Source organism: Chryseobacterium defluvii (genome assembly GCF_003634775.1).
GTDB classification, from domain to species: Bacteria; Bacteroidota; Bacteroidia; order Flavobacteriales; family Weeksellaceae; genus Chryseobacterium; species Chryseobacterium defluvii.
In genome coordinates, this window is sequence record NZ_RBXB01000003.1 from 461,370 (window position 1) to 692,055 (window position 230,686).

General features: G+C 36.5%; 209 protein-coding genes and 5 tRNA genes (2 of these 214 only partly in view). 123 read left to right on the forward strand and 91 right to left on the reverse strand.

The annotated features are described in order from the left end of the window. Window positions 1–2,105, forward strand: the 3' portion of a protein-coding gene (locus tag BCF58_RS13995) for a penicillin-binding protein 1A (protein ID WP_121462431.1). The gene continues 277 nt to the left of window position 1, outside the view; 2,105 of the gene's 2,382 nt are visible here — the last part of the coding sequence; its start codon lies beyond the left edge, outside the window; the stop codon is at window positions 2,103–2,105. A gap of 73 nt (window positions 2,106–2,178) precedes the next feature. Then, on the forward strand, window positions 2,179–3,720 hold the full coding sequence (locus BCF58_RS14000; protein ID WP_121462432.1) for a protein adenylyltransferase SelO: 1,542 nt from the start codon (window positions 2,179–2,181) through the stop codon (window positions 3,718–3,720). Window positions 3,721–3,760: 40 nt separating this feature from the next. Here BCF58_RS14000 and BCF58_RS14005 read toward each other — a convergent pair whose 3' ends face one another. Continuing rightward, entirely contained in the window at window positions 3,761–4,732 is a 972-nt protein-coding gene (locus BCF58_RS14005; protein WP_121462433.1) for a T9SS type A sorting domain-containing protein, read from the reverse strand. A gap of 159 nt (window positions 4,733–4,891) precedes the next feature. Here BCF58_RS14005 and BCF58_RS14010 point away from each other — a divergent pair, with 159 nt between their 5' ends. Next, complete coding sequence (locus tag BCF58_RS14010) at window positions 4,892–6,163, forward strand: DUF6080 domain-containing protein (protein WP_121462434.1); 1,272 nt, start codon at window positions 4,892–4,894, stop codon at window positions 6,161–6,163. A 51-nt stretch (window positions 6,164–6,214) separates the two neighbouring features. On the opposite strand, the gene BCF58_RS14015 is transcribed toward BCF58_RS14010, so the two are convergent. After that, window positions 6,215–6,751, reverse strand: a complete 537-nt coding sequence (locus tag BCF58_RS14015; protein WP_121462435.1) for an SPOR domain-containing protein — start codon at window positions 6,749–6,751, stop codon at window positions 6,215–6,217. A gap of 184 nt (window positions 6,752–6,935) precedes the next feature. On the opposite strand from BCF58_RS14015, the gene BCF58_RS14020 reads away from it, so the two are divergent. The 13 genes from BCF58_RS14020 to BCF58_RS14080 all read left to right on the forward strand — a co-directional run bounded on the left by BCF58_RS14020 (window position 6,936) and on the right by BCF58_RS14080 (window position 22,853). After that, on the forward strand, window positions 6,936–8,291 hold the full coding sequence (locus BCF58_RS14020) for a c-type cytochrome (protein WP_121462436.1): 1,356 nt from the start codon (window positions 6,936–6,938) through the stop codon (window positions 8,289–8,291). Between the two features lie 22 nt (window positions 8,292–8,313). Then, a complete protein-coding gene (locus BCF58_RS14025; RefSeq protein ID WP_121462437.1) occupies window positions 8,314–11,373 on the forward strand; it encodes a TAT-variant-translocated molybdopterin oxidoreductase in 3,060 nt (1,019 codons plus the stop codon). A 25-nt stretch (window positions 11,374–11,398) separates the two neighbouring features. Then, window positions 11,399–12,796, forward strand: a complete 1,398-nt coding sequence (nrfD, locus tag BCF58_RS14030) for an NrfD/PsrC family molybdoenzyme membrane anchor subunit (protein ID WP_121462438.1) — start codon at window positions 11,399–11,401, stop codon at window positions 12,794–12,796. Further along, window positions 12,783–13,304: a DUF3341 domain-containing protein gene (locus BCF58_RS14035; protein WP_047098680.1), complete on the forward strand. Its 522-nt coding sequence runs from the start codon at window positions 12,783–12,785 to the stop codon at window positions 13,302–13,304. Before nrfD ends, BCF58_RS14035 begins: the two co-directional genes overlap by 14 nt. Beyond that, window positions 13,297–13,980 carry a c-type cytochrome gene (locus BCF58_RS14040; RefSeq protein WP_121462439.1) on the forward strand — a complete coding sequence of 228 codons (684 nt, stop codon included), beginning with the start codon at window positions 13,297–13,299 and terminating at the stop codon, window positions 13,978–13,980. The genes BCF58_RS14035 and BCF58_RS14040 overlap by 8 nt, the downstream gene beginning before the upstream one ends. 8 nt (window positions 13,981–13,988) lie before the next feature. Continuing rightward, entirely contained in the window at window positions 13,989–15,320 is a 1,332-nt protein-coding gene (locus BCF58_RS14045) for a quinol:cytochrome C oxidoreductase (RefSeq protein WP_121462440.1), read from the forward strand. 158 nt (window positions 15,321–15,478) lie between these two features. Beyond that, a complete protein-coding gene (locus BCF58_RS14050; RefSeq protein ID WP_121462441.1) occupies window positions 15,479–16,492 on the forward strand; it encodes a hypothetical protein in 1,014 nt (337 codons plus the stop codon). A gap of 35 nt (window positions 16,493–16,527) precedes the next feature. Continuing rightward, window positions 16,528–17,409 carry a GLPGLI family protein gene (locus tag BCF58_RS14055; RefSeq protein ID WP_121462442.1) on the forward strand — a complete coding sequence of 294 codons (882 nt, stop codon included), beginning with the start codon at window positions 16,528–16,530 and terminating at the stop codon, window positions 17,407–17,409. A gap of 50 nt (window positions 17,410–17,459) precedes the next feature. Further along, complete coding sequence (locus tag BCF58_RS14060) at window positions 17,460–18,644, forward strand: hypothetical protein (protein ID WP_121462443.1); 1,185 nt, start codon at window positions 17,460–17,462, stop codon at window positions 18,642–18,644. Further along, a complete protein-coding gene (locus tag BCF58_RS14065; RefSeq protein ID WP_121462444.1) occupies window positions 18,645–19,181 on the forward strand; it encodes an adenine phosphoribosyltransferase in 537 nt (178 codons plus the stop codon). A gap of 191 nt (window positions 19,182–19,372) precedes the next feature. Next, on the forward strand, window positions 19,373–20,080 hold the full coding sequence (locus tag BCF58_RS14070; RefSeq protein WP_121462445.1) for a YfgM family protein: 708 nt from the start codon (window positions 19,373–19,375) through the stop codon (window positions 20,078–20,080). Window positions 20,081–20,083: 3 nt separating this feature from the next. Further along, complete coding sequence (ribH, locus tag BCF58_RS14075; protein ID WP_121462446.1) at window positions 20,084–20,602, forward strand: 6,7-dimethyl-8-ribityllumazine synthase; 519 nt, start codon at window positions 20,084–20,086, stop codon at window positions 20,600–20,602. Window positions 20,603–20,774: 172 nt separating this feature from the next. Next, window positions 20,775–22,853: an LTA synthase family protein gene (locus tag BCF58_RS14080; RefSeq protein ID WP_121462447.1), complete on the forward strand. Its 2,079-nt coding sequence runs from the start codon at window positions 20,775–20,777 to the stop codon at window positions 22,851–22,853. Here the strand turns inward: BCF58_RS14080 and BCF58_RS14085 are convergent. The 3 genes from BCF58_RS14085 to BCF58_RS14095 are packed head-to-tail and all read right to left on the reverse strand — an operon-like array spanning window position 22,843 to window position 24,640. Further along, entirely contained in the window at window positions 22,843–23,973 is a 1,131-nt protein-coding gene (locus BCF58_RS14085; protein ID WP_121462448.1) for a glutathionylspermidine synthase family protein, read from the reverse strand. The two genes, BCF58_RS14080 and BCF58_RS14085, sit on opposite strands and share 11 nt — an antisense overlap. A gap of 5 nt (window positions 23,974–23,978) precedes the next feature. Next, a complete protein-coding gene (locus BCF58_RS14090; protein WP_121462449.1) occupies window positions 23,979–24,311 on the reverse strand; it encodes a hypothetical protein in 333 nt (110 codons plus the stop codon). 2 nt (window positions 24,312–24,313) lie between these two features. Then, a complete protein-coding gene (locus tag BCF58_RS14095; protein ID WP_121462450.1) occupies window positions 24,314–24,640 on the reverse strand; it encodes a hypothetical protein in 327 nt (108 codons plus the stop codon). A gap of 78 nt (window positions 24,641–24,718) precedes the next feature. Between BCF58_RS14095 and ypfJ the strand changes: the two genes are divergently transcribed. Beyond that, window positions 24,719–25,573, forward strand: coding sequence for a KPN_02809 family neutral zinc metallopeptidase (gene ypfJ, locus BCF58_RS14100; protein ID WP_121462451.1), 855 nt, complete (start codon window positions 24,719–24,721; stop codon window positions 25,571–25,573). Window positions 25,574–25,632: 59 nt separating this feature from the next. Here the strand turns inward: ypfJ and BCF58_RS14105 are convergent, their stop codons facing one another. Next, window positions 25,633–26,484: a GLPGLI family protein gene (locus tag BCF58_RS14105; RefSeq protein ID WP_121462452.1), complete on the reverse strand. Its 852-nt coding sequence runs from the start codon at window positions 26,482–26,484 to the stop codon at window positions 25,633–25,635. 146 nt (window positions 26,485–26,630) lie between these two features. Here BCF58_RS14105 and BCF58_RS14110 point away from each other — a divergent pair, with 146 nt between their 5' ends. The 5 genes from BCF58_RS14110 to sufD all read left to right on the forward strand — a co-directional run bounded on the left by BCF58_RS14110 (window position 26,631) and on the right by sufD (window position 31,129). After that, window positions 26,631–26,960, forward strand: coding sequence for a HesB/IscA family protein (locus tag BCF58_RS14110; RefSeq protein ID WP_121462453.1), 330 nt, complete (start codon window positions 26,631–26,633; stop codon window positions 26,958–26,960). Window positions 26,961–27,007: 47 nt separating this feature from the next. After that, window positions 27,008–28,456 carry a Fe-S cluster assembly protein SufB gene (sufB, locus tag BCF58_RS14115; protein WP_121462454.1) on the forward strand — a complete coding sequence of 483 codons (1,449 nt, stop codon included), beginning with the start codon at window positions 27,008–27,010 and terminating at the stop codon, window positions 28,454–28,456. A 7-nt stretch (window positions 28,457–28,463) separates the two neighbouring features. Then, on the forward strand, window positions 28,464–28,970 hold the full coding sequence (locus tag BCF58_RS14120; RefSeq protein ID WP_121462455.1) for a GNAT family N-acetyltransferase: 507 nt from the start codon (window positions 28,464–28,466) through the stop codon (window positions 28,968–28,970). Between the two features lie 19 nt (window positions 28,971–28,989). Further along, window positions 28,990–29,733, forward strand: coding sequence for a Fe-S cluster assembly ATPase SufC (sufC, locus tag BCF58_RS14125; protein ID WP_121462456.1), 744 nt, complete (start codon window positions 28,990–28,992; stop codon window positions 29,731–29,733). Between the two features lie 91 nt (window positions 29,734–29,824). Continuing rightward, window positions 29,825–31,129, forward strand: coding sequence for a Fe-S cluster assembly protein SufD (gene sufD, locus BCF58_RS14130; protein WP_185144853.1), 1,305 nt, complete (start codon window positions 29,825–29,827; stop codon window positions 31,127–31,129). 70 nt (window positions 31,130–31,199) lie between these two features. Here sufD and BCF58_RS14135 read toward each other — a convergent pair whose 3' ends face one another. Further along, complete coding sequence (locus BCF58_RS14135; protein ID WP_121462457.1) at window positions 31,200–32,123, reverse strand: DUF3078 domain-containing protein; 924 nt, start codon at window positions 32,121–32,123, stop codon at window positions 31,200–31,202. A gap of 234 nt (window positions 32,124–32,357) precedes the next feature. Between BCF58_RS14135 and BCF58_RS14140 the strand changes: the two genes are divergently transcribed. The 4 genes from BCF58_RS14140 to BCF58_RS14155 all read left to right on the forward strand — a co-directional run bounded on the left by BCF58_RS14140 (window position 32,358) and on the right by BCF58_RS14155 (window position 36,316). Then, a complete protein-coding gene (locus BCF58_RS14140; RefSeq protein WP_121462458.1) occupies window positions 32,358–33,125 on the forward strand; it encodes a rhomboid family intramembrane serine protease in 768 nt (255 codons plus the stop codon). Between the two features lie 34 nt (window positions 33,126–33,159). Further along, window positions 33,160–34,269 (forward strand): DNA-processing protein DprA, encoded by a 1,110-nt coding sequence (gene dprA, locus BCF58_RS14145; protein WP_121462459.1) that lies wholly within the window; start codon window positions 33,160–33,162, stop codon window positions 34,267–34,269. A gap of 190 nt (window positions 34,270–34,459) precedes the next feature. Beyond that, on the forward strand, window positions 34,460–35,818 hold the full coding sequence (gene gdhA, locus BCF58_RS14150) for an NADP-specific glutamate dehydrogenase (RefSeq protein WP_121462460.1): 1,359 nt from the start codon (window positions 34,460–34,462) through the stop codon (window positions 35,816–35,818). Between the two features lie 126 nt (window positions 35,819–35,944). Continuing rightward, window positions 35,945–36,316, forward strand: a complete 372-nt coding sequence (locus BCF58_RS14155) for an iron chaperone (RefSeq protein ID WP_121462461.1) — start codon at window positions 35,945–35,947, stop codon at window positions 36,314–36,316. Between the two features lie 36 nt (window positions 36,317–36,352). On the opposite strand, the gene BCF58_RS14160 is transcribed toward BCF58_RS14155, so the two are convergent. From BCF58_RS14160 to BCF58_RS14170, 3 genes are all read right to left on the reverse strand, one after another. Then, entirely contained in the window at window positions 36,353–36,691 is a 339-nt protein-coding gene (locus BCF58_RS14160) for a hypothetical protein (protein WP_121462462.1), read from the reverse strand. Window positions 36,692–36,809: 118 nt separating this feature from the next. Further along, the gene (locus BCF58_RS14165; protein WP_121462463.1) at window positions 36,810–37,298 is read right to left on the reverse strand and encodes a YkgJ family cysteine cluster protein; all 489 of its coding nucleotides are present in this window, start codon (window positions 37,296–37,298) and stop codon (window positions 36,810–36,812) included. Continuing rightward, window positions 37,298–38,272, reverse strand: coding sequence for an ion channel (locus BCF58_RS14170; protein WP_121462464.1), 975 nt, complete (start codon window positions 38,270–38,272; stop codon window positions 37,298–37,300). The genes BCF58_RS14165 and BCF58_RS14170 overlap by 1 nt, the downstream gene beginning before the upstream one ends. Window positions 38,273–38,473: 201 nt before the next feature. On the opposite strand from BCF58_RS14170, the gene BCF58_RS14175 reads away from it, so the two are divergent. After that, window positions 38,474–38,857 (forward strand): group III truncated hemoglobin, encoded by a 384-nt coding sequence (locus BCF58_RS14175; RefSeq protein ID WP_121462465.1) that lies wholly within the window; start codon window positions 38,474–38,476, stop codon window positions 38,855–38,857. Here the strand turns inward: BCF58_RS14175 and BCF58_RS14180 are convergent. The 6 genes from BCF58_RS14180 to hflX all read right to left on the reverse strand — a co-directional run bounded on the left by BCF58_RS14180 (window position 38,854) and on the right by hflX (window position 44,217). Next, entirely contained in the window at window positions 38,854–39,924 is a 1,071-nt protein-coding gene (locus tag BCF58_RS14180) for a calcium:proton antiporter (protein ID WP_121462466.1), read from the reverse strand. The genes BCF58_RS14175 and BCF58_RS14180 overlap by 4 nt on opposite strands. Window positions 39,925–39,990: 66 nt before the next feature. Beyond that, on the reverse strand, window positions 39,991–40,320 hold the full coding sequence (locus BCF58_RS14185; protein ID WP_121462467.1) for a DUF6122 family protein: 330 nt from the start codon (window positions 40,318–40,320) through the stop codon (window positions 39,991–39,993). Next, window positions 40,320–41,039 carry a DNA alkylation repair protein gene (locus BCF58_RS14190; RefSeq protein ID WP_121462468.1) on the reverse strand — a complete coding sequence of 240 codons (720 nt, stop codon included), beginning with the start codon at window positions 41,037–41,039 and terminating at the stop codon, window positions 40,320–40,322. Before BCF58_RS14190 ends, BCF58_RS14185 begins: the two co-directional genes overlap by 1 nt. 15 nt (window positions 41,040–41,054) lie before the next feature. Beyond that, window positions 41,055–42,341: a cation:proton antiporter gene (locus BCF58_RS14195; protein WP_121462469.1), complete on the reverse strand. Its 1,287-nt coding sequence runs from the start codon at window positions 42,339–42,341 to the stop codon at window positions 41,055–41,057. Between the two features lie 23 nt (window positions 42,342–42,364). Beyond that, window positions 42,365–42,994, reverse strand: a complete 630-nt coding sequence (locus BCF58_RS14200) for a DUF4919 domain-containing protein (protein ID WP_121462470.1) — start codon at window positions 42,992–42,994, stop codon at window positions 42,365–42,367. Further along, the gene (hflX, locus tag BCF58_RS14205; protein ID WP_121462471.1) at window positions 42,994–44,217 is read right to left on the reverse strand and encodes a GTPase HflX; all 1,224 of its coding nucleotides are present in this window, start codon (window positions 44,215–44,217) and stop codon (window positions 42,994–42,996) included. Before hflX ends, BCF58_RS14200 begins: the two co-directional genes overlap by 1 nt. 204 nt (window positions 44,218–44,421) lie before the next feature. Between hflX and BCF58_RS14210 the strand changes: the two genes are divergently transcribed. The 4 genes from BCF58_RS14210 to BCF58_RS14225 all read left to right on the forward strand — a co-directional run bounded on the left by BCF58_RS14210 (window position 44,422) and on the right by BCF58_RS14225 (window position 48,690). Further along, window positions 44,422–45,129, forward strand: coding sequence for a LytR/AlgR family response regulator transcription factor (locus tag BCF58_RS14210; RefSeq protein ID WP_121462472.1), 708 nt, complete (start codon window positions 44,422–44,424; stop codon window positions 45,127–45,129). 137 nt (window positions 45,130–45,266) lie between these two features. After that, window positions 45,267–45,746: a T9SS type A sorting domain-containing protein gene (locus BCF58_RS14215; protein ID WP_121462473.1), complete on the forward strand. Its 480-nt coding sequence runs from the start codon at window positions 45,267–45,269 to the stop codon at window positions 45,744–45,746. 6 nt (window positions 45,747–45,752) lie between these two features. Beyond that, window positions 45,753–48,272 (forward strand): beta strand repeat-containing protein, encoded by a 2,520-nt coding sequence (locus tag BCF58_RS14220; RefSeq protein ID WP_121462474.1) that lies wholly within the window; start codon window positions 45,753–45,755, stop codon window positions 48,270–48,272. A 7-nt stretch (window positions 48,273–48,279) separates the two neighbouring features. Then, window positions 48,280–48,690 carry a hypothetical protein gene (locus tag BCF58_RS14225; protein ID WP_121462475.1) on the forward strand — a complete coding sequence of 137 codons (411 nt, stop codon included), beginning with the start codon at window positions 48,280–48,282 and terminating at the stop codon, window positions 48,688–48,690. 57 nt (window positions 48,691–48,747) lie between these two features. On the opposite strand, the gene BCF58_RS14230 is transcribed toward BCF58_RS14225, so the two are convergent. After that, complete coding sequence (locus tag BCF58_RS14230) at window positions 48,748–49,182, reverse strand: META domain-containing protein (RefSeq protein WP_121462476.1); 435 nt, start codon at window positions 49,180–49,182, stop codon at window positions 48,748–48,750. 88 nt (window positions 49,183–49,270) lie between these two features. Here BCF58_RS14230 and BCF58_RS14235 point away from each other — a divergent pair, with 88 nt between their 5' ends. Together BCF58_RS14235 and BCF58_RS14240 are read left to right on the forward strand one after the other, a co-directional pair. After that, a complete protein-coding gene (locus tag BCF58_RS14235; protein WP_121462477.1) occupies window positions 49,271–51,478 on the forward strand; it encodes a S46 family peptidase in 2,208 nt (735 codons plus the stop codon). A gap of 77 nt (window positions 51,479–51,555) precedes the next feature. Continuing rightward, window positions 51,556–52,032 carry a YdeI/OmpD-associated family protein gene (locus BCF58_RS14240; RefSeq protein ID WP_121462478.1) on the forward strand — a complete coding sequence of 159 codons (477 nt, stop codon included), beginning with the start codon at window positions 51,556–51,558 and terminating at the stop codon, window positions 52,030–52,032. Between the two features lie 38 nt (window positions 52,033–52,070). On the opposite strand, the gene BCF58_RS14245 is transcribed toward BCF58_RS14240, so the two are convergent. The 7 genes from BCF58_RS14245 to BCF58_RS14275 form a co-directional block, all read right to left on the reverse strand. After that, entirely contained in the window at window positions 52,071–54,095 is a 2,025-nt protein-coding gene (locus BCF58_RS14245; protein ID WP_121462479.1) for a hypothetical protein, read from the reverse strand. A 228-nt stretch (window positions 54,096–54,323) separates the two neighbouring features. Further along, a complete protein-coding gene (locus BCF58_RS14250; RefSeq protein ID WP_121462480.1) occupies window positions 54,324–57,428 on the reverse strand; it encodes a non-ribosomal peptide synthetase family protein in 3,105 nt (1,034 codons plus the stop codon). Between the two features lie 498 nt (window positions 57,429–57,926). After that, window positions 57,927–59,462 (reverse strand): YifB family Mg chelatase-like AAA ATPase, encoded by a 1,536-nt coding sequence (locus BCF58_RS14255; protein ID WP_121462481.1) that lies wholly within the window; start codon window positions 59,460–59,462, stop codon window positions 57,927–57,929. 268 nt (window positions 59,463–59,730) lie between these two features. Continuing rightward, the gene (locus BCF58_RS14260) at window positions 59,731–60,702 is read right to left on the reverse strand and encodes a T9SS type A sorting domain-containing protein (protein ID WP_121462482.1); all 972 of its coding nucleotides are present in this window, start codon (window positions 60,700–60,702) and stop codon (window positions 59,731–59,733) included. Window positions 60,703–60,747: 45 nt separating this feature from the next. Then, complete coding sequence (locus BCF58_RS14265) at window positions 60,748–62,121, reverse strand: outer membrane beta-barrel protein (RefSeq protein ID WP_121462483.1); 1,374 nt, start codon at window positions 62,119–62,121, stop codon at window positions 60,748–60,750. Beyond that, window positions 62,114–62,680, reverse strand: a complete 567-nt coding sequence (locus BCF58_RS14270; protein ID WP_121462484.1) for an RNA polymerase sigma factor — start codon at window positions 62,678–62,680, stop codon at window positions 62,114–62,116. Before BCF58_RS14270 ends, BCF58_RS14265 begins: the two co-directional genes overlap by 8 nt. A 92-nt stretch (window positions 62,681–62,772) precedes the next feature. Beyond that, the gene (locus tag BCF58_RS14275) at window positions 62,773–63,339 is read right to left on the reverse strand and encodes a DUF4840 domain-containing protein (RefSeq protein ID WP_121462485.1); all 567 of its coding nucleotides are present in this window, start codon (window positions 63,337–63,339) and stop codon (window positions 62,773–62,775) included. A 161-nt stretch (window positions 63,340–63,500) separates the two neighbouring features. Between BCF58_RS14275 and BCF58_RS14280 the strand changes: the two genes are divergently transcribed. Continuing rightward, a complete protein-coding gene (locus tag BCF58_RS14280) occupies window positions 63,501–64,013 on the forward strand; it encodes a hypothetical protein (RefSeq protein WP_121462486.1) in 513 nt (170 codons plus the stop codon). Continuing rightward, the gene (locus BCF58_RS14285) at window positions 64,010–64,354 is read left to right on the forward strand and encodes a tRNA-binding protein (protein ID WP_121462487.1); all 345 of its coding nucleotides are present in this window, start codon (window positions 64,010–64,012) and stop codon (window positions 64,352–64,354) included. The genes BCF58_RS14280 and BCF58_RS14285 overlap by 4 nt, the downstream gene beginning before the upstream one ends. A gap of 2 nt (window positions 64,355–64,356) precedes the next feature. On the opposite strand, the gene BCF58_RS14290 is transcribed toward BCF58_RS14285, so the two are convergent. Continuing rightward, a complete protein-coding gene (locus BCF58_RS14290) occupies window positions 64,357–65,130 on the reverse strand; it encodes a DUF4382 domain-containing protein (RefSeq protein ID WP_121462488.1) in 774 nt (257 codons plus the stop codon). An 80-nt stretch (window positions 65,131–65,210) separates the two neighbouring features. Between BCF58_RS14290 and BCF58_RS14295 the strand changes: the two genes are divergently transcribed. Further along, window positions 65,211–65,915, forward strand: coding sequence for a 3'-5' exonuclease (locus BCF58_RS14295; protein WP_121462489.1), 705 nt, complete (start codon window positions 65,211–65,213; stop codon window positions 65,913–65,915). Window positions 65,916–65,918: 3 nt separating this feature from the next. Next, window positions 65,919–66,245: an SUF system Fe-S cluster assembly protein gene (locus BCF58_RS14300; RefSeq protein WP_121462490.1), complete on the forward strand. Its 327-nt coding sequence runs from the start codon at window positions 65,919–65,921 to the stop codon at window positions 66,243–66,245. A gap of 40 nt (window positions 66,246–66,285) precedes the next feature. Here the strand turns inward: BCF58_RS14300 and BCF58_RS14305 are convergent, their stop codons facing one another. After that, window positions 66,286–67,122 carry a sulfurtransferase gene (locus tag BCF58_RS14305; RefSeq protein ID WP_121462491.1) on the reverse strand — a complete coding sequence of 279 codons (837 nt, stop codon included), beginning with the start codon at window positions 67,120–67,122 and terminating at the stop codon, window positions 66,286–66,288. 98 nt (window positions 67,123–67,220) lie between these two features. After that, the gene (locus tag BCF58_RS14310; RefSeq protein ID WP_121462492.1) at window positions 67,221–68,069 is read right to left on the reverse strand and encodes a hydroxymethylglutaryl-CoA lyase; all 849 of its coding nucleotides are present in this window, start codon (window positions 68,067–68,069) and stop codon (window positions 67,221–67,223) included. 188 nt (window positions 68,070–68,257) lie between these two features. Here BCF58_RS14310 and pepT point away from each other — a divergent pair, with 188 nt between their 5' ends. Then, the gene (pepT, locus tag BCF58_RS14315) at window positions 68,258–69,505 is read left to right on the forward strand and encodes a peptidase T (protein WP_121462493.1); all 1,248 of its coding nucleotides are present in this window, start codon (window positions 68,258–68,260) and stop codon (window positions 69,503–69,505) included. A gap of 54 nt (window positions 69,506–69,559) precedes the next feature. Here pepT and BCF58_RS14320 read toward each other — a convergent pair whose 3' ends face one another. The 9 genes from BCF58_RS14320 to BCF58_RS14365 form a co-directional block, all read right to left on the reverse strand. Beyond that, window positions 69,560–69,913 carry a hypothetical protein gene (locus BCF58_RS14320; protein WP_121462494.1) on the reverse strand — a complete coding sequence of 118 codons (354 nt, stop codon included), beginning with the start codon at window positions 69,911–69,913 and terminating at the stop codon, window positions 69,560–69,562. Between the two features lie 401 nt (window positions 69,914–70,314). Further along, the gene (locus BCF58_RS17470) at window positions 70,315–70,458 is read right to left on the reverse strand and encodes a hypothetical protein (RefSeq protein ID WP_170149031.1); all 144 of its coding nucleotides are present in this window, start codon (window positions 70,456–70,458) and stop codon (window positions 70,315–70,317) included. A 534-nt stretch (window positions 70,459–70,992) separates the two neighbouring features. Then, on the reverse strand, window positions 70,993–71,376 hold the full coding sequence (locus BCF58_RS14335; RefSeq protein WP_147462066.1) for a hypothetical protein: 384 nt from the start codon (window positions 71,374–71,376) through the stop codon (window positions 70,993–70,995). After that, on the reverse strand, window positions 71,357–81,595 hold the full coding sequence (locus tag BCF58_RS14340) for a SpvB/TcaC N-terminal domain-containing protein (RefSeq protein ID WP_121462498.1): 10,239 nt from the start codon (window positions 81,593–81,595) through the stop codon (window positions 71,357–71,359). The genes BCF58_RS14335 and BCF58_RS14340 overlap by 20 nt, the downstream gene beginning before the upstream one ends. 66 nt (window positions 81,596–81,661) lie before the next feature. Continuing rightward, window positions 81,662–83,629: a T9SS type A sorting domain-containing protein gene (locus BCF58_RS14345; protein WP_121462499.1), complete on the reverse strand. Its 1,968-nt coding sequence runs from the start codon at window positions 83,627–83,629 to the stop codon at window positions 81,662–81,664. Window positions 83,630–83,642: 13 nt separating this feature from the next. Beyond that, complete coding sequence (locus BCF58_RS14350; RefSeq protein WP_121462500.1) at window positions 83,643–85,883, reverse strand: S8 family serine peptidase; 2,241 nt, start codon at window positions 85,881–85,883, stop codon at window positions 83,643–83,645. An 86-nt stretch (window positions 85,884–85,969) separates the two neighbouring features. Then, the gene (locus BCF58_RS17620) at window positions 85,970–86,785 is read right to left on the reverse strand and encodes a hypothetical protein (protein ID WP_228434809.1); all 816 of its coding nucleotides are present in this window, start codon (window positions 86,783–86,785) and stop codon (window positions 85,970–85,972) included. 670 nt (window positions 86,786–87,455) lie between these two features. Next, window positions 87,456–88,511, reverse strand: a complete 1,056-nt coding sequence (thiL, locus tag BCF58_RS14360) for a thiamine-phosphate kinase (RefSeq protein WP_121462501.1) — start codon at window positions 88,509–88,511, stop codon at window positions 87,456–87,458. A gap of 70 nt (window positions 88,512–88,581) precedes the next feature. Next, complete coding sequence (locus BCF58_RS14365) at window positions 88,582–89,076, reverse strand: acyl-CoA thioesterase (RefSeq protein WP_121462502.1); 495 nt, start codon at window positions 89,074–89,076, stop codon at window positions 88,582–88,584. Between the two features lie 112 nt (window positions 89,077–89,188). Here BCF58_RS14365 and BCF58_RS14370 point away from each other — a divergent pair, with 112 nt between their 5' ends. The 3 genes from BCF58_RS14370 to BCF58_RS14380 are packed head-to-tail and all read left to right on the forward strand — an operon-like array spanning window position 89,189 to window position 92,000. Further along, window positions 89,189–90,391 (forward strand): BaiN/RdsA family NAD(P)/FAD-dependent oxidoreductase, encoded by a 1,203-nt coding sequence (locus BCF58_RS14370; protein ID WP_121462503.1) that lies wholly within the window; start codon window positions 89,189–89,191, stop codon window positions 90,389–90,391. A 53-nt stretch (window positions 90,392–90,444) separates the two neighbouring features. Next, a complete protein-coding gene (locus BCF58_RS14375) occupies window positions 90,445–91,083 on the forward strand; it encodes a DUF2306 domain-containing protein (RefSeq protein ID WP_121462504.1) in 639 nt (212 codons plus the stop codon). Further along, the gene (locus tag BCF58_RS14380) at window positions 91,080–92,000 is read left to right on the forward strand and encodes a YARHG domain-containing protein (protein WP_121462505.1); all 921 of its coding nucleotides are present in this window, start codon (window positions 91,080–91,082) and stop codon (window positions 91,998–92,000) included. The genes BCF58_RS14375 and BCF58_RS14380 overlap by 4 nt, the downstream gene beginning before the upstream one ends. Here BCF58_RS14380 and BCF58_RS14385 read toward each other — a convergent pair whose 3' ends face one another. From BCF58_RS14385 to BCF58_RS14395, 3 genes are all read right to left on the reverse strand, one after another. Next, on the reverse strand, window positions 92,001–92,399 hold the full coding sequence (locus tag BCF58_RS14385; RefSeq protein WP_121462506.1) for a ribosomal maturation YjgA family protein: 399 nt from the start codon (window positions 92,397–92,399) through the stop codon (window positions 92,001–92,003). It lies immediately after the preceding gene. 65 nt (window positions 92,400–92,464) lie between these two features. Continuing rightward, window positions 92,465–93,121 carry a thioredoxin family protein gene (locus BCF58_RS14390; RefSeq protein WP_121462507.1) on the reverse strand — a complete coding sequence of 219 codons (657 nt, stop codon included), beginning with the start codon at window positions 93,119–93,121 and terminating at the stop codon, window positions 92,465–92,467. A gap of 10 nt (window positions 93,122–93,131) precedes the next feature. Beyond that, on the reverse strand, window positions 93,132–93,620 hold the full coding sequence (locus BCF58_RS14395; protein WP_121462508.1) for a TlpA family protein disulfide reductase: 489 nt from the start codon (window positions 93,618–93,620) through the stop codon (window positions 93,132–93,134). A 180-nt stretch (window positions 93,621–93,800) separates the two neighbouring features. On the opposite strand from BCF58_RS14395, the gene BCF58_RS17475 reads away from it, so the two are divergent. Beyond that, window positions 93,801–93,962 carry a hypothetical protein gene (locus BCF58_RS17475; protein WP_170149032.1) on the forward strand — a complete coding sequence of 54 codons (162 nt, stop codon included), beginning with the start codon at window positions 93,801–93,803 and terminating at the stop codon, window positions 93,960–93,962. A gap of 35 nt (window positions 93,963–93,997) precedes the next feature. Beyond that, window positions 93,998–94,150, forward strand: a complete 153-nt coding sequence (locus BCF58_RS14400) for a bacteriocin (protein ID WP_121462509.1) — start codon at window positions 93,998–94,000, stop codon at window positions 94,148–94,150. A gap of 34 nt (window positions 94,151–94,184) precedes the next feature. On the opposite strand, the gene mutS is transcribed toward BCF58_RS14400, so the two are convergent. The 3 genes from mutS to BCF58_RS14415 all read right to left on the reverse strand — a co-directional run bounded on the left by mutS (window position 94,185) and on the right by BCF58_RS14415 (window position 98,263). Next, entirely contained in the window at window positions 94,185–96,776 is a 2,592-nt protein-coding gene (gene mutS / locus BCF58_RS14405) for a DNA mismatch repair protein MutS (protein WP_121462510.1), read from the reverse strand. Between the two features lie 147 nt (window positions 96,777–96,923). Continuing rightward, entirely contained in the window at window positions 96,924–97,217 is a 294-nt protein-coding gene (locus BCF58_RS14410; protein ID WP_228434810.1) for a hypothetical protein, read from the reverse strand. A gap of 176 nt (window positions 97,218–97,393) precedes the next feature. After that, window positions 97,394–98,263, reverse strand: coding sequence for a cupin-like domain-containing protein (locus BCF58_RS14415; protein WP_121462511.1), 870 nt, complete (start codon window positions 98,261–98,263; stop codon window positions 97,394–97,396). 81 nt (window positions 98,264–98,344) lie between these two features. Between BCF58_RS14415 and BCF58_RS14420 the strand changes: the two genes are divergently transcribed. Continuing rightward, entirely contained in the window at window positions 98,345–99,241 is an 897-nt protein-coding gene (locus BCF58_RS14420) for a bestrophin family protein (protein WP_121462911.1), read from the forward strand. Here the strand turns inward: BCF58_RS14420 and BCF58_RS14425 are convergent. Beyond that, window positions 99,231–99,827, reverse strand: coding sequence for a hypothetical protein (locus tag BCF58_RS14425; protein ID WP_121462512.1), 597 nt, complete (start codon window positions 99,825–99,827; stop codon window positions 99,231–99,233). The two genes, BCF58_RS14420 and BCF58_RS14425, sit on opposite strands and share 11 nt — an antisense overlap. A gap of 55 nt (window positions 99,828–99,882) precedes the next feature. On the opposite strand from BCF58_RS14425, the gene BCF58_RS14430 reads away from it, so the two are divergent. From BCF58_RS14430 to BCF58_RS14475, 10 genes are all read left to right on the forward strand, one after another. After that, window positions 99,883–100,503 (forward strand): toxin-antitoxin system YwqK family antitoxin, encoded by a 621-nt coding sequence (locus tag BCF58_RS14430; protein ID WP_121462513.1) that lies wholly within the window; start codon window positions 99,883–99,885, stop codon window positions 100,501–100,503. A gap of 4 nt (window positions 100,504–100,507) precedes the next feature. After that, window positions 100,508–101,038 (forward strand): RNA methyltransferase, encoded by a 531-nt coding sequence (locus BCF58_RS14435; protein ID WP_121462514.1) that lies wholly within the window; start codon window positions 100,508–100,510, stop codon window positions 101,036–101,038. 188 nt (window positions 101,039–101,226) lie between these two features. After that, window positions 101,227–101,877 (forward strand): CBS domain-containing protein, encoded by a 651-nt coding sequence (locus BCF58_RS14440; protein WP_121462515.1) that lies wholly within the window; start codon window positions 101,227–101,229, stop codon window positions 101,875–101,877. Between the two features lie 2 nt (window positions 101,878–101,879). After that, the gene (locus BCF58_RS14445) at window positions 101,880–102,746 is read left to right on the forward strand and encodes an NAD kinase (RefSeq protein ID WP_121462516.1); all 867 of its coding nucleotides are present in this window, start codon (window positions 101,880–101,882) and stop codon (window positions 102,744–102,746) included. A gap of 71 nt (window positions 102,747–102,817) precedes the next feature. Beyond that, the gene (fbaA, locus tag BCF58_RS14450) at window positions 102,818–103,888 is read left to right on the forward strand and encodes a class II fructose-bisphosphate aldolase (protein WP_121462517.1); all 1,071 of its coding nucleotides are present in this window, start codon (window positions 102,818–102,820) and stop codon (window positions 103,886–103,888) included. Window positions 103,889–103,965: 77 nt separating this feature from the next. Next, window positions 103,966–104,820: an acetyl-CoA carboxylase, carboxyltransferase subunit beta gene (gene accD, locus BCF58_RS14455; RefSeq protein WP_121462518.1), complete on the forward strand. Its 855-nt coding sequence runs from the start codon at window positions 103,966–103,968 to the stop codon at window positions 104,818–104,820. Window positions 104,821–104,874: 54 nt separating this feature from the next. Further along, the gene (locus tag BCF58_RS14460; RefSeq protein ID WP_121462519.1) at window positions 104,875–105,387 is read left to right on the forward strand and encodes a DUF6973 domain-containing protein; all 513 of its coding nucleotides are present in this window, start codon (window positions 104,875–104,877) and stop codon (window positions 105,385–105,387) included. A 56-nt stretch (window positions 105,388–105,443) separates the two neighbouring features. Beyond that, window positions 105,444–106,847 (forward strand): nucleoside recognition domain-containing protein, encoded by a 1,404-nt coding sequence (locus BCF58_RS14465; RefSeq protein WP_121462520.1) that lies wholly within the window; start codon window positions 105,444–105,446, stop codon window positions 106,845–106,847. Between the two features lies 1 nt (window position 106,848). Continuing rightward, window positions 106,849–107,154, forward strand: a complete 306-nt coding sequence (locus BCF58_RS14470) for a hypothetical protein (protein WP_121462521.1) — start codon at window positions 106,849–106,851, stop codon at window positions 107,152–107,154. Next, window positions 107,141–107,533, forward strand: coding sequence for a hypothetical protein (locus tag BCF58_RS14475; protein ID WP_121462522.1), 393 nt, complete (start codon window positions 107,141–107,143; stop codon window positions 107,531–107,533). Before BCF58_RS14470 ends, BCF58_RS14475 begins: the two co-directional genes overlap by 14 nt. 18 nt (window positions 107,534–107,551) lie before the next feature. Here the strand turns inward: BCF58_RS14475 and BCF58_RS14480 are convergent, their stop codons facing one another. The 4 genes from BCF58_RS14480 to BCF58_RS14495 form a co-directional block, all read right to left on the reverse strand. After that, window positions 107,552–108,436: a ferric siderophore ABC transporter substrate-binding protein gene (locus BCF58_RS14480; protein WP_121462523.1), complete on the reverse strand. Its 885-nt coding sequence runs from the start codon at window positions 108,434–108,436 to the stop codon at window positions 107,552–107,554. 26 nt (window positions 108,437–108,462) lie between these two features. Beyond that, the gene (locus BCF58_RS14485; protein WP_121462524.1) at window positions 108,463–108,861 is read right to left on the reverse strand and encodes an ExbD/TolR family protein; all 399 of its coding nucleotides are present in this window, start codon (window positions 108,859–108,861) and stop codon (window positions 108,463–108,465) included. Between the two features lie 60 nt (window positions 108,862–108,921). Next, window positions 108,922–109,626, reverse strand: a complete 705-nt coding sequence (locus BCF58_RS14490; RefSeq protein WP_121462525.1) for a MotA/TolQ/ExbB proton channel family protein — start codon at window positions 109,624–109,626, stop codon at window positions 108,922–108,924. A gap of 170 nt (window positions 109,627–109,796) precedes the next feature. Continuing rightward, a complete protein-coding gene (locus tag BCF58_RS14495; RefSeq protein WP_121462526.1) occupies window positions 109,797–110,258 on the reverse strand; it encodes a hypothetical protein in 462 nt (153 codons plus the stop codon). Between the two features lie 169 nt (window positions 110,259–110,427). Here BCF58_RS14495 and BCF58_RS14500 point away from each other — a divergent pair, with 169 nt between their 5' ends. Both BCF58_RS14500 and BCF58_RS14505 read left to right on the forward strand, forming a co-directional pair. Then, window positions 110,428–112,224: a DUF885 domain-containing protein gene (locus tag BCF58_RS14500; protein ID WP_121462527.1), complete on the forward strand. Its 1,797-nt coding sequence runs from the start codon at window positions 110,428–110,430 to the stop codon at window positions 112,222–112,224. A 5-nt stretch (window positions 112,225–112,229) separates the two neighbouring features. After that, entirely contained in the window at window positions 112,230–112,676 is a 447-nt protein-coding gene (locus BCF58_RS14505) for a DinB family protein (protein ID WP_121462912.1), read from the forward strand. 66 nt (window positions 112,677–112,742) lie between these two features. Here the strand turns inward: BCF58_RS14505 and nth are convergent, their stop codons facing one another. Next, on the reverse strand, window positions 112,743–113,363 hold the full coding sequence (gene nth, locus BCF58_RS14510; protein WP_121462528.1) for an endonuclease III: 621 nt from the start codon (window positions 113,361–113,363) through the stop codon (window positions 112,743–112,745). A 32-nt stretch (window positions 113,364–113,395) separates the two neighbouring features. Between nth and bcp the strand changes: the two genes are divergently transcribed. Further along, window positions 113,396–113,845: a thioredoxin-dependent thiol peroxidase gene (bcp, locus tag BCF58_RS14515; protein ID WP_121462529.1), complete on the forward strand. Its 450-nt coding sequence runs from the start codon at window positions 113,396–113,398 to the stop codon at window positions 113,843–113,845. Window positions 113,846–113,970: 125 nt separating this feature from the next. Here bcp and BCF58_RS14520 read toward each other — a convergent pair whose 3' ends face one another. Genes BCF58_RS14520 through BCF58_RS14540 form a run of 5 tightly spaced genes read right to left on the reverse strand, consistent with a single transcriptional unit; the run spans window position 113,971 to window position 118,192 of the window. After that, a complete protein-coding gene (locus tag BCF58_RS14520; protein WP_121462530.1) occupies window positions 113,971–114,513 on the reverse strand; it encodes a GNAT family N-acetyltransferase in 543 nt (180 codons plus the stop codon). Beyond that, complete coding sequence (locus BCF58_RS14525; RefSeq protein ID WP_121462531.1) at window positions 114,473–115,144, reverse strand: hypothetical protein; 672 nt, start codon at window positions 115,142–115,144, stop codon at window positions 114,473–114,475. The genes BCF58_RS14520 and BCF58_RS14525 overlap by 41 nt, the downstream gene beginning before the upstream one ends. 33 nt (window positions 115,145–115,177) lie before the next feature. Continuing rightward, window positions 115,178–116,260, reverse strand: coding sequence for a mannose-1-phosphate guanylyltransferase (locus BCF58_RS14530; RefSeq protein ID WP_228434811.1), 1,083 nt, complete (start codon window positions 116,258–116,260; stop codon window positions 115,178–115,180). A 2-nt stretch (window positions 116,261–116,262) separates the two neighbouring features. Next, entirely contained in the window at window positions 116,263–116,853 is a 591-nt protein-coding gene (locus tag BCF58_RS14535) for a SprT-like domain-containing protein (RefSeq protein ID WP_121462532.1), read from the reverse strand. A gap of 1 nt (window position 116,854) precedes the next feature. Beyond that, a complete protein-coding gene (locus BCF58_RS14540) occupies window positions 116,855–118,192 on the reverse strand; it encodes a TolC family protein (protein WP_121462533.1) in 1,338 nt (445 codons plus the stop codon). A 572-nt stretch (window positions 118,193–118,764) separates the two neighbouring features. Between BCF58_RS14540 and BCF58_RS14545 the strand changes: the two genes are divergently transcribed. The 5 genes from BCF58_RS14545 to BCF58_RS14565 all read left to right on the forward strand — a co-directional run bounded on the left by BCF58_RS14545 (window position 118,765) and on the right by BCF58_RS14565 (window position 123,286). Then, entirely contained in the window at window positions 118,765–119,763 is a 999-nt protein-coding gene (locus BCF58_RS14545) for a T9SS type A sorting domain-containing protein (RefSeq protein ID WP_170149033.1), read from the forward strand. Window positions 119,764–119,866: 103 nt separating this feature from the next. Next, window positions 119,867–121,666 carry a M43 family zinc metalloprotease gene (locus BCF58_RS14550; RefSeq protein WP_121462535.1) on the forward strand — a complete coding sequence of 600 codons (1,800 nt, stop codon included), beginning with the start codon at window positions 119,867–119,869 and terminating at the stop codon, window positions 121,664–121,666. A 150-nt stretch (window positions 121,667–121,816) separates the two neighbouring features. Next, window positions 121,817–123,061 (forward strand): bifunctional folylpolyglutamate synthase/dihydrofolate synthase, encoded by a 1,245-nt coding sequence (locus BCF58_RS14555; RefSeq protein ID WP_121462914.1) that lies wholly within the window; start codon window positions 121,817–121,819, stop codon window positions 123,059–123,061. A 42-nt stretch (window positions 123,062–123,103) separates the two neighbouring features. Next, a tRNA-Val gene (locus BCF58_RS14560) sits at window positions 123,104–123,178 on the forward strand. A 33-nt stretch (window positions 123,179–123,211) separates the two neighbouring features. After that, window positions 123,212–123,286 (forward strand) — tRNA-Val (locus BCF58_RS14565). A gap of 226 nt (window positions 123,287–123,512) precedes the next feature. Here BCF58_RS14565 and BCF58_RS17480 read toward each other — a convergent pair. From BCF58_RS17480 to BCF58_RS14585, 5 genes are read right to left on the reverse strand one after another with little or no spacing between them, the layout of a single operon-like run. Then, window positions 123,513–123,683 (reverse strand): hypothetical protein, encoded by a 171-nt coding sequence (locus BCF58_RS17480; protein WP_170149034.1) that lies wholly within the window; start codon window positions 123,681–123,683, stop codon window positions 123,513–123,515. Between the two features lie 59 nt (window positions 123,684–123,742). Then, complete coding sequence (locus tag BCF58_RS14570; RefSeq protein WP_228434812.1) at window positions 123,743–124,714, reverse strand: glycosyltransferase family 9 protein; 972 nt, start codon at window positions 124,712–124,714, stop codon at window positions 123,743–123,745. Further along, window positions 124,711–125,130: a SufE family protein gene (locus BCF58_RS14575; protein WP_121462537.1), complete on the reverse strand. Its 420-nt coding sequence runs from the start codon at window positions 125,128–125,130 to the stop codon at window positions 124,711–124,713. The genes BCF58_RS14570 and BCF58_RS14575 overlap by 4 nt, the downstream gene beginning before the upstream one ends. 45 nt (window positions 125,131–125,175) lie before the next feature. Continuing rightward, the gene (locus tag BCF58_RS14580; RefSeq protein WP_121462538.1) at window positions 125,176–126,273 is read right to left on the reverse strand and encodes a glycosyltransferase family 4 protein; all 1,098 of its coding nucleotides are present in this window, start codon (window positions 126,271–126,273) and stop codon (window positions 125,176–125,178) included. Then, window positions 126,270–126,497, reverse strand: coding sequence for a uroporphyrinogen decarboxylase (locus BCF58_RS14585; RefSeq protein ID WP_121462539.1), 228 nt, complete (start codon window positions 126,495–126,497; stop codon window positions 126,270–126,272). The genes BCF58_RS14580 and BCF58_RS14585 overlap by 4 nt, the downstream gene beginning before the upstream one ends. Before the next feature lie 152 nt (window positions 126,498–126,649). Between BCF58_RS14585 and BCF58_RS14590 the strand changes: the two genes are divergently transcribed. Then, complete coding sequence (locus BCF58_RS14590) at window positions 126,650–129,181, forward strand: ATP-dependent Clp protease ATP-binding subunit (protein ID WP_121462540.1); 2,532 nt, start codon at window positions 126,650–126,652, stop codon at window positions 129,179–129,181. A 166-nt stretch (window positions 129,182–129,347) separates the two neighbouring features. Here BCF58_RS14590 and BCF58_RS14595 read toward each other — a convergent pair whose 3' ends face one another. Beyond that, entirely contained in the window at window positions 129,348–129,878 is a 531-nt protein-coding gene (locus BCF58_RS14595; RefSeq protein WP_121462541.1) for a hypothetical protein, read from the reverse strand. 106 nt (window positions 129,879–129,984) lie between these two features. Here BCF58_RS14595 and mnmA point away from each other — a divergent pair, with 106 nt between their 5' ends. Beyond that, the gene (gene mnmA / locus BCF58_RS14600; protein WP_121462542.1) at window positions 129,985–131,172 is read left to right on the forward strand and encodes a tRNA 2-thiouridine(34) synthase MnmA; all 1,188 of its coding nucleotides are present in this window, start codon (window positions 129,985–129,987) and stop codon (window positions 131,170–131,172) included. A 329-nt stretch (window positions 131,173–131,501) separates the two neighbouring features. On the opposite strand, the gene BCF58_RS14610 is transcribed toward mnmA, so the two are convergent. After that, window positions 131,502–131,852: a hypothetical protein gene (locus BCF58_RS14610; RefSeq protein ID WP_121462544.1), complete on the reverse strand. Its 351-nt coding sequence runs from the start codon at window positions 131,850–131,852 to the stop codon at window positions 131,502–131,504. Window positions 131,853–131,863: 11 nt separating this feature from the next. Further along, window positions 131,864–132,598, reverse strand: coding sequence for a glycine-rich domain-containing protein (locus BCF58_RS17485; RefSeq protein WP_170149035.1), 735 nt, complete (start codon window positions 132,596–132,598; stop codon window positions 131,864–131,866). 99 nt (window positions 132,599–132,697) lie between these two features. Here BCF58_RS17485 and BCF58_RS14620 point away from each other — a divergent pair, with 99 nt between their 5' ends. Further along, window positions 132,698–133,594 (forward strand): hypothetical protein, encoded by an 897-nt coding sequence (locus tag BCF58_RS14620; RefSeq protein WP_121462545.1) that lies wholly within the window; start codon window positions 132,698–132,700, stop codon window positions 133,592–133,594. 36 nt (window positions 133,595–133,630) lie between these two features. On the opposite strand, the gene BCF58_RS14625 is transcribed toward BCF58_RS14620, so the two are convergent. The 7 genes from BCF58_RS14625 to BCF58_RS14655 form a co-directional block, all read right to left on the reverse strand. Beyond that, the gene (locus BCF58_RS14625; protein WP_121462546.1) at window positions 133,631–134,374 is read right to left on the reverse strand and encodes a LytR/AlgR family response regulator transcription factor; all 744 of its coding nucleotides are present in this window, start codon (window positions 134,372–134,374) and stop codon (window positions 133,631–133,633) included. 61 nt (window positions 134,375–134,435) lie between these two features. Then, entirely contained in the window at window positions 134,436–134,732 is a 297-nt protein-coding gene (locus tag BCF58_RS14630) for a 2TM domain-containing protein (RefSeq protein ID WP_121462547.1), read from the reverse strand. Between the two features lie 184 nt (window positions 134,733–134,916). Further along, on the reverse strand, window positions 134,917–135,483 hold the full coding sequence (locus tag BCF58_RS14635; RefSeq protein ID WP_121462548.1) for a methyltransferase family protein: 567 nt from the start codon (window positions 135,481–135,483) through the stop codon (window positions 134,917–134,919). Between the two features lies 1 nt (window position 135,484). Beyond that, window positions 135,485–135,784, reverse strand: a complete 300-nt coding sequence (locus BCF58_RS14640) for a 2TM domain-containing protein (RefSeq protein ID WP_121462549.1) — start codon at window positions 135,782–135,784, stop codon at window positions 135,485–135,487. Then, a complete protein-coding gene (locus tag BCF58_RS14645; protein ID WP_228434813.1) occupies window positions 135,771–136,997 on the reverse strand; it encodes a 2TM domain-containing protein in 1,227 nt (408 codons plus the stop codon). The genes BCF58_RS14640 and BCF58_RS14645 overlap by 14 nt, the downstream gene beginning before the upstream one ends. 236 nt (window positions 136,998–137,233) lie before the next feature. Then, entirely contained in the window at window positions 137,234–137,878 is a 645-nt protein-coding gene (locus tag BCF58_RS14650) for a hypothetical protein (RefSeq protein WP_121462551.1), read from the reverse strand. Between the two features lie 70 nt (window positions 137,879–137,948). Next, the gene (locus BCF58_RS14655; RefSeq protein WP_121462552.1) at window positions 137,949–140,195 is read right to left on the reverse strand and encodes a TonB-dependent receptor; all 2,247 of its coding nucleotides are present in this window, start codon (window positions 140,193–140,195) and stop codon (window positions 137,949–137,951) included. A 188-nt stretch (window positions 140,196–140,383) separates the two neighbouring features. Here BCF58_RS14655 and BCF58_RS14660 point away from each other — a divergent pair, with 188 nt between their 5' ends. Beyond that, window positions 140,384–140,887, forward strand: a complete 504-nt coding sequence (locus tag BCF58_RS14660) for a superoxide dismutase family protein (protein WP_121462553.1) — start codon at window positions 140,384–140,386, stop codon at window positions 140,885–140,887. A 50-nt stretch (window positions 140,888–140,937) separates the two neighbouring features. Here the strand turns inward: BCF58_RS14660 and BCF58_RS14665 are convergent, their stop codons facing one another. Next, window positions 140,938–143,067: a carboxy terminal-processing peptidase gene (locus BCF58_RS14665; protein ID WP_121462554.1), complete on the reverse strand. Its 2,130-nt coding sequence runs from the start codon at window positions 143,065–143,067 to the stop codon at window positions 140,938–140,940. Between the two features lie 143 nt (window positions 143,068–143,210). Here BCF58_RS14665 and surE point away from each other — a divergent pair, with 143 nt between their 5' ends. Both surE and BCF58_RS14675 read left to right on the forward strand, forming a co-directional pair. Beyond that, on the forward strand, window positions 143,211–143,999 hold the full coding sequence (gene surE, locus BCF58_RS14670; RefSeq protein WP_121462555.1) for a 5'/3'-nucleotidase SurE: 789 nt from the start codon (window positions 143,211–143,213) through the stop codon (window positions 143,997–143,999). Continuing rightward, window positions 143,980–144,645 carry a GNAT family N-acetyltransferase gene (locus tag BCF58_RS14675; RefSeq protein WP_121462556.1) on the forward strand — a complete coding sequence of 222 codons (666 nt, stop codon included), beginning with the start codon at window positions 143,980–143,982 and terminating at the stop codon, window positions 144,643–144,645. The genes surE and BCF58_RS14675 overlap by 20 nt, the downstream gene beginning before the upstream one ends. Window positions 144,646–144,664: 19 nt before the next feature. Here the strand turns inward: BCF58_RS14675 and BCF58_RS14680 are convergent, their stop codons facing one another. From BCF58_RS14680 to BCF58_RS14690, 3 genes are read right to left on the reverse strand one after another with little or no spacing between them, the layout of a single operon-like run. Next, complete coding sequence (locus BCF58_RS14680) at window positions 144,665–146,068, reverse strand: radical SAM protein (RefSeq protein WP_121462557.1); 1,404 nt, start codon at window positions 146,066–146,068, stop codon at window positions 144,665–144,667. A gap of 9 nt (window positions 146,069–146,077) precedes the next feature. Next, on the reverse strand, window positions 146,078–146,314 hold the full coding sequence (locus tag BCF58_RS14685) for a hypothetical protein (protein WP_185144846.1): 237 nt from the start codon (window positions 146,312–146,314) through the stop codon (window positions 146,078–146,080). Window positions 146,315–146,324: 10 nt separating this feature from the next. Next, window positions 146,325–147,074, reverse strand: a complete 750-nt coding sequence (locus BCF58_RS14690; RefSeq protein WP_121462559.1) for a prolipoprotein diacylglyceryl transferase — start codon at window positions 147,072–147,074, stop codon at window positions 146,325–146,327. Between the two features lie 73 nt (window positions 147,075–147,147). Here BCF58_RS14690 and BCF58_RS14695 point away from each other — a divergent pair, with 73 nt between their 5' ends. Together BCF58_RS14695 and BCF58_RS14700 are read left to right on the forward strand one after the other, a co-directional pair. Further along, on the forward strand, window positions 147,148–148,188 hold the full coding sequence (locus BCF58_RS14695; protein ID WP_121462560.1) for a GMP reductase: 1,041 nt from the start codon (window positions 147,148–147,150) through the stop codon (window positions 148,186–148,188). 2 nt (window positions 148,189–148,190) lie between these two features. Beyond that, the gene (locus BCF58_RS14700; protein ID WP_170149036.1) at window positions 148,191–148,940 is read left to right on the forward strand and encodes a DUF1835 domain-containing protein; all 750 of its coding nucleotides are present in this window, start codon (window positions 148,191–148,193) and stop codon (window positions 148,938–148,940) included. Between the two features lie 9 nt (window positions 148,941–148,949). Here the strand turns inward: BCF58_RS14700 and BCF58_RS14705 are convergent, their stop codons facing one another. From BCF58_RS14705 to BCF58_RS14720, 4 genes are all read right to left on the reverse strand, one after another. Continuing rightward, complete coding sequence (locus tag BCF58_RS14705; RefSeq protein WP_147462067.1) at window positions 148,950–150,269, reverse strand: DUF6056 family protein; 1,320 nt, start codon at window positions 150,267–150,269, stop codon at window positions 148,950–148,952. Between the two features lie 2 nt (window positions 150,270–150,271). Beyond that, window positions 150,272–151,015 (reverse strand): 3-oxoacyl-[acyl-carrier-protein] reductase, encoded by a 744-nt coding sequence (gene fabG, locus BCF58_RS14710; RefSeq protein WP_121462563.1) that lies wholly within the window; start codon window positions 151,013–151,015, stop codon window positions 150,272–150,274. A gap of 260 nt (window positions 151,016–151,275) precedes the next feature. Further along, window positions 151,276–151,950: a 16S rRNA (cytidine(1402)-2'-O)-methyltransferase gene (gene rsmI / locus BCF58_RS14715; protein ID WP_121462564.1), complete on the reverse strand. Its 675-nt coding sequence runs from the start codon at window positions 151,948–151,950 to the stop codon at window positions 151,276–151,278. A 2-nt stretch (window positions 151,951–151,952) separates the two neighbouring features. Beyond that, window positions 151,953–153,473: a hypothetical protein gene (locus tag BCF58_RS14720; protein WP_121462565.1), complete on the reverse strand. Its 1,521-nt coding sequence runs from the start codon at window positions 153,471–153,473 to the stop codon at window positions 151,953–151,955. A gap of 60 nt (window positions 153,474–153,533) precedes the next feature. On the opposite strand from BCF58_RS14720, the gene BCF58_RS14725 reads away from it, so the two are divergent. The 6 genes from BCF58_RS14725 (at window position 153,534) to BCF58_RS14750 (ending at window position 162,169) form a co-directional block, all read left to right on the forward strand. After that, the gene (locus BCF58_RS14725; RefSeq protein ID WP_121462566.1) at window positions 153,534–154,127 is read left to right on the forward strand and encodes a thymidine kinase; all 594 of its coding nucleotides are present in this window, start codon (window positions 153,534–153,536) and stop codon (window positions 154,125–154,127) included. Between the two features lie 107 nt (window positions 154,128–154,234). Further along, the gene (locus BCF58_RS14730) at window positions 154,235–156,682 is read left to right on the forward strand and encodes a bifunctional UDP-N-acetylmuramoyl-tripeptide:D-alanyl-D-alanine ligase/alanine racemase (protein ID WP_121462567.1); all 2,448 of its coding nucleotides are present in this window, start codon (window positions 154,235–154,237) and stop codon (window positions 156,680–156,682) included. 2 nt (window positions 156,683–156,684) lie between these two features. Continuing rightward, entirely contained in the window at window positions 156,685–158,841 is a 2,157-nt protein-coding gene (locus BCF58_RS14735) for a patatin-like phospholipase family protein (protein WP_121462568.1), read from the forward strand. 4 nt (window positions 158,842–158,845) lie between these two features. Then, entirely contained in the window at window positions 158,846–159,268 is a 423-nt protein-coding gene (gene ybeY, locus BCF58_RS14740) for an rRNA maturation RNase YbeY (protein WP_121462569.1), read from the forward strand. Window positions 159,269–159,373: 105 nt separating this feature from the next. Next, a complete protein-coding gene (mnmG, locus tag BCF58_RS14745; protein ID WP_121462570.1) occupies window positions 159,374–161,236 on the forward strand; it encodes a tRNA uridine-5-carboxymethylaminomethyl(34) synthesis enzyme MnmG in 1,863 nt (620 codons plus the stop codon). A gap of 111 nt (window positions 161,237–161,347) precedes the next feature. Next, a complete protein-coding gene (locus BCF58_RS14750) occupies window positions 161,348–162,169 on the forward strand; it encodes a class I SAM-dependent methyltransferase (RefSeq protein ID WP_121462571.1) in 822 nt (273 codons plus the stop codon). A gap of 346 nt (window positions 162,170–162,515) precedes the next feature. Here the strand turns inward: BCF58_RS14750 and BCF58_RS14755 are convergent, their stop codons facing one another. Next, window positions 162,516–163,706 carry a phosphoglycerate kinase gene (locus BCF58_RS14755; RefSeq protein WP_121462572.1) on the reverse strand — a complete coding sequence of 397 codons (1,191 nt, stop codon included), beginning with the start codon at window positions 163,704–163,706 and terminating at the stop codon, window positions 162,516–162,518. Window positions 163,707–164,259: 553 nt separating this feature from the next. Between BCF58_RS14755 and rpiB the strand changes: the two genes are divergently transcribed. The 8 genes from rpiB (at window position 164,260) to tsaB (ending at window position 171,419) form a co-directional block, all read left to right on the forward strand. After that, window positions 164,260–164,694, forward strand: coding sequence for a ribose 5-phosphate isomerase B (gene rpiB, locus BCF58_RS14760; protein ID WP_121462573.1), 435 nt, complete (start codon window positions 164,260–164,262; stop codon window positions 164,692–164,694). Between the two features lie 548 nt (window positions 164,695–165,242). Beyond that, window positions 165,243–167,393, forward strand: a complete 2,151-nt coding sequence (gene rnr, locus BCF58_RS14765; protein WP_121462574.1) for a ribonuclease R — start codon at window positions 165,243–165,245, stop codon at window positions 167,391–167,393. 60 nt (window positions 167,394–167,453) lie between these two features. Beyond that, complete coding sequence (locus tag BCF58_RS14770) at window positions 167,454–168,140, forward strand: LysE family translocator (protein WP_121462575.1); 687 nt, start codon at window positions 167,454–167,456, stop codon at window positions 168,138–168,140. Next, window positions 168,137–169,066, forward strand: coding sequence for a S66 peptidase family protein (locus tag BCF58_RS14775; protein ID WP_121462576.1), 930 nt, complete (start codon window positions 168,137–168,139; stop codon window positions 169,064–169,066). The genes BCF58_RS14770 and BCF58_RS14775 overlap by 4 nt, the downstream gene beginning before the upstream one ends. 32 nt (window positions 169,067–169,098) lie before the next feature. Continuing rightward, window positions 169,099–169,470, forward strand: a complete 372-nt coding sequence (locus tag BCF58_RS14780; protein ID WP_121462577.1) for a YraN family protein — start codon at window positions 169,099–169,101, stop codon at window positions 169,468–169,470. Between the two features lie 18 nt (window positions 169,471–169,488). After that, window positions 169,489–170,238, forward strand: coding sequence for an SDR family NAD(P)-dependent oxidoreductase (locus BCF58_RS14785; protein ID WP_121462578.1), 750 nt, complete (start codon window positions 169,489–169,491; stop codon window positions 170,236–170,238). A gap of 120 nt (window positions 170,239–170,358) precedes the next feature. Continuing rightward, the gene (locus tag BCF58_RS14790; RefSeq protein WP_121462579.1) at window positions 170,359–170,595 is read left to right on the forward strand and encodes a hypothetical protein; all 237 of its coding nucleotides are present in this window, start codon (window positions 170,359–170,361) and stop codon (window positions 170,593–170,595) included. 137 nt (window positions 170,596–170,732) lie between these two features. Then, complete coding sequence (gene tsaB / locus BCF58_RS14795) at window positions 170,733–171,419, forward strand: tRNA (adenosine(37)-N6)-threonylcarbamoyltransferase complex dimerization subunit type 1 TsaB (RefSeq protein ID WP_121462580.1); 687 nt, start codon at window positions 170,733–170,735, stop codon at window positions 171,417–171,419. A gap of 43 nt (window positions 171,420–171,462) precedes the next feature. Here the strand turns inward: tsaB and porW are convergent, their stop codons facing one another. The 4 genes from porW to BCF58_RS14815 form a co-directional block, all read right to left on the reverse strand. Beyond that, complete coding sequence (gene porW / locus BCF58_RS14800; protein WP_121462581.1) at window positions 171,463–174,012, reverse strand: type IX secretion system periplasmic lipoprotein PorW/SprE; 2,550 nt, start codon at window positions 174,010–174,012, stop codon at window positions 171,463–171,465. Between the two features lie 87 nt (window positions 174,013–174,099). Next, entirely contained in the window at window positions 174,100–174,654 is a 555-nt protein-coding gene (locus BCF58_RS14805) for a Maf family protein (protein ID WP_121462582.1), read from the reverse strand. Window positions 174,655–174,663: 9 nt separating this feature from the next. Beyond that, on the reverse strand, window positions 174,664–175,182 hold the full coding sequence (locus BCF58_RS14810; RefSeq protein ID WP_121462583.1) for a KdsC family phosphatase: 519 nt from the start codon (window positions 175,180–175,182) through the stop codon (window positions 174,664–174,666). Beyond that, complete coding sequence (locus BCF58_RS14815) at window positions 175,172–175,921, reverse strand: Rossmann-like and DUF2520 domain-containing protein (protein ID WP_121462584.1); 750 nt, start codon at window positions 175,919–175,921, stop codon at window positions 175,172–175,174. The genes BCF58_RS14810 and BCF58_RS14815 overlap by 11 nt, the downstream gene beginning before the upstream one ends. A 201-nt stretch (window positions 175,922–176,122) precedes the next feature. Between BCF58_RS14815 and BCF58_RS14820 the strand changes: the two genes are divergently transcribed. The 5 genes from BCF58_RS14820 (at window position 176,123) to lepA (ending at window position 180,734) form a co-directional block, all read left to right on the forward strand. Continuing rightward, on the forward strand, window positions 176,123–176,674 hold the full coding sequence (locus tag BCF58_RS14820; RefSeq protein ID WP_121462585.1) for an RNA polymerase sigma factor: 552 nt from the start codon (window positions 176,123–176,125) through the stop codon (window positions 176,672–176,674). 17 nt (window positions 176,675–176,691) lie between these two features. Beyond that, window positions 176,692–177,222, forward strand: coding sequence for a hypothetical protein (locus BCF58_RS14825; RefSeq protein WP_121462586.1), 531 nt, complete (start codon window positions 176,692–176,694; stop codon window positions 177,220–177,222). A 6-nt stretch (window positions 177,223–177,228) separates the two neighbouring features. After that, a complete protein-coding gene (locus BCF58_RS14830) occupies window positions 177,229–177,732 on the forward strand; it encodes a hypothetical protein (protein WP_121462587.1) in 504 nt (167 codons plus the stop codon). 103 nt (window positions 177,733–177,835) lie between these two features. Further along, window positions 177,836–178,867: a hypothetical protein gene (locus BCF58_RS14835; RefSeq protein WP_121462588.1), complete on the forward strand. Its 1,032-nt coding sequence runs from the start codon at window positions 177,836–177,838 to the stop codon at window positions 178,865–178,867. 70 nt (window positions 178,868–178,937) lie between these two features. After that, window positions 178,938–180,734 carry a translation elongation factor 4 gene (gene lepA, locus BCF58_RS14840; RefSeq protein WP_121462589.1) on the forward strand — a complete coding sequence of 599 codons (1,797 nt, stop codon included), beginning with the start codon at window positions 178,938–178,940 and terminating at the stop codon, window positions 180,732–180,734. Between the two features lie 39 nt (window positions 180,735–180,773). On the opposite strand, the gene BCF58_RS14845 is transcribed toward lepA, so the two are convergent. From BCF58_RS14845 to BCF58_RS14855, 3 genes are all read right to left on the reverse strand, one after another. Beyond that, window positions 180,774–180,983 (reverse strand): hypothetical protein, encoded by a 210-nt coding sequence (locus BCF58_RS14845; RefSeq protein ID WP_121462590.1) that lies wholly within the window; start codon window positions 180,981–180,983, stop codon window positions 180,774–180,776. A 26-nt stretch (window positions 180,984–181,009) separates the two neighbouring features. Then, complete coding sequence (locus BCF58_RS14850) at window positions 181,010–182,869, reverse strand: transthyretin-like family protein (RefSeq protein WP_147462068.1); 1,860 nt, start codon at window positions 182,867–182,869, stop codon at window positions 181,010–181,012. A gap of 167 nt (window positions 182,870–183,036) precedes the next feature. Beyond that, window positions 183,037–183,681 (reverse strand): DUF1579 domain-containing protein, encoded by a 645-nt coding sequence (locus tag BCF58_RS14855; RefSeq protein ID WP_121462592.1) that lies wholly within the window; start codon window positions 183,679–183,681, stop codon window positions 183,037–183,039. A gap of 122 nt (window positions 183,682–183,803) precedes the next feature. On the opposite strand from BCF58_RS14855, the gene BCF58_RS14860 reads away from it, so the two are divergent. The 11 genes from BCF58_RS14860 to BCF58_RS14915 all read left to right on the forward strand — a co-directional run bounded on the left by BCF58_RS14860 (window position 183,804) and on the right by BCF58_RS14915 (window position 192,888). After that, on the forward strand, window positions 183,804–184,481 hold the full coding sequence (locus BCF58_RS14860; protein ID WP_121462593.1) for an NUDIX hydrolase: 678 nt from the start codon (window positions 183,804–183,806) through the stop codon (window positions 184,479–184,481). Window positions 184,482–184,722: 241 nt separating this feature from the next. Beyond that, window positions 184,723–185,697, forward strand: coding sequence for an SPFH domain-containing protein (locus tag BCF58_RS14865; RefSeq protein WP_228434814.1), 975 nt, complete (start codon window positions 184,723–184,725; stop codon window positions 185,695–185,697). A 15-nt stretch (window positions 185,698–185,712) separates the two neighbouring features. Beyond that, complete coding sequence (locus BCF58_RS14870) at window positions 185,713–186,621, forward strand: NAD(+)/NADH kinase (RefSeq protein WP_121462595.1); 909 nt, start codon at window positions 185,713–185,715, stop codon at window positions 186,619–186,621. Window positions 186,622–186,624: 3 nt separating this feature from the next. Then, on the forward strand, window positions 186,625–187,047 hold the full coding sequence (locus tag BCF58_RS14875; RefSeq protein ID WP_228434815.1) for an ADP-ribosylation/crystallin J1: 423 nt from the start codon (window positions 186,625–186,627) through the stop codon (window positions 187,045–187,047). A 170-nt stretch (window positions 187,048–187,217) separates the two neighbouring features. After that, window positions 187,218–188,252, forward strand: coding sequence for a DUF2971 domain-containing protein (locus tag BCF58_RS14885; RefSeq protein ID WP_121462597.1), 1,035 nt, complete (start codon window positions 187,218–187,220; stop codon window positions 188,250–188,252). Next, the gene (locus BCF58_RS14890; RefSeq protein ID WP_121462598.1) at window positions 188,249–188,932 is read left to right on the forward strand and encodes an SIR2 family NAD-dependent protein deacylase; all 684 of its coding nucleotides are present in this window, start codon (window positions 188,249–188,251) and stop codon (window positions 188,930–188,932) included. The genes BCF58_RS14885 and BCF58_RS14890 overlap by 4 nt, the downstream gene beginning before the upstream one ends. Before the next feature lie 29 nt (window positions 188,933–188,961). Further along, window positions 188,962–189,504: an RNA 2'-phosphotransferase gene (locus tag BCF58_RS14895; protein WP_121462599.1), complete on the forward strand. Its 543-nt coding sequence runs from the start codon at window positions 188,962–188,964 to the stop codon at window positions 189,502–189,504. After that, on the forward strand, window positions 189,504–190,238 hold the full coding sequence (locus BCF58_RS14900) for a metallophosphoesterase (RefSeq protein ID WP_121462915.1): 735 nt from the start codon (window positions 189,504–189,506) through the stop codon (window positions 190,236–190,238). Before BCF58_RS14895 ends, BCF58_RS14900 begins: the two co-directional genes overlap by 1 nt. 127 nt (window positions 190,239–190,365) lie before the next feature. Beyond that, window positions 190,366–192,090, forward strand: a complete 1,725-nt coding sequence (locus tag BCF58_RS14905; protein WP_121462600.1) for a M14 family metallopeptidase — start codon at window positions 190,366–190,368, stop codon at window positions 192,088–192,090. A 119-nt stretch (window positions 192,091–192,209) separates the two neighbouring features. After that, window positions 192,210–192,491: a hypothetical protein gene (locus BCF58_RS14910; protein WP_121462601.1), complete on the forward strand. Its 282-nt coding sequence runs from the start codon at window positions 192,210–192,212 to the stop codon at window positions 192,489–192,491. Then, window positions 192,481–192,888 carry a hypothetical protein gene (locus BCF58_RS14915; protein WP_121462602.1) on the forward strand — a complete coding sequence of 136 codons (408 nt, stop codon included), beginning with the start codon at window positions 192,481–192,483 and terminating at the stop codon, window positions 192,886–192,888. Before BCF58_RS14910 ends, BCF58_RS14915 begins: the two co-directional genes overlap by 11 nt. Window positions 192,889–192,936: 48 nt before the next feature. Here the strand turns inward: BCF58_RS14915 and BCF58_RS14920 are convergent, their stop codons facing one another. Continuing rightward, window positions 192,937–193,818, reverse strand: a complete 882-nt coding sequence (locus BCF58_RS14920) for a cupin-like domain-containing protein (RefSeq protein ID WP_121462603.1) — start codon at window positions 193,816–193,818, stop codon at window positions 192,937–192,939. 321 nt (window positions 193,819–194,139) lie between these two features. Between BCF58_RS14920 and BCF58_RS14925 the strand changes: the two genes are divergently transcribed. Next, window positions 194,140–196,812, forward strand: coding sequence for a carboxypeptidase-like regulatory domain-containing protein (locus BCF58_RS14925; protein ID WP_121462604.1), 2,673 nt, complete (start codon window positions 194,140–194,142; stop codon window positions 196,810–196,812). Between the two features lie 57 nt (window positions 196,813–196,869). Here BCF58_RS14925 and BCF58_RS14930 read toward each other — a convergent pair whose 3' ends face one another. Next, a complete protein-coding gene (locus tag BCF58_RS14930) occupies window positions 196,870–197,367 on the reverse strand; it encodes a DinB family protein (RefSeq protein WP_121462916.1) in 498 nt (165 codons plus the stop codon). Window positions 197,368–197,527: 160 nt separating this feature from the next. Between BCF58_RS14930 and BCF58_RS14935 the strand changes: the two genes are divergently transcribed. The 6 genes from BCF58_RS14935 to BCF58_RS14960 all read left to right on the forward strand — a co-directional run bounded on the left by BCF58_RS14935 (window position 197,528) and on the right by BCF58_RS14960 (window position 205,042). Further along, window positions 197,528–198,439, forward strand: a complete 912-nt coding sequence (locus BCF58_RS14935; protein WP_121462605.1) for a GLPGLI family protein — start codon at window positions 197,528–197,530, stop codon at window positions 198,437–198,439. 128 nt (window positions 198,440–198,567) lie between these two features. Then, window positions 198,568–198,822: a FeoA family protein gene (locus BCF58_RS14940; RefSeq protein ID WP_121462606.1), complete on the forward strand. Its 255-nt coding sequence runs from the start codon at window positions 198,568–198,570 to the stop codon at window positions 198,820–198,822. Continuing rightward, complete coding sequence (feoB, locus tag BCF58_RS14945) at window positions 198,822–200,855, forward strand: ferrous iron transport protein B (RefSeq protein ID WP_121462607.1); 2,034 nt, start codon at window positions 198,822–198,824, stop codon at window positions 200,853–200,855. The genes BCF58_RS14940 and feoB overlap by 1 nt, the downstream gene beginning before the upstream one ends. A gap of 216 nt (window positions 200,856–201,071) precedes the next feature. Next, window positions 201,072–202,097: a DUF4421 family protein gene (locus BCF58_RS14950; RefSeq protein ID WP_121462608.1), complete on the forward strand. Its 1,026-nt coding sequence runs from the start codon at window positions 201,072–201,074 to the stop codon at window positions 202,095–202,097. A 58-nt stretch (window positions 202,098–202,155) separates the two neighbouring features. Beyond that, entirely contained in the window at window positions 202,156–203,538 is a 1,383-nt protein-coding gene (glmM, locus tag BCF58_RS14955; protein WP_121462609.1) for a phosphoglucosamine mutase, read from the forward strand. Window positions 203,539–203,662: 124 nt separating this feature from the next. After that, complete coding sequence (locus tag BCF58_RS14960) at window positions 203,663–205,042, forward strand: tetratricopeptide repeat protein (RefSeq protein ID WP_121462917.1); 1,380 nt, start codon at window positions 203,663–203,665, stop codon at window positions 205,040–205,042. 53 nt (window positions 205,043–205,095) lie between these two features. Here the strand turns inward: BCF58_RS14960 and BCF58_RS14965 are convergent, their stop codons facing one another. The 3 genes from BCF58_RS14965 to BCF58_RS14975 are packed head-to-tail and all read right to left on the reverse strand — an operon-like array spanning window position 205,096 to window position 207,054. Then, a complete protein-coding gene (locus tag BCF58_RS14965; RefSeq protein ID WP_121462610.1) occupies window positions 205,096–205,983 on the reverse strand; it encodes a DMT family transporter in 888 nt (295 codons plus the stop codon). Then, window positions 205,970–206,620, reverse strand: a complete 651-nt coding sequence (gene aat / locus BCF58_RS14970; protein WP_121462611.1) for a leucyl/phenylalanyl-tRNA--protein transferase — start codon at window positions 206,618–206,620, stop codon at window positions 205,970–205,972. The genes BCF58_RS14965 and aat overlap by 14 nt, the downstream gene beginning before the upstream one ends. 56 nt (window positions 206,621–206,676) lie before the next feature. Further along, window positions 206,677–207,054, reverse strand: coding sequence for a DUF3127 domain-containing protein (locus BCF58_RS14975; protein ID WP_121462918.1), 378 nt, complete (start codon window positions 207,052–207,054; stop codon window positions 206,677–206,679). 177 nt (window positions 207,055–207,231) lie between these two features. On the opposite strand from BCF58_RS14975, the gene BCF58_RS14980 reads away from it, so the two are divergent. The 12 genes from BCF58_RS14980 to BCF58_RS15035 all read left to right on the forward strand — a co-directional run bounded on the left by BCF58_RS14980 (window position 207,232) and on the right by BCF58_RS15035 (window position 227,281). Then, window positions 207,232–207,313: transfer RNA gene (locus BCF58_RS14980), tRNA-Leu, on the forward strand. 10 nt (window positions 207,314–207,323) lie between these two features. Further along, window positions 207,324–207,399, forward strand: a tRNA-Gly gene (locus BCF58_RS14985). Between the two features lie 6 nt (window positions 207,400–207,405). Then, a tRNA-Leu gene (locus tag BCF58_RS14990) sits at window positions 207,406–207,489 on the forward strand. A gap of 506 nt (window positions 207,490–207,995) precedes the next feature. Continuing rightward, window positions 207,996–209,372, forward strand: coding sequence for a T9SS type A sorting domain-containing protein (locus tag BCF58_RS14995; RefSeq protein ID WP_121462612.1), 1,377 nt, complete (start codon window positions 207,996–207,998; stop codon window positions 209,370–209,372). 10 nt (window positions 209,373–209,382) lie between these two features. After that, entirely contained in the window at window positions 209,383–219,708 is a 10,326-nt protein-coding gene (locus BCF58_RS15000) for a SpvB/TcaC N-terminal domain-containing protein (protein ID WP_121462613.1), read from the forward strand. 38 nt (window positions 219,709–219,746) lie between these two features. After that, window positions 219,747–220,202 (forward strand): hypothetical protein, encoded by a 456-nt coding sequence (locus tag BCF58_RS15005; protein WP_147462069.1) that lies wholly within the window; start codon window positions 219,747–219,749, stop codon window positions 220,200–220,202. Window positions 220,203–220,811: 609 nt separating this feature from the next. Beyond that, complete coding sequence (locus BCF58_RS15010) at window positions 220,812–221,522, forward strand: response regulator transcription factor (RefSeq protein WP_121462615.1); 711 nt, start codon at window positions 220,812–220,814, stop codon at window positions 221,520–221,522. A gap of 3 nt (window positions 221,523–221,525) precedes the next feature. Continuing rightward, entirely contained in the window at window positions 221,526–222,938 is a 1,413-nt protein-coding gene (locus tag BCF58_RS15015; RefSeq protein ID WP_121462616.1) for a sensor histidine kinase, read from the forward strand. A gap of 265 nt (window positions 222,939–223,203) precedes the next feature. Further along, window positions 223,204–223,698 (forward strand): hypothetical protein, encoded by a 495-nt coding sequence (locus tag BCF58_RS15020; RefSeq protein WP_121462617.1) that lies wholly within the window; start codon window positions 223,204–223,206, stop codon window positions 223,696–223,698. A 39-nt stretch (window positions 223,699–223,737) separates the two neighbouring features. Further along, entirely contained in the window at window positions 223,738–224,565 is an 828-nt protein-coding gene (locus BCF58_RS15025) for a YoaK family protein (RefSeq protein WP_121462618.1), read from the forward strand. A 194-nt stretch (window positions 224,566–224,759) separates the two neighbouring features. Beyond that, window positions 224,760–226,538 (forward strand): DNA mismatch repair endonuclease MutL, encoded by a 1,779-nt coding sequence (gene mutL, locus BCF58_RS15030; RefSeq protein ID WP_121462619.1) that lies wholly within the window; start codon window positions 224,760–224,762, stop codon window positions 226,536–226,538. Window positions 226,539–226,543: 5 nt separating this feature from the next. After that, window positions 226,544–227,281 carry a rhomboid family intramembrane serine protease gene (locus BCF58_RS15035; RefSeq protein WP_121462620.1) on the forward strand — a complete coding sequence of 246 codons (738 nt, stop codon included), beginning with the start codon at window positions 226,544–226,546 and terminating at the stop codon, window positions 227,279–227,281. Here the strand turns inward: BCF58_RS15035 and BCF58_RS17625 are convergent. Next, entirely contained in the window at window positions 227,278–227,442 is a 165-nt protein-coding gene (locus BCF58_RS17625; RefSeq protein WP_228434816.1) for a hypothetical protein, read from the reverse strand. The genes BCF58_RS15035 and BCF58_RS17625 overlap by 4 nt on opposite strands. Between BCF58_RS17625 and BCF58_RS15040 the strand changes: the two genes are divergently transcribed. From BCF58_RS15040 to BCF58_RS15055, 4 genes are all read left to right on the forward strand, one after another. Then, window positions 227,435–228,283 carry an endonuclease/exonuclease/phosphatase family protein gene (locus tag BCF58_RS15040; RefSeq protein WP_228434817.1) on the forward strand — a complete coding sequence of 283 codons (849 nt, stop codon included), beginning with the start codon at window positions 227,435–227,437 and terminating at the stop codon, window positions 228,281–228,283. The genes BCF58_RS17625 and BCF58_RS15040 overlap by 8 nt on opposite strands. A gap of 76 nt (window positions 228,284–228,359) precedes the next feature. Continuing rightward, the gene (locus BCF58_RS15045) at window positions 228,360–229,334 is read left to right on the forward strand and encodes an endonuclease/exonuclease/phosphatase family protein (RefSeq protein ID WP_121462622.1); all 975 of its coding nucleotides are present in this window, start codon (window positions 228,360–228,362) and stop codon (window positions 229,332–229,334) included. A gap of 5 nt (window positions 229,335–229,339) precedes the next feature. Continuing rightward, window positions 229,340–229,705: a hypothetical protein gene (locus tag BCF58_RS15050; protein ID WP_121462623.1), complete on the forward strand. Its 366-nt coding sequence runs from the start codon at window positions 229,340–229,342 to the stop codon at window positions 229,703–229,705. A gap of 31 nt (window positions 229,706–229,736) precedes the next feature. After that, on the forward strand, window positions 229,737–230,108 hold the full coding sequence (locus BCF58_RS15055) for a hypothetical protein (protein ID WP_121462624.1): 372 nt from the start codon (window positions 229,737–229,739) through the stop codon (window positions 230,106–230,108). 31 nt (window positions 230,109–230,139) lie between these two features. Here the strand turns inward: BCF58_RS15055 and BCF58_RS15060 are convergent, their stop codons facing one another. Beyond that, on the reverse strand, window positions 230,140–230,686 hold the final stretch of the coding sequence (locus BCF58_RS15060) for a GH3 auxin-responsive promoter family protein (protein WP_121462625.1). Its footprint extends 968 nt past the window's final position; 547 of the gene's 1,515 nt are visible here — the last part of the coding sequence; the start codon falls outside the window, past its right edge; the stop codon is at window positions 230,140–230,142.

The following is a 230,686-nucleotide window of genomic DNA, read 5'->3' on the forward strand; positions in this document are numbered from 1 at the left end:
AAACGCAGCCTATTGTTTATAAAGATCTTCCTCCTTTTCTGGTGTATGCATTACAAGCTAAAGAAGACGAACGTTTTAAGGAACACTCTGGAATTGACCTACAATCAGTTGCGAGAGCAGTCGTATACGGTGGAGGAAGAGGTGGTGGATCTACCATTACCCAGCAGTTGGCAAAATTACTTTTTACAAACGGAGCATCTCAAAATAAAATTGAAAGGGCTTTTCAGAAATTAAAAGAATGGGTAGTAGCCGTAAGTCTTGAGAAAAGGTATACCAAAGAAGAAATTGTCACCTTATATTTTAATAAGTTCGACTTCTTATATAATGCCAATGGAATTGAGATGGCTTCTAGAATCTATTTCAATAAAACAACTTCTCAACTTACATTACCTGAAGCAGCGATGTTTGTGGCTATGTTGGAAAACCCGGTGAAAAACAACCCGATGCGAAATCCCGAAAGGGCAAAAGCAAGGAGAGATGTCGTTTTGGAACAAATGCTGAAAACAGGTTATATTGATCAGGCTACACATGATAAAGCAGCGGCAACACCGATTACCCTGGATTATCATCCGATTAAAAATATTAATGATGACTACTCTGCCTATTATAAGTTTTACCTGAAAAAAGAGATTGACAATTATCTTCAGGATTATGAAAAGCAGACCGGTAAAAAATTAAATCTTTACAAAGACGGTTTAAAAATATACGTTACTCTTGATTCTAAAATGCAGAAATATGCTGAAGAGGCAATCAAGGAACACCTTACTGATCTTCAGAAGAGATTTGACGCAGAACAGAGAGGAAGAAAGCAGCGGCCTTTCTATTACCTGAATGATAAGCAGATTAATGATGTAATGGTTCAGGCGATGAAAAGAACCGGCCGTTATAAGCAATTGAAAGCAGCAGGAGTGTCTGAAGATTCCATCATGATGGAATTCAAGAAACCGATTAAAACTTCCCGCTTCACATGGAATGGAGAAGAAGAAGTGGAAATGTCTCCTTGGGATTCTATCAGATATCATAAACAAATTGCTCAGGCAGGATTGATGTCCATGGTTCCTGGAACCGGTGAGATCAAAGCTTGGGTAGGAGGTATCGATTGGCAACATTTCCAGTATGATCACATTAAACAAGGAAAAAGACAGGTAGGCTCCACATTCAAGCCTTTCGTATATGCAACAGCAATTATGAAATTAGGAATGACTCCTTGTTCAGCCGTTTCAAATGGCACTTATAACCATAAAGGATGGCATGTTCCGGGAAGAGGCGGAATGCTGACGCTTAAAGATGCATTGGCACATTCTCAGAACCCTGTGGCAGCACGCCTTATAGAAATGACAGGCGTAGATGCTGTTATTCAGACCGCACGTGATCTCGGTGTAACGGAGGAAATCCCTAGGAATAATACTATTGCGCTGGGTTCGTCAGATATTACCATTTATGAAATGTTAGGTGCTTACAGTACATTTGCCAATTATGGAAACTACAATAAGCCTGAAATGATATGGAGAATAGAAGATGCCAACGGCAGAGTGATTAAAGAAGTAAATGTAGAACCAAAAGAAGTAATGAATCCGCTGTATGCTTACACCATGATCGAACTGATGAAAGGGGTTGCTCAATATGGTACGGCTTCCGGGGAACTGGGAAGAAAAGGCATTTCAAAAGATGTTGAAATCGCAGGTAAGACCGGAACTACACAGAATAACTCTGATGGTTGGTTTATGGGTATTACTCCAAAACTGGCAACAGGTGCATGGGTTGGATGGGAAGACAGAGCCACACACTTCTTTGGAACAGGAGAAGGTCAGGGAGCCAGAATGGCATTACCGATCTGGGCAATCTTCATGAAAAAGGTCTGGGCCGACAAAACTTTAGGAATTTCTCCTGATGATAAGTTTGTAAAGCCTTCTGAATGGAAAGACGGATGCTCCGATCTGCAAGGACTTAACACTGGTTATGGTGACGATGGAGGACTTCAGACTATTGACGAGATCAAAAATCCGAAACCTGTAGACCCTACGCCAAAAAACAACCCTGAAAAGAAAGAAGAAAGCGTTAATGAAAATTTAAATACCGGAGAAGAAGTAGATTTTAATAAATAAACTCTTCTTTAACAATAGAAAAGACCTTCCGATTATTGGTAAGGTCTTTTTTTATTATTGGTATATTTGAACTATGAATATTGATAACATCAAACAACCTTTTATACAAAATTTTCCTGGAGATTTTTCAAACAATCCGGTCCAGAGAAATACTCCCAAAGTTCTATTTTCAACCACTCTTCCTGTTGGATTTGAGAACCCTTCCTTACTTATCTTTAATGAAAATCTTTCCGAAGAAATCGGCTTAGGGAAATACGAATCCCAAGACCTGGACTTTCTTGTTGGGAATAACCTTCCTGAAAACATTCACCCTTATGCTACAGCGTATGCCGGGCATCAATTTGGAAACTGGGCGGGACAACTGGGAGACGGCAGGGCTATCCTTGCGGGAGAAATCACTAATGAAGCAGGCCTGAAAACAGAAATACAATGGAAAGGAGCCGGTGCAACTCCTTATTCCAGACATGCGGACGGAAGAGCCGTGTTGAGGTCTTCTGTTCGGGAATACCTGATGAGCGAGGCCATGTACCACTTAGAAATTCCAACAACAAGAGCATTAAGCTTATGTTTTACCGGAGAAAATGTAGTAAGAGACATGATGTACAATGGAAACCCTCAGGAAGAAAAAGGAGCTGTCATTATAAGAACAGCAGAAAGTTTTCTTCGCTTCGGGCATTTTGAACTGATTTCTGCTCAAAAAGAATATAACACCCTGCAGAACCTGACCGACTTTACTATCCAAAATTATTTTCCGGAAATTCAGTCTGAAGGAGATCAGAAATACAAAGATTTCTTTGAAAGAGTATGCCAGAGAACTGCCGAGCTTATGGTTGAATGGTATCGTGTGGGCTTTGTCCATGGGGTTATGAATACGGATAATATGTCCATCCTTGGGTTGACCATCGATTATGGTCCTTACTCTATGATGGATGAATATGATCTGAATTTTACACCGAATACCACAGATCTTCCCGGAAGAAGATATGCCTTCGGAAAACAGGGACAGATTTCTCAATGGAACCTCTGGCAATTAGCGAATGCGCTTTATCCGCTTATTAAAGACGAAAAATTCCTGGAGGAAAAATTGAATGATTATGGCAATTATTTCTGGCAATCGCATGATAAAATGTTGTGTGGAAAATTTGGCTTTAATGAATTACTGGATGGAGATGAAGAGTTTTTTACCAATTGGCAGGGATTGATGCAGGAGTTCCAATTAGATTACACCTTATTCTTCAATCGAATGGAAAATATGACATCTGAGGGTGATCTGAAATCTACTTTTGAAAACATTTCCTATAGTCTCCTCAACGATGATAGTTTCAAAAAACTGGAAGATTTTATTAAAAGGTACCAAGGGCGTCTTTCAAAAAATACTATTTCACATCTGGAAGCTATCGAATTAATGAGAAAAAACAATCCTAAATTCACTCTGAGAAATTATTTACTGTTCGAATGTATTGAAGAAATTGAAAATGGAAAAACGGAAATGCTGCACAAATTGATTAAAGCACTGGAAAACCCATATCAGGAAATATATCCTGAATTTTCCAAAAAAAGGCCATCAAAATATAATGATGTCTCTGGTTGTTCTATGCTCTCATGTAGCTCATAAAAAACTTCCTATTTAAATAGGAAGTTTTTATTTTATCATTTTATTTTTTAATAAATTTTTTGGTTACAAAACCTTTGTCCGTTTTAAAACCAATAAAATAAGTGCCTGTTTTTAAATTTTTCACATTGACTTTATGATCTACAATTTCTGCATCCATTCTTATTCCGGACATTTCATAAATATAGACATCAAGTATTTTTGTATTTCCTTTAACATTAATAAAATCAGTTACAGGATTAGGATAAATTGAAATACTATTCTCAACAGCAGATGTAGTTTCGCTAGTCCCCAATAATAATGATTCTGTCGCTACGGCTCGCGTTACCATATTATCAAACAAATTATCTGAAGATGTCGTATTTGTAGAAAGAAGGTTTTGCACAGCATAGTCAAGCTCAAACGGTATTTTTATATCTGTTCCGGTTACTGTTTTATAAAAGCCAGGTCCCTTAAAGGTAACTGAACCATTTGTAGTATTATAGGCAAAGCCCACTCTTACCCATGTATTTGCAGGCAAAACAACTGATGTCGCAGGCGTTCCGGCTCCCAAATCAGTTAGAGTAACTATAGTGGCTGTAGTGTAAATTCCATAAATAGTTTTATTGCTTTGCTGCATACTTAATCCTCCTAAATAATAATTGTAAGTAGAATCATACAACTCTATTCCTCCTCCATTATTACTGGTAGAAGCAGGACCTGTAAAGAAATCATATTCGATTTGAATAATGTTATTACCTGCCGTTCTTGCTGCCCATGCTGCATCTAAACCATCTTTCCAAAGATAGCGTGCTGTTCCTGTTCCCGCAGTTGCAGCACCAATTATTTTAAAATTCTTTCCTGGTGTACCTGTTACGACCATGTAATCGGTATTAGCACCATTTAATTTCTGATATCCTGCCTGTCCAACAATAGTAGCCGTATTAAGTGCGTCAAAGTTTTCTTGTTGTAAAACTTGTCCATTGAATAAACTTAAAAAGCCTATACAAAATGAGGAGAGTAAAATTTTGTTCATAATTCAGTTTTTTATCAAATTATCAATAAAATTAAGCAATAACAAAATATTAAACAATAAAAAATAGAAATATTTAAAACAAATACAATAAAATAGAAAACATCAATTGTATTTAAAAATCTAAACAATAATCTCTATTTTTGCAAAAACTTTTAATAAGTGTCTCTCAAACTCAAATTTTACAATTTTTTCAAAATATTATTTCCATCATCATATTCTGAGCTGGCTGTCTTCATCTTTTTCATCCTATTTTATGGGACTTTAGGATGGTATATTGCTCTTGATTATCGAATTATTTTTGATTCCAGAATTCCTTGGGATTCTTATTTCAGTTTTGATAACCGCTCCATTGTGATGACCGGCGGAAGTTTTGAAAGACATCCCCTGTCCTATTATTTCTTTAATTGGATAAGGGAGCTGGCATTATTTATTTCAGACGGAAAAACAAATGCCGTTTTTAGGCTGGCTTTAGCATGGTTTAGCAATCTCGCTATAAGCTTAAGTATTCTACAGGTATTTAAATACTTGAAAAATATTATAAAATTACCCAATTCCATAAGCTCGTTACTTATATTATTTTTTGGATTTTTCTCAACTAATATTTTATTGTCTTTCACCCCGGAAAACTTTACCTACACTTTATTTCTTCTCACTTTGTACAACCATTATTCTGCAATTAAGATAAAGAAAGAACAAAAAACACCGGCTTTAGCCCTTACACTGGGAGGAATTACAATTGGCGGGCTTACCATCACCAATATTGTAAAAGTTTTTATTCCGATTCTATTTGAGAAAAACCTTTTTAGGAGCTGGAAAAACTTAGGAAATGCTGCTGTAAGGGTTTTACTTGCCTGCATTTGCTTTATTTTACTATACCTGAATAGAATTAATTTTAAATATCAATATATTTTTGACCAGACCAACAGGCAATATGAGAAGTTTTCCAATGTAAAATCCATTCCAACATGGGACATGATTGCTTCATTCTTTTTGGGCGGAAACATCTTGTTCCCTAATTTTATCGTCCGGGATAAGCACAACATGAAAGGCTTTCATTACAAGGCCCTAATCATGGATGTTTATTCTTCCTGGATTCCCTATGTTTTCATTTCAATACTCCTGATATTCATATGTTGGAGTTACTTCAAAAACTTTAAAAATAAGCTGGTTCAGGTATTAATGATTTCCTTCCTGATAGATATTATTATCCATTGTGTCATGAAATTCGGACTACACACTTCTTATATCTATGGGGCTCATTTTGTTTTTGTTTACCCATTATTGCTGGGATGGCTGTTTTATTCATACAGAACGGCACCTAAAACTTTATCATTTTTAGCCGTTACAATAAGTATTTTGTTGCTATACATGACTCTTAACAACTATTTCAGGATGACAGAGTTTTTCCATTTTATGAATCAATACTATTAATAAAAAAAGCTGAGAAAATCTCAGCTTTTTTTATTAATATTTAAAGAAAATTTATTTGGCTTCCGCACAGAATATTCTGTATTGTACCGCAATAGCGGATTTAAAATACTCTCTTACTTTTGAAAGGTCGGAGGCGGCACTTTGCTTGGTAAAATAGCTTCCTGCTAAAATTTTATAATTCGGTCTTAACGAAGCATCCGTCTCTACTTTAAGATTTGGAAATCTCCTTCTGAAATAGGCTTTCACTTCGTTAGCTTCTTCATTGCTTTTCACAGTGGTAATCTGGATTTTATACCCTAAAATCCTCGGATTCTTTCTACAAATCTCAGCATTGGTAAGCTCTCTGCTGGGAACATATATTTTAGCAGGTCTGGTAGAGGAATCATCTTCATTATCCCGGACTGAAGTATTCCCTGCCGTTCTTGAACATTTTTCTTCTAAATTCTCCAAAGCATCCTTTACTTTAGGGTCCATGGACATAATCAGCTCCGTTCCGGCCAAAGTATCTTTTTTTACAACCTGTTGTGCTTCAATATTATAAAATCCGAATATAAATAATACTGAAAATATTTTGATTAAATTTCTCATTTAAGCTTATTTCCGCAAATTTATACAAATTAAAAAAATATGCCAAACTAGTTATTTAGAATCAATACAAATTAAACGTAAATGATATTTTCCCTTTTCTATATGCCGTTAAATTTCTGTTAAAAACATTATTTTTGCCGAATTGATTGAATGTTCAATAATTTACTAACATAAGATAATTTAAATGATTAGTTGGAGAAAGCATTATAAACAAACGTTGATTGCAATAGGCTTATTGTTATCAACCAGTGCTTCAATTTACGGGCAAGACGGCGATCCAAAAAATGGTGAGAAACTTTTCAAAGCGAATTGTACTGCATGTCACGCGCTAGACAAACAAGTGATAGGACCTCCTTTGAAAGGGGTTGTAGAAAGACTTAAGAGTGAGCAGGGACTGGATACAGCATGGCTTCATAAGTGGATCAAAGACAACAAAGCGCTTAGAGCCTCCGGTGATAAATATGCCAATGAGGTTTTCGAAAAATTCAATAAAACTGAGATGTTACAGTTTCCAAATCTTACAGATAAGGATATAGACGACATCTTAGCATTCACAACTAATCCTCCGGCTCCAGAACCGGAAAAAACTGCAGAAACGGTTCCTACCGGCGATGCGGCAGCTGCTCCGGCAGACAAAACCACTACAAACATTGTAATCATTTCACTTTTAGCGATTGCTGGTTTATTAGTCTGGATCTTAATAAAGCTAAGACAATTAGTTAAATTAGGTCAGTCTGAAGACTTAGCAGGGCTTAACGAAACAAGAGTTCGTTCTTTCAGTGAAATCTACCAAAAATATCACTTCGTAGGTAAAGGATTATTGGCAATCCTGGCAATTCTAGCAACATATGGAATTTGGAACTGGATCATGTGGATTGGGGTTTACAAAGGATATAAGCCGGAACAGCCTATCTACTTCTCCCACAAAATCCACGCCGGAGAAAACAAAATTGACTGTCAGTTATGTCACTCCAGTGCCAAATACGGTAAAGTTTCTGAAATCCCGTCTATGAACGTTTGTATGAATTGCCACAGAACTATTTCCGAATACAATGGTAAATACTTGGAACCAGGAAAAGACAAAACATTCTATGATGGGGAAATCCAGAAAATTTATGCTGCTACAGGTTGGGATCCTGCAAAACAACAGTACACAGGAAAAACTCAGCCGGTGGAATGGACAAGAATCCACAACATGCCGGACTTCGTATACTTCAACCACTCACAGCACGTTGTAGCAGGTGAACAGGCAATCATCAACTCTTTCAACAAGAAGAATCCAAATAACAAAATTGATGTTGTTTGTAAAGCTTGTCACGGAAAAATCGACACGATGAATGTTGTTCAGATGGCTAATGATTTCACAATGGGATGGTGTATTGAGTGTCACAGAACTACAGAGATCGATATGAACAACGGTTATAATAAAGAGTACTTCAAGAATCTACATGACAAATTGAAAAAACAATACCCTAAAGATGGTGGTAAGATTACTGTAGATGCAATTGGAGGTCTTGAGTGTGGTAAATGTCATTATTAATAACTAAAAATTAGAAGTATCAATGGCTTCAAACAAAATACAATTCAGAAGTATTCATGAACTTAAAGATCCTGCTTTAAACAATAAGCTGGCTCAGAAAGAGTTTCAGGAAGAAATTCCGGTAGAAGATTTCCTTGGAGATGCTGAACAGAACGGATCTAGTACTTCAAGAAGAGATTTCTTAAAATTATTAGGTTTCTCTACCGCAGCGGTAACATTAGCTGCTTGTGAAGCTCCAGTAATTAAAACAATTCCTTATGTGGTAAAACCACACGATATTATTCCGGGGGTTCCAAATTATTACGCTTCAACTTATTTTGATGGTTTCGACTTTGCTAGTGTTTTAGTAAAAACCCGTGAAGGAAGACCTATTAAAATAGAACCTAACCCGGCTGCTAAAGATCTGGGTAAAACCAACGCAAGAGCTCAGGCAAGTGTACTTTCTCTTTATGATAATGATAAAGTAAAACAACCTAAACTAAACGGTAAAGACGAAACTTTCGATAAAGTAGATGATTTCGTTCTTAAAGGTTTGACAGAAGCTCAGGCAGGAGGTAAAAAGATTGTGCTTTTATCACATTCTATGCCTTCACCAACTTTCAAAAAGTTATTTGCTGAATTTAAAGCAAAATATCCTACAGCTGAATTAGTAACTTATGATGCTTTCCCTTATTCTGCAGCACTAGATGCAGCTCAGGAAGTTTTCGGACAAAGAACATTACCGGTTTACGATCTTTCAGCCACTGAATTAGTAGTTTCTTTCCAGGCAGATTTCCTAGGAGATTATAATGCCTCAAGTTTAGAAACTTCCTATGCAGCAGCAAGAAAACCAGGTGAAAACATGTTGAGACATATCCAAGTGGAATCCAACATGTCTTTAACCGGTGCGAATGCTGACGAAAGAATCAGATTAAAACCAAGCTTGGTAAATAAAACTTTAGTTGAAGTTTATAACGCCATCGTAGGAGGAGGTACTTCAGATAAGACCGCTTCCGAATTGGCCAAAGAATTACAGGCAAAAGGCAGTAAAGCTGTTGTTTTCGCTGATGGTTCTAAAGGAGCACAGGTTTTAGCACACTTAATCAACCAAAAATTGGGATCAGTTGCTTTCACTGGTAAAGCTAACTTACTTAAAGAATTTGATAAAGCAAGATATCAGGAATTCTTAGGATGGATCAATGCTGGTCAGGTTGGTGTATTAATCGCGAACAACGTAGACCCTATCTACTCTCATCACAAAGGAGCAGACTTTGAAAAATCTTTATCAAAAGTTCCTTATGTGATCGCTGTTACTGATAAGAAAAATGCGATGTATAAAGCAGCGAAAGCTGTAATTCCTGTAGCCAACTGGCTAGAATCTTGGGGAGATATTGAGCCTCAGACAGGAGTATATTCATTGATGCAGCCTACCATCCAGAAAATCTACAAATCAAGACAGATTGAAGAATCCCTATTGGTTTGGAAAAATGGTAAAAACAATGCTGCTAACAATTATTATGATTATTTAAAAGCGAATGCTACTTCTCTATTAGGAGGTACTTCTTTCAATAAGGCATTGTACAACGGTATCAATACTTCCTCTAATGCTACAACATTGGCTTACGCAGGAGGAAATGCTGCCCAGGCAATCGCTGAATTAGGAAACTTTAAAGCTGCTGATTTAGAATTGGTATTATATACTAAGACTTCTATGGGAGACGGAACCCAGGCTAATAACCCTTGGTTACAAGAGTTACCGGATCCAATCACAAGAATGTCTTGGGATAACTATTTGACAATTTCTCCTAAAGATGCAGAAAGATTAGGTATTGAAAACGATCTTAATGCAAGAATGCAGTTAGACGGTTCTATCGTAAATCTTACTGTAAATGGAGTAACAATAAAAGACGTTCCTGTATTCATCCAACCGGGACAAGCTGAAGGAGCTGTAGGTCTTGCCCTTGGATATGGTAAGAAAAATTCAGGAGCTACAGCTGATACAGGGGTAAATGCTTATCCTTTATTTGATGGTTCAAATCTGGTGCTATCTAATGTTAAATTAGAAAAGACAGGTGAAGATCACGAATTCGCTGGGATCCAACTTCAAAATACATTAATGGGACGTTATGAAATTGCGAAGGAAGTTCCTTTAGCTGATTTCTTAAACGTAGCATTTGATGATGAGCATAAAGGATGGAATAAGCCTTTGGAATATCATACAATCAGCGGAGCTCTTCCTGCAAGAAAAATTGATCTTTGGGACGCTTTCGATGATACAGACGGGCCTCACTTTAATTTATCTATCGACTTGAATTCTTGTACTGGTTGTGGAGCATGTATTATTGCTTGTCAGGCCGAGAACAATGTTCCGGTTGTAGGTAAAGAAGAGATCAGAATGTCCAGAGATATGTACTGGTTAAGAATTGATCGTTATTATTCTTCTAGACAAAAAGTAGAGGTTTACGAAGGTCTAAAAGAAGGAATGGCTGTTCCTGAATTATATGGAACCGCATTTGGTGACGGAGGTGCATTAAACCACCCTGCAGATAATCCTGATGTGATCTTCCAGCCGGTAATGTGCCAACACTGTAACCACGCTCCTTGTGAAACTGTATGTCCGGTAGCCGCTACCTCACACGGTAAGCAAGGTCAGAACCATATGGCTTATAACAGATGTATCGGTACAAGATATTGTGCAAACAACTGTCCATATAAAGTAAGACGTTTCAACTGGTTTACTTATAATTTAAATGACAAGTTCGATTTCAACATGAATAACGATCTTGGAAGAATGGTACTAAACCCTGACGTAGTGGTAAGAACCAGAGGGGTGATGGAGAAATGTTCAATGTGTATCCAGATGACTCAGACTACAATTCTTGAGGCTAAAAAGGAGGGTAGAAAAGTGAAGAATGGAGAATTCCAAACTGCATGTTCTAAAGCATGTTCTACCGGAGCAATGACATTTGGAGATATGAATGACAAGGAGTCTGAAGTTAGAGAATTATACTCCAGCAACAGAAGATATTATTTACTTGAAGAGATCGGAACCAAACCCAATGTGTTCTATCATGCTAAAGTAAGAAACAGAGTAGAAAAATAAAGTTTAAATAATAAATAGGTAAAAAATGTCAGGACATTACGAAGCTCCGATAAGGGAACCTCTAATTATTGGTCACAAAACTTATCACGATATCACAGAAGATATTGCACGACCTATCGAAGAAAGAGCAGGTAAATTATGGTGGATCTCATTATATGCAGCCTTAGCTCTATTCATCTATGGATTCGGGTGTATCGCTTATACTATCGGAACAGGTATTGGAGCATGGGGACTTAACAGAACTATTAACTGGGGTTGGGATATTACCAACTTCGTATGGTGGGTAGGTATTGGTCACGCCGGAACCCTAATCTCAGCGGTATTATTATTATTTAGACAGAGATGGAGAATGTCTGTAAACAGATCAGCAGAGGCGATGACGATCTTTGCGGTTGTACAGGCGGCAATCTTCCCTGTAATTCACATGGGTAGAGTTTGGGTAGGATATTGGGTATTCCCTTTACCAAACCAATTCGGTTCTCTTTGGGGGAACTTCAACTCTCCTCTCCTTTGGGACGTATTTGCGATCTCGACGTATTTCTCAGTATCAACAGTATTCTGGTTCATGGGATTGATCCCTGACTTTGCAATGATCAGAGACAGAGCTAAAACGCCTTGGACTAGAAAAATTTATACATTCCTGGCATTCGGTTGGGGTGGTAAAGCAAAACACTGGCAAAGATTTGAAGAATTATCTTTGGTATTGGCAGGTTTGGCAACTCCACTTGTATTCTCAGTACACACTACCGTATCCTTCGACTTCGCCACTTCGGTAATTAAAGGATGGCACTCTACGATCTATCCTCCTTACTTCGTTGCCGGGGCGATCTTCTCAGGATTTGCAATGGTACAAACACTATTGTTAGTAGCGAGAAAAGTTTGTCACTTGGAAGACTATATTACCATGTATCATATCGAAATTATGAACATCGTAATCATTGTAACAGGTGGGATGGTAACTGTAGCGTATGCAACTGAATATTTCATAGGATGGTATTCCGGATCAAGATTCGAAGACTTTACATATCTTTCTCCAGGTGCTGCAGTAGGACCTTACTGGTGGGCTTTCTGGTCGTTGATCATCTGTAACCTTGTTATCCCGGCTTCATTCTGGTTCAAGAGACTAAGGACAAATATTATCTGGACTTTCATTGTTGCATTGATCATCAACATCGGTATGTGGTTTGAGCGTTTTGATATCATCGTTATCAACCTTTCAAGAGACTACTTACCAGGATCATGGACGATGTTTAAACCAACAATCATTGATGTGGGTGTATATTTAGGAACTATCGGATTCTTCTCTGTATTATTCTTATTGTACGCAAGAACATTCCCTGTAATTGCACAGGCTGAATTAAAATCGATTTTGAAAATCTCAGGTGAAACTTATAAAGCAAAAGAAGGAGATGAGCACCACTAAAATTGTATACGGACTTTATGCTGATGACGACGATTTAATGAACGGCGTTAAAGCATTCAACGATAAAGGAATCAAAATTAACGAAGTGTATACTCCGTTTCCGGTTCACGGACTAGATAAAGCTTTAGGGTTAAAGAAAACAAGAATTTCTGATGCCGCTTTCATCTATGCTTGTTATGGTGTTACGATCGGTGCAACATTAACATGGTACGTAATGAACCACGACTGGCCTCAAAATATTGGTGGTAAGCCAGCATTCGACTGGGGACACAATATGCCTGCATTCGTAGTTCCAATGTTCGAATTAATGGTATTCTGTGCGGCTCACATGATGTCTTTAACTTTCTTGGTTAGAAACAAAATGTATCCAGGAGCTCCGGCACAAAATCCGGACCCAAGAACAACTGATGATAAATTCATGATGGAATTTGTAACTGAAGATGTAGAATCTGTAAAACAGTTACTTATTGAAACTGGAGTTGAAGAAATAACTGTTAAAGATGCTTAAAATGAAAAAGAATGTATTAAAAATTACAGCAGTTTTAGGTTTAACAACAGTTTTACTTAACTCTTGCGGACCAAAGGAGAATACTCCGTTGGTATATTTCCCGGACATGTACTTTCCGGTAGCTTATGATCCATTGATGAAAGCTCAGGATGCCTATTCAGATCATGAAAATGAAATTCCTGCTTTTGTAAAAAATAATGGCGCAACAGGTCTTTCCCCCGTAGAAGGAACAGTTGCTCAAAATAAAGATGGTGTTTTCGAAGAAACCTTACTTCCTAAAAACCCTGATCAGTATAATGCAGGCTATGATGCATCCAAAACAATAACGGCTTCTCCTTTGAATCCGGCTAATGCAGCCAAAGATATCGAAAGAGGTAAGTTCTTATTTGAGCGTACATGTGCCGCTTGTCATGGTGTAGGTGGAGATGGACAAGGACCAATTGTGCAAAGTGGAGCCTATTCTGGTGTGCCAAATTATGCCGACAGAGAAATTACTGTAGGATCTGTTCATTATGTATTAACAAACGGTAGAAATGCGATGGGTTCTTATGCTGGACAACTAAACGCTGGAGACAGATGGAGAGTTGCAATGTACGTAATGAGCGCATTTAAAAAAAGTGCACCTGCTGCAACAGCTTCAGCTGCAAAAACAGATTCTACTGCAACTAAAAAATAAGAAAAGAAATGTATAGTTTTTCACCAAAATTAAAATCAACTTCTATAATACTCCTTGTTGTAGGTTTAGTTTTATTTGCTATTGGTTTCTTTATGAACAAAGGAATCACTACAGAACAAATTGAGCACATGATGGAGGCTGTTCATTCTTCAGGACATAATGCGCCTACTCACTCCAGTGAAATGGTGGGTCCTCAGGATCACTCAGCTCATTTGGAACATGCAACTTTACAAGTTCATAATCAGCCTTTGGCGGCAATACATTTTGTAGCTGTATTTTTCTTTGGAGTTAGCTGCTGCGTATTATTCTTCTATTCTATTCAGCACGCTGCCCATGCAGGTTGGCCAATCATCATTACAAGAGTAATGGAGGCAATAGCTTCTTATATTCCTTATGGAGGTGCTATTCTGATCATCATTATGATTTTAAACATTACTCATAATGGGCACTTATTCCACTGGATGGATCCTGAATTAACAGATCCGAACTCTCCACACTTTGATGTGATCCTATTCGAAAAGAAAACATTCTTAAATATTCCTTTCTACGCATTCAGAACTATTCTTTATGTAGTAGGAGCTTCTTTCTTCGCATGGAAATTAAAAGCGATGTCTAAGAAAGTAGATGAAACAAAATCAAGAGTAGACTATCAGATGCTTTACAGATGGGCTGTTGGATACATTGTATTCTTCGGGTTCTGTTCTGCAGCCTGGGCTTGGGACTGGTTGATGTCTATTGACCCTCACTGGTATTCTACCATGTATATCTGGTATTCCATGGTGAGCTGCCTTTCAAGTGGAATCGCTGTTATTATTCTTTTCAGCGTTTACTTAAAGAAAAACGGATTCTTGCCACAGTTCAATGATAATCACTTACATGATTTAGGAGTATTCCTTTTCGCTACAAGTATGCTTTGGACGTATACATGGTTTGCACAGTTCATGTTGTACTGGTATGCAAACGTTCCGGAAGAGGTAAACTACTTCTTTGGAAGATTCCAGCACTATTCACCAACATACTTACCAATGTTGATCATCAACTTCTTATTACCGCTATTGGTATTAGTAAGCAGCAGCATCAAGAGAAACTACAAAGTAGTAACGACTATGGCTGTAGTAGTTCTTTTAGGACACATTCTTGATTACTTCAATATGGTAATGCCCGGAACAGTAGGTCCATACTGGAAAAATCCTGAAGTATTCATCTTAATCTTAGGAGCTATCCTATTTGTAGCCGGGTTATTTATGTTTACTGTATTAACCGCACTTTCCAAGTTGAAGTTAATTCCAACAGGAAACCCATATTTACATGAATCTGAAATTTATGAATATCCTTTCTAAGGATTTGTAACAAAATAAAATAAGAAAAGACTGATTTTTAAGAAATCAGTCTTTTTTTATGGGTATTCTTTGAGTACAAACTTTTTTCAGGCAACCTTTTTGAAATTTCTGTGTCTTATCATTAGACTTCGGATTGATAACTATTAAAACTTACTATTATGAAAAGAAATTATCTGTTATACATTGTATTCTTACTCATTGCAAACTTTACTAATGCCCAAATCATTACATTCGTTTCTGAAAATACCAACAGGCCCTTACCTAAAGTTTCAGTCTTTGGAAAAGACGGAAGCATTTTAGCTTATTCCGATATCGATGGTAAAATTGATAAGCAGGCCTTAACACCTTCCCAGGAAAAATTCCAGCTGGTCTATGACAACTACCCTATTGCTACCCTTTCCTATTCTGATTTCGATAAAGAGATCATTAAAATAGATGACAAGGTAAAAGAAATTGAAACCGTTGTCATCAAGAACAAGCCCGCAAAAAATATTTTTGTGAAAGGAAACTTTAACACGTATGTTACGGTAAATAATAAACTGAATTGCTATGCCGATGGAGTGGTAACCTATATTTTCGATAATAAAACGAAAAAACTTAAAAGTACCAACGTAGAGCAATACCGGATCTACAGATTGATAGATCCTAAAAATGAAAAAAAGCTAACCGCTACCTGGGATTATGATTCCTCTTTGGAAGTTCCTAAAATAAAAAATGCCGGAAATATCCAGGAATATAAAAACAAAAATGCCACTATCAAGGAATTAAAAGGGAACCAAAAAGATGAGGTTGAAATTTCCGGAGGCTTTCTACAGCAAAAAGAACTTGCTCTTTTTGGCTTCCGATTATTTGACTTTAGGGAAATTGTAAATATTGCTTATGAAAAAAATTCGGACAAGACATTAAAAAGCCTTTTGGAATATAACGGGATTATGCATGTGAAATTAAAACACAAGACCGAAGAGAATTATAATCAAATCATAACATATAATAATTTTTATCCGACAGATCTAAGCTTTAGCGATAAAAATGATATAGAAAAAGTAAAATTCGATACTGATAACAGCAATTACAAAACTAAATACTGGGAAAACCCTGCTTTCCCAAATATGCAGACCATATTCCATTCTTTCTTCAAAAATGATCTGAAAGAAGAACAAAACAAGAATTAATAACAAGCTGCTTTTGATTCCCAAAAATCCCGATCATGAAAAAAACATTTCAAATTTTATTCATCTTCCTCTTTGCCGTAATCAATGCACAGAATACGGCAAACCGGTTTTTCTATGAACTGACCTATAAGCCTAATAAAGATTCCGCAAAGTTGGAAAAAGAAATGATGGCATTGGATATTGATCAAAACAAATCCGTTTATCAATCTTATGAGCTGATTGGTTTGGATTCATTAGCAAATGTCATGGTCACAGAATCTTTAAAAACCGGAAATATGGCCGATGTCAACAGAATCGGTGGAAAGAAACAATCGAAATTCCTTCATCGGATTTTTAAAACTCACCCTGTGCAGGAAATAGTTTATAATGACCAAATATTAATGGACTATTATTCCTATCGCGAAAATCCGAATCTGATCTGGAAAATTTCAGATGAAAAACAGAAAATAGGAGCCTACAATACCCAAAAAGCAACCACAGATTTTGGTGGCAGAAAATGGACAGCATGGTTTACTACAGAAATCCCTTTTCAGGATGGCCCGTACAAATTTTATGGACTTCCCGGATTAATTGTGAAAATTGAAGATGACGGAAAAAATTATTCATGGGAGCTCAAGGGCAACAGAAAAATAGATCATATAAAAGACACTCTATACATGGAAGGCTTCATCAAGCAATCAGGATTATCAAGTTCTAAAGAAATTCCGAAAGAAAAATTCCTTGAGAAATACGAGCAATATAAGAAAGATCCATTAGCAAGTATGAGACAGCTTCTTTCTCAACTTCCGGCAGGTGTTGACCTTCCTGACAATTCTATAACAGAGAAAATGCGTGAAGCAGAGAAAAAAATGAAAGAAGAGCTAGCAAAAAACAATAATAGTATAGAGATACAGGAAAAAATAAATAAAAGAAAATAAAAATACCTACTAGTAAAGGATTTTATTAAATTTGTAGCAAACAGAATAAAATGAAAAAGTTTGCTTTTCTACTTATTTTAAGTTTACTGTTGTTTACAGCATGTAAAAAAGATCATGTGGACGCCACAAATACAAAGACATTACAGTCCAGTATTAATGATATGGCATCCAGCCTTCCGACGATTAAACAGATCAAGTTTAATGAAGCTTTGTACATTCTGAAAACTTTCGGAGTAGAAGCAGATGGTGACATCAATGAATTGAAGGCCCTTGGTCAACTAATCAATGGCAAAAAAGTTCCTGAAATCATGACTATGGCGGATCAGGTCGCTCAAAAAAATGGAATTGAATGGGCAAGTACAGCCCCTCCTTCTCTAGGAGAAATGAATATTTTTGGTGATGAAACCGCCAAAGAAAGTGACCCAAATGATATAAAAGCAAACTCTCTAAGCATTATAACAAGACCTACCGGAGATAATGGAGAAGGGGCAACTGCTATCCAGATTATCCCAATACTGGTAGATAATGCCGGAAATCCTGTTGCATTTACAGGAGCCGGTTTGGAAACTACTTTAGAAGTTTTCAGTAATGGGATAAAACTTTCAACCGCTAAAAATTTAATGCAGGATAACAATTTCAAAGGATTTAATTTAAAATTCTCCTCTATACCTGCTTCAAAAGTTGCTGACAATAAAATTGATGTTACTGTAACGGTAAAAACAACAGCTAAGACATTCAAAATGTCAAAAATCGGACTGGACGTAAATCCTTCGGCTTTGAAGGTGCCCGCTCCACCAAAAGTAGACTCTACTGCCATAACACAGGATCCTGCGGTTATTGATCCTAATAATCCGAATGCAAATCCGGCTAATCCAACAGACCCGAATGCGACCCCTACTACTCCAAAGCAGCCAACTGCAGATCCTAAAGCTACAGTAAATAAGTTTTTAAGTAATGTAAGTTCTCAAAACCTTAAAGCTGCTTTTGATGCTTCAAGCAATCCAAGTTGGGGAAGTTATGAATCGTTCTCCAATCCTACCTCAGGATTTGGGTCCATCAAAAGTGTAAGTGTAAAAAACATTACCACCAATGCATCCAATCCTAATAATGCAAGTGTGAATGCTACTTACGACGTTACGGATAAAAACGGAAGAGTAACTTCTCTGAAAGCAACTTTCGGGCTTAAGAATGTAAATGGAGACTGGAAAATTTCCAGCTATAAAATCAATCCATAGATGGCTTCACAGGAACTGATCAGAAAATTAGAAGAAACAATAGAAAATATCCCCGATTTTCCCATCCCGGGAATTCAGTTTAAAGACATATCTCCTATATTTCTGAACCCAAAACTATATGAAGGGGTTATTGAAGACCTTGTCGCTTTCAGTAAAGGAAAAGTAGATGCTGTTTGCGGAATAGAAAGCCGCGGTTATTTATTTGGAATTGCCATTGCGGTTGCATTAGAGGTTCCTTTTATTTTAATCAGGAAAAAAGGAAAACTTCCGCCACCTGTTATTTCAGAAAAATATGAACTGGAATATGGAAGTGCAGAGATAGAAACCCGTGAAGGACAGATTCAAAAAGGGCAGCGTATTCTTATTCATGACGATTTACTGGCAACCGGAGGAACTACAGAAGCCGCTGCAAAATTAATAGAAAAACAAGGCGCAAAAGTTTCCCAATTCAGTTTTTTAATCGGCTTAAAAGGATTGAACGGAGATGAAAAATTGAAAAAATTCAATGCCGAAATTTATCATATTTTAGAATATTAAAGATTTTTAACCCTTATAGAATAAATGCTTTGAGAACTCATTTTCAAAGCATTTTTATTTAATAACTTGAAAATTCCCATAATTATCAGGAATATTATCAATTATCACTCATCATTTATCAATTATCTACGCAAAGTATTTTGTAAATCATTCAGAAACAATTAAATTTGCATTTCAATTTTTAACAATTTATGGCAAAACTTACAAAGAATGCTCAGAACGAGCAAGAAGGTAAAGAAACAGTGGCGTTTTTTAAAGATCTTGATAAAGAGGCTTTAAATACCGAAAGATTCCTCGAAAGATATTCAAAACCATTGAGTATCATCTTTGGTGTATTGATAGTGGGAGTGCTAGGTTTTTTCGCCTACAAGCAATTTATTGTTGCTCCTAAGAATGCTGAAGCAGTAAAAAGCTTCCTTGCCGCACAAAAAAATCTTACCCAAGGAAAGGATAAAGAAGCTTTAGGAGGAAATTCCGCAGCCAACCCTGGTTTCAAAGGAACGTACAACGAATATTCTTCTACTCAGATTGGTAAACTTTCTGCATATAATGCAGGCTTATTAAAGTTCAAAGAAGGTAAATTCCAGGAAGCGTATGATCTTTTGGATAAATTTTCATCTGATAACAAAGCTTTGATGGCCATGAAATATGGCGCAATGGCAGATGCAAAATCAGGTCTTAATAAGAACGATGAAGCTCTTGCTCTTCTTGACAAAGCAGCATCTGCTTCTGATGATCCTTATACTACCTATTACTTTACAAGAAAGGCGGGTATTTTAGCTCTGGGGTTGAAGAAAAATGCAGAGGCTAAAAAATATTTTGCAACTATTGATGAAAAGTATCAGGATTACGATAACGGAATGTCTGATTCTTATATTGAAATGACTAAATATTATTAAAATATGGCAACAGTTAATCTTTCAGATTACAAGCCACTTCATATAACCAATGCCGAAGATTTTTCTATCGGCATTGTTTTTTCTGAGTGGAATGATTTCGTAACCTACAATCTTCGCGATGCTGCTTTGGAAATTCTTGAAAAAGAAGGTGTAAAAGCTGAAAATATTAAACTTTTTCCGGTTCCGGGAGCATTTGAGCTGAATTATGCAAGCATGCAGCTTTGCAAGGAGCGAAAATATGATGCGGTAATCGCGATCGGGTGTGTTATCCGTGGAGAGACCCCACATTTCGATTATGTATGTTCGGCAGTAGCACAGGGAATTAAAGACTGTAATATCTTAACGGATACCCCAACCATCTTCTGCGTTCTTACGGATGATACCAAAGAACAATCTATCGCCAGAAGCGGTGGAGATTTAGGCAATAAAGGAGTGGAAGCGGCCGTAACAGCTTTAAGAATGATCGATTTTAAAAAGAAGCTATCCGATAAAAAAGGAAATATAGGCTTCGGAAACGCATAAAACCTATCTTAAAATAATAACAAAAGAGACCACTTCAGTGGTCTCTTTTGTTATTTCATTACTATGAACTGGAAATAATGCAGATTATATAACAATAGTATGTTTTTACTTTTTTTTATTGAAAAAACCTGTACAAAAACTATCTTTGCGAAATTAATATACAGTTAACATAATGTATTTACAAAAAATAAAACCCTTTTTATACTTAGGAGGCTTTTACCTTCTTCTCTCTTTAATCATAAGAGTTATATTTTTCTTTCATCCCATTACTACAGCCAGCTTTGGGGTTTTTGAAATTCTGAAGGTTTTACTTCTTGGAATGGTGAACGATGTGTTTGTATTCATTGCGGCAAGTTCATTTTTGGTACTGTATTTTTTATTCCTGTCCAATTCAAAATACAAAAATCCTTACGGCCATATTATTTTAGGGATTCTGGTTCTTCTTTTTTTATACATTCTTTTAGTCCCTAACAATATTTTCAGACAGTATGGAGGTCCTGTAACTAAAATCGCCTTAACTTTTGTAGGAATAAAAGCTTTCTTTTTCGGGTTGATGCTCTTTTTACCTACAAAAAGAATCAAGATCCGTAATGTTCTTTACTGTATTATCATTTCCCTGTATGTATTGGCGATTGTTTTTAATGCCGTAAGCGAATATTTTTTCTATAATGAATTTGGTGTACGCTATAATTTTATTGCTGTAGATTACCTGATCTACACCAATGAAGTGATTGGAAATATTATGGAAAGCTATCCCGTAGCTCCGCTTTTTATAGCCATTTTCATAGTGACCGCAGGTGTCACATGGTTCATTTACAAGAAAACAAAAGATGAGCTTTTAACATTACCCAATCTAAAACAAAAGTTCGGTTTATTAAGCATGTATATAGTGTCTGTAGGGATTGGTCTTGTTATTCTTCCTGCAACCGAACAAATAAAATCTTCCAATGTTTTTGCCAACGAAATCCAAGCCAATGGAATTCCAAAATTCTATTGGGCTTTTACTCATAATGAACTTGATTACTTCCAGTTTTATTCCCAGATCGATCAAAAACAGGCAGAAAAGAACTTTTTAAGTCAATATCCACAACATAGTCTTACAAGAAATATTATCTCTGAACAGCCGGAACTTAAAAAGAATGTGGTTCTAATTTCCATTGAAAGCTTATCTGCCGATTTTATGGAGCATTATGGAAATACCCAAAAAGTAACCCCTTTCCTGGATAGTCTGGCTAATCAATCTTTAATGTTTACTAATCTGTATGCTACAGGAAACAGAACCGTACGTGGTTTGGAAGCATTAACGCTTTGTATTCCGCCGACTGCCGGAGAAAGTATCATTAAAAGAGATGACAATAAAAATAAGTTTACCACCGGAAGCGTCTTCAGGTCCAAAGGATATGATGTAAAGTTCTTATATGGTGGCTACAGCTATTTCGATAATATGGAAGATTTCTTTGTTGGAAACGGATATGATATTGTGGACAGAAGCAGCTTTAAGCCTGAAGAAATCACTTTTGCCAACGTTTGGGGAGTTGCAGATGAAGATATGGCTAAAAAAGCGATACAGGTAATGAATAAAGAAGCCAAATCCGGAAAACCGTTTTTCAATCATTGGATGACCGTTTCAAACCACAGGCCATTTACTTATCCGGACGGAAGGATTGATATTCCCGGGAATGCAAAATCCCGAGACGGAGGGGTAAAATACACCGACTACTCTATCAGGAAATTCTTTGAAATGGCCAAAAAACAAGACTGGTATAAAAACACTGTGTTTGTAATCATTGCAGACCATTGTGCATCAAGTGCAGGAAAAACCGAGCTTCCGATGGATAAATACAGAATTCCTGCGATGATATTCTCAGAAGGCTTTATCCAACCTCAGAAATTTGATCAACTGATGTCTCAGATCGATGTAATGCCTACTCTTTTCGGAATGCTGAATTTTAATTACAAATCTAAGTTCTTAGGGCAGGATGTATTTAAGCCGGAATTTCAGCCTAAAGCCTATATTGCCACTTATCAGGATTTGGGATTGATAAAAGATAATCACTTAACAATCATTTCCCCCGTTAAAAAAGCTAAACAATATGCATTACTCCCGGAAAAGAATACCCTCTCTCCGGAATTTAATATCCATTACGATGAAAAATTATTGAAAACACCTGAGCAAAAGCTGGTGAATGATGCTATTTCCGCCTATCAGTCAACGTCCTATTGGTTAAAGACCAAACAGCTTAACCGGTAATAAGATGAGGGATAAAGCGGCTTTGGTTATTCGTGATCAGATGGACACTTTCTCTGATCCCGATTCCCGCAGGCTCCTGCCCGATCACCCAGCTTCCGATAACCGGATGATTTCCATCAAAATCAGGAAGATCAAATAATTGCTGATAAATAAAACCTTCTTTACCATAATCTCCTGAGTTTTGCTCAATCGGAAGATTGTTTTTATGCAAGGTTACATTCGCTCCCTCTCTTGAATAGATTGGTTTTTTAGCAAAATCTTTCAGATGTCTCGGCTCAAAATAAGATTCCAACAGATAAGGATGATTCGGGTACATTTCCCAAAGAATCGGTAAAATAGCTTTAGAGGAGAGAAGAATTTTCCAGGCAGGCTCAATCCATTGGGATCTGAAGTCATTCTTCACCAATTTTTCCCCAAAACCATCCTCCAGAATCCATTCATACGGATATAATTTAAAAATGTATTCCATAATAGATCGGTCCCCGGCAATAAACTCTTCAATATCTTCTGCCCAACCGATGTCCTGGATTGGAATGAATTCTGTTTCAAACCCAGCCTGAGAGGCACAATCTCTTATATATTCCACATTGGTAACATCTTCAATATTTGTCAGAGACGCAAAATAGATGTAATGCGGATTCATATAATTTTTAAGATACTTCCAGTAATCGATCAGCTTTTCATGGATAGAATTGAATTGATCTTTATTGGGAAATAATTCCTGAAGCCAGTACCATTGGATAACAGAAGCCTCATAAAGCGATGTAGGGGTGTCAGCATTAAACTCTAGCAATTTCAGATTTTCACCATCAAAACCCAAATCAAACCGCCCATAAATAGAAGGATGGTCTTCTTCCCAGCTTGTGATGATATACTTTCTGAATGACTCCGGAATATTGAATTGATGCCAGAGATTTTTAGCAATAACATAGTCAACAGCTTCCAGGCACATCTGCCATAATTCAGAAGTTGCCTTCTCTATTTTGTTGATTTCCTGTAAAGAAAATTCATAATGATGGCTCTCGTCCCAGTATAACCCTTCCAAAGAATGATAGCCAAGCCCTAAAGCTTCCAGTTTATGTTCCCAATCCTTACGGATCATTGATGGTAATCTTTTCATAATTCTTATGATGAAGCTCTAAAACCACTTCTTCCCAATCCCCCTCTTGATATGCTTCCTTTATATGTATTCCTCCCCAAATTAGATTTAGCACTTATGGCATCACTATAATATCCGGCTTTCTGATATGCTCCGTTATTATAAAACCCATAAGGCCTGAATGCATGATACAGCAAAAATCCGGAAACAAAACCATGAGATCTTGTGTAAGAAGCAGTGGTATCTGATCTCATGTACACCTTTTTTTCATTATTCCATTCACCTTTTGGCTTTTCCTGAGAACAAGCAGCCAATACTCCGGTAACAAAAAGTAATTGTATAGAACTAGACTTTTTCATGATTATTGAACCGTTATATAAAATTCATAGTCCTTTTTGACACTGGTAGTATGTTCATAGCCATCTTTATCCCCTACTTCCATGATGGAATCCTTCAGGCCCGGGATAGTATCTCTTTTTACAATTTCTCTTACAAGCCTGTTATCTTTCCACACTTTATGCTTGGTAATTAGAACATCTGCGGTGTCTATATGCTGTACCGAAAGCTCGGTTTCAATGGAAGCCTTTTTATCTACACTGCTTACTTCATCCTCTTTACTTTCTTTTTCATTACAAGCGGTTAAGGTAATTGTACCCAGTACCAAAAAATAATACTTAATTTTTCTCACTTTTTAATCGTAAATTTTAACAAAAGTAATTATAATAATGATTTTAATTTTAAATTTACAGACAAAAATTATTTTACTATGAAATGGACAGACGACAGAAGCGGTAATGTGGAAGACAGACGAGGACTGGGTGGCGGAGGCGCCATTGTAGGAGGCGGATTGGGAACGTTAATTATCGCCGCAATTATATTTTTCTTAGGTGGAGATCCTTCATCCATTCTTTCTTCGGGAGGAGGAAGCAGTTCTGCTCAAACAGAACAGAGGGAATTAAATGCGAATGAACTTAAAGTTCGGGAATTCGTACAAATGATCACCGCTGAGAACGAGCAAACATGGACTAAAATTTTTGCAGAGAACGGTATGAAGTATCAACCGGCAAGAGTTGTCTTATTTGAGAACACGACACAATCCGGATGCGGAACCGCACAATCTGCTATGGGACCGTTTTATTGTCCTGCAGATCAAACCGTTTATATGGACATGAGCTTTTTCAAAGAGCTCCAGCAAAGATTTGGCGCTCAGGTTACAGAATTTTCCATTGCCTATGTAATGGCTCACGAAATGGGACACCATGTGCAGACTCTTTTGGGAACGACTCAAAAAGTGGACGCCTTAAGAAGAAGCGGAAGATATCCCGAGTCTGAACTGAACAGGGTTTCTGTAGCTACTGAATTACAGGCAGATTTTTATGCCGGACTTTGGGCAAGGCAAACCGATAACAGGGAAAAATTCTTAGAACCCGGAGACATCGAAGCTGCTATAGAAGCTGCCCAGGCGGTAGGTGATGATAATATCCAAAGAAAATCACAGGGATATGTAGATCAGGAGAGCTTTACGCATGGGTCTTCTGCTCAGCGTAAAGAGTGGTTCATGAAAGGATATAATACCGGAGATATCAGACAAGGCGATACATTCAATCAGCTTTTGAGATAAAATTTGATTAAATAAATAAAAATTAAAACCCTGAAAAAATTTTCAGGGTTTATTTATTATTATGGCAATTCTATAGGGTTGCTGTTTTTCTTTATTTCTTCTTTGATTCTTTCCTCCATTCTTTTCCTCATTTCGGCAGGGTTCTGATTTCCACCGCCACCACGGTTTCCGCCACCACCAATTCTCATCGATCCTGCCGGTCCGCCACCACCCTGGGTCATAAAAGACATAGGATCTTCTATGAATTTCTGCTGCTGCTTCACAAAATCAGATCTTTTTACTTTAACGGTATTTCCAAATTGACTCAGTGTGGGAAATTCTGCAATTTTATAATTTTTCATGAGATCAAAAGAATAATCCCCTTTATCATCTTCCACTTTTACAATCAATCCCGGAAGTCCCCCGAATTTATATGGCCCATCCTGATACGGTAAATCGGTAGTAAACCAGGCCGTCCATTTTCTTCCTGCAAAATCCGCTTCTGCCTTCTGCACTTTATACTCCCCTATTTTTGTGGTCTCAGAAGAAACTTTCCAGTTCAATGGTCTGTCTTCTTCATAGCTGTAAATATCCCTCCCTATTCTGTCTTTAAAAAAGATTTTTTGATTGGTCTTATCTTTTTCCACCGAGTAATTGATATTGGATCTCAGGCTTTCCATTTGCTCCCTGTTGATACTTCCTCTTCCGCCGCCGCCCTGAAATGCCTTTTGCATGATAGAATCTCTTTTGATCCTGTTTTCAGAATAAAAAATTGATTTTTCCGGGGAAATATCCAAATATGCATTTTCTGTTGTCACGTTTTTTGGATCAGAAGCGTCTGATTTCATGGTTACCTGATACACAAATCTATTCGTCTGTGCAAAAATATTCTGTATAAACAGCACTAAAGCGATGATTCCGATTTTCTTCATTGTACGGTTAATTTATTATTTGGATTTCAAAAGATTACCAAAGTTAAAGCCATCAATAATAAAAATCGATAAAATAAAAATGCGGATTTGAATTTCCTAATTATTGTTCGTATTTTTGCATTATTAAATCATTCTAAATAAATACAATGATAAAAGTATCAGATTACGCAAAGGAAAAAGCCATCCAACTTATGACGGAAGATGGTTTTAACCCTGCTGAAGATTATATAAGGGTAGGAGTAAAAAGCGGAGGATGCTCTGGTTTAGAATATGTTTTGAAGTTTGACAATCAAAAAATGGATACAGACCAGGTTTTTGAAGACAATGGAATCAAAATTATTGTAGATAAAAAATCAATTCTCTACTTAGCGGGGACGACTCTGGAATATTCCGGAGGCTTGAATGGAAAAGGATTTGTTTTTAACAATCCTAATGCAGCCAGAACATGTGGTTGCGGAGAGTCATTTAGTTTGTAATACTAAAGATTAAAAGACATTAATTGTCTGAAATCTAATAAAATATAATGAGTAAATATACAGAAGACGATTTACGCGTCGATTTAGAAAATAAAAAATATGAATTCGGTTGGGAAACCAAAATTGATTATGAAGATTTCCCGATTGGTTTAAATGAAGATATCATCCGTGCAATCTCTGCTAAAAAAGAGGAGCCGGAATGGATGACAGAATGGCGTTTGGAATCTTTCAGGATCTGGTTGAAAATGGAAGAGCCCAGCTGGGCTAATATTAAATATGAAAAACCTGATTTTCAGGCGATCCGTTATTATGCAGCGCCAAAAGTAAAACCGGAATTGGCAAGTTTAGATGAGGTGGATCCGGAATTATTAAAGACTTTCGAAAAATTAGGGATCAATATTGAAGAGCAGAAAAGACTTTCAGGAGTTGCTGTTGATATTGTGATGGACTCAGTTTCTGTGAAAACAACATTCCAGGATACATTGGCAGAAAAAGGAATTATTTTCTGTTCCATTTCAGAGGCCATCAAAAACCACCCTGATTTAGTTAAAAAATATCTTGGAAAAGTAGTTCCGAGAGCAGATAACTTTTATTCAGCATTAAATTCCGCAGTTTTCTCTGACGGAAGTTTCTGCTATATTCCAAAAGGTGTAAGATGCCCGATGGAGCTTTCCACCTATTTCCGTATCAATCAGGCAGGAACAGGACAGTTTGAAAGAACGCTTGTTATCGCCGATGAAGGAAGTTATGTTTCTTATCTTGAAGGATGTACAGCACCGTCCAGAGACGAAAACCAGCTTCACGCTGCTGTGGTAGAGCTTATTGCAATGGATAATGCGGAAATTAAATATTCAACGGTTCAGAACTGGTATCCTGGTAATGAGCAAGGAAAAGGAGGAGTTTTCAACTTTGTAACGAAAAGAGGGCTTTGTGAGAAAAATGCAAAAATCTCCTGGACTCAGGTGGAAACAGGTTCTGCCGTAACATGGAAATATCCTTCTTGTATCCTGAAAGGGGATGGTTCAATCGGAGAATTCTACTCTATCGCCGTTACCAACAACTATCAGTATGCGGATACAGGAACCAAAATGATCCATATCGGGAAGAATACGAGATCAACGATCATTTCAAAAGGAATCTCTGCAGGGAAATCCAACAACTCATACAGAGGATTGGTAAAAGTAATGCCTTCAGCAAAAGGAGCCAGAAATTTCTCCCAGTGTGATTCTTTGTTGATGGGTAATGAATGTGGAGCTCACACTTTTCCATATATTGAAATTAAAGATCCAACCGCACAGCTGGAGCACGAAGCTACGACTTCAAAAATTGGAGAAGACCAGATTTTCTACTGCAACCAGAGAGGAATTGATACCGAAAGAGCTATCGCCCTGATTGTAAACGGCTTCAGCAAAGAAGTTTTAAATAAGCTTCCTATGGAGTTTGCTATTGAAGCTCAGAAATTATTAGAAATTTCATTAGAAGGATCTGTTGGATAAGAACAAGATGATAGCTACGGAAAGATTAATTTTAAGAAAGCCTGCCAAAGAAGATTTTGAAAGATTTTTTGAAATTAATAACGATCCCAAAACCAATATGCATAACCCAAGCGGACCCATGGGTTTCGAAAAAGCGGAAAGCACATTTGCCAGAATGCTTGATCATTGGGAAAAGCATAATTTCGGCGGTTGGACTATTGTTGAAAAAGATAACCCTGAAAACATCATCGGTTTTGGCGGACTGAGCTATAAATTGTACGGAGAGGAAGAAAAATTGAATCTGGGCTATCGTTTTGCTCCTGAAGCATGGGGAAAAGGGTATGCCACAGAATTTTCAAAGAAAACTATAGCTTTCGGGTTGAATGACCTCAACAAAGAAGAGATATTCGGAGTTGTACGTCCAGATAATGTAACATCTGTGAAAGTATTGGAAAAGTCAGGAATGAGCCTGGCTGGAAAGCTTGATGATGTCCCAGGTCAACCGGAAAGTTTAATATATATCATTCAAAAATAATTGGTTTAAGCAAAAAAAAATGTTAGAAATAAAAAACCTACACGCCAAAATTGAAGATGGCGCAGAAATTTTAAAAGGAATCAATCTTGAAATAAAACCGGGAGAAGTTCATGCCATTATGGGACCGAACGGAGCGGGTAAGTCTACTCTTTCTTCTGTAATTGCAGGTAAAGAAGATTACGAAATTACAGATGGAGAGATTATTTTCGAAGGAGAGAACATTAATGAAGATGCTCCTGAAGACCGTGCTCATAAAGGAATCTTCCTTTCTTTTCAATATCCGGTAGAAATTCCTGGTGTTTCTGTCACTAACTTTATCAAAGCTGCTTTAAATGAGACCAGAAAGGCAAACGGATTAGAAGAAATGCCGGCTAAAGAAATGTTGGGTATGATCCGTGAAAAATCTGAACAATTAGGAATCAAAAAAGATTTCCTTTCCAGATCTTTAAATGAAGGGTTTTCCGGTGGTGAGAAGAAGAGAAACGAAATCTTCCAGATGATGATGCTTAATCCTAAATTAGCCATCCTTGATGAAACAGATTCAGGGTTGGATATTGATGCCTTGAGAATTGTTGCAGATGGTGTAAATCATTTTAAAAATGAAGGGAATGCAGTTCTTTTGATTACTCACTATCAAAGATTGCTGAACTATATTCAACCTGATTTCGTTCACGTTTTAGCAGACGGAAAGATCATCAAAACTGGTGACAAATCGCTTGCTTTAGAATTGGAAGCAAAAGGATACGACTGGCTTCTGAATTAATCGGAAGAACCAGAAAAAACGGGAAACCGTACCCATAGAAATAATATTATTTTAAATATATAAATAAGGTGTGATGGCCGAAATATCAATAATGGCTTTATACGAACAAATTACAGACAACCATAGCCAATTTCTGGAGAGCCTTCGTCACAGATTCCTGGACGAAGACAGAAAAGCTGCCCTTCAAAAATTTGAAACTCTTGGTTTTCCAACAAAAAAAGACGAAGAATATAAATATACCAATCTAAAGGAGATTACTGAAAAAGGATATAACTTTTTCCCAAAAGAAAGTCATAATATTACTAAAGAGCAGCTGGATCAGCTTCATTTTGGTGAGGAAAATTTCGATTGGATTACTTTTGTAAATGGTAAACTTCATAAGGAATTATCAAAAATTTCTATAGAAAATGTGGAATTTCTTTCATTCAACTACGCACTGAATGACGAAAAACACAAGGAAGTTTTTGATAAGTATTTCAATACGATTGCTCAGGATTCTGCTTTCACGAACTTAAACCTTGCTTACTGCAAATACGGTTTCTTTTTGAAGGTTCCTAAGAATGTCGTGATTGAAAGACCGATCCATGTATTCTATCTTTCACAAAATCAGGAAGAAAATACTTTCTACAATACAAGAAATCTTCTGATCGTAGAAGAGGGAGCTAAAGTAGAAGTTATTGAAAGTCATCATAATTTTGATGACACTTATGTTCTTACGAATTCCGTAACGGAGATTTTTACATATCCGAATGCAAAAGCAGACTGGCATAAGCTTCAGAATGATAACGATACTTCTTACCTTATTGACAATACTTTTGCAAAGCAGGAAAAAGACAGTTTAACCACTGTAAATACTTTCTCTTTCGGAGGTAAATTGGTAAGAAATAACCTAGATTTCATTCATAATGGCTCGAATATCAATTCATTTATGAATGGTATTACAATCATTGGTAAAGATCAGCTGGTAGATCACCATACTGCGGTTCACCATAATCAGCCTAACTGTGAAAGCTACCAGAATTATAAAGGGATTTTCAAAGATAAAGCTCACGGAGTATTCAACGGAAAGGTTTTCGTAGATAAAATTGCTCAAAAAACGAATGCTTATCAGCAGAACAATAATGTTTTATTAAGCGAAGGAGCTACTATTGACACCAAGCCTCAGTTAGAGATTTTCGCGGATGATGTTAAGTGTTCTCACGGTTGTACGGTAGGTCAATTGAATGAAGATGCTTTATTCTATTTAAGAGCAAGAGGCATTTCTAAAAATGAAGCGCAGGCTTTACTTTTATATGCATTTGCCAATGATGCCATGCAGAATATTGACATTGAACCTTTAAAAGAAAAAATATCTAAATTATTGGCTGAAAAGCTTGAAGTAGATATCGAGTTTTAAGAAATAAATAATTGGTAAATAAAAAAGCACTTCTGTATTGAAGTGCTTTTTGTATTATCATCAATCATGACTATTTTTTCAGCCATGCCTGATTATCTTTTTTATCAGAGCGCTTTACCCCATTATCTATATTATATGCTAAACCCACTCCTAACGTTTGCTTCAACTGAGTTTTCTTGATCTGGTTGTGATCATATAAAAGATCTAACGTAACATTGGAAGATATATACTTATTGATTTTCATATTCAGAACGGCGCCGTAAGCAAGTACTAATCTTTCCGGATGATCAAGATAATTGGAAAATACCGAACCTGTATTCAATAAAGTAATATTCTCCATAATCTGCAATTTATAGATCGCTGTTCCAAGGAATCCAAATTGGAATAATGATGAATCTCCGTCATTTTTTAAACCATAAGTTTCGGCATGCTGTAAATCCTTATCCAATACAAATGTCCATCTCGCATTGGCAGGACGCAATGTCATAGTGAAATTGTCATTAGGACGATAGGTTACGCCTGCGCCAACATTAACATATCCCGGAGCCATAAAATTGGACAGTTTAGCTGCTTCAGGATTATTCCCGTCTTCATATCCCGGTGCAAACTGAGTCTGCAAACTTGCTCCCATTGAATAATACCAGCTTTTGGCAAACTCTCGCCCATAATTGGTAGAAAGATTGATCACATCCTGGGTTTTTCTGGTTCCTACTCCTTTTGTGTTATTTTGTCCGTAACCAAGGACAATGATATTTTCCCAAAGGTCTTTCCCTTTTTCATACGTAAGATTATAATTAACTCCGGCAAGCCATCCTACGTTGTTGGCTCCACCTCCTACCCAGTTGGAAAAGGCTGCTTGATTAAGCATTAAAGTATTTTGTCCCTGGACAGACCATGCTTTTGTAGTATCAACAACAGCAGCATCCGCTTTCGTTTCCTGTGCAGTGACACCCATTCCTAATGAGATAGAAACGATGAATAAAAGTTTTTTCATAACTAAAGATTTTCTGTGCAAAAATAAAAATATAATTTTTCCTGACATACAATTCACTATGGAATGAATACTTCAACAACGGAAATACTTTAAAAAAACGCCAATAAAGTAAATTAAATGACAAAATATTTTATCCTGAACTTAAAAATTGCTTAAAATCAGTACTTTTTGTCTCAAAACATCGCCAAATTTTCCGAAATTTATCATTGGCTTTTCATTTGACATGAATATTGTATGCTGAAAAATGTAATATCGAAAAGAGCTGTTATCAATCCATTGCTGATGCTTTCTGCAATGTGGTTCGGCTACTTTTTACAAATGCAGGGCTTTTTCGATAGTTGTTTCGGAGCCATTATTCCTTTATTGCCGGAAGGCTTATTAGGCGTAATCACATCTCCCCTTCTTCATGGAAATACAGACCATATCATAAGCAATTCGATCCCCATTGCCGTATTAATGTTTCTTTTATATCAATTCTATCCGTTGGTGGCCAATAAGGTTTTCATTATAGGGTGGCTGGCGACAGGTCTCCTGGTCTGGCTTTTACCTCCCATCGATATTCTGACAGGTGAATATCTGTATACCTGCACAATCGGGGCGAGTGGTGTTGTATATGTCCTGGCATTTTTCCTTTTTTTCAGTGGCGTTTTCAAATGGAATATGAAGCTTCTTACCATTTCCTTACTTGTCGTATTATACTATGGAAGTTTGATCTGGGGGATGTTTCCCGAGGAGTTGTTCTATACTCTTAGCGAACCCAGTAAAATCTCATGGCAAGCCCATCTTTCCGGAGCCGTTATTGGGAGTATTATAGCTTTTGTCTTTAAAAATGTAGGGGAAAGAAAGAAAAAATATATCTGGGAATTCCCTAATTACTATAGTGAAAAGGATGATAAGCTTTGGCAGGAATATAAAGAAAACCATCCTGAAGATTTCATGGAGCTTCCCTACAAAAAAAGAGAGGAAATTTGGGATCATTTAGAAGAGCTTAGAAAAAGGTAGGGGTAATTTTACTACTTTTGACAAAACAACACAAATGATCACGGAAGAACATCTCTATGCAATCGCTTTACGCGAGTGTAATTTAATTGGTGACATCCATTTCTTTAAACTTGTCAAAACGTTCGGAAGTACCAAAGAAGTTTGGGAAAAAGCAAAAAAAGAATATAGTAAAGCGGAAGGCATTGGGCGAAAAATCGTCTCCGATATCGGCAATCCGGAGCATCTGAAATTTGCAGAAAAAGAGCTGGAGTTTTGTGAAAAGAATCATATTCAGATTAATTTAAGGCATCTCAACGAACTTCCAAATCTATTGAATGAATGTGATGATGCTCCTGCGATTCTATATCAAAAAGGGCATTTTACCAAGTCTTCAAAGACGATAAGTATGGTAGGGACAAGAAATATAACCCCGTACGGTAAACAATTTATCACAGGTTTTTTCGAGGAATCTCAGGCTTATGAATATACTTCCGTAAGCGGACTGGCGTTAGGTGTGGACAAAGAAGTTCATGAGCATTCCATTCATTATCGTATCCCTACAATTGCCGTTTTAGCTCATGGTTTTCATACTTTATATCCGTCAAAACATAAAAAATTATCCGAAAAAATACTGGAAGAAGGAGGAACTTTACTTACAGAGTTCAATACATCACGGAAACCTGACAGAGAAAATTTTATCCAAAGAAACCGCATTATAGCAGGAATTTCACCCGCCACTATTGTAGTGGAAACAGGATTTGGCGGCGGCTCCATAAGTACCGCTACCTTTGCCAACAATTACAACCGGGAGGTTTTCGCCCTTCCCGGAAAAATTACAGATCCTTACAGCCAGGGATGCAATAAGCTGATTTTCCAAAACAAAGCCATAGCCATTTCAACCATAAAAGAGTTGATTGATTCGCTTGGATTTAATCAACCCAGGCAGAAAATGGAAGAACTGTTTCCTGTCTTTGAAGCCTCCATACAATTGACTGAAATCCAACAAATAATCCATAAGGCAATCATGGATAATCCGAAAATTTCTTTAGATGATTTATCCGAAAAATTGGACCTCGTTTCTCATAAAATTTTACCTGTAATTTTAGAATTAGAGCTTTTAGGGAAAGTGAAATCGCTTTCCGGGAGGCAATTTATGGCAATTTAAAATTTAACTATTTCTTAATATTGCATTATTTCACAGATAACATTTAATTTTTAACAACATTTAAACCTAAATTATCAATTTAATAATATTAAGTAATTATATTATTAAATTTTCAACAATCACTTTTTAAGGTGTTGTGAATCTTGAAAAAAAAATTAAATTTGTTGGCAATAATATTCAACCTTAATATATGGAACAATATAATATTGAGCAGAAAATTCAGGAGTTTATTGCAAAAATTGAAGCAAAAAATCCTAACGAACCGGAATTTTTACAAGCTGTAAAAGAAGTTGCTGTCACTGTAATTCCGTTCATTGCTACTAAAAAAGAATATAACGGAATGAAGCTTCTTGAAAGAATGGCTGAAGCTGAAAGAATTATTATATTCAGAGTTCCATGGGTTGATGACAAAGGAGAAATCCAGGTAAACAGAGGTTTCAGAATTCAAATGAACTCTGCGATCGGACCATATAAAGGAGGGATCCGTTTCCATCCTACGGTGAATTTATCCGTTCTTAAATTCTTAGCTTTCGAGCAGGTATTTAAAAACTCTTTGACTACTCTTCCAATGGGTGGTGGTAAAGGAGGTTCTGACTTTGACCCGCAAGGCAAGTCTGATATGGAAGTAATGCGTTTCTGCCAGGCTTTCATGACAGAATTATGCAAGCATATCGGTCCTGAAACGGACGTTCCTGCGGGAGACATCGGTGTAGGAGCAAGAGAGATCGGATATTTATTCGGACAATACAAGAAAATCAGAAATGAATTTACCGGAGTTCTTACAGGAAAAGGTCTTGCTTACGGAGGTTCATTGATCCGTCCTGAAGCTACAGGATATGGTGTTGTTTATTTCGCTGAGCAGATGCTTAAAACGATTGATCAAGATTTTAAAGGTAAAACAGTAACTGTTTCAGGTTTCGGAAACGTAGCTTGGGGAGTGATCAAAAAAGTATCTGAATTAGGCGGAAAAGTAGTAACCATTTCCGGACCTGACGGGTACGTATATGATAAAGACGGTATCGACGGAGAAAAGATCGATTATTTATTAGAGCTTAGATCTTCAGGAAACAACAGAGCTGAAGATTATGCTAAAAAATATCCTTCTGCAGAATTCCATGCAGGAAAACGTCCTTGGGAAGTGAAGTGTGATGTTGCCATCCCTTCTGCAACTCAAAACGAGCTGGATCTTGAAGATGCTAAAAAATTGGTTGAAAACGGATGCGTTTGTGTAACTGAAGCGGCAAACATGCCTTCAACATTAGATGCTATCAACTATTTCTTAGACAGCAAAGTATTATTCTCTCCTGGTAAAGCATCTAACGCTGGTGGTGTTGCTACATCAGGATTGGAAATGACTCAGAACTCAATCCGTCTGAACTGGACTTCTGAAGAGGTAGATGCAAGATTGAAAGAAATCATGATCGGAATCCACAAAGCTTGTAGAGACTACGGAAAAGAAGAAAACGGCTATGTAAACTACGTAAAAGGCGCCAACATTGCCGGATTCGTGAAAGTTGCGGAAGCCATGTTAGCTCAGGGAGTCGTGTAAAACATACAAAGGTTGGGAAAATTCCCGACCTTTTTTCTTATAGCCTGTTCCCGGGAAAATGGGAAAAAAGTAAAAAGTGAAAGGAGAAAGCATTGAGATCATCAATGCTTTTTTTATTTTTATGATATGGAAACCTCTTTTAAAAACATCAATGAATATCTTCTTTTATTTCCGGAAGAAGTTCAGGAAAAGCTGGAAGCATTACGGGAAACAATTCATTCTCAAAATTCCGGCATTGAAGAGTATATAGGCTATCAGATGCCTGCTTTCAAATATAAAGGCAAACCTTTGGTCTATTTTGCCGGATACAAAAAGCATATAGGACTTTATCCCGGAGCAGACGGAATTAAAAATTTTGAAAAAGATTTTACCACATTGAAGTATAAATTTTCAAAAGGAGCCGTCCAGTTTCCAATCCATGAAGAGCTTCCTGTAGGATTGATTAAAAAGATAGTCAATTTCAGAATAGAGGAAATCAATAAAAAAATCCTGAAATAAATATTTCAGGACCCTCATTTCTACTTGAAAATTCTACTACTTCGACTTTTTCTTTTTAGATTTCTTTTCTTCTTTAGTAGCCTCTGAAGGTTTGGTGGCTCCAAGACTTGTATCTGTACTTGCACTCACTGTTGCATCAGTAGCAGCGGCTGTTGCAGCTGAAGCATCTACTGTTGCGGTTGCAGTTGTATTTTGATTCTGGGCAGCAGTATTGGCATTGGTATTTGAAGTGTTCCAATCTGTCTTTGCCTCTGTAGTTTGAGTCGTCTGGTTGTTAGTGTTTTCCGCAGGTTTTTGCGGTGATGTTGTTTGTTGAGCCGATACAGCGACTACTCCGACTAATGAGAACGCTGCTGTTAAAATTAACTTTTTCATAACTAATAATTTAAATGGTTGTTTAATATTTCTTAAACGAGCCTCTTTTTATTAAATTATGTCTAAGTTGTTTATTTAACGTACTTTATAATTCTTTAAGACGATTTAGGATTATCCTTTATTTTCCTAAATTTTTCATAATTCTTTCCACGAATTCGTATGCAGCAGGACAAATCACCGTGTTTTTGATCATCAAATTATTGATCTGGTAAATTTTCTTGCGGTCCGTATGAGGATATTCCCTGCAGGCTTTTGGCCTTACTTCATATATGGAGCATGTATTATCATCATTCAGGAAAAAGCAAGGCAGATTCTGCAGCACTTTATCGTTATCTTCATCCACTCTTAAAAATTTGGACTCAAATTCGGCCGGTTTCATACGAAGATGCCTGGAGATCCTTTCAATATCTTTTTCGGTGTATAAAGGTCCTGTTGTTTTGCAGCAGTTAGCACATTGCAGGCAATCTATTCTTTCAAAAACTTCTTCATGGGTTTCCTGAACGACATAATCCAGGTTTTTGGGTGGTTTTTTCTTTAATCCATCCAAAAATTTCTTATGTTCCTTCTGCTTTTGTAAAGCTTGTTTCCTGTAAAATTCCAAATCCATTATAGTTGTACTTCTTCTGCAACCGGAAGCTCTGCTTTTTGATATTCATTGATTTTATCCAGATTCAAGACCGTTGTAAGATTATCTTTGCTTGGATAATACATGGGGGTAAACTTGGCTCCATAAACAATTTCATTCGAGGTATAAGATGTTCTTTGAACTACCGTATTGGAGAATACTTCATCAAATGCTCTTAACTGAACAATAATTTCTATATCCGTGGTTTTAAAATCATTTTCCGTAAATCCGTAGAACGGCGAATTTTCATCAATCTTATGCACAATTGTCCAGTTTAACGCCAGTGTATTAATTTTACTCATCTGGGTTTCCAACCGGTAAAAATTACTTTTAGGGACACCATTTTCAATGACCTCAATGGCCGCCGAAACGATAACTTCCGCATCCGTTAATGCATTGTTTTTGTAGGGAGCAAGCCTGAACATTAATGCTGTTGAACCCTGGAAAGGAGCAAGAACCATGTTTTCAGAAAATTTTAAATATGCTCTTGGCCTTGAAAAACGTCCGTAAAACAGACCTGTAGCAATAGCGAAGGTCAATAATCCTAAAAAAGCTTCGAAAGTTGCCACTAAACTAGCCGCAAAACCTACCGGAGCTATTCTTCCGTACCCTACAGTGGTAAACGTCTGAGAACTGAAGAAAAATACGTCTACAAACTCATTTAACGGATCGCTTTTATCAATTCCGGTAAGATGCTCCACCCCAATCAGGTAGTAGATGAAGGCAAATCCAAGATTAATTACTATATATGCAATCACCAGATAAGACAGGAAACGGAATGATGACAGATTCAGCATGGTATGATACCAACTCAACCGGTTGAAAACATTGACGCCACGTCTTTTGACATTCGGGAGACCATCTTTATTTATAAATCTTCCTGAAGGTGCATTACTCCCGAAACCACTGTTTTCTGTATTTTTCTGGCGAATTTTTTGCCTGAATCCTCTTGCCATTTTTATTTAATATTTTTACTTTTTTTCTCGCAGACTATGCAGATAACGCAGATCTTTTTTTCCCATTTTATCATTCGCCTGCTTACATTCATTATTTCTTTATCTCCTATAATCAATATGCAAAGATAAAATATTGTTTTTATGAAATTTATCAAGCTTATCATTGAATGTATCAATTGGTTTTGAAGTAACTTTGATGGTATGAAAAAGCTGGAATCAAGAGAAGATATTGAACTTCTTGTCAATTCATTTTATCAAAAAGTGATTAAGGATGAAACGATTGGTTTCTTCTTCAACGATATCGCCAAAGTGAACTGGGATAAACATCTTCCAAAGATGTACTCATTCTGGGAATCCATTCTTTTCGGGCAAATGACCTATAAAGGAAATCCTATGGCTGTCCATTTCCCCATTAATGAAATGGAAGCAATGGAAATGAAGCATTTTGAAAAATGGATCGAACTCTGGAAAAAAACCATTGAAGAAAATTTTGTGGGTGAAAATGCGGATACGGCTATTTATAAAGCTGAAAATATTGCAAGATTAATGGCCTACAAAATGGAAATGGCCAGAAAACCCGGTTAAGGAACGATCACCGTAAAAATATAGGCCGCTAAATTGACAAGAAGTACGGTTCCGTACAAAATATTGGTCTTTCCCCTGCTTAAAGAGAGCATGACTATAAATACGGATAAAGAAAGCAGGATAATATCTTTTTTATCCAACCCCAGAACTAAAGGGATATCATACATAATGCAAACCACCGAAACAGCCGGAATAGTAAGCCCTATACTTGCTAAAGCAGAGCCCAAAGCCAAATTCAAACTGGATTGTATCTGATTGTTTCGTGCCGCTCTGATGGCAGCAACCCCTTCCGGAAGCAAAACTACCGCTGCAATGATAACTCCCACCAAAGATTTTGGAGCTCCCATACTCTGAACCATATTTTCAATAGTTGTAGACAAACTTTTCGCCATCAAAACAACAATTCCAAGGCAAATCACCAGAAATACAAAACTTATAAGGGTTTTTGTAAAAGAAGGGATATAAAGCTCTTCAGGATGTTCTTCCGGAATAATAAAATAGTTTCTGTGCCTTACCGTCTGAACCATCAAAAATACTCCATAAATAACGAGACAGGCAATCGAAACAAAGGTTAATTGTGCTTCATTATAAAAAGGGCCGTTCACACTGGAGGTAAAACTGGGGAGGACCAATGTAAGGACCAATATGGATACGATACTCACCAAATAGGTTGTCGCTGACGTCCTTGCGAAAAATTGCTCATAATACTTCACACCACCCACCAGAATGCAGATTCCTAAAATTCCATTGAGAATAAGCATTACCGCAGCAAAAACAGTATCCCTGGCTAAGGTAATGGCTTGATCTCCTCCCGCCACCATGAGTGAAATGATCAATGCCACTTCAATAATTGTAATACAGAGTGCTAGAATAATAGTTCCGAAAGGTTCTCCTACCTTATGGGCTACTACTTCCGCATGATGCACTGCTGATAAAACACTTCCGGTAAGTAAAAGCCCTGCAATAACATCATAAAGAACCCCACTCCCCGTTAATCCGGAAAAGTAATATAATACCGCCATAACAGGGATAATCGTAGTATAATGTAAAAAGTCCTTTAATCTCATAAAGCGTCTACAAAATACAAAAAATCTATTGAATTTAAAATATTAAAAGAAAATATTAATCAATTATTAATGACACCAGAAATGATAATCCTGAAAATCAGTCAGCATATGAAATAATAATCCGATGCCAATTATTCTGATATTTCCTTTAAAGAACAGCATCAAAAAATACACCGCAATAGCATAATAAGAATGTAATATATGAAATCCTATGCTGTTTCTTGAAGGATCGAAGACAGGATCAGCAAACAAATGATCCAAATCTACCAACATTGTTGCCAGCAAAATACAATATACTTTTTTCCAATGATCACGATAAAAAATGAGTGCAATGAAAGTCGGAAAAATTAAATGTAAAAAATAGTGGCTGCACGTTTTCCAAAAGAAACAATCCATTATATTCTGCCTTTTAAATAGTCTTGTCTCAGGTCTTCATCCAGTTTTTCAATCGCATATCTCAGACATGTTCTCGGCATTTCTTTATAATGAATATTAAGATAATCAATCAGCTCTTTCTCATTTTTATTTCCCATTTCCCTTAATAACCATCCGTTGGCTTTATGCATAAGATCATGAGAATGCTTTAAATTGTTTGTTACAAATTCTTTTGTCAGGTGATAAGACCCTTTTTTTATATAATGCATGGTTCCCACCACGGCTATTCGCTTATGCCACATATCTTCAGAAGCAGACAGCTTCCTCAACAAATCTTCTTTTTGGTTTTCAAAAGCATATCTCCCCAGAATCTTATAACAGCTTGAATCCACCAGATCCCAATTGTTGATATGTTTCAGATGATTAAGATAGAAATCGATAATCTCATTTTTCACAGCAGGATCCTTTGTTTTCTCGAATTTGGAGATCAGCATAAATAAAGCGGTTAATCTATGCTCATGATACCCTGAAGAAAGCAACAAGCTTAAGTCTTCCAATGAAATTTTTGAATAATATTCTTTCGCAACTGAGCGTTGATCAGGAACCGTAACGCCAAGAAATAAATCTCCTTCGCCATACTCTCCTTTACCCGTTTTAAAGAATCTTGGAAAAAATGCTGCTTTTTCAGGAATGGACAAGACCGCTAAGGCTTCCTGTATTTCTTTAACTAATACACTCATCTGTCTCTTACCATTTTAATTAACTTTATCTAAAGCAACACTCTCCTGCTCCTGCTCTTCTTTGGCAATTTTGTTTGGATTGGCCACTTTTGCAATAGTAAGTCCCTGAACTATAATAGAGAATACAACTACACAATAAGTAATACTTAAAATAATATTGCTGTATTCACTTTTTGGGATAGACATCGCCAAAGCAATAGAAACTCCGCCTCTTATTCCACCCCAAACAAGAACTTTTACAGTCTGCGGGCTGAATCTCGTCTTGAAAGACATAAATTTCGTCGGACCCCAAATAGAGATAAATCTAGCCAATAAGACCACAACAATTGCAACCATTCCCGGAATCATAAAGTGTCTTAAGTCCTTAATCATTAAGAGCTCAAACCCTATAAACAGAAACAATACGGCATTCAAAATTTCATCGATCAATTCCCAGAATTTGATGAGGTAATCCTGAGTCACGGATTTCATTTTAAACTTCACATTGAAGTTCCCCATGAACAGACCTGCTGCAACCATTGTTAAAGGTCCTGAAATATGCATTTGCCTTGCAATAAGATAGCCTCCCATCACCACAGACAATGTTACCAAAACTGAAATAATATAGTCGTCCACTTCCCGCATTAACCTGGAAGTGACCCATCCCAGAATCACCCCTAAGAGCAATCCGCCTCCGGCTTCTTTCATTAAGAGCAAAATGATGCTTTCAACTCCCAAATCCACTTCATTCCCTATTGCCAATTGCATTACCACCGTGAAAACCACTACAGCCATCCCATCATTAAAAAGAGATTCGCCTGCTACTTTTGTTTCCAATGCTTTAGAAACATTCGCCTGCTTTAGAATACTTAATACCGCCACAGGATCTGTAGGAGAAATCAACGCTCCAAAAACAAGGCAATAAATGAACGGCAGCTGAAGCCCCACCAGTGGCAATAAATAATATACTCCAAAAGCGACGACAAACGTAGAGATTACAACTCCGGCAGTAGAAAATATGACAACCGGCCAAAATTGTTCTTTTAAGTCATTGATATTAATATGAATTCCTCCGGCAAATAATAGAAAATTAAGCATTGCTCCCATCAAAACCTCAGTAAAGTCAATACTTCCCATCAGTTTATTAAGATGACCGAATGTTCTTGGTAAAACCGTTTCACCAAATGAAACCAGAAAAATGGAAACCACGATGGCGATCACCATGATCCCGATGGTGCTCGGAAGCTTAAGGAATCTGTAATTAAGATAGGCAAATATTGATGCTAAAACTATTAAAGCTGAAAATGAATAATATAATTCCACTAAGCTGTTTTATATTTAAAATTTTAAAAGTCTAAATAAAGGACTTTTATGTAAATTGTGTTGTTGTCTTTTTTCCAAATATCGAACATCCCGTCTTTTCCGGGCTTTGAACCTCTTGTATAATCCTGTCCTATATTGAGCATATTGAGTAAGATGTACTCATCTCCTACAGAATTGACCTGATATGCTGTTTTTTCAGATTTTCCGTCCCCGGAAGATTTTATAGCATCCGTCAATAACCGAAGCTGGCTCAGATGATGGCTAAAATTACCCGCATCTTTCTTATCGTCGTATGCTCTCAGTAAAATGAGCAATACATCCAGATTGGTAGGGTCCTTATCATACAAAGCCTTTCCTTGTTTGATGCATTCTTCAAAGTTCTTAGTCTTAAATGCTTCGGCTAAACTTTTAAATGCTTCATCCGATGTTGAGATTTTATCATTTTTAAAGTTCCTTCCATAGTACAGATGCTGCGCTTCAATGCTATCCAAGGATTTAGGATATCCTTTGTACTTAAAAATCAGTTTATCATAATGATATGGCGATTGAGAATTTTCAAGGTTTTTCTCAATATTCTTAAAATCTAATTTTGATTTCTGGCTGAATCCAAAAACCGAAAAAAGAAGAAATAAAAGGAAAAAGTAATTTTTCATTAATCGTTGTTATCTTCTTCGTCGTTATCGAAATATTCAAAAAGAAAATCGTTGTACGGGAATCTTGAAATATGAATCTGCATAACCTCATCGTAAATCATTTTTTTCATTTCCGGGAAATTTTCTTTCGTTAAGGCAGAAATAAACACGGTTGGATATTTCGATTTGCCCATCCAGGTTTTTTTCCATTCTTCCAAAGAAATATTTTTTCTTGTTGAAGGGGTCAAATCGTCCTCATCTTTTTTCTCATAGCTGAAATCATCGATCTTATTGAAAATCATGATCATTGGTTTTCTATGCGCATCAATTTCCTGCAAAATCTGATTCACCGAAGCGATATGGTCTTCAAAGCTTTCATGTGAAATATCCACCACATGGATCAGCAGGTCAGCTTCTCTTACCTCATCCAATGTAGATTTGAATGACTCCACAAGCTGGGTCGGCAATTTTCTGATAAACCCAACGGTGTCCGTTAACAGAAATGGTAAATTTCCGATCACTACTTTTCGAACCGTTGTATCCAGAGTGGCAAACAATTTATTTTCAGCAAAAACCTCAGACTTTGAGAGTGCATTCATCAAAGTGGATTTTCCAACATTGGTATATCCTACTAACGCTGCACGTACCATCTTTCCTCTGTTATTCCTTTGAGTAGCCATCTGCTTATCAATCGTTTTGAGCTTATCCTTCAATAAGGATATCCTGTCACGAATGATACGACGGTCAGTTTCAATTTCGGTTTCACCGGGTCCTCTCATTCCGATACCCCCTCTCTGACGTTCCAAGTGAGTCCACATCCTTGTCAGCCGAGGCAAAAGGTACTCATACTGTGCAAGTTCCACCTGAGTTCTTGCATAAGAGGTTTGTGCTCTTTGAGCAAAAATATCAAGAATAAGATTGGTTCTGTCTAAGATCTTTACTTCAATTTCTCTTTCAAGATTTTTAAGTTGTGATGGGGAAAGCTCATCATCGAAAATCACAGTTCCTATTTCATTTTCTTTTACATATTCTTTAATCTCTTCCGCTTTTCCGCTTCCGACAAATGTTTTGGAATCAGGTTGTGATAGTTTTTGGGTAAATCTTTTTTCTACCGTTGCTCCCGCTGTATAAGCCAAAAATTCCAATTCATCCATGTATTCTTTCAGCTTATCCTCATCCTGGTCTTTGGTAATGAGTCCTACCAAAACCGCTTTTTCATATTGATGTTCCTTCTTTTCTAACATTAAGTTTTGTCTATGTTTATGAGATTTACAAGATAATATTTTTAAATATAAAAAGCAAAAAAAGTCTTTATTTACATTGAGTTGATACAATATCAATTATCAATATTGCTGATTTATAGAATTTTATTATCTTTATGGTGCTTATTTTTCAATTGAAAACCTTTACAGTTGAAAACTACATAAAAACTAATATTCCAGCGTATCATGATTACCAATATTAAATGTATGATTATTGATGATGATGAACTGGACAGACTGGTTCTTCACCATCATATCAACCAATATGAAAATATTGAAATTATTGCATCCTTTAATTCGGCTGAAAAAGCCATACCCTATCTTGAGCTCCCCATCGATCTCTTAATTCTTGATATTGATTTGCCCGGAATGAGTGGTCTCGAATTCAGAAAACTAGCCCACAAAATTCCCGCCTGTATTTTTGTAAGCTCTCATCCCGAGCTTGCTGCAGAAACTTTTGAACTGGGCACATTGGATTTTATTCCGAAACCTCTGAAGACAGTCCGTTTTCATCATTCCATGCAAAGACTTTTCGATTTTTTTGAAACTAAAGAAAAGTGCGAATGCTTTGATGCCTTGATTGGTGAAAACTGTATCAAAATAAAAGAAGGCGGAAACATTTATCAGGTAAAAATCACAGATATCCTTTATCTTGAAGCGCTGAAAGATTATACCAGAATTGTAACCCCGGAAAAAAAACACTGCATTCTGGACTCCCTCGGGAATGTTTTACATAAAAGCTATTTTGATTCTTTTGTACGGATTCATCGTAGTTATGCCGTACCCCGGCATCTTATCAGAAGTAAAAACAATCATGAAGTGGAGCTTGTGGAACAGATTAAACTCCCTATCGGAAGGGCATACAAAAGCAATCTTTCTTTTTTTGAACCATAACGATTTTCTTTAAATTGTCGTTGGTCGATTTTTTCTGTCGTTTATCTATTTTAAAAATATCAGGTCTTATTATATGGTAATTTAGTGTCCCTAAATAAGTTACAATACTATTTAATAACCATAAAATAAAACCTAATATGAAAATCAAATTTACTTCCCTTCTTTTTCTCTGGCTATTGACAACTTCGGGACTTCTAAAATCACAAATGGCGGTTTTAGCATCCGGAGGTAATGCCACAGGAAACGGGTCCAGCTCTTACAGTGTAGGACAAATTGCCTTTCTCCATAAAGGCACCAATACAGAAATAATGGAAGGAGTGCAATCGGCTTTTGAAGTGACCACTCTATCAACTAATGAATCCGGCAATCCTAAAGAAAATGGTATTTTACTGTATCCAAATCCTTTTAAAGATTTCCTCTATTTGGATTTCACATCAGCTGATTACAGAAATTCCGGCTATCAATTATTTGATGCGCAGGGGAAATTAATCAGGCAGGATAAGATCATTCAATCAAAATCCGAACTTAATTTTTCTGACCTTCCTTCTGCCATGTATATTATTAAAATTACCCAGAAGGACAGGAACATCAAAACATTTAAAATCATAAAAAAATAAACGACCATGAAAAAATTTTTATTCACGATAGCAATTGCGCTGGGTGCCTTTCTGGCTTCAGCTCAAGTGCCTGAAAAGATGAGTTATCAGGCAATTATCCGAAACAATTCGGGACAGTTGTTGCCCAACCAGAGCATCGCTGTAAAAGTCAGCATTTTACAGGGTTCACCTGCAGGTGCTGCAGTATATTCGGAAAGACTTACAGGAAATACCAATGCTAACGGTCTTATAAGTATGGAAATAGGCTCCGGAACCGTGCTTACGGGAACATTTAATACGATTGACTGGACTACAGGGAGCTATTATTTAAAAACAGAAACCGATCCTGCGGGGGGAACTAACTATATCATTACAGGAACCAGCCAATTGCTTAGTGTTCCTTACGCCATGTATGCTAAATCAGCAGGTGGCGGCGGTGGAGGATTTTCTCTTCCTTATACCAATACCCTGAATAACGCTTCTACTCTTTTCTCTCTTATCAATAATGGTGATGGAAGTTCCGTAGAAGGAATCAACAATACCACTACTTCAAATATTGCTTCATTGAGAGGTATTGTCAACAGCGCGTCTCCCGGAGGTTTTTCATCCGGAGTCCGCGGTATTAATAATGGTACCGGAGGTTTGGGTGTAGGTGTATATGGAAGCCAGGCCGGAAGCGGGTGGGGTGTTTACGGGGTAACTCCTGATGGATTAGGCGTTTACGGAAATGCCAGTGCCAACGGATATGGTGTTTACGCAAACAGTAATACCGGAACAGGTTTGAATGCTACCAGTAACAATGGTATTCCAGCCAATTTTTCAATTTATAACAATGCCAACAATAATAATGTAATTGTCGCTAATTCCGTAGGAAACGGAACAGTAGTAAATGTTACCACAACAGGAAACGGAGCCGGAGTCCGAAGTTCAACAGGGGCCGGGTTTGCACTGCATGGAATTACAAGTGCCCAGACTTCTGCGGGGGTTATAGGTGATAATAATGGAAACGGGGAAGCTGTAGTAGGGCGAACGACCAGTGATATAGCCGGAGCCGTAGTAGGTAGAAATGATGGCGGAGGCTATGGGGTAAGAGGATTTGTTGCTACCAACGCTACCGGAACCGGAGTAGGTGTTTTAGGACAAATCGGGCTTAACAACAGTACAGGACGCGCAGGACGTTTTGAAAATTTGAGTGCAACCAACCTTAAAAATGCTTTTGAAGTAGAAACCAACGGAAACGGAAATATCCCAGACAACACACAGGGTAATGCCGCATCATTCTTAGTGAATAATACCAATAGTGTTGCTGCCGCAGTAAGAGGAGAAGTTAAAACCATATTTGGAAACTTCGGCGCTGCAGGTATTTTTGGTATTTCTTCAGGCACCGGAGGCTTTGCGGGACTTTTCCATGCTTCAAACGCATCCGGAAATGGTGCCGCATTAGTGGCAATAACGGATGGAAACGGAAATGCCATTACTGCCAACGCAAGTAAAGATGGGAATGGTGTTGAAACCAATATTGACGGTGCCGGTAATGCATTATACGCATGGGTTCCCACTTTTGCCACAGGACGTGCAGGAAGGTTTAATATTTTCAATGAGTCCAATACCAGTGACGCAATAACCGTGACAACTGTAGGAAATGGTATTGCAGGAAACTTTAAGGTTGATAAGGTTACCGGAACAAAAGCAGCCGTGAGAGGTGAGGTAAACTCCCAATTCGCCAATTTCGGAACAGCAGGTATCTATGGGGTTTCTTCAGGTACCGGTGGATACGCAGGATTATTCCATGCCAGTAATCCTGCAGGAAATGGACCCGCTTTGATCGCCATTGCGGATGGAAACGGAAACGGTATTACCGCTAACGCATCCAATGGTGGTGATGGAGTAGAAACAACGGCTGACGGTACAGGAAACGCAATTTATGCTTGGGTTCCTAATTTTGGTAATGGACGTGCTGCCAGATTTGTTAATTACAATACAGGCAATACCAATCCTCCCCTTACCGTAGAAACTCACAGCAGCGGATCAATAGCTATATTCAAATCCGGAAACCCGGGAACTGTAAATGTTGCCCGTATCAATTCTGCAGGAAGAGGATTTTTTAATGACGGAACTCAGAACAGTGGTGCAGACGTAGCGGAGGTTTTTGATGTGGAAGGAAATATTTCTGAATATGAAACAGGAGATATTCTTGTGATTTCTACGGATTCCGACAGAACAGTAGAAAAGTCCTCAAAACCATACTCCAGTCTTGTAGCGGGTGTATATGCCACCAAGCCAGGCGTATTGCTTACGGAAGAACATATAGATGCTGATATTTCCGATAAAGTTCCTATGGGAGTTATCGGGGTAATCCCTACCAAAGTTTGTTTGGAGGGGGGACAGATCAAAAGAGGAGATATGCTGGTAACTTCATCAATCCCCGGTGTTGCCATGAAAGCAGACCTGAAAAAAGTACAGATAGGACAAGTAATCGGAAAAGCCCTTCAGGATTATGATCAAAATGAGACCGGAAAAATAAAAGTTTTAGTAAACATTAAATAAACTTACCATGAAATCATTATATACCATTGCCTTTCTGACATTAAGCATCATTATTCATGCCCAGGAAAGAACAACTGAATTACAGGAGGATCAGGCGCTCATTGTAAAGCAGGCGAAAGAACATCAGGCTCAATTGATGAAAAGCATTCAGGAGACTACGCCTAAGCAACAAACCACGCAATTAGTTTCCGAACAGGGACTTGAGGTTAAAAAACAGCAGGAAGCCAAAACACAGCCCTCCAATAATAATTCCGGTAAATTATTACCGAATACGGCAACTTTAGAAGAAGTATTAGCGACAATTCCGAACAGACAAAAATCCCGAAAAACAGATTCTAGGAACACAAATAATCATGTACAGGGTTTGCCTAACACAGCAACTTTAGAAGAAATTAAAAAGACAATACCTAAAAACTAATAACTTCTTTCAATGGAAAAGTCCGCAGTAGCGGACTTTTCATTTTATAGCTATTGTTTAGTCCCAATCTGCAGCAACAAATTTCATAGTGTTCCCTTTTTCGTCCGATAACGTAAGGAAGTGACCTTCTACGGAATATTTTTTCATCTTTTCAAAGCTTTTCACAAATGCTGTTTCCAAATCCATGTTCTTGCATGCCATCATAGTGCTTCCCGCTCCCGAGATTTTCAATTCCCCCTTGTTCTTAAATTCTGATGTAAAGAATATCCTGTTACAGCCCATAAAAGCCCCACCCCGGATTTTTCCGTTTTCTTTTTCTGCGGTCAGGTTGATTCCTGCTTTACTGGCTACAAGCTGATCTCTAGAAAAATTCTCAAAAGAAACCAACATCCATTCTCTTTGGATATGGGGATTTTCAATATGTGCTGAAGAGCAGTTGATCATTATTCCCAACACAAGAATCGATAAAAATGAAATGATTATTTTTTTCATAACTAGCTTTATCCCATTTTCATACCATTTCCAAACAGAATATTGTAAAAATTAGTAAATTAGCGACACAAAAATTTAATTTATAAAAATGAAAAGAATATTTCTACTATTCACTTTCTTATTGAGTTTTGCTCAAATGAGAGCAGATGAGGGGATGTGGCTGTTAATGCTCATCAAAAGACTTAATGGTGTTGACATGCAAAAAGAAGGTTTGCATCTGACTCCGGAGGAAATTTACTCTGTGAACAATTCAAGCTTAAAAGATGCTATTGTAAGCTTCGGAGGTTTCTGTACAGGTGAAATTGTTTCAGACAAAGGTCTTATTTTCACCAACCACCACTGTGGTTATGGGGCTGTTGCTGCTGCTTCTACTCCTGAAAAAGATTATTTGAAGAACGGATTCTGGGCAATGAAACAAAAAGATGAGTTCAACGCAAAAGATCTATATGTAAGATTTTTAGTTAGAATGGATGATGCTACCCAACGAATCACTTCTAAACTAAATAACAATATGACCGGAGAGCAGAGAAAAGCTGTTATTGATGCTGAAACAAAAGCTATCCAGTCAGAAAACTCTGAAAACGGGAAATACACCGTTGTTGTGAAAGATTTCTTCAACGGAAATGAGTTTTACTATTTTGTTTACCAAGATTATAAAGATATCAGGTTGGTAGGAGCTCCTCCTTCCTCATTAGGGAAATTTGGTGGTGATACTGATAACTGGGAATGGCCAAGACACACTGCAGATTTCACTGTTTTCAGAGTGTATGCCGATGCAGCAGGAAATCCTGCTGAATTTTCTCCAAGCAATGTTCCTTTAAAGCCTAAGCATTTCTTACCAGTTTCTCTTAAAGGAATCAAGCCTGGTGATTTCTCAATGATCTTAGGGTATCCTGGTAGAACAAACCGTTACCTTACTTCTTACGGTATCCAGCAAATGGTAGGTAAAGATTATCCGGCATGGGTAGAAGCTTCTAAATTAGCAATGGATGTGATGAAGAAGTATATGGATAAGGACAAAGCGACTCAGCTGAATTATGCATCCCAATATGCATCAGTGGCCAACTACTGGAAAAACAGACAAGGAACCATTGATGCAGTGGCCAAAAATGAAACGATTGTTGATAAGCAGAATATTGAAGCAATCTTCAGACAATGGTCTTCACAACCCGGAAACCTGGAGTATGACGGGGTGTTGGAAAACATTTCATCCTATTACAAGCAGGTTTCGGACAGAAATGTTGAAAGAAACTATATGACCCAGCTTTCAAGAAATTCTAAATATCTTAGTATTGCTTACCAATTGGGATCTGTTCTTAAAGCATACGCTGAACAGGATATGCAGGGAAGACTTGCCATGAAACCTAAAGTAGACGCAGCTGTGAAGGGCGTATATGAAAATTTCAACACTCAGCTGGAAGGAGAAATGCTAAACTCAATGGTTAATCTTTATCAGACAAGAGTAAATAAAGAGGTGGCTTCACCGACGTTAATGGCATTAGATGCTAAAAACTTATCTACGGTAGCATTTTCTTCTCTTTTTGCTAACAAAACTTCGGTTACCAACTTTATTTTAAATCCGGATCGTCTAAAGCTTGATGCTGACCCGCTTTTGAAAATTGCTAACGGATTAGCTACCGATCAAAGACTATCTACTGAAAAATATGCTAAAGTAGATGATAGTTTTGCTAAAAACAGCCGTTTATTTTTAGCTGGTTTAATGAAAGCTATGCCAGAGAAAAAATTCTATCCGGATGCTAACTCTACGATGAGATTAACTTACGGAACTGTAGACAGACTGCCTGTAAGAACAGACAGAAACTACTACGGAGTTACTGATAACTATTATACAGACATGACAGGTCTTGTAAGTAAATACAAAAAAGGTGATGAAGAATTTGATCTTCCGCAAAGAGTAATTGATCTTTATAACCTGAAAGATTTCGGACAATATGCAGATGCTGCAGGATATATGCCTGTTAACTTCCTTTCCAATAACGATATTACAGGAGGTAACTCCGGTTCTCCGGTAATTGATGGTGATGGTAACCTTATCGGTATTGCATTCGACGGAAACAGCGAAGCTTTAAGCGGAGATATCGTTTTCGAGCCTGAATGGCAGAAAACCATTAACGTTGACGTACGTTTCGTTCTTTGGGTAATTGATAAATATGCAGGGGCAAGAAGATTAGTAGATGAATTAAAGCTTGTAAGAGGTGAAAATACTCCTCCTGATACAAAAACGAAGAATTCAGGGACTACAGCAGAGCCTAAGAAAACCAAAAAGGCAAAATAATACCTATTATATGATTTAAAAAACCGTGAAAGTTATTTCACGGTTTTTTTATTTTTGAAAAAAAATAATTTAATCCCATGAAATCTGAAGCCATACAATTTTCAGGAGTTATCAGGCAAAACGGCAATATGAATGCAGCGTTTGTAGAATTTCCATTTTCTACGGAGCAATTATTCGGTAAAAAAGGACAGGTAAAAATCAAAGCTGTATTTGATGATAAGGTTGAATACCGTGGAAGTCTTGCTAAAATGAAATCGGATTGTCATATTTTAGGCTTAACCCAGGAAATCAGGAAACAACTGGGAAAAACTTTTGGAGATGAGATTTCAGTAAGTATTATTGAAGATAAGGAAGAAAGAACCGTAGACATTGCAGATGATATTGCCGTACTTTTTAACGAAAGTCCTGAAGCAAAAGAATTGTTTGACAATATGAGCTATACCCATAGGAAAGAATATATCCGCTGGATTGAAGAAGCAAAAAAGGCTGAAACCAGGGAAAACAGAAAAATAAAAATGATTCGGATGATTCTGGATGGAAAGAAAGGAGTTTAGAAAAAATCTAAACTCCTTTTATAATTTATTCTATAAAATTACTGGAATGGGGCTACAATATTATTCACAATATTAGCAGGCAAGCCGGATATGTTATACTTTAAATTATTAACTAAAGACACTTGATTAGCCGGAGGAAATACGGTATAATCTCCTTTAAATATGCAGTTTTGGAATAATGCATGAGAAAGACCAGGATAAATAGCCCCTCCATTGAACTCTACATCTTTGAACTGGATATTACATGTATCGAAACTTGAATTTGGGTCATCAATATCAAAATTGTTTATTTCTCCGCCATGCATGATGACATTTTTAACATTATCTCCACTAAAACGAACAGTTTTATATCCAAAACTATTATTTAGCACTAAATCAATTCTTCCATTATATTCATCTTTATATCTGGAGGTTATATATGCACTTAGCGTATTAGCAACATTGGTCATCAATCTTCCTGTAATTTCTATTTCCGTTTGATAAACTTCCTGGTATATACTGTCTTTTATAAAGAGTGCAGATATATATGCTGTTGTAGGTGATGGATCTACTACATTTACTACAGGATCTGTTATTTTTAGCCTCTCAAGATTAGTATATGAGTGACTAAAAACGCCTAAATAAAAACAATATATTTCTTTTGCCCTCGTATTTATTACTGGATTAATGATATTTAAGCTCTTTGGCAACGTCGGTTTATTGGTATAATTAGGCAATTCACTTGGATTTTCTTTTCCTCCGGGAGTTGTATATGCAAATAAGTAAACATCATCTATCTCACTTGAATTAAAGACTGGATTATGTATGTTTATAATCCCTCCTAAACTGGGAGTATCCATCCGAATTCCAAAAAATATCCTTGCTGCCCCATTTACTATTGGTGAATTAAGGGTAATATCATTTCCTGCAAACTGAAATCCTGCGCCTCCTAAGTCTGTCTTTATAATCGGATGATTTGCTGTAAATCGGTCTGTCCAATGATCATCTATCCCATCTTCCCAAACACCTCTATTGATGGTAACATCCACACTGTTTCTTCCGGTGTAGCCATGCCTGCAATCTATTACATTTCCTTCATTAATGGTAACTCCTATGGATTCATAGTTTGCAATTCCATATCCGTTTCCGGCATTTGTAAACCCTTTAATAAAAGGGGAGTTTATGATAACGTCTGCACATTTATCTATTTCCATAGCTACACTACCCGTATTATTAGTTTCATTGATAATTTTAGGGTTATTAAGTGTAACATTATCTCTTTTGATGAGCAAATATTTGGATCCATTGACAAGGCTTCCCTGTACTTCAATAATAAGATTATCAATAATAATAGGCTCTTCTATATGAAATTTAGTAACAGTTAATTGGGTTTTATCCGTATAAGAACATACAAGAGGTGTTGTTAGCTTTCCTTCATTGGTTCTAACAAATTCTTTCTTGTAATATGGTCCAGCCCCAATACGTTCAATTAATATTTCATTTGAATCAAAAAGCAGATTGGCAATTCCATCATTAACAAAGCCAACGTCTAAGCTTCCACGGACAGCTTTATTAATATCCCAGTTGCTAATATCAACATTTTCACCGGTGTGAGATCGTACAATATTTATAGTAACATCGTCATTACCTTTTTGAAGTAAAAATTTACCATCACACCGTCCACTCGTTTTTATATCGAATGATTCATTAATGAGAATTTTAAATCTTCCTGGTATAACCCAAAAGAGATTATTTAAATTCACATACTCAAAATATGATTTTACAGGATTTGTTTCATTAGTCATTCCGTCTCCTATCACTCCAAAATATCTGATGTCTATTTCATCTTTAAATCTATGCTCCAACTTTATTCCTCCGGCAGAAGGAATAACGACACTTCCCCCATCATCAGGGGCATTTGTACTTGATTTATAATAAATTACAGGATCAGGAGTGTCTCCTTCTGTATAATACCCCAAAAGATAGACTCCTTTATAGACATCGTTTTGAAGATCTGCGATTTCTCCTAGTGAAAGATTTCTCATTTCCGCCATGGAGTTTTTTAAAATAAATGGAAAATTCATAAAATAAAATTTTGTAATTGTTATTATGACAAAAGTAATTTTCGAAAGCGCCAAAACTTGACGCATTTTATTTTAGTGAAAAAATTAATATTCCAAATCCTGTCCAGACTTCTATACTGCATAGTTTTGTAAATAGGGCAAAATATCAGAATTTCGTTTGATGTCATATTATTAAATAACGATTCAGGGCAACTTCGTTGCCCTGAATCGTTTTCAAAAAAATAAATATTAAGAAATAGGAATTCCTAAGTATCTAAGATAAGAATCCAGTAAATTTTTATCAAAAACCGGCTCCTCAATTCCTGATCCTTCAAGGAATTTAATCACGTTTGAACAATCCCAGATATAAGTATGCTGGTAAAGCTCTACGGTAGATAGCCCTTCATGCATATTATCTTTAAACAAGCTTGTTAATGGATATAAACGATTTTTGCTGTCATTTTCCCATTGCCCTCTCCAATCTTTATATGAAAGTCCGTTCAAAGTAAACGGATAATATTTTTTAATTAAACCAAAGAAGTCTTCTAAAGTGAGATTGGTCTCAGGTTTTGCAATCAGATTGAATTTTTTTCCAATTGCGTCTTTATTTTTTGTGATATAAGCCATTGATTTGGTCATATAGTCAACCGTAATTAATCCTTCTCTGAGTTCCGTCAATGCAGGATAGGATTTAAACTCAATACAATTCTTAACCAACCCCGACCACCATTGGTACGGTGCACTAGCTCCTGTTTCACTGTGGCACATGGCATAGCCAAGACGATAAGTAATCAGCGGCAATCCTTCTTTCGCTGCAAGATCTGCGATGGCCTCCATCACATATTTACTTCTTACATATCCGATATCTTTACTTACTGAAATAATATTTTGCTCAATATCATCACTTTCCAGCATTACGGTTTTACCTGTAAAAATGTGTCCCCAGCTGTATACAGAGATTGTTGATAATAAAGCCAGGCATTTTGTTTTCTTTGTTCCGGCAAGACGGATGATTTCTCTTAACCCCTCCACATTGGGTGCTTTCATATAAGAATAGGGTTCAATAAAATTTACAGAGCTTCCCGAATGATAAATAAGATCAATTTTTTCCGCAAGTAAATTAAATGTGTCCTCAGAAAAGCCTAATGATGGAACTGACAGATCGCCTATTACAGGGATAATTCTTGATACTTGTTCTGCCTTTCTGGGAATGTGAAATTGTTGAAAACATGTATCAATTTTTCCCAAGGCGTGAAATTCATCCTGTGCTCTTACTAAGCAATAGATATCAGCGTTAGTCGTATCCAAAAGCTCCTGTAACAAATGAATTCCGACAAATCCTGTAACGCCTGTCAGAAATATGGACTCCGGATTTTCTAATTGTTGAGGATCAAAAGTCCCCTCAAAGACAGTTCCCGGGTTGAGATAAACATCATTTTGAAGTTCAACATAGGGTTCCACATCTTCTACCGGGATCATTTCTCTTTCTTCTTTAGCCCTTGCAATAAGAACATTAGCAAAATCCCTCAATACCGGATACTGATAAACATCCCGGATATAAACTTTTATTCCTAGCTTTTCCTCCAATGCTACTGCAGCAATCGCAACCAGAAGTGAGTTTCCACCGATATCAAAAAAATTATCCGTGATATTGATTACAGGACGTTCCAATTCTTCAGCCCAAATACCTGCGATAATTCTTTCCGTTTCATTCGTTGGCGGCTCATGAGAAACAAGTTCCTTCGCTTCTTTATCAGCAAGTTCCTTCAAGAAGTTGGTATCTGTCTTTCCATTTGCCGTCAATGGTATTTTATCCAGGAAAATAATTTGGGCAGGGATCATGTAACCTGGTAATTCTTCTTTTAATTGATTCCTGATGAATGAAATATCTTTCTGAGCGCCATCCCGCAACACCACAAAAGCAACAAGGTATTTATTCCCGCCATGATTATCTTTTGTAATGACAGACGCTTCCTTTACATTATCCAATTGCGTAAGGGTCCGCTCAATTTCGTTCAGCTCAATGCGGAATCCACGAATTTTCACCTGATTATCTATTCTTCCTAAAAATTCAATATTTCCATCCGAAGACCATCTTGCCAAATCTCCTGTACGATATATTTTTTCTTTCTCTTTAAATGGATTGGAAACAAATTTAGTATTCGTTAATTCCTCATTATTAAGGTATCCTTTTGCCAATAAATTTCCCCCAATATACAATTCCCCGGTCGCACCTACAGGTAAAAGCTCCAATTGCTCTCCTAAAATATAGGCCTGTGCATTTGCTATAGGCTTTCCAATGGAAGATACATATTGCCCATTCATATCTTTAACTTTTTTGAATGTTGCATACACTGTACATTCGGTAGGACCATAATAATCAACAAGTTCGTAACTTAACTCTGAAGTCAGTACCGGTTTAAGCTTTTCTCCTCCCGTAAATAGATATTTTAAATCTAAATCATGATAACTCTTTGTTTTCTCAACTACTGCAGGAGCAAGAACAGTAGGCACAAAACCGTGTGTAATCTTATTTTTCCGATAATAGTTTACCAATGCCGATGCTTCCGTCCGTTCTTCATTATCTGCAATAAAAATGCTGGCCCCGGAAGTGAGTGCCGCCCAAATTTCCCAAACAGAAATATCAAAGGCCAGGCCTGCAACAAGGCTTAGTTTCGAAGTATGATCAACATGGAAATACTGATTGTGCCAGGTGACTAAATGCTGGATGCTGTGATGTGAGACCATCACTCCTTTAGGGTTTCCTGTAGAACCAGAGGTATAAATGGTATAAGCTAATGCTTCCTGATGAATCGTAATGTGTATTGGACTTGATGACTGACCTGAAGTATCTTCTATTTCATCGAAAATAAAAACTTCTGTATTTTTATTTTCAGGTAAAAGTCCAGCCAATAAGCTATTGGTAATCATAACCTTCGCAGAAGTATCCGAAAGGATGAATTCTACCCTTTTGGCAGGGTAAGCAGGATCTACCGGAACGTAAGCCGCTCCTGTTTTAATAATACCAAGTATTGCTATTACCCATTCCAATGAACGATCAAGCCATACGGTTACATACATTCCTTCTTTTATCCCTTTAGTTAAAAGGGCGTTTGCAATTTGATTACTCCTTTCGTCCAGCTCCCGATAACTGATCTGCTGATCCTGAAAAACCGCCGCTATATTTTCAGGGAATAGGCTTACTTGTTTTTTGAAAAGAGAAACCAGGGTCTCTTCTTCCGGATAATCCCAATTTGTCTGGTTGAAATCGTTTAAAAGTTTCTCTCTGTCTTCATAAGATAAGGAGACAATGGTGTTGCTTAAAAGCGTCTGTGTTGTTAATGTGTTTGACATGTTAATAGAGTGTTTTGGTTAAAAGATATTTTGATTAGTTTTTAATTAGTATAATATTTTGATATAAGGGATTTTAAGAAATCCTTTTATATGATATGATGAAAAGAAAAAATTCTCCATTGAGAAATCATGGGCATAGAAGATCCGCCCTGTTTAATTATTAGCATATTTTAAATTCGATTTTGTAATTGTTGGGTAAGTAAAATGAAACTACATATAAAATATAATTATAAAAAGCATTCCATTTTTATTTGCAAAAAGGCATTTATTTTATTTTTCAATCATGAATAATAAATTTCAGTTATTTTTTAAATATTTATTAACATAATTACATATGTTTAAATATTTGACACTCAAATTTAATATAATAATTTTAATTAGCAATTAAAATTTTGTTAATTATCTCCAACAAGAGAATTAATTCTCCTAAAGCCTGTGTGATTTCGTTCAAACCCGTTATAAGTAAGAATACATTTATTTCCGCTAGAAATTGTAGTATCAAATACTCCAAAAGCCCCGGTCCAGGCTTCTATATTGTATGGCTTCTGAAATATGATGTGATGAAATGTTTTCGGATTCTTCCAGATCGGCAATAGTCCTTGCAACTTTCAGAATTCTGTCGTAAGCTCTTGCGGAAAGATTGAGTCTTTCCATAGCCAGTTTTATTAAATTCAATGATGTTTCGTCCAAATGGCAAAACCTTTCGATTTCTTTAGGACCAATCTGAGCGTTGTAGCTGATTTTTAACTCTTTATACCGTTCTCTCTGGATCTCACGCGCTATCAAAACCCGTTGTCTGATGTCTTCACTTTTTTCGCCTTTTCTTTTTTCCGTTAGTTGTTCAAATTCTACTTTCTGAACTTCAATATGAATGTCAATGCGGTCCAAAAGTGGTCCTGAAAGCTTATTCATATATTTTTGCATTTCAAATGCAGAAGAAGTGTTATTCGGATCATCAGGAAAAAACCCGCTTGGACTGGGATTCATAGACGCCACTAGCATAAAGCTTGCGGGATAATTGACCGTAAATTTAGCCCTGGAAATAGTAACTTCCCGATCTTCCAAAGGCTGTCTCATTACTTCCAATACGGCTCTTTTGAATTCCGGCATTTCATCTAAAAATAAAACTCCGTTATGGGCTAAAGAAATTTCTCCCGGCTGAGGATAGCTTCCGCCACCCACAAGGGCAACATCTGAAATTGTATGGTGGGGCGATCTGAATGGCCTTACCGTCATCAAAGATGTTTCGGCTCCTATTTTCCCGGCTACCGAATGTATTTTTGTTGTTTCTAAGGCTTCTTTTAAAGTAAGAGGCGGTAAAATACCCGGAATTCTTTTGGCAAGCATCGTTTTTCCGCTTCCGGGTGGCCCTATGAGGATAATATTGTGTCCTCCCGCAGCAGCAACTTCCATTGCTCTTTTCGCTGTTTCCTGCCCTTTGACTTCAGAAAAATCGAATGGAAACTGGTTAATCTTTTCCTGAAACTCTTTCGTCGTGTCTATGGTTTCTTTTGGAATCGGTTTTCCTTCATTAAAAAACTCGATTACTTCCTTAATATTTTCTACACCATACACTTCGAGGTCACTGACAACGGATGCCTCCCGCGTATTTTGCCTGGGCAGGATAATACCTTTGAAGCCTTCATCCCGGGCCTGAATGGCAATAGGCAAAACCCCTTTGATCGGTTGGAGGCTTCCGTCAAGTGACAGCTCACCCATAATGATGTAATGATGGATATTTTCAGCAACGATCTGATCTGATGCGGCTAAAATTCCAATAGCAATACTCAGGTCATAGGCGGACCCTTCTTTTCTAAGGTCAGCAGGAGCCATATTAATCGTGATCTTCTTTCCAGGAATTTTATATCCGACATTTTTTAATGCCGCTGATATTCTGTAGCTGCTTTCTTTGATAGCATTGTCGGGGAGTCCTACCAGATGGTAACCTACTCCTCCTGTATCTACATTGACTTCAATAGTAATCGTTTGAGCCGCAACTCCATGAATTGCGCTTCCATAAATTTTTACCAGCATGATTGTGTTTTATGTAAATGTAATATTTTTTATAAAACCCTGCAGATAAGAATGTTTAGATGATTACGAAAAAATTTTTTAAACCATGAATTATTAAAGGAAATTATAAACAAGTCATTTTATAATTTTTTAAAATTTCAATACACACAAGAAATTTTTAAAAAATTACCTGAATAATTAAAAATCGGCGCAAATTTATTTGCGCCGATCAAACCATTATTGAAAAACTAAACAAATCCTCTCTTGGATTCATTATATCTTGAGTATATTACTTCTTAATAAACTTGTTTTTATATATTCTTCCATCGGAACTTTTTGAAATGATAAAATAATTCCCTGCCGTAAGCCTGCTTACATCTATCGCTTCGTTATACTGGTGATTGCTTTTCTGAAATACTACTCTGCCCGAGACATCCACAATTGAAATATCCGCATAGCTTTTGTCCGATTTTTTGCCTATATATAGAAGTTGGGTAGTTGGATTCGGATATACGCTTAAATCATTTTTTTTAGGAGCGGTCTCTCCTGTTCCAAGGCTGCAAAAGCTCCAGATTCCAAAGTTGAGCTTTACAAATCCTCCCAAACCTAAAAATTCACATTGATCCGGACAGTATTCCGTACAGGCATAAAAACCATATTCTCCGGATGTAGTTGCCACATATGAATCCCCTACAACGCCGTTAATGATGCATGGATCTCCGGCTACAGGCGGAATATTACCCGGTGTACATTTATACCATGTATGTACTCCATACAAAACCGGAAACGTATTTTCAAATGTTACGGAAGCCCCTTCACAAACATTATATTCCCCCGCATCAATCTGCTGATAAGTTCCCGGAGTTAAAGTCGTTAACATGGAAGGAAGACCATACGCATAGCCATCCGCCATAATAGCCGGGCTTTCGGCGGTGCAATCATTAAGAGTAACCTCTACTTTAAAGTAATAGAGCATGTCATTGGCACCATCGATGGTTAAAGTTTGTGACGTTGCTCCCGGAATAGCTACCCAAGGATTAGGGTTAGGGGTTTGCCAGGTCCACTCCTGCTTATACCATTGGTAAGTACCATATGCTTGTGTGGACAATACTTCTGTTTCTGTATTACAGAAAACGACTTTATCAGGGAACATGACCCCCAGTCTCGGACTTGTAATGGTAGGTGTAAGTGAACATTGCGCTTTAATATTCAGCATTCCGATGAATGCATAAAAAGCTAAAAAAATCAATTTTGTCTTCATAGTCAATTTTGTTGGTGTTGATGGTTTTCTATATGATAGGGTAATTTAATTATCGATCAGAACCCTTATTCCGAACTTCATATTAAAATTCAGTGGTTTTTCTTTATAAATGGTATTAAGAGAACTATTATCCTTAAAATGATAGCTTACACCCGGTTCTGCATAGATTCCTATATTGTTTATTATTTTGTATTGAAATCCCAATCCGCCGTTCACAGAGAATTGAGTAGGTTTACTTTCCAAGTTTTCTGTTTTCTCTTCTTTCACCTCATCATTGACAATATATTTTGTTTTGACATTTCCTGCCACAGCCTTTTCTACAAGAGCTCCTCCTGTAATGTATCCCGTGAATCTGCCTTTTTGGACGGCATTATAATTAACCTGCACCGGGATTCCTATATAATGAACCGACTGGTCACTTTTAATGAGATTAGAGCTGCTTCCGGAACGAAGTTCAGAGGACAGTTTTGTATAGTTCACACCCGTTCCTATTCCCCATTTTTTCCCTACATTATAATACAGTGAAACGCCTAATGTTACCGGTATTTTATGTCTTACTTTTGCCTTCACCTCTTCATCTTGGTTGGCCAATAATATTTGGGTCAGAGGATTTTCATGGAAATCCGAAATATGGAATACCTCATCTACACTCATCGGACTTCCGCTCATGGTTGCATATCCGGGAAACTGCTGCGCCGAACCGGAAGATGTGCTTCCGGTCAATAAGTTCAGCATCCAGGATTTTTTAGACTGGTGTTTTGCCAATTTGGATTTTTCTTTTACAACAGATTCTTCAAGCTTTGAAAGCTCATCCTGTACTTCTTCAACTTTCTGACTTTCAGGGGTCGTCTTTTGTTCCTGAACTATCGTTGTATTTTGTTTTAAAATTTCTGCATTTTCAGTACTCCTTTGAGTATTTATTTTCAATTCTTTATCCTTATTATTTTCGTTCATTATTTTGTCAAGGATATTTTCGAAAATATTTTTTTGTGAGGCTTGAGGTAATACAGCATATCCGTCATTGTTTTTCTCTGAACGATCTTCAGTTGTACTCCTGTTTTCTGTTGAAACGATCTGATCATTCGAGAGCTTGCGATTTACAGTTTTATCCTGGGAGTATGTTTCTTTTTGCAGAAGCTCTTCATTAGCCATGTTAAATAATCTCTTCCCAATAATCAACAGGAAAGCAATGGCCGCAGCAACTGCTGCTATGCGATATAATAATGGTTTAATAGTATATCCTGAAGCTTTTTCTTCTTTTTTCTCCGGTTCATGATTATCCGTTGTAAAAACGACTCCTTTGTTTTTATCATCTTCACTGAATAATTCATCTCTGATGTCATCCCACCATTCATCCGGAACATCCTCGGTGTGATCTTCCATCTTTCTCCGCAGGTTATTTAACCATTGATTACTCATATTGTGCTTCTTTTGACATTTTATATTCTTTAACTTTCTGAACAAGCATTGCTTTAGCTCTGTGAAATTGTGACGCCGAAGAATTTTCTGCAATTCCTAAAAGCGCTGCAATTTCTTTGTGGCTTTTCATTTCAAATACATACAGGTTAAAAACTGTTCTGTACCCTTCAGGAAGAGACCGGATCATTTTCATAATGGCCGTTTGTGGTATTTTCTCAAGGTTAGGCTCTTCTTCATTCGGGAGGTCAGGAAAATCAAATTCTCCATCAATTAATTTGAAATCCGTGTTTTGCCTGATATATTTCAACGATTCATTGACTACAATGCGGGTAATCCAGGCTTTTAAAGAACCATTTCCCCTGTATTCAAATGATTCTATGGCCCGAAACATCTTTATAAAGCTGTTTTGTAATACATCATGTACATCTTCCTTCCCGGTAATATAGCGTGAGCACACATAGGACAGATGACCGGAATAAGCACTGAAAAGTTCTTTCCAGGCTTCTTCTTCTTTTCGCAAAAGACGGTCTGCCAAAATCTGCTCCTTAGTTTCTTTCATTTATTTTATACTCCTGATTGTGCGCTGTTTATCTCATGAAAAATAGATTGCGTTTTTTAAGGACGCAATCTATAAGCATCATCAACTATTATTTAATTTTTTATGCAATAGGGGAAGTCATATTTAATTGTTGTAAAAGGGTCTATTATCAATCCGTCCACTACTATTTTTTCTGCTACCAACCCAAATCTTAATGAGAAATCCTGCCCTACATAATACCCTTTCTGCTTGGCGGCAATCGTCACTACCGTATTTTTGTTCACTCCGTCTACCGGGATCTGGAACTGGAGGGTTTTAGGGGCAAAAGTTAACTCTATCACGTTATTCGCTGTATTAATCTTGGTGGTATAGTCAAGATTATACTTCACTTTCCCAATCGCAACTAATGCGGCTTCCGTCTTCACAGGATCCTGAATTACAGTTTTTACAATTTCTCTTATAGGAAACTCTGCAAATTTAACGGTATCTTTTTTTGCAGTAAAATTTATTATTTTCTCTGACTGGATATTTCCTTGTGACGTTATCAGTTTTCCTTTATAATTTCCATTCACATCTTCCAATTTTACCGGAATCGGTTCATAATCATCTTCACAGGATATTAAAAAAAGGCTTAAAAATAAAACAGCCACAACAGCTTTAAGCACTATCAATTTTTTCATTGCTTTAATTCTTTACATTATACATTAATTGTGGTGCGCACTCATTGATATAAACCCCGGTTTTTGAAAATCTTGCATGAAGTTTTGAAAAAATTGAAAAATTTAACATTTGACTTTTATCTGATAATTTCTATCAATACATTTGTCAAAACAATATTTGAATGAATTTCGAGCAAGTAAGCCTACACCTTAATGCTTATAAAGAGCATGATCAGATCATAGATGCGGCAGAATACCTGATCCATTCTTTCGGATTGGAGCATGATAATTTTGCGGGTTTTGGTTTCCGGGAAGAACTTTCTCCCAATTCTATGCTTTTAACAGCCGAAGGAGAACTGGGACAGCCCCAGAAGGTGATGATCCCTAAAAACATTTTCGATTTTGACCTGAGCCTGGTACTTAATATGGTAGCTCATGAAATGCTCCATGTAAGACAGAAGGCTCCGGGAAATGTAGTTGAAGATAAAAATGAACGTGAATTTCAGGCCTATTACGAAATGCTCTTCCACAAAGTTTTCCCACAAATTCCTGATGTTTCAGATTTTCACAAGAAGTTTTTCGGAAATAAAGCGTTGGAATATTACCGGAGAATGGGTGAAGGCTCGGAATTACAGCATAAATATGCAGAACAGAAAACAGAAGTAGAACAATTGATTAATTCTTTACCGTTATGATAAAGCCGGAAATAACATGGGAAGATTTTGAGAAAATAGATATAAGAACCGGAACTATTATTTCCGTAAATGATTTTGAAAAGGCAAAAAATCCCTCTTATCAGTTAGAAATCGACTTCGGGGATTTGGGCATCAAAAAATCTTCTGCCCAGATTACTGCATTTTATAAAAAAGAAGACCTGATCGGCAAACAAATCTTAGCAGTCCTCAATTTCCCTAAAAAGCAGATCGCCAATTTTTTCAGCGAATGCCTGGTATTAGGTGTTTATGGGGATAATAAGCAGGAAGTGACTTTATTAACAACGTCACTTCCCACTAAAAATGGTTTTCAAGTAGGCTAATCCTACTGTTGTAGCGTTTTAGTTCCTAGATTGGTGATCTGTCCGAATGTTACCGATACGTTACCTGTATTTTCATCATTATACCCGGTACTGTCATCTGCATCATATGATACAGTATAGGCACCCTGGGCTAAACCGGAAAACATAAAGAAACCGTCCGGGTTTGGTATGGCAGTGGCAATAGTGTCCGAAGCCACAATAGCGTGTACTACTGCATCAGCTGCGGCAGGCTGTACATATCCTTTTATCTGTCCGTTTGTCAGCTCCGAAAAAGTCCTGATCACAGGTTTTAAGATATAAGACCCGTTTCCGGTAGTTACCACAGATCTTCCCGCATCGAAGTCTATCCATACGGTATAAGCTCCATTGGCGGCTAAAGTCTGATGCCAGTTAAATTTAAGACCGCTCTGTTGTGCAGAAGGAGTCTGCAAAGGATAAGTCACACCATTGACAACCAAGGTGTTATTAGGCCCAAGCACCATTCTCATCTGAGAAACATCTCCGGTCGGAAGTACGGCCTGTCCCAAAACGACATCGGTTCCGTTTTTAAAATTAAGAAGATTATACACTCCGGGACTTGGGAAATTCAATGGGACCCACTGTCCATTACTGTTAATTTCGATTCTTTGAATATCGACATTAACGGCATCATACGCTGCGGGGCCGTCTGTAAGCCTCACATTGACTGTAGCAGTATCATTTCCATCAGAATCATCATCACATGACCCCATGAAAAGCAAGCAAATACTGCTTCCTAGAATTAATAGCTTCTTCATAAAATATATTTTGTCTATATTAAACGCTTTGATAGTTCATATATTATGCCATCCCTTTCAATCTTAAAAAAACAAAAAAAATGATACAGCACATTCCTCTGGAAAAAATTTTATTCCTTGACATTGAAACAGTTCCAGGCGCAGCCTTGTGGGAAGACCTTTCGGAAACCGACCAAAAATTGTGGGACAAAAAAACAAGATTCCAAAGAAAAGAAGAAATTACCGCAGAAGACTTTTATTCGGAAAGAGCCGGAATTATGGCGGAATTTGGAAAGATCATCTGTATTACCATCGGAATGCTAGAAAAAAATGAAACGTTAAGGATCAAAAGTTTTGCAGGCCACGATGAAAAGAAAATGCTTCAGGAATTTGGTGAAATTTTTAACAGCCCCAGACTCCGGGATGTCATTCTTTGTGCCCATAATGGAAAAGAATTCGATTTCCCCTGGATAGCAAGACGATTTCTGATCAATGGGATGCAACCTCCGGTTCCTTTTCAAATGTTTGGCAAAAAGCCCTGGGAAATTCCTCATATCGATACGATGGAGCTTTGGAAATTCGGAGATTATAAAAGTTTTGTCTCCCTGGAACTCCTTGCCCACGTTTTTGGAATTCCTACCCCTAAAGATGATATAGACGGCTCAATGGTTTCATCAATTTACTACATAGAAAAAGACTTGCAAAGAATTGTTGACTATTGTGAAAAAGATGTCTTAACTTTGGCAAATATTTTCCGGCGTATGCGTCAGGAAGATTTATTGAAAAGGTATATCAATTTAGATTAAAAAATGAAATTTACAGACGATCAGATTGCTGATATCGGAGAAGATATCATAAAGGTACTTAAATCTGTGTATGACCCTGAAATCCCGGTGGATATTTATGAGTTAGGACTGGTTTATGATGTACAGATCTCCGATGAAGGCGATGTAAAAATTATCATGACACTTACTACCCCGAACTGCCCTGTTGCAGAAACTCTTCCACAGGAAGTGAAAGATAAGGTTTCGGAGGTAGAGCATGTGAAAAGTGTGGATTTAGAGCTTACATTCGAACCAAGCTGGAATAAGGATATGATGAGTGAAGAAGCGAAGTTTGAACTCGGAATGCTTTAATACAATATAAAACCGCAGAACTTTCTGCGGTTTTTGTTTTTTAGATATCTTTTGCTATTTCTTTATCTCTTCTGCTCCACTCACTCCAGGAACCCACATACAGGTTAGGAATCTGGAAACCAGCATAATCCAAAGCCAGAATGGTATGACAGGCCGTCACTCCCGATCCACAATGAATGATCAGTTTTCCAGGCTTATTCTCTAACAATTTTTGATATTTTTCTTTTAATGCTTCAGGTGACAAGAAGTTTCCGTTTTCATCAAGATTTTCTGAAAAAGGAATATTAATGGCTCCCGGAATATGTCCCGCCACCAAATCTATCGGTTCTGATTCTCCTTTATAACGATAAGCATCTCTGACGTCAATTACAGCAGAAGAATGGTTTATCAGTTCACTTTCAACATCTTCCAGGCTTGATACAGGAAGAAGCCAATTTTCTTTTTTAATTATTGGAGTTCTATTAAAAGATTCTTCTCCCAGTGAAAACTCTACCCCCGCTTTCTCTGCAGCCTGTATTCCTCCGTTTAATACCTGAACATTTTCAAAACCAAAAGCTTTTAGCATCCACCATGCCCTTGCTGCTGCATTGGAGCCACTTTTATCATCATAGACTATAATATGTGACTTTTCCGAAATTCCCAACTTTGAAAGAGTTTCACTAAATTTTTCGATATCAGGAAGCGGATGTCTTCCTCCAAAAGCTGCATTTTCTCCAATTTCTGCCATATCCTTGTCCAAATCAATGAATCTGGCTCCTTTGATATGTTTATCCAGATATGTTTGATGCATATCTTTTCCTGTTCTTGCATCAAGGATAATAAGGTTTCCGTTTTGGAAAATTTCTTTTAATTCGGAAGGAGAAATAATTGGAGACATTTTACTGATTTTGGTTTAATTAAAAAAATAAGTTTTGGCTAAAGCCAATGTGTCCTTGCCAATATATAAGACGGGCTAAAGCCCGTCTCTATTGATTTTTAAAAATGAAAAATATCTTTTGCCTTGTTATAAGAGCTTTCAAAGTTCAGGAGATTCAGGGTATGATCAATTTTCTCTACACTCATGAAGTTAATCACCTGCTCTGTAGGCATATTTCCAACCAGATCATCTTTTGCCATTGGGCATCCGCCGATTCCTTTTATGGCACTGTCGAATCTTCTGCAACCTTTATCATAAGCTGCTTTTAATTTTGAGTAGGAATCTTCATAACGGTTATGAAAATGCCCGCCGAAATTGATCTCCGGATATTTCGCCGGTATCTTTTCAAACAAAAGAGAGATGGTTTCCGGAGTGGCAACTCCCGTTGTATCAGAAAGTAAGATGTTTTTAATTCCAATTTCCGAAAACCTTTGTGCCCAGAAATCCACATCTTCCCATTTCCACATTTCGCCGTAAGGATTTCCAAATGCCATTGAAAAATAAATGTTGAGTTCTCTATTCTCTTTTTTCGTCAGCTCAAGCATTTTAACAATTTCATTAAATGCTTCTTCCTGACTTTTATTCGTATTTCTGTGTTGAAAAGTTTCAGAAATTGAAAATGGAAATCCTAAAATATCTACCGACTGATGAGCTAATGCTTTTTCCGCTCCTCTGTAATTTCCTATAATTGCAGAAACTTTGGTGTTGGATAAAGATTTATCTATACTTTCAGCAACTTCAGCAGAATCAGCCATTTGCGGAATTGCTTTCGGTGAAACAAAACTCAGGCAGTCCAAAACATCAAACCCAACTTCCATTAAAGAGTTGATATAATCTATTTTTTTTTGTGTCGGGATAAACTCTCCCCAACCTTGCATGGCGTCTCGAGGACATTCGGTAAGAAACATTTCTACTTTTTGATTTTCTCAAATATAATAAAACTAAACCATTCGATATAAGGATCACACGAAGTTAATATTATTTTGGTTTTCAAACATTTATACACGATTCATCCTATCAATGATTAAATATCCAAAAGCCGATAATAGAGACTGACCCTCAAAATCGTTACCTTTGTTAAAATTTATATTATCTAATGAGCACTATAGAATTCAACACATTGTGGAGAGAAAAGTTATTGAACCGTTTTCTTAATTATGTAAAAATCTATTCAACGAGTGATGCCGAAAGTGAGGCTACACCATCCACCCCTCAACAGTGGGATATTGCTAAATATATTACCGAAGAATTAAAAACAATCGGTTTGGAAAATGTTTCGATTGATGAGAACGGTTATATCATGGGTTATGTTCCTTCTAACCTGGAAAATAATGACAGACCTACCATTGGGTTCATTTCTCATTATGATACATCTCCGGATTTCAGCGGGGAAAATGTAAACCCTCAGGTTTGGGAGAATTATGCCGGAAATGATTTGATTTTAAATCAGGCGACAGGATTCACTTTGTCTCCTTCAAAGTTTGAAAGCCTGAAGAAATATATCGGTCAGACTTTAATTACTACTGACGGAAATACACTTCTAGGTGCAGATGATAAAGCTGGTTGTGCAGAAATTGTAACGGCTGCCGAATATCTTATTGCCCATCCTGAAATTAAACACGGTAGAATTGCTGTAGGATTTACGCCGGATGAGGAAATCGGAAGAGGGGCGCATAAATTTGATGTTGCTAAGTTTGGGGCTGAGTTTGCTTATACATTGGATGGTGGTGAAGTTGGGGAATTGGAATATGAAAACTTCAACGCTGCAGGGGCAGTAGTGAAAATCCATGGATTAAGTGTACACCCTGGTTATGCTTATGGAAAAATGGTGAATGCGGCTCTTTTAGCTGCCGAATTTGCCCAAATGCTTCCTGCTAATGAAACACCAGCCACGACAAAAGGATTTGACGGTTTTTATCATTTAATGGATATCAACGCTGATATTTCTGAAGCCAAGCTTCAATACATTATCCGTGATCATGATGCTGAAAAATATGAGGCAAGAAAGAAATTCATGGAAGAAAAAATTGCTGAATTCAACCAAAAACATGGGGAAGGAACCGCAGAAATTGAAATTAAAGAGCAATACCGTAACATGAAGCAGCAGTTTGAAGGTAAAATGCACATCATTGATCTTGCTGCACAAGCAATGAAAGAAGCGGGTATTGAAGCTAAAATAAAAGCGATCCGAGGGGGAACGGACGGAGCACAGTTATCTTATATGGGATTGCCTTGTCCGAATATTTTTGCAGGAGGGATTAATTTTCACGGACCTTATGAGTATGTGGCGTTGGAGAGTATGGAGAAGGCTGTGGAGGTGATTTTGAATATTGTGAAGGGGTAAAATACTGCCATCATATTATAAAAAACCACTGCAAATGCAGTGGTTTTTTATAAATTACTTATCCATAAACTTCCATTTTGGATTTCGAATTCGTTTTTCAATCCAAACGCCATTATCAACAGTTTGAATTATTTGATTGTCATTTTCCTTCTTATCAATATGTTTAATTTTTTTTAAACATCCTGATATTACAATTTTTCTTCCGACGTTTTTCCCCCAATCACTCAATCCTTCAATATAGTAGATTTCATCGTTTTCTGTTTCCACAACTGCTCCTAGTTTTACATTTCCTGTAATTCCTTTTATGGTAACTTTATTGCATTTTTGACAAAAGTTAAGATTCATAACTAGTATACTTAAGATTACTACCCATTTAAAACCTTTAAAATTCATAATATTAATATTCATGGTTTTGTCTTTTTGTTTGTTGAAGAAGAATTATTACCACTAGAGGGTACATTCACTGTGGTAACCGCCGGAATGAATACTTGTCTATTGAAATCAAGCAAGGGTCTTGAATAATAGCGCAAATCACTTTCGTATACCTCCATTGGTTTACCTCCAACATCCTTCACAATGATTTGCATGCCACCATACATTAGATTTTTTATCATGCATTCCGAAATCAAAATTTGTAAATCCTGTTCTTGCTACATATTTATAATTTGTTAAATCAATTCTACCAAATTGATCCGGTTGAAAGTCAGCCGATTTCCTGACCAAAACCTCATAGAAAAAATAACAACATGAGCTCCTTTTGGATACTTTGATGGGTTTTTCTTTATATCATCTTCTCTAATTTTCGCCGCTTACTGAGCCCTTTTCAAGGTAGAGTATGCTGGTCCTCTTGGAGGTACATTTCCGGGGAATGTTAATTTTCCAGTTATTCCAACATTTAAAGCCTTTATCCCAATACATCCAGCTTTAAGTGTTATTTTTTCATCAGCTGTCATACTCCTGTTGTTTGACTTTTCCCACATCTTTATATAACTATCATTGTATAAGTCCTATGGATATGATTATTATTGTTGTTGCTATTATTTGACTGCTTTCCGTTAGGATCAACAAAAATGATTGGATTTTGATATGTATAAATATATGGATTATTATTTCCTGAATTGTAGACATCCTCATTATGATCACCATCTATATAATGTTCATCATTGTGTAAAGGATTATAATCTGCCAGTGGATCTACATTCAACCAAAGAGAAACTCTTGGATTATAATGATTCTCTACAAACACCTCACCACTTGGGAAATATTCTATATTCTGTGTTACTTCACCATCTAAACCTGTAATAAAAGAACAGCTCTTCTTTTTTGTAAAGGTAAAATTTAAAGAATTCTTTCAGAAAAATGTAGCTACTCTTTAGTAAAAAAACGCTAACCTTTTACTGTTAGCGCTTTCTGTACTTACGGCTCAAAGTCTCAGACTTTGCGCAGCGGGGGGATCATAACTATGTAGGTTTAAAAATAGTAAAGAGTTATTTTATTTTTTCATAATAGATATCATCAGAATTTCTTAACCTAATAGTTAAAAAACCCTCTTTAGCCATTGTTATACTTCCACTTTTATCCACATTAGAGAGTTGTTCGTTTGAATTTTTAACCACATAATTTAATCCATAAAAACAAACATTATTATGCTTCCTAGAATAATCTGCCTTTCCTGACTGCTTAAATATTAATTTATTATATTCATTATATACTGTTCTCGTATATGACGAATCAACAATTTTAATAGTGTCTTTCAACTTTTCAAAATTTCCTACATAAGTTCCATTTATACCGACCTTATACTCACAGCTCACGAGTATGATAGATATAAGTCCTAAAAAAAACATTCTTTTAACGATTGCTCCTTCCACGAGTTTTATATTTTTTTTCTGTTACGCTGACCGGTTCCATCCACATATAAAGCTGATGAGTAGTAGATTTTTCAGGATATGTCCAAGATCCGTTTCTACTTTTTGTCCTCTCAACATTCTTAACTGGCAAATGAAGATACCAAGATTTTTTATTTTTTTGATCAGTCATGATATATAAAATATTATCTCCTAAACGATACCATTCTACTCCTGTAGATCCCATCATTTGCTCCCACATTCTATGCCCAGACTCAAGATTCCAAACAATTGGAGTATAATCAATATAAACACCTCCAAAATTACCTCCTTTTTCCATAAAATTGGATCTAGCTTCATAAGCAAAATTAGACTCATCAGAAGAAAGTTCTTGAATAGCTGGATGATTACCTGAAAACAATGATCGTGTAGGACCTGTCCCATTAAAAAATTCATCCGTAATTGTTTCCCAATCTACAGAGTTTCCTCTTTTAGCAACATTTAAATTTATACCAGGATTAAAATTTAAATTAATTTTTCCTGTTTTTTGATCCCTAACTCCGACCTTCCCTTGGTTTTTCCCATCTTTATAAATTAAAAAGTCTACCCCTATGTCATCTCCAACATTGCTTATTTTTGTTTCTTTACCATTTTTCACCTCTATAACTCCTTTGCCTTCTAATCCCAATGGATCTATAAACTTAATAGAATTACTAAATGTATACTCATATGGGGAACGTCCTGCAAATTTCTCCGCCAACGGATCCACATTCAACCAAAGAGAAACTCTTGGATTATAATATCTTGCTCCATAATAGTAGTACCCTGTTTCGGCATCAAGTTCTTTAGCATTAAACTTATACGGACTGTTATTACTCGCCTTATTATGATTCTCTACAAAAACCTCGCCACTTGGGAAGTATTCTATATTCTGGGTTACTTCACCATCTGCTCCTGTGATATAGCTGCTGGAACCTAAATGATCCGGGTGGAACCAGTAGATCTGTTCTTCTTTTGGTCCTGTATAATTATTCACACAATTTCCATTATAGCCTGCATTTTGCCCGTAATTAGGTGGCGGGGTAATACTGTTTACCTGCATTACATTAAGGCTGCTTTGGGTCGCTGTTTGCAGAATAGCATTAGAAACATTTACCGGGTTTATAGGCGGGGTGGTTCCTCCTAACGGAATGATCAACCAATTACAATCGAAGATTCCGATATTCTGGCTGGTTCCGATTTTACTTACTATTCTCTGACTTCCTGCATAATAATGTTTGGTGTAACGTGGTTCTGTAACGGTTCCGTTATCATCATATGAGAAATTTAACGTTAATAATCCATTGGGATATAGTCCTGTATTATGAGTGGTTCCGAAATATTGTGGCGGTGGTGGACCTGCAAGAGACGGATCAGCTGCCGTTCTTGCCAAAATTCCGGATTGTAATACGTCTTTTATAATTCTTTCTCCTCCTGCATCGTAGGTATAGATCGCTGCGCCATCCACTTCAGGAGTAGAAGGGTTGGTATCTACAAAACGTAAGCGGTTTTCCTCATCCCATTGATACACTGTCTTTTGTTCATCAAATCCACAGGTTTCCTGTATTATTCCCAAAGGATTTCCTTTCTGATCATAGGAATATTGCTGGAACTTTACTCCCGGATCATTTGGATTACAGCATGTAGAGGAAGGCACTAAGTTAGGCTCATCAATAATAGTAGAAGGGGCATGTGGATGTGCAGCATCTTCATATTTATAGTTCAACCTGTACGAAGTTGGCTCCAGAGCCGTCCAGTTATTATTGGTTGCTCCGGTAGTCCATTCGTGCTTCTGCGTTTTGCTCATGATATTGTGCATATTATCATAAGTCATGGTAACCGTATAGCGGTGACGTTCTTCCTGTGCCTGGGTATTGATTCCTCTCCAGTTTCCTGAAGCAGATGTAAGGCGGTAAAGGTCATCGTATCCAAAGGCATGATTTGTCCCACCTCCTAATAATCCGTTAACAATCGGCGCATTATTATGAACCTGCATTACATTGGAAACTACATCATACTGATAGGTATTCTGCATGAAATACCTGCTGCTGTTTTTCGCATACATTTTAAGGAGCCTTCTGCGGTTGGTTTCATACTCATAGGTAGTTTCCGTTCCGTTTCCGTTCGCCAGGTAAACTCTTTGCTCAAATTTATCATAGCCAACTCCATTGATCATTTTATAATGATTTCCATCTTTGTCAGAAGAAACATTATTTAGGTTACCTGCTCTGTTGTATTTATAATTTACAATTTCCCCATCCGGATAGATAATAGATTTCACACGGTTCCAGGTATCATACTTCCATTCTGTTCCGAACCAATAGACTCCTGCTCCGGGAACTGCCACCGATCTTCTTTGATACGTTAACTCTCCTAATCTTCCATACTTCAGGTATTGGGTTCCGGTAGCATCGGTCTGATACCATAATTTTCCTACCGCATTATTATCCATCGCTGAAGCATCCAGTGCATTTCCGTAATAATATTTTACATTGTTCTCAGGATATACCGGATAATTAACGGCTTTCAATCTTGTATAATCATACTGATATTCTACCACTTCATTAGCCGAATTGGTTTTAGAAGTCATATTACTTGCCTTGTCATACTTGTAGGTGGTAACGCCGCTATCCGGATGGGTGTAAGAAGTTCTTCTTCCCAAATCATCATACACAGACGTAGTAATATTATTCTGAACATCTTTTACCTGTAAAATCTCTCCGATCGCATCATGAGTAAACTGGGTTTTAATATCTCCGGTATTGGAAACTTCGTGTACAGAAGTTGTCCTTCCTTTAATATCCGTATACGTTTTCTTAACACTTCCCAATTCATCTTTGAAAATTGTCTGGAACATATTTCTTCCCTGAACATCTGTTCCGAAGCCATACGTAATGGTTGAGAACAAGTTCTCTCCAGGCAGCTTGGTATAAACTACTCTGTCTAATACATCATATTGATTTATTGTAGGCTCAATATTATCCACTGAGGCGTTATACTGGGTATTACTTGCTCCTACGCTTTCAGTCGTAGGATAATATGTTTTCAGTGCTCTTCCAAAAGCATCCTGCTCTACTTTTCCGGCAACAATATATTTTACTCCTTCATTATGAATATCCCCTGTTTTCTTTACCTGAATGGCCGCACCGAAACCATCAGCAATGGTAATGGTATTAATGGTACTGTCTGTATATTCCGGATCGTAGTGCTTCGTCAGTGCATAAGACTGTGCATTGGAAGCGTTCTGTGGAGCATTGGTAATTGGACTATACTCAAACTTGATTGTCCACGGAATATTGTTAAACATCTCGTACGGACCTACAATTTCCGTTGTTCTTGCTTTGGCATCATAGACAAACTTCATTGGCTGAAGGTTCATGTCTTCAGTAAGCGTTGGCAATCCGAAACGGAAGTCGTATTGGGTTTTGCTGCTATATCCAAATACATCCTGAACTTTTACCGGATATGTTTTTACATTATCGTCATAGGTATACTGATTGAAGAACCTTTGGTTGTTATAGTTTGCAGGACCAGTCGATTTAGTAATATTACCATAAGTATCGTATTCAAAATCATAGCCTGAATAATCAACTCCTGAATTCCTAACAATCATTTTCGTAAGATCACCGTTCGCATTATATTCTGCTCTTTTCTCTCTGGTAACACCTTGTGCCGTATTTTTTACAGAAGTCGGCATAATAATATACGCAGCTGGATTCACTAAAGTATAGGCTACAATACTATTTAATACTTCTGATGCACCAATGTCTGGATCCCCTGAGTCTTCTACCTCAATTACATTTCCCCATTGGTCATATTTTTTAAATAATGTTGATGTATATTTACCCGCTAGCCCATCCTGATAAAAAGTATTTATTACGTATTCTGGCGCTACAAAAGCCGCATAGTTTTGATATGTTTTTTCATTCTCTGTTTCTTTATAAGGGAAAGGAGAATTTGTATTATTTATATACTTTAATGAATAGGTATTCTCTTTTAAATTCCAAATTTTATTTTGGGCATCATAAAGTGTCTCAATGAGCAAGTTTCCTTTTAAATAATAATTTTTGTTATTATATAATTGTTCTGTTTTTCTATAAACAATATTAGAAGCTGCCCCACCTTGTTTAGTATCTATTTGATTAATCGTAAGATTCTTAAATCCATAAAATAACCTTTCTCTTCTGCTATAATATGGTACTTTATAATCCACTGTAATTTTAGAAACATCAGGACTAAATGCATTATCTCCTGTAAATCCATCATTGGTAATTACGCTTTTCAATACATATTTGCTTTGAGGCATATCATAGGTATTCCCCAATCTTTCATAGGTAACTTCCCATGAACCTCCCATTGGTGTGGTCACTTTTTTAAGTAAATTTGTTGTTCCTATCTGGTTAAGACTTACCATTATATTATTCTCATCATCAGAGGTTACAAAATCAGGATAGCCATCTCCATTCATGTCTTTGAGTGTAGATTTTGTTTTGCTCGTCGATTTACCCGCAGATACTCCCAGTGAAATATTTAACTTCAGTCCGGTTGTCGCCGTTGGGTTCGTTGGAATCGGAATAAGGATTGTTGCTCCTACATTTCCCCCAATACTCTTAGATTGATCTGTATGGAAATTGGAAGAGCCTGTGATGTCAGAGAGTGGGCTGTTTTCGATCCCTTTTCCGTTATTGATATATACTTTAGCTGTTGATCCTGAGTAAACGGCTTTATCAGGAAGCCCGTCTCCATTGATATCAATAAGCTCTTCTTTCGTATCACTTTCCGTATTTGTGGTATTAACTCCCCCTTCAAAACTTCCCCAGAATAAAGAGATGCCACCTCCTACACCTGTAGTAAATGCTGTCCCTTTTGATGCTTCTCCTGTATTCCATGATGCATTATTGGCAAAATCCTTTCTACCAACACTTAAGCTAAAGCTTCCGTTATCATATAGATCCGGTAGCCCATCACCATTAATATCTAAAAAGGTTTTTTCAGATCTTTCGTTAGACTGTTCAGCATTACCGCTTATGGAAAGCCTTGTCGATCCTTTCTGACTTTCATGAGAACTGCTGATTGCTTTTTCAACATTATTGAATCTGTCTTTGTTCTTACTCCCTGCTGTTCTTATAAATGCCATTCTCGAAGATTCTCCATGAGAGAATGAATATCCTGTGGAAAGGCCTTCTGTAGATGCAGATGAAATAGACTGAGAGTGATTAATATTCAGGAAATCTAGCCCGGAATTAGACGGTGCTCCTATCGGAGAGGTAAGTTTTATATCTTTCTTATTAAAATCGTCAGGAAAACCATCTCCATTATAATCTAACACATTCCTTACAGACTGTCCTTGCGAAAATAGAGTATGAGAAGCATTGATCCCAACGACACCTCCTAAGCTCACTCCTCCGGCAACACTTACACTCTGATTTTTCATCTTGATAGAAGGTGCATTCAGCTGATCTCCGGAAACTTGTCCTAAAGAGTAATTATCAAAATTAGCATCTATACTGTGAACTCCAAGACGTGAAGCATTAGTTACATTTTGTGCTATATAAATAGTAGGATCAACATCTAATAATCTTCCTTTATCAGAATTATTGATGTTAGAGTTAGTCATTATGAAATAGTTCTTTGATAATGAACTATTATTATCCGGAATTGTTACATTTCCATTTGCATCAACCGTTGGAACATTAACCGGCGGATTGGTTCCGGGATCAGACCCATAGGCATTGCTAAGTGCTAAACGGGTTTCATCCACCTTCATCTCTGCAACTGTCCCTTTGTTGGCATAGTTATGATCTAAGCTGTAAGCTTCCTGAATACTATTCTTTGCAAGATTATTCCCGTTAAGAATAAACCCACCCCATCCACGATATAAAATTCCAAATCTTGAGTCATATTGATCTGAATTTAGAGCAATAGTTGGATTCTGTGGTGTCAATATGGGTTTATGCGGTGGTGTATTTGTGAAACTTGTCATTGTCGTTTCACTACCCCCATTAGAAATAGAAATTTGAGTATAGGCATTAGAACTTGACCCTTGGTAAAAATTCAGAATATAATCATACACTCCAGGCGATAGATTAGCATATGTTGAAGTAGCCATCCCTGGCTGTCCGGATAATGTTCCATTTGGAAAACTAACTGCATTACCCGTTGCTGTATCTATAATAGTAAGTATTGCCGATGTGTTAGCGGCATAATTGCCTATTGAAAAATATAATGTTGTGCTTTGCCCAACTACTATCGTCCCGTCACTATGAGAAGTATTATTAGCATTAGGCAGCTGTAGAGATAAATTGTTTGGTGTATTGATATAGTTAAGCTCATTATTAAATAAGACCCCACTAATACTTGTGATATTATTTATGAAGTCTTTATCATCACTGCTTACAGTTGCTTCCAAATAAATCTGATTATTTCCGGCAGCAACATCATTAGACGTCAATGTATATGGCGCTCCAAAAGTTGTAATCACGGTATTATTTCCGTTTATGACCTGATACTTTGTTTTTGTTAACAGTTTATTTTTGGTTTTCGCCGAAATAACAATTGTGCCGTTTTTGTTGTTGAAGTTTGGCAATGCAGAAGCCTTCACAGATATCTTCTTTCCGATATCAGATGAGTTAGCCGGATATATAAAGAAGTTTCCTCTGTCATTATACATTGTGTATTCTACCTGCACATATGTTTTCTCGCCTGATGCTCCCGTGAATTCGGGGATCAGCTTAAATTTAGACCAATCAATTTGAGTGTCTGTAGAAACTTTAACCGTAACCTTATCATTTGCATTAAGGTTTATGGATGAACCTATAAGGCCATTGTTATAAGTAGAGGTAGATGCTATCTGAGGCAACGGAATAATAATGTCATTAACTTTCAAGGTTATATCAGCATTATCAGACAATGCAATCGGTTTATTTAAATATAAATTCAAAGTTCCGGACTCTGCCACATAATAGGGACTAGCATTAGAGTTTACAAAATCTTCTTGTGCTTTATATACTGTCAAGTCTTTATTATCACTGTCAACAGCAGGCGAACTTGGTACGGAATATGTAATTTCAGGATTCCATGTTACCTGATCTAAAACGCCGTCGTATTTAGAGGTGATTCTAAAATATAATTTTTCTCCTTTATTAATATTAATAACCTGATCCGCAAAAGAATGCATTGCAAAATCGCCTGCATTAATATTATCTACAATTGGATCATTATTCTTGTACTGGAAAGAAACAGCGACACCATCTGCTTTTGAGCAATCCTCACTATTAGGACAAGTGATCTGATTAAGATTGAAACTGTTTTTCACAGTTATTGTTCCTGTTTTAGGGGCTACCCATGCTCTCACAATATCATGAAGCGGATTCTGTTCCAGCATCATTTTCTTTTCAGCCTGATCCTGTGAATCAAACAATGACTGCTGTGAAGAGGAAGCCGTAATATTTATAGGTGATGGAGAACCCGCACTATCCGGATAGAAGTTTGGAATTCCATTTACAATTCTATTAAAAAATACTTTCCCATCCTTTACAAAATCAACCAAACCGTCACTATTGAAATCCATGAAATAGGAAGTGGTTGTTGAGGTGGAATTAGAATAATCAAATCCAAGGCTTACATTGCTGAAGTTGCCATCAATTCCTACTCCCCAAGCAGATACTTTAGTTTTACCTATTTCTGAAGTATTTCCAGAAACCGCAACAGAAGTACCAAATTTTTGTTGCCCTCCAGGAACCGACAAATTTTTTGAAAAATAAACAACTCCCCCACTTTCATACACTCTGTCCGGAAGATTATCTCCGTCAATATCAATAAGAGTAATTTTTATATTTGATTTATTATTGCTTACCGATCCGTGGGCTCCAAATGTTCCTTTCCTGAAGGAAAAAAGTGATTGGTCGGCAGTAGGAAGATTAGGTATAGTATACATTCCTATGCTGATCCCAAAGTTTGTCCCTAAAGATTCTCCAGAGCTTCCAGATAGCATAGAATACCCGCTTCCAGATACATTGGCATTATCCTGAACAGACCAACTCTGAGCAGGTCCAAAAATATTAGATGGTGCATTTTCGTATTCTATTTTATTGGTATAAAATTCGGCTCCGTTAGCGTCTAATTCTTTTATAGCTGTTAATAGCTGCTTTTTAAATGCCCCTTCGGTATAGGAGAACTGGTAAGATCTTATATTGCTCCCGCTATATGAAACAGCAACTCCGGTAAGTCTTTTTGAAATGACTGTTAAGAAACCTAACCTTCCATCAATTTGTACATCACTTCTGTTGGTATCCGTATTGAATGTTACCTTATAACTCTGTGGTGGATTACTCGTTTCATGCAGTGTATAGTTAATCTCTTTTGGATAAATCTGTTGTCCTCCATTACCTGTAGTTCCCTGATAAGCAGTGTTATCATATAAATACTTTACATAGTTTTTATTGGCATCTACCGTTTTATACAAAGCCCAATATCCAATATTTCCATTAGCATCTTTAAGAACCGCATTATCCTGCACTCCCGTTTCATCCCCTCCAAAATAAGATGTCGTTCCATCTTTTGAAGTTATCACCCACACATAATTTGTCGGATTACTTCCTTTTCTTATGATTCGATTATAGGCTCCTTCAATTCTAGGGTAAAACTGTCTATCGGCCTGTCTTGCTTTTTCAAAACCTTCATTTCTGTTGGGCATTACAAAAACACCCGGACTTACTTCAAAGGTTAATTGCTCTCCACCCAACGAATAAATTTCCGTTTCCATTCCGCCATCATATCTTGGAACTCCCCATCTGGTGTCAATGGTAACAGCCGGTATCGACATATCCCATCCCATTCCCATCCAGCCATTTCCGCCTTCACTACTGTAGCTTACATTGAGTGAGGGCTGCATTCCGGCTCTTCCTGCCGGAAGCTTAATGGGAAAGTTCGTTGTTACGCTTCCCATACTGTTTGGACTAGGAGGTGCAATGCTTACTATTCCTTCGGAAGGATTCGCTGCTTTTATATCCTTAATGGAATTGGGGGCATAGCTTCCTGTTTCAGGAGATTCCGGAACCTTTAAGATTCCGTTGACCATATCCGTAAAGTGAGTTGTCTTTGAAACTAAAACATTCTGCTGATGATTCAATGTATCTTTATCTAAAGCAACCCATTTCTTTTCCTTTTTATTAAAGTAATAGGTTCTGATGTCCTGCTCCGTGTATCCGGTTGGGATTTTACTTTTATCATACCCTATAGACACTTTTGCCGGAGCTGAAAAATGCTCTCCGTGAGGAAGAAAACGATATCCCGCATTTTGTGACGTCACATTCACCATTTCCGGTGATAAAGCAGGCATATCTATATCTCTAAGGGCAGTAATTGAGAAATTTTCTGAATTCCTCAACACACCCTGAGGGATAGCAAGTTCCGCAGAACCTAAGTTTATTTTTTCTGCATTACCAATATGAGTTACAAACTTTGAAATAGTGGCTGCATTATATTTTTCATTTATCTTTTCTAAATTCTGTTTTTTCTCGGAAACGCCTATCTGAATATTTCTGACTTTATAGCTATATTTTGAAAGATACGGTATCGTAAATATGATCGTATTTCTTCCCTGGTTAACAGAACTTACTGCAATCGGCTCCGACTGATGTACCCATCCTTCATTTTTCTGAAGAATATTTCCCTCTACGGCCAGCTCATCATTTATAACTTTACTTATTTCCTTATAGCTCTTTGCTCCATATAAGTCATACTCTAAAGTGTATTGATAAGCCGGATTGATTTTTTCATCAAGCGAGACATTGAAGATATTATCATATACCTGATCTATCGGGTGGTCTGCATCGGTTCCGATGGTCCCTTCTTTAATATCCGAAAGGTAATATCTTGTCTTTCCGTATACTCCCGGATGTACAGTATTTCGCTGCGACGCAGTGATAGCTGGTGTTATTGTATTTGATTGGGTATTATTTTCCGCCTTATTTTCATCTCTCGACTCGGAAACTTCAGAGATCCTTTTCTCTTTTTCTGGTTCTATATTTTCATCTCTCTCTCCTGAAGAAGATGAAACCTCCATAATAGGTATAACATTACTATCCTTATGGAGAAATAAAGAGTTTGCATGGGCGTGCAATTGCGACCAGCAGGTGAAAAATATAATTGAATGAAGCAGTTTTGTGTTTTGTCTTACAACACTTAATAGTGGCTTTTTCATTATTTATGGTGTTTTTAAAAAACACCCAAGATCTCCTGAAAGATTCAGGAAATCTCAGATGGTTATTTAGCTTGTTACAATCAGTTTGAAAACTTTGATTTCAGATGAGGTTTTTACGATGATCAGATAAACTCCTTCTGTTGGTAAAGTATCCTGGATTTCATAATAATCTTTCCCTTTATCCTGAATGGCTTTTACCAGCCTTCCGGAAGCATCATGTATTTTGATATCTACGTTTTCTTTTTTATCCGAAATAATTCTAATGGTAAACGGCTGCCCTTTTGGCACCGGGTTAGGGTAAATGACAATCCCATTTTCTCTTTTTCTGGTTACTTTTACGGTATCTTTTTTGGTACAATTGTCTGAGGTTGTCACGGTTACGGTATATTCTCCCGGTTCATACACAGATATTGACGGAGAATTGCTGGTAAATCCATTATCCGATGTCCATGAATACGTTGCATTTGGATCTGTTATCTGTGCGGCGGCATTAAACTGTGCCGGGTTTCCTGATGAAATTGTTACATCCGGACCGAGATCCAAATTGATCGAATTGAAATCACTAACTGTAAAGTCATAAGAAGTGACATTATTATCAGCATCGGTGATATTCAAATGATAGTTTCCTACCGCTAAGTTTGGAAAAGAGATTTGTGACGTCTGTACCGTAATATTCTGTGATGTCCCATTTCCGGAAAGGGCTACATTAAACGGAGCTTTTCCGCCTTTGATATTCAAATTAAGCGTTCCTTTTAAAACAGTACATGTTGGCTGAATAAGATCATACATGGAAAGGATCTTGTCTCCTAAAGCAAATGAAAAAACATCCGTCCCGGAAAGGTCTTGATCAAAAATCACATCTTTAAAATATACATTCTGTTGTCCGTCCACATGATCCATCGGGTATGCTTCCATATTGGCAGAGCTGAAATCTCCCTGCCCAGTTTTATCCACCAAAAGCCATAGCTTTTTATCTGCAGGGATCTGTGTGATGATATTTTTAATGGAGAACACGACTTCTGTAGGAATGATTTGGGAAGTTTCAGAGGTATATCTGATTTTCCATTTTCTTTTCAACAACCTGTACCCAAAAGTAATGTTATCTAATTCCAATGGTTTTTTATTGTCCCCCCAAATCAGGAAACTCTGATCTGGAAATTGCGCATCGTTTGACCTGTTATCAACGGCTAATTTTTTAGCCGCAATAATCAATCTTTTTTCTTCCGATGAACTGGTTGCCTGCTTCTGATATAAACCTGAATATCCATCTCTGGCTATTCCTGTAACTCTTGCCGGGTAATTTGTAAAATCTTCCTGCTTCCAGATTTTTTTATTTTTAGAGCTTAAATATTCTGTATAAGGCATTGCAATGGCATATTTAACAGCCATATATGTGTTTACCCGGTTTCTCTCATTCTGTGTAAGCATCTTTTTATACACAAAAAACTCAGGAAGTTTTCCTTTAAAGTTCTGCCATTGATGGCTTCCTGCATCTTTACCAACATACATGGATGAAAGCCCTGTATTTCCGATCACTTTTGTAATCTTAGTTGAAGGGATCCCGAATTTAGAATACAGGCTGAATGAAGCCAGCGTATCAATCGTACTGGTATTGATATAATTAACCTGGTCATTATTATATCTGAAAATATTTTTTGTCCCGTAAAACAGTTCCTTTTCGTCGGTATTATCTGTTGTAAACAAAGCGGTTTCCATATTTGCCGTTTTGTTTTGATAGGCAGTATAAAAATTAATTTTATCTGCAGTTTCTATAACAAAAGGAAATTTCAAATAATCATCGTTCCCGTCAAATTCCAGACATTCATTATAATTCAGCAAAGAATAAGAAGGCTTGTTGGTACTGGCCAACGCTTGTATCTGATGCTGGTTTCCGCTATAATCCTGGTATATCAGAGCCGGGGTCTGTAGAGAATTGGTCTTGTACCACACACTTACTCCGTTTACCCCACCGGGCGATTGTGCTTTCAATAGAGAAATCAGGAAAACTCCCAGTACACTTATTATTTTTTTCATGTCATTCAGGTGTTTATTTGATTATAAGTTTTTTTGTTTCTTTATATTCTGCCGTTTCTATTGAAACCACATAAACTCCGGTTGTAAGAGATCTTGTATCGATAGTCTTTACGTATTCTCCTTTCGGGAAATTGTCAGAGCTTTGCTGGGTAAGGATTAATTTTCCGGAAGCATCATAAACTGAAATTTTTATAGCAGATTCATTCTGTAATGAGAATCTGATATTTACTTCTTCTTTTGCCGGATTCGGGAACAGTGAGAAATGCCCAAGTGCAGCATTGTATGTAATTGCTGATGATTCTGAAATTCCTCTGTCCTGTGCTTTATATTTCATTGCTGAAATCATATCAAAACATGGAGTGATCATTGCTAAAAAGCCAGTTCCTTGTTCAGCATGGAAGCCCGGAAGCAGGACAATATCTCTTGAAGCGATGTATTCAACATTCTGCACGGGAGCAATTACTTTATTGCTTGCTACAATTTGCTTTGCCAAAATAGTCTGGCTTGTTGTAATATCATCCACCGGACTCGTAAGGGTTCTAAGGTCTTCCTGATAACAGAAATCGACGTTAGATACTACAATTGAAAAAGTCTGGTTTCCATTTGGTAATAAAGGAGTAGCATTGGTTTTAGCAGAAACAATGATTTTATAAGTAAGTTTTTGTGGAGTTTTGATATCTACTCTTTCAATGGTATCTACATCATTGGTAGAATTATTGGTTGCCGCTCCTGTCAGGTTGCTCATCCCTCCCAGTTTCCATGGATAATAGGTCGTTTCACTTCCATCCGCATTTACTCTTACTATTTTTAAGTCCAGATCATTAATAACGCTTGGGCTATTCAAATCCACCACATTGCTTACCAAATTCCCTTGAGGATCAGTCCAGGAAATAGTAGCCGATAATGGCTGGTTTAATTCGTAAGGTACCACATAAAGGGTGTATTTATTGCCTTGATTTAGGGAAATTTCTTTAATTAATGTTGACTTTTTCTCTCCATTAATAATTCCTTCGATGTTATTATAAATGGCTGCAGCAGCTCTTTTTGCGTCGGCTAATCCCCACCCGTAAATATAATCAGGTCCTTCACTTCCCTTATCGTTGGCAGTATGAGCAAGCAATGCTCTTACCGTTGAAGATAACATATAGCTTTGGGATGGGCTTACGGATTTGTAGTATTGCTGAAGCAATGTGATGATCCCTGAAACCACTGCAGTTGCAGATGAGGTTCCCCGGTAAACTCCGTAAGCAGAATCATAGGTCTCTATTGAAGAATACATATTTTCTCCCGGTGCACAGATGTCTGGTTTGATTCTTCCGTCATCCGAAGGGCCATAACTACTGAATGCCGAAACATCAAACGCATCATCGGCATTCATATTGGCGTTCTTTTTGGCAGAAGCTACCACTAAAACATTTTTCGCAACTCCGGCACCTTCAAGCAAATCATATCCGTTTTTGGCAGAAACCTGCGGAACAATGGCCGGATCTATTTCTCGTGCATTTCCCGCTGCTTTTACTATTTGCAAATAAGGTTTCAGATACATCAGGTTATCCCAGGATTGTGCAGTCATATTATATTTTCCGAACTGATAGGTTTGAAGATACATAGGATCAAAACCATAACTATTATTAGCTACCAATATCCCATTGTTTCCCGGCACATATGCCTCTGATAGCATTTCATTAACGTCATTGCTCCAATCATAAGCATTGATTATTGCTTCATACGCTATTCCTCTAGCATCCGGGTCTCCGTTGTTTCCGACAAGTGTACCGGCTATATTTGTACTATGCCTCGAAATAGTTTGATTTTGCAAAGCATCATAACTATTAATTTTCCCGGCTAATAATTCATGGGTTGTTCTTGGCTTAGAATAATCCCATTGCCCTATTTTCATATTACTACCTGTGATATTGAGCCCTAAGCCCCCTCCGGCATACAGGTTGTCCGCTTTTGTCATTTTAGCAGCACCTGCATTCAATGTGGTGTAATACATAGGTCTTCCATTTTCATCAGACCCCACAAGCTGTTTTTCATTCCTTGGTCCGGAAATGAATTCTTGATGTCCTAAACCCTTAAGCCTTTGGACTTCTTTTTTTTGATAATCATCATATTGGCTGATTTTATTTTTAAAAGCCAATATTTCTCTTTCCTGCTGTTTATTTCTTAGAGTATCCTTAGTTTGTGCTTGTGATAAAAGAAAGAATAAAACAGAAGCGGTCAATATAGATTTATGATAGATTTTCTGCATCTGTGAATATTGTTGTTAGTTGGTAATGATAATATCTATGAATTAATGAGTAAATCCCTAGCTATACAATATTTTTAAACTGAAAATTATTTTGCTCCCTCCTGCATCTTTTGTTTAAGATTCTGATTTTCCAGTTTTAGCTCTTTAACTTCTTTGTTAAGCTGGATGACATACAATGTCAGCTCTTCAATTTTCTGTAAAAGTTTAATCTGAAATTCCCCTACATTCACCCCTTCTTTTTCCATTTCCTTTGCGGAAGCAATTTCTGGAAGGTGCTTTTTTTCTTTAATATGTTTTTCCACCTCTTCCAGCTTTGGTAGATTATAGTTATTTTCAAAAACAAAATCGGCTGTTGGAGTAAGAGTTACTTTTACTTCTTTGGCCTCAAGTTTTCCATCTACCATTACATTTCCAAATGCGTTTTTGTAGGCTAAGCTTTTTGTGATTGTTCCTGTGATTGGTTCATCAGCATATGTCCATCCTTGATAATATGTTGGATCACTTACGTACCCACCACCAAACGCTTTTACTCTGAAGCTAATACAGTATGTTTTATCATCTATGAAAATGACAATTTTATCATTTTCTTTAGCCAATATGATTTTGGGCATATATCCTCCATATGAACTTGCATTAGAGGTTAAATAAAATTCATTCTGCCATACATACCAGTTGATATTAACACCAATACTTTTTTGCTGGCCATACGAAAATCCTTCAATATTAATGGTAGGCATATCACCACCACTACCATTAGCAGGATAAGGAATATTGGTCTTGATTTTTATTCCATAGTTGATAGGCGCGCAATGTGCAATGACCGAAAGTACATTATCATAAATCTGAGCTTGAGTAATTCCCCCTAATAGAATTACTATAAATAATAAAAATTTTTTTTTCATCGTAGAGTTATTTTTGTTTAGTTTTTTCTCAAGTTCTTTTATTTTTCTGATTGAGCTTTCAAGCTTATAGTTCTTCCTTGATTTGCCTATCCTTTCAATTAAAACTCCATTTATTGTCTTAATAACCTAATTTGAAACTCACCTATTTATACACTTTTACTAAAATCTTCTTTAAACATTAAAGCTGGTTTGAGGATATTTGTACCTCTTCCACATTGTAGTTAGTAGAAGAAAAAGCGTTTCATCGTGTATAAAATTGAGCAAATTCAAGTCTTTGACTAAAAGCCTCTAGGTAAGAAATAGTTTTTTTCATCTTATTTTAATTTTAATATGTAATTACTTAGCTCATGATATAATAAACTATTATAAAAAACACGCTAAACAATATATTTCTTTATCCCTATCTGTACAGTAGAGATCTCAATATTAAAATATTGATACATTTAAAAGTTCGATGAAAATTTCAATGGAATAAATAGTAATTCTTTTTCATCATTGTTAAGTTAGTTGTGTGTTTTTAAATCTTATAACCACAAAACTAAAAAATTTTGTCTTATAGAAGTGATATATTTTATAAATTTATATGCAAAGCATATTATATGAAACTTTTTTTCCTTCTCTCAAAAAAACCGCTACAAATTGTAGCGGTTCATATTATAATGTCCTCATTTTACTGATTCCCAAGAAAAGCATCCCAACCCTGTGCCGTTAAAGCAACCAATTGATTAGAACCCCTAGCTACCATAAAGTTTCCTTCTTCTTTTTCTACAGCATGACCGATGATGGTAAAATCAGGGTGATTTTTAATTTTATCAAAATCATTAGGTGAAATAGTGAATAATAGTTCGTAATCTTCTCCTCCGCTTAAGGCTGTCATTACAGGATTTAAATTCATTTCATCCGCAGTAGAAATGGTAAGATTATCCAGTGGTATTTTTTCTTCGTAAAGTCTGAATCCTACATGAGACTGATCCGAAAGATGCAGAATTTCGGAAGCTAAACCGTCCGAAATATCTATCATAGAAGTTGGCATTATACCCAACTCTTCCAATATCTTTTTGATATCTGTCCTTGCTTCAGGTTTCAATTGCCTTTCCAGAATGTAATCATAGCCTTCCATTTCCGGTTGCATATTTGGATCTGCAAGGAATATGGCATGTTCCCTTTCCAGTATTTGTAACCCCATATAGGCTCCTCCTAAATCTCCGGTGACAACCAAAAGATCATTTGGCTTTGCTCCATTTCTTTTTACAATATGTTCTTCATTTTCTATTCCTATGGCCGTAATGCTCATCACTAGTCCAGCGTTTGAGCTCGTTGTATCTCCGCCGATTAAATCTACCTGATATCTGTTGCAGGCTGCTTGTATCCCTGAATAAATTTCTTCCAATGCTTCAACCGGAAAACGATTGGAAACGGCAAGGGATACTAAAATCTGAGTTGGCGTTACATTCATCGCTGCAATGTCGCTCAAATTCACGATTACTGCTTTATAGCCTAAATGTTTTAGTGGAACATAGCCTAAATTGAAATGCACTCCTTCCGCCAAAACATCGGTAGTAAGGATTACCCTTTTCTGACCAGGATTAATAACTGCCGCATCATCCCCCACTCCAAGCTCTGAAGATTCATTGGATAACGGAAAGTGCTCTGTCAAATGTTTAATTAACCCAAACTCTCCAAGTTTAGAGATTGGCGTTAATTCTTGAGATTTATCTTCAAACATATATTTAATTATAAGTAATGGGTAATCTGTCGTGAGTAATCCGGTGAAACCGTCACCTTCAATCTCCGCTCTATTTATTAAAGTCCGCCGGATCGATGTTGTGAGGGTGAAAAGGGAATTTTTTAAAATCCTCTTTGCTCAACACCACTGTTTCCGGACTTTTATATTTATTCATGGCTTCTACCACATCATCCGGTGGAGTTGTCATTTTTCTGATCATCATATCGATCCAAACCCCTGTAGCTTCTGCTGTGGCACAATGAGTTCCGTCCGGCAGATAAAATTTATGCAAAAAACGGTAGATGGAAGAGTCCTCTGAACATCCGTCTATTTCCACACTTACGATGACGGTCTGATCGGCATAGATCTCCTTGAAAAAGGAATACCTTTCATGAAGGATAACGGGGCCTATTCCCCATCTGCTCAATTGGGTAACGCCCATTTTTTCCTTAGTCATAAAAGCCATTCTCGCCTGTGCGCAATATTGAACATACGTAGAGTTTGCTAAATGTTTATTGGCATCAAGGTCACTCCAACGAACTTCGAATGTATGGTAGAAAATCATGTAAAATCGTTTTTGGAATAATATAATTATAATCTTCAAAAATACTCAAATAAGATGGTTTATAAAAATTGTACTTTTGAAAAAATAATCTTAAGCATAGGATTACACATACATGAAACAAATAATCATTATCGGTGGGGGTGCAGCAGGGTTTTTCTGTGCATCCAACCTGGACGAAACCCAATACAAAATTACCATTCTGGAACAAAATTCGGATGTGCTGCAAAAAGTGAAGGTTTCCGGCGGCGGGCGTTGTAATGTAACCCATGCCTGTTTTGATCCCAGGGAACTTATTCAGTTTTATCCTCGTGGAAATAAAGAATTGCTGAGCGTTTTCACCAGATTTCAACCCGGTGATACAATGGAATGGTTTGATCAACGAAAAGTTTCGTTGAAAATAGAAAACGACAACAGAATCTTTCCTGAAAGCAATTCTTCACAGACTATTATCAATACCTTTCTGAATGAAGTTCAGAAAAAGAGTGTGGAGGTAAAGACGAAATGCGTCGTAAAGGAGATTGAAAAACAAGATGATCAATATCTGGTAAAAACGAATGCAGGAGACTTTATGGCAGATTATATCATTTACAGTACCGGAAGTTCACCAAAATCATTGAAAATCATTGAAAATCTAGGACATAAAATTGTAGATCCCGTTCCTTCTCTTTTCACGTTCAATATAAAAGATGATTTGCTAGCTGATATGGCCGGAACAAGCTTTGAAATGGCACAAACTTCTATTCCGAAACTTAAGACGGAAGAAAGCGGACCATTATTGATTACACATTGGGGCCTTTCAGGACCCGCCATTTTGAAAATTTCTGCATGGGAGGCCATAAATTTGGCTCAACTGAAATACCATTTTGAGATTGAAGTGAATTTCATTTCGTTGGCTATTCAGAATGCGGAGGAAATTTTTCAACATTTCAAGCAGAATAATCCGAAGAAAACCATCGGGCAATCTAAAATATTTGATGTTACAAACAGGTTCTGGCAGAAAATATTACATGTTTCAAAAGTAGACCATAACAAACAGATCGCCAATATTTCAGGAAAAGAAATGCAGTCTATTCTGGAAAATTTATGCAGAAAGAAATTCCAGGTTACAGGAAAATCTACCTTTAAAGATGAATTTGTAACAGCTGGAGGTGTAGATTTGAAAGAAATCAATTTTAAAAACATGTCTTCAAAGCTATTGCCTAATTTTTATATTGCTGGAGAAGTACTGAATATTGATGCCGTTACGGGTGGTTTTAATTTCCAGGCTTGTTGGAGTGAGGCATGGCTGATTGCCCAGGACCTTAATAATTTATAATTTAGATACTTTCCATAAAATTAATAAACCCTAAATGGAACCCTGAAATCATCATGTTAGCTGATAAAAAATATTCTGTAACCTTTTTCAAAACCCTTTTGGTCCTTGGGTTCGGGTATTTTTTTTGGCTGATGCTGAACATCACATTGGAATATATTCCTCTGCAAACAGAGGTAAGCTTTCTGATGATCAAACAGACAGAGGTAGAACAAAGACCGGAATATCTCCCGTTTTTTTACACCCACGTGTATACAAGCATTTTTGTTCTTCTGTCCGGCTTTCTGGCTATAATCAGAAAGGATTTCGGAATCAGGAATTTTCATAAAAATTCCGGAAAAATCTATATTGCATTATTGCTTATTTTTTCTGCCCCTTCAGGAATATATATGGGCATTTTTGCCAATGGAGGATTCTATTCAAAGATTTCTTTTGTCGCTTTGGGCTGTCTGTGGTGGTATTCCACGTTTAAAGCCTATCGATATGCCAGACAGAGGAAATTCAAGCTTCATAAGCAGTGGATGTGGCGAAGTTTTGCTCTCACATTATCTGCTGTTACCTTAAGAATGTGGAAAGTTATTATTGTCTATTTATTCCACCCGAACCCTATGGATGTTTACCAGATTATTGCCTGGCTGGGCTGGATTCCCAATCTTCTTTTTATTGAATATCTAATCACAAAAAAACGTTTATGAAAACACTAAAATTAGCTTTAGTCTCTTTATTGGCCGTTGCATTAACGAGCTGTAAAAAAGAATCAAAAACCTCTGTCGGGGTATCAAACGACTCTCTCACTGCAAAGAAAGATTCGGTAATAATCCCCGAAATCTATAAAGAATACTATGGTATCTATTCCGGAGATTTTGCAGGAAAAGAAATGATTACTCCTGAAATCGGAGAAGAATATGAAGGTGATGTTTATAAAAAAATCACTTTAAAAATCAACAGAATTACAAAGGATTCCGTATACGGACAAAGTATTGTGAATGGGAATCAACGCCCGTTTCAGGGAATATTTAACGAAACATCAAAGTCTTTCATTCTTGACGAACCGGGAGATGATAAAACAGACGGCAGGTTTGAAGTAAAACTCAATGGCGATAGTTTAACCGGTAAATGGACCGTTTTCAATAAATCTGCTGTAAAAGCTCCCGTAAAAACCTTAAAACTCACTAAAAAGGAGTTTGTTTATAATCCGAACTTTATGTTGGATGAAAACTCGGATCTGGTAGACTGGTCCAACCCGAAAGAATTTGTTGAAAAATACACAGATGAAGAAACCGGAAAAACAGAAAGCTACAAGACCTCAAAAAACAGATTCGCTTCCGATGCTATTTTCAAATTAAATGCCTCCAAACAGAAATTGACGGAAAAGGAGCTTAAAAATTTGAGGAAGCTGGATCTCGAAATTATCAAGAATTCCGTGTTTGCAAGACATGGATATTCTTTCAAAAAAGATACTTACAGGTATTTCTTTGAACAGACAGACTGGTATATTCCCGTATCCAGCAATGTAGATAATGATCTTTCTCCGATGGAGAAGGAGAATGTGGTTTTGCTGAACCGTTTCATTAAATATGCTGAAGATAAATATGACAGCTTTGGAAGATAATCAATCCAGGCTTACTTTCTCTTGCCTTGAATCTTTGATCTTTACCAAAAGATAAAGCAGTGCACATCCTGCAGCATAACACAAAATATCAACCCAGGAAAAAGAATTTCCAATAACGATATACATCAGGCTTCCTTCCGGGAAGCCTATTTTTTCAGCGATCTTGAAATACTGGGCAAATTCGACCAGGCAGGAAAAAGCAAAAATTCCGAGAATAAAAGTCTGATTGTTTATTTTCATCAAGCTTCTTACAAATGTAAACAGTAAAATAACCACAATCACATCCCCGAGGTAAGCTCTCACGAAGAAAATATCTTCAAGTTTGACGGCAATAAAAACCTCTATAAGAAAGAGGAATATGGTTAAAAGGAAATATCCGGTATTAAATTTCAATTTCATTAACTAAAAATAAGGCATAAAAAATCGGTATCCGAAAGAACACCGATTTTATTTTTTCAACTATATTATTTCTTCACTTTTACCGTGCATCCGATTGCAACGGTTTTTGTTGTTTTTACTGGCTCTCCTTTAATTAAAGCATTCACTGCATCCTGAACATAATATTCTGAAACATCATTGGGGTTTTCATAATTGTTATCGATTGCACCGATGTATTTCACGATATTTTTACCCCCTTCCTTCTGTAAAAGAAAAACATGCGGCGTTTTGGTAGCTCCATATTGAGGATAAATTTTTTGCCCTTCATCCATTAAATAAGGAAATGTAAATCCTTTCTGTTTTGCTCTTTCAATCATTTTCTGATAGCTGTCTTCCGGTTGTACACCCGGATCATTCGGGTTGATTGCAATTACCGGATAACCAAGGCTTTTATATTTCTTATCAAGCTCAATAATTCTGTCTTCGTATTTTTTCGCATACGGGCAGTGGTTGCAGGTAAAGATGACGATAAATCCTTTTGCGCTTTTGAAATCACTCAGAGAAACCATTTTCCCATCCACATTTTTCAGCTTAAAATCTGTTGCTTCATCGCCTATTTCATATCCTTTTGCTAAAGATTCTGTTTGCTTTTGAATTTCTTTTATATCAGGGTTTATCGTAGTAAAACTCAGTAATCCAAGTCCGACGATAATAGCGGTCATAACAATTTTCAGATTTTTCATAATATATTGTTTAGGGTAAATATTTAGAGATTGTATTTTCCAGTTCTTCTTTGCTCATTTCTCCGTCATTGAAGTGCATCTTTTCTCCATTTTTATAAAATATGGTCACCGGGATATTACCATCCCAGTTTTTTTCAAACTTCGGGATCCAGGTATTCATTCTTTTAATATCATCCAACAAGATCACTTCTGCGGTAAGGTTTTTATTTTTAATGAATTTAATAACTCTTTCTTTATCTACCAATCTGTCCAGCGAAACCAGAAGCATTTTATATTTCGGGTTCTCTTTATAATGGTTGTTCACTTCCATGAAGTGTGGAAGCTCTTTCACACAGGGAGCACATGTGGTAGACCAAAAATTGACTACAAGAAGCTTGTCTCCTTCCTGTTGAATACGTTTCTCCAGTTCTTCATATTTTACGGAAGGCACTGCAGACTGTTGCCCTTTTAATCCTATAAAGCACAAGAACAGGAATGCTATGTAAATCAGATTCTTCATACTCAAAATTAGTAAATAATTTCCTATGCTTTATATATTTATGAAAACTTTGAAGCTTTCCCATAAAATGTATTTTGATCAGTAGTTTTAATATACTTATATTTTTCAATTTTAAATTTTTATTCACTTCTTTATGAATTATTTTTTTTCGTAAATTAGTCAAATCAAATTGAAATTAATATGGAAAATCTAAAAATTCAGAAAAAGAAACTCACAAAAAAAGAGTTGAAAGAAATTAAAGGAGCAGGGCCTGTTTGCCCGATTATATTCAGCTGCTTTGACCGGTCAACTGGTGAAGAGCTGTTTGGCGTTCCTGGTGTTCAGGGTGAATACTGCTGCTAATTAAAAATTCTTAAAACAAATTAAATCTATTCCTTATGAAAAAATCAATCAAAGAAAGAAAACTGACTAAAAAAGAGTTAAAAGAAATTAACGGTGGCGCTATTATCTGCCCGGAAGGATTCTGCTTTGTTCCCGGATCTGATGAACCGAGAATCGGTGGAGTCGGCAGAGACGGATATTGCTGCTAAAATATACAGCTGTTTAAAAGGAGTGATTGGAGGTTTAGCCTCCAATCATTTTTTTGATGGAATTAAGCTTCATTAAAGCTTCAATAGGAGTCAAAGTATTGATATCAATCTTTGTCAGCTCTTCCCGGATGTTTTCCAGGACAGGATCATCCAGCTGGAAGAAAGAAAGCTGCATATTTTCCTCCGTTACTCTTTTTATAGCATCTGAGGAAGAATTTCCTCCCTGCGAACGGCTGGCTTCCAGGGTTTTCAGGATTTCATTCGCCCTGTTCACCACTTTTGCAGGCATTCCCGCCAATTTGGCAACATGAATCCCGAAACTGTGCTCACTGCCTCCCGGAATAAGTTTTCTTAGGAAAATGATATTTCCTTTATTCTCCTGAATGGAAACATGAAAATTCTTTACTCTTTCAAAATTCACCGTCATCTCATTCAGCTCATGATAATGTGTTGCAAATAACGTTTTTGCCTGAGTGGGATGCTGATGAAGATATTCCGCAATGGCCCACGCGATGGAAACCCCATCATAAGTGGAAGTTCCACGCCCGATTTCATCTAACAGGATAAGACTTCGGTCTGAAATATTATTCAGGATATTGGCCGCCTCATTCATTTCCACCATGAAGGTAGATTCTCCAGCCGAAATATTATCTGTGGCACCAACCCTTGTGAAAATTTTATCCAACATTCCGATTTCAGCATGTTTGGCAGGAACAAAACTTCCGATCTGGGCCAAAAGACAAACAATTGCTGTCTGACGAAGGATGGCCGATTTACCCGCCATGTTCGGTCCTGTAACCATAATGATCTGTTGGGTATCCTTATCTAAAAAAATATCATTCGGGATGTATTTTTCTCCTAAAGGAAGAGCGTTTTCAATAATCGGATGTCTTGCTTCCTTAAGATCAATGGAATAACCGTCATTTAAAACAGGCTTCGTATAACTTTCAGAGACAGCAAGTTCGGACAACCCTACGGCAACATCCAATTGCGCAATAATATTGGAGTTTTCCTGGATCTGATCAATATAAACCATTGTCTCCCCACAAACATTTCTGTAAAGCTCATTTTCCAGAACCCCGATTTTTTCTTCAGCACCAAGAATCTGATTTTCATATTCCTTTAGTTCTTCAGTGATGTAGCGTTCTGCATTGACAAGGGTCTGTTTTCTCACCCAGTCACCAGGAACTTTATCTTTATGGGTATTACGAACTTCAATAAAATATCCGAAAACGTTATTAAAATCTATTTTAAGACTGGTAATTCCAGTTCTTTCTACTTCCCTCTGACACATTTCATCAAGGAAACCGCGTCCTTTGCTCTGAAGGTTTCTCAATCTGTCCAACTCCTCGGAAATCCCTTCTTTAATAATATTTCCTTTAGAGACATTTACCGGAAGCTCTTCATTAAGACGTTCCTGTAAAAATTTTATTAATTCTTCCAGATCATATAAAGGTTCCAGCCACGCCATTACATCTGCATGTGGATGAAGCAAAGCTTTGATCTGATGAATATTGATTAAACTCTGACGAAGGTATCCTAATTCTTTAGGGGAAATTTTTTCGGCAGCCAGTTTTCCCATCAAACGATCAAGGTCGGAGATCGATTTCAGAAGCTGACCAATTTCGTATTTCAAATGATCATTTTCGTTAAAAAAGTCAATCAGAGACAATCTTCTGTTGATTTCATTCACGGATTTCAAAGGAAGAATGATCCTCCTTCTCAACAATCTTCCTCCCATTGGAGTAGACGTTTTATCAATAATATCCAACAATGATTTTCCCTGCGGGTTGCTGGAATAGACGATTTCCAGATTCCTCAACGTGAAGTTATCCATCATCAGGAAATCTTCCTGGGGGATGATCTGAATCTTCGTAATATGAGAAAGGAGCTTATGGTGTGTATCTTCTACCAAATAGGCAAAAATGGCTCCTGCAGCTGTAATTGCAAGCGGTAAAGCTTCAACACCGAAACCTTTTAAAGAATTGGTTTTGAACTGGTTGGTAAGTTTTTCGTAGGCAAAATTATATTGAAAAGCCCAGTCTTCCAGTTTAAAAGCATTTTTATTTTTAAGCTGCTCGGGGATCTGTACACTTCTCTGATAAATGATTTCACTTGGATCAAAAGTATTGACAATATGAAGCAGCTTATCCAAATTTCCTTCACTTACCAAAAACTCTCCTGTTGAAATATCCACCAGAGCAATCCCGAATTTCTCCTTTTCTTTATGCAGAGAAAGCAGAAAATTATTTTTTTTGGAATTCAGAACCTGATCGTTAAAGGTAACTCCGGGAGTAACCAATTCCGTTACTCCTCTCTTCACAATTCCTTTCACCATTTTAGGGTCCTCCAGCTGATCACAGATGGCAACCCTCATTCCTGCTCTTACCAGTTTGGGTAAATAAGAATCTATGGAATGGTGTGGGAATCCGGCCAGTTCGGTATGGCTGTCACCGTTGGCTCTTTTGGTAAGGACAATTCCAAGGATCTGCGAGGTTTTAATGGCATCCTGCCCGAAAGTTTCATAAAAATCTCCCACACGGAATAGTAACAGCGCATCAGGATATTTCGCCTTGATGGTATTATATTGTGTCATTAACGGGGTTTCTTTTTTCACCTTTGCCATGTAAATGTCTCTTGAAATTTAGGATGGTAAAAGTAAGAATAAAAAACAAAATGATTAAAACCCTTTAGAGTGAATTCAATGTTTTAACCGTAAATATTCCCACAGATTTTTAAAATTATTTAGAAAGAATTCTGCTTTATTTGAAACTTATTCGCTACAATATAATGTATCAAAATCTACATATAATTGAGTAGAACCTGAATTACCTACTGTCATCCATTTGTAATTTGTAAGTACATATGTATTTCCCTTATCTAATTGTACCCATTCATCAATGCCTTTTGCAGCATTCTTTAAATCATTTTTCGCGAATAAACCAATAGGAGCAGCATAACTTCTTCCTTTTACTAAATACTTACATTTATCCACAGAAATCAATGAATCAATTTCACTTTGCAAAACAAACTTTGATTTTGTAAGTGTCGGAAATACTTTATTCATTTTCATAGGAGTATAAGAACTTTGACAGCTAAAAAAAGAAATTAAAAATGTAAAAAATAAACTTAAATAATTTGATTTCATAATCTTCATTAAATTTAATTAACACAATGTGATAAGATTTTTGGTGGCATAGAAATATAGCCAATCATCTGTAAAATCTGTGAGATAAAAAATGCTTAACCAGAATTTTTTGCTAAAGCCTTCGAACTTTTCTTATATGCCCATTTTTGCTTGTAATCCACCCATTTAGCTTTAAAAATTTTTCGCATTAATTTATCTGTATATCGCATAATGAAAACATGATACAGCATGCTGGCAAAAACTTTAGGCTTATTAGGCAATGCCCGAAGTGACAGGGAGAACCCGGGTTCCAGGTACCTGTTAAAGTGCCAGAAAGCACCAGGAATGAAAAGGGCATCTCCATGCTCCATAAAGATTTCATATCCCTGGGCATATTTCAAAGCAGGAAATTTTTCATAATCCGGATTTTCAAAATCCACTTCATAGACTGTATGAACAGAAAGGGGAACTTTATATAAAAATGGAGACTGTTTCTGATCGAACAATAATATCCTTTTCTTTCCTTCAAAATGAATATGGAGAAAATCTCCCAGGTCTACATCATAATGCATAAGAACGTGAGCTTCACTTCCGCCAAAGAATAAGGTGGGGAGTCTTTTAAAAAATTTCATTCCCAAATCCGGATACGTAAAGTTTTTCAGCAGTTCAGGAAGTCTGTCTGTAATAATATAAAAAAAGATTCTTAGATCCGACGGCTTACTTTTGATGGTATCAATGTACTCTTTCATTTTCATATGCGTTACCGGAGCATCTGAACTTTTGGAAGCATCGGCCGGTTTATTGTCATATAAAGGTACATCCTGGTCCCCGGCTTTTTCACGGATATAAGCAAGATTCCATTGATCATAAGCGTCCCACCGGCTCGCAAAATTCTTGATCAGCAACGGCTTATGCTTTTTAAAATAATTTCTCTGAAAATCATCTTTACTGATATCATTTACTACATCTACGTTCTTGAGGATCATCTTTTTTAATTTATGCCGAATAAAAATACTGCTTTTTTTGAAATTCATAAAAATTTATCTTTGTGCTACGAAACCCAAATTATGAGAGCCTACAATACCAAGCACTTTCTGAAAATTCTTTTCAGCCTTCACAAAAGCGATACGTTAAAAATGCTCTTCCCTACCATGCTTGCAGTAGGAGCCTATTCTTATGGAATCGCGTATCTTGAGTTGGAATATTTCCATCTGACTTCAAAATCCAAGGTGAGCAATGTGGGATTATTTCACACGTTATTGGGCTTTGTGCTGTCTTTATTGTTGGTTTTCAGAACAAATACAGCGTATGACAGGTGGTGGGAAGGAAGGAAGCTTTGGGGAAAACTGGTGAATGATACCCGGAATTTTGCCATTAAGATCAATGCTATCCTGGAAGACGACAGGCAAAATGCGGAGCAAATTGCAAGGTACTTAAAATTCTTTCCTCATTTCCTGGCTAAACACCTTTCAAAAGATTCAACACGGCTGGCATTGGACGAAGATTATTCCGAAATAGAAAAATCGTTGAAAAACCACGGCCCCAGTGAAATCATCATTCTCCTGACCCACAAACTCAATCAGTTAAAAAAGCAGGGGAAAATTTCGGATGTTGAAATGGTTTATCTGGATACCCAGCTTACAGGGTTTCTGGATGTTTGTGGCGGATGTGAAAGAATTAAAAATACACCGATCCCCTATTCTTATTCTTCATTTGTAAAAAAGTTCATTATCCTTTATGTATTGGCATTGCCTGTCGCTTATGTAATCAATATCGGGCTTTTCATGATTCCGCTTACTGTGTTTGTTTATTATGTCCTCATGAGCTTGGAGCTTATTGCTGAAGAAATTGAAGACCCCTTTAACAATGATGAAAATGATATCCCGATGGAAACACTGGCTCAGAATATCGAAAAAAATGTTCATCAAATCATGGGAATAAAAAAATCAACCCCTAAAGGTTGATCTCTACAAGTTCTCCGTCATTTTTTATTTCTACAAATTTGCTTTCTCTGTTTGCGGAAGCATAGTTATAAAAGAATGTCTGATAAATGGGTGTGGAATATTGATAATTGTTATTGATATAAGTATCCGTACTTCCTGTTTGTTGCTGATAGCTTGCCGTTGCCGTGAAATTGACAATAGTTTCAAGGTAATATTTTCCGGGTTTCAGCTTTTCAAATCTGAATCTCCCGCGGTTATCCGTTAAAGCTTCTATTCTGTATTTAAAGGCTTCTTCGGACATATATACTGTTGTGTTTTTATTCTCATACTTTTTTCTCATTTTATAAAACTCCTCAAAATAGGGCGTAACGGGAAAAAGCATTACCACAGTGCCTTGCGGAGCATAGTGCTTCTGGCCTAACAAGGGTTTTATCCCCCAGTTGTTTTTTTGTTTGGTGGAAGCTACCCCTTCAATGGTGGCATTTCCGAAACCTATCATACTCTGAGCCTGCTTCTTATCAAAAAAAGCCTGTGGATAATATGTGTTTTGTGCTTTTGAGAAAATAAAAGCTGATACCAACGTCATTAAAAAGAGTACATTTTTCATAGCATATATTTTATTCAAATATAACTATTTTGCTATTTTTGAAATAAAATTTTCTATGAAATACTCTTTTTTGTCCCTTTTTTGCTTTTCTGCGTTTATTTCAGCCCAAAAGCCTTGCGGATATAAGGATGGTCTCCAGGAAGGAACCTGTAAACAGTTTTATGAAAACGGTCAGGTAAAGGAAACTGCAGAATGGAAAAAAGGAAAATTAGACGGTGATGCCATTTTTTATTATGAAAATGGGAAAGTACAGGCTAAAGGAGAATATAAAAAAGACTATAAGGTAAAAGAATGGTCTTATTTTGATAAAAATGGTACGCTAACGGCCAGGGAGGTTTTCAGAAATGGTGAAAAAAACATTTATGACAACAGCTCTACGGCCACCTTTTATTCTCCTTCAGGAGTGGTAACCGAGGTTTCCAATTATAAATACGGGAAATTGCACGGAGAAAGCAAATTGTTTCATGAAGACGGAAAATCTGTGAAGCAGATCGGCTACTATGAAGGCGGTGCTGCCGTAGGAAAATGGAAAACATTATATGCCTCAGGAAAAATCCAACGCGAAACAGAATTCGTAAATGATAAATGGAACGGGAACAGGATTCATTACCGTGAAGATGGAAGCATAGAAAAAACGGAAGTTTATAAAGACGGAAAATTAATCTCAACAAAATAATACCTTGGTACATAAATTAAAGCTGGAAGAACTCAACCGAATAGATGTAGATACATTCAAAAAAATAGAGAAACTTCCATTAGTTGTCGTTTTAGATAATATCAGAAGCATGCACAACGTAGGCGCAGCCTTCAGAACAGGGGATGCTTTTCTTATTGAAAAAATAATTCTTTGCGGCATTACCCCTCAGCCTCCTCACCGCGAAATCCATAAAGCAGCACTTGGTGCTACAGAAAGTGTGGATTGGGCTCATGAAAAGGACATCAACACAGCCATCAATGATCTGAAAAGCCAGGGTTTTGAAATCATTGGTATTGAACAAACTTCAGGCAGTCGGTTGATTACAGATTTCACCATTGACAAGTCAAAGAAATATGCCATAATCTTAGGTAATGAAGTCGACGGAATCAGCGATGAAGCCTTACCTAATATTGATACGTTCCTGGAGATCCCTCAATTGGGAACAAAGCATTCCTTAAATGTAAGCGTTTGCGGAGGAATCGTAATGTGGGAATTTGCCAAGGCCCTAAAATAAAAAAACTGCATATGTCGTTTAATAGACAGTGCAGTTTGAAATAAATCTAATAAAAAGTAAAAATGAAAGGCTACAAAGGTAATTTTTTTTTCTTTACAAACAAATTTTAAATTTATTTTTTTTGAACTACCTTTAAAAAAGTTTTATTTTCAGAAAAAGTTTCGTTTAATTTTTTATAAATTAGCACAATGTTTATCAAGGATTATATCTCGAAAGATTTCCCGTGTTTCAGCCTGACTGATTCAATAGAATCAGCAAGAAATACATTAGAAGATTTTGGATATACTCATATTTTCATCAAAAAATCCCACCATTTTTACGGAGCCGTTGCCAAAGACTTTCTTTATGAGGAAGAAGGAACGCTAAAGGATCTTGAACACCAGATTGAACGATTTGCTATCCTTGAAGATAATAACGTCATGGACAGCATCCGTTTGTTTCATACTTTCAACTCCAATGTAATTCCGGTGATCAATAAGAACGAAAAATATTTAGGATATATCAGCTGTGACGATATTTTTCAGGACTTTTCCCGTTATCCTTTATTTTCAGAATCCGGGGCTATTCTTACCATAGAAACTCCTGCAAGAAAATATTCAATGACGGAAATTGCGAATATCGTGGAAAGCAATAATTCTAAATTTTACGGAGGATTTATCAGTTTTATGTCTGAAGAAGTCATTCAGGTGACCATCAAAATCAGCAATGAAAACCTGGGCTCGATAGATGCAACTTTTGACAGGTATGATTACAGGATTGTTGAAAAGTATTATTCTGACGAGAAAACGGATTTATTTAAGGACCGGTACGGGTTTCTCCAAAAATTCATAGAAATATAACAATGAAGGCAGCCATATATTCTCAGAAAAAAGACCTGGATACATTTCTGTATCTAAGTAAATTTGTTTCAGAGCTTGAAAGCAGAGGGGTAAAATCTGTTTTATATGATGAAATGGCTGAAGCGCTTCAGTTTTCCAAAATTTTTGAAACATTTAATAATAAGCAGGATCTGATCGATAAGGAAGTAGATCTTTTTTTTACGTTTGGAGGAGACGGAACCATCGTTAATTCCATCACTTTTATAGAAGACCTGGAAATTCCTATTGTAGGAGTGAATACCGGAAGGTTAGGATTTTTAGCCAGCTTTACCAAGGAAGAAGTTTTCAAGGAACTGGATGCTATTCTGAAAGGCGATGTAAAAACCAGCCGCAGGTCTGTTATTGAAGTGGTCTCTCCAAGATCGGAAGATTTCTTCCCTTATGCGTTGAACGACGTTACGGTTTCCAGAAAAGAAACAACATCCATGATCACTGTGGATTCTTATATTAACGACGAGTTCCTGAATGTTTTTTGGGGTGATGGAGTGATCATTTCTACCCCAACAGGATCAACCGCTTATTCTTTAAGTTGTGGTGGTCCCATTATCTCACCCAACAACGAGAATTTTGTCATTACTCCAATCGCACCGCACAATCTGAATGTACGTCCATTGATTGTGAATGATACGGTAGAAATTAAATTCAGAGTGGAAAGCAGGGTGCCTCAGTATTCCCTGTCTTTGGATTCAAGACTTATTCACATCGAAACAGATAAAGAAATAGTTATCAAAAAGGCGGATTTTCAGATCCTTTTGGTTCAGCCGAACAGTTTAAGTTTTTATGAAACGATTCGCCAGAAGCTACTTTGGGGAAGAGACAAAAGAAATTAGTAATTACACAAAATTTCATACCTTTACACGAATTTTAAAATCATCTAATAATTTCATATAAAAAGTAAAACATGAGCAGAATTTTCCCGGCAGGAGTTGCCACAGGCCAGTTAGTTACAGATATTTTCCAGTACGCTAAAGAAAATAAATTTGCGTTACCTGCAGTAAATGTTGTTGGTTCAAGCAACATAAATGCAACTATGGAAACTGCAGCGAAATTAAATTCTCCTGTTATCATCCAGTTTTCAAACGGTGGTGCTGCTTTCAACGCAGGAAAAGGATTAAGCAATGACGGGCAAAAAGCTGCTATTTTAGGGGCAATTGCCGGAGCAAAGCATATTCATACGCTTGCAGAAGCTTACGGAGCGACTGTTATTTTACATACAGACCACTGTGCAAAGAAATTATTACCTTGGATTGACGGATTAATGGATGCTAATGAAGATTTCTTCAAGCAAACAGGAAAATCCCTTTATTCTTCTCACATGTTGGACCTTTCTGAGGAGCCTTTAGAAGAAAACCTTGAAATCTCTGCAAAATACTTCGAAAGAATGGCAAAAATGCAGATGACTTTAGAAGTGGAAATCGGAGTTACCGGTGGTGAAGAAGATGGTGTTGATAATTCTGACGTAGACAACTCTAAATTATATACTCAACCAGAGGATGTAGCATATACTTATGAAAAATTAAAAGCTATTTCCGACAACTTTACGATCGCTGCTGCTTTTGGTAACGTTCACGGAGTATACAAGCCAGGAAACGTAGTTCTTACTCCAAAAATCCTGGATAATTCCCAGAAATTTGTTCAGGAAAAATTCGGAACTGCTGCGAAGCCTATTAATTTCGTATTCCACGGAGGTTCAGGATCTACTTTGGAAGAAATAAGAGAAGCAATTGATTACGGAGTAATCAAAATGAATATTGACACTGACCTTCAGTTTGCCTACACAGAAGGAATCAGAGACTATATGGTTAATAATATAGAATATCTGAAATCTCAGATCGGAAACCCTGAAGGAGAAGAAAAACCGAACAAGAAATTCTACGATCCGAGAGTTTGGATCAGAAAAGGAGAAGATACTTTCTCTGCACGATTGGTTAAAGCGTTTGAAGACTTAAATAACGTAAATACGCTTAAATAAATTATAAATTTTGGAGTATAGATTTTAAATGAACTTTAAAATCTATACTCCAAAATCTAAAATCTAAAATTTCATAAATGGCATTCGACTGGTTTAAAAGAAAAGCAAAAAACATTACTACCTCTACTGATGAAAAAAAGGATGTTCCCAAAGGACTTTGGCATCAGACTCCATCAGGAAAGATTGTGGAGCATGAGGAACTGAAGAGAAATAATTATGTTTCTCCTGAAGATGGATTTCATGTAAGAATAGGAAGTGCAGAATTTTTTGACATCCTTTTTGACGAAGGGAAATTCACTGAACTAGACGCTAATGTTGAAAGTATTGATATCCTGAACTTTAAAGACACTAAACCTTATGTTGACCGTCTAAAAGAGGTAAAAGCCAAAACTAAGCTTACAGATTCCATCAGAAATGCTGTAGGAACTGTAAACGGAACCCAAATGGTGGTTTCCTGTATGGACTTTGCTTTTATCGGTGGATCTTTAGGTTCGGTAATGGGAGAAAAAATCAGAAGAGCGGTAGATTACTGTATCGCCAATAAACTTCCTTATATGATCATCTGCCAATCCGGTGGAGCAAGAATGCAGGAAGCAACCTATTCTTTGATGCAGCTGGCAAAAGTACAGGCAAAGCTTGCTCAGCTTTCAGAAGCAGGGCTTTTGTATATCGCTTACCTTTGTGACCCGACATTCGGAGGAATTACAGCTTCTTTCGCTATGACAGCGGATATTATCATGGCTGAACCGGGAGCATTGATCGGTTTTGCAGGACCAAGAGTTATCCGTGAAACCATCGGTAGAGATTTACCGGAAGGGTTCCAGACTTCAGAATTCCTACAGGAAAAAGGATTTGTTGATTTTATCGTAAAAAGAACGGAAATCAAAGATACAGTAGCCAAAACAGTTAACTTATTAGCTGTAAATGCTTAAATTTTGTAACAAAAAATAGATGATCTCTCTCTAATTAGGGAGAGATTTTTATTTATGAGAACTTTCAACATATTTTTCAGGACCATCCGGACGCTGAGTTTCAAAAAAATTCTTCGGCTGCTATCCCTTGTTCTTCCTCATCCTCTTTTTTCGTTACTCAGCTTATATGCTACTGTAAAAGCATTTTCTATTGCTCAAAAAAGATTTCCGGATACAGCTTCCAGCAACGGAGTGGGTAATGCTTTCAGACATGCGCTTTGGTGTTGTTTGATCATGATGTACTGCTGTAAGGTTTCTTCCCCTCAAAAAGCACTTGATTTCTGTAAAAGAATAACAGATATGCATGAGGAACTCTTTCCCAATGAGCCGCTGGAAACCAAAATGGATCTTCATAATAACAAAATAGGCATGGATTATTTTATGGAGCTACTCCCCGGGATACACCGCCAGTTTTTTGAAAAAGGATTTTTTATTGATGCCCTGATGAAAAAATCAGAAAACGCAAAAATCTTAAAAAGCCTGGACGATAATTTTGAAGGTGATTTGGTATATCTTCAGGATAAGTAGTTTTTCGTAACATTAATTTTATTATCTTTTCTCAAATTTTTAATTCAAACAAATAAATGGTTCTCAGCAGAATTTGGTCGGCTTTCATCATCATCGCCATTGCTATTGCAAGTATAAAATATATTTCCTCAGGTAATTACAAGACCATTTTCAATGATATGGTGGTTGGAAAAGGTGGTGATACGGTACGGATTGCCACTCAGAAAATGAATACGCTTTCTCCTGTTATCAGAGACAGCCTGATGAAAAAGCCAGATTTTGCAGACAACAGAATTCATTATAAAACAGATTCTTTACAACAAGATGTAAAAGTCTATCGAGTTCAGGAAGCAGACGGAGTCATCGGGACTTCTGAAACCGCAGTGAAAATCTGTATTGGTTTGATCGGAATTATGACCCTGTTCATGGGATTCATGAGTATTGCTGAAAAAGCCGGAGGAATTAATCTTCTGAGCCGTTTCATTCAGCCTTTCTTTTCAAAGCTTTTTCCGGATATTCCTAAAAATCATCCCGCTTTCGGACATATGCTGATGAATTTCAGTGCCAATCTTTTGGGGCTGGATAATGCTGCAACTCCTTTTGGCTTAAAAGCAATGGAAAGTTTACAGACTTTAAATCCTAATAAGGATACTGCAAGCAATTCACAGATTATGTTCCTTTGTCTCCATGCAGGAGGAATGACTTTAATTCCCGTTTCTATTATTGCGATAAGAGCCTCGATGGGCTCTAAAACGCCGACAGATATTTTCCTTCCCTGTATGATTGCTACTTTTGCAGCTACTTTAGCGGCAATGATTATTGTTTCTCTGTATCAGAAGATCAACTTGCTTCGTCCGGTTGTTATTGGGTATGTAGGAGGAATTTCTGCAATCATTGCTCTTTTAGTACTCTATCTGGTACAGCTTAGCAAAGACGAATTGGATACGTTCAGCAAGATTTTAAGTAATGGGCTTATTCTGTTTATTTTCTTAGCGATTGTCCTTGGAGCTGTCTATAAAAAGATTAACGTATTTGATGCTTTTATTGATGGGGCAAAAGAAGGTTTCACTACCTGTGTAAAGATTATCCCTTATTTAGTCGGGATGTTGATCGCCATTTCTCTTTTAAGAACATCGGGGGTCTTTGAAGTGATCATCGACGGAATGAAGTGGGTTGCTAATGTCGCCAACCTTGACACTCGGTTTGTAGATGGTCTTCCGACCGCCTTAATCAAGCCTTTATCCGGTTCCGGAGCGAGAGGAATGATGGTGGATACGATGGCTACATTTGGAGCAGATAGTTTCCAGGGAAAATTGGCAGCTGTTCTTCAGGGAAGCTCAGATACGACATTCTACGTGATTGCGGTTTATTTTGGAGCCGTGGCCGTTAAAAATACCAGATACACGGTAGTTGCCATGCTTCTGGCCGATTTAGTGGGTATTATCACATCAATTGCTTTAGCTTATCTGTTTTTTGCATAAAATGAAAAAAGAACGTCAAAATATTTTTGAAAAATTCACCGAAGTTATGGGAGGCATCCGGGTTTTCCTGTCTCCATTCTTGATTGCGGGAATAATTGCTGCTATTATATATTTTTCCAATCCCAATACAGTAACTTTAATGATTGCTATTGCTATTATATTGTTAGGAACTATTCTGGGATTAAAACTCGCTGGCAGAATCCATAAAAGTAAAGAAGGTACGATGAACTTTATTTCCCGCACGGATGCAACCCCGGATATTGATGAATTAGTAAACAGAAAAGAAAAAGAAGATGATCCAAGATAAAGACTTCACATTAAGGCTTATCCGCCAGTTAACTCAAGCTTTGGAAAAACTGATCTTAGATAAACCTGAAGAAAGTTTAATGCAAAAAGAACTGGACTTTGATTCTTTGATGAAAGATATTTTCAAGATGAACTTCTCAGATGTCTCCTCTAAAACAAAAGAAGAACTGATTGAAATGGTCAATGAGAGACAGGAAAGAGATCACAAAGATTATTACGAAATGCTTGGAAACCTTTTTTATTTTAAAGGAAGAGAATCCAATAATACTGACTTTCTGGATAAGGCAAAAACATTCTACGAAAGGTATCTTCAGACAAGCGGAATCTTTGCTCTTCAGGTTATCAACAGAATCAACGAAATAAAAAAAGCACTTGAATAAAGTGCTTTTGCTTTTATATTAGAATGTAATTTTATAGGTTCCGGTGGATGAAACATTGGCTTTTTCGGCCTTTACATATTTCTTAACCCAGGAAACTGAAGTTGAAGATACGCAGGGATCCGATACTCCGCCTACCCTCCTTGCAAATACTACGTTGCCTGCTTTATCCACAGTATATGCAATTGTAATAGAACCGCTCGCAGTACAATTATGTGATGGCTGTGCCCCTCCCCTTCCCATAGTTCCGGGAATATATCCAACAAGCTTTCTATCTATTCCTACTTTACTGTCTCCGTTTCCGTCACCACCTAGAGGATCTCCGGCATTTCCTATTCCGGTTCCGGTTCCCTGGCTTCCTGCTTTTGTACCTCTACCCCGTATAAGGTTTCCTATGGCAGCATTTCCTTTTCCGTCACCAGTTCCTGTTTTGGAATTTGCCGTTGTAGCACCTGATTTTTTAGTATTTTTAGTAGCGCTTGTACTCGTCGATGTTTTCTTACTGCTTGATTTTGATTCTTCTTTTTTAGGAACACTGACCTTAGAGTTGTTTCCCGTTATAATCTTTTCTTTAGCTTCTGATTTTTTGGTTTCTGACTGTGGTTCTGGCTTAATTACCGTTTTGGTTTCAGGAACAGCCGCTTCAACAGGCTCCGGAGTTACTTCTTCTGTAGCAGCAGCTAAACTTCCCGGTTGATCGGCCGGTTCTTCCATGCCGTTTCCATTTCTGTTGTCCCCGAAATTAACAAGCATTGTCGTCACAATTTCAGGCTCCTGCTCCAATTCTGGTTTTAATTTATACAGAAAAACAAAAAGCAAAATAGCAGACCAGATCAGAATAGAAAGTATTCCACTTTTTATCCTGTCTCTGTTTTGTTCGTTTTTGCTTATGATATAACTTTTCATTTTATTTGATTCCTGTTGATACAGGCTTATTTATCTTTCACGGTTGCAATGGCAATATTAAACTTATATTTTTCAGCAATCTCCATCACAAAAACAACGTCTTTATGCATGGTATTTTCATCTGCCCGGATCGTAAAAGACTTATTGGTCTGATTGGCTAAGCTATTGGCAATCTTTTGTTCCAGCTGTTCTCTTGCCACCGGCTGATCATCTACATAATAGGTTCCGTCCGGCTTTATACTCACTGTTAACGGATTAGGAATATTATCATCAACAGCTCCGGTTTTAGGTAATTTAACATCAATCGCACTTTGATTGGCGGCGGATGAAGTTACCATAAAAAAGATCAGCATCAGCAAGATAACGTCTGTCATCGCTGCCAAACTGAATTCCGGGTTTGCCTTATTTCTTCTTTGAATTTTCATCTGTTTATTTTTATTATTTTTTAATTTGTCAGATGGAACCTTTCGGTTTCATAACAAAGATTATAAAGGTTTATTGATTATATCTAAAAATTCTCCGGACATGTTTTGAGCCCTCAACACAAACTTATCTATTCTCGTTAAAAGCAGGTTATAGAAAAAGTTGGCAGGAATGGCCACTGCAAGCCCTACAGCCGTCTGCCCTAATGCCGTATAAATACCTTCGGAAAGTGTTTTAGGAGAAAATGATCCTGTTGCATGGGATAAGTTAAAAAATGCTATAATCATCCCGATTACTGTACCCAAAAGTCCTAACATCGGAGCTATACTCGGCACAACAGCTAAAAGATTAAGATTTTTCTCCATATTCGCTACTTCTACCTGTGCCTGTGCTTCCATGGCACTCACAATATCAGAAACAGGTCTTCCCAGCCTGGAAATCCCCTTTTCCAAAATCCGTCCTTCAGGAGAGTTTTGTCTTTTACAATAGTCTGCTGCAGATTCTATTCTTCCTTCTTTGATGAAGTCTTCAATATTATCCATAAAATTGGAATCCGTTTTTGATGTCAGTCTTTTGATAAAGAAAAATCTTTCAAAAAACAGATATACCGAAAATATACCAAGCAATAATACGGTTACCATTACTATTTTGGCGAAGGCCCCACCATGGAACATGATTTTCCAAAAAGAGAATTCTAAATCGTCCGTTGCCGCTGCAGGTGCAGTAATTTGAGCAAATAAAATCTGAGTAAGTTCCGTTAACAGCATTAAAGTGTATTTTTTTATGGTTTAAACGACAAAAATAAAGGAATATTATTAATTGGTCTCTTAAAAATTGCTTAAAAACAACTTAAAATTATGTTATAACATAAAAGCAAATTTCTTTCCAAAAACAGGTTTGAAAAGAAATTCGATATAAAAAAATATTGATGGACAAATTATTCTTCGTCTACTTCAATATCGTCTTGCTTAAATTCACATTTTAATCTGAAAGGAATCGGAGTATCTGATCCTGTGTAAAAATCATCAATCGTTCCCTTCCATATCACCTGAAGTTCACCTTCTTCATTCCTCTCGAACAAAAGTTCATTATCATAAATATAGGCGTCCTCGTCATCAAAAAGATCTACTTCCGTGTATGTTTCATCATCGGTATCCGTGATCTGAATTGTTTTTCCTTCAATTTCCCCAGATTCAATAGGGAAATCAAAAACTTCAAGCGAAAGCTGAGGAAAATTATATTGCAAAGAATCATCATCCACATGATCCAAACTGTCATCCGTGATAATTTCAACCTCAAGAAAGTGTTGCTGGTTACTATAGACTGCTTTACAATAAGTGTTTCTGATATTGTATTTTAGCGTTTCTTCCGGGTGGTAAATCTTTAAAATCCCTTTCATTGTGTCTTAAAAAAAGAACTGTAATAATATGAGTGTTAAACGTTTTCAACAAAGATAAAAAATTGATTGAATGTGAAAAATATTTTGAAAAAATAATTTTGAAAATAAGCTCTACAGGCCTCCCGTTATCTTAATATTACTTACTTTTGTTTTCATAAAGATCCTGAAAATGAAAAATATTTTATCCAGATGTATCCTCGGTATAAGCCTTGCAATCAGCTTGGTTTCTTGTAAAAAATCCGATTCTCCCCTAACTAAAGTAACTCCAACCAATTTGGATTCCATTGCTTCAAATTATTATGAGCAATATCTTAAATTATATCCTCTAGATGCTACTTCTCAGGGAGATACAAGATACAACGATCAACTGCCTATTAATATTGATAAAGATTTTATTTCAGGTGAAATTGCTTTTTACAATTCGGTTCAGAAACAATTGGAGCAGGTAGATTACAAAAGCTTATCAGATGAAGACAAAGTAGTATATGATGTTCTTGATTATACTCTGAAAGATAAAATCGAAGCCTATGCTTATCATCCCGAATATATTCCGTTTACTCAATTTGGCGGACTACCGCTTACTTTTCCTTTATACGGAAGCGGACAGGGAAGCCAGCCATTCAAAACAGAGAAAGATTATGATGACTGGTTGAAAAGAATGGAAAAGTTCCCGGAATGGATGGATGCTGCCATCGAAAATTTCCGTGAAGGGATCAACAATAAAGTGGTTCTTCCTAAGAAACTGGTGGTTAAAATGATTCCTCAAATGAAATCCGAAGAGATCGTTACTCCGGATTTTGAGAAAAATATTTTCTATGGCCCTATCAAGAATTTCCCGAAAGATTTTACCGCAGATCAGAAAGATAAATACATTACTCTTTATAAAAATGCCATTTCCAAAAAGATCATTCCTGCTTATATGAAAATGGGAAATTTCCTTCAGACCGAATACCTGCCTAAATCAAGAGAAACAGACGGTTACAACAGCTTACCTAAAGGAAATGATATTTATAAATATTATGTAAAAAGCTGGACAACAACGGATAAATCTCCTGAAGAGATCAACAAGATAGGGTTACAGCAGGTGGCAATGCTTCGTGCTGAAATGGAAAAAGTAAAACAACAGGTTGGTTTCTCCGGGTCGCTGGAAGAATTCATCAATTTTGTAAAAACAGATCCCAAAGCAATGCCTTACAAAACTTCAAAAGAAGTTTTAGATGGCTTTAACGGAATTCTGGCTAAAATCACTCCGAAACTGAAAACAATGTTCAGCGTAACCCCAAAAACCAAGTTTGAAATCAGACAAACGGAAAAATTCAGGGAAGCCAGTGCAAGTGCCGAATATATTCAAGGAACTCCCGACGGTAAAAGACCGGGAATTTTCTACGTCCCTCTTCCTGATCCTTCCAAGTTTAATGTAACTTCAGGAATGGAGTCTCTTTTTCTTCATGAAGCTATTCCGGGACATCATTACCAGGTTTCCCTTCAACAGGAAAATACAAAGCTTCCTAAGTTTATGAGATTCGGATGGTTTGGAGCGTATGGAGAAGGATGGGCCCATTACTGTGAAACATTAGGTCCGGAATTCGGGCTGTATACAGACCCTTACCAGAAAATGGGATATTTAAGTGATCAGATGTTGAGAGCAGTGAGATTGGTTGTTGACACCGGATTACATACCGGAAAAATGACAAGAGAAGAGGCTATAAAATATTATCTTAACAATATTTCTGATTCAGAAGAAAATGCAATTTCTGCCATTGAAAGATATATGGCGATGCCGGGACAGGCATTGGGTTATAAAATAGGCTCCCTGAAAATATTAGAATTACGAAGTAAATACCAAAAGGAATTAGGTAATAAATTCAGCTTGGCAAGCTTCCATGATGAGATTTTAAGTCAGGGATGTCTTCCGTTGGATGTTTTGAACAGGAAAATGGAGCTTTGGGCGAAGAAGCAGAAATAAAAATGATGATAATAGAATCTCTAAAATCTCTCTACACGAGGGATTTAAATAAATTAAGAACTGAAATAGAGTCTTATCAGAATGAATCCGCAATCTGGAATACGGAGAAGAATATTGCCAATTCAGCTGGGAATCTTTGTCTTCATTTAGTTGGAAACCTCAGTCATTTTATAGGAGCCGTTCTTGGAAACTCAGGCTATGTAAGAAACCGGGATCTTGAATTTTCATTAAAAAATGTTCCCAGAGCAGAATTGATCCACAAAGTAGACGAAACGTTGGATATTGTTCTAAAAACTCTTGACCAACTTAATGATCATGATTTGGAAAAAGAATATCCGCTTATTGTTTTTGAAAATAAAATGACTTCCGGATATTTTTTAATCCATCTTCTTTCTCATTTGGATTATCATTTGGGGCAGATTAATTATCACAGAAGATTGCTGGACAGTTAAAAGACGATCCCTACCTCGTCTTTTTGCTTTGCAAAAATCCACCCCTTCAATGAAGGGGAATTTTTTTTATTTATCGAACAGCATTTTTGTAATAAAATCTTTGTCTCCCTTGCCTCTTGCCGGAGAATATTCCCTTCCATAGAAAATAATCTGAAGATGAAGCTTGTTCCATACACTTTCGGGGAAGATTTTTTTGGCATCTTTTTCTGTCTCCACCACATTCTTTCCTGAGGTAAGCTGCCACTGTGTCATCAACCTATGAATATGGGTATCTACCGGAAACGCTGGATAACCAAACCCCTGACTCATTACCACAGAGGCGGTCTTATGCCCTACTCCCGGCAGAGCTTCCAGCTCTTCATATGTTTGGGGAACGACTCCTTTATGTCTTTCCAAAAGAAGTTCGGCCATTCTCTTTAAATTTTTTGCCTTTGTATTGGAAAGTCCTATCTCTTTGATCAATTCTCTGATTTCTTCCACTTCCAGTTGGGCCATCTTTTCAGGAGTTCCTGCCACTTCGAAAAGCTTCGGAGTTACCTGATTCACTTTTTTATCTGTTGTCTGTGCAGAAAGTGCTACGGCAACCATTAATGTATATGCATCCACATGATCCAGAGGAATGGGAACCTCCGGATATAATTTTTCTAATTCCTGCTGAATAAGCTCTGCTCTTTGTTTTTTTGTCATGTAACCCTTAAATTTGAACAAAATTAAACATTATGCTGCAAGTTGGAGACCAATTACCGGAATTTGAAGGAATTAATCAAGACGGAAAAATAATACGATCCTCAAAATTAATCGGAAAGAAGCTGGTTGTATTCTTTTATCCTCAAGCTAATACTCCGACCTGTACTGTAGAAGCATGCAACCTCAGCGACAATTATTCCCAGTTGAAGAAAGCCGGATTTCAGCTGTTGGGCGTAAGTGCTGATACCGTTAAAAAGCAGAAGAACTTCCATAATAAATTTGCGTTCCCTTATGATCTGATCGCTGATGAAAACCGTGATTTGGTAGAAAAATTTGGAGTCTGGCAGCAAAAAACCACTTTCGGAAAGACCTATATGGGAATCGTGAGAACCACTTTTATTTTTGATGAAAATGGAATTTGTATGAGGGTTATCGAGAAAGTAACTTCCAAAACGGCTGCTGAACAGATTTTGGAAGCATAGGCTTTTAGAACGTAATAAAATCAACTTTGTTGACTTTTTTTGCCTCTTACAATATTGGATTTATGTAATCTCTTTGCTGAATAAAGAGATGCTTCGTTTTTATTCAGAATAACAATAGGAAAATATTATTCTGTCTCGTAATACATCAACTCTTCCGTTTCATTAGGAAGGGTTACATACTTCTGGAATTTTAAGCCTAATCTTTCAATCAGTTTTTGTGAAGAGTAGTTGTCTTTTGATGTGATTGCCGAAATTTTCTTCAGTCCGAAGTCATCCATCCCAATGGATTTCACCTTTATGGCACCTTCATAAGCATAACCTTTCCCTTCAAAGCCGTCCAACATTGAGAAGCCTATATCTACAACATCAAGACCGTCTCTTTCAAAGATCCCTACTCCCCCTATTTTTTCATTTCCTTCTTTGGTAATCATTATATAATTTCCGTAACCTAACTTTTCAAACTGTGGAAGAAATTTGTTCCTGATATAGTTCTCTGCATCAGAAAGGGTTTTAATGCCGCGATCCCCGATATATTTAATGAATTTCGGGCTGTTATACAGCTCAAATATGAAAGCGGCATCATCCAAAGACATGGGACGAATAATCAGTCTTTCTGTTTCGTAAAATCTATTTTCTTTTGGTTGATCCGGTTGGTTTTTTAGACTCATCTTTGGGTTCTTCCTTTTTTTCAAGCTTTAAAAGCCTTGGGTTATTTTTACATTTTTTATTGTAAAGCTCTATATAGGTTCCGTTATCTTTTACGGTGGTAATAGCTCCTGTAGCCTTACTTACCGTCAGAGTATAATGATTTTTCTGATAAGGACATTCTGTTGAAGTCAACTTCCCAAGGTCCAGATAATAATTGACTCCATCTTCATAATAGTTTCCTGCAACATCCTTAAACTCCTCATCCACCACATAACCTTCTATTGTTGCTGTAATGGCGGCTTCTTCTGCATTATCAACTTTTCCCACGAACTCTTTGAGCGCAGCCAGATCAGTAACATATCCCATTTTTCCGGAAGATGAATAAGCAATATAAAAAAAGCTGTCTTCTTCAGGAAAAATATCAAATCCTGAAAATTGTGGTGTATATCCCTTTTTCGTACCGGAAATTTTAATTTCCTGATCTTTTCCGTAATTATTATGCACCAAAACCCAAAAATCCACTTTTTCATTAGGTATCATTCTTTGCAGAAGCCCTGGAATACTGGTGAATTTTTTCTTGGCCTGGGAATATATGAGTGTCCCCGAAACCAAGAATGCAAATAATATGATTTTGGATGTTATTCTTTCCATAGTTCAAACCCGGCAGAAAGTATGCCAATTCTCTTACATGAACTTTTCTCCCTTTTTGAAGTTTTTGAGGTCAAGAACGTAATCTTTGATCAGCTGATCGTGATCTCTCGGACAGATCAGTAATACTTTTTCCGTATCCACAACAATGTAATCCTTCAGCCCATCGATTACGACAGCTTTATTACTGTTTTTGATATGAATAATATTGCCTTTCGAATTATAGGTAAGAATATGTTTTTGCTTTACCGCATTTCTGTTCTCATCTTTTTCAGTATTTTCATACACTGAAGTCCAAGTACCAAGGTCACTCCATCCTAAATCCGAAGGAATTACATATACATTCTTTGCCTTTTCCAAAATCCCATTATCAATAGAAATTTTTTGAACTTTAGGATAAATGGTTTCGATACAGCTGTCCTCATTTTCTGAATTATATTCACACGCCATAAAATGCTGTGTCATTTCGGGAAGGAATGCTTCAAAAGCATGATGAATGGCTTTTACATTCCAGATAAAAATTCCTGCATTCCACAGGAAATCCCCACTTTCCAGAAAGCTTTGTGCTATTTCTAAAATCGGTTTCTCCGTAAAGGTTTTAACTTTAAAATATTCTGATCCTTTCTTTTCTACAAATTGAATGTAACCATATCCCGTATCCGGTCTGGTAGGAGTAATTCCTAATGTTACAAGATATTCGTTTTTAGAAGCAAGATCAAACGCAAGCTCCATTTTTTCCAGGAATACATCTTCTTTCAGGATCAAATGGTCTGCCGGCAAAACAATCATTGTAGCATCCGGATTGATCTCCGCAATTTTATTGGCCATATACAGATTACAGGCGGCTGTATTCTTGATCATGGGCTCTCCAACAATATTCTGTTCCGGGATTTCCGGTAATTGCTGATGAGAAAGGCTCACATATTCTTTATTGGTAATAACGAATATATTTTCGTTAGGAATTATTTTGCTGATCCTGTCATAAGTCTGTTGAATCATTGTACGTCCAACTCCTAAAATATCCTGAAATTGTTTTGGAAATTTCTGTGTACTCAAAGGCCAGAATCTGCTCCCGATTCCTCCTGCCATAATTACACAGTATTTATCTGATTTTGACATACTTAAGTGCATTTTTCTACCCTTGCCAAAGGTTTGAAAGAATACTTCCTTCCAGTAGCCAGGTTCTTACAAAGATAGTTTTTTTTAATCAGACCTTCTAATAAATACTTTTCTCTGCGATATATAAAATATTCCCCTTTTTGTAATTCCTGAATAAAAAGCAGGTTATCATCCTGTTTTTCAATATGAAAATATTTCACAAGATCCGGACTGGACATGAAATTAGCCTTTGGAGATTTTGAAAATTTTACAATTATAGGCTTCAATTCTTCTTCATAAACCTCAATACTTTGCAAAAGCATCTGTCTGAAAGTATCCTTCCATTCATGTCCATGGGGAGAGATTCTTTTTCCGTATTTTTCAAACGCAATTAAATGAGCCAACTCATGAGTCAGAACAAAGAAAAAAAGTTGGGGAACCAAAGTAGAATTAATGGTTATCTCATGGGAATTATCCGGAAGCTTTCTATAGTCTCCTAGTTTAGAATCCCTGTTTTTTGTAATCTTTATATGAATATAATAATCTGCAAACCAAACTTTTAAATATTGCAGTGTATGTTGTGGTAAATATTTTTCTAGGGCTTGAATAGACATTCTACAAACTTAATGGAATTCCTGCATAGAAATTCAACAATTTAAGACTGAAAAGGTAATTATATTTCGCCTGTGCCACAGATCCCTGCGCATTGGCATAATTGTTCCTGGCAACATTCACATCATAGATGGTAGACCTCCCGGCTGCATAGCTCTTATCCGCAAAATCCAACGCAAGCTTCGTACTTTTCGCTGTTTCTACCGCTGATAAATAGGTTTCATAATTGGCATCCACATCAAACTGGGCCTTCTGAACATTTTGTCTTACGGTCTGCTTTTGTTGCTCCAACGTGTTTTTGGCTATGCTTTCATTAATTTTAGATTGCTCTACCTGAAGTTTCGTAATCCCTTTATTAAAAATAGGGACATTGACTGAAACACCCACCTGCTGTCCGAAGTTATCTTTATATTGTTGGAAAAAAGCCGGATCATTAACAACATTCCCGAATTGATCGTAGCTTTTATTCAATAAATTATTATAAAATGTTCCGATACCCGCACTTGCCGTCACAGTAGGCCAAAATGCCGTTTTGGAAACTTCCGTCTGGGCTTCTGCTGCCCTGATTCTGCTTTCAGCTGCCTTAACCTGCGGCTGGGTTTCGTAAGCCGTATTTAAAACCTCATCAACGGATTTTAATTGAGATTCTAACTGATCCGGTATATTCACATCTTCTACATCAAATCCTTTATAATCCTGTAATTGTAAAAGCTGAGCCAGGGCAAATAAGCTTCTGCCTACGTTAATTTCGGCTGTTTTAAGATTTTGCTTTTCTCTTGCCAATCCCGCTTCCGCTTCTGCAAGAACCGTTTGTGCCGTAGTTCCTACCTTCGTGGTTATATTGGCTCTGTAATATTGCTTTTGTGCATTCTCCACCGCACTCTGAGAAATTTTTACAATTTCTTTATTTAAAAGTGTCGTTAAATATTGTTGAGCAATCTGTAGGGAGATATCATTTTTAATAGTTTCCACATCATACTGACTTGCCTCTACATCAAATTGAATTTTTCTGATATTCTTCTCTAATCTCCCGTTATTGTATACTAAAATATCCGCTCCTAGATTAGCGCTGTTACTGAATCGGTCGTTTCTCAAACTCCCCGTACCAAAGGATGTTTGTCCGAAACTCACGTTATTGCTCATATTTCCGGATACTGAAGGCAGATATTCTTTTCTTGCCATTTTAAGATTAGTATCCTGAATTTGTTTTGAATATTCATTTTGGATAACCTGAAGATTATGTTTTACCGCATAATCTACACATTCTCTTAAGGACCATTTTTTCTGAGCATGAATACCCAGGCAAGCTAATCCAAAAACGATGATCCAAACTTTTTTCATATTATTCTATTTATCCTATTAGACGAATCAAATATAAAAAAGTTACAGCTTAGAAAAATTAATATTTCTTTAAACACCCGGAGAAATTTTAATATTATGACAACTAGATTATTGCCTTGATATGAGAGAGAGAGCTAATTAGTGTTCTTGTTTTTTTGTTATTTTTTATAGAAAACGTGGCTTCTTATTTTGTTCAAAGCTCTTTTTAACACTGCATCTGCACTTCATTTTTTTATTTCCTCCTTTTGTATATGGGATTTATTCTGCTGCAGTAGAAATACAGTATTCCTTTTTTTGTATTGCCTTTTTACCTTTAGAATATTCGAATGAAGAGATTCTGTTCAAAAAACTATTAATATAATCCTGGCTTATTTTCAAATATTGTTTAGATTCTGATAACGGGCTATAAAAATAGGAATTAAGAAAGATACAAATACTTGGTTAGGTCGCTTCAATACTACCAGCAAGCACTTAAGCATTAAATAGTATACAGATTGCCCTGTGATTTTTTGCCCATTTCTAATATATTCTTCGGAAAATAAATGTTTAAACAAATTCTAAACTTCAAGATTATGAAAAAATTTTTATTATTTACATTCTTTACGGCGACCATTACTGTTACAGCTCAAATTCTAGAAACCGACAATTATAATACCTATACTATAGGAAACATAGGGACAGATATTACCGGTACTACTGCCGGTCAGGGCGGAATGTATACTACAGGGACCAATGGGAGCAATTCCGATTTTCAAATTTTTGCCGTTGATGCCGCCCATATCAATTCTTTACAGGTAAAAACCGGAGCGACAGCTACTGCAGCATCCAGCCGTACTGTCTCAAAAAACGGTTTGGATACTGCCTGGAACAACCGGACACCAGGAAATAATGTTATAAAAGGCACTTTGGAAATTTATACCGGAACATCATCCGGAGTTGTTAGAACAGGTTCCAGGATTTTTAGTACAACCGGACAGGGAATTATAGGAATTTTTTATAATACTTCGACTAAAGCGATAAACACGCTTGCGAATTTTACGAATAGTAGTGGCACTCCTTCCGGAATTTATCAGGCTGTAGCAGGGACCAGCTTCCCAGCTAATACCTGGATCTCTGTAGGGTATACCTATGATCCTATCAATGCTACCGCTACCTATACTATAAATGGTATGACTTATCCCATAACTCCACCGGCCGGATCCACCATTACTCCTGGTCTGGTGCCTCTGAGACATGATATTACAGGTTTATTTATTACAGGAAATAGTGTTGTCAATACTTTTGCAGTAGATAATTACAGTATAGAGGCCATTAATCCTGCAACATTATCAGCCAATGAGGTGTCAGATAAAAAACTATTATCCATTTCTCCCAACCCGACTTCAGATTATTTAACCATTAACTCTAAAGAAAAAATAAAATCTGTACGTGTTTTTGATGTCTCCGGCAGAAAAATCAATCTAAGGTATGATGGAAACGTACTGGATGTCATGAATTTAGAAAAAGGAACTTATATCCTTACCATCCAAACAGACCAAAATACTTTTTCTAAAGAGTTCATTAAAAAATAATTCAAAAGAATCTATATAAAACATTTCTGAAAAACAGAAACCAAAGTCTAAAAACTTGGTAATCATTAAGTTTTTTTCTATAAAAATTTATAATACAAATATTATGAAAAATTATTTACCAATATTTTTTTTTCTGTGCTTTTCATTTACTTTTTCACAAAATACTAAAAGTAGTGATGAGTGTGGTACCGACAAGATCATGAATGATCTTTATGCCAAACATCCTGAATTAAAAATAAAAGAAGACGCTTTTAACCAGGCTCTTTCAAAAAGGATCAAAAGTGGGGAATTCAGTCAATTTTATTCCAAAACCACACAACTGTATGAAATTCCGGTTGTTGTTCATGTGGTAAGCGATGGAAGCCCTCTAGGTACATCCTGCAACAGGACAGATACGGAAATTATCAACTGGATCAATCATGCAAATGAAATTTATGCCGGGAATGTAGCCCCTTCGGGAATGAGCTCTCCTATTCCTGTCAAATTAGTCCTTGCTAAAATTGATCCTAACTGTAATCCTACTAACGGAATCAACAGGTTTACCGTAACCCTTCCCAATTATGTAAATTATGGGGTGGATACGGATCCCGGACAGGCCGGAATGTATCAGCTGGATCTTACCGCTTTGGGAAAATGGGACCCTTCAAAATATTACAACATTTATATAGTGAAGGATACTGCAGGAGGGGGAGCTTCCATTGGTGGGTGGGCCGCTTACGCATGGTTTCATGGTGACAGTAATGATCATGCCATCATTAATTATACTGCAGTAACATCGCCTTCACGACATCATGTCCTTTCTCATGAGTTTGGCCACGCAATGGGCCTGTATCATACTCAGCAGGGGTCTTCCGGGACTACCTGCCCTGCAAATACTGATTGTACTTTAAATGGGGATAAGGTCTGCGATACTGAACCCAATACCCTTTCATCAGCAAACACCACTCCCTGCCAGGCAGGGCAGATTAATCCTTGTACAGGCGTAATCTATGCTGGAGCCGAAGTTAATATAATGACCTATACCGCTTGTACCCGAGACCGCTTCACTGCAGGGCAAAGGGACAGGGCCATTGCAAACCTTCTGCAATACAGACAAAGCTTACTTAATTCACCTGCGTTAGGCACTACCTCAAGCAACAATAATGTTTCTTTAACTCCGGCTTGTATTCCGTCCACAATTACGAGTCCTAGCAATTTTGATTATGGAATTACCTCTGTTAAGTTTGGTGACATTAATAACTATTCCCTAACTTATCAGCAGAACTTTAACAATTTTTATGAGAACTTCATTGGCAGTTATTGTTTGGGTAAAGCGACCACGACAATCCCGTTAACGACACCAACTACAATTACTATTGCTCCTGGCCCTGCAAGCCCAAATAATCCTGTACATATTATACGAGCTTATATAGATTATAACAATGATGGACAGTTTAATGAAACTACAGAAATAGTGGTGAACCAAACTGTATCATCTGCTGCAGTAGTAACTACCTCTATTACCCCTCCTGCGAATGCAGTATTAAATACACCCTTAAGACTTAGAGTTATTGGAGACAGTAATAATTTTGCTTCTACCGTTAATGCATGTTACAATCCTACCCGGGGGCAAGTAGAAGATTATGCCGTAATCATCCAGGATCAAACCTTATCGGCAGGGAAATCAGTACAAAGCAATAATGGTACAATTATTACAAAAATCAACTCATCGGTTTATGTAAAAAGTAATAACAAAATCTCATCAGTTACTGTATATGATTCTTCCGGAAGAAGAATACTGGCGAATGAAAATATAAACTCTACAGAGTTTAACTCATCTCCTTTAAGAACAGTGAATGCGATTATTTTTGTAAATGTTACTTTAGAAAACGGTAAAACAGTTGCTAAGAAAATAAAATTCTAATTATTGAATGATTTCATATCTGTGAAGAGAGCCCTTAAAGGCTCTCTTTTTTGTTTGATCCCTCAAATGAATTTTTTGGCAGTAATTTATGTGTAATGATTATTTTTGCCCCGTGTAGCATTTCACAAAAACTTTAAGACAATGTGCATCATGACAAATACGCAATACCTGGAAGCCGTAGAATGGCTTTTTGTACAGGCTCCCAACTATCAGACTGATGGGCAGAAGGCCTATAAACCCGGTTTAGAAAACATCACAAAACTTTGCGCTTTCTTTGATAATCCCCAGGAAAAAATACAATGTATCCACATTGGAGGAACTAATGGAAAAGGATCTACCAGCAACATGCTGGCTTCAGTTCTTCAGGAATCCGGTTATAAAATTGGTTTATATAACTCGCCTCATCTTATTGATTTTACGGAACGTATTAAAATAAACGGTAAAAACTGCGATAAGGAATTTGTTTTTAATTTTATCCAAAAGCTTAAAAATCTTCCGGAAGATATTCGTCCTTCTTTTTTTGAGTTCACTACGATTATGGCTTTTGAATATTTTTATCAGCAAAAGGTTGATTTCGCCATTATTGAAGTCGGTTTAGGAGGCCGGCTCGATTCTACGAATATCATTAAACCATTGGTTTCTGCTATCACCAATGTTCAATTAGATCATCAAAATATTTTAGGAGATACGATTGAAGAAATTGCCAGGGAAAAAGCAGGAATCATTAAAAACAATACCCCCATTATTTCCGGAGATGAGAATGAAACAGTACAAGATATCATTAAAGAAAAAGCAGAAGAGGAAAATGCCCAGTTTATTGATGCAAGTTTGTTAAAAACTGATTTTTCTTCTGATTTAAAAGGAAATTATCAAGGAAAAAATATCAGGGTTGTTGTTGCACTGGTTGAGGAATTGAGAAAGCTTGATATCACCATTACCGGCAATAATCTGGAAAAAGGCTTATTAAACGTTCATAGAAACACAGGATTTATTGGCCGTTGGTTTGAGTTTTCAAAAGATCCCCTGACAATTTGTGATACGGCCCATAATCAGGCCGGCCTGGAACAGGTTTTTGCTCAATTAAATTCTATTAAAAAGCATAAGCACGTTATTTTAGGCTTCGTAAATGATAAAAAAATAGATGACGTTATGAATTTATTGCCTGAAAATTCTGACTTTTATTTTGCAAAACCTTCTATTAACAGAGGAAGGGATCCGAAAGAGTATGAAGACCTGCTTCAAAAAGCAAAAATAAATTATAAAATTTCAAATTCCATACAAGAAGCTTATCTTTCTGCTAAACAAGAATGTACAAAGGGAGAAATGATTTTTATCGGTGGCAGCAACTTTGTAGTCGGAGAATTTTTAGAAAAAAATTTGGAGATTTCCAGATAAGTCGTATATTTGCACCACTCTAAACGAGAAAACAAGTATAGAGGGTTCTTAGCTCAGTTGGTTCAGAGCATCTGGTTTACACCCAGAGGGTCGGGGGTTCGAATCCCTCAGGACCCACAGAAAAGGAAACGAAACCTTTCAAAAAAATTCGGGTTCTTAGCTCAGTTGGTTCAGAGCATCTGGTTTACACCCAGAGGGTCGGGGGTTCGAATCCCTCAGGACCCACAGAAAAAACCGCAACATCTGTTGCGGTTTTTTTATTTTCATTCTCTTTTTAAGATTAAAAAACTTCCCTTGACGAAGGGAAGTTAGAAGATAGTTTGTTAAAGATGAAAATATAATGGATTGATTTCGTTTTAAAAATAATAATATTTCAGCATTAAGATTATGATTGTAATCATAAACCAAAAGCCACAACGGATTGTTGTGGCTTTTTCATCTTAGCATATTGCTATTTTTTATATTGTCCCGGGGCATACTGTTTGGCAGATTTTGCTCCTGTTGCTTTCTTAACCTGGCCCGGAGGAAGCCCATGATTTCCATTAGGCTTCAAACGTGGAACGCAAGAAGTAATAAACAATCCTATCAGAGCTATTGCTCCTATTTTTTTTATTAATTTCATAATCGTATTTTAATTATATTATTAAAATATTATGCCAATTAAATTAATTACTTTTTATTTTATAAATTAATCTTCTCTATAATCTTCTGAATATTAAGCTCCTCAAGACACGCCCAATCTCCCCTGTAGCATTCTTTGTCACCAAATACCGAACACGGCCTGCAGCTTAAATCTTTTACCTGAACCACATCATCTTCACTTTGTCCAAATCCGAGAAAACCCGCATAAGGATGAGTTGCCCCCCAGATAGAAACACATTTTACCCCCATTAAACTGGCCAGGTGCATATTAGCAGAATCCATTGAGATCATTAATTCTAATTCTGAAATTTTAGTAAGTTCTTCCGTAAGGCTTAGCTTACCTGCCAAACTTTTTGTATTAGGAATCTCTTTTTCCCATTGGTCTAAGGTTTCGGTTTCCTTTTTTCCGCCTCCGAAGAAGTATAACTGATGTTTTTGTGCTAAAACCCGCGCGAGCTCATATGATTTTTCCAAAGGAAGCATTTTACCCTTATGTTGAGCAAAAGGAGCAAAGCCTATTCCCGATTTAGGGGAAGAATTTGGTCTTAAGCGGTTAGAAAGCTCAACTTTAAAACCCATTTCACGGAAAACATCAGCATACCGCTCAACGGTAGTTTTCAACTGTTCTTTTTCCAGATTCCAGATATCGGTTAATTTTTCTTTTTCTTCCTTGCCTTTATTAATTTTAAACACCTTCATCCCTTTTCTCCTGCATATCTTATCCAGAATTTTGGTCCGGATTACATCATGCAGGTTTGCAATCATGTCCGGGTGAAATTCTTTCAAAAGTTCATTGGCAAGCCTGTTCAATCCAAAAAAACCTTTATAATCATCCAGGTTAACTCCTTTGAATATGACATTGGGTATATCAGAAAATAAGTTCTCAAAATTTTTCCTGGAAACCATTACTATTTCCACATCCGGATTTTGCTCCAGGAATTCCCGGAAAACCGGTGCTGTCATCGCAACATCACCAAAAGCAGAAAAGCGATATGCTAATATTCTGGTCACGACTTAAGCTGATAAGCGACTGCGTAAAATTTAATCTGTTTGGTCATAGCCATTAAGCCATTGGCTCTGGATGGCGAAAGAAATTCCTGTAATCCTATTTCTGAAATAAAATCGAAATCAGAATCCAGAATTTCCTGAGTAGAATGTCCGCTATAAATACTTACCAATAAAGAAACAATCCCTTTAGGCAAAATACCATCAGAATCTGCATCGAAAAACAGTTTTCCATCTTTGAATTCGGCATCGATCCAAACTTTGCTCTGGCATCCTTTAATCAGGTTTTCGTCCGTTTTTTTATCTGCAGAAAGTCCTTTTAATTCTTTTCCAAGATCAATAATATATTCATACTTCTGCTCCCAATCGTCAAGAAAGGCAAATTCGTCGATAATTTCCTGCTGTTTTTCCTTAATGGTCATGTTAACAATTTCTTTATGCAAAGATAACCAATTTGTAAAGAATATTTATGAAGATGCTTTTTGAAAAACATTCAATAATTTCACTTCTTCATTTTCCCAGCAAAACACTTCCGCCGCTTTTTCCAATTCGTTTTGATAGTTTTTTCTTCCTTTGTTTAAAACGTCTTTTACTGCCTCTGCAATGTTTTCGGGCCTGTGGTCTTTAATAAGTTCTCCTATATCAAACTGATCTTTAATATTTCTCATTTCCGGAAGATCTGAAAGTATTAAGGGAACCCTGGCCTGAATAGAATCCAGCACTTTATTGGGTAAAGAATAAAAATAGCTTTCCCCTCCATTTTCCTCGATACTCATGGAACAGTCTGCTGTTAAAGTAATATTTATTAAATCTTTGGGTAGCAGCTTCCCCAGAAATGTAACTTTATGCTGAAGGTTTTCACGCCCTGTCAATTCTTCATATTCTTTTTTTCTGGGTCCATCCCCTGCAATGTAAAACATCACATCTTCCAGATGATGCATGGCCAGAATAGCTTTATCGATTCCACGAAACGGATTGATCACGCCCTGGTATAAAAGAATTTTCGGATGGTTGTCATACAACTCCTTATCGAAAGTTAATTTTCTTGGCGCATTTTGCACAACAGCAGGGTTTATTCCATATTTCTTTTGAAACCATTTTGCATAGCTTCCGCTTGCCGTAATCATGAATTTCAGCTCCGGAATTACCTTTTTTTCAAGGTATCGCCATATTTTTTGTGACATTTTGCCTTGAATTGCAGGCATTTCGGAAAAAATTTCATGACTGTCGAAAACCAAGGGGATGTTCAGTTTTTTGGCAATAAGGTAATTGGGCAATAAGGCATCAATATCATTGGCATGAAGAATCGTATTCTGATCCGCTTTTCTTTTTAATTCATGATATAGCTTCCAATTGAATTCAAAATAGGCGGTTTTCAAGCTTTTTGAAAATATTTTAATCCTGGAAAAAGGATAAGGCCGTTCCATTTTTTCTTCTCCCTTCCAATTATTTCCTATCAGTTCAATCTCATAGCCGTTTTCATACAATGTTCTGCAGACCTTTTCAATTCTTTGATCCGTATGCAAATTGCTGAAAGCTGAAGTAATGATTTTTTTCCGTTTCATTGCTTTTTCTTGTCTGCTATCAAATGATAAACCTGTACAAAGCAAAGTAAGGCATTGGGAATAATAACCGGCCAAAGCATTCCACTGAATATGCCATAAATGACAAAACAGATACAGCCTACCATATTTACGATCCTGATTTTTCTTAAATTTTTCAAAGCAAAACTCAGTACAATAAAAAAAGAGGCAGCATATCCGATATAGGTGGCAATTTCAGGGCTCATGCAAAATTTTTAAAGGGAAACAAACTTAGTCATTTTCAATAAGATAATAAAATTTTTTGTGACATAAAGTCATTAATTGATTTTTGGTAAAATATTTGTAATTTAGATAATGAATAAAGATGATTTTATCTTTATTCTAATTGAGATATATTATGGATTATAAGTTTTCACAAGGTTTGAGCCAAGTGTTCAAACAGAGCAAGAATGAAGCAAAAAGGCTGAAAAGTGAATTTCTTAATACAGAACACCTTCTTTTAGGTATTATAAAAACGGAAAACTCTGCAAAAGAAATCCTTCAGAACCTTAATGCGGATTTAACACAAATCAGAAGAAAAATTGAAACTTTAAATACAGCAAGTCTAAATCCTATTTCTGAGGAGGTTACCAATATTTCTTTCACTAAGATGGCGGATCACGCCGTCAAACGTGCAGAGTTAGAATGCCGACAATATAAAAGCAATGAAATTAATACCGTTCACTTGCTTTTGGGTATTCTTTATAAATATGAAGATCCTACTTCGAATATTCTGGGAGCTTATGATATTGACTATGAGGGGGTTTCAAGAGAGTACCAGACTATGCTTAAAAATTCCGGACAGGCACCTCAAATGAGCGCTTATGATGATGATGAAGAAAGAGAAGAATTTGAGCAGATGAGGAAGCCGACAGGAAATTTAGGCTCTGCGAAAAGTAAAACACCTACTTTGGACAATTTTGGTAGAGACCTTACTTCTTTGGCAAGAGACGGAAAATTGGACCCTGTTATCGGACGCGAGAAAGAAATCGAAAGAGTTTCTCAGATCTTATCACGTAGAAAGAAAAACAACCCTCTTCTTATCGGAGAGCCGGGAGTTGGTAAATCTGCGATTGCTGAAGGTCTGGCTTTAAGAATTCAGCAGAAAAAAGTTTCAAGAGTTCTTTATGGTAAAAGAGTGATCACTTTGGATCTGGCCAGTTTAGTAGCCGGAACCAAATACCGTGGTCAGTTTGAGGAGAGAATGAAAGCCATCATGACGGAACTGGAGAAAAACAGGGATGTGATCTTATTCATCGATGAGCTTCATACAATTGTAGGTGCAGGAAGCTCCACAGGAAGCTTAGATGCATCCAATATGTTCAAACCTGCTTTAGCAAGAGGCGAGATTCAATGTATTGGGGCGACGACCTTGGATGAATACCGTCAATATATTGAAAAAGACGGAGCATTGGAAAGAAGATTCCAGAAAGTAATGGTGGAGCCTACCTCTATTGAAGAAACCATTCTGATTCTGAATCAGATTAAGGATAAGTATGAAGAGCACCACAATGTAATTTATACTCCTGAAGCTATTGCTGCGTGTGTCAATCTGACATCGAGATATATAACAGACCGTTTTCTCCCTGATAAAGCAATTGATGCCATGGACGAGGCAGGTTCCCGTGTTTATATTAAAAACATGAAGGTTCCTACCGAGATCATTGAGTTCGAAAAGAAAATTGAAGACATTAAGGAATTGAAGCAAAAAGCCGTAAAGGCTCAGGATTATCTTGAAGCCCGAAAGCTAAAAGATGAGGAAGAACGTCTTCAGATGGAGCTTAATGCCGCCCAGGAACAATGGGATAAAAATGTAAAAGAGAAAAAAGAAACCGTAACGGAGGAAAATGTTGCTGAGGTGGTTTCCATGATGAGTGGAGTTCCTGTAACCAAAGTGGGTAAGAATGAGCTGGATAAATTAGCTCAAATGGATGATAAGCTGAATGGAAAAGTGATCGGTCAGGAAGATGCTGTGAAGAAGGTTGTTAAGGCCATTCAGAGAAACAGAGCTGGTCTTAAGGACCCGAACCGTCCGATCGGTACATTTATCTTCCTGGGAACAACCGGGGTTGGTAAAACAGAGCTGGCTAAAGTAATGGCAAGAGAACTGTTCGATTCCGACGAAGCATTGATCAGAATTGACATGAGTGAATACATGGAGAAATTTGCGGTTTCAAGATTGGTTGGTGCGCCTCCGGGATACGTAGGATACGAAGAAGGGGGACAATTGACTGAAGCGGTAAGAAGAAAACCTTATGCCGTGGTTCTTTTGGATGAGATTGAAAAAGCTCATCCGGATGTATTCAATATCTTATTACAAATCCTGGATGAAGGACACGTTACGGATAGTTTAGGCAGAAAAATTGATTTTAGAAATACAATTATCATTCTGACGTCCAATATCGGAACAAGAGATCTTAAAGATTTCGGAGATGGTGTAGGATTTGGGACATCTGCTAAAAAGTCAAGTTCAGATACAAGAGCCAGAAGCACTATTGAAAATGCCCTTAAAAAAGCATTCGCACCTGAGTTCCTGAACAGAATTGATGATATTATTATCTTCAACTCTCTTGAGCAGACAGATATCAAGAGAATCATCGATCTTGAACTGAACAAGCTTTACAACAGACTTGAAAAATTAGGATATAAAGTTGAATTAACTGAAGATGCTAAAGACTTTATTTCTGAAAAAGGATGGGATAAGGACTTTGGAGCAAGACCATTGAAACGGGCGATCCAGAAGTACATTGAGGATTTATTGGCCGAAATGCTGGTAAACAAGCAATTAAATGAAGGAGAAACAGTAGTTCTTGATGTTAACGAAGCCAAAGATGCTTTAACAGGCAAGACTTCGAAATCAAAAAAATCTGCGGCTGAAAAGTCTTCTTAGAAATAAGTAAATAATGTAATATAAAAAAGCACCGGGAATTTTTCGGTGCTTTTTATTTTCATTCCGGCAAAACCTGCGAGGATATGTATGGTAGACAGGCTTTATTTAAGATTCATCCTGATTAATCAGCAAAATAATACCTTACCAGGCAATTAAATGAGCCTATTTAAAGTCCTACTACAAAGCCTATATTAGGAATAAGACCGCTTGAGAATACACTTTCATTCTCTTTCCACAGCACATTATACATAATCCCAATCTGCATAAAAGAATTATTCCCTATTCTCTGCATATATCCACCTCCAAGGTATAATGCCGTTTCTTCTTCATTTACCTTATAGTCATAGTATTTATCCTTAAAATTGATAAAATAATGCTGAAGATTAGCTCCCACATAAAAGGATCTTGCAAAATAGTAGTTGGCAAAAGGGCCAACTCCGAACATCGTGGATCTATAGTAATCCGAAGTCTGCCAGGAAACACTTCCCATAACACCTCCTTCCAGATCATTCGTAATTCTGTATCCGACTCTCGGGGAAGCCTGTAAATAAAATGAGCTCTGGCTTCCAAAGCCTAATCCGATCCCCCCTCCGAAAGTCCATCTGTTATTACTGTTTTGGTCCGTTGTTCCTATAGAAACCTGAGAGAATATTGATCCTGAAATTATCAGCATCAATGGGATAATAAATTTTTTCATATAATATTGTTTTTATCGATGCTTAAAATTATAACTTTTTTTGAGAAAAGGATTATTGTAATTTTGCACCCGTTAAGATAAAGATAAAACTTTATCTCCAAATAATATGAAAGTAGTCGTAGGATTATCCGGAGGTGTAGATTCCAGTGTTACAGCATATTTGCTGCAACAGCAGGGTCACGATGTTGTGGCATTGTTCATGAGAAACTGGAACGATGCTTCCGTGACGCTGGAAGATGAATGCCCCTGGATTGAAGATAGTAATGATGCCCTGATGGTAGCACAAAAGCTGGGAATTCCTTTCCAGGTGATCGATATGAGCGAGCTTTATAAGGAACGCATCGTTGATTATATGTTTGAGGAATATGAAAAAGGAAGAACTCCCAATCCGGACGTATTGTGTAACAGGGAAGTAAAATTTGATGTTTTTATGAAGACAGCAATGTCCCTGGGTGCGGATAAAGTGGCAACGGGCCATTACGCGAGAGTGACTTCCTCTTTTGACGAGGACGGAAAAGAAATTTTTCATCTTTTAGCAGGCAAAGACAATAATAAAGATCAGTCTTATTTTCTTTGTCAGCTAAATCAGGATCAATTGTCAAAAGCATTATTTCCTATCGGAGAGCTTACAAAACCTGAAGTAAGGGAAATTGCCAAAGAAATCGGCTTGGTAACAGCAGACAAAAAAGATTCTCAGGGATTATGCTTTATAGGCAAGGTAAGCCTTCCCCAGTTTTTGCAACAGCAGCTGGTTCCTAAAGAAGGTGAAATTGTTGAAATCTTCAACAATTCTCCTTTATTTGCAACGGAAACACCTGCATTTTCTTCCAAACAAGAAGAACTGGAATTTTTATCTAAAAAAATCAACTATAAAAAAACTGACGGAAAGGTAATCGGAAAGCATCAGGGAGCTCAATTTTTTACGATCGGACAAAGTAAAGGGTTAGGGATCGGCGGACACAAAGAAAGCTGTTTTATCATTTCAAGAGATATGGAAAACAATATTCTTTTTGTAGGAGAAGGCCATGGTTTTCCCGGTCTATTTAGGAAAGCTTTAAAAATTGATAATTCCGAGGTTCATTGGGTTCGTGAGGACTTAACCTTGAAAAACGGAGAGTCTATGGAAGTTTCTGCAAGATTCAGATACAGGCAACCGTTACAAAAAGCTACACTCTATCAGTTTGAAGACGCTTTTTATATTGAATTTGAGGAAGCACAATCCGCTATTGCGGAAGGACAGTTCGCATCATGGTATATAGATGAGGAGCTCTTAGGAAGTGGAGTTATTTCATAATTATGAAAGTTTTTTTGTGAAAAATTCTGATTTTATGCTAACTTTGCGTAACACAAAAAAACATAATGAAAACTTCGTTAAAAAATTATTCCGTCCAAGCCGGCATTTTATTAATGCTATTAGCGGCTTTCTTTTTTGGATTTAATCTGTATAAGGTTATTGCCCATTTTAAGAGTTCAGACTTTGCACAAACTCTTCTTTTTTCCGCAATTGCTATTACGATCATTAGTAAGTTGTGTAGGACACTAAAAGAAGAATAATACAATTTTTTAATAAAATCCCAAAGCAGTTTTGTTTCGGGGTTTGTTTTTTTGATAAGTAAACGGTATTTATATGATTTTACTGTTTATCTTAACAGATCTAAGAAACATCATTATTCCTATTTCTCCTATTAAAATTATTGTAAGATAACCGATTGGTTTTCCTAGCATTACCCCTTTTATCCACTTAATAATTCCAGCTATGAGAATGAGGATCATGAAGAAAAATGTAGCTTTCGAAATGCTTTCTTTAGAAAACTTCAGCATAAAAACCGTACCATAAAATATCACCAGAAGAATCAGATAAAATTCTAAAAAATCTGGCCCCTTTAAAGAAAAAGGATTGTAGGTGTGATGCTCTGTAATTAGCCAGTATAGACTTACTCCTACTGAAACTGAATGAAATATTAACCTTTTCATATCATTATTTTTTAGCCTCCACAACCACCGCATCCTCCACAACCACCACAACCGCCTCCACAGCCACCTCCGCTACAGCTTGAACCACCACCGCTACAGCCTCCTCCATCATTCTGATTGTCTTTTTTATGATGGTCTGAAACTTCATTGTCTCTTATGTTTGATATTATGACCCCAAAAATAAAAATGATCCCAAATACAACTGCTGTAACAAGCATCCCCATATTGGTTTCTTCCGTACAAGAATACAATAGCAGTAAAATTAGGATTGGAGAAAAGGAAACTATTCTTTTTAACCATGATGCTTTGCTAGATTTTTCTTTCCCTGCACTCCAGATTTCTTCAGGGGCTTCATGGTGAAATATTTTGCGGTAGCTTTCCACAGTATCCGTGAACCAGCTCTGATGTTTTTCTCTTTCTACGGTTCCTCCTCTTGAAGGATGATGATGCAGTTTTCTTTGTAGAATATTAGGACAAAAGTCTTCCCAGTAATTCTGAGTGTAAATAAGATGCATATGCCATACTTTATCTACAATCTCGCTTGGTGATGCACCATTCGGCAAAATACAGCAGAGATAGATAAATTTTTTGTACTCTTCTATTGCTTTTTTAGTAAAGTCCAATGTCCAGTTTTCTTCTTTGGCCAGCTTTTTCGAAAAAGGAAATTCAGAATCCGGAGCATCTAATGAAAATTCCCGGATCTTGTTCCAAAGGGATTCATCTCTTACTATGATTGTTGTTTCCATTGTTTTAACTTTTATTTCTACTCAAATTTGCATTGATTTTACAATATAAAAGTCTTGTGAAAATCTCTTTTAGAATTAAAAAAATCTTAATTTAGTCTTATGAAAAAAGAAGATATAATACATCTGGAGAAATTAATGAATTTCTTAAGCTTTCATTTTTTGAAAAAAAATCATTGGGAAGATGTTACAAAAACCGAATGGTCATACATTGTGGCAGAACTTAATGACCTCATCAGTAATGACCACAGAGAGAAAGGCATAAAGAAACAACCTGATCTCTTAGGTTCCAATTACCTTTATGAACATTTGATTATCAATAAATTAAAGAAATACCATCAAAACGAGAATGCTGTTTTAAGTAAGCCTAATCTTGCCAAATTAAGTTTGATTGTCAAAGTGTTGGGATATTCCAATTATATTGATTTCATTAATTCGCATACCGGCTCATTTAATTTCAATGATTTACGGATCGATATGGATAATGTGAAACAAAATACGTCGCTTTTAGATAAACTGGTAGGCTGTTGGTACTCCTATAACAGAAATTTGCCGGATAATCCTTTAGAAGCCAAAGATGACCGGATATGGCGTTCCGCCATGGAAATCTATAAGTCTGAAACATCGGGAGAATATTATATAGAAAGAAGCGGCGGAGATCACCATAAGTATTTTGGAAAGGTTACGGCATATTCAGATTATGTGTTCATCATTATGAACAGCAATACGTTTATCCGTCAAAGACATTTTATCTCAAGGATAAAAGATATCAAAGAAAAGCTTAAAAATCCAGAGTATAAGCTCCATGAATTGCATTTTATAAGTACATGTATCAGCTTTAATCAAGAGCCGATTGCTCTTTTCGAGATCTTTCAAAAGGCGGACAGAAAAAATTTTGTCCCCGATTCCATCAGCTTTCCGATTGACAGCGATGAAATTCCTTCATCCATCATAAAACAGCTTGAAAATACTGAAGCTAACAGAATTGATTACAAGTAGTTGCGGGATTCGAGATCACAAAACCCGTAACCCGGATTAACTTACCAGCCACTCCTTAAAATCTTTCACTCTGTCCCTGCTTACTGTAATCTCATCCTGTGGCTGAAATTCAAGATCAACCTTGTAATAAGGAGAAGTATGAATATTTTTAATATAATCTGCATGGATGATGTATTGCCTGTTGACACGGAAAAATTTTTTCTCATCCAATACATCTTCCAGCTCATCCAACGTAAAATCTGAAGGATAGCTTCTTTCATTGGTCTGCAGATAAACAATTTTATTTTCACTGAAAAAACAGCTTACTTCGTCGGCCTGAATAATTTTCAAGTTGTAGCCGATTTTTACCAGAATTCTGGAAAGCGTGGTTTTGTCTTTTTTTATTAATTCCTTGATTTCCCGGGAACTGACAGACTGATCTGAAGGAATAAATGACTTGAATTTCTCGATCGCTCCAGAAAGGTCTTCTTCCAGAATGGGTTTTAACAAATAATCAATACTGTTTAGTTTGAATGCTTTCAAAGTATATTGATCGAATGCAGTGGTGTAGATAATGAATCCTCTGGTAGGTGTTTTCTCGAAGATATCGAAGGAAAGCCCGTCACCCAGGACAATATCTGAAAAGATGAGCTGTGGGTGTTCATTTTGTGAAAACCACTCTATTCCTTCTTCTACAGATTCTATTTTGGCAACGATCTGTATTTCAGGAAAAAGGCTCAACATTCTTTCCAATTTCCTTGAAGCGGGCTTCTCATCCTCAATGATTACAGTTTTGATCATTGGTTAAAAGTTTTTTATTAAAAAAGCTGAAAATAAAATTAGGTAAAAGTAGCCGATTTTCTTAGAAATCTATTGGTTTTTTGCCATCCTTTTCCATCAGTTCTTTAATTTTTTTCTCTTCCCAGTCTTTTCCGATTCCAAATACATTAATGGCATGTGCTGTGAGGCCTATCCCCCATCCCAACATTGGCCAGTAAAACCATAAATGCTCCGGAGAAGTTAGCAGATTAATAATCAATAAAAAGGGAATAACCAGGCAATAGGAAGTAAGATTCCCGTAAAATCCTTTCAATTCTTTCACTCTTCTTGCTGCTTTTTCGTATGCCAATGTTTCATTGTTGAATGATGTTGTTTCCATATTATTTGTTTTAAAATTAAAAATGTATTGATTTTCTTGATTCAAATGTACTATAGAATAGCTCTTTTAATCAACTTTATCTTACTGAGCTGTAGAAAATGCTTCCCGAATAGCAAAAATCCCGTTTCAGCAGAACCGGGACAATATCTCGATGGTCATATGGATATTAAAATTCTTGCTGAAATCAATACACATAAGGTATAAGCCTTTTTGTTTTCCTTATATATTGGATATATTCATCACCGAATTCCTCCACGAGGGCCCGTTCTTCAATCTTAATCCTATAGCTGAATGCCAGAAAGGGAGGAATAAAAGCGAGGATCAGGGAAAACCAGTTATTCAGGAACAAGCCTAATCCCAGAAAAGTTAACAAAGAAAAAGCATACGACGGATGTCTTATATATTTGTAAAATCCTTCTTTTTTTATTTTGTGGTTTTCCCTTATGGCAACATCAACAGTAAAATATTTACCTAAGGAACGGATAATAACCCACCTGAAGCCAATTCCTAAGAGAACGAAAGCCTCTCCTATATAGAAGATCCAGCTTTTATCCGCAATCGGAAACCGAAATAAGTAAGAAACAGTAACTGCACTTGCAACAGACAGGATAATAACAATCCACAATATACTGAGTGTGGAACTGTCTTTTTTCAGATCTTTGGCTTCAGATCTCAGTTTCCGCTTATAAATAATTTCACTCAGAAACCAGACTGCCATTGAAATATAAAAAACAGCGTTCAGGGTTTCCATTTTATTTGTTTTTATCCATTAATTCTTTAATCTTTTTTTCTTCCCATTTGTTTCCAAGGAGAAAACCCGGTAAAAAGACACTCATTCCATACCCGATCAGGCCGATTCCCCAGAAAAAAGGGAGAACAAAATATTCCATCCTCCAGATGGTTTCGCCGGGCTTTAGTTCTTTATAATTCAAGAATAAGATAAATAGGTTTACGGCAACATAAATGAACGTAAAAACATAAAAGTTCTTTAATCTCTTTACCCTTCTCGCTGCTTCTTTATAGCGGATATCATTCTCATTAATATTTTCCATTGTTGTTTTGTTTTTCTAAGATTTCTCTGATCTTTTTGTCTTCCCAATTTTTCCCTATGGCGAAGACGCTCATTCCATGGGCTACCAGTCCTATTCCCCATCCCAACATTGGAAAATAAAACCAAAGGTTTTTTGGGGAAGTCGTCAGGTTAATGATTGTCAAAAACGGAATGATAATACAATAGGAAATGAGGTTGCTGTAGAAGCTTTTAATTTCTTTGACCCGTTTTTGAGCTTTCTCATAAGCCGCATCATTATTATTTTCTTGAATATTGATAACGTTAGGCTTTTCCATAAGTATCGGAAGCTTTACTTTAAAATAATCTTCAGATTTTTCAATAAAAACATTCCGTTTAGTGAGCAGTGAATAACGCTGAACAATATTGGCCAAACCTATTCCTGCACTTTCCTTCATTTGTTCCCGTATCTGAAGGTTGTTCTCTATACACAGCGTATCATTTTCAGAAAAGACTTTAATGACCAGTGGTTTTGAAGAGGTTGCAAAATTGTGCTTGATACAGTTTTCCAATAACAATTGTAGGGACAGAGGCACAACATATCTTCTATAATCTTCCTTCCGGACATCAAAAACAAAATCCACACTGTTTTCAAATCTTGTTTTCAGCAATTCACAATAGGTTTTGGCAAATTCCATTTCGTCTTCAACAGTCACAAGCTCTTTATCTTTTTGTTCCAATACATAACGATAAATCTTTGACATTGAAGCCGTAAACGTTTGAGCCTGTTTAGGATTTTCATCGATCAGTGAACTCAAAACATTCAGTGAGTTGAAAAGAAAATGAGGATCCAGCTGGTTTTTCAGGGTTTCAAACTGAGCATTGGCGGATTTGGCAATCAGTTTCTGTTCAACAACCTCTTTTCTGGTGTTTTTCTTCAATTCCTCCATAAAGCCCTTCGCATGAAGAAAAGCGGAAATCAACAGGGCGATATTGACCATAAACCAATTGGTAAAATTGTATTTCCCTGAGAAAAACTGTTCTGTAGTGGCTATTTTCTGAAATACTACAAAATTCATATAGTTACAAAAAAACACCAGGATGAAATTGGCAATCAAAATAGAAACAATACTTAAAATCGTTCTTTTTGTGGTGGCTTCAGACCAGGGAAACCTTTTATTAAGAAACTCATTAATTAACCCGTTTCCTACGCCTATAAGGAATGAGTACATGGCAGAAATAAGCAGGGTAAGCATAAAGTTCCGCACATTTCTCTCATCTGTAAAAAAAAGAAAGAAAAAAATGGCGGTTCCCAATGATATCCACAGTAATATGATAAAGCTTTTGCGTTTCATGAGTAATTTTCCAGGTTCAAAGTTAGCGGATATTAAAGGTATCAAAAATTATTTTTTACTGAATGGTCTGTTTTGGAGACTGAACGGCATAAAAAAACCTCCCGTGAATTCGGAAGGTCTTGTTTATATAATGATCTTTATTTTACCGGCTGACTGATGAAGTATTCAGCTTCAGCTTTCCCCCAGTTCGGATCTAATGCTGTTTTCGGTTTATAGGAATTGAATTTTTCCAAGGCGAGCTTAAACATTTCCAATCCTTTTGTTTTACTGCCGCCGTATTGTTCCGGGGTGAAGTACATATCTTCAGCTTTAATCAATGCTATTCTCGGGTTATCCGGCTCCAGTTTTTCGGCAGCCGTCATTTCCGTTGCTGCTTTTGCTCCATCCGTCATATATCTTTGTGCAGGATTTACCATCATTTTTAAGGAAAAAGCCATTTTTTTCAATAAGCGGATTTCAGCATTATCTGCAATGCTTTCCGTTAAAGCAAGATATTTCAATGCCTGATCTGCAGAAGCATCAAGATCCTGGGTCTTATTTTCTCTCATTTGCACCCTCCCTTTCTGAATGAACGAAAAAGCAGCATAATAAAACGGTTGCCATTTGTCTTTTTCCTTTTCAGCAATCCTTTGGAAATCATTGGCTAAAGTCTGAAAATCTTCAGGAGACTTACAGGCTTCCAATTTGGCAATTTTTTCCGTCATTACTTTTTCATACGCGGTTTGGGCAAAAACAGTTAAGCTACTTAAAATCAGTGCGAAACTTAATAGATATTTCTTCATTATTTTAAATTTTTACGTTTATAGTTAAGTTAATATTGAAAAGTGAAATTATTAAAAATTATTGATTGTATTATAAATTATTATTGATGGCATCCTGTGTCTTATCTACTCCAAAACTGATAAATGCTCCTACAAAAACAAATGTGTTTACCGGAGGAACAACGGCAGAGCTTCTTGATCCGTCCCTTGAAAAATTATATCCGTACACATTTTTTGTTCCTAAGACATTGGAAATACTCAATACGAAAACTGTAAATGCTTTAGCATCCTTCTTCCCAAGGTTCGGCAGGTAATTAAAGCTTAAGTTTAAAGCATTATAATCTTTTAATCGCCCTTCATGTCTAATGTAATTAACTGTTTGTCCGGTGTCATTTTTGGAAGCGATGTCATAATACGGACGTCCTTTCGCATACGTATAAGAAAGATTGATTCCTGCTTTCCATTCCGGGATGAATCTTTTGGCAACCGCCGAAATGGTATGCTCCGAAGCAAAGCTTGGCTTTACACTTACCGGATAGTTCATGAAATCTCTTTTGGAGTCCAGAAAAGAATAGCTGATCCAATAATCTATGTTTTCAAACGTTTTTTTGTCTCTCCAGAAAATCTCTACACCTTTTGCAAAACCGTACCCATTGTTATTATCTGCTGTCTGAACATATTGATTCTGGTTATCAACATATTCAAGATTTTTGAATTTTATTAACTGATCATATTTTTTATAAAAAGCTTCCAGTCTTAAACTTCTTCCGTCTGAAGCTCTCTGCAGCTGGAAAATATAGTGCTGCGATTTCTGAAAATCAAGGTTTGCAGGACCGTTGATATATTTGCTCTCCGGATTCTGATAAAAAAGACCATACGCAAAAGAAGTGGTCCAATCCTGAGCTAAACGATACGCTAATGCGAAACGGGGTGCGATATTGCTTTTTCCTAGATAAGATGAATGCTCCGCTCTCACTCCTATTTTTGCCGACAATTGATTGCTGAACCCTAAATCTGTTTCCACAAAAACAGAAGAGATCAGATCTTTATAATGTTTGTTTACTTCTTCGAAATTAAGCTTCTCATCGGTTCCATTCAGTTCAAATCCACCTCTTAATGCACTGATCCTGTTGATTTTTCTTTCCAATACGGTTTTGAAATTGAGATAATTTCCATCTGTTAATATCCGGGTCTTATCAGATTCCATATCAGCCTTTTCTGTTGAAAAATTAAGATCAGATCTGTTGAATGAATAGGATGCTCCTGCATGTAAAAGATATTTGCCGAATTTTTGCCTGAAAGATAAGTTATGGTAGGTATTTTTTCCTTTTAATCTTACTAAAGAAAAATCATAATCCTGTGGTTCCAAACTTTCAGATTTTACTCCCATTGTATTACTGTCATACATCCCGTAATATTTGAAAAATCCACCTGATTTTGTTCTGATTCTGAAATTGAAATCTCCGTTAAGCCCTTGAGGAGCATCTATAAAATCTGTATTGAAATTGAAAACTTCCTGCATCAAATCCAGCATTGAATATCCTAAAGTAGCCCCATAAGAATGGTTTTTATCCTGACTTAATCTTTGAAACCCTGCACTTAAAAAAATAGGGGAAATTCCGAAATCATAAGAGCTCTGGTCGGGAAGATCTACACTTTCAAGCATAAGAGCCCCTGAAAGAGCCTGCCCGTACAGCGCCGAATATCCGCCACTGGAAAAAACATTTCCTTTAAAAAGAGAGGTATTAAACCGGTCTCTTCCTGCAATCCCGGGAACGGAATTGGAGAAGTAATTATTAATTAAACTTCCGTCCATAAAGATTTTAGATTCTGTCCCGGTACCTCCTCTGATGAAAAGCCCCTCCGTTTCACCCACTTTTTGTACTCCCGGAAGGAAGTTCAGGGCAGATGAGATCTGTCCATCCGCTCCTGCGGTTGTATAAATGTCTATCGGGGTCAATAGTGCAGTTGCTCTTTTTTTGTCACTCGCTTCAATGGACCCTGCTGAAACTACAACGGCATTGATTTCGTTGATCTGCTCTTTTAGCTCTATATTTACAGAAATATCCTGATTGCCTATTGAAATTGGTTTTTCAACATCATTATAATTAGGATGGGTAAAGGTTAAGAAATGGTCCTCTTTTTCAGAAGTTTCAAAAGAGAAGTTTCCATTGGCATCTGTTGTAGCTCCGTCATAGGTATCTTTCAACGTTACATTTACTTCAGCGACTCCTTTATTTTTAAAAGTAACCTTTCCGGAAACCTTTACCTGGGAAAAACTCCAGGCAAATGAGAGAAAAGAGATGAGAAGGAATAATCTTTGTCCTTGTACTTTCATGGTTATTAATTTGCTCCAAAATTAAGATGAATATGTGCTTTCAATCAATTTTTTTTATCTGAATTGTATAATTTGTCCCCCGAACCGTAAATTATATTAACATAAAAAGAACTGGAATCATAAACTGTTTCGAAAATCTTTTCATAAATTTATATGAGTTTTGAAAAAATCACTTAAAATCATTTAAAATGAAGGTAAAAGCATTAGCATTATTAGTGGGATCTACGTTTTTGGCGGCTTCATGCTGTACTACAAAAACATACTCCGTAAACGCTAAGAGTGGAACACAAACAGGAGGAACAGCCAAGTTCACTCAGAAAGGAAACGAGGTAGTAATGAACCTGAATGTTACCAACCTTACGCCGGGTATACATGCGGTACACATTCACGAGAAGGGGGATTGTTCCGCAGCAGACGGAACCTCCACGGGAGGACACTGGAACCCGGCAAAAGACGACCATGGAAAGTGGGGTGCTGAGCATTTCCATATGGGAGATATCGGAAATTTAGTTGCAGACCAAAGCGGAAATGCGACCTTAACTTTCAAGACTGATAAATGGTGTTTAGGATGTACTGATGAGTCCAAAAATATCATCGGAAAAGGCCTTATCGTGCATGCAGCAGCAGACGATTTTCATACCCAGCCAACCGGAAATGCAGGAGGAAGAGTCGGGTGTGTAGAAATTAAATAACCCTGCAATTTAAAAATAAAAAAACCGCTGTTTCCAGCGGTTTTTTTATTTTATGATTTTGCTTTCATATCTGAAAGAATATTCATGGCTTCCTGAAGGTAGGAATCTTTTTTAAGGTTTTTAACCCAGATTTCCGATTTCTTTTTGAATACTTCATCTTTTTTCTCTCTTTCTATTTCACCCGGATACATGGTGAATTTAAGGCCGTTCTCGAATTTAGTCAGCGCTTTGAATTTTTCAATCTGAGCTTTTCTCTGCTTCATCACTTCATTGAATTTACTTTGATTCAATGTAATGCTCTCTTCTTTATCAAGGTTTTCTCTCCACTGAGCAGACTCTAATAACAACTGGTAGTTTGAGTTCTTTGCCATTCTGTCTGAGCTTGCTTTTTCCAGGGCTTTAATATCAAAATAGCTAAGCTTCTGGAAGTTGGTACTTGGAATTTTATCCCATGCTAAAGCAAAGTCATCATATCTTTCTCCGATTTCAGCGTATGTAAAGAAGTCTTTCATCTGAATATCGGAAACAATTCCCTTTCTTTGGGTAGATTCACCGGTAATTCTGTAGAACTTCTGGATCGTCAGCTTTAAAGAACCAAAATCATCTTCTGTATTTAAGAACCTGTTAAGATCCACAAAAGTCTGTACGGTTCCTTTTCCAAATGATTGCGGAGAACCGATTACCATTGCTCTTCCATAATCCTGCATTGCTCCGGCAAGGATTTCAGATGCGGATGCAGAAAGCTCATTCTGCATAATTACCAATGGCCCTGTCCATATGGGTGCTTCATTTTTATTCTTTAAGGTCTGAATTTTTCCGTTTCCGTCTTTTACCTGTACATAAGGTCCTGCGTTCATGAAAAGACCCATAATATCCCCTACTTCCGTTAAAGAACCTCCGCCGTTGTTTCTAAGGTCTAAAACGATTCCCTCTACATTCTGAGATTTAAGCTTGATGATTTCATTCTTGATGTCATCTGAAGCATTTCTCCCTTTAGAATCTTCAAAGTCTGCATTGAAGCTCGGCAGATTAATGAAACCATATCTTTTCCCGTTTGGACTGGTTACGATGATACTTCTTGCAAAAGTATCTTCAATGGCAACTTCTTCACGGATCATCGTTACATCTTTAATCGTTCCGTCTTTTTTCTGAACCGTTAAAGTCACCGGTGTCCCTTTTTCTCCTCTGATCAGTCTTACCGCTTCATCAGAAAGCATTCCTACTACATTTACTGCATCTTCTTTCGGTTTGGACTTTACTTTTAAGATTTTATCACCTTCTGAAAGCTGCTTGGATTTCCATGCAGGAGCACCAATGGTTAAAGCTCCCAGATAAAGATTTCCTTTTTTCTCCTGGATAATTGCACCGATTCCGATCACTTTTCCTGTGAAATTAGTATCAAAATCTTCTTTGTCTTTCGGAGAATAATAGTTGGTATGCGGATCGAAAACTTCAGTATACGCATTCATATACACGGTGAACCAATCCATTTTCTTTCTCTTTTTAAATCTTGTAAATGTTTCTTTTACAAGGTCTTTCACCTCATCAGTGGCTTTTACTCTTTTTTGTTCCGGCGTTAAAATTTCAAGCTTGATGGTGTCTTTAAGTTTATATTTCTGAACAGAGTCTTTCTTTTCTTTTTGAATTTCCTCTTTACTGTTCATTGATTCAATTTCCTGAAGGATATTGTACTTGATGAACTTTCTCCATTCGTTATACTGTTCCTGTTTGGTAGTGGGTGCTTTCTTAAGTTTTGGTTCAAGAATCAATGTTTCATCTTCTTCCAAATTGATTGGCTTACTGAATATTTCCTGAGTAATTTTATCTATTTCATCAACTCTTTGATACAATCTGTCGATCGTAAGCTTATAGAAAGTCAAATCCCCTACATTCAGATAATCGTCAAGCTTGGATTCATGCTTGCTGAACTCATCCATGTCGGATTGGAGGAAATATCTTTTTGCCGGATCTACCAATTCGAAATAATGCTTATAAACATCTTTGGAATAAGCATCATTGATTGGTTTTGGGCTATAATGCAAGTAAGAAAGTGTATTTTTTACACTCACCATTATCGTCTGCATTTTCTCATCGTCATTTTTCGGCGAGTTGAAACAAAACATAAGACTTGTTAATGGAATAAGTAGTAAAAATTTATTTAGTTTAAAGTTTTTCCACATAAACTGTCTGTATTTATTTTAAAATTTAAAAATCTTTTACAATTAGTAGTTATAATTTATTTGCTGTTACAAACTATCAAATTTAATACCTTATTTACAATTATCGAATACTTTTGAGTATTTTTGTTAAAATTATTTTTTTTATGGAAAGACCGCTTATTCTGGTTACCAATGATGATGGAATTACTGCGCCAGGTGTCAGAAATCTTGTAAGTTTTATGAATGAAATCGGGGAAGTAGTGGTGGTTGCACCCAACTCTCCTCAAAGTGGAAAAGGTCATGCCATTACCATTAATTCAACCCTAAGTTATGAAGAGGTTCAGTTAGACGGCCCGCAAATAGATTTTTCTTGTAGCGGAACGCCTGTTGATTGTGTGAAAATGGCTCTTGATAAAATTTTACCAAGAAGACCGGATATTGTTGTTTCGGGAATTAACCACGGAGCCAACTCTTCGATCAATGTTATTTATTCCGGGACGATGTCTGCTGCTGTAGAAGCGGGAGTGGAAGGACTTCCTGCGATTGGATTTTCTCTTCTTGATTTCAGCTGGGAGGCTGATTTTACCCAGGCAAAAGAATATATTCAGAATATTGTCAGAAGAACCCTGGAAAACCCAATGCCAAAAGGAATTGTTCTCAATGTAAATATTCCTAAACTTTCAGCTGAGGAAATAAAAGGAGTAAAAGTATGTAAGCAAGCTCATGCAAAATGGGAAGAAAGCTTTGATGAAAGGGTAAATCCGCATGGAAAAAAATATTACTGGTTAACAGGATATTTCAATAATATGGATGAATCTGAAGACGCTGATGAAACGGCTTTAGCGAACGGATATATTTCAATCGTTCCCGTGAAGTTTGACCTAACTGCATACGAGTATATGAAACAATTGGAGGAAGTAATGGCTTTTGACAATGTACGCGAAGCTAGATAATCCTATTTATCATTCACTTAATGAATTTCATCAAAAGTTCTGCTTAAACTTCGGAAATTCTAAATTTTACCATCCTGAAGTGGCTTCTTTCGGAGGTTCTCTTGATTTTGCCACAGAAGAAGACATCACGGAATATGCAAAGATCTGTGATGATTTTCTTGTGTTCGGAGCAAAGCCAGACATGGGAAAATTCAAAACAGACTTGTCTCTGCTTGTCTGTGACCAGTATGTATTGGAAAACAGAATTAATCTTGATATTACGGAAGACATTGTTCCTTTAACCGATGAAAATCGTGAAGAATTACTGGCTTTTGTAAAAAAATTCTATCCACATTATTTTAAAAACAGAACTCCTGAACTGGGCCGCTACTTTGGAATATGTAAAGATGGCAAACTTGTAGCCGTTACCGGAGAAAGGATGCAGATGAATGATATGACAGAGGTAAGTGCCGTCATTACAGATTCTGATTATTTAGGAAAAGGATTTGCCAAACAACTTGTAGCTTTTGTATCCAACAAAATCTTTGACGATGGGAAAACACCGTTTCTGCATGTTGCTGAAAGTAATACAGGCGCAAAAAAGCTCTATGAGAAATTAGGCTTTGATCATCGAGGGAAAATAAATTTATGGGGCGTAAAGAAGTAATCCTCGCCCCATTTTTATATTAAAACAATACTTTATCTTCTTTTCTGAGTTCTTCCAGATATTTACTTTTATCATCCCTGTAAAAGAGATTCATGGTTTCAAACGGAATCAATTTCAAGTCTTTATTCACAATATGAACACAGGATTTTTTGACCGCTCTTACATCAAAATCATGGGCATCCATAAAATTCATGATGATAATCCTGAACAGATTATCATAATCTAAATCCGGGGCACAAACTTCCGGTAAACAGCAAAGTAACTGGTTTACTTTAGGTTTTACTTTATCTACTGAGATTCCTGTACTGAAAATATCAAGAAGCTGCATATGAAGTCCTGTATCCTGTTCATAAACAATGGTGTTTTTGGATTCATTGTTCAGTAAATCAGCAGGATTGATATATCGTGTCAAAGGAATAATTTCACCCTGAAGCTTCAACATATACCCCATCGCTAAGGCATCCGGATTGCATGGAACAGGAATGATGTCGTCTCCGTTTAACAGCGGAAACTGGTTCAGGATTTCCTGCCTTACTTCCGTTAATGTAATTTTTTCATGCGCTGAATCTTCCCTGTTTCTTCCGGCAATTTCCACCGGTTGGAAAGTAATTCCCCTCACACATTTCTGTTTCAGGGCAAATTCGATGATCTTTCCTATCTCATCTATATTTTTTCCATTCTGTAAAACAACAACAAGTGTGGTGGAAAGGTTAAGAGCATTTAACTTCTCTAATGCTTTCATCCGGACGTCTGTAAGGTCTTTCCCTCTGAAATCTTCAAGAACTTCCGGCTTAAAGGAATCGAACTGAAGGTAAATCTCAAATTCCGGGGCGTAAGTAGCTAATTTTTCGGCAAACCCGGGATCATTCGCAATACGTACTCCATTGGTATTCAACATCAGATGTTTGATGGGTTTTGATTTCGCCATATCCATGATCTTGAAAAACTCAGGATGAATGGTTGGCTCTCCTCCACTGATCTGAACAACATCCGGTTCCCCTTCGTTTTTCACAATAATATCAAACATCGCTTCTATTTCCTCAAGGCTTCTATGACTTCCATAATGAGGAGATGACATGGCATAACAAGTGGGACAGGTAAGATTGCAGCGGTCTGTAACTTCCACAATAGAAAGGCAGCTGTGCTGCTCATGGTCTACACAAAGCCCACAATCATACGGGCAGCCATATTCTACATCCGTTCCGAAATGTACGGGTATTTCTGAAGCTTTATTATAGTTTCTGATATTCTTGTAATAATGAACATCGGAAGCAATTTTTGTTTTGAAAAATCCGTGATCAGGACATCTTTTCGTCATGAAAACCGCTTCATCTTCTATAATGATCTTGGCGCCTACTCTTTTCAGGCATTCCGGGCAAAGACTAATTGTATAGTCGTAATAGGTATAATTTCTTACAGGCATAGCTTAAATTTAAAATCCTCCTCCACAAATATAGCCGCTGATCAGTCCGCAGAGTAATAAACTAATAACCATAGTCTGAATAAACTGTTTTTTTGAAAACTTCCTGTCGTTGTTCCATTCATAGATGATTTTGGCAATAACCGCTACTACGGCTGAGACAGCCAACCCAATAAATAACATTACAAGAATAATCATCACGACTAATCCTCCGAGATTACCTACTTCCAAAAGTGTTAATAGTTTCATTATTAATAGTTTAATGTGAATGAAGCAAAAGCATTGTTTTTTTAATCTTATAAATGTAATAAATAATTACACAAATACATACAAGCTGAATAGTTCCCAAATTTCCTGTAATCTCCACTCTTGGCTTTATAAAATCAAGGAAGAACCTGAATGTAAAATAGCTCAACATAAAAACCTGAAATAAAAAACCTGAAGGAAACTTCCGTTTTTTAGCAATCATTTTCAGGAATATCCAAAGAGCAATCAAAAATGCTATTTCATACAGAGCAACGGGGTGCCTCAAATATTGATCTCCCAGATGCATTCCAAAAACAGAGTCGGTAGGAATTCCATATGTTTCTTCATAGATTCCCGTTAAAAAACAACCTATTCTGCCTATAACTATGGCAAACATGAGTGGAAAGACCATTAAATCTCCGGTGCTTTCTTTATGACCAACCATCTTTTTAGCGAGCTCTACTCCAATCAGCCCAAAAGCAAGCCCTCCTACAATGGTATTATTCGACCATATTTTTTTTAATGAAAAATTTTCAAATAATGCATAAGGATTTTCAAGGTTTCCAATAAGCTTAGACCCTAATAGAGCTCCTGCTGTTGCACCTATGATCACTGCTGCAGAAGTATTAAAAGAAAGATTTTTCGAAGATTTTCTTTTTGAGTAATAGTAAAAACGCATCCCGAGAAATATCCCCAGTGTTTCAAAAACAGGGTGTGCCAGAACCGTTTTACCGAATATTTGAAAAGTAACAGGAAAATCCATCCTTCCAAAAGTAATACATTTAAGATTATTTGCTAATTTTATTTAATAAACAATTTTAATCAATTACCCTAAAATGCGAATAGAATATGATATAAAACTGGGATTCAAAGACGTAATGTTCAGACCTAAGCGTTCTACCTTGAAATCCCGTTCTGAAGTTGATCTGGAAAGAGAATTCACTTTCCGTCATACTAAGAAAAAATGGAGAGGAACACCCATTATTGCAGCCAATATGGATACGGTAGGAACATTTGAAATGGCTGTAGAACTGGCAAAGGATAAGATCATTACGGCCATTCATAAACATTACTCCGTTGAAGAATGGAACCAATTCTTAGAAAGCCAGCCGGAAAGTATTTACCAATATATTGCTTTAAGCACCGGAACAGGAAAAGCCGACGAAGAAAAAATACGGCAGATCCTCGAAAAGCACCCAAAAATTGAGTTTCTCTGTATAGATGTAGCCAATGGCTATTCTGAGCATTTTGTAGGATTTGTAAAGAAAGCAAGGGCTAATTTCCCGGACAAAATAATCATAGCAGGAAATGTTGTCACCGGAGAAATGGTTGAAGAGCTTCTTTTGGTTGGCGCAGATATTATTAAAGTTGGAATCGGACCGGGTTCTGTATGTACAACCCGTGTAAAAACGGGTGTCGGCTATCCGCAGCTTTCCGCGATTATTGAATGTGCTGATGCAGCTCATGGTTTGGGGGGACATATTATTGCTGATGGAGGCTGTAAAGTTCCGGGAGATGTTGCCAAAGCTTTTGGAGGGGGAGCAGATTTCGTGATGCTTGGAGGAATGTTTGCCGGACACGATGAAAGCGGTGGTGAAATGATTGAAGAAAATGGCAAAAAATTCCGTTTATTCTACGGAATGAGTTCAAAAACTGCAATGGATAAACATTCAGGAGGTGTGGCAGAGTACAGGGCTTCGGAAGGAAAAACGGTAAAAGTGGCTTATAAAGGTCCCGTTTCAGAAACCGTAAAGGACATTTTAGGAGGGGTTCGCTCTACCTGTACCTATGTGGGAGCTTCAAAGCTTAAAGAACTCTCTAAAAGAACTACTTTTATCAGGGTTCAGGAGCAGGAAAACCAGGTTTTTAAAGATTAATTTTGGAAAACATATTTCACATACTCAACGGGGATTGCCTTGCCGGACAATTAAAGGAAACTTCAATTGACGGTAAGGTGATCATCTGTCGTGAAGCTTTAATTTCTGGAGATGTAAAGGCCTCTTCTCTGGAGGGTTTCTGGAAGCTCAGAGCTGGGTTTATTGCAAAGGAATATCACGTTGATCATGAAAATTATTATGAAAAAGTAGTTTCTGAATTCCAGAAAATCAGTGATCTTCCTGGAAACGCTGAAGTACATCTTTGGTTTGAAGATGATCTGTTCTGCCAAACCAATATGTGGTTTTGCCTTTTCTTATTATCAGATCTTAAAAACATTAGAATATACCGGGTTTATCCCCGAATTCCCATAAACAAAGATCATTGGAAAGGCTTTTCTTTATCAAATGCCAAAGACTTGGAAGAATCATTGCATTCAAAGGTTGAATTGGAAGAAAAGGATATTCAATTAGGTATACATCTATGGAATGCTTATCAAAACCAGGACATGGGCAGATTGATCCAATTGTCTGAAATTCAATCCGGTTGCTTTAATAAGTTGAAAGAGGTGATTGAAGCCTATTCCAATACTTTTCCGGAAAATCAGACTGTGAATAATCTTCAAGTTTATATCAAAGAACTGGTTGATTCCGGTATAACAGATTTTAATTCTGTTTTTGAAAAGTTTCAGCAGGATTTTGGAATTTACGGTTACGGTGATCTTCAGGTTAAGAAAATGTATGATGCTGTTTAAGCAGTATTTCTATTCCTTTACTCTAATATATTTTTTATTGAAATATTTTTCCAGCTGATCGTTTATATAGATTTTCTCTTCCTTTACAGGAGCCATTTCATTGAAATATAAAATTACCGGTACATTTTTAATTTTATCAACAAGCACAGAATCTTTTGGGGTTTCCTTTATTGTATTGATTCGTTCATTTACTTCAGTTTCATAACCTCTTTTATCTGTGTAAAAAATTTCATTAACAATATTATTGAGGTTATAATCAATATTAAAATTGGAATATTTATCAGGGAAGAAATGGGTTTCCGGCAAAAATATAATGATCCCGCTTATCCACCAATATTTTTTAATTTCTTTATATAAAAACAATAATATAACAGACGAAGAAAGAAAATAAAAGAACAGTACACTCTCAAATTGTCTGCCTATTGTATTTAAAATATATCCGGTAAAAATTAAAGGAAGAAAAGATACCAGCCAAACTAATAATGCTTTTTTAAAATTTATTTTTTTCCTGATGGTTTGAAGCTCTTTTTCAAAAACCTTTGTGAATAAAGGAAGCAGTAAGATTGCTTTTATGAAAATATAAACGGCATTTGCACCGAAAACTCCTATTCTTTTCACCCATTTAATAATCCCGCTTGTTGTTTCACCAAGTCTGTTAAAATTTCCCGGTGCTAAAAAACTTATGAAAAGAAACATTGATGCTGTTATCAATAGAACAGTTGTCTCTTTTGATCTTTTATGAAAATAAAAAACAAGTAACAACCCTGTAATGATTAATGCTGTGATTTCATTTGACCCCATTAAAACCACTATTAACAGGGTTGACAGCCAATACCATATCTTCACTTTAGATTCTTGGTATTTTCCAAGGAAATACAGCAAAAGTCCTGACAAAATAACCGGTAAAAAATAGATGTTTGAGCCGCTGATCCAGAAATAGTGCTCAGGGATACTTACCAGAAGAGCCGTATAAAAAAAGAATAATAGAAAGCTTTTAGTAAGTGATTCTTTTATGGAATAATTAAAATAGTGCCTGAAATTTAAAACCAAGACTCCCAAAAAAGCAAAAAATAAAAATATTGGATATACTTTTGGTAAAATCTCTTTCTTATCATAAGAAACAGGAATTAAAGTATTAATCGAGTATCCGAAATATCTTCCTCCCCATTTCAGATAAAAATTAACCATATTTCCGAAAATTCCATGCTCCCGGGATGAATAAGCGTATATATAATCATCGGTTTGATATACATTAAAAAAAGAAATGTACATCAAACCGATAAATAAAGTGACTGACAAGAATACTACTATATTCTGTACTAATTTCATTTCTATGTTAACATTCCTCCGTCAACATTCAGGACCTGACCTGTAATGTATGAAGACATTTCACTTCCTAAGAATACACATGCATTGGCAACATCTTCAGGTTTTCCTCCTATTTTCATTGGAATTCCGTCTCGCCATGCCTTAAGTGTTTTTTCATCCAAAGCCGCCGTCATCTCTGTTTCAATAAATCCTGGAGCAATGGCATTACAACGGATATTTCTGGATCCCAATTCCAAAGCCACGGATTTGGTAAATCCGATAACTCCGGCCTTAGAAGCAGCATAGTTTGCCTGTCCTCCATTACCACTTATTCCAACTACGGAAGTCATATTGATGATTGATCCTGATCTTGCTTTCATCATTGGTTTAATAACCGCTTTTGTAAGGTTGAAAACAGAATCTAAATTTACTTTGATTATGGTGTCCCAATCTTCCTTAGACATTCTCAATAACAGGTTATCTCTTGTAATCCCTGCGTTATTGATCAGAATATCAATTTTTCCAAACTCTTCCATTACTTCATCTACTAATTGTTGAGCTGCATCATAATCAGATGCATCTGATTGGTAACCTTTAATTTGAGTTACAGAACTTAAAGTGGCTTCTAATTCTTTTGCTTTGTCAACAGAACCTGCATAAGTAAATGCCACTTTTGCTCCCTGTTGAGCAAAAACTTCAGCAATTCCTTTTCCGATTCCTCTTGTAGCTCCGGTAATTAACGCTACTTTTCCTTCTAATATTTTCATATTTATTAATTATTATTTCCCTTTTGCATTCATTTAATCCTTAGTGTTATTTGGTGTCTTTATTATTTAATCTTCAAAAATAGAATAAGTACCCTATTTGGGATGATAATAAACCGCAAAGATATTATAATTTACTATTCAATACATTTTAAATCATTAAATTACTGAATATTTATACCTTTTTTCTTTGTCCTCTCATTATCCGAATCCTTGCAATTGTTATGTCAATGCAATCAATGAACAGTTAAAATCCGGGATTATTAAATAGAATTATTGACGATCAAAACAATTTCTCCTTTTAAGGTTTTGCTTTTGGAAAATTCTATCAATTCATTGATTGTTCCTCTTTTAGTTTCTTCAAATTTCTTTGAAATTTCCCTACTCAGGCTAGCTTTTGTATGCTCACCGAAAAATTCCTTGATCTGTTCCAGAGTTGTATTGATCTTGTGCGGGCTTTCATAAAGAACAATCGTTTTCTTTTCTTCCGCAAGCTGCTTCAGTTTTGTTTGCCTTCCTTTTTTTTGTGGAAGGAATCCCGCAAATAAAAACTCATTATTCGGTAATCCCGATACCACTAAAGCCGGAACAAAAGCGGTTGCTCCCGGCAAGCAAATCATTTCAATCTGATGATCTGCACCTGCTTTAGCCAACAAATAACCGGGATCTGAAATTCCTGGGGTTCCCGCATCGGTAATCAGGGCAATATTCTGCCCGCTTTTCAGGTCGGAAATTACTTTTTCAGTAGCTTGGTGTTCGTTATGTAAGTGATATGATTTTAAAGGCTTAGAGATCTCAAAATGCTTCAGAAGTATCCCTGATGTTCTTGTGTCCTCACATAAAATATAATCAACGTCTTTCAGAACATGTACTGCCCTAAAGGTCATGTCTTCCAAATTTCCTACGGGAGTAGGAACAAAATAAAGAATACCGCTCAAAATTATAAGAATTTATTTTCTACCAGCACCCATAATCTCTGAGCATACTCATCCACTTTTTTCCAGTTTTTTTCGTAGTAAAGCTCACTTAAATACTCTTTAGCTTCTTCTAAAGTTTTGAAGCTGTTCAATGCCGTCACCGTTTCATTAAGCTCCGACTGACTTCCTCCAAACAGAGTTTTTGAAAAAGCAATTCTGTCATTCAGATCCAGCCTGAATTCTGGTTTTGCCTTTTCAGCTTCCATATAATCAGTTGGAATGTTGGTCTTTAAAAGGCTTCCCACTTCTTCTTTAACGGTAGGCTCTTCTTTTTCTACGGGTCTTTCTCTTTCTAAAGGATCGTCATCAAATAAAGTCTGAACCGCTTTTAGCCCTTTAATATTGGCCAATTTTATTTTTCTTTCCTGTTGATAAGCCTCCAGGTTTTCAAAACTTTCATCAGAAGCAGGCTTTTCCTTTTCTGTTTCCGGTAAAGGCCTGTCAATATCTATAATCTTTCTTCTGTCGATATCTTCCGAAATCAGTACTTCTTCAATTTTTTCTTCTGCCTGAACTTCGCTTTTTATTTCATTTACAATGTTTTCAACATTAGAGGTTTCCGTGATCATTTCTCCTTGTCCGATAACAGTATGTGAGGCAACGAATTGCTCTTCAGTTTCTTCAATAAGGATTTCATCCTCTAAAATCTCCGTATCGAAAATACTTGGTATAACCTCCGTGTATTCCGGAGATTTTGCATCAGATTCAAAATGATCCTGGATTTTTTCCTCTTCCCCAAAATCATTTCCATTATTTCCCTGATAGTCGGAAACTTCATTTTCAAACTCATCTATCTCATTAAGTTGATTGTTGAAAATAGCTTCTTCCTCCGTTATTTCATTTATGAACATATCTTCATGGATGTCTTCATCATTTTCAGGTTCCGCATTGGCAAGGATTCTTTCTTCGTCAACAAAACTTAAAATATTTTCCTGATAATCAGAGGGTACGTTTTCATCAATTTCATTCAGCTGATTTATAAAAACATCTTCACTTTTCTCAACACTGCTGTCAGATTCCTGTATATTTTCAACAGTTTCAAGTCCAGAACTCTCTTCCACCAGATTGACAAAGCTTTCATGAAACTCACCCTCAACAATTTCATTCAATTGGTTATTAAAAATGGCTTCTTCTTCCGTAATCCCGTTGCTAAAAGATTGTTCTCCTATATTTTCAGAATTTTCATCAATTTCATTCAGCTCATTATTAAAGATCGCTTCTTCTTCTGTAACTTCATTTCCTGATTCATGAATTTCATTAGGATCAATAACATATTGGTTATCTGAATACTGCTGTGAATTATCTGTAACAAAATATTCAATATTTTTCTCCAGCAACCTTAAAAATGAGATTCTGTTGGCAAGCTCATCTACAAGATCCTGCTTAGAAAGTAATTCGTCTACATTGTTGATTTTCTCCAAAATATCAATGATATTTCTGGATTCAAAAAAAATCTTTTCCTTTAAATCTTGGATATTCTGCATATAAGATTCTTGTTAAAATTGCTTACTTTTGATGTTAAAAATATACGGCTAATTTAACAAATGTTTTTAGAAAATACAATTAATCATTCCAAACAGAGCGGTTGGATGGAAGTTATTTGCGGCTCTATGTTTTCGGGAAAAACGGAAGAGTTAATCCGAAGGCTGAGAAGGGCTGAAATGGCAGGGCAGAATGTGGAAATTTTCAAACCGAAACTGGATACAAGATATTCTGAGGAGGACGTGGTTTCTCATAATCAGAATAAAATCCGCAGTACAGCAGTAGAAAACCCTAATGAAATTCTTTTGCTGGCTTCCAATTGTGATGTGGTAGGAATTGATGAAGCCCAATTTTTTGATGAAAGCATTGTTGATATAGCCAATCAGCTGGCAAACAGCGGAATAAGAGTGGTCATCGCAGGGCTGGATATGGACTTTCTCGGACGTCCTTTCGGGCCAATGCCCAATTTAATGGCCACGGCAGAATATGTAACAAAAGTGCATGCTATTTGCAAGAGAACAGGTAATCTTGCTAATTACTCCATGAGAACCTCTCAGGGGGATAATCTTGTTGAATTAGGAGAAACCGAAAGTTATGAAGCAGTAAGCCGTCGTGTTTTTATCGACGAAGTGCTTTCAAAAAAGAAAAATAAATAAAATATAAAAAGCTAAAACGCAATTCGCAAAACAGATTGCTTAAAGAAGTAGCTCCGGCGATTTTTGCATCTTCGCAATTTCGCCTAAAATAAAGCAGAAAGGGATTAATGAATTATACAGTAAAAGAAATTGCAGCCATCACCAATGCTCAGATTATTGGGGATAAGGAATTGTTAGTCAAAAATATAGCTTTTGACAGCAGAATTATTTATTCAACCAAGAATACGGCATTCATTGCAATTAATACTCAAAAAAACTCAGGAGAAAAATTCATTGAATCTGCTATAGACAGAGGGATTAACATTATTATTTCTGAACATCATGATCCCCAATTCCAGGATACCACCTGGATCATTGTTGAAAACGCTGTGGAATTTCTTCAAAAACTTGCCAAACATCATTTTGAAAATTCTAATTTGAAATCTGTCGGGATTACCGGAAGCAATGGAAAAACTATTTTAAAAGAGTGGTTATATCAATGTCTTTGGAATGAATTCCCAACTGTAAAAAGTCCAAAAAGTTTCAATTCACAGATTGGACTTCCTCTTTCATTACTGCAGATTAATCCCTCTCATGAGCTGGGAATTTTTGAAGTCGGAATTTCCAAACCTCATGAAATGGAAAAACTGGAAGATATCTTCCATCCGCAAATCGGTTTACTTACTCATATAGGATCTGCTCATGCTGCAAATTTTAAGTCCGAAGAAGAGCTGATTAATGAAAAAATAAAGCTTTTCAAGGATTCCGAAGTTATTATTTATAATGGGGATAACCTGTTGACTGATAATAAAATTAAAACACTTTATTCAAGTAAAAAATTAATATCATACGGCTTTAAAAAGGAAAATCAAGTATTTATTAAAAACGATATTACCAAAGATGAAAATGTACTGGTTCAGTATTTTGATCAAGAAATAATGTTCCCTGTTCATCAAAGGGATGAGGCTACTTTAACAAATGCTTTAGCTTTGATTACTGTTTTAAAGGAACTCAATATAGATAATCATAAGATTATTGAAAAAATTAATGCTTTGAAGGCCATAGAAATGAGGCTTGAAGCCATTGAAGGGATTAAAAATAATATTATCATCAACGATTCCTTCAATCTGGATCTGGATTCGTTGAAAACAGCTTTACAGTTTTTAAATGAATATAAAAAGCCTAAAAGATCATTAGTTTTAACTGATATTGTTGGGGTAAATTCCAATTCTCAGGCATTGTATGAAGAAGTTTCTGAGCTTGTGAATGAACAGAAATTTGATTCTGTTTTTCTGATTGGAGATGAAATAACCAAATTCAGCCATCTTTTCAAAGCCAAAGCTTTTACTTTCATTAACACTCAGGAACTTATTGATAGTAAGCATCTTACAGAAATAGAAAATCAGATTATTCTTCTCAAGGGAGCAAGAAAGTTTGAGATTGAAAAACTTAAGGATATTCTTGAGCTCAGAAAGCATGATACCGTTTTAGAGATCAATCTGAATGCTATTTTACACAACATTAATTTCCATAAATCCTTACTGAAACCCGGCACCAAAATGATGGCCATGGTAAAAGCCAATTCCTATGGATTGGGGAGTTATGAAATTTCAGAATTCCTGCAACATCATCATATTGATTATCTGGGAGTTGCATTTGCTGATGAAGGTGTTGAACTTCGTAAAAAAGGGATTACAACCCCTATTGTTGTAATGAACCCTGAACAGCATAGCTATGAAGCCATTATCGAATATAATTTAGAGCCTGAAATTTACAGTTTCAGAGTATTGGAACTATTCTATGAAGCTGTTCAGAAATCAGGATATGATAAAAAATATCCGATCCACATTAAACTGGAAACGGGAATGCATCGTCTTGGTTTTAAAGGCTTTGAATTAGAACAACTCAGTGAAACTTTAGAAAACAAAAACCTGAAAGTCCAAAGTATTTTCAGCCATTTATCATCTTCTGATGTACCCGGAGAGAAGGAATTTACGTTGAAGCAGTTGGAGACTTTCGAAAAAGATTCAAGTCATTTAATTGAAAAATTAGGATATCAGCCTATCCGTCATATATTAAACTCTTCAGGAATAACCAGTTATACTGATTATCAATATAATATGGTAAGAATTGGAATTGGAATGTTGGGAGAATCGCCCAATCCTGAAATTCAGAAACAATTACAGTCTGTTGTAAGCTTTAAAACAGTAATTTCTCAGATTTCTTTGGTAGAAAACGGAGAATCTGTAGGATACAGCAGAAAATATAAAACAGATCATTTAACAAAGATCGCTACCATTCCTGTAGGTTATGCAGACGGAATTCCGAGACTAATCGGAAATCAGATAGGAAAAGTAGGTGTAAATAAGGTTTTGGCGCCTATCATCGGAAATATCTGTATGGATATGATGATGATTAATGTAGATAACATCCCAAATGTAAAGGAAGGTGATACGGTAACTGTTTTCAATTCTTATCCCAGCCTAAAAGAATTTGCAGCCTATTGCAATACTATAACATATGAAGTATTAACCTCTATTTCACCCCGCGTGAAACGGATTTATATCAAAGATTAACTATGAGAAAATTCCTGATACTTTTATTTGCATTTCAACTGCTTTTGTTTCATTCGCAGGTAAAAAAGGACTTGGCGATCCCTAAAAATCCTAAAATAGGGCTTTCGCTTGCCGGAGGCGGAGCAAAAGGATTCTCTCATGTCGGAGTATTAAAAGTATTAGATTCTTTAGGCGTTAAAGTAGACTATATCGCCGGAACCAGTATGGGAGCCATTGTAGGAGGTTTGTATGCATCAGGATATTCGGGGAAAGAAATAGAAAAGATTGTGATGGATACGGATTTTTATTCTTTAATTATGGATCCTAAGTCCCGGAAAGAAGCTACATTTTACAATAAATCCGTTGATAAATACCTCCTGTCCATTCCTTTGAAAAATGGAAAAATAACACTTCCCTCTTCCATAAGTACGGGCCAAAAAAATGTTTACTTACTGAAAGAGCTTTTCAAAAACGTCTCTAATATTGATGACTTCTCAAAATTACCCATCCCTTTTATGTGTGTAGCCACCAATCTGGAAAGCGGAAATATGGAAATTTTTGAGAAAGGAGACCTTGTACAATCCATCATGGCCAGTTCAGCATTTCCCTCCTTAATGGATCCCGTTAAAATTGGGGACAGTATTTATATTGACGGGGCAATGACGGTAAACTATCCCTCAAAACCTTTAAAGGACAAAGGAATCGATATCGTTATTGGGGTGGACCTGAATCAGGATCTATCCAAAAGAGAGGATTTAAACAACATTATATCCATTCTCAATCAGGTCATAGACTTCGGGATCAAAAAAGATACAAGACATCAATATAAATACACAGACATCAATATTAAGCCCGATCTAAAAGGGATGACCGCAACAAGCTATGATGAAAAGAAAAAAATTCTCGATAGTGGATTTGCAGAAGGTTTAAAGTATACTGCTGTATTAGACCAACTGCCCAAACGGACGTTTGATCGTCTCAGGGAACGCGTAAATCCAATTTATTCTAATGTTTATAAGATAGACAGCATTGCGATAGAAGGCGGAAGAATTTACGGTAAAAACTATGTTTTAGGAAAGATGGGACTCAGGTTTCCTTCTATGCATACGTATGGAAGCATCAATAAAATGATTGATAAATTGGTCGCCACCAATAATTATCGATTCATCAATTATGATATTGTTTCGGAAAATGATGCCAACTATCTTAAATTATATGTAACCGAGGATGATACACGGCATTTTCTGAAGTTCGGTTTGCATTATGATGAAGTATTCAAAACAGGATTACTCGTTAATTATTCTGCAAAACGTCTTTTATTTAAAAATACCAATCTCTCATTAGACGTTATTGTTGGTGATAAACCCAGATATTATTTGAATTATTTTATCGATAACGGATATATTCCGGGATTTGGAATTTATTCTTCGGGAATGAGCTTTGACATCAGAGATCAGAACAACTATAATGTTGATAACTGGATGTGGTTGAGAAATGAAGCCTATATCCAATCGATATGGAAAGATAAATTCGCCATTGGAGGCGGAATAAGCCACGATTACTTTGATGCCGAAGCCAATGGTACCAACCAACGCTATAATCGGTTTTTGAACCCCTATGTGTTTCTGAAAAGCGATACGCAGGATGATAAAGATTTCCCTTCAAAAGGTATTTATATTTCTGCTGAAGGAAAAGTCATAGATCTATTAAAAGCAGAGGTTGATAAAAGAATTGTTCAGGTAAAGGCCGATATCAGAGTAAACATCCCTCTTTCAAAACAATTCTCTTACCGTCTCAACCTGTATGGAGGAGTTACCATCGGTGATCATCTTCCACAATTTTATCAATACAGATTAGGAGGGATTTTTGAACAGAATGTAATTAATTTTAAAAACTTCGGCGGTTTTTACTTCGCACAGCTCAATACAAACAATGCTATTTTAATCTCCAATGATCTTCAGTTCAAATTCAATAAAAACTATTTCATCAGTGGAAATTTCTCTTTTGCGAATCTTTCCGATGATATCAGCTTTGAAGATACTGTGAAATTAAATTATAGTTCATTGGGAGTTACGGCTGGTTACAAATCTCCTTTCGGACAAATCAAAATTAACTTTAGCCACTCTCTTAAAAATAATCAAAAAGGCATATTCAGTGTTATATTAGGACACTGGTTTTAAAACCATGATACAATTCTTTTACGAAAACTTACCCGAAACTGTAAACACAGACTATACAAAATGGCTGGAAGATATCATCCTTTCAGAAGAAAAAAAACCAGGTGAAATCAATTATATCTTCTGTGACGATGAATATTTATTGAAAGTAAACCAGGATTATCTTCAGCATGATTACTATACAGACATCATTACTTTTGATTATGTAAAGGGTAAAACAATAAGCGGAGAGATTTTCGTATCTTTGCAGCGCATTTCAGATAATGCTTCTACCCTATCCAAAAATTATGAAGAAGAACTGAGAAGAGTTCTAGCTCATGGTATTCTTCATCTTTGTGGATATAAGGATAAAACTGAAGAAGAAGAAAAAGAAATGCGAAGAAAAGAAGATGTTTATTTAGCTAAATATACAGAAGATTCTCATCTTTAATTATAGCAAAACAAACGAAAACAACCAATATAAGAAGGTTTTCAGTCAATGTTTCACGTGAAACATCATATATAAACATTGATTCAAAACCAAATATGTAATAAAATGATTTCAGAAATATACGACGTAATAGTAGTAGGAGCCGGTCATGCAGGTTGTGAAGCGGCCGCTGCAGCAGCTAATCTCGGATCAAAAACATTGCTTGTCACCATGAACATGCAAACCATTGGTCAGATGAGCTGTAATCCCGCAATGGGCGGTATTGCAAAAGGACAGATTGTAAGGGAAATTGACGCTATGGGAGGTTATTCAGGGATTGTGGCAGATAAATCTGCTATCCAGTTCAAAATGCTTAACCTTTCCAAAGGCCCTGCCATGTGGTCTCCAAGAACACAGAATGACAGAATGCTATTTGCAGAAGAATGGCGTTTAGCATTAGAAAATACACCAAATCTTGATTTCTTTCAGGATATGGTAAAACAGCTTATTATCGAAAATAATAAGGTTTCCGGTGTTATAACATCTTTAGGAATTGAAATAAAAGGAAAATCAGTAGTTCTTACCAACGGAACATTCCTTAATGGCCTGATCCATGTTGGAGACAAGCAATTAGGAGGCGGAAGAATGGGTGAACCCAGAGCTTTCGGGATTACAGAACAACTTGCCTCTTTAGGCTTTGAAGCCGGAAGAATGAAAACCGGTACTCCACCGAGAGTAGACGGAAGAAGCCTTGATTATAGCAAAATGGAAGAACAAAAAGGAGATGAAAATCCTCAAAAATTCAGCTATTTAGACACTCCCAGGTTAACCAGACAATTAAGTTGTCATATCGTTTATACCAATGAAACAGTACACGATATTTTAAGAGAAGGTTTTGATAGAAGTCCTATGTTTAATGGAACGATTCAAAGCTTAGGCCCAAGATATTGCCCAAGTATTGAAGATAAAATCAACCGTTTTGCAGAAAGAACAAGACATCAGCTTTTCGTAGAGCCGGAAGGTTGGAAAACTGTTGAAATCTACGTAAACGGATTCAGCTCTTCCCTACCCGAAGATGTTCAAATTAAGGCTATGAAACATATCCCCGGATTTGAAAATGTAAAAGTATTCCGTCCAGGCTATGCTATTGAGTATGATTATTTTCCACCAACTCAATTAAAGCATACCCTTGAAACAAAACTTATCGATAATTTATACTTTGCAGGCCAGATTAATGGTACCACAGGATATGAAGAAGCAGCCGGACAAGGCTTTATGGCAGGTATAAATGCCCATAATAAAGTGCATGACAAGGGTGAGTTTACTTTAAACAGAGATGAGGCTTATATCGGCGTTCTCATCGATGATCTGATTACAAAAGGCACAGAAGAACCATACAGGATGTTTACCTCCCGTGCAGAATACAGACTTCTTTTAAGACAGGATAATGCAGATATCAGATTAACTGAAAAAGCATATAATCTTGGCTTAGCTAAAGAAGAAAGATTAAGAAGAGTTGAGGAAAAAATAGCTAAAAGTGAGGAACTTGAGAGCTTTTTGCGGGAAACTTCTTTAAAGCCGGGAATCATTAATCCTATCCTAGAAAGTATTGAAAGTAACCCGGTAGACCAGGCTTACAAAGCCGCACAGATCCTTACTAGACCCAATATGACCCTAGAAAAGCTTGAAAACATTGAATCTATAAAAGAAAAAGCTTCTCAATATGACGAAGAAGTAAGAGAACAGGCAGAAATTAACATTAAATATAAAGGTTATATTGAAAAAGAAAAAGAAAATGTAGCCAAGCTAAACCGGTTGGAAAACATTAAGATTCCTGAAGATTTTGATTATTCAAAGATATCGAGCCTCTCTGCAGAAGCAAAACAAAAAATGTCGAATGTAAGACCAAAAACCATTGCACAGGCAGGAAGAATAAGCGGGGTTTCTCCGGCAGATATCAATGTACTACTGGTATATTTAGGAAGATAAAAATAATGTTTCACGTGAAACATATGTAAAAAATAAACAAAAATTAAGGTATTTATAAGCTTATCGCCGGCTTCTGAATATCTTAATTTTTAATTTAAAAGGAACATATCAATGAAAATTAAAGATCATTTTCTTTCCCAGGAAATATTTGAAATTAAAGAAACCGAAACAAAAGGAGTTTTTAAAACCTCCCCTATTCCATCAAATATTTCCAGATATTATGAAAGTGAAGATTACATTTCCCATCATCAGGATTCAGGAAGCCTAAAAGAAAAGCTTTATAAATTTTTACAATCGTTCAATCTGCAGTATAAAAAGAATATTCTAGTTGATAGGATTAAGAAAAATTCAAGGGTATTGGACTATGGTTGCGGAGCCGGAGAATTTGTAAAATATATCGAAAATGATTTTGAAACTTTCGGTTTTGAACCGGATTCTGATGCAAGAAAAGCCGCACAAAATAAAATTTCAAAAGCAAAAATCATTGATAATATCCATGCCATTGAAGATGGAACTTTGAATGCCATAACTTTATGGCATGTTTTCGAACATATAGAAAACCAGGATGAAATGCTCGATATTTTCTATCGAAAATTAAAAGAAAAAGGATTGCTCATCATTGCCGTTCCCAACCCTACTTCTTATGACGCAAAACATTATAAAGAATATTGGGCAGCCTATGATGTACCCAGACACATCTATCATTTTTCAAAAAACGGAATGGAAAATCTGATTTCAGGAAAATCAGATTGGAAAATGAGAAAAATCAAACCTTTGGTTCTTGACTCTTATTATATCTCCATGCTAAGCGAAAAATATAAAAAATCACCTCTTTTTTGGATAAAAGCGATGGTCTACGGAACGATTTCTAACATAAAAGCTCTTTTTTCGAACGAATTTTCAAGTTTGATATATATTATCGAAAAAAGATAGAAAATCGATTTTTGACCCTTTTCTGAAGGTCAATTTTTGACAATTTTGAACAAAAAATAAAAAAAACTCGTGAATTTGACGAGTTTTTTATTTCAAATTTTTGACCGAATTTGAAAATCGATTTAAATTTAAATATTAGTTCAATAATTTTTTTGAGTAATGTTCTTAAAAAAACAAAACATAAGCTAACATATTTTAATTTTTAAATGAATTCAAATATTAAGAGTATTTAAAAATATAATCTTCTGATCAATTTCATTAATTTTTAGAAACCTCCAATTAAGTCATAAATAAAAAAGTCCGTAGAAAAACCTACAGACTTTTTTTATTGATAAAATTAAATTTCTTACTTATTAATTGCAGCAACTCCAGGAAGTTCCAAACCTTCCAGGCTTTCCAACATTGCTCCTCCCCCTGTTGAAACATAGCTTACTTTTTCACCGTACCCGAACTGTTTAACAAAAGCAACACTATCTCCTCCTCCAACTAATGAAAATGCTCCTAATCGGGTGGCAGCAGCAATACTATCACCTAAAGCTACTGTTCCTGCAGCAAAATTTGACATTTCAAACACTCCGATAGGTCCGTTCCATAAAATGGTTCTTGAGTTTAAAAGAACATCATTGAACTGGTCCCTTGATTTCTGTCCTGCATCCAATCCCATCCATCCTTCAGGAATCGCATAAATATCAACTTCTTTTCTGTCTGCATCATTGCTGAAGCTTTCTGCAATAATGGCATCAGAAGGAAGATATACCTTTACATTATGTTCTTTTGCTTTTCCTAATATTTCAACCGCCAAAGAAAGTTTATCGTCCTCTACTAAAGAACTTCCAATTTTACCTCCTAAAGCTTTAATAAATGTAAATGCCATTCCACCTCCTATAATTAAATTATCTACCGCTGGTAAAATGTTTTCTATAATGGTAATTTTAGTTGAAACTTTAGAACCTCCAAGTATTGCTGTAATAGGCTTTTCACCACTCTTTAAAACTTTATCAATAGCTTGTAGCTCTTTAGCCATTAATAAACCGAAAAATTTAGTTGAAGGAAAAAATTTAGCAATTACTGCTGTAGAAGCATGTGCTCTGTGAGCTGTACCAAAGGCATCATTTACATAAGCATCTCCTAACTTAGATAACTGCTCTGCAAATGATTCATCTCCTTTCTCCTCTTCATTATGAAAACGCAGATTCTCTAATAATAAGATTTCACCCGGTTGAAGAGCAGCTCCAGCTTGTTCTGCTTTCTCTCCTATGCATTCTTCTACAAATTTTACTTCCTGCCCAAGAACATTAGAAACTTCGTTGATGATATGCTTAAGAGAAAACTCATCTTTTATTTCTCCTTTAGGTCTTCCCAAATGGGTCATTAAAATTACAGAACCTCCATCCTTAAGAATTTTTTCTATAGTCGGTTTTACGGCAACAATTCTTGTATTATCTGTAACGTTAAGCTGATCGTCTTGCGGAACATTGAAATCCACTCTTACCAGAGCTTTCTTATCTCTAAAATTGAAATCATTGATTGTCTTCATAAATTACTTTGAATTTTCTTTTCACAAATGTAAGATTTTAAAATTTTTGAAACTGATGAACCAGACAAAAGTTTTCAAAAATCTTCCCACAAACCCAATCATCCACTAATCAACAAATTTTTATTTTTAAGAAAAAGAAAGACGTTGATTGTTGTTGAGTATTGTGAATTTAGGGGATAACTTTTCGTCAAAAACTTCATAACATGAAATTTGATTTCAATTCATATTTAATTAACAATATAATCTGCTGTAAATCTGACATTTTTTGCTATTACTAACAATTATGGATAACTTTTCAACAGAGGCTATTATTAATTTCTCCACTATGGAAAAAGTAAAGATTAACTGGAAAAAGATTTTGAAAGTTTCAGACAAAATATTTTTCAGAAAATTTCAATAGTGATTTTTTTCAAACGGAAAATATTTAGTTCACAAAAGTTTTCCACACTTATTCACATTCGTTTGCACAATTTACTAATGAAAAGCTAACAGTTGTTGATAGAATACTTAACTTTGTAGTGAAAGTAAATCTAATAAGTCTAATACTATAATTATGAAAAGAAAGATAGCTATTGCAGCTGATCACGCAGGTTTCGAATATAAAGAGATCATTAAAAAGCATCTTGAGGAGCAGTTTGAGGTTCAGGATTTCGGGACTTATTCTACGGACAGTGTAGATTACCCTGATTTTGTACATCCTGCAGCAACATCTGTGGAAAACGGAGAGAATGAATTGGGAATCCTGATCTGCGGAAGCGGAAACGGGGTTCAGATTACGGCTAACAAACATCAGAAAATTCGTTGTGCTCTTTGTTGGATGCCTGAAATTGCATCATTGGCAAGACAGCATAATGATGCCAACATGATTTCCATTCCGGCGAGATTTATTGCAAAAGAAGTGGCTATAGAGATTGTAAATAAATTTCTGTCAACCGATTTTGAAGGCGGAAGGCATCAGAACAGAGTAGATAAGATTGCTTATTGCTAATATATAAAGGCTTGCTAATCAATTGGCAAGCCTTATTTATTTTTAAATGCTTATCTTTGCCAAGTCAAGTTGAAACACATTCTATTATTCCCATTCATAAACCTGAAGTATTAATAAAAGGTTTTTCTCCCCTCTCCTTTTTTTGTATTAAATTTATACAAACTAATCCATTATTAAAAAGTATGGAAAGAAAATTGATGTAATGGTTTAAAAAGAATATGAATCTCTGTTCTTTTTCTTTTTTACTTATAGCCGGAAGTTTTAATCAGGCTTAAAAACTTCCGAAAGACATTTAGGAGAAATAAAATATCCTGACTGTAGGGAGTTCTATAAAAAGACAAAAGAATATTATAATAGTCTGGTAGAAAAGAGAATTTCATACATAATAAAACAATAGATATTAAAATGCAGGTTATCTGAACTCACAATTTAAGAATCTGTTAAATAAAATAATAATAGTAAAAATACAACATTAATGATGAAGATGTCTATAAAGCTTTTCAGTATGGGAAGTTATAGACCTTAAAGAAGAATTTAAATTTTAACCTATGAAAAAAAGAAGATATATAAGTCATAAAAATGATACGAAACTGATGGAGATCGGAAGACTGATCCTGCGTTTCATGAACGAAAATTCGTCCAAAATCTATAATTATAAACAGATTGCAGACGGAATAGATTACAAAAATCCAAGACAAAGAGAACTGGTTATCCAGGCATTGCATAAACTGCAGGCTTCTGAAAAAATCAAAGAAGCTGAAAAAGGAAAATATATTGTTAATCTTAATATTGCCGGAACCTTGACCGGGACTATAGATTTCAATCAGTCCGGCAACGCCTATGTGAAAGTGGAAGGATTGGAAGATGACATTTTTATCCACTCCAAAAATGTGAAGGATGCTTTGCAGGGTGATAAAGTATTAATCATAACCTACCATTATAAGGGTAAAAAGCTTGAAGGTTCCGTCTTAGAGGTCCTGGAAAGAGCCAGAACAGAATTTGTAGGAACATTCCAGGTGATCAATCATAAAGATTTTGGATTTGTAGTCTGTGATAAAAAGACGATTAATACAGATATTTTTATCCCGAAAACAAAATTCAACGGGGCTGAAAACGGAGATAAGGTCATTGTAAAAATGGTAGAATGGAAGCCGGGAGATAAAAATCCGGAAGGTGAAATTATCCAGGTTTTAGGAGCTCCGGGAGAGCACGAAACAGAAATCCACTCTATTCTGGCAGAATATGGGTTGCCTTATGAGTTTCCGGGTGAAGTAGAAAGAGATGCAGATAAAATTGACAGAAGGATTACCGATGAAGAAGTGGCTAAACGTTGGGATATGCGGGGGATTTGTACATTTACCATAGACCCTAAAGATGCAAAAGATTTTGATGATGCTTTATCCATAAGAAAGCTCGAAAACGGAAACTGGGAAATAGGAGTACATATTGCAGATGTGTCTCATTATGTGATCCCGGGAACGATGCTAGATGATGAAGCATACCAGAGAGCTACTTCAGTGTACTTAGTTGATCGTGTTGTTCCGATGTTACCGGAAGTATTAAGCAATGATGTATGTTCGCTTCGTCCAAATGAAGATAAATATACATTCTCAGCTGTTTTTGAACTGAATGATAACGCTGAGATTCAGAAACAATGGTTCGGAAGAACGGTAATTCATTCAGACAGAAGATTTACTTATGAAGAAGCTCAGGAACGTATAGAAACCAAGCAGGGAGATCTGGCAGAAGAAATTCTTGTGCTGGATAGACTAGCCAAAATCATGCGTGCAGAGCGTATCCGAAAAGGGGCAATTACTTTCGACAGAAGTGAAGTGAGATTCAATTTGGATGAAAATAATGAACCGGTGGGAGTTTACTTTAAAATAAGCAAGGACTCCAACCATCTGATTGAAGAATTTATGTTGTTGGCCAACAGGAAAGTTTCTGAATTTGTTTCTCTATCCAGAAAAGGCGAAATTACCAATAATACATTCATTTATAGGGTTCACGATGATCCGGATCCTGCCAAATTGGAAGCATTGAGGGATTTTGTTTCTTCCTTCGGGTACAGGATGGATTTAGCCAATACTAAAAAAGTAGCGGAATCTTTGAATAAACTATTGCATGATGTCAAAGGAAAAGGAGAAGAAAATATGATCGAAACACTGGCTATGAGAAGTATGAGTAAAGCGGTCTATTCTACCGAACCTATTGGGCACTACGGCTTAGGATTCGAATATTATACCCATTTCACCTCTCCTATCCGTCGTTATCCGGATTTAATTGCGCACCGTTTGCTTCAGCACTATCTGGATGGAGGAAAATCTCCGAACAAAAATGAGCTTGAGGAAAAAGCAAAACATTGTAGTTCTATGGAAAGACTGGCTGCTGATGCAGAAAGAGATTCCATTAAGTTTATGCAGGTGAAATTCATGGAAAAACATATCGGGGAAGTGTTCACGGGGGTTATTTCAGGAGTTGCCGAATTCGGTTTCTGGGTAGAAATCCCTGAAAACGGAGCGGAAGGATTAATAAAATTAAGAGATTTAGTGGATGATTCCTATATGTTCGACTCTAAAACGCATGCGGTTTACGGAACAAGAACGGGTAATAAATATCAATTGGGAGACCAGGTTCAGATCAAAGTAGTAAAAGCCAACCTGATTCAAAAGCAACTGGACTTTAAGATTGTTGATTAATTAAATCATAAAGGCTAACTTTGTATAAGATGACATTTTTCATCCTTAAAAAGAATTTGAATGTTTGAACTTATACTTTCTGCTATTGTATTAGGATTCATGTTGAGCCTGGTTTTCATAGGACCTATATTTTTCCTTCTTATTGAAACCAGCTTCTCAAGAGGACCAAGACATGCTTTGGCACTGGATTTGGGAGTTATCTCCGCCGATTTATTATGTATTTTGGCGTCCTATTATGCAAGTGCGGATATTGTAACCTTAATTGACAAACATCCCGGATTTTACAGGATAACATCCATTCTTATATTTGTTTACGGTATTGTTATGATGGTCACCAAGACCAAAATGCATATGCCCGGTGAAGAAAGAATCATTAATCAGAATTATTTCAAGACATTCATTAATGGTTTTTTCTTTAATCTTTTAAATGTAGGAGTCATTCTTTTCTGGCTGGTAACAGTAATCTCGGTACGAAATCAATATCCGGATACCAGCAATTTTATTCTTTATATAGGCATTGTGATTGCAACGTATCTGTGTATTGATCTTGCTAAAATATTCCTGGCGAAACAATTTCATTATAAATTAACACAAAAACTGGCGAACCAGATTAGAAGGGTCGTTGGCGGAATCCTTATTGTCTTCAGTTTCTTTATCTTTTTGCAGAGCTTTAAAAAGTTCAATCAGTTCGATAAAAAATTAGAAGAAGCCGAAAAGAAAGAAGTAAAATATCAAAAAACTCAATGATGAAAAATATTTTTCCGAAATCTCTTAAAAAAGGTGATAAAATAGCTGTTATTTCCCCTGCGGGAGCTGTAGATGCTTCCCAGCTTGAAAAAGGGATAGAAATGATTAAAAGCAGAGGTTTTGAACCTGTACTGGGAGAACATCTGTATACCAAATTTTCTAACGGATATAATTACGCAGGAACAGAAAAAGAAAGAATAAAAGATATCAACTGGGCCTTAAATGACAATGAAATCTCTGCAATCTGGGCTTCCAGAGGCGGATATGGCTGTCAACACTTAGTTCAGCATTTAAAGTTGAAAAACTTTAGAGAAAACCCGAAATGGTATATTGGGTATTCGGACAATACCGTTATCCAGAGCTATTTACTAAAAAAAGGGTTTGTTTCTATTCACGGACAAACCATTAAAACTTCCAGTTTCGGAGTTACTGATGAAAGCTATGATCTGATTTTTGAAATTCTGAAAGGAAAAGCTCCTAAATACATTTTAGAAGCTCACCAATTGAATAAAAAAGGAAATTGTACCGGAGAAGTGGTTGGAGGTAATTTAGCCTTAATTTATGCCTTACTGGGAACCAAATATTCATTTGATTTTAGAGATAAAATTTTATTTATCGAAGATATCGGTGAAAACTTCTATGCATTAGACCGAATGATCATGAGCTTGGAATTGGCAGGAGTTTTCAATAAAATTAAAGGACTTATTGTTGGGGGAATGACCAATATGGGTGATGAAAAAGAGAATAAAAGCTATGAAGAAAGCTTTGACGGATTCGCTAATCAACTGATTTCGGACAGGCTTTCAAAATATACATTCCCTGTAGTTTTTGGTTTTCCAAATGGACATATTAAAGATAACAGACCTTTGATTATCGGTGGTAATGTTAAGATGAAGGTTGAAAATAAAGTAAAGGTTGAATTTTAAAGTTTTAACCCAAGCCCCTACTCTCATACTCAATGGCACAACACAACGAATTTGGAAAAAAGGCTGAAGAATTAGCTGTTGAATATGTAAAAAAGCAAGGCTATAAAATTCTCACCAGGAATTTCCGTTTCCAGAAAGCAGAAATAGATATTATTGCGGAAAAAGATAACATTATTGCCGTCATTGAAGTGAAAGCCCGCTCTACAGATGCTTTTATGCTGCCTCAGGAAGCCGTTACCAAAACTAAAATAAGGTCAATTGTTTCCGCAGCCAATCACTATTTGGAAGAATTTAATAAACACAACGAAGTCAGATTTGATATTATTTCTGTACTTCCCGATGAAAAAGGAAACTTAAGTATTGAACACATTACTGATGCCTTTGAAGCATTCGATGCCAATTAGCTTTTAGCAGCCAAAATTATGAAAACAATATTCATCACCGGAGCTACTTCCGGAATAGGAAAAGCCACAGCTGAACTCCTTGCCAAACAGGGAAACAGAATCATCATTTGTGGAAGAAGAAGCGAAGTTTTAGAAACAGTAAAAGCAGAACTTTCCGCCTTCACTGAAATATTTAGTTTACAATTCGATGTAAGGAACCTTGAAGAAGTTGAAAATGCAATCAACAGCCTTCCTGAAGAATGGAAGAATATTGATGTGTTAATCAACAATGCCGGGAATGCACATGGTTTAGATCCTCTTTCAGCTGGGAAAACGGAAGACTGGGACTCTATGATCGATGGAAATGTAAAAGGTCTTTTATATGTATCTAAAATGATTATTCCGGGAATGAAAGAGAGAAATTCCGGGCATATCGTTAACATCAGTTCTGTAGCAGCAAGACAGACCTATATCAACGGAGTAGTCTATTGTGCAACAAAAAAAGCGGTGGATGTTATTTCCGAAGGAATGAGACTGGAATTAACGGAATTCGGGATAAAAGTAACAAACATTCAACCGGGTGCGGTAGAAACAGATTTCTCGTTAGTAAGATTCAAAGGAGACAGCGAAAGAGCTTCTACCGTATATGCAGGCTATGAAGCGTTGAAAGCCGGAGATATTGCAGATTCTATCGCCTATTGCGTGAATGCCCCGAAACATGTCTGCATTTCTGATATGACCATTTATCCTGCAGCTCAGGCAGAACCGAGAACCATTTACAGAAAATAGCATGAAAATATTATCGCTTTTTATTCTGCTTTTCTCATTCAATTTCTGGAGTTGTCAGAATCTACAGACAAGTCCAGAAGATAAAAATTAATTGAAAATATAAAGCTTTTAGACAACTATTTGCAGAATAATGACGGTAATATTGCCCATATTCTTTGCCCGGATGTATCCTTCGGACATTCCAACGGATGGGTTCAAAGCTTTGATGACTTTAAAAAAGATTTTTCTTCAAAAAAAGTGATCTACAAAGAAATAAAACAAATAGAGCTTTCAGAATTAAAAAGACATAAAAATATAGCCAGTGTAAGAAGAAAAATACACGTTCTGGAACTTATAAAAGTCAGGATTTTGAGCTGAAGTTAGCTTTATTGGAGATCTGGATGAAAAAGAATTCCACCTGGAAATTATGGAGTCGGCAGAGTGTCGAAATAAAGCCATAAATTTGCAGGAACTTATTAACTCAACATACTAAAGGATATAATTTAATTAAAAAAATGAAAATTCTATACCTCGAAACCTCTTCCAAAAACTGTTCGGTAGCTATTTCAGATAATGAAAAGCTATTATGTCTTTGTGAAGAAGTTTCTGAAAACTATAAACAGTCCGAAAGCCTTCACTCTTTTGTAGAATGGGCGTTAGAAGGAGCAGAAATATCCTTAAAGGAAATTGAAGCCGTTTCTTTAGGGAAAGGACCGGGCTCTTACACAGGATTAAGAATAGGAGCTTCTTCTGCAAAAGGATTCTGTTACGGCTTAAAAGTTCCATTGATTGCTGTAAATTCCCTGGAAAGCATGATAGAGCCTTTTTTAAGGCAAAACTATGATTATGTGGTCCCTTTGATCGACGCAAGAAGAATGGAAGTTTATACGGCTGTTTATGATGGAAATACAGGGGATGAATTAACAGGGACCGAAGCGAAAATCCTGGATGAGCATTCTTTTGAAGAATTTAAGGATAAAAAAGTCATATTCGTAGGAGACGGAGCTAAAAAAGCAAAGGAGATATTGCAGCTTCCGAACGCCGAATTTAATGAAGGCATCTACCCTTCCGCTCAATATCTGATTAAGAAAACAATGGAGAAGATAAAGAAAAATGAATTGGAAGATATTGCGTACTTTGAACCGTTTTATTTAAAAGATTTCCAAGGAGTCAAGAAAAAGAAATCGCCAGATTCTATATAAGCATAAAAAAGCGAAGATAAATTTATCTTCGCTTTTTATTTATTTATTGAGGCTTCACAGGAACCGTATTATTCGGTTTATTGATCTGCTGTTGTTGATTCTTGTTAACAGGTTTTTGCTGTTGCTGAATCGGAACACTGTTCATAGGCTGAACATTTGAGTTATTCTGCGAAGGCATATTATTGACAGGGTTTTGAGGGATTACATTTCCTTTATTATCTGTAGCCTGGAAAGAAAGATCACTTCTCAGGTAATTCAGCATTTCTTTGGCTTTGATCCCTTCCGGTGTTTTAGCATAATTCAAAGCGATCTGTTCCAACTGTAAAATCATCACCTCTTTCCCGCTCGATTTTCCTGCATTGAAAGCATTTAAAAGGTATAATTTAGGAACCAGCGCATCTTTAGGATATTTCTGAATTGCCTGATCTATCACCCCTTTACTTTCCTCAAACTTTTCAGCCTCATATAGGGCATATGCCTTTTTGTATTCATTCTCCACATCTTCGGAAGACTTTACGAAGGAGTTATTCTTAGGATTTCTGGCAAATTCCGCATAAGATGTATATGGATAATCCGTCAACAGGATTTGTTTGGCTCTCTCTCCTGCCTGCGGATTTTTTTCATAATTCATGGCAAATATCTCATACAATGCCTGTAACATTACTTTTTCCTCAGGCTTATTGTCTACCAGATCATATAATGTTTTCGTTGCCAAAGGTGTATTGGTAAAGTAATTCTGATACATGATTCCCAGACCTAATGAAGCTGTATCCCTGTCCTTTTTCAACTGTCCCAATTTCCCGGCATCCGTTGGAATCTGCTCAATATAATAGGCCGTTTCATAACGTCTGGGATTAGGTGCGGAAGTAACTCCTAAAGCTTCATTTTTAAGGTCTTCAAGAGAGCTCATCTTTTTAGAATAACGCCAGTTATCTGCAAGAGCCCGTTCTCCCCATATTTGCTTAAACGATGAAGATCCTTTGTTCACCGTGTTCATATTACTGAAGTAAAAACCTTTCGTAGTTGTTCCGAAATCTTCGAAAGAAGTTCCGCCATTATTGGCAAAAATGGAATTGGCATTGTAATCTCCCCCATCAAAACCTTTGCTTCTTTCCGCACGTTTCCTTTCCAGCTCTTCTTTAGCTTCCTTAGCTTTTAATTTTTCAATGTGCTTGGCAAAATAATCATTTCTTTGAGCATCATTCATTTTAGCTAAAGCAAGAATACTGTCATTTTTCTTGATCAGGTAATAGTTTTTCGAGATTTTCTTGATATGTTCAGCCTGGTCCTTTAAAAGAAGTTTGGAAGGTTCATAGGTCATCGCTACGAGAGCAGAATCATAATAACTTCCGGCACCGATATAATCGTTCTTTTCAAGATAGGATTTTCCAATTTCATAATACGTAAGGCCACGAACCTGTTGATCCGAAACCTTCTCCAATAAGGATTTTCTGAAAAACTCCTGAGCTTCATCTTTTTTGCCGGCTTTATTGGCCATTAAGCCTAAAGCATAATAAAATTCATTCTTTCTGGAACCATAAGTTCCTTTTTTACTGATATCTTCCAGATATTTTTTGGCTCCGTTATAATCTCCTTTTCCATTAAAGGTTTTAGCAATTTCAATTTGAGATTTTACTTCAAATTCGAAATCATTGGCATATTTATAAGCATTTAAAAAGCTTTCTCTGGCCTCTTCATTTTTCCCTAATTCAGATAAGACCTGTCCTCTTAAGTAAGCGATCCTGCTTTTTAATTTTCTGTTACTATTAAGTTCAAAAGCACGGGCAAGCTCTTGGGTTGCCTCTTCTTTTTTACCGGCATCCAGAAGAGCCTCGGAACTGTAAATACTTAGTAACTTATCATAATTTTTATCCATGCCTTCACTTTTCAGTTTGGCAAACATTTCATTGGCTTTATGATAATCCTGACGTTGTGCATAAGCAACACCCTGATAAATTTTTGCCAGCGGCAATCTTTTATCATCTTTCATATGAGTGAAGACATAGTTTAAGGCGTCTAATGCTTGCAACGACTTATTCTGATAAATTCTTGACTGTACAAGAATCATATAAGCATCAAAGATTTTCTTATTCTTTTCTTCCCCGTTTTTGATTACAGAATATTTATTAATTGCCTTTAAAGCTTTGGCTTCAGCAATTTCTAAGGGTGTAGCTCCTTTTGCATCCGGCTGATTGGCATCTGCAGTTACAGTACCCTCATTAGGCATACCAGGAACTCCGGGCTTTCCGGGCGGCATTCCGGCAGATGTTCTTCCATTATTATTTTCAGAGGGCCTGTTGATTTCCGCCATTTTCATAGAATTTTCCGCAAAAGCTGCGGATTGTCCCAAATCGCTTCCCAATGGCTGATCTTCATAGGTAAGAATAGGAATATAGGGAGCATAAAAATTATCTTTATGACCTTTATCCCTGCTAGTGAATTCACTGTTTAATGCATCCTTTGCATTAAAAAGAGTGTTGTAATATGTGGAAAACCCTTTCATGAACTTGGATCGCTGTTCCGGCTTTTTTGTTTTGGTAGCACAGGAAACAATGATACATGCTGCTAAAAGGAATAAAATATTCTTTTTCATTTATTCAATATAACTCGCTAATCTGCTTTTTATTATAAAGCAGTTTGATGATTTTGTAAAAATAGTAAAATTTTATATTGAAAAATATTATATTTCTCCCAGAATTTTGTAAACCAAATGGGTAGGAAGTCCCATTATCGTATAAAAACTACCATTCATTTTCCTGATCTTGGCCATACCGAGCCATTCCTGAATACCATAACTTCCCGCTTTGTCAAAAGGCTTATAATTCTGAATGTAATATTCTATTTCTTTATCCGAAATATCCTCAAACTCTACATCGGCCAGATCTGTTTCCGTAAAGACCTTATCAGCGGTTTTTATAGTAATACCCGTATAAACCTGATGTGTTTTCCCGGAAAGAGTTTGCAGCATTGCCTTAGCGTCGGCTTCGTCCTTAGGTTTTCCCAGAATCTGATCATTAATGGCAACAACAGTATCAGCTGTTAACAGGACTTCCCCTTCTTTCAGGGTCCCGTATGCGTCTGTCTTTAATAAAGAAAGATAAGCGGCCGCTTCTCCTATTTTTATATTTTCAGGAATAATTTCTTCGCAGTCTATTTTCACCACTTCAAAATCAAATCCTAAACTCGATAGCAATTCTTTTCTTCTGGGAGATTGTGAGGCTAGAAGTATTTTCATCTTTGTGGTTTAAACAGATTGGGTATTGTCATCATGCCAGTTTCCCTGAACTTTCATCACCTGCTCAATCACATCACGTACTGCCCCGCTTCCGCCCTGTTTCGGGGAAATGTAAGTGGCAATTCCTTTGATTTCCGGAACAGCATTTTCAGGACAGGCTGCAATAGCAGATTTTTCCATGATATGAAGATCAGGAAGATCATCACCCATCGTTAAGATTTCCTCATTTTTCAGATTATACTTGTTTTTGAAATCTTCGAAATCAACCATTTTATCATGAGATTTCGGGTAATAATCCTGGATTCCAAGGTAATTGATCCTGTGTTTTACCATCTCATCGTTTCCTCCGGTGATCACTCCTATTAAATAATTGTTTTTTAAAGCTTTAACTACTGCATAGCCATCCAGAACATTCATTACCCTGCACATATTCCCACCTGGAAGAAGGTAAACACTTCCGTCTGTAAAAACGCCGTCCACATCAAAAACAAATGCCTTAATATCCTTTAATTTCTCTTTATAGCTCATACATTTTTTTAATAGAATGATTCATAATTTTATAAATTTCAAGGCTTTCACCCTGTAAAAGTTGTTCGTGCAGCTGCAAAACTCTCACATCATTTCTTACAGCAGGCCCGGTTTGTGCTGATTTAGGTTCAATTTCATGAATTTTCTGAACTGTTTCATCAATCAGGGGTAAAAAATAATGAAATGGAATTTGCTGGGAGTCCGAAATTTCTTTTGCCCTGGAGAAAAGATGATTCACAAAATTGCAGGCGAATACGGCTGTAAGGTGAATGTATTTTCTCTTTTCATGGGAACTTTCCATGACATTTTCCGAAATTTGAGAAGCAATGGAAAAAAGGGTTTTTGTATCTTCCTCAGTCTCAGCTTCTATGAAAAAAGGAATCTTTTTGTATTCCAGGGTTTTGGATTTTGAAAATGTCTGAAGCGGATAAAAGCTTGATTTCCTGTACGCCCCTGCCAAAACTTCTTTCGGTAAAGATCCGGAAGTATGTGCGACAAGACAATCTTTTTTAGTGATGAGCCTGGAAACATTTTCTACAGAACCATCACTTACACAAATGATATAAAGATCCGCATCTTCCGGTTTTTCTGTAGAATAAGGAATATTCAATTCCTCAGATATTTTCTTCAGATCTTCTTCATTCCTGCCAAATAACTGAGCTAAAGGAATGTTATTGAGAACAAAAGCTTTTGCCAGGTGATAGGCAACATTTCCGGAACCAATAATTACAGTTTGCATATAACAAAGATAAGATTTTGCGTCGAGTTTAGAAAGGACGCGGGAAGAGCAAAAGCGGAAGTTTTTGAAAATCCGCCTATTGTATAGTGCTTAAAGCGTATCGTGTAACTGCTTGATATTATTTTAAATATTTGGACTAAAAATTGAATATGTAATTTAACTTTTAGATATTTTTGTAATCCAAAACAATGAAAGCATCTTATGAAGATTAAGGACGCAGAGATTATTGCGCTCATGCAGAATCCACGAACCCAGGATAAAGGGTTGCGTGCGTTGATGGATGCTTATCAAAGTAGATTGTATTGGCATATAAGAAGAATTATTGTGGATGGTGCTCTTGCTGAAGATACGTTGCAGGAAACATTCATTAAGGCATATCAGAATTTTCACCAGTTCAAAAATGACAGCCAGTTGTATACATGGCTGTACAGGATTGCTACCAACGAAGCGTTACAGCAGGTTAATAAGCTAAAAAAAATGCAGAAGACTGATGAAGATCCTGAATATCATATGCAGAATCTTGTAGCCGACAATATGGAAGGGGATGCGGAGGAAATACAAGTGCTGTTACAGAATGCTATACAAAGCCTGCCCGAAAAGCAGAAACTGGTATTTATGATGAGGTATTATGATGATTTGCCCTACGAAGAAATATCCAAAATCGTGGATATGTCCGTAGGAACATTAAAAACGAATTATCATTATGCCAAACAAAAAATAGAAGAATATATCAAAGAGAATTACGAAAGATAATTTTTGAAAACAAAGAGATGAAAGAGTTCGATATAGAGAAATTAGAACGAAAGAATATTTACAAAGTGCCTGATAATTTATTTGAGAATATTCAGGAAAAAGTAATGAGCGAGGTAAAAGCTGAGAAAAAAGCACCAATTATTAAAATCAATTGGGCTTATGCTGTTGCCGCAGCCGTAGCTTTGATTTTTGGAATTACTTTTGTTTTAAATTCTGGCAATGATTCAATGCAAAATGTTGCTAATGCTGCCAATGCTTATGCATCCAATGATAAGACAAACAAAACAGAAAGTGAACTGGCCTATGAGACATTAAAAGCTGATTTAACTTCTGTTGAAAATAATAATCAAACAATTGAAAATCAGGATCATAAAAATACTGCTTCCCCACAGGTCAATAAAAATGAAAAAGTAGGGACAACAGTAAAGCCTGCTTCAAAACAAGAAGAAACTCAAATGAACGAGTATTTGGATTCATTCACCAATTCTGAAATTTCAGAATTGGCAAGCAATTCAACACAGGATGTTTATTTGGATTTATATAATTAAAGAAAGATGAAAAAGATATTATTTACGCTTTTTATAATCTATGGTTTTGGCTTAAATGCTCAAAGAACGGATTATGACTGGAAAAAAATGGATCCAAAACAAAGAAAAGAAGTAATAAATAATCTTTCTCCGGAAGAAAGAAAAGAACTTTTAACGAAGTTCAGAAATAATATGGTGATGGATAATCTGAATATTGATCCGGGAGATAAGGCTGAATTTACAGCTGTTTATAACGAATATCTGGAAAGCCAGAAACAGATCAAAAGCCAGTTTGATCCCAACTTCAACCCGGAAACATTATCCGATGAAGAGGCTAAACTAAAATTGCAGCAGAGCTTTGAAGTTGGACAAAAATTACTGGATAACAGGAAAAAATATGCCGACAAAATGCAGCAGGTGATTCCCTGCCAAAAAGTTTTGAAGCTTTTCCAGTCTGAAGGAATGATGAGAGATAAAATGAATGAAAGAAAACCTCATGGGAAAACTTCAAAAAACAGACAAAACCCATAATAGTTTATTTTTTTAATGTTGGACGACTCTCGCAATTCTATTGCGGGAGTCGTTTAATTTTAGGGTTCATCATAAGTTTTCTATTTTTGTGCAAAAATAAATTATGAGAAAAATTATATTGTTCTTCCTATTTTCGGTTTCATTATATGCCCAGAAAATAGAAACGGAGACGATTAACTTATCCAAATCGATTAAAGACAGTAAAAAATCCATCAGAACTTTTACAGTGATTGATCAAAGGCCAAATAAAGAAATTGGAAATGTAATGTATCATAAAAACCAGGTAAATATTGCTTTCGAAAATGATGCAGCTACAGATATAAAAGAGTGGTTTTATGAAGATAATAAAGTAAGAGGAAAAGAAGATCTAGTTTTATTATTGGAAAATATAGAAATCTCGGAAGATAAAAAAGAAAAATATTCAATAGGCAAACTTGCTTTTAAAGCAAGCACATTCATTAAAAAAGAAGACGGATATCATTTTTTATACAGAATGGATACTGTTGCTACAGTTTCATCAAGAACGACCCCATATCTCGCACAAAGTTTAGCTAAAAAAATAACGATTGGATTAATGGATTTATTAAAAAGCTCCTATAAGTCAGATTCATGGAGTTATGCTATTCCGGAAAATGAACTTACCAATTACGCCTCTCTGATTAAAAATAATCTGGAATTATATAAAGGGAGTGGATTGAAAGAAGGTGCTTATAAAAATTTCTACAGATTTTTTACTCAGTCTCCGGAATCAGGATATAACCTTATTACCAATGAGAAAGGGTATGTTACCAAAGCCGTTAAAGGAGAGGAAAAAATTCCATTGAGACAAATGTATGCCTATATATTCAATGGGGAAGCATATAAGATAACTCCAGTTGGACCTATAAAAATTGAAAAGGATGAAGAAGGGTATTTTATTTTTGCTTCACGGGCAGAATTATTTCCTGAATATATGGGAAGTGGTGCGATGATAGGATCAATGGCAGGAGGATTAGTGGGAGGATTAGTGGGAGCTGTTATAGATGCAAGTATTAAAAAGAACAGAAAAGCAAATAACCCGGATTTACCCAAGGTGTATTTAAATCCTTTTACCGGAAATTATATTTTCCCTGAAGAAGAGTATAAAATTAAATAATACGAATACAATCAGGAGAGACGATATTGTCCCTCCTTTTTTTTATCTTTGCAAATTACAAGGTTCTTAAATGAAAAACATACGAAATTTTTGCATAATCGCCCATATCGACCACGGTAAAAGTACTTTGGCGGATCGTCTTTTGGAGTATACCAATACGGTGACTCAGAGAGAGTTACAATCTCAGACGCTCGATGATATGGATTTGGAGAAGGAACGCGGGATTACGATTAAGTCTCATGCAATCCAGATGGATTATGAATATAAAGGAGAGAAATATATCTTAAACCTTATTGATACACCGGGACACGTAGATTTTTCTTACGAAGTTTCCCGTTCCATTGCGGCTTGTGAAGGTGCACTTCTTATTGTAGATGCCGCTCAAAGTATTCAGGCACAAACAATTAGTAATCTTTACTTAGCATTGGAAAATGATTTGACAATCATTCCGATTTTGAATAAAATTGACTTGCCTTCTGCCAATCCGGAGGAAGTAACGGATGAGATCATGAATCTGATCGGTTGCGAATATGACGATGTATTAAGAGTTTCCGGAAAAACAGGGGAAGGTGTTCACCATTTGTTAGAGCAAATTGTTGAAAGAATCCCTGCACCGGTTGGAGATCCTGATGCACCACTTCAGGCATTGATTTTCGATTCCGTGTATAATCCTTTCAGAGGAATTGAAGCTTATTTCAAAGTGGTAAACGGAAGCATCAGTAAAAATGAAAAAGTTAAATTCTTTGCAACCGGAAAAGAATATGGTGCAGATGAGGTGGGTACTTTGAAGTTAAAGCAGGTTCCCAAGAAAACCATTCAGTGTGGAGATGTAGGATATTTGATTTCAGGAATTAAAGATGCAAGAGAAGTAAAAGTAGGAGATACCATCACTTCTTTTGAAAATCCTGCTTCCGGACCAATTGAAGGATTTGAAGAGGTAAAGCCAATGGTTTTCGCAGGTATTTATCCAATTGACTCTGAGGATTTTGAAGAATTAAGATTCTCGCTTGAAAAATTAAGATTGAATGATGCTTCTTTGGTTTTCGAACCTGAAAGTTCTGCCGCTCTTGGTTTCGGTTTCCGTTGCGGATTCCTGGGAATGCTTCACATGGAAATTGTTCAGGAACGTTTGGATAGGGAGTTCAATATGAACGTTATCACAACCGTACCGAACGTATCTTATTTCGGGTATTCTAAAAAGGAACCGGAAGTTCCAATCCTCATCAACAACCCGTCTGAAATGATGGATCCGTCAATAATGGACAGAGTAGAAGAACCTTTCATCAAAGCTTCTATCATCACAAAATCTGATTTTGTTGGGTCTGTAATGACACTTTGTATCGAAAAAAGAGGTGAAATTGTTAACCAGAGTTATTTAACTTCAGAAAGAGTAGAGCTGATTTTCAATATGCCGTTAGCTGAAGTTGTTTTCGACTTTTATGACAGGTTAAAATCAATTTCCAAAGGATATGCTTCTTTTGATTATCACCCGATCGGTTTCAGAGCTTCTAAGCTTGTGAAAATGGATATTTTGATCAATGGAGATATGGTAGATGCACTTTCTTCATTAATTCACGACAGTAATGCATATCACATTGGTAAGAAAATGTGTGAAAAGCTTCGTGAGCTGATTCCAAGACAACAGTTTGATATTGCGGTTCAGGCAGCTTTAGGAACGAAGGTCATTGCAAGGGAAACCATTAAAGCATTAAGAAAAGACGTTACTGCAAAATGTTACGGAGGGGATATTTCCAGAAAACGTAAACTATTGGAAAAACAGAAAGAAGGTAAGAAGAAGATGAAGCAAATTGGTAGGGTGGAAGTTCCGCAATCCGCATTTATGGCAGTGTTAAAACTAAACGATTAATATAAAAAAGACCGATGAATTTCATCGGTCTTTTTGTTTTCAAAATGTTCTCTCTTTTTCAGTCAGATTTCCCTGAATAACGAGAGCTCCCAATCCGAGGACTATTTCAGCGATACCCAGAATTGTTACAAGGTTGGGTCCGCATACAATGCATTCCGGCTCAGGAAACGGGGGCTTCCCTGCGATAATAATGATCACACCGCCAATGATAATAATGACTACTATAAAGGCTCTCAATAATGCTTTCATAATGTTAGTTTTTATTATTTTAACCCTTATACCTTACAGAAAGATACAAAGTCATGGTACGAACTTAAATTTCCATCCCCAGTCGTCAATAATGCAGTTGCAGAAATAGAAACGGTATAGGCACAGGGTAATAAATCTGCGACAGTATCCGTAGGAGGTGTAAATACCAATTGCGTAGAGCCAAATGTTTCAGGAGCAGGCATAAGTACAATGGGATCAAATCCGAAGCTTTGTCCAGGTTTGTGTGGTCCTACAATTGATAAACTTACACTGCCAAGATTTTCATTTCTTGCCCCATATTTTACATGCAGATCAGTGGTTATTTTGCTGCATCCGCTGCTTCCTGAGATAATTTCCTGGAGATCTACAGACAATGCAATTCTCTGATCATTGACGGTAGTGTGAGCCCAGCTTCCATATTTGTTGACATTGTGATATAAAACATTGAAAATGGCGATAGGCTTAGAAGTTCCGGCCACCACTTCTGTTGCAGCATTTCCTGCTTCTCTTTGTCTCATGCGTACTGCAAAATATCTGTTTGAGGTATGTGGTCTTGTACCGGAAACTGTTGAATTTCCTATACCGGAGGTAGGCATGCTCATATCAATGGAAGTAACTCCGGTAAGCTTTTCCGTATTAAGTTTTAATATTTCAGCATCTACATGTGGCGCAAAATTAGAATCCTGCGGCACCTGAATCCAGTTTCCATTGAAGGTAACCGTTTTTTCAGTTCCTGTTCCATTGATATGATACGGTTCATAGGCAATAGGGTTTGAAGGATCTCCCGTAAACGTCCATAAATACCCGATAACGGTCTTATCTATCATGTTGGGGACTACAGGGCTCCATCCGGCAGGATTTAAAGCATCTGACGGGTTTTCGACCTCCTGATATTCGAAAAGATATTCCATGGGTTGCGCATTGATCTTTTTGCTTATTGTTCCTACCAGGTTGACAGATGAGAAAAATGCATATCCACCCAGTGTTTTTCCTGTTGCCAGATTAATTCCCGCCTGAATCGGAATATGCTGTGTAAGTCCAAAATGGGTAAAAGAAGGAGGTATTGAAGGATCTACGGGAATAAGTTCCTTAGAACAAAGTTTCACACACAAACAATATCCTACATTATTACGGCGGTCTGCTTTTGTTTCCAGGGCAAAACGTTGTCCACCATATTCTAAATGAAAATAGACATCAGGTCCACTAGCAAACGGAGGAAGGACATCTGTCTCAATATTAATGATAGGAGAGAGGAAGGTCTTTTTGAAATCGGCAGAAGAATAATAGATTTTAAAATGACCATTACTGTCGGTAACATCAGTTCCCAGTTCATCATCTGTAATGAAATCTGCATCCATGGCGATTACAGTAACTCCGGAAAGAGGTTTTCCTGTTTTGCAATCTGTTAATCTTCCGCAGATAGTCCATACATCAAAATATCTTCCTTTGATCAGGCACCACCATTTTTCGGGAATGATGTAAGAGAAATTAGCCATATACACCTGTTCCTTGATTATTTTCCATTGAGGAACAAAGGTGGTGATGTGAAACTGTCTTGCTTTTCCTTTTTTTGGAGGGAATGGAGGGCGGGGTACAGTTCCGCAGTAAAAATCGAATTCCAATGCTGAACGGGAATATTTTTCATCAATTTCTATAGAAAAATTTCCGTTGATATCCGTTTCTGCTTCTGCAATCAGTCTGTCCTGTTTGGCTTTGATCTCTTCTTCCGAAACTTCTCTGAATGTATCTTTAATTTCAGCCGCTGAAACGGCTGCAATATTGATATCAGATGTAGGAAGGTAAATACGCACTCTTACCTGGCTCAGGTATTCTGAACACTCTCTGCACAGAAAGGCAGCAAGATTTCCTTTGATAATATAATTCATGGTTTTGGTTTTAGATTGTTGCCTACTCTTTAAGGTTTTCGGCTTCATCCTTTTATCTATCCCAAAGTTGAATATAACGATCAAGGAATCAGTAAGTAAAATCCCGATTTCTTTTCAGTGATTTCACCCTGTTCAATAAAAAACCGCTTCGGGCGAAGCGGCTTTTGTTATTTTTTGCGGGTAAATACGATCTCCATCGTTTTCATCTCTTTCCCCGTTTTGGAACCCGGTCCGAACATTTCCAGTTTTTGCGTATTGTCATCAACGAATGTATAGATTTCCCTGATGTCACAATTTTTTCCTGGTCGGGCAGGATCTGACATTGTTCCCTTAAATTCTATGGATTTGTTGGCGGCATTCCATTCTCCTTCCATATCCATAATGCCTGTTCCCATATTGTCGATCCAGGTGCTTACGAATTTTTTCTTGGCATTATCATAGCCGGTAATGCTCATTCCTTCAAAAGGCATTCCCATAAAATCTCCTTTATGCTCACTCATTTGGTAGCGACCACCGTAAATCATTTTGTTGGTGGCTTGAGAAGTACTTTTCATCGGCTGCCCGCCTTCTTCCATCCACATGGTATTTTCACCGGTCCAACTACCATCGGATTTTGCTAACATTTTGTGCATATCTCCGGGAGTGGCAAAATCCATCCACGCTTTGGTGGCTGTGGCCGAATCTACAGGTTTCCAATCTGAATTGGCAGTCGCAGAATCAGTTTGGTCAGTAGTTTTTGTGGTATCGGTTTTTCCTTTTTCACAGGCAATCAGTAAAAAAACGGTACCGAAAGCCAATAGTAAATTTTTCATAATCGTTTAGTTTTAAGTTGTTTATAAATATAATGATTTTTATTTTAATTGAAAATTCCTTTCAAATGGGTTTCAATTGAATTGGAAACCGTAATTTTGTGTATTCATAACGCAAATTAATTATGCAAAATATAAAAGTTGCGGTAGACGCTGTTATTTTCGGGTACTTTTATAAAAAAGACCTACAGATTCTTTTAATCAAAAGGAAGATAGATCCTTTTAAAGGAGGATGGGCTCTTCCCGGAGGTTTGGTAATGGATGATGAGAATGTAGATGATGCGGTAAAAAGAGAATTGTATGAGGAAGCGGGAATAAGACCGGATTTTCTGGAACAGCTGTACACTTTCGGGAATGTAGGAAGGGATCCAAGAAACAGAGTGGTTTCTGTAGCTTATTTAGGGCTTGTCAACCCGTCTTATCATGAATTGCTTGCAGATTCCGATGCCGAGGAAGCTCAATGGTTTAGTGTGAATAAATTACCAAAATTAGCATTCGACCACAAAAGCATTATAGATACCGCATTAAAAAGATTGCGTACAAAAATTCAATATCAGCCGATAGGCTTTAATCTCCTTAATGAGGAATTCCCTTTTTCAGACCTTGAAAACCTTTATAAAACGATTGTCGGACAAGAAATTGACCGCAGAAATTTCCGCAAAAAGATCATGAGTTACGGACTTCTTAATGAAACCAATAATCTAAAAAAAGAAGGAAGCGGAAGGCCGGGAAAACTTTTTACTTTCAATCAGGAAAAATATAAAGAGCTTGAAGAGCAGGGATTTTATTTTGAGATAAAATAATCTTTTAAAAAAAATACTGCTGAAAATCAATTGTTTAAATTAATTAGTGTTAAATAAACGCAAATTAATTTGGAGAGTAGAATACTATTCATTTAAATTTGTGTAAAAATAACGCAATTTAGTTTGTGAATAGATTTTGAATAAAATTTTCGTACAATTTTCAATTAGCGTTAAAATAACACAAATAATAATTTAAAAACGTAAAGCTATGTTTGGTTTCAGACACATCAAATTTGATTCAATGACCTACGTTCTTCATTTTAAAAATGGAGAAATCGTAAGAGAAGGAAGAGGTTTATCATTCTTTTATTTTGCTCCAAACAGCTCCATTATTGCCATTCCGATGGGAAGTAATGATCTGCCGTTTATTTTCAATGAAAATACGTTCGATTATCAGACGGTAAAAATTCAGGGGCAGATAAGCTATAAAATTACAGACCCGAAAGCTCTGTCTAATACACTGGACTTTACGGTGAACGAAGAAGGTGTTTACAAGAAAAACGATATTGAAAAACTCAATCAGAGAATCATCAATCTCGCTCAGACTTCCACATCATCATTTATTCATGACCAGAATTTGAAAGAAGCCATCCGTTCTGCAAAGAACATTGAAGAAAATATTCTGAAAGGATTAATGGTTTCCGAAGCAATTCAGACGATGGGAATAGAAATTTTAGGAGTGAATATCCTGGCGGTGCAAACGACTCCTGAAATGGCAAGAGCATTAGAAACAGAAACAAGGGAAAAATTACAGCAGCAGGCAGATGAAGCAGTATATGAAAGAAGGAATTTTGCTGTAGAACAGGAAAGAAAAATCAAAGAATCTGAGCTCAATACCGAAATTGCAGTAGAAGAAAAGCAAAAACAGATTGATGAAAAAAGAATGGAATCAGAAGTTCAGAAAGAGGAAAATAACAGAATCCTTAGAGAAATGAAGATTTCCGCAGATATTGCTGTTGAAAACCAAAGAAAAGAATTGATTGACCAGAAAACGGAAAACGACAGAAAAGAAGCAGAAACAAAAGGGTACGCTCTTGAAGCTGCATTGAAGCCGTATAAAGAATTGGATTGGAGGGTTTTAACTGCTTTAAACAGTAATCAGGATGCAAAATCAAGTATTGCTTTAGCTTTTAGAGAACTGGCGGAAAATGCAGGTAAAATAGGTACACTCAATATCAGTCCGGACCTATTGGGAACTTTGCTCACTGAAAAATAACAGAAAGACAAACCCATGAAAGTAGAATATGCCATCATCATCAAAAATAAAACAAGGCTTGAGTCTTTGGTCGAAAGATTCAATACCAAAGCCCAGGCTCAGTTTTATATTGAAAGTTCAGGAGGAAATTTCCGGGAATATATGGATGAACATGAAAAATTTTATCAGTCTTTCATGGAAGTTCAGACCAAACTTTCCAAGGTGATTAAAAATAAAGTGGTGGAAAAGGAATTTGTATCATCCTATATTTTCTCTGAAAAAAATCTGATTATCGTGATCGGGCAGGACGGACTGGTAGCCAATGTTGCCAAATATTCTAAAAACATTCCCGTCATAGCGATCAATCCGGATGAAGAAAGATATGATGGCATATTGCTTCCATTTACTACACAAAATTTTTTACATGGAGTACATGCAGTAATCAACGGAAATTTTAAAGTAAAAAAGATGAGGTTTGCAGAAGCAGTGCTGAATGACGGGCAAAAATTATTGGCAGTCAACGATCTGTTTATCGGAATCTCTTCCCATAGCTCTGCGAGATATAAAATTATGCTGAACGGAAAAGAAGAAACTCATTCTTCCAGTGGGATCATTGTTTCAACAAAAACAGGAAGTACGGGCTGGCTAAGCTCCATTTTTAATATGGCTTTTGGAATTTTAGGTTCCAAAAATCTCAAATATCCAACAATGAATGAAGAAGATTTGTATTTTGCAGTAAGAGAACCCTTTAAAAGTATCAGAACACAAACCGGAATCTGTGGCGGGAGGTTGAAAAAAGGGAATGAGCTGATCATAGAATCGTTGATGCCGAATAATGGGTTTATATTTAGTGATGGAATTGAGCAGGATTTTCTGCAATTCAACAGTGGAGCAACGGCAGAAATAAGGCTTTCTGATGAGGAAGCGGTTTTGGTAATGAATTAAAAAATGATGAAAACAAAAACACTTTACAGACCTGTGGGAGAAAAGGAAATGATTTTAATTATTGAAAGTAATTATAAAAAATTTCCACCACGATTAGAATGGCAACCTATTTTTTATCCTGTGCTGGATGAATATTATGCTTCTGAAATTGCTGAAAAGTGGAATACAAGAGATGAATTTGGAAATTATCTTGGCTTTGTAACGCAGTTTGAAGTATTGGAAGAGATCATTAATAAATACCCTTCCCAGAATGTAGGAGCAAGAAATCATAATGAATTGTGGGCGCCTTCAGAAGAATTAGAGGCTTTTAATCGGGCTATTGTAGGAAATATTATAGTTACAAAAGTTTTTATAGGTGAAAACTTTAAAAGACCCGGAAGTGATGAAGTTGAAAGTTTAATGTTGAACTTAAAAATTAAAAAATGACAAATAAAGGTATGGCAAAAGATACATTAGAAATCTTAGCCAGAAAATATTATATAAATAAGAATAATGAAAAGGTCGATTTACAGAAGGAAATAGAAACTTGTAAAAAAAGAAGAGGGAATAATGCCTTTTGAAGAAATTATTTCATCATAAATATTAAACAAATTATCATGAAGGTTTATAAATATAGATCGGTAGAAGAAAAGATTTTTAAAAGAGATTTTGATACTATTTCTGATAAATTTTTTTATTCTTCAAATTATAGCACTCTCAATGATCCTTTTGATATTTATTTTAGTGAACAAATATCACCATTGATAAAGTTTTTGAACATATTATTCCCGAATAATGATTCATCAAATTTTGAAAAACAACTTAAACTTGTTTTGGGATCTAAAGAAAAAACGGGTATCTATTGCTTGAGCAAAAACTTTCTAAATGAACAACTTTGGGCTTATTATGCAAGTGCTTATTCAGGCTATTGTATTGAGTATGATTTAGAAATCTTAGTAGATAAAAGCCAAAACTCAGACTTTGAATATATGTTGGAAATTGATTATAATGATATCATTCCGACTATAGATATTAATGATATAAAAAATCCAGAAAGTCTAATCAGGAAAATGTATGCGATAAAAAAAGCGAATTGGAAACATGAAGATGAAATAAGGTTAATATTTAATAACTACGGATTTAAAAAATTTCATCCATCAGCAATTACAGGGATATACTTCGGATATAAAACTGATAAAATTGTAAAAGAGTCTTTTTACAATCTTTTTGAAAATGAAGATGTGAAATTTTATGAAATATTTCCGTCTAATTTTAAATTGGATTATAAGCTTATATATGAGACAAAAAGAAAACTTAAGTATGATATTAGCAAGTTCGATTTTGAAATACTTAGATCAAGAACAAATCAATGGGAACATGTTTATGAGATTTTTTATAAAGGAAATTATGAAGACATAATAGAATTAAAAGAATTTATTTTAGCTTTTAGAGAGAAATATTGTATAAAGACTAGTACACTAATTCTATTTAATAATAAAAGAGTTATGGATTTAATAGAATCAAACTCTTTAACGGATGAAGAATATGTTAGATATGCAGATTCTATTATAACTGCCATTTATGGCGATGAAGTAGTAATTACTAATCCTTTTAAAGATCTAAAGTATAATGAAATATTAAATAAAAGGTGAGAAAAGTAGTCATATTAAGCGGTGCCGGAATAAGCGCCGAAAGCGGAATAAAAACCTTTAGAGACAGCGATGGTCTCTGGGAGAATCATGATGTGACAGAAGTAGCAAGTCCGGAAGGATGGAGAAGAAACAGAGAACTCGTTTTGGAATTTTACAACCAAAGACGTCGACAACTCCATGAAGTACAGCCCAATGATGCCCATAAATTACTGGCAGAATTGGAAAAGTATTTCGAAGTACAGATCATTACCCAGAATATTGACGACCTTCACGAAAGAGCAGGCTCTTCCAACGTTTTGCATTTGCACGGAGAATTATTTAAATCCTGTTCCTGTAACAACAAAAGGCTGATCTACGAACAAAAAGGAGATATAAAAATTGGAGATAAAGCCGAAGATGGAGCTCAGCTCAGACCATTCATCGTATGGTTTGGAGAAGATGTTCCGATGATGACGGAAGCCATGAAAATAACCAAAGAAGCAGATATTTTCCTGGTAATAGGAACTTCATTACAGGTATATCCGGCTGCAGGATTATTGCAGGATATCAAAGACGATTGCCTATTGATTGTCATAAATCCCGATGACAGCATGAGCTACGGAAAACGAGCGGTAGTGATTAAGGAAACCGCAACGAAGGGAATGAAGCTGTTGTTTGATAAATTGGTAAACATGGCATAAGAAGAAATGTCTGATGAAATAATTAAATCATGAACGAAATAGAAAAGAAAAAAATAAGCAAGTTTCTAAGTCTTATTCTCCGGCATCAGCCGGAAACCATTAATTTGGAATTGGATGAAAATGGTTGGGCGAATGTCAATGACCTGATGAAGAAATCTGCAAAAAACAAAATATATTTTACCTCCGAAGAATTGGATGAGGTAGTTGAAACTAATAATAAAAAAAGGTTTGCATTTAATGAAGATAAAACCAAAATCAGAGCCAATCAGGGACATTCTATAGATGTTGATTTGGCCTTAAAGCCTCAACAGCCCCCAGAGTTTCTTTACCATGGAACCGCGGAAATCAATATCCCTTCCATTTTAGAAAACGGAATTGAAAAAAGAAGCAGGCGCCATGTTCACCTGAGCGGAGATAAAGAAACCGCAACCAATGTGGGAATGCGTCATGGAAAACCAGTCATTTTAACGATCAGAACGGGAGCGATGTTTAAAGATGGGATCGAATTCTATTTTTCTGACAATGGTGTTTGGCTGACAGATTTTATAGATGCAAAATATATTTCAAAATGATGAAAAGAACTTTAGTAGTAGGAGATATTCATGGAGGATTTAAAGCGCTTGAACAGGTTTTTGATCGTGCAAAAGTTACGCAATATGATCAACTGATCTTTCTTGGAGATTATGTGGACGGTTGGAGCGAATCATCAATTGTCATTCAGTTTCTAATGAAGCTTTCAGAAAATCAGGAATGCATTTTCATCAAAGGAAACCATGATGCATGGTGTGAAGATTGGCTTGCGGTTGGAAAAGGTGAGGATGTATGGCTTTTCAATGGTGGAAAGAGCACTGTTGAAAGTTATAAAGATTATCCTTTGGAGGGATTGGAGCTTCATTTGGAATTCTTCCAAAGAATGAAAAACTATCATGTAGACGAAGAAAACCGCCTTTTCATTCATGCAGGATATTCTTCTATGCACGGGCCTGAAAAAGAAGTATATTCCAGTAATTACCGTTGGGACAGGACTCTTTGGGAGACAGCTGTTGCCATGGATAAAAAGTTGGCCAAAAACTCAGAATTATATCCCAAAAGATTATTGCTGTACAATGAAATTTACATTGGACACACTCCTACGCTGCATTTAGGCATAAAGTATCCGCTAAATAAAGCCAATATCTGGAATATGGATACCGGAGCTGCTTTTACCGGATCTTTATCCATTATGGATGTTGATACTAAAGAATTCTGGCAAAGCGATCCGCTTCCAACCTTATATCCCGATGAAAGAGGAAGAAATCAATATTAAAAACGATAAAAATAGCTCCATACACAAAAGCTATCCACAATCATCTGCAAAATCAGCTCAATCTGCGAGAGAAAAATATTTTCAACAAAAAACTTTAAGTAATTTTAAAGTCTGAAATATCACATCAATGAAACTGAAAACCCTTCTACTTTTTCTATGCTCATCTCTTTTTTCCGCTCAAAACACCTTTCAGACTCCGTTTGAGAAAGGAAATGGTAATACAACCGTTACCTATGAAGAGATGAATACTTATTATCAGGATTTATCTAAAAATTTTAATACGATTCAATACCTGGAAAAAGGAAAAGATGATAACGGAAAACCTATCTATGTTGTGATCTACAATCCTTTCCCTGAAAAGAACCTTGAAAAACTCAGAAAAGATAAAGCTGTTCTTTTCATCAATAACGGAATTCACCCCGGAGAACCGGATGGAATTGATGCTACCATGATGTTAATGAGGGATTTGGCAACAAAAAAAATCAAAACCCCTCAAAACTTTATCGTTGCTGCAGTTGCTGCCTATAATGTAAGTGGCATGTTAAACAGAGGTTCCCTCTCCAGGGCCAACCAAAACGGCCCGGAACAATACGGCTTTAGAGGAAATGCCAGAAATTATGACCTTAACAGGGATTTCATCAAAGCAGATTCTAAAAATGCCAGAAGCTTCCAGGAAATCTATCATTGGCTGAAACCGGATGTATTTATAGACAATCACGTAAGCAACGGAGCAGACTATCAATATACATTTACCTATATTTCTACATGTAAAGAACGTTTGGGAAATGTTTTGGGCGACTATTTCCACAAAAATTATCAGGCAAAAAATCTGGAGGAATTAAAGAAATTAGGATATGAAAGCACTCCTTATGTGAATATTCACGGAGATGTTCCCGATGTTGGCTTTGCTGCTTTTGAAGATTCTCCGAGATACTCTACAGGTTACACTTCTTTGTTCAATTCTTTAGGGACAGTCCCGGAAACACACATGCTGAAACCCTATGACAAAAGAGTAGATGCGACGTATAAATATATGCTTGTCAACCTTCAAAACCTGGATAAGGAATACAAAAAAATAAAGAACCTCCGCCTGGAAAATTTGAAGCAATATCAGGCTGGAAAACAATATGGAATCCGTTGGAAAATAGATTCTACCAAGTTTACCACGATGGATTTTAAAGGATATGAGGGAAAATATAAACCAAGCGATATTTCCGGAAAACCAAGACTGTATTATGACAGGTCAAAACCATTTATAAAGAATATAAAACTCTTTACAACAGCTGTTCCTACAGGATATATTACCATTCCAAAATATTATGTAATCCCACAATCCCAGTACAGGGTAATAGAAGAATTACAAAGGAATAAAATTCAGATGGAAAAGTTCCAAAAGGATAGTACCATTACAGTAGAATCATATAAAATTAATGATTTTAAAACAGTAAAAAGCCCCTACGAAGGACATTATCTTCATTATGAGACAACGGTGGACAAGTCTAATAAAAAACTCACCTTTTCATCAGGAGATTATCTGGTTTCCACCAATCAGGAAGGCGTAAAATATATGATTGAAACCCTTGAGCCGGAAGCCTTGGATTCTTTCTTCAACTGGAATTTCTTTGACGGGATTTTAGCTCAGAAAGAATACTATTCAGCGTATATTTTTGAAGATACCGCTTCAGAATTATTAAAAAAAGATAAAAAACTGAAAGAAGCTTTTGAAAATAAAAAAGCAACAGATAAAAAGTTTGCCGAAGACGGACAGGCACAGCTGGACTGGATTTACAGGCAATCTCCCTATTTTGAAGAAAAAACGTTTAGGCAGTATCCCATCTACAGGCTGTTGTAAGTATTTGATTTTGAGCGAAAATACCGTGTTTTCCACCTGTTGATTTTGTGCTTTTCCCTGACTTGTTTTTATGATGCTACGACTAGCTTTGTTAAGTAAACCAATAAAAACAAACAATCATGGCAACCAAAAAGCATTTTTTCATTTCATTGGAAGGTGTAGATCTTACTGATGAACAAGTAAAGAGTATAGACAAAGGAATTCAGAATGTCGTGCTTTCAGAGCTTTCAAAAATTGATAACAGTCAGTCTTTTGCAGCACAAAGAGATTTCAGAGGGCTTACGAAACCCTTAAGAATTAAAGACTGGTTTCCTTGGGGGATTATTATTTTCAAGCCGGGAATAGATGTTCAGTCACAGATTAAAGATTTGCAGTCTCAAATCAAAAGTTATGGAGGCTAATTCACATTCAAAAAAGATGTGTCCCAGTTATGTTGGAAAAGCCGGGGCACAGCTTTTTGGAGTCGTAAACAAAGACGGGAAGGTACAGTTTATCACTCCCCTCACCGTCACCGAAGGGTTTCTGGAACAGAATAAAGGGAAAAACAGTCTTGAACAAAGATTCCGCTTTACGGGAAAATGTGTGGAAAAAGGATGTGCCCAATGGGACAACACGGAATTCAAATGTTCCTTATCCCGGAAAGTACAGGATCTTGATCCTGAGCACACGAATACAGAATTATCATACTGTCCGATCCGGACCCAATGCCGCTGGTTTCACCAGGATGGAAAAGAAGCCTGCTTTTCGTGCAATGAAGTCACCAGAAATATGGAAGAACTTTTACTGCAAATAAAATAAAAAAGGCGTGATAACTTATCACACCTTTATTTTCATAAAAATAAATTTCTATTTCGGTAAGCCTCTTTTCAGGGCCAGTTCTGCTCTTTTTACAGCTACTTTTTCTTTCCAGTCCATATATTTCTTCTTGAAATTGGCTTTCATAATATCGTCGAACTTACGCTGTACTGTAAGATTCCATAAAGAATGCGCCTTTACAGCCCATGACTTATCCCATGCTCTTAAAGAAATAGAGAAACTTCCGTCAAGATATTTCATCCAATGCCACCAGCCTGTAGGCATGAATAATGTATCTCCGTGCTCAAGGAAACACTCAATTCCTTCTACGCCATCTAATGCAGGGAATTTTGAGAAATCAGGATTTTCAATATCATAATCTTCTAAAGCATAGGTTGCATAAGGGAGCTGATATAACCTTTCTTTCCATTTATAATCAAAAAGAAGAACGTGTTTTCTTCCGTTGAAATGAGTATGGAAAATATGAGCCATATCAATATCATAATGAAGAAAAGTTACAGAACCTTTCCCTCCAAAAAACATAGAGGGGTATTTATCTAAAAAGCCGCCCATTAGATCTTTGGGCGAAATATAATCTTCGAGCAATTTATTGGCATGCTTGATGGGATCAAAGAAGAAAATCCGCAAATCGGTAGGTTCTTTTTGGATAAGATCGATATAATCCCCGAACTTCATTTTTGCAGTGGGAGTATTGATGGGCGCTGCCGGATCAGCCTTAGAACTGTCATATAATGGAACTTCCACATCTCCTACCACTTCTTTTACATAATCCATTGTCCATTTCTGATATGCAGGCCATTTCCTTGCCATATTTTTAATGACAACGGGCCTTCTGGGCTTAAGATATTTCTCATGGAATTCTTCCTTGGTTATATCATCTACAATATCTATAGGCTTTAAAATAATTCCCATTTTATAAATTTTATGTTACAAAATTATTAAATAAATATTTATGAAGCTGAGATTAAGTTTTTTTTAATCTATGATTCAAATCACTATTTTAAATATGTAGACCAAATAAAAATACTTGGTCAAATGTAGGCGAAAACAAACAGAGGACAAAAATATTCGTAAAACAGAGGATAGACTGAATATCATTTTGAAACGAATAAAAAAAAATATATCACTATAAATGCAGTGATAATAAGGTTTTTTAACTTTTCCCCTTAAAATCAATCTTTATAAGTGTAACAAAAAATTACAAACCATAACTAATAAACCAAATAATAAATTATGAAAAGGAACATTTATGTATTCGTGATGATTTTTTTCTCTGTGCTGACTTTTGCACAAAAAACAGTTTCAGGGAAAATTACTGATGAAGGCGGAGAAGCAATACCAAGCGCAAGCGTAACGATAGAAGAACCGGGAAAAGATGCAATTCTGGCTTATGGTATCACCAACTCAAAAGGAGAATATAAAGTTACCTTTACTTCTGCTGAATCTAATGTAGACCTGAAAGTAAAAGCATTCAATCAGAAACCGCTAACGAAGCAAATCAGCAACAGCGATCAGACGCTGAGTTTTAAAATGCAGCCTGAAGCAACAGAAATAAAAGAAGTCCAGCTGAAAACAAAAATGATTACGGCAAGAGGAGATACCATTTCTTATGACCTTAAAGCTTTTGACAGTAAAAATGACAGGACGCTGGCTGATGTCATGAAAAAAATTCCGGGGATTGAAGTCAATGCAGACGGAAGCATTCTTTACCAGGGAAATGCGATCAACAAATTCTATGTTAACGGAAAGGATTTAATGGAAGGAGGATATGGAACCATCAACAATTCCCTTCCCAAAGATGCCGTACAAAAAGTGGAGGTCCTTGAAAATCACCAGCCGGTAAAAATACTTCAGGATAAAGTTCCTTCTGATCAGGCGGCAATCAATATCAAGTTGAAAAACTCTGTAACGATGACCGGAAGAGGAGAGGTAGGGTCAGGATTCGGAGATCCATGGCTTTGGAATGTAAAATTAACACCGATGTTTTTCGGACAGAAAAGTCAGTGGGTGGTTAATTATAAAACCAACAACATGGGAGAGCAGGTGGAGAATGAAGGAAATATCTTAGCCTTCGGAAGCAGGTTTGAAGGGAGAAGAATCAATGCTTCTCAAAATGACTGGCTGAATGTGGAAAACGCTAATACACCGAATCTTCCGGTGAAAAGATATCTGATGAATAACGTACACTATTTGTCGGCTAATTATCTTACCAATATCGATAAGAAAAAAGAATGGGAGCTTAAAGCAAATGCCAATTATACGAATAACGCCGTGGAAAGGGAATCTTATAGCGAAACCAATTATTTCAACGGGGCTTCCAATATTATAAATATCCTTAATAACTTCTATACGGATAAAGCAAAAGGAGAATTGATCTTTACTAAGAATGCGAAAAAAGGATTCTTTAAAAATACAACAAGTTTCTCTCAATTCTGGAATGCAGACAGGGGAGTTGTAGACAGAACAGACGTAAGCAGCACCAGACATGGCGAAGAAGCCATAGAATCTCCCACCACATCATTCCAAAACTCTTTGAGTACAATTATCCCCTGGAAAGAGAAAATGGTCAATGTCATGTCTTTCATCAATTACCAGACAGACAAACAAACATTGGAAGTATCCCCATCTTCCTATTTGGAGATTCCGGGATTTAATCCGGACCTTAATTCAGAACTTGTCAGACAAAATTTAAGATTAAAAACTTTTGAAGCTAACCATTCTGCAAATATTGGTTTTTCTGCAAAAGGATGGACCTTCACTCCGGAAGTCGGATTTAATTTTAAAACAACGGACTTAGTTTCAGATTTATCCAATATTACAACAACAGGTGTCCTTCCAACTGCATACAACAATGATCTGAAGTATACAACAGCAACCCCTTATGGAAGCGTAGGAGTAAATTATAAGAGTGAAGCATGGATGGTATATGCCAATTTCCCGGTAAACTCAAATAACATCAAAGCAGAAGATCCGGTGAGAAATGTTTCGAAAGAAGTCAACAAAATAACTTTTGAACCAAGCATTTTTGCCCAGTATACATTTGCTTCTTTCTGGAAAGCGTCAGTGAATGCTAATATTAACAATAATTTCGGAGAAATAAACTCTGCTTATTCCGGATTTTTGATGACTTCTCCTAATGGAATTAATGCAATGGATATCAATAATCCGATCCCTCAAAATAACAACAAATCAGCCGGGACAAGACTGGAATACAGAAATCCACTGAATAATTTATTCTTTAATGTGAATTACAGATTCTCAGATGCAAAAAGAAACCTGATCTCCAACCCGAGGATCAATGCGGCAGGTTACACTATTATGCAGTATATTGAGCGGGACAATCATGTAATTAATAATGGGTATAGTGCGGAAGTAGGTAAATATTTTCCAAAGTTTAAAACAAACGCTTCAGTTAGCTATAGCAACAACACCTCAAAATCCGATGCATTCCTGGATAATGCTTCTTATACCAACAAGAATAACAGCCAGTCATATGGGATTAAATTCAACAACACTTACTTCAGCTGGATGAGTATTGATTATAACGCGAGCATCTCAAGAACGAAACAAACGAGTGAGGGAGGAGTAGTTTCCGATGCGGCGAGAAAAGGATTTACCCATAATCTTGGTGTATTCTTCTATCCTGTCGAAAATCATACGGTTGGGTTTAATTGGGACCAGGTAAACACCAATGCCAGCGGTCAAAAATACAACAACGGATTTTATGATGTGTCTTATCAGTTCAGCTGGTCGAAGAAGAAAATCGATTTCGAGCTGAAATGGATGAATATAGCAAACAAGAAAGTATTTGAAACGTATGATATCAATACCACGAATATTTCATACACAAGAATTCAGCTTCGTCCAAGCCAGGTCATGTTTACCGTAAAGTTCAACTTTAAATAAATAAGAAAAACCAATCTCTCAGGATTGGTTTTTTTATGTAATCATTTAATTTCTTAGTTAAAAACTAGGGTTGTCTGCAGACGGACCGTAACTTCCCGGAAGCGGAATATTATTTAATCTGTAATACACCCCCAATTGTGCTCTGTGATGTGTAATCTGGTTTAAAGCATGTCGTATAGCCCCATATTTACTCCAGCTCGCCAGTTCGTGCCCATCGTTTTTAATGGTCCAGCTCGGATTCAGATCATCTTCTTGTACATTTTCCAACGCTTTTTTCCCGGCTTCATAATCGTCATCAAGCTTTTTCAGAAGATCTTCTCTTGTGGAAAGAACGGAAGGTTTATACTCTCCTTTGGCGAAATCAAGCTCAGAGGTGTTTAAAATTGTATTAGGCCATTCAAAAACCTCCACAAGATGGGTGGCGAGAGGCATCATTTTCATGCTTTTCTCGTGTGGGGCATAGTCATTTTTTCCTTCAGGAAAGAGCTCAATAAACTTTCTGGTTGTCTGATACTCTCCCTGTAGTTCTGATTTTAATTGAGATAAAGTGTCCATAATATTTTGTTTTTTTAGGCACATAAATTTAGAAATTTAACCAATGGGAAAGTCGTAAGAAAATCATAAAATTTCGTTTCCGATAAAATAGTTGAAAATAATGTGAAGAAAACTGTAACAAAATCTGAGAATGAATAACTAATTAGTAAACAGTTTTAAAATGAAAAAACTCTTTTCAGTATTTTTTATTGCACTTTTTGTCTTCTCCACGGCACAAGACAAAGATTCCAAAGAAACGGCGAACCGCTTTTTCTATGAGCTTACATTCAAGCCTAAAAAAGATTCCACGAAAATGGATAAGGTTATTACCATCTTGGATATTACAGATAAAAACAGATCGGTGTATCAGGATTATACCGTAATTGCACAGGATTCTATTATGAAGGTGGAAATCGAAGCGATGCAGAAAGCAGGCATAATGAAAGACCTTTCAAAAACAATCAGACAGCCTAAAATTTCTGCGAGAATATATAAAACCTATCCTGGTATGAAAGTTCAGTATGTGGATAAAGTAGCCAATGGATTTACGCCAAGTAATATCGGATACAGCGAGGATTTGAAATTCAACTGGAATATTTCCAATGAAAAGCAGAAAATAGGAGCTTATAACGCACAGAAAGCAACCACGGAATTTGGAGGAAGAAAATGGACGGCTTGGTTCAGTACGGATTTACCATTCCAGGACGGACCGTATAAATTTTCAGGACTTCCGGGGCTGATTGTTAAAATCGAGGATGATGAAAAAAATTATTCATGGATTTTACAAGGAAACAAAAAAGTAAAAGAGTATTCCGAATTTTCATATATAGAAAACCTGATGCAGGCTACAGGCGGAAAAGTAAAAGAATTGCCAAGAGATAAGTTTGAAAAGACATTCAGCGATTTCAAAAAAGATCCTTTTGCATCTGTGAGACCGATGATGACACAGGAAATGATGTCTAAAACCATTCCGGGAATGGATGGTACCATAGGTGACATGATGAAAAAACAGGAAAAACAATATAAAGATTTCTATAACGCAAATGACAATCCTATTGAGAAAGATCAGGCGATAGAAAAAAAGAAGAAATAGCATTTCATATCAACTAATTATATTGGTAAACCCAAATGTATCAGTGCATTTGGGTTTATTTTTTTAAGCAGGGATATTATTTAGATTAAATTTAAATAACGTATATTTGCATTCACAAAAAAGAGGCTTTGAAAGAAAAAGATGTACATAAATTAAGTGGATTCCCCAAAAACAAAACGGGGAAGATCCTTGGCTATGACAATGATCATTTGAAGATGCCCAATAAAATCATCGAAATGGGGCTTTTGCCGGAAACTGTTTTCACGATTTTATATCAGGCTCCTTTTAACGGACCTATGTATGTGGAGTTCGGGGAAGAAAAAAGCCGTATCGCTCTTCGTGAAGAAGAGGGAGATTATATTATTGTTGAAGAATTGAATTGATGCAGAATAATAAAAGAAAAAAGGTACTTTTAGTCGGAAATCCTAACGTAGGAAAATCAACGGTTTTCAATACATTATGTAACAAAAAACAGAAAACCGGAAACTATGCCGGAGTTACCGTGGCAAGTCATTCAGGAAATTATACCTATAAGAATGAAAATGTTGAGGTGATTGATTTGCCGGGATCATACAGTATTTATCCAAGTTCGGAGGACGAAGCTATTTTTTCTAAATTTCTTATTGACGAACAACAAAACTATGCAGGGGTCATTTATATTCTGGAAGCATTAAGTTTAAAAAGAGGACTTCTGTTATTTCAACAGATTCAGGACCTTGGAATCCCTATGATCCTGATCGTGAACCAGATCGACCAGGCAGAAAGAAGAGGAATTAAAATCAACATTCAGCAGTTTTCTGAGGCATTGGGAAGTAAGATTATCCAGACGAATGCTAAAGAACATCTTGGAATAGATGAAGTAAAGGAAGCTGTTTTCAACAATGAATTTGTAAAAAAAGACACTATTTCTTTTGAAACGCCGAATGAGCATAAAGACTTTCTTCAAAAACTGGCCGCACAAAAAGGATTTGATAATCCTTATAAAGCATGGATGGCTATTTCTTCCGGAACTGAGTTGGGAAGAATAGAATCAATCCACGAATTGCTTAATGAGCCGGAAAATAAAAGCTTGGTACCTAAAAGATTACAGGTTCAGGAAACAGTAAGAAGGTATCAGAATGTTGATAAAATCTTAGCCAATGTCATTTCTAAAAAAACTCAGTTCAAAGAACTGCTTACTGAAAAGCTGGATAAGATTTTAGTCCATAAATTCTGGGGGTATGTAGCATTTTTGGCTGTATTACTAATCATATTCCAAAGTGTTTTCTTTCTTGCAGAATACCCCATGAGCTGGATTGAAGGGTTTTTCTCATGGTTGTCCGCATTTACGGGAGAACATCTTCCGGAAGGGCCCGTCAACTCCCTTATCTCAAATGGTATTATTCCGGGAATCGGAGGAATTGTGGTTTTTGCCCCACAGATCGGGATCTTATTATATTTTCTTTATCTATTGGAAGATTCAGGATATATGGCAAGGGTCGTCTTCCTGATGGACAGGCTTTTACGACCGTTCGGACTGAACGGGAAAAGTATTGTCCCTTTGGTTTCAGGAACAGCATGCGCTATTCCTGCTGTCATTTCAACAAGAAATATCGAGAATATGAAAGAAAGGCTGTTAACCATTTTGGTGACACCTTTCATGACCTGTTCTGCGAGACTTCCGGTATACAGCATCATCATAGGACTGATTATTTCAGATGAAACGTTTTTAGGCATAAAATACAAGGCTTTGGTATTGATGGGAATGTATTTACTAGGATTTCTGGTTGCATTGCTTTCAGCTTCTATCCTTAAAAGATTTATTAAAAATAAAGGAAAAACCTATCTGGTAATGGATTTACCCACCTATAAAAAACCACTTTTCGGATACGATTTTAAAATGGTATTAAGTAAAGTATGGGACTTCATCACCGGAGCAGGTAAAATTATTTTTATTGTCAGCATTATTATCTGGTTCCTGAGCTATTTCGGACCAAAACAAAAACCCAGCGAAATTGTTGCCACAGATGTTCATCTTGATCATTCTTATCTGGCTAAAATGGGGAAGGGCATTGAACCCCTTATCGAACCCCTTGGTTACGACTGGAAAATGGGGGTGGGCATTTTGACAAGTTTCGTTGCGAGAGAGGTTTTTGTGGGAACCATGTCAACACTATACAGTCTGGAGGATGATGCTCCCGAAGTGAAAGTAATAGATAAAATGAAAAGAGACGTGAAACCTAACGGGGAAAAAGTTTTCAGCTTCGCAACAGGGGTTTCCGTTCTTTTATTTTACGCATTTGCAATGCAGTGTGTTTCCACACTTGCAGTAGTATACAGAGAAACCAAAAGCTGGAAGTGGACAGCTTTTCAGGTGGTAATGATGACAGGTTTGGCATATTTTGTGTCCATGTTAGTATATCAAATTTTAAAATAATGAGCTCATCATTGATTTTTCAGTACATCATTGTATTTCTGGTGGTTGCATTTGCCTGTTATTCTTTATTCAGGATGATCAGGAAAAATTTTGCACCGAAGAAATTTGATTCCAAAAGGTCGAATTGTGACAAAGATTGCGGATGTTCATAATTTTTGATCCCGTGAATTAAAAAAAGTAATTTCAGTTTCGCAAAATAATAAGCCACCAATTCACTTGAAACGAAAAGCAATATATATTTTTTTACTGGGCCTGATTTATACTCATACAGAGGCACAGACGGATAGCACAAATATCAAATCTTATGTAAACCAGATCATGTTACGGGTCAATGTTGATACGAACCTGGAAAGCTTTACCTTCTCGGAGGTAAATGGGGAAGATGTCATCAAAGAGACGGTAGTTTCTATCAATAATAAAACAAAGACTTCATTATCTGTTGATTACAGAAGTATAAGCGCCACCTTATCCTTTGCGCCGAGGTTTTTACCGGGAAATAATGATAATGCTTTAAAGGGCAACAGTTCTTATACGGATTTTAGGCTGAGGTTTTTTCCTAAAAGATTTATTCAGACCCTTTATTATAAGAATGTAAAAGGGTTTTATGTAGAAAACATGCAGGATTTGATTCCCGGCTGGCAGGAAGAAAGAGACGGATATATACAGTTTCCGGATTTGAGAGTACAGACTTTCGGAGGGTCCACATCTTATGTTTTAAAGAAAGATTTTTCATTAAAAAGTATTTATACGCAAGGGGAGTGGCAAAAAAGCAGCAAAGGAAGCTTTGTTCCGTTTTTAGATTATGACTTTACAATTTTCAGGGATATTCTGGAAGGACGCAAAAGCAAAGAACATCAATACAATATTGGCGCCAATATCGGCTATTTTTACAATTGGATAATTGCAGACAAAGTGAGTGTTGCACCTTATCTGACTGTTGGTGTTGGCGGTAAGTTTACCAGCTTTAGGGACACACTGGAAGACGGATCAAAAGGCCCGAAACTGAAAGAACAGTATGTAACCGTAAGAGGTTCGGGAGGACTTCATATCGGATATAATTCTGATCGGTTTTTATTCGGGGGGAAGCTCAATTTCAACGCAACGGCTTATGACCAAAGAAATAACTACATCGTTGAAAACAATAATATATACGGGCTGATCTATATCGGGTATCGTTTTGCACCTCCCAAAGCCGTAAAGAATACTTATGATAAAATTCAAAAACAGGTTCCTATTTTATAAGTATCTTTGCAAAAAAATTATAATTAACAATTAACAATTAAAAAAATATAAAAATATAATGTCGCTAATAAAATCAATTTCTGGAATCCGGGGAACGATCGGTGGAAAAGTAAACGATAATCTGACACCGCTGGATGTGGTGAAATTTGCTTCTGCATTCGGAACATGGCTTCAGAACCAAAAAAAGAAAAAGGATTTAACACTTGTCATAGGAAGAGACGCAAGAATCTCCGGACAAATGGTTTCTTCTTTGGTTACAGCGACATTACAGGGACTGGGGATCAACGTGGTTGATTTAGGTCTTTCTACAACTCCGACTGTTGAAATAATGGTTCCGGAACTGAATGCAGACGGAGGAATTATCCTTACCGCTTCCCATAACCCAAAACAATGGAACGCGCTGAAATTATTAAATGAAAAAGGAGAATTCATCAGCGGTGAAAACGGGGCAGAAGTGTTAGCTCTGGCTGAAAGCGAAGATTTCAACTATGCCGAAGTTGATGATCTGGGAAAATATGAAACAAGAGATGATGCCTTTGATATTCATATTCAGCAGATCCTGGATTTACCGATGGTAGATGCTGAGGCGATTAAAGCTAAAAAATTCAAAGTGGTTTTAGATGCGGTAAATTCTACAGGAGGCATTGCGATTCCAATGTTACTGGACAAACTTGGTTGTGAAACAGTAAAACTATATTGCGAGCCGACGGGTCATTTCCCTCATAACCCTGAACCGTTGAAAGAGCATTTGGGTGATATCTGTGAGTTAGTTAAAAAAGAAGGAGCAGATTTCGGAGTCGTTGTAGATCCGGATGTTGACAGATTGGCTTTAATTGATGAAAAAGGAGAGATGTTCGGTGAAGAATATACATTGGTGGCTGTTGCTGATTATTTGCTTAAAAATAAAAACGGAGCGGCTATATCCAACCTTTCTTCAAGCAGGGCCCTAAGGGATGTTGCACACACCCATAATTCAGAATATTTTGCAAGTGCTGTTGGTGAAGTGAATGTGGTTACCTTGATGAAAGAGAAAAATGCAGTAATCGGAGGCGAAGGAAATGGAGGAATTATCTATCCTGATCTGCATTACGGAAGAGATTCTTTGGTAGGGATCGCGTTATTTCTAACGCATCTGGCAAAAGAAAATAAAACGGTTTCTGAATTAAGAGCCGGATACCCAAGTTATTTCATGGGTAAGAAGAAAATTGAGCTGACTCCGGAGATTAATGTAGATGATATTTTAACTAAAATGGAAAAAGAATATCAAACAGAAGAGGTTTCTACAGTGGATGGTGTGAAGATAGATTTTGAAAATAACTGGGTTCACCTTCGTAAGTCGAATACAGAGCCTATTATCAGAATTTATACAGAAGCAAAATCCCAGGAAGAAGCGGATCAGTTAGCGGATGAGATGATTGCTAAAATTAATAGCCTGATCTAAAAATTTTAACATCAATTTCATCATTTTAAAAAAGAATTATTATTAACTTTATAGTATTAAGATTTTCAGAACCGAGTATTTGTATATCTCATATCTCAAGTCTTAGATCTTAAACTTGTTTATATTGGAAGAGTATTTTGGAAATGAACTTGTAAAAAAGTTCGAAGAAATGATGGAAAACCATGATGAATTCTACTTCGATACAGAAGAGTTGGAAGACATTATCGTTTACTACCTGGAGCTGGGAGATTTTAATTACGCAGATAATGCGGTAAATTATGGCCTTAAGCTCCATCCCAATTCTTTGGATATCAAGATTAAAAAACTTGAAGTCCTTTTAGAGTGGGAAGAGTATAATACGGCAAAAGAGCTTATTGATGAGTTGAAGGGTTCGTCCATGGAGAACACAGACTTTTTGGTTTGCTATGCTAAGTATTATTCGAATTTAGGAAATCCGAGAAAATCCATTGAAATTTGTAAAAAAGCACTGCAATTGGGGGAAGAAGAAAATTTCCTTCACAACTTTATTGCGGATGAATATGTGAATCTGGGAGATCCTTTTAACGCTCTTAAACATTACCGAAAAGCATTGAAAGAAGATCCAACGGATGAATACTCGCTGGAAAACTGTATGATCTGCTTTAGCGACTTGAATAAGAGTGAGGAGGCTATAGCCTTTCTTAATGAATATTTAGATGAATTCCCCTATTCTGAAATCGCTTGGTTTGAATACGGGCAGTTTTATTTCAACAGAAAGAATTACGAAGAAGCCATTAAAGGATATGATTATCTGTTGGCGATCAATTCGAACTCTGTAGGGGTATACGCCAATAAAGCCGCTTGCTATGAAGCTTTAGGGAAATATAAGAAAGCCATTGAAGTATATGAGGAAATGCTCGAGCTGGAATATACGAAGGCATTTACTTTTTATAAGATAGGGCTTTGTTATAAAGCATTGAAGCAGCCGATTATAGCGCTGAATTCCTTTCAGAAATCTTTAAGGGAAGACCCGCAGTTTTATCTTTCAATGATGGAACAGTCTTATCTGTATGAGGAAATGGGAGGAATGACGGAAGCTCTGCATTTCGCCAAAGAAGCGACACAGTTAAATGAAAACAATCTGGATTATCAGAAAAGATTGGCCTTTTTATTCATTGATTCAGGGAAATTTGAAGAAAGCCTTTCCTGTCTGAAAAAACTGGTTGAAGCTGAACCGTCCAGGTTCTATAACTGGTATGCTTATTCGGAAGTCTTGATGCTTCTGGGAGAATATGAGGAAGCGGTTACGGTATTGATTAATGCGGTGAAAAAGCATGAAAGAGCAGAACTGTATTATCAGCTCAGCAATTGCTATTTCAATCTTAAGGATCCGGAAAAAGCAAAGGTTGCTCTTCAGAAAGCAATGGATCTTGATCCTTCTCTTGCACAGGATATGCAGAAAAAATATCCGTTCATTAAGGATGAGGTGAAAAAGGCTAAAGCCAGAGTAAAAAAGAAAAATTAAAATTCTGTTAAAAAAGAACAGAACAAAATAAAAATCCTGCAGTTATGCAGGATTTATTTTTTTATAAGATTAGGTTTTGTTCTCAGGAAGATCAATCCGGCAATAATTACAGCCGCTCCTATAAATTGCATTGCCGTCAGCTTTTCACCATCTAAAATCCCCCAGATAATAGCAACTATAGGCATCAGTAAAGTAACTGTTGATGCAAAAAGAGGCGAAGAAACTTTTAATAAGCGGTAATTCATCATCATGGCCAACCCGGTGCCGAAGACTGATAATAAGCCTACAAACATCAGCCCGAGCATATTGTCTTCATTAAATTTGAACGTAGAGAAAAACCCCGAAAACGCCAAAGCAATGACAGAAGGAAATAACAAAACGAAAGAAAATACAAAAGCCGATAAGATAGTGGAAGAAACCTCCATTAACTTAGATTTTACCGTGGTGGTACTTACAGCATAGCATAAGGTAGCCAATAGTAATAATAAAATCGGGATCAGCTTAAATTCACCGCCTTCACCCCCTCCGAAAGCCAGTAAACAGACTCCTGTAAAACTGATCAGCGTTCCAACAATCTGTTTTTTTGTCGTCTCAAATTTCCAGACCAAAGCCCCCACGATAATCACGAAGATAGGCATCATAGAGTTGATAATCCCGGCAATACTGCTGCTTACCTCGGTTTCCGCAATAGGGAAAAGAAACATAGGAATAAAATTTCCCGTAAATGCAGCCAAAATAAGCCATTTTAAATGCTTTTTCGGAAACAGTTTGTATTTTGAAACGGCCAGCGGTAGTAAAATAATTCCGGCAATGAGAACCCTTAAAGCCCCTACCTGAAACGGATTAAAATGTTCCAGTGATTTCTTGATCAGAATAAATGACGACCCCCAAATAATAGTAAGGATAAGTAAAAGAATCCATTTTTCTTTATCTGCGTTCATTGTTTTTATGTAAAATTTTTAAAAATTCTTTTTTAGGAATCATCCTTGCACCCAGGCTTTCCAGGTGTTCCGTGTGGGACTGACAGTCGATAAGCTCCAGATTTTTATGGCTTTCCACAAAATGGATAAATCCGGCTTTGGAGGCATTGCTTACTTTGGCAAACATACTTTCTCCACAAAAAACATTCCCGATCTGTAATCCGTAAAATCCACCTACCAGTTCGTCGTTCTGCCATACTTCGATACTTTTTGCCAAACCATACAAATGAAGCTGAATGAAAGCCTCCATAAGCTCATCCGAAAGCCAGGTTCCGGTTTGCCCTTTTCTGGTAGCGTTCTGGCAATTTTTAATGACACCTCTGAAGTTCTGATTTTCAGTAAACGTAAAAATATTTTTGTTTAAGATTTTCCGCATGGATTTGGAAACCTTCAGTTCATCAGGATACAGGACAAACCTTGGCTCCGGACACCACCAAAGAATTTCCTCCCCGGGATTGTACCAAGGAAAAATACCCAATTGGTAGGCGAACCAAATTCTTTCTACAGACAAATCACCGCCAAATGCAATAAGGCCTTCATGACCATCATAAAGCTCGGGATCAGGGAAAGAAATTTCGTTGTCGTCTAATCGGACCATTGTTAGAAAAAAAATCCTACTTAAAAAGCAGGATTGATATTTCGGTGTTTATCTCATTAAAAAGGTAAATCGTCATCGTCGTCTCCTGCGAACGGATTTTCATTAGATACAGGGGTTGCAGACTGGGATGGCGTTGCCTGTGTAGGTTCAGAACCATTGTCAAAAACCTTTTCCAGTCTCCATCCGGTAATAGAGTTGAAGTATTTGGTTTCTCCTTGCGGCGAAGTCCACTCTCTACCTCTGATATTGATGCCTATTTTTACATTTTCTCCTTCAGTCACATTGTCTAATAAATTTATTTTATCAGAAAGAAATTCTATGCTAATTGGCTGTGGATACTGCTCCTGAGTTAAAATAACCATTTCTCTTTTTTGAAATCCGCTTGCAAATGTTTGAGTTTCAAAAACTTTCTTTACCGTTCCTTGTAATTCCATATCATAAATATTAACGATGTAAAAGTAATAAAATGAAATGTAATAGAACGTCTCCCGAACAAATTTTGCAAAAAAAAATATTTTTTCGCTGAAAACTCTTGCAAATACAAAATTTTGCCCTATATTTGCACTCACAAAAACGAAAGAAGTTCTTTAAATAAAAAGGTATAAAAACCAGCGGATGTGGTGTAATTGGTAGCCACGCCAGACTTAGGATCTGGTGCCGTGAGGCGTGGGGGTTCGAGTCCCTTCATCCGCACTATTTCGATGCGAAAATAGCTCAGCTGGTAGAGCACAACCTTGCCAAGGTTGGGGTCGCGGGTTCGAATCCCGTTTTTCGCTCCACTCCATGCCCTGGTGGTGGAACTGGTAGACACGCAGGACTTAAAATCCTGTGTCCGCAAGGACGTACGGGTTCAAGTCCCGTCTGGGGTACTAGCTGATAATCAGCGCACAAGCTCTCTTTTTAAGAGAGCTTTTTTTATGCTCAAAATGAAGGGATAACATTTCTTTGTTGTGCCATTTTCTGATGATTTTATTCTTTTTTCAAAGCTCTTCTTTTTTGGTTTCTATAGTTATGGGCTCATTCAGAAATTACATAAATAGTGATCAATGATCAGGTCTTTCTAAATCGATTTACCAATAGAATTAAAAAGGCATTCAAATAAAATACATAGCATAGGTGGGGTTTTTCGATATTTCTAAATTACTATGACGATTGTTTAAAAATTTTTTTTAAAAAAGTATTTTTTTTAATGATTTTTTTTATAGTTTTGAAATTAAATATAAAAACCACAAACCAAACCACAAAAACTAATATGAGAATCAAAAATACTTTTTTAACCCCCGAATAATAGTTTTCAAAAAGCTATTTTGACAATCTTTAAACTTAAGATTGCCATAAGTCATTCTTTTTAATTTTCCACATAATCCCAATTATTATGTCAAAATCTCTAGGCCATAAAACGGTAGCTTTACTGGTATTATTATGCTCGTTCAGTGCCTATTCTCAACTTGTTGGATCAGATGTCCAAATTTGGGAAAAGTCAAATCCAACACTTCGTGAATCCGGTGTCTCAAAGGAAAATATTCTCAATTTCCATTATGGAATTAAGGATAAACTTCTGAAAAAATATATCAAGCACAGTAAAAATAAAAGCCATACTCTAAGTTTGGTTCATACTTCAAAAGAAGATGAAAAAATCTGGGAGAATGAAGGCCGGAAAATATCCCTCAGTAATTATATCTATGAAAAGAAAGAAGAGAGTGGTAATGTGAAAATCCGCAAAAGGCCAAGTATTTTTACTTTTACTGGGAATGCCGAAAACCCGAATGGGAAGCCAGACAGTATTAAAATAAAGTTGGAGGACCGTAATCTTTATGAAATGATTTTCATTCCAAGAAAAGCCCGGAAAATGGACCTTAATAAAATCCATTCTTATCTATCGATTAAGTATGGGATTTCTTTGGAAAAGGGAAAATATTATGGAAGTGATGAAAAAGTAATCTGGGACCCGGACAAGCATAAAGATTTTAAGTATAGACCTACGGGATTGGGAAGAGATGACGGAAATGAACTTTATCAAAAACAATCATGCAACCAGGAAGATCTATTTTTAACAATCGGGAAAACGGATATAAAAAAAACTAATGCAGAAAACACCAGTCTTTTTGATCATAATAATTTTGTAATGTGGTCTGACGACAACAAATCAATGACAATGAAGGCTGACGGAAACTTTAAGGTTCTCGAAAGAAGTTGGGAAATTAATTTTATAGGCTCTACTGTTCCAAAGTCAGACTATAAAGTAAGGGTGGATAAAAAGATCATTAATCCTGATTCTCTTCCTTCTGTCTATTGGATGTTTCTGAAAAACTCCGGAGGAGAATTAACGAAAGTGCAGGGTGTTGAAAACGAGAATTATATAGACTTCAGCAAGGTAGATTTCTATAAGGACAAAGAAGGTGAACTCAATCATTTTACATTCGCAATCAGTCCTCTCAGAGATGCAAAGGAGAATGGTCAAATCAATTCCGGTTCATCCTCGGTGAATGAAAATCAAATTTCTTTAGATGTAGATCAAATTGTTCTTTATCCTAATCCTGTTAAAAAAGGACAAAACTTTACGGTAAAATTCCCTGAGATGGAAAATCTGGCCATATCTATTTATGATGGCGGAGGACGATTGATTAAACTGGAAAAAATTAACCATAACTCAAGATCATACAGCAGTTCACTTAACATTCAAAGTTCTTATCTGATCAGTGTAACACAGAACGGAAAAGTAATCAAAACATTCAAATTAATCGTCGATTAAAAACCAAACCATGAAAAAAAGATCGTTACAACTTCCTTTTACAAAGAAGTCAGCTCTGATAGTGTGTTTTTTTGCAACACTGTTTGCTTTTGCCAGTTTTACCAAAGAAGACAGATATAAAGTAAGAGAATGGAAAAAAAACCTGATGAGCAGGCTGGTGGATAAAAAGTATACCAATCAGCCCACTACAAAATTAAATGAAACTTTATCTGAAGATCAATCTGATATAAACAATGTAAATCAAAATGTATTAGAATCTAATGTTGGCCCTGCAGGTTCAAATTTAAATTATACATCAGGGATACGGCTAGAATCTGAAAAAAAGACTCCGGATATCATGTCCTCTTATTCTGCCAAAGAAAAAGAAGGAACGATAGGAGTATTTTCAGATCAGGAAGAGGACAGGATTTCGGACAACTTTTTTACTATTGATATTCCTGTTCTGAATAAAGAAAATACCCTTGCTTACCTAGAATATGACTTGTATGGTTTAGCCTCGCATCAGTCGGTGGCAAGATCCCTGAATCATAATCTGGCAATCGGAGGAGAGATTATTGTACCTCAGGCAGCCTGGAGTCATCAGAAGGAAGAATTAAGTCCGGAACTTATTAAAAATGGTATCAATACTATTTTATTTACATCACCTTCCTCAGGGGTAAAATACAAGATCAAAAATCTTAAAATTGTTTTTGAAAAGAATAGAAGTACATCTGAAGATTTGATTATGAATTCTATTCTTTCAGGCGATCAACTGTATGTAAAGGGAATCAACAGACGATTGCAGGATCTGACTATAAATAGTGATCACGTTACTATCAAAAATGGGGAATTTGAAAAAAACATCAGGTTATCAGAAAAGGATAAACTGGCCGGAAAATTTTCGGTGACGGCTAATGGAATTACTCAATCATATAAGATTCCTGCAGATACAAAATCATTTAAATCGTTAAATAATAATTATTTTAATTCCAAAAGGATAACTGTTTCCAACGATAAAGAATTTGATATCCAATATGAAGATTTACAGTTAAAAATAGAAAAGGAAACATCTGAGGCTGCTGATATTGAATTGCTAAAACTCAGAGAAAAAGATATTCCTGCAACTTCAAATGGTCTCAAAAATATTACTCCGGACAAATCAGCCTATCGTTTTTCAATAATTTCAGGAAAGCTTAATAAAAAAGTTAAGATCACTATTCCTTATGACGAAAAAAAATTAGGTCTCTTTTCTCCAAAGGATATCAAAGTTTTTTCATTTGACTATACTAAGAAGAAGTGGAAGATTGTAGAATCAGCAGATATAGACCAAAAGAATAAAACGGTAACATTTGAAGGGGATGGTGACGGTGATTATATCAATGGAATTATTTCTTTACCCGAATCACCACAGTTGAACTCTTTTGCGCCCACAACAATCAGTGGGCTGAAAGCTGCCAATCCTGTGAGTGCTCCTTTAATGCAAGCTCCTACAGCAAGTCAGAAAGGAGATGCCAATATCAATTACCCATTGATTTTACCGGCAGGTACCTCGGGTATGCAGCCCTCATTATCTGTTACGTATAGTAGCGACAGTGGAAATGGCTGGATGGGAGAAGGATGGAACATCGGCGGGTTATCGTCAATATCAGTAGACACAAGATGGGGGACGCCAACTTTTACTGCCGGCCAGGAAAGTGAATTATATTCATTGGATGGAGAAATGCTGGTGTACCCGGAAGGCTATTTGCCTCACAGGCATAACAAAGTTAATGCAAATGGTACTTTTGATACTTCACGGCAGGCAAGAAACGGGTCCGGATCCAAAACCTTCTATTTGAGAAGAAATCATGATTTTACTAAAATTGAAAGATTCGGAACAAGTACGGCAGATTACAGATGGGTTATTACTTCCACAGACGGAACAAAATCTTTTTACGGTGGTGACCAGTCAACGCTTATTCCCAATGCGGTTTTGAAAAATAATAACGGAAACATTATTCAATGGGGAATCTGGAAAGTAGAGGATGTTCACGGAAATAATATTATTTACGAATATAAGAACCAATCTATCAACAACTTTACAGGAGATGACCAGAACCTTAATGCGGGCTGGGTATTCCATATTGATAAAATCTTTTATTCGGGAAGGAACGGTCAGAAAGGGCCTTACATTATAACATTTTTTAATGATACTCCGAGGCAGGATAAACAAATTAATACCAAAGGCGTCCTCAAAAGAATTGAACCCTATTTACTTACCAAAATAAATGTTGATTTTAAGAACGCAAGTAACCAGCAGCTGAGCATACGATCTTATAACTTCACATACAATACAGGGATATTTCAGAAAAGCCTTCTGAGTAAAATGAAATTGAAGGTTATTGATCTGCGGTATGACGGAGCTGCGTTTGATTATAATTTTGAATATTATGATAATGGAACAGTCTTCGGAACCGCAACCGATATAGCAACTCCCGGGACTGATGCCTTCTCTGAAGTAGTAAGTTCTATAACAACCCCTTCCAAAATAAGTGCAGACAATAATTTTGAATGGGGATGGTCTTTAAGAACAGGAGGTGGATTGGCATTATTCAGGCCTCAATTGGGCGGCGTAAAAAACTTTATGCTCTCACTGTTTGGTGGTGCTTCATATCCCCGAATGAAAAGAGGACAAGAGTTGGTAGATTTCAATGGTGATGGAATAGCAGATATTTTATATCGCAAAAGAAATGGTGACAATGGCATTAAACTGATTCCCGGAAGTGTTGATAGCAATGGCCAGCTGGTATTCAACACTTCACAACAATCGGTAGGAAACCTGAACAGTAATTTTTCACATTCAAAAGGGACAACATGGAACTTGGGAGGAAGCGTTGTATTCAACTGGTTTAAAATAGGATTTGATTTTTCATATATTAATTCGGAAAGTGAAAATGAAACTCCTATTTACATGATGGACGCCAATTCTGACGGACTTCCCGATGTGATTAAGGATGATAAAGTCTGGTTTAACCGAAAAAACGGAAACTCTCAGGAAATGGTAATTACCAGCGATTTAACAGAAAATATGATAATTACCGGGAATGCTCCACAACCTTATACAGAGCCTGAAGATCCCGACGACATTGATCCGGTAAAGCCCAAAAATGATGTAGTTAAGGTTTGGATCGCGCCGAAAAACGGATTTATAGAAATTTCAGATGAAATAGCGATTGCTTTAGGTCAAGATAATACTGCGAAAGCTGTTTATTCCATAGAAATTAAAAACCCGAATAATGTTTCAAAAAATTGTCGTTTATATTTAAGGGAGCTTACCGGGACTGCAAGCCAAAGCATTTCGATACGTCAGTATGACAGTTATCCTGGAACGCCATTAGGAGTAGCAAATTCTTCAAGACTTTATGTAAAGTCCGGAGAAAAAGTATATTTCAGGCTGCACAAAAGGTCCGGAACAAATTATATTGTAAATACCAATCCTGTAGTTACGTATACCGACAATGTTGGAAATCCGTTACATGATGAATTTGTTGAAGAACAAGATGGATTTATGCCCAATCACACCAATTATGATGATAAATTCTTTTTGAACAATCTGACGAAGTCATTGAAATTTACAGAACAGGCTAATATTCGCATTACTATTCCCGAATTTACCATACCTACATTATCGGACAGGGTAAAATATTCTATCGTTTTGATTAAAGAAGATGCCAGTGTGGCACAGAATCAGCAAACGACCATCAATGTAATTTATGAAGAAACGGTGGGACCATCACCAGGTGTGCCTGTAACGGTTTCACCGGTGGATATTAATTATACAGTTCCTGCGCTTAATGCTCCGGATGAAGCATGGCACCTAAAGTTTTTGGTGGAAACGGATTCTCATATCAATAAAGAAATTGAATGGAATAACATTTTGGTTGAGGGTTATCCTAATGCTTCTCACAGGCATTATGGTGTTGCTCAATATCCATCTTACCATATCAGAGATTTCAAAAAGAAATTTGATATTTCTACCCTGAATAATTTACCATCGGGTAATGATGAGTACTCAATATCTATTAACAAGAATTTTAGTTTTACTCCTTCTGTTCCGGGGAGATTCATGTATGTGATTAAGAAAAAAGGTATTTTTCTTGATAAAAGGATTGTAGAAATATCTAACGGTACATTAAAAGAGTATACGATAGATTATAATCTTATTAATGGAAACGATCCAATCCCTTTTTATCATGGAGATCCTACAATCAGTATTATTGATGACGCAGAAAAACTGAATATCTTAATTTTCTGTGATACGAATAAAGACCGACTGGCATACGAAGCCCTTAAATTGCAGCTGAACAATAATATATTTAATATTTATAATCAGGCTGGGGGTTCTCTTTTAAATTATACCACCGAAACATCAATAAACACGGGAGAATACAATGGGGTAAGTGCCGTTTATCACAACTGGGGGCAATTTCTCTATAATGAAGCCAGAGATATTGTTCCGGCTCCGGGAAGCACCAATCAGCAACCTCCATTGATCCCTGGTTGTGAACCGCGTAAGGAGAATGACTGTATTATTATCCCAACAGGGCCAAGCACTAGTACGGCTCCTGCCTATACAACCAATCCAAATACACCAAAAGATCAGTATGGTGCATTAATTAACGATGCGACTCTTGAAAATCCGTTTCAGTTTAATTTAAATTTCCCCGCTTGTGCAGGGATTACCAACTCTCAGCAATACGGAGAATGCGTGGGAGACCAGCTTGCCAATGATTTTCAAAACAATTATGCTAATAACCAGGTATTTGGTGCGGCATCTCCTTTCACTCCGCTAAACCCATATAAAACCGAAAAATTAAGTGAGCATAAATGGCTTAACCAGATGTTTCATGAGCAGTATTCCAAAAAAGGAAGCTTCAAAGATGATGAGACGCCAACGTCTCCATTTTTAGACAGTGATACCGATGAAGACGATATTGAAGTAGCCAATAACCCAAATACAAGAATGTTTGCTATTTCTAAAAAACAGAAAAGCAAGTCGAAAACAAAAAATGCCGGAATTGGTATCGGGCTTACTTTCACCAATTCAACTTCTGAGCTGAGAAATATCGGGAATATCCAGACGCAGGACTTTTTTGATGTGAATGGGGATAATTATCCTGATATGCTGTATAGAACCCAATCTCAGCAAACCAGCATTCTGGGGGGTCTGAAGGGTGCACAGAGTGGTATAGAAGGTACAGACAAGGTAATCACAAGAACGGACGATTTTATGAATACCAAATCCATAGCATTTGGTCCTTCAGGAAGTAAATCGGTAGGAAGACAAACCAATAACAGCGATACAAATGCAACAGGGGATACGTCTGTTTCATGGTCAATGAGCGTAGGCACTTCCAATTATCCGAATTCCTACAATAAAACTTCAGAATATTGGATGGATATTAACGGAGACGGCCTTGCGGATAAGATTGAAGGAAATAATTACAAGCTCAACTTTGGAACCGGATTGGTTAATGGAAGTATTCCGGGATCAACAGGATCTTTTGCAGGATTCGAAGAACCGGTATCAAAGCCTGTATATTCATCATCTTTTGGAATTGGAGGTGGTATAAATTCTGTTATTGATGCAGTTCAGGGAGTTGAACTGGGGATCGCTATTTCCGGTGGAGTTGGCGGAGGATCTTCTACGGCTACTTCAAAAAGATCATTCCTGGATGTGAACGGAGACGGATTGGTAGATATAGTTCAGGTGGATGAGAATACCGGGCAAACGAATGTAAAATACAATTTAGGTAACCGCTTTGCCAGTCCTGTAGGCTTAAATGCCAGTCTGGCGGAAGAATCAAAAACACACAGCGGATATGCCAACTTAAACGGAGGGTATTATATCAATATCCCATGTATCGTTATTTTTGGTATTCCTATTTTGTATGTAAAACCTTTTGGAGCGGACCTCTCTGCAAACGTTGGGCTATCTGTATCTGAAATCAATAAAGGGTTGAGAGACGTTAATGGTGATGGCCTTCCTGATCTTGTGGTTAACACGAATGGTGGCCTAAGGATACACTATTCCCAGATCGGTAAGACGAATAAGCTTAAAAAAGTATCCTATGCCGAGTATTATTCCGTTGATCCTCCCAAAAATCTAGGAGCTGCATTTACCATTAATTATGGATTCTCTAAACCTTCCTACAATGATCCTCAGGCAAAGCTGGTCATGTCAGAAGTTGTTATACCGAATCCTGATGCCTTCTCGGGAACCTATACTTTGAGTACAAGCGGCAAAGATAGGATTACTCGATTTGACTATGAAAATTCCAGATACGACAGAAGAGAGCGGGAGAAGTATGGCTTTGCTAAGGTTAAGACCTATGAAATGTCTGATAACTCTACTATTTACCGTACAACCGTTCAGAACTATTATAATCAGAATTATTTCATTCGTGGTTTATTAAAATCTGTAGAAACGTATGGTGGTACCGGAACATCCAACCTATTATCCACTTCTGTAAATACCTATAAACTGTATCAATTTAATTCGACCGTTACTGAGTTGACAGAACTGCCTGCTGCTCAGTTTGAAACATATGATGTGGGAGGTACAGAAGGGAAAAAAATGGCTCGTGTCTTAATGTCCGGCACTACAAAAACAAGTTATGAAAGTGGGAATTCAATTTCTACCCAGAGCCAGTTATTTTATAATAACAAAGGCCAGCTTACCAAGTATCAGTATACAAGTCCTTCTACGAGTTATAACAGTGTGATATCTTATCATACCAATCTTAATAATAATATACTGAATATTCCAAGTACGATCACGGTTTATCCCGGGACAGGTGCTGTGAATCCTCTGCGTAAGCGTTCTACAGAAATTACAAACTTCAATACCGGGGACATAAGCAAATATAAAGTATGGCTTACCTTAGGAGAAACAGCAGAAACAGATGTAACGTATGATGCTTTTGGGAATATTAAAACAATTAAATATCCGCCAAATGAATTTAATGAAAGAAATCAGCTGGAATATTTCTATGACCCTATGGGGAAATATGTAATTCAGGTAAAAGATCTTATTTTTAATTTGTCTTCTTATGCGACATATGATCCTATGATGGACACTGTTTTGGAATCTACGGATGCCGCAGGAAACAAGATGGGCTATGAACATGACGGATACGGAAGACCGCTTAGAATAATTAGCCCTAATGACTGGCAGTCGCAGGCATATACCATTTCTTATTCTTATTATGATACCCCGGTGACACTAAGTAATGGTAACAAATTATATCTTTTCACGGCAAAAACAAATCATCTTGATCCTTATCATCCGAATAATGATATTGAAACCATTTCTTTTGCTGATGTTACAGGTGAAGTTATACAGGTGAAAAAAGATATTGAGATCGATGATGAAGAGAAAATGTCGGTTTCAGGAAGAGTCATTAAAGATAATTTGGGAAGAGCGGTACAGCAATATCATCCGGTCTTTGAAAATAAAGATCCATTATTAAATGATAAGTTGACCTTAACGGTTGGTCAGCACCATACTTCTGCAGGCTATGATTATAAAGACAGAAATGTTTCTTCTACTGATGAAGCCGGAAATTCTGTTGACAATAAGTTTTTCATAGAAAATGGAAGATTTAAAACCGAAACGATCCAAATGCAGAATGCGTCAGCTGAGATCAGAACAGAAGTTTTTGCAAATGCCGAAGGTAAAACAATAGAAACGAGAAATTATTTGCCGGGACAGGTTCTAAATACACTTTTCTCATATAACCAAATAGGAGAAATTATAAAAGTTACTGATCCGGAAGGTTTGGAAACCGGCTTCAGCTATGATATGGGCGGAAGGAGGTTAACTCAGTCCCATCCGGACCGAGGTGAAACTTCATATACCTATAGCAAGGCAGGACAGCTTACCCATGTTCTGAACAACAACCTGAGCAATAATGGAGGTATTCCGATTCATTATAAATATTCGTACAACCGTTTGACAAATATCAATTTGCCGGATATCCCGTCAGGAACAAATCCTGCTAATGTATCGTATAGCTATGGGGTCTCAGGAAATAGTGCCGGAAGAATTACAGAGAAACAGGATGGCACCGGAATAGCCTATTACCAATATGGAAAAATGGGTGAGGTAACTAATGAGTACCGAGGAATATATGGTTTTTATATGCCAACATTGGGCTTTAACATTTCATACCAGTATGATAACTGGAACAGAATCCGAAAAATTGTTTATCCTGATGATGAAGTCGTTCATTACCAATATGATCTGGGAGGAAACCTCAAGAATATCGCCAATGAAGAAGGCTATGAATATGTAAAATCCATTAAATACGATCATTACGAGCAACGAACAAATATTGTTTTTGGCAACGATACTTCATCTACCTTTGCCTACGAGCCGGGAATGAGAAGGTTGCAGAGCCATCTTTTAAAGGATGCCAACAGCAATGTCTTATTGAATGGAAATTACAATTATGATTACGCAAGTAATATTATAGGAATCCAAAATACAAGTCAGACGACCAATTCCGGATTCGGAGGAAATTATACTCTTCAATATGAGTATGATACCCTTAACAGACTTTTGAGCTCTTCGGGCAATGGTGAACCTAACCGAAAAGAAGGTTTACCACCTACCCCAATAGCAGGAAGCATAACCTCGATGTATGAGACCACCTTACTTTATAACATGAGCAGTGGAATAGATACAAAAAGACAGCATCATGACCAGGACGGAATAATAAATACAGCTAACACTTATGAAAATAAGTATAGCTATATTAAAGGCACTCATATGATAGAAAGAGTTACAGATGTTTCTACTGGGAATGTGGAATATTTTAAATATGACAGTAACGGAAATGCAATCAATCATACAACGCCTCAGACAGGGCCTACTGACCTTTTCTGGGACGAACAGGACAGGCTGAGGGCTATTCATACGAAGGAAACAGGTTCATTCCAGTATTATGTATATGACGACAAAGGAGAACGCACCATAAAAGCAAACCTTAGCAATGATGCAGAACTGTACCAGAATGGCGAGATGGTAGATAATGGCTTCGTGTTTGATAGCTTCAAGGTGTATCCAAACCCTTATACTGTGTATACTTCAGATGGTATGCTTACCAAACATTATTTTGCGGGAGATCAGCGTATAGCAAGCTATATTAAAGATGTAGGGACTATTTTTAATAACAGACAGGCAGTATCGGCAGGTAGCAAAGAGAGTGCGGACTCTAAAAATAAACAAGCCGTCGCTGAAAATGATTTTAAAAACTATTTATTAAAAGCCGGATACAGAACTGCTGACATAGAAAAAGAATTTGCCCGGGCTATGGCTCCTGTAGGAGGTATTTATTACCTGCACGGCGATCATTTAGGTACAGCAACTTATGTTACCAATGAATATGCAGAGCCTACACAATTTTTCTTAAATTTACCGTTTGGCGAGACGATGGTGGAGCAGCAGGAACCAACTTCATACGTCAATCCGTATAAGTTTAATGCGAAAGAATTAGACAGCGAAACAGGTCTTTACTATTATGGAGCTAGATACTATAATCCTAGATTAAGTGTTTGGTATGGGGTTGACCCGTTGGCTATCTATAATCCTGTAATGGAAACTGAGTTCTATGGAGATGGGCAGCATAATGGCGGAGTGTATTATTGGGGAAATCTTAACCCATATATTTACACTTATCAGAATCCAATAAAATATATTGATCCTAATGGAAAGCAGACTGTATCTGGATGGGTTACTACGAAGCTTAAAAGTTCAGTTAAAGAAGTTTATTATGGTTCATTTTCAAATTACTCCAATTCTGTATTCGTGCCAGGAAGAATTAAAGAAATCAGAAGCCCATTTGTTAATAATTGTTGGCATGCTTCTGAAAGACAAATTCAAAATGCGGGTAATTTTGAATCAGGGAAAGCTTTCGAGAGAATTAATATGATAGAAAGTTCTAGACAGCCTAAAGATTCTCAAACGAATGTAAATATAGTTGAGGGAACAAGTTTGGTTTTAGATAATTTAAAAAAAGGGAGACCTGTTATGGCTGGAGTGAGTTATAGTGATAGTCAAAATATTAATGAAAATGTAGCGACTGACCATTTTATTACAATAGTTGGTGCTGGATCAGATAAAAATGGATCTTATTTTTCTTACGTTGATAATGCTGCTACTTCAGGAAGAGAATCGGGAGAAAATACTCAAGAAAACAGGTTGTATTTTGATCCAAAAAGCAATAAATTTATAGACAATACTCCCCCACTTAAACACGCTAAAAAATATATTTTATCGGAAGTTAGACCAACAAAAGTCAAATCAAAGAATTAACCAAAGCTTCTCAAATAAACTAAATAAAGCCAAAAATCATGAAAAAAAAAATGATATATATATATTTAATAATTGGGTTTTTGCCAATATTTATAGTCGTTTATATGTATTTAAATCCATCTATAGATAATAAAGATTTTGATTTAGAATATAGAATTTCCAGAGGTGAAAAGAAATATGCTAAAGCTAGAAATAATAATTATTCTGATAATGATTATAGATTTAATCATCTTGGTTATTGTAATGACCTTGAGGGAAGAAAATTAATAATACATTCACTGGATAAAGAATCTAATGGAAAAGAGAGGGTTATTTTTGTTGTAAAAGATGCGGGGGAAAAATTTCCAACTGCAACAATCGATTATTTTGGACCAAATAATAATTTTAATCTTTTTAAAATTAAATATGTGGCAGATTCTATTTTCATATGGAAAAAAAAATCTGTAGTGCAAGAAAAGGAAGAACTTTTTTTTAAGGGAGAAAAATGCCGATAATTTAATTTTGGAATTGGAAATCTCTAGAAATATCATTTGTTTTTTAGAAAGTTATCGTATGAGAAAACAATTAGACTGTTTTTCCCTTTAGAGGAAAGGTTGATAAATTTTTACTTGACAACAAGCTTGATAATTTGATATATAATGAGAAACAATACTGATTGGGTACAATTATTAGATTTAGACCTTCTTCTAATGACCAAATGTCATTAAATTTTAAGAATGAATTAGAAAAATGTAATGATAAAAAAGATTTAAGATTTTGTTGAATTTTAAAAAATACAACGACTCCCCTCGAACAAATGTTGTGAGAAAAAGTATGACAAAAATGTTCATTCTCTTGGAAGAGATCTAAAAGCATATTGCGGGAACAGGGAGTGGTAGAGGAACATGCCGTGTAATATTTAAAGAATCTTCGGAATGGAGTTGCTCTCTTTTTTCAGACATAATTGTTATACTTTCTAATAGAAAAAATATAAACATTAGGATTAACATTAATCCTAATGTTTTTTTAAGTTTACGGATCCTTATCTTGTGGTGACTTCCATCATTTGAGATCCCGCTTTCCAACCCAAATAAAATTTCTATTTTTGTGAAAGTCCTTATTTCATGAAAAAAATTATTCTGATCGAAGATGAAACCAGTGTAGTGTCCTTTATCAAAAAAGGATTGCAGGAAAACGGATATGAAGTTTCAGTGGCTTTTGACGGGCGTACAGGCGTACAGCTCGTACAGGCCAATGATTTTGATCTAGTGGTTTTGGATATCATGCTTCCGGAAATGAACGGTTTGGATGTCTGCAAAGAAATCAGGAAAACCAACAAGCATGTCCCGATTCTTTTTTTAACCGCACTAGGGACCTCTGAAAATATTGTTCTGGGACTGGAAAGCGGGGGAGATGATTATCTGGTAAAGCCTTTCAAGTTTATTGAATTGGTTGCCCGAGTAAAATCTTTATTGAGAAGAAGCCATACCAATGGAAATGTTCCCGAGATGGCAGAGCCGGAAACCGATCATGAGCATGTCTTTCAGTTTTCAGACTTAATGGTGAATGATTATACTAAAAAAGTGACCCGCGGAGGGGAAGAAATTACTCTGACTTCCACAGAATATAAATTACTCTTATACTTCCTGAATAATCCTGAAAAGGTGATCTCAAGAGCCGAAATCCTGGATGCGGTTTGGGGAGTTAATTATGAATTGGGGACCAATGTGGTGGATGTTTACGTGAATTATTTAAGAAAAAAACTAGACAATCAGGAAGATAATAAACTAATCCATACCGTTATAGGAATGGGATATGTTTTGAAAAAACCATAAAGAATGTTGAACAAGATTGTTGTTACGAATCAAACCAAAACAATGGTGCTTTTAATGCTGGTTTTTACCGTCATTATATTGCTGTTCAGCGGATTGGTGTATTTTTCGATCGTCAACTTTTCCCACCAGAGATTTTATGAACTGCTCAAAATCCGTACGACCACTATTGTACAGATCGAGAAAAGCAAAGAGCATCTTGATCTTCCGGAGAACTATGTTTTAAATAATCTGAACGATGAGGAGCTCCCGATGGAAAAAGATTATGTTTTTGCCGTTCCTATGGACTCCAATTTTAAAAAAATATCAAAAGAAGTCCATATTCCGGATGCTTTTTTTAAGAATATCCTGAGAAAAGGAGAAGCCAACTATAATGACAAAGAATTTTATTATATAGGTCAGTCATTTAAATTTCATAATAAAGAATATATTGCGATCGCTTCGGCAAAAAACCATTATGTGGTGTACTATCTGGGATTTTTAAAAAGAACGCTGATTACGTGTATTGTACTTTCACTGTTCTTCAGTATGATTTTTTCTTTTTATCTGTCTAAAACATTATTTAAACCAATTCTCAAAATTACAGGTAAAGTAAAGCAGATCAGCTCTGAAAACCTTCATTTAAGACTGGAATCCCAACCGGATAATAAAGAACTGAACGAGTTGGTGGATACCTTCAATGATATGCTCAACCGTATTGAAACCTCTTTTGAAACTCAAAACCATCTGATTGGCAATGTATCTCACGAATTGCGGACTCCTCTTACATCTATCATGGGTGAAGCCGATGTGGCTCTTTCCATCAACAGAACTGCGGAAGAATACAAAGAAACGTTGGAAATTATTCTGGATGAAGCTGAAAAATTAGACAGAAAAATCAAGGCTTTGCTGATGATCGCGCAAACGGGATTTGACGGAAAGATCCAGAAAATGGATAAGGTAAGAATGGACCAGTTGCTTTGGGATGTGATTGAAACCTTACGAAGAATAGATCCTAGAAATAATATCTACCTGGATATAAGCATGTTACCGGATAACCCGAAAAAGCTGAAGGTTCAGGGTAACGAACAATTACTACACCTTGCCGTAGCCAATATTATCAATAACGGATGCAAATATTCTAATTTCCAACAGGTAAAAGTTTCATTGGGCGCAACGGATACGGATGTGTACATTATTGTAAAAGATAACGGAATCGGAATCCCGCAACAGGAAATGAATAAAATCTATGATCCCTTCTTCAGGGCTTCCAATACCAAAAACTACGAAGGCTATGGAATCGGGCTTCCTCTGGCAAGAAATATTGTGAGAATGCATCACGGCGAATTAATCGTAAGTTCCAATGAAAATCAGGGAACAACCGTACAGCTCCGTTTCCCTAATTTCTATAGTACACAATCCGAGGAAAAAGGAATTTAATTCGATTTCACTCAACATTATTATCATATTAACAATAACAAAGAGATAGGTTTTATATTATAAAATCTGCATAATCTGCTCAATCCGCGAGATAAAAAAAACAACTCTTCAGGCTTCATAATTCCGATATTAATAGGACTTAACAATTTTCTAATCTCATTTTAATCTCTTTAATGACATTTTAATTCCATTCCAAAAAGCTTCTAATCTGGTCACTCTAGTTTTGTATTATCAAAAAATAAGATAACAACAAAACCTTACTCATATGACCAAAACCATTTTAATAGCCACAGATTATTCTCTTGAATCTTTAAAAGTATTAAAGAAAGTATTACAGGAAAAAGAAGCTTCGGAAGATCAGAACCGATACAATATTCTTTTGGTTTCCGGGTACGATATGGGAGACTCCATCAGAGATCTTTTGTTCACCACCAAAAATTCAATCTTCAATAAAATAAGGTCCCAGGAGTTTTGTGATGCCTATGGAATCATTAAAAACAAATATCCGCACCTCATTAACAGAATTGTCTGTGATATTTTCACCGGCAGTTTTCAGAGAACATTCAATAATTATGTAAAAGCAGAACAGATAGAAGAAGCTTATTATTCCTCCTCCATCAGGAGCAAAGGAAAAGGAAAGTTTGACATCATTCCTTACATCAGAAAATGTAATGCCTTCGAGGCTCATGAAATTATAATTGACATCCCGGAAAGGCTTCCGGAAAGAGGAAGACTGGCCGAAATCTTTGTTGAGGTCTAAAAAATAAGTAAAAACACAATCATATAAAATATTTGAAAAATGTTAAGAAATTATAGTAACAGCAGGACATTGGGAGACAATATAAGACTGGGGACGCTGACTGCCTTTACGGCGGGGACTATAAATATAGCATCTCTATTGATATTTCTTTCTTTCACCTCCAACGTAACAGGACACTATGCTATTTTAGCGGCGGAAATAAGTAAAGGAAACTGGACACAGGTGGCTGTTGTCGGAGGATGGATCTTTTTATTCTTCTTCGGTAGCTTTTTATCCAACCTTATTGTCATCAGCTTTAATAAAAAAAGTAAATATTTTGCTCACGCTATGCCAATCGTGCTGGAAATTCTGTGTTTGCTGTTTGTAGGAATTTACGGACAGTTTTATTATCAGAAAACCCTGGAAGAAACAGAATCTTTGGTTGCATTGATGCTATTTGCTACCGGTCTTCAGAATGGCTTAACGGCAAGTATCTCTAATTTTTCAGTAAAAACCACACACCTTACGGGAACAACTACCGATTTGGGAATATTGTTTTCCATGTTCACACATAAAAAATACAGAAGAAACGGAGAGCTTATTGGCAGGGCTAAGTTATTGATGAGTATTATGTTGGCTTACATTTTGGGAGCGGTATTTTCAGGATTAACGTACTATTATCTGGAATTTAGAGTTTTCTATGTCATCTGTTTATGCCTTTTGGTTGTTATCGGATATGATGCCTATAAAATTCACTTGAGACACTTTAACACCAGATACAGATACAGCAGGATTTACAAAAAACCTACTCTCGTTGCTTATCTGTATGATAAGATTCACGGGATCCCACAAAGAAAAACAAAAAGGAAACTTGCTTTTGATGATTAATTGAGCATATATCAGTATTAATTTTGTGTAAACCAGCTGTGAACCAACCCTCTGTCGCATCATGCAATCAGAGGGTTGTGTTTTTGTAAAAGAAAAATTTATATTTTTGTATGTTGAGGATAAATTGAATTCGCTTTTTTATTGTTTTTATTCCCGTTTCCTTTGATTATTTTTGTAAGTTCATTTTACATTGTATGCCAGATATTATTCAGCTTTTACCGGATCACGTAGCCAATCAGATTGCAGCAGGAGAAGTGGTGCAGAGACCTGCGTCCATAGTGAAGGAGCTCTTGGAAAACGCCATAGATGCTGATGCCTCCAAAATCGAACTGATCGTACGAGACGCAGGAAAAAACCTGATTCAGGTAGTAGATGATGGAAAAGGAATGTCTGAAACCGATGCAAGAATGGCATTCGAAAGACACGCAACCTCTAAAATCAAAGGAACGGATGATATCTTCAGGATTTCAACAAAGGGATTCAGAGGGGAAGCTTTAGCATCTATTGCAGCCGTTTCCCAGGTTGAATTGAAAACCAAACAGAAAGATACGGCCGTTGGAACCAATATTTATATTGAAGGAGGGGTTTTTCAGTTTCAGGATCCCGTGCAAACGGCAGATGGATCTAACTTTCTGGTGAAAAACCTGTTTTATAATGTTCCGGCGAGAAGAAAATTCCTCAAGAATAATAATGTTGAATTCAGACATGTTATTGATGAATTCCAAAGAGTTGCATTAGCCCATGAGAATATAGAGTTTTCCTTATTCCATGATGACGAACCCGTTTTCCGTTTGAGAAAAGGAAGCCAGATGCAGCGTATTGTGGATATTTTCGGAAGAAAGCTACAACCGCAACTGATCCCGATTAAAGAAGATATCATGTGGTGTAAGCTTCATGGTTTTGTTGCCAAGCCTGAAGGAGCCAAGAAAACAAGAGGCGAGCAGTTTCTTTTTGTCAACGGAAGATTTTTCAAAAGCCCTTATTTCAACAAAGCGGTCCAGGAAGCATTTGAAGGATTACTCTTACCGGGTTATTTACCAACATTTTTCCTCTTCTTAGAGCTTGATCCTGAGAAGATAGACGTTAATATCCATCCGCAGAAGACGGAAGTGAAATTTGAAGATGAGCATCTTATTTTTGCTTTGATCCGGTCAACAATAAAGAGATCATTGGGAATCTACAACGTAGCACCAAGCCTGGATTTTGAAAAAGACCCGCAATTGGACGAAATCATGCATACCCCGTTTCCAAGCAAAGGAAACAGTGTAAATATCAAAATGCCTGAAATTGTTGTTGATAAAGATTATAATCCCTTTTTGGAAGAAAAGGAAGTTAAGCAGGTAGAAATTCAGAACCTTACAGAAATGTATCATCAGAATATTACTGCTGAACCATCAAAAATTAATCTTTTTGAAGATGAAGATTTTGACGAAGATCTGATGAGGCTTCCCAATGGGTACTGGCTTTTCAATAAAGGAGACAGGACATTAATGCTGGATTTGGGAAGAATGCATCGGCTTGTTGTTTCTGAGAATATGACAGGGGTGAAGAAAGGACCGGTAAACAGCCACTCCCTTCTCTTTTCTTTGGAGTACCACATGAATGAAATTGAGAAGAACAAGTATAAATCGATCAAAAAATATTTACCGGAATTGGGGTTTGACATGAAAATTGCTCATGAAAATGTACTGAGGATTGATACGGTTCCGGAAGGCCTGAAAGAAACCCAGGTGATGAAGTTCCTGGAAGACCTGTTTGAGATCCTGGAATATAAAACGGAAGAAGAATTTATGCAATATTATCAAAACCAATGGAACAAGATGCAGTCGAAATCCAGATTTGATTTTATTTACAAAAAAGATGCAGAGCAGTTGATTAAGGATTTCACGGCATTAGGTTTCCCTGAGTTTTTACCTAACGGAAAAAGATGCTTTTATGAAGTTCCGTTTAATGATTTTAAAAACAAATTTTAGAAAAAATGTTCAACAATATACCACCGATTACAAGAAATATTATCATTATCAATGTGATTATATTTATTGTTTCCTTTTTCATACTCCCTCAGTTGTATAATACATTGTCGGGATACTATCCATTTTCTCCAAACTTCAGATCGTGGCAGATAATTACCCATATGTTTATGCATGGCGGATATATGCATATTATATTTAATATGTTGACATTATGGAGTTTTGGGCCGGTTTTAGAGCAGTCTTTAGGAGAAAAAAGATACCTGATATTGTATTTTGTAAGTGGTTTGGGTGCGTTTTTTCTTTTTAACCTCTGGAACTTTATTGAAGTTCAACAAATTATTTCAGGATTAGAAAGTTTGGGATTAAACGCTTCTGAAATATATCCTAAAGCAGAAATTGGCTACTCAGGAAATATGAGCACAAGTGCCACTACAACAGAAGGACAGGTGTTGTTTCAAAGATATTATGAGGCTCTTAGAACACCAATGGTTGGGGCTTCCGGGGCTATTTTTGGTGTTGTTACTGCTTTTGCGACCATGTATCCGGATGCCAGAATCGGAATTATGTTTATTCCGGTGCCTATGAAAGTAAAATATGTGATGCCTATTGTCATCGTGGTTTCCATATTTTTAGGAATTTCTGGTAGCGGGGGAGGAATTGCTCATTTGGCCCACGTAGGTGGGGCATTGGTAGGCTGGCTGTTGGCCAGAAACTGGAAAAAACATCTATACAGATTCCGTTAAAACCATCCTGTGAAGATCTTCCGTCTCATACTTTTTATATTGCATACCGGAGTTGCATTTCTGTTATTGGGAATGTTATTAAACGCATATGTGCCTCCTAAACTATTTCCATGGTTCAATTTACTTTCCTTAGGATTTCCGGTTTTAATAACGATGTACATTATTTTAACCCTGTTCTGGATCTTTTGCTGGAAGAAAAGAGCCATTGTATTTGCTGTACTGGGATTGGCTTTTATCAATCCGGTCACAAGATGGATCAATTATAATGCAGATCCGGAGAAGGATTTTGATCTTAAGATTGTTACTTTTAATGCGAAAAACGGAGCATTAGGAGTTAAAGATATTGAAAACCATATTAATAAATTAGATGCAGATATTGTTCTACTGCAGGAACATGGAGGAAAAGAATATAATTTCAACGGAGCTAAAGAAGTAAGTGTGGATGCGATAACCGCAACTTTTTCAAAATATAAAATCATTGATCACAAGGAGCTGATTAAAAGTGACTTTGAAACCAATAATGCTTACGCGAATCAGACAGATGTGGAGATCAATGGTAAAACCTATCGCATTATTAACGTTTATCTTCAACCTTTCAAGTTTGAAAAAAAAATGATAAAGCTTAATGGGAATAGTGAAGAAAATGAAAGGAAGCTAAAAAATGTAGTCAGAAGACTTATTCCAACCTTTAAAAAACACCAGGAACAGGTAGAAATAATCCGTGAATCAATGGATAATTCTCCTTATCCTGTCATACTCGCAGGAGATTTGAATTCGGTTCCCAATTCCTATGAATACTACCATTTATCAAAAGGATTGAAAGATGCCTTTGTAACTGCGGGAAAAGGCAGTGCAACCAGCTTCCATGACTATAAATTTCCTTTAAGGATCGATTACGTTTTTTCATCGGCCTCTCTAAAAGCAACGAGTTATAGCGTTGATCGATCTGTCAGGTTATCAGACCATTATCCTGTGATTGCGACATTTACAATAGAAAAATAATATTCATAAAATTCGTTAAAGCCCTTACCGTTGGTAGGATTTTTGATAAAGAACGGGCGTACCAAGATCTTGTTTTATGAAGCCGAGCCAACTCTTATTGTTTTTTCACATACTCATTATTGTATTACTACTTTGTACACTGGGGAATGCCTGGATTCCACCTAATATATTAGGGAACTTAAATCTTCTTTCTCTTGGTTTTCCCTATCTGATAGTCTTGCATATTATCTTTACCCTGATCTGGATCTTTAAAAAGAAAAAAATCGCCCTTCTTTTTGCCACAAGTACTTTACTCTTTTACAATCCTGTAAGAAGATGGGTTAATTTTTCCCCGAAGTCTGAAAATCTTAGATCAATAAGAGATATTAAAGTATTGACTTTCAATGTGAAATACGGAAGCTTTGGCTGGAATAAAGTGAAGAAATATATACAAGACCAGAATGCGGATATTATTCTGGTTCAGGAAAGAGATACCAATACGGCTTTGAGGCAGGATATGGTAAAATACCCGACTGTAATTCTGAAAACGAAACATCGTATTGTAAGACAGGCAGAGCTGATAGAAGATAAATCCAGGGGAAACTCATTTTATGCAGATGTGGATATCCGCGGAAAGATTGTGAGAGTAGTCAATGTATATCTGGAACCATTCAGATTGCATAAATCAATGTTTGAATTTAAAGGATTGGGAAAACAAGGAAACAAGATCAATACTCTTCTTTCCCATATGATCCCGACATTCAAAGCCCACGAAGAACAGATAAAAAAGATCAGAAAGGCCATTGATCTTTCTCCTTATCCTGTAATTTTAGCCGGTGATTTTAATTCCGTTCCCAATTCTTATGAATATTATAGTTTGGGAAAAGACCTTCAGGATGCATTTTTAACCGCAGGAAACGGAAGTTCAAGCAGCTTTTACGATTATAAGGTACCTTTAAGAATCGATTATATTTTCACTTCAAAATCCATTATCCCTCTCAGCTATAAAGTAGACAATTCGGTAAAATTATCAGATCACTATCCGGTAATTGCAGAATTTCTGCTAAATTAGGACCCATGAAAAATGTATTATTTGCAAGTCTTATGGGGACTGTTTTATTCACGGGATGTTCAAAAAAAGAGCTGGTAGACAGAGATATTGCTCAGGAACTACACCCACATTATGATACAACGGCAATTGATTCTTTTTCTGCAGGAGCAACTTCCGTTGATATCGCGGAACAGATCAGGATGTCTTCTCAAAAATTTCAGGATTCTGTGAAGGAGGCGATACGTCTTCAGGAAGAGGAAAAGAAACTGAAAGAAGATCTGGAAAAAGAAAATAAAAAGAAAAAGGAAGAAGAAAAGAAGAAATCCGAAGAAGAGAAGGCGCAGCAAAAAGCAGCAGAAACTTCAGCTCCTGGTGATACCAAAACACAATAAAGATTTTTATTAAAACTTAAAAATAGAGAATATGAAAAAACACATTGTAACCACACTTATGCTTTCGGCACTAGCCGTATCTTGTACTAAAACAACAAAAACCGAAAAGGTGGAAAATCCTGACGGCTCTGTTACGACAACAACAACGACGACAACAGATGCAGAGATCATAGATACATCAAAGATCAATCAAGCCAAAGAAGATGTAAAAGCCAAAGTGGATGAGGCAGGAAATAAAATAGATAATGCCGCTCAGAAAACGAAAGAAGATCTTAACCAGGCCGGGAAAGATATTAAAACCGGAGCGAAAGAAGTTGGAAGCGATATAAAAGATGCAGCAGCAAAAGGAGCAGAGAAAGTAGAAGAGGGAGCTAAAAAATTAAAAGAAGATTTAAAAAAGTAAAAACAGAAACCGCAGAATCTACTGCGGTTTTTTATTTGTTCAGGTCCAGTAAAGGATCTATATACTCTCTGTCGTTACTTAATCTCGGAACCTTGTTTTGTCCTCCCAGCTTTCCTTTGGATTCCAGCCAGTTATAAAACAGATTAGGTTTGGCGATATGAACAATTGGTCTTTTCAACGTCATATTATTATATCTTTTGGCTTCATAATCGGAATTGATCGCTTTCAATTGCTGATCAAAAGTATCAATAAAACATTCCATGTTATCAGGTTTCCTGCTGAATTCAAAAATCCATTCATGAGCTCCGCTTTCATTTTCTTTCATAAAAACAGGAGCTCCGGTGAATTCCGTTATGGAAGCTCCGGTAGCTTCACAAGCTTTAGAAAGGGCGGATTCCACATTAGTAATCATCAGCTCCTCACCGAATGCGTTAATATAATGTTTCGTCCTTCCTGTAATTTTGATTCTGAAAGGATTGGTAGAAGTAAATATAACGGTGTCTCCTATCAGATATCTCCATAAGCCTCCATTGGTGGTAATTACCATGGCATAGTTTTTTCCCACTTCAACATCTTCA

Excerpts from the sequence above, each read along its gene's own strand:
- BCF58_RS14000 (WP_121462432.1), top strand. The coding sequence starts at position 2,179 with ATGAATATTGATAACATCAAACAACCTTTTATACAAAATTTTCCTGGA.
- BCF58_RS14005 (WP_121462433.1), bottom strand. The coding sequence starts at position 4,732 with ATGAACAAAATTTTACTCTCCTCATTTTGTATAGGCTTTTTAAGTTTA.
- BCF58_RS14015 (WP_121462435.1), bottom strand. The coding sequence starts at position 6,751 with ATGAGAAATTTAATCAAAATATTTTCAGTATTATTTATATTCGGATTT.
- BCF58_RS14020 (WP_121462436.1), top strand. The coding sequence starts at position 6,936 with ATGATTAGTTGGAGAAAGCATTATAAACAAACGTTGATTGCAATAGGC.
- BCF58_RS14025 (WP_121462437.1), top strand. The coding sequence starts at position 8,314 with ATGGCTTCAAACAAAATACAATTCAGAAGTATTCATGAACTTAAAGAT.
- nrfD (WP_121462438.1), top strand. The coding sequence starts at position 11,399 with ATGTCAGGACATTACGAAGCTCCGATAAGGGAACCTCTAATTATTGGT.
- BCF58_RS14035 (WP_047098680.1), top strand. The coding sequence starts at position 12,783 with ATGAGCACCACTAAAATTGTATACGGACTTTATGCTGATGACGACGAT.
- BCF58_RS14040 (WP_121462439.1), top strand. The coding sequence starts at position 13,297 with ATGCTTAAAATGAAAAAGAATGTATTAAAAATTACAGCAGTTTTAGGT.
- BCF58_RS14045 (WP_121462440.1), top strand. The coding sequence starts at position 13,989 with ATGTATAGTTTTTCACCAAAATTAAAATCAACTTCTATAATACTCCTT.
- BCF58_RS14050 (WP_121462441.1), top strand. The coding sequence starts at position 15,479 with ATGAAAAGAAATTATCTGTTATACATTGTATTCTTACTCATTGCAAAC.
- BCF58_RS14055 (WP_121462442.1), top strand. The coding sequence starts at position 16,528 with ATGAAAAAAACATTTCAAATTTTATTCATCTTCCTCTTTGCCGTAATC.
- BCF58_RS14060 (WP_121462443.1), top strand. The coding sequence starts at position 17,460 with ATGAAAAAGTTTGCTTTTCTACTTATTTTAAGTTTACTGTTGTTTACA.
- BCF58_RS14065 (WP_121462444.1), top strand. The coding sequence starts at position 18,645 with ATGGCTTCACAGGAACTGATCAGAAAATTAGAAGAAACAATAGAAAAT.
- BCF58_RS14070 (WP_121462445.1), top strand. The coding sequence starts at position 19,373 with ATGGCAAAACTTACAAAGAATGCTCAGAACGAGCAAGAAGGTAAAGAA.
- ribH (WP_121462446.1), top strand. The coding sequence starts at position 20,084 with ATGGCAACAGTTAATCTTTCAGATTACAAGCCACTTCATATAACCAAT.
- BCF58_RS14080 (WP_121462447.1), top strand. The coding sequence starts at position 20,775 with ATGTATTTACAAAAAATAAAACCCTTTTTATACTTAGGAGGCTTTTAC.
- BCF58_RS14085 (WP_121462448.1), bottom strand. The coding sequence starts at position 23,973 with ATGAAAAGATTACCATCAATGATCCGTAAGGATTGGGAACATAAACTG.
- BCF58_RS14090 (WP_121462449.1), bottom strand. The coding sequence starts at position 24,311 with ATGAAAAAGTCTAGTTCTATACAATTACTTTTTGTTACCGGAGTATTG.
- ypfJ (WP_121462451.1), top strand. The coding sequence starts at position 24,719 with ATGAAATGGACAGACGACAGAAGCGGTAATGTGGAAGACAGACGAGGA.
- BCF58_RS14105 (WP_121462452.1), bottom strand. The coding sequence starts at position 26,484 with ATGAAGAAAATCGGAATCATCGCTTTAGTGCTGTTTATACAGAATATT.
- BCF58_RS14110 (WP_121462453.1), top strand. The coding sequence starts at position 26,631 with ATGATAAAAGTATCAGATTACGCAAAGGAAAAAGCCATCCAACTTATG.
- sufB (WP_121462454.1), top strand. The coding sequence starts at position 27,008 with ATGAGTAAATATACAGAAGACGATTTACGCGTCGATTTAGAAAATAAA.
- BCF58_RS14120 (WP_121462455.1), top strand. The coding sequence starts at position 28,464 with ATGATAGCTACGGAAAGATTAATTTTAAGAAAGCCTGCCAAAGAAGAT.
- sufC (WP_121462456.1), top strand. The coding sequence starts at position 28,990 with ATGTTAGAAATAAAAAACCTACACGCCAAAATTGAAGATGGCGCAGAA.
- sufD (WP_185144853.1), top strand. The coding sequence starts at position 29,825 with ATGGCTTTATACGAACAAATTACAGACAACCATAGCCAATTTCTGGAG.
- BCF58_RS14135 (WP_121462457.1), bottom strand. The coding sequence starts at position 32,123 with ATGAAAAAACTTTTATTCATCGTTTCTATCTCATTAGGAATGGGTGTC.
- BCF58_RS14140 (WP_121462458.1), top strand. The coding sequence starts at position 32,358 with ATGCTGAAAAATGTAATATCGAAAAGAGCTGTTATCAATCCATTGCTG.
- dprA (WP_121462459.1), top strand. The coding sequence starts at position 33,160 with ATGATCACGGAAGAACATCTCTATGCAATCGCTTTACGCGAGTGTAAT.
- gdhA (WP_121462460.1), top strand. The coding sequence starts at position 34,460 with ATGGAACAATATAATATTGAGCAGAAAATTCAGGAGTTTATTGCAAAA.
- BCF58_RS14155 (WP_121462461.1), top strand. The coding sequence starts at position 35,945 with ATGGAAACCTCTTTTAAAAACATCAATGAATATCTTCTTTTATTTCCG.
- BCF58_RS14160 (WP_121462462.1), bottom strand. The coding sequence starts at position 36,691 with ATGAAAAAGTTAATTTTAACAGCAGCGTTCTCATTAGTCGGAGTAGTC.
- BCF58_RS14165 (WP_121462463.1), bottom strand. The coding sequence starts at position 37,298 with ATGGATTTGGAATTTTACAGGAAACAAGCTTTACAAAAGCAGAAGGAA.
- BCF58_RS14170 (WP_121462464.1), bottom strand. The coding sequence starts at position 38,272 with ATGGCAAGAGGATTCAGGCAAAAAATTCGCCAGAAAAATACAGAAAAC.
- BCF58_RS14175 (WP_121462465.1), top strand. The coding sequence starts at position 38,474 with ATGAAAAAGCTGGAATCAAGAGAAGATATTGAACTTCTTGTCAATTCA.
- BCF58_RS14180 (WP_121462466.1), bottom strand. The coding sequence starts at position 39,924 with ATGAGATTAAAGGACTTTTTACATTATACTACGATTATCCCTGTTATG.
- BCF58_RS14185 (WP_121462467.1), bottom strand. The coding sequence starts at position 40,320 with ATGGATTGTTTCTTTTGGAAAACGTGCAGCCACTATTTTTTACATTTA.
- BCF58_RS14190 (WP_121462468.1), bottom strand. The coding sequence starts at position 41,039 with ATGAGTGTATTAGTTAAAGAAATACAGGAAGCCTTAGCGGTCTTGTCC.
- BCF58_RS14200 (WP_121462470.1), bottom strand. The coding sequence starts at position 42,994 with ATGAAAAATTACTTTTTCCTTTTATTTCTTCTTTTTTCGGTTTTTGGA.
- hflX (WP_121462471.1), bottom strand. The coding sequence starts at position 44,217 with ATGTTAGAAAAGAAGGAACATCAATATGAAAAAGCGGTTTTGGTAGGA.
- BCF58_RS14210 (WP_121462472.1), top strand. The coding sequence starts at position 44,422 with ATGATTACCAATATTAAATGTATGATTATTGATGATGATGAACTGGAC.
- BCF58_RS14215 (WP_121462473.1), top strand. The coding sequence starts at position 45,267 with ATGAAAATCAAATTTACTTCCCTTCTTTTTCTCTGGCTATTGACAACT.
- BCF58_RS14220 (WP_121462474.1), top strand. The coding sequence starts at position 45,753 with ATGAAAAAATTTTTATTCACGATAGCAATTGCGCTGGGTGCCTTTCTG.
- BCF58_RS14225 (WP_121462475.1), top strand. The coding sequence starts at position 48,280 with ATGAAATCATTATATACCATTGCCTTTCTGACATTAAGCATCATTATT.
- BCF58_RS14230 (WP_121462476.1), bottom strand. The coding sequence starts at position 49,182 with ATGAAAAAAATAATCATTTCATTTTTATCGATTCTTGTGTTGGGAATA.
- BCF58_RS14235 (WP_121462477.1), top strand. The coding sequence starts at position 49,271 with ATGAAAAGAATATTTCTACTATTCACTTTCTTATTGAGTTTTGCTCAA.
- BCF58_RS14240 (WP_121462478.1), top strand. The coding sequence starts at position 51,556 with ATGAAATCTGAAGCCATACAATTTTCAGGAGTTATCAGGCAAAACGGC.
- BCF58_RS14245 (WP_121462479.1), bottom strand. The coding sequence starts at position 54,095 with ATGAATTTTCCATTTATTTTAAAAAACTCCATGGCGGAAATGAGAAAT.
- BCF58_RS14250 (WP_121462480.1), bottom strand. The coding sequence starts at position 57,428 with ATGTCAAACACATTAACAACACAGACGCTTTTAAGCAACACCATTGTC.
- BCF58_RS14255 (WP_121462481.1), bottom strand. The coding sequence starts at position 59,462 with ATGCTGGTAAAAATTTATGGAAGCGCAATTCATGGAGTTGCGGCTCAA.
- BCF58_RS14260 (WP_121462482.1), bottom strand. The coding sequence starts at position 60,702 with ATGAAGACAAAATTGATTTTTTTAGCTTTTTATGCATTCATCGGAATG.
- BCF58_RS14265 (WP_121462483.1), bottom strand. The coding sequence starts at position 62,121 with ATGAGTAATCAATGGTTAAATAACCTGCGGAGAAAGATGGAAGATCAC.
- BCF58_RS14270 (WP_121462484.1), bottom strand. The coding sequence starts at position 62,680 with ATGAAAGAAACTAAGGAGCAGATTTTGGCAGACCGTCTTTTGCGAAAA.
- BCF58_RS14275 (WP_121462485.1), bottom strand. The coding sequence starts at position 63,339 with ATGAAAAAATTGATAGTGCTTAAAGCTGTTGTGGCTGTTTTATTTTTA.
- BCF58_RS14280 (WP_121462486.1), top strand. The coding sequence starts at position 63,501 with ATGAATTTCGAGCAAGTAAGCCTACACCTTAATGCTTATAAAGAGCAT.
- BCF58_RS14285 (WP_121462487.1), top strand. The coding sequence starts at position 64,010 with ATGATAAAGCCGGAAATAACATGGGAAGATTTTGAGAAAATAGATATA.
- BCF58_RS14290 (WP_121462488.1), bottom strand. The coding sequence starts at position 65,130 with ATGAAGAAGCTATTAATTCTAGGAAGCAGTATTTGCTTGCTTTTCATG.
- BCF58_RS14295 (WP_121462489.1), top strand. The coding sequence starts at position 65,211 with ATGATACAGCACATTCCTCTGGAAAAAATTTTATTCCTTGACATTGAA.
- BCF58_RS14300 (WP_121462490.1), top strand. The coding sequence starts at position 65,919 with ATGAAATTTACAGACGATCAGATTGCTGATATCGGAGAAGATATCATA.
- BCF58_RS14305 (WP_121462491.1), bottom strand. The coding sequence starts at position 67,122 with ATGTCTCCAATTATTTCTCCTTCCGAATTAAAAGAAATTTTCCAAAAC.
- BCF58_RS14310 (WP_121462492.1), bottom strand. The coding sequence starts at position 68,069 with ATGTTTCTTACCGAATGTCCTCGAGACGCCATGCAAGGTTGGGGAGAG.
- pepT (WP_121462493.1), top strand. The coding sequence starts at position 68,258 with ATGAGCACTATAGAATTCAACACATTGTGGAGAGAAAAGTTATTGAAC.
- BCF58_RS14320 (WP_121462494.1), bottom strand. The coding sequence starts at position 69,913 with ATGAATATTAATATTATGAATTTTAAAGGTTTTAAATGGGTAGTAATC.
- BCF58_RS17470 (WP_170149031.1), bottom strand. The coding sequence starts at position 70,458 with ATGACAGCTGATGAAAAAATAACACTTAAAGCTGGATGTATTGGGATA.
- BCF58_RS14340 (WP_121462498.1), bottom strand. The coding sequence starts at position 81,595 with ATGAAAAAGCCACTATTAAGTGTTGTAAGACAAAACACAAAACTGCTT.
- BCF58_RS14345 (WP_121462499.1), bottom strand. The coding sequence starts at position 83,629 with ATGAAAAAAATAATAAGTGTACTGGGAGTTTTCCTGATTTCTCTATTG.
- BCF58_RS14350 (WP_121462500.1), bottom strand. The coding sequence starts at position 85,883 with ATGCAGAAAATCTATCATAAATCTATATTGACCGCTTCTGTTTTATTC.
- BCF58_RS17620 (WP_228434809.1), bottom strand. The coding sequence starts at position 86,785 with ATGAAAAAAAAATTTTTATTATTTATAGTAATTCTATTAGGGGGAATT.
- thiL (WP_121462501.1), bottom strand. The coding sequence starts at position 88,511 with ATGTTTGAAGATAAATCTCAAGAATTAACGCCAATCTCTAAACTTGGA.
- BCF58_RS14365 (WP_121462502.1), bottom strand. The coding sequence starts at position 89,076 with ATGATTTTCTACCATACATTCGAAGTTCGTTGGAGTGACCTTGATGCC.
- BCF58_RS14370 (WP_121462503.1), top strand. The coding sequence starts at position 89,189 with ATGAAACAAATAATCATTATCGGTGGGGGTGCAGCAGGGTTTTTCTGT.
- BCF58_RS14375 (WP_121462504.1), top strand. The coding sequence starts at position 90,445 with ATGTTAGCTGATAAAAAATATTCTGTAACCTTTTTCAAAACCCTTTTG.
- BCF58_RS14380 (WP_121462505.1), top strand. The coding sequence starts at position 91,080 with ATGAAAACACTAAAATTAGCTTTAGTCTCTTTATTGGCCGTTGCATTA.
- BCF58_RS14385 (WP_121462506.1), bottom strand. The coding sequence starts at position 92,399 with ATGAAATTGAAATTTAATACCGGATATTTCCTTTTAACCATATTCCTC.
- BCF58_RS14390 (WP_121462507.1), bottom strand. The coding sequence starts at position 93,121 with ATGAAAAATCTGAAAATTGTTATGACCGCTATTATCGTCGGACTTGGA.
- BCF58_RS14395 (WP_121462508.1), bottom strand. The coding sequence starts at position 93,620 with ATGAAGAATCTGATTTACATAGCATTCCTGTTCTTGTGCTTTATAGGA.
- BCF58_RS17475 (WP_170149032.1), top strand. The coding sequence starts at position 93,801 with ATGGAAAATCTAAAAATTCAGAAAAAGAAACTCACAAAAAAAGAGTTG.
- BCF58_RS14400 (WP_121462509.1), top strand. The coding sequence starts at position 93,998 with ATGAAAAAATCAATCAAAGAAAGAAAACTGACTAAAAAAGAGTTAAAA.
- mutS (WP_121462510.1), bottom strand. The coding sequence starts at position 96,776 with ATGGCAAAGGTGAAAAAAGAAACCCCGTTAATGACACAATATAATACC.
- BCF58_RS14410 (WP_228434810.1), bottom strand. The coding sequence starts at position 97,217 with ATGAATAAAGTATTTCCGACACTTACAAAATCAAAGTTTGTTTTGCAA.
- BCF58_RS14415 (WP_121462511.1), bottom strand. The coding sequence starts at position 98,263 with ATGATCCTCAAGAACGTAGATGTAGTAAATGATATCAGTAAAGATGAT.
- BCF58_RS14420 (WP_121462911.1), top strand. The coding sequence starts at position 98,345 with ATGAGAGCCTACAATACCAAGCACTTTCTGAAAATTCTTTTCAGCCTT.
- BCF58_RS14425 (WP_121462512.1), bottom strand. The coding sequence starts at position 99,827 with ATGAAAAATGTACTCTTTTTAATGACGTTGGTATCAGCTTTTATTTTC.
- BCF58_RS14430 (WP_121462513.1), top strand. The coding sequence starts at position 99,883 with ATGAAATACTCTTTTTTGTCCCTTTTTTGCTTTTCTGCGTTTATTTCA.
- BCF58_RS14440 (WP_121462515.1), top strand. The coding sequence starts at position 101,227 with ATGTTTATCAAGGATTATATCTCGAAAGATTTCCCGTGTTTCAGCCTG.
- BCF58_RS14445 (WP_121462516.1), top strand. The coding sequence starts at position 101,880 with ATGAAGGCAGCCATATATTCTCAGAAAAAAGACCTGGATACATTTCTG.
- fbaA (WP_121462517.1), top strand. The coding sequence starts at position 102,818 with ATGAGCAGAATTTTCCCGGCAGGAGTTGCCACAGGCCAGTTAGTTACA.
- accD (WP_121462518.1), top strand. The coding sequence starts at position 103,966 with ATGGCATTCGACTGGTTTAAAAGAAAAGCAAAAAACATTACTACCTCT.
- BCF58_RS14460 (WP_121462519.1), top strand. The coding sequence starts at position 104,875 with ATGAGAACTTTCAACATATTTTTCAGGACCATCCGGACGCTGAGTTTC.
- BCF58_RS14465 (WP_121462520.1), top strand. The coding sequence starts at position 105,444 with ATGGTTCTCAGCAGAATTTGGTCGGCTTTCATCATCATCGCCATTGCT.
- BCF58_RS14470 (WP_121462521.1), top strand. The coding sequence starts at position 106,849 with ATGAAAAAAGAACGTCAAAATATTTTTGAAAAATTCACCGAAGTTATG.
- BCF58_RS14475 (WP_121462522.1), top strand. The coding sequence starts at position 107,141 with ATGATCCAAGATAAAGACTTCACATTAAGGCTTATCCGCCAGTTAACT.
- BCF58_RS14480 (WP_121462523.1), bottom strand. The coding sequence starts at position 108,436 with ATGAAAAGTTATATCATAAGCAAAAACGAACAAAACAGAGACAGGATA.
- BCF58_RS14485 (WP_121462524.1), bottom strand. The coding sequence starts at position 108,861 with ATGAAAATTCAAAGAAGAAATAAGGCAAACCCGGAATTCAGTTTGGCA.
- BCF58_RS14490 (WP_121462525.1), bottom strand. The coding sequence starts at position 109,626 with ATGCTGTTAACGGAACTTACTCAGATTTTATTTGCTCAAATTACTGCA.
- BCF58_RS14495 (WP_121462526.1), bottom strand. The coding sequence starts at position 110,258 with ATGAAAGGGATTTTAAAGATTTACCACCCGGAAGAAACGCTAAAATAC.
- BCF58_RS14500 (WP_121462527.1), top strand. The coding sequence starts at position 110,428 with ATGAAAAATATTTTATCCAGATGTATCCTCGGTATAAGCCTTGCAATC.
- BCF58_RS14505 (WP_121462912.1), top strand. The coding sequence starts at position 112,230 with ATGATAATAGAATCTCTAAAATCTCTCTACACGAGGGATTTAAATAAA.
- nth (WP_121462528.1), bottom strand. The coding sequence starts at position 113,363 with ATGACAAAAAAACAAAGAGCAGAGCTTATTCAGCAGGAATTAGAAAAA.
- bcp (WP_121462529.1), top strand. The coding sequence starts at position 113,396 with ATGCTGCAAGTTGGAGACCAATTACCGGAATTTGAAGGAATTAATCAA.
- BCF58_RS14520 (WP_121462530.1), bottom strand. The coding sequence starts at position 114,513 with ATGAGTCTAAAAAACCAACCGGATCAACCAAAAGAAAATAGATTTTAC.
- BCF58_RS14525 (WP_121462531.1), bottom strand. The coding sequence starts at position 115,144 with ATGGAAAGAATAACATCCAAAATCATATTATTTGCATTCTTGGTTTCG.
- BCF58_RS14530 (WP_228434811.1), bottom strand. The coding sequence starts at position 116,260 with ATGTCAAAATCAGATAAATACTGTGTAATTATGGCAGGAGGAATCGGG.
- BCF58_RS14535 (WP_121462532.1), bottom strand. The coding sequence starts at position 116,853 with ATGTCTATTCAAGCCCTAGAAAAATATTTACCACAACATACACTGCAA.
- BCF58_RS14540 (WP_121462533.1), bottom strand. The coding sequence starts at position 118,192 with ATGAAAAAAGTTTGGATCATCGTTTTTGGATTAGCTTGCCTGGGTATT.
- BCF58_RS14545 (WP_170149033.1), top strand. The coding sequence starts at position 118,765 with ATGAAAAAATTTTTATTATTTACATTCTTTACGGCGACCATTACTGTT.
- BCF58_RS14550 (WP_121462535.1), top strand. The coding sequence starts at position 119,867 with ATGAAAAATTATTTACCAATATTTTTTTTTCTGTGCTTTTCATTTACT.
- BCF58_RS14555 (WP_121462914.1), top strand. The coding sequence starts at position 121,817 with ATGACAAATACGCAATACCTGGAAGCCGTAGAATGGCTTTTTGTACAG.
- BCF58_RS17480 (WP_170149034.1), bottom strand. The coding sequence starts at position 123,683 with ATGAAATTAATAAAAAAAATAGGAGCAATAGCTCTGATAGGATTGTTT.
- BCF58_RS14575 (WP_121462537.1), bottom strand. The coding sequence starts at position 125,130 with ATGACCATTAAGGAAAAACAGCAGGAAATTATCGACGAATTTGCCTTT.
- BCF58_RS14580 (WP_121462538.1), bottom strand. The coding sequence starts at position 126,273 with ATGAAACGGAAAAAAATCATTACTTCAGCTTTCAGCAATTTGCATACG.
- BCF58_RS14585 (WP_121462539.1), bottom strand. The coding sequence starts at position 126,497 with ATGAGCCCTGAAATTGCCACCTATATCGGATATGCTGCCTCTTTTTTT.
- BCF58_RS14590 (WP_121462540.1), top strand. The coding sequence starts at position 126,650 with ATGGATTATAAGTTTTCACAAGGTTTGAGCCAAGTGTTCAAACAGAGC.
- BCF58_RS14595 (WP_121462541.1), bottom strand. The coding sequence starts at position 129,878 with ATGAAAAAATTTATTATCCCATTGATGCTGATAATTTCAGGATCAATA.
- mnmA (WP_121462542.1), top strand. The coding sequence starts at position 129,985 with ATGAAAGTAGTCGTAGGATTATCCGGAGGTGTAGATTCCAGTGTTACA.
- BCF58_RS14610 (WP_121462544.1), bottom strand. The coding sequence starts at position 131,852 with ATGAAAAGGTTAATATTTCATTCAGTTTCAGTAGGAGTAAGTCTATAC.
- BCF58_RS17485 (WP_170149035.1), bottom strand. The coding sequence starts at position 132,598 with ATGGAAACAACAATCATAGTAAGAGATGAATCCCTTTGGAACAAGATC.
- BCF58_RS14620 (WP_121462545.1), top strand. The coding sequence starts at position 132,698 with ATGAAAAAAGAAGATATAATACATCTGGAGAAATTAATGAATTTCTTA.
- BCF58_RS14625 (WP_121462546.1), bottom strand. The coding sequence starts at position 134,374 with ATGATCAAAACTGTAATCATTGAGGATGAGAAGCCCGCTTCAAGGAAA.
- BCF58_RS14630 (WP_121462547.1), bottom strand. The coding sequence starts at position 134,732 with ATGGAAACAACATCATTCAACAATGAAACATTGGCATACGAAAAAGCA.
- BCF58_RS14635 (WP_121462548.1), bottom strand. The coding sequence starts at position 135,483 with ATGGAAACCCTGAACGCTGTTTTTTATATTTCAATGGCAGTCTGGTTT.
- BCF58_RS14640 (WP_121462549.1), bottom strand. The coding sequence starts at position 135,784 with ATGGAAAATATTAATGAGAATGATATCCGCTATAAAGAAGCAGCGAGA.
- BCF58_RS14645 (WP_228434813.1), bottom strand. The coding sequence starts at position 136,997 with ATGCTTACCCTGCTTATTTCTGCCATGTACTCATTCCTTATAGGCGTA.
- BCF58_RS14650 (WP_121462551.1), bottom strand. The coding sequence starts at position 137,878 with ATGAAGAAATATCTATTAAGTTTCGCACTGATTTTAAGTAGCTTAACT.
- BCF58_RS14655 (WP_121462552.1), bottom strand. The coding sequence starts at position 140,195 with ATGAAAGTACAAGGACAAAGATTATTCCTTCTCATCTCTTTTCTCTCA.
- BCF58_RS14660 (WP_121462553.1), top strand. The coding sequence starts at position 140,384 with ATGAAGGTAAAAGCATTAGCATTATTAGTGGGATCTACGTTTTTGGCG.
- BCF58_RS14665 (WP_121462554.1), bottom strand. The coding sequence starts at position 143,067 with ATGTGGAAAAACTTTAAACTAAATAAATTTTTACTACTTATTCCATTA.
- surE (WP_121462555.1), top strand. The coding sequence starts at position 143,211 with ATGGAAAGACCGCTTATTCTGGTTACCAATGATGATGGAATTACTGCG.
- BCF58_RS14675 (WP_121462556.1), top strand. The coding sequence starts at position 143,980 with ATGTACGCGAAGCTAGATAATCCTATTTATCATTCACTTAATGAATTT.
- BCF58_RS14680 (WP_121462557.1), bottom strand. The coding sequence starts at position 146,068 with ATGCCTGTAAGAAATTATACCTATTACGACTATACAATTAGTCTTTGC.
- BCF58_RS14685 (WP_185144846.1), bottom strand. The coding sequence starts at position 146,314 with ATGAAACTATTAACACTTTTGGAAGTAGGTAATCTCGGAGGATTAGTC.
- BCF58_RS14690 (WP_121462559.1), bottom strand. The coding sequence starts at position 147,074 with ATGGATTTTCCTGTTACTTTTCAAATATTCGGTAAAACGGTTCTGGCA.
- BCF58_RS14695 (WP_121462560.1), top strand. The coding sequence starts at position 147,148 with ATGCGAATAGAATATGATATAAAACTGGGATTCAAAGACGTAATGTTC.
- BCF58_RS14705 (WP_147462067.1), bottom strand. The coding sequence starts at position 150,269 with ATGAAATTAGTACAGAATATAGTAGTATTCTTGTCAGTCACTTTATTT.
- fabG (WP_121462563.1), bottom strand. The coding sequence starts at position 151,015 with ATGAAAATATTAGAAGGAAAAGTAGCGTTAATTACCGGAGCTACAAGA.
- BCF58_RS14720 (WP_121462565.1), bottom strand. The coding sequence starts at position 153,473 with ATGCAGAATATCCAAGATTTAAAGGAAAAGATTTTTTTTGAATCCAGA.
- BCF58_RS14725 (WP_121462566.1), top strand. The coding sequence starts at position 153,534 with ATGTTTTTAGAAAATACAATTAATCATTCCAAACAGAGCGGTTGGATG.
- BCF58_RS14730 (WP_121462567.1), top strand. The coding sequence starts at position 154,235 with ATGAATTATACAGTAAAAGAAATTGCAGCCATCACCAATGCTCAGATT.
- BCF58_RS14735 (WP_121462568.1), top strand. The coding sequence starts at position 156,685 with ATGAGAAAATTCCTGATACTTTTATTTGCATTTCAACTGCTTTTGTTT.
- ybeY (WP_121462569.1), top strand. The coding sequence starts at position 158,846 with ATGATACAATTCTTTTACGAAAACTTACCCGAAACTGTAAACACAGAC.
- mnmG (WP_121462570.1), top strand. The coding sequence starts at position 159,374 with ATGATTTCAGAAATATACGACGTAATAGTAGTAGGAGCCGGTCATGCA.
- BCF58_RS14750 (WP_121462571.1), top strand. The coding sequence starts at position 161,348 with ATGAAAATTAAAGATCATTTTCTTTCCCAGGAAATATTTGAAATTAAA.
- BCF58_RS14755 (WP_121462572.1), bottom strand. The coding sequence starts at position 163,706 with ATGAAGACAATCAATGATTTCAATTTTAGAGATAAGAAAGCTCTGGTA.
- rpiB (WP_121462573.1), top strand. The coding sequence starts at position 164,260 with ATGAAAAGAAAGATAGCTATTGCAGCTGATCACGCAGGTTTCGAATAT.
- rnr (WP_121462574.1), top strand. The coding sequence starts at position 165,243 with ATGAAAAAAAGAAGATATATAAGTCATAAAAATGATACGAAACTGATG.
- BCF58_RS14770 (WP_121462575.1), top strand. The coding sequence starts at position 167,454 with ATGTTTGAACTTATACTTTCTGCTATTGTATTAGGATTCATGTTGAGC.
- BCF58_RS14775 (WP_121462576.1), top strand. The coding sequence starts at position 168,137 with ATGATGAAAAATATTTTTCCGAAATCTCTTAAAAAAGGTGATAAAATA.
- BCF58_RS14780 (WP_121462577.1), top strand. The coding sequence starts at position 169,099 with ATGGCACAACACAACGAATTTGGAAAAAAGGCTGAAGAATTAGCTGTT.
- BCF58_RS14785 (WP_121462578.1), top strand. The coding sequence starts at position 169,489 with ATGAAAACAATATTCATCACCGGAGCTACTTCCGGAATAGGAAAAGCC.
- tsaB (WP_121462580.1), top strand. The coding sequence starts at position 170,733 with ATGAAAATTCTATACCTCGAAACCTCTTCCAAAAACTGTTCGGTAGCT.
- porW (WP_121462581.1), bottom strand. The coding sequence starts at position 174,012 with ATGAAAAAGAATATTTTATTCCTTTTAGCAGCATGTATCATTGTTTCC.
- BCF58_RS14805 (WP_121462582.1), bottom strand. The coding sequence starts at position 174,654 with ATGAAAATACTTCTAGCCTCACAATCTCCCAGAAGAAAAGAATTGCTA.
- BCF58_RS14810 (WP_121462583.1), bottom strand. The coding sequence starts at position 175,182 with ATGAGCTATAAAGAGAAATTAAAGGATATTAAGGCATTTGTTTTTGAT.
- BCF58_RS14815 (WP_121462584.1), bottom strand. The coding sequence starts at position 175,921 with ATGCAAACTGTAATTATTGGTTCCGGAAATGTTGCCTATCACCTGGCA.
- BCF58_RS14820 (WP_121462585.1), top strand. The coding sequence starts at position 176,123 with ATGAAGATTAAGGACGCAGAGATTATTGCGCTCATGCAGAATCCACGA.
- BCF58_RS14825 (WP_121462586.1), top strand. The coding sequence starts at position 176,692 with ATGAAAGAGTTCGATATAGAGAAATTAGAACGAAAGAATATTTACAAA.
- BCF58_RS14830 (WP_121462587.1), top strand. The coding sequence starts at position 177,229 with ATGAAAAAGATATTATTTACGCTTTTTATAATCTATGGTTTTGGCTTA.
- BCF58_RS14835 (WP_121462588.1), top strand. The coding sequence starts at position 177,836 with ATGAGAAAAATTATATTGTTCTTCCTATTTTCGGTTTCATTATATGCC.
- lepA (WP_121462589.1), top strand. The coding sequence starts at position 178,938 with ATGAAAAACATACGAAATTTTTGCATAATCGCCCATATCGACCACGGT.
- BCF58_RS14845 (WP_121462590.1), bottom strand. The coding sequence starts at position 180,983 with ATGAAAGCATTATTGAGAGCCTTTATAGTAGTCATTATTATCATTGGC.
- BCF58_RS14850 (WP_147462068.1), bottom strand. The coding sequence starts at position 182,869 with ATGAATTATATTATCAAAGGAAATCTTGCTGCCTTTCTGTGCAGAGAG.
- BCF58_RS14855 (WP_121462592.1), bottom strand. The coding sequence starts at position 183,681 with ATGAAAAATTTACTATTGGCTTTCGGTACCGTTTTTTTACTGATTGCC.
- BCF58_RS14860 (WP_121462593.1), top strand. The coding sequence starts at position 183,804 with ATGCAAAATATAAAAGTTGCGGTAGACGCTGTTATTTTCGGGTACTTT.
- BCF58_RS14865 (WP_228434814.1), top strand. The coding sequence starts at position 184,723 with ATGACCTACGTTCTTCATTTTAAAAATGGAGAAATCGTAAGAGAAGGA.
- BCF58_RS14870 (WP_121462595.1), top strand. The coding sequence starts at position 185,713 with ATGAAAGTAGAATATGCCATCATCATCAAAAATAAAACAAGGCTTGAG.
- BCF58_RS14875 (WP_228434815.1), top strand. The coding sequence starts at position 186,625 with ATGATGAAAACAAAAACACTTTACAGACCTGTGGGAGAAAAGGAAATG.
- BCF58_RS14885 (WP_121462597.1), top strand. The coding sequence starts at position 187,218 with ATGAAGGTTTATAAATATAGATCGGTAGAAGAAAAGATTTTTAAAAGA.
- BCF58_RS14895 (WP_121462599.1), top strand. The coding sequence starts at position 188,962 with ATGAACGAAATAGAAAAGAAAAAAATAAGCAAGTTTCTAAGTCTTATT.
- BCF58_RS14900 (WP_121462915.1), top strand. The coding sequence starts at position 189,504 with ATGAAAAGAACTTTAGTAGTAGGAGATATTCATGGAGGATTTAAAGCG.
- BCF58_RS14905 (WP_121462600.1), top strand. The coding sequence starts at position 190,366 with ATGAAACTGAAAACCCTTCTACTTTTTCTATGCTCATCTCTTTTTTCC.
- BCF58_RS14910 (WP_121462601.1), top strand. The coding sequence starts at position 192,210 with ATGGCAACCAAAAAGCATTTTTTCATTTCATTGGAAGGTGTAGATCTT.
- BCF58_RS14915 (WP_121462602.1), top strand. The coding sequence starts at position 192,481 with ATGGAGGCTAATTCACATTCAAAAAAGATGTGTCCCAGTTATGTTGGA.
- BCF58_RS14920 (WP_121462603.1), bottom strand. The coding sequence starts at position 193,818 with ATGGGAATTATTTTAAAGCCTATAGATATTGTAGATGATATAACCAAG.
- BCF58_RS14925 (WP_121462604.1), top strand. The coding sequence starts at position 194,140 with ATGAAAAGGAACATTTATGTATTCGTGATGATTTTTTTCTCTGTGCTG.
- BCF58_RS14930 (WP_121462916.1), bottom strand. The coding sequence starts at position 197,367 with ATGGACACTTTATCTCAATTAAAATCAGAACTACAGGGAGAGTATCAG.
- BCF58_RS14935 (WP_121462605.1), top strand. The coding sequence starts at position 197,528 with ATGAAAAAACTCTTTTCAGTATTTTTTATTGCACTTTTTGTCTTCTCC.
- feoB (WP_121462607.1), top strand. The coding sequence starts at position 198,822 with ATGCAGAATAATAAAAGAAAAAAGGTACTTTTAGTCGGAAATCCTAAC.
- glmM (WP_121462609.1), top strand. The coding sequence starts at position 202,156 with ATGTCGCTAATAAAATCAATTTCTGGAATCCGGGGAACGATCGGTGGA.
- BCF58_RS14965 (WP_121462610.1), bottom strand. The coding sequence starts at position 205,983 with ATGAACGCAGATAAAGAAAAATGGATTCTTTTACTTATCCTTACTATT.
- aat (WP_121462611.1), bottom strand. The coding sequence starts at position 206,620 with ATGGTCCGATTAGACGACAACGAAATTTCTTTCCCTGATCCCGAGCTT.
- BCF58_RS14975 (WP_121462918.1), bottom strand. The coding sequence starts at position 207,054 with ATGGAATTACAAGGAACGGTAAAGAAAGTTTTTGAAACTCAAACATTT.
- BCF58_RS14995 (WP_121462612.1), top strand. The coding sequence starts at position 207,996 with ATGTCAAAATCTCTAGGCCATAAAACGGTAGCTTTACTGGTATTATTA.
- BCF58_RS15000 (WP_121462613.1), top strand. The coding sequence starts at position 209,383 with ATGAAAAAAAGATCGTTACAACTTCCTTTTACAAAGAAGTCAGCTCTG.
- BCF58_RS15005 (WP_147462069.1), top strand. The coding sequence starts at position 219,747 with ATGAAAAAAAAAATGATATATATATATTTAATAATTGGGTTTTTGCCA.
- BCF58_RS15010 (WP_121462615.1), top strand. The coding sequence starts at position 220,812 with ATGAAAAAAATTATTCTGATCGAAGATGAAACCAGTGTAGTGTCCTTT.
- BCF58_RS15015 (WP_121462616.1), top strand. The coding sequence starts at position 221,526 with ATGTTGAACAAGATTGTTGTTACGAATCAAACCAAAACAATGGTGCTT.
- BCF58_RS15020 (WP_121462617.1), top strand. The coding sequence starts at position 223,204 with ATGACCAAAACCATTTTAATAGCCACAGATTATTCTCTTGAATCTTTA.
- BCF58_RS15025 (WP_121462618.1), top strand. The coding sequence starts at position 223,738 with ATGTTAAGAAATTATAGTAACAGCAGGACATTGGGAGACAATATAAGA.
- mutL (WP_121462619.1), top strand. The coding sequence starts at position 224,760 with ATGCCAGATATTATTCAGCTTTTACCGGATCACGTAGCCAATCAGATT.
- BCF58_RS15035 (WP_121462620.1), top strand. The coding sequence starts at position 226,544 with ATGTTCAACAATATACCACCGATTACAAGAAATATTATCATTATCAAT.
- BCF58_RS15040 (WP_228434817.1), top strand. The coding sequence starts at position 227,435 with ATGTACATTATTTTAACCCTGTTCTGGATCTTTTGCTGGAAGAAAAGA.
- BCF58_RS17625 (WP_228434816.1), bottom strand. The coding sequence starts at position 227,442 with ATGTACATCGTTATTAAAACCGGAAATCCTAAGGAAAGTAAATTGAAC.
- BCF58_RS15045 (WP_121462622.1), top strand. The coding sequence starts at position 228,360 with ATGAAGCCGAGCCAACTCTTATTGTTTTTTCACATACTCATTATTGTA.
- BCF58_RS15050 (WP_121462623.1), top strand. The coding sequence starts at position 229,340 with ATGAAAAATGTATTATTTGCAAGTCTTATGGGGACTGTTTTATTCACG.
- BCF58_RS15055 (WP_121462624.1), top strand. The coding sequence starts at position 229,737 with ATGAAAAAACACATTGTAACCACACTTATGCTTTCGGCACTAGCCGTA.